Genomic DNA, 230686 nt, shown 5'->3' with positions numbered 1-230686 from the left:
AATGAAAGGTTTGGTTATTGCCTGGTAATAAGATGGTTGTTGATGCAGGATATGAAAAAGATTCATGCCAGGTAACCACAACTTTTCCTTCGGAATTTACATCAATGTTTGGGTTTTCTCCGGAAAGTCGTTTGGCACCTCGAACATCTCCTGGGTTATTGTTGCCCACTACCGAACCATCATGATAATTGAAGGAGCCACCATTCCACTTATAGGAATCATACTGAATCTGGCCTTCATGGCTTTCGTATACCACCATAGCATAGATCTCGCCGTTATATTGATGTACTACAACATCTGGATCCCTGTAAATATTTCTTATGGATATAAAATCTTCTGTTTTATTTCCGTCTAAATCAGTGACTACCCAAGAAAGGCCAGGCTGGTCTCCATCCCAAACCATTACCTTAAAGTTGTCAATAAAGAATTTTAATCGTTCATCTTCATTATAGGAAAAGATATCAGTTCCGGTATTCAGAATAGTTTTACCTATACCTGCAGAATTATATGCTTGCAAATCATTGGTAATTGCCGGAAGCTGGGCATAAGCTGGGCTTGCTACAGACAAAACAGCCACAGCAAAAAAGCCTTTAAGAACTTGTTTAAAGTTTACTCGTAAAAATTTCATAAATTTGTAATTGATTAGTTACGCAATAATTGATCAATTCTATTCTCGGAAGAGAATAGTAATGCCTGCCCGGTGTTCGCGCAACGGGTGGGTTTTTTTATGCCCAAGCTGGTATGTTAAAACCCGCACCGCCTTGCAGCGCTTACATTTTTGCCATATAAAGGATCGTAAAGAGTGAGTTTGTTTTTTTGTGTTAAAGCACGGTCTAAAAGTATAGGTTTTTTCTATATTTGCAAGAGTTATAACAAGTTTTTTTTGTTGTTGAACTGTTTTTTTTTTTTGAATGTAAATGGTTTGTTTTCAGGTCTTTTAATTGTTTATAACTTTAGGGTGTTGTCTATTTTTTGCTGAAACTTGTATCGTTTTCGCTTGAAAAGAAAAGGCCCCTGAAGCAATCTTCAGGGGCCTTTTCTTTTATGCTTTTCAGGAATGTTGCCTTAGCGGAGGCGTTGGGGTTTTGGGTTTCGGTTTGTTGTATTCCGGCTCAAAATCGTTAATGGGCAGGGAAATGCCCGGCGGCAGATCCAGGTCCGGCAGATCGTCTTCGAGCGGTTCGCCGCCGTCATCGTCGCTGTCGCCGGAAGGCGGCAATTGATAACGCTTACGGGGAATTACCGCAAAATATACCAGCATAGCCAACACCACTAATGAATAAAATAAACTGATCATATTCACGGCACGATTTAGAAGGTAAAACAAAGTGAATCAGCACGTAACTGCTATTGGGGAGCCGGTGCTGTTTAGGTAAAAACGTAGAAGGGCGGCCGGTGGTTTTGGCATTTTTTTATAAAGAATGTAAGGCCTTAAGAAAATTGGGCGAGCAAGGAAAAGGCGGGGGTTTAAAATAAAAAAGCAGGCAAAGGCCGATTGAAATACCGTTGACTTCAGTCAACGGCAATGGATAAAGGAAATCAGGAAGCGTGCTTTTTCCCTGACCGGTAGCGCATCATTACAGGCAATTGCGGTAAAAGATTAAGCGTGCCCTTCTTAAATCAGCTCTATCCATTGCCGTTGACTTTAGTCAACGGAATACGTTTTGAATTGAAAAAGGAAAGCGTACCTTTGCGGCAGTTTAGGGGTGCCTTAATATAACGGGCTGAGATTATACCCATTGAACCTGATCCGGGTAATGCTGGCGAAGGGAAAACATGGTAAAACTTCATAAGAAAAGCAGGCTGCAAGCCCCTCGTGGCCTGTATGTTTTATCAATCTCATTTTTCTATTTATGTCCAATTTCTTACGGGCGCTTTTAGCGCTCATGCTGCTGCCTGCTTTTGCGTTCGCACAGTTCACGCTTTCCGGTACCGTTTCCGATGCCACCGGCCAGCAACCCTTATCCGGCGCTTCGGTGCAGCTTTCCGCCACCAAAGGCCAGATTACCGACGAAGCCGGTCGCTTTCACTTCACCGGTCTGTCGGCCGGAAATTACACCTTGCGGGTATCTTACCTGGGCTTCGAACCCATTACCCAAACCCTTGAGCTGAACGCCGACAAAACGCTAACCATTTCGCTGCAAAAACTCACCATTCGCACAAACGAAGTAGTAGTTACCGCCACCCGCGCCACCGACAAAACCGGCACCACCTATGCCAACGTGAGCAAAGAAGAACTGGAGGAACGTAACTTCGGTCAGGACATTCCTTACCTGCTGGAGCAAACGCCTTCGGTGGTGGTAAATTCCGATGCCGGCGCGGGCGTGGGTTATACCGGCATTCGCATCCGCGGCTCCGATATTACCCGCATAAACGTTACTATAAATGGCGTGCCGGTAAATAACCCGGAAAGCCACGGCGCATTTTTCGTGAACATGCCCGATCTGGCTTCTTCCATTCAGGACATCCAGATCCAGCGCGGCGTAGGAACTTCCACCAACGGTGCGGCAGCCTTCGGAGCCAGTATGAATATTCGTACCCTCGGGCTGAACCGCGAGGCCTATGCCGAAGCGGTGAATGGTTACGGCAGTTTTAATACCTGGCGGCACAGTGTTTCCTTCGGTACCGGTTTAATTAACGACAAGTTTACCGTAGATGCCCGCTTGTCTAAAATTGCTTCGGACGGTTACATCGAGCAAAGTTTTTCCGACCTGAAATCGTATTACCTGGCCACCGGCTACCACGGCAAAACCGGCTCCCTGAAATTCGTGGCCTTCTCCGGAACCGAAAGAACCCACCAGGCCTGGGACGGCGTACCCGAAGAATTGCTGCAAACCAACCGTCGCTACAACGGCCTGACCTACGAAAATGAAACCGACAATTACCAGCAGGACCACTACCAGTTGCACTATTCCAAAAGCCTGGGTAGCCGTTTCGATTTCGGCGGCGCTTTCCACCTTACCCGCGGCCGGGGCTATTACGAGCAATTCAAAGAAGACCGCAAGCTGAAAAACTACGGTATCGCGCCACTGGTTTTAAAAGATACCACCCTGAGTCGCACCGACCTTATTCAGCAGAAGTGGCTCGACAACTGGTTTTACGGCGCTACCTATGCGGCCAATTATTACGCACCAGCCGGGAAGTTCACCGCAACCTTGGGCGGCGGCTGGAATAAATACGACGGCGACCATTTCGGGGAAGTGATCTGGGCAAAATACGCTTCCAACAGCAACATTCGTCACCGGTGGTACGAGAACAAGGCCCTGAAAACCGATTTCAACATCTTTGCCCGGGCCAACTACCAGGCTACCGAAAAGCTCGGTTTCTTCGGCGACCTGCAGCACCGCATCATCCATTACGAAATTGAAGGCGTAGACGATAAAGCTGTAGATGCCAATTTACCAAAAACCACCTTCAACTTCTGGAACCCGAAAGCCGGCGCTACTTACGCCATCAACCAGAACCAAACCTTCTACGCTTCCTTCGCGGTTGGCAACCGGGAACCGATCCGGAAAGACTTCGTGGACCAGCCGCAAGCCGACCGGGACGCTGGCAAAAAGCCCCTGCCCGAAACGCTTTATAACTGGGAAGCAGGGTACCGCTTACGCGGAAACAGCGCTGCCTTTTTAGGGGAAAATAGCCGCTATACCTTCGATGCCAACTATTACTACATGGATTACAAAAACCAGATGGTGCTTACCGGACAGCTGAACGATGTAGGCGAGCCTTTGCGTACCAACGTAAAGAGCAGCTACCGGATGGGGGTGGAGCTGGCCGGCCTGATCAACTTCAACGGTTTTCTGGAACTAAGCAGCAACCTGACCCTGAGCCGCAATAAAATTCAGGACTACACCGAAACGGTTTATGTGTACAACGAAGATTATGAAATGGAAAAGATCCTGGAGAGCAACTATTCCGAAACCGATATTTCCTTTTCTCCGGAAGTGATTTCCTTTCATAAAGTGGAAGTGCAGCCAATCTCCGGATTAAAGATTGCCGCCCTTTACAAAACCGTAAGCAAGCAGTTCCTGGACAACACCAGCTCCGAAGACCGCAAGCTGAACGGTTACGGCGTAATGGACCTGCGTTTGCGTTATACCCTAAAACCGAAGTTCGTAAAAGAGCTGGAATTTGCCCTGTTGGTAAACAACGTGCTGAACAAAAAATACGAAGCCAACGGATATACCTTTAGTGAAATGTATTCCGGCGACGACACCCGCTACGATTACAACTACTACTACCCGCAAGCTACGCGTAACTTCCTGGTAAGCGTAGGCGTGAAGTTTTGACCCCACCCAACCCTCCCCTAATTCAGGGGAGGGCTTTTTTTGTCTGAACTATGATTCTTTTGATTTTTATGATTTTATGAAGCTTTAAATAATAGATTGGGCTGATTTTCTCAGGGGAAATCATAGTTGTCATATAAATCAAAAAAATCATAGTTCAGACTTAAAGCCTGCTTCAGGAGATTGGAGCAGGCTTTTTTTACCACCCCCAACCCCTCCTTGAAAAAAGGAGGGGAGCTGCTACCTGCTTCTATTTTACTTTTAAATCTTAAGCGAAACTGTTATTCGCTGTTGGCTTCAAAACATTATAGCTGAAATTTAGTACTGCAGCAGCTCCTTCTCCTGTTTTTAGGAGAGGGCCGGGGTGAGGTAAAGCTCCCTTCCTTTTTTCAAGGAGGGGTTGGGGGTGGTTAAACCTTCATAAAAACGTAGCACAAATTTTTTCCTGTAAGCCAAACCTTTACCTTTGCGCAGCAATTACTCTGAACAATTATGGCTTATAACCCTACCGAATTTTTAGATTATTACAACATCGACGACCTGCTGACCGATGAGCACAAACTTATCCGCAAGTCGATCCGCGATTTCGTTAAGAAAGAAATTTCCCCGAACATCGAAAAATGGGCGCAGGACGCTTATTTCCCTTCCGATATCGTGAAGAAGTTCGGCGACGTAGGTGCGTTTGGCCCGACCATCCCGGAAGAATACGGCGGCGGCGGCCTCGACTACATTTCCTACGGCCTGATCATGCAGGAAATTGAGCGCGGCGACTCCGGTATGCGTTCAACGGCTTCGGTGCAGGGCTCACTGGTGATGTACCCGATCTATGCGTACGGTTCGGAAGAACAGCGTAAAAAATACCTGCCGAAACTGGCCAGTGGCGAGTGGTTAGGCTGTTTTGGTTTAACCGAGCCGGATTTCGGTTCTAACCCGGGCGGCATGCTGACCAACATCAAAGACATGGGCGACCATTATTTGCTGAACGGTTCTAAAATGTGGATCTCCAACTCCCCGGAATGCCAGATAGCGGTAGTTTGGGCGAAAAACGAGCAAGGCCGCATCAAAGGCCTGATCGTGGAGCGTGGTATGGAAGGTTTCACTACCCCTGAAATCCACAACAAATGGAGCTTGCGCGCCAGCTGCACCGGCGAATTGGTATTCAACAACGTAAAAGTTCCGAAAGAAAATTTGCTGCCAAACATCGATGGCTTAAAAGGTCCATTAGGCTGTTTAGATTCTGCTCGTTTCGGTATTGCCTGGGGTGCTATCGGTGCTGCCATCGACTGCTACGAATCAGCCCTGAAATATTCCCTGGAGCGTATCCAGTTCGATAAACCAATTGCCGCTTTCCAGCTTACCCAAAAGAAACTGGCCGAAATGCTGACCGAAATTACCAAAGCTCAGTTAATGGTTTGGCGTTTAGGCGTACTTAAAAACGAAGGCAAAGCCACTACCCAGCAGATCTCCATGGCGAAACGCAACAGCGTGGATATGGCTCTGCACATTGCCCGCGAAGCCCGTCAGATCCACGGCGGTATGGGCATTACCGGCGAATACCCGATCATGCGCCACATGATGAACCTGGAATCGGTAATTACCTACGAAGGAACCCATGACATTCACTTGTTAATTACTGGTGCGGACGTAACCGGTATTCAGGCGTTTAAGTAAGATTGTTCGATTTTTCGACATTCGATTTTTTGACTTTTTAGGCTGAAAAGCCTATCGATTTATGAAGAAAGCAGCTCAGAGATGGGCTGCTTTTTTTGTGAAGAAAGTCTCCGGAGCGCGTCATCTCGACGTCAGGAGAGATCTCATCCAGTTGGTAGTGAGGTCAGAATAAATGGCAGTACCAACCTGATGAGATTTGGCTGCGCAGAGATTCGTTTCTCTCTGCAATCGCAATGACGGGGCACCGTTCCTTAATTTCCTCATTCAAAAACTGCCAGTTCGGATTCATTGTTCTGATCAAATTCTCCTTCTTCACCCGGCTCCACTTTTTCAGTTCTTTTTCCCGCTCGATTGCAAATTTCGCGTTTGGAAACCGTTCAAAATAAATTAGAAAGTGGCAACCGTATTTTCCAGCGAAAGTATTGGGTTTGCCTTTGTTCTCAAAATGTTCGGTCATACGCCTTTCCAGATCGTTGGTAATGCCAATGTAAAGCACGGTTCTGATGGCGTTGGTGGTGATATAGGTGAAATAGTTACCCATTTTAAGTTCGTTTGACACCAAACTCCTCTAATTTATTAGAAGTTCATAGCAAGCGAAACTACCAACTTGATGAGATCTCTCCCTGCGGTCGAGATGACGACCTAATTTGTTACTTAGATAGCAGATGATTTCTATGCTTGCCGAAATACGGAGTGAAATTACATTCCTTTGCTAACCTCATTAGATATCTCCTTCTGAATAGCAATAATTTTAGTAAAAAAGCGTAAATTTGTCTAGCCTCCGGGACTTATTCCGGCGGCAAAACTGTTACTGAAAAGCTGTTTATTCCTGCTGAAAAAGCCTGGAAAAAATGCTATCAGAATTGGGTAAAAAAGTATGAGAGAAGAATATTTGACCGGCTCGGATGCGCACATGTCGCCGGCCGAAAAAGAGATTGACAAGGCGCTCCGACCGCTCGATTTCAGCGACTTCACCGGCCAGGAAAAGGTGGTGGAAAACCTGAAAATTTTTGTTGAAGCGGCGCGCCGGAGAGGGGAAGCATTAGACCACGTGCTGTTGCACGGACCTCCGGGTTTGGGTAAAACCACCTTGTCGCATATTATTGCCAACTCCCTGAATTCCAATATTAAAATTACGTCAGGACCGGTACTGGATAAGCCATCGGATTTAGCGGGTTTGCTTACGAACCTGGAACAGAACGACGTGTTGTTTATCGACGAAATTCACCGCCTCAACCCGATCGTGGAGGAGTACCTGTATTCGGCGATGGAAGATTACAAGATCGACATTATGCTCGATTCCGGCCCGAATGCGCGTACCGTGCAGATCGGCCTGAACCCGTTCACGCTGATCGGCGCCACCACGCGTTCCGGTTTGCTAACCGCACCTTTACGCGCCCGTTTCGGCATTAACTCCCGCCTGGAATACTACGATTCAGCGTTGCTAACTTCCATCGTAAAGCGTTCTTCCGAGATCCTGGGTTCGCCTATTCACGAAGATGCGGCTTTTGAAATTGCCCGCCGGAGCCGCGGTACGCCGCGTATTGCCAACAACCTGCTCCGCCGTACCCGCGATTTCGCCCAGGTAAAAGGCGACGGTACTATTACGGTAGAAATTGCCAAGTTTGCCCTGAATGCCCTCGACGTAGACCAGAACGGCCTCGACGAAATGGACATCCGCATCCTGACCACCATCATCGAGAAGTTCAAAGGCGGACCGGTTGGTTTGAGCACCATTGCCACCGCCTGCGGCGACGAAGCCGAAACCATCGAGGAAGTGTACGAGCCGTTCCTGATCCAGGAAGGCTACATCATGCGCACCTCCCGTGGCCGCGAAGCCACGGCAGCAGCCTACCGCCATTTGGGTAAAATACCGCCGCAACAGATCGGTACATTATTCGATTCGTAAAAGGTGGTTTGGAATTGTGCGTCTTTGCAATAGACAGTAGCGTTTTAAGTTGAAAAAGTAAAACCCTCTGGTAGAAATGCCGGAGGGTTTTTGATTAAGCCTTGGATTGCTTCAGGAATGGGTAACCACCCCCAGCCCCTCCTTGAAAAAAGGAGGGGAACTGCTGTCTGCCTTGATTATACTTTTATGCTTTGTATTGAACAAAGAAAATAGGATGCTTAAAGCTCTAAGAGTCACAAGAAGCAGGATCGAAAAGCTCCCCTCCTTTTTTCAAGGAGGGGCCGGGGGTGGTTAAACCTACGATACTGGTGCACTTCAGAAACTTCCTTCCGAATTAAACTTTAAAAAGCCGTAATTTTGTTCTCCCGAAAAGGAACAGAAAGTTGAACAAAAGCCATTACACCCATTTCATCAAGCAGAAAGCAGCCGAGCTCGGGTTTTTCTATTGCGGTATTTCCAAAGCAGAATTTCTGGAAGAGGAAGCGCCGCGCCTGGAAAATTGGCTCAAGCGAAGCATGCACGGGCAAATGGGCTATATGGAAAACCACTTCGATAAACGGCTCGATCCCCGGATTTTAGTGCCGGGAGCCAAGTCGGTTGTTTCGCTGTTGCTGAATTATTTTCCGGAGCAGCAGCAGCCCGAAGACACGCTGAAAATTTCGAAATATGCGTATGGCACCGATTATCATTTTGTAATTAAAGACAAGCTGAAAACCTTACTCGAAGCGATTAACGAAGAAATCGGCGAAGTAGGGGGAAGGTGCTTTGTAGATTCGGCGCCGGTTTTAGACAAAGCATGGGCGAAGAAAAGCGGATTAGGCTGGGTAGGAAAGAATAGCAACCTGATTAACCCGAAAAGCGGCAGCTTCTTTTTTATTGCCGAACTTATTATTGACCTGGAGCTGGAATACGACGGTCCGATTAAGGATTATTGCGGTACCTGCACGCGCTGCATAGATGCCTGTCCGACCGATGCCATTACCGAAGCCTACGTGGTAGACGGCAGCAAATGCATTTCCTATTTCACCATCGAACTGAAAGGGCAGATCCCGGAAGAAGTAAACGGCAAATTCGGCAATTGGGTATTCGGTTGTGATATTTGCCAGGATGTCTGCCCCTGGAACCGCTTCAGCAAGCCGCATAACGAGCCGGCCTTTACGCCCCACGAAAAGCTCCACGGGTTAAACGCCGCCGACTGGCAGGAAATAACCCGGGAAGTTTTTCAGGAGATCTTTAAAAAATCGGCAGTTAAAAGGACTGGTTTTGAAGGGTTAAAGCGTAATATTCAGTTTGTAACCGGAAGCGTAGAAAATGATCAGATCGCGAATTCGGGTTTGGCAAATACCTGATTGAGTACATTGGCATGCACGGTGGCAAATTGCACGTAGCACCATTTCTTTAATTCGGCTAATTCCTCCTTCAATAAAACTGCGAAAGATTTACGCAATTCTTTTTCAAATAAATTTTGATCGAAACTCACTTTAACCAGAATGGTTTTAATATACTCTAACATTGCTTACTTTTAAATGGTAATACCGGATGCTTGAATGTTTCCAGCTGTGAATATACGCTAAATATGCCTGATACCGTTACATGTTAGGCCGGAGAAGCTGCTTTTCTAAAGTTTTTTTTGGTAAATACGTTGTTTTCTGGGGTAAAAAAGAATCAACCCTATAAAGCTGGCTGTGTTTCGTTCACAAAAGCTGCTAGACAATAAACGGATCTACTATTGCTAGAACAACATTCATATCTAAAGGTTCGTCGAACGCTTCGGTGCCAATATTTACCGAGCTTCCCGGCAGGGTAGCAACATTCACGCCGGCCTGGTTCGTATTTTCTTCGCCATTATATACTGCCTGCGTGGCAGCAGGCATGTTGCCACCATCCTTGCCGGTTATCCAGCCTTTTTGGCCTCGCATCCGTCGGATATGGGCCGCATGCCGGGCTTCTACCGAATGGATCTGCAGCGCGGCGGTCAATACAGCATTATCGGTAATTTTATCGGCCTGTCCTTTATAAGCACGCACGCCGGTATCTTCGAATGCCTGGGCAACGGCCAGGAAGGTCTGGTAATTTGTAAACACATCCGCAAACGGACCGTTGTTGCTGCCATTGCCGGCCGAAAAATCGAAGGTTGGTTTAGCTGCCGGCGTTCCTCCAGCGGCAGTAATGGCCGATTTCAGGAAATTTACGTGCGCATTCTCGTGGTCGCGGATGGTAGTAATGGCTCCGATCGGCTCCCCGGAAGGAATAAAACCGGCTGAGCCGCCTGGGGCTTTGGCTACGGCCATGGTATAGAATTCGGCTTCCAGATATTCCAGGGTAAGCGCATAATTCAAAATTCCGATCAGGCCGCCTGATGTTTGGCCGTAAGCTTTCTTAAACATCGAGCCAAATGCTAAAGGCACCGCGGCTACCGCTAACTTCTTTCCAAAACCGGCAAAATGCTTGAAAACTTCCCGCCGGGAACCGAGCTTATCATAAACTTCCGGGTCGGTTTTTTCTATCTCGGTAAGTATCTTATATATGTTCATAATCAGGCCTCCCTTTATTTTGGTAAATTATTGGCGTTAATATTGGTGGTAATGTATTTGTCGGCAGCGCTTATTACGTCCAGCGGCATCATGGCTCTATCCAAGCCATTGGCATCTATCACGCTGTTGTCGGCAAAAGAACCGTTGTTTATCAGGTCGCGGATTACGGCGGCATGGCGGGCCTCTACCGAAACAATTTTGCCGGCAATTAAAAGATAAGCTTTATTCTGAAGGAGTTTTCCGGCGCCGTTATAGGCTGCTACGCCCAGGTCTTCAAACGCCTTGGCAGTGGCCAGCACGCTGCCCCGGTCCGAGAAATTAATAGAGGTGAAATTCACCTTCAGCTCGGGAATAGGCGTTGCGCCGGCGGCAGTTAGGGCATCTTTAAAGAAATTACGGTGCGCAACTTCATGGTCCCGGATGTCGGTCAGGATCTGCTGCTCGGCGGTAGAAGCGCCGGAATAAAAGCCGGCCACTACCCGCGTATAAAAGGCTGCTTCCAGTTGTTCGAGCGCATAGGCATAATTCAGGATTCCAACGTCGCCGGTTCCCAGGTTCACGGCATCGGTAGCATTCGGGTTGTTGGCCGGGTCTACTACTTCGTTGTTGGTTGGTGGCTTGGTGGTGTCATCGTCGTCGTTGCTGCACCCGCTTAGAATTAAACCGGTAAAGGCTGCCGTTGCGCCCGCATATTTTAAAAACAAGCGCCGCTCGAGGGGTCGTTGCAAGGCCGTTATCAAGCTGCTTCCGGTTTCCAGATCAGGATTTTTCTTATTGAACATACAGGAAAAGTTTTAAGTGAAAGGATGTGGCTGCGTACTTCCGAACCTTTACTTTTAGTTAAATCCCTGAATAAAAATTCGGAATAAGTCCTATACGGTCAGGCCTGAGCAGATGGACGTTCGTTTTTATTTATCTTTTAAAAATAAAGTTTAAACAAAGTGGCCCCATGATTATTGTCCTGTTAGGTGGTTTATGTCTTGTTTGGTAATTGCGTTTCAGCTTAGAATGGTTATATTTATTGAGTTTGTTGTTTTTTTTTGAATTTCCCGGCTGAAACCAGATTCGGGAGCCAGAGAAATAGCTGCATCTTATTTCTGAAAAGCGTAACTTTGAAACTGCGGCCGGTTTTAACCTCTGATGAAAAATTTCTGTGTACTTTTTTGCTTCCTTTTAATACCCTTTCTCCCCGTTGCGGCCCAGGAGGTTATTATTAAGCTGGGCAAAAGCCCGGTGCCGATCGACGAGTATTTTACCATTTCGGTAACGCTTAAAAATCAGCAGCTGAAAAACATCGGTAAGTTCCCTGACCTTGAGGGCTTCGAGAAAAGCAACCGTTTTTCTTCTACCACCACCAACATTGTAAACGGCCAGATCTCTACCGAACAAACCATTACCCAGAACTACGCGGCCCTGAAAGAAGGCGAAATCGAGATCGAACCTTTCAGCATAGAAGTAAACGGGAAAGCGGTAGAATCGAAAGGCGGAACCGTGAAGGTGGTACCAAGTACGGGGCAGGCGCCGCCGGGTACGGGCGTGCCGCCGGTGCAGGGCTTCGGGTTACTGGATGAATTGTTCGGCAAGCAAAAGCCCCAGGAATACATCGACAAGCAGGAAGACGCCTTTCTGGCTTTCAGTACGAGCAAGAACGAGGTTTTTGTGGGCGAAGGCCTTTCGGTGCACCTGGCTTTTTACATTGCCTCCGCCGACCAGAACCTGGTAGATTTCCACAACTTCAACCGCCAGATTACCCCGATCATAAAAAAGCTGAAACCCAGCAGCGTGTGGGAAGAAAGCTTTGAACTTACCGGCGAACCCGAAGCCGTAAGCATCGACGGCAAAGCCTACTTGCGGTTCAAACTTTACGAGTCCGTTTATTACCCGATCAACACCGATCCGCTGCTTTTTCCTTCGGTAGGCCTCGAAATGATCAAGTACAAAATAGCCAAAGATCCTTCGTTTCTGGGCGATAACCGCATGGCTACGAGTAAAATGTACTACACCTCGCCGAAGATCGTGCACGTAAAAGCCCTGCCGCCGCACCCTTTGCGGGAGGCCGTGCCCGTGGGCAATTACCGCCTGCATGAAGGCATAGACCGGGATAAATTCCTGGCCGGCAAAAGCTTTAATTACCTGTTTCAGATCGAGGGGGAAGGAAATTTAGCGGCCATTGCTACGCCTGAGCCTACAGCTACTCCCGGACTGGAGTTTACCGCACCCGACATCCGGCAGGACATTAACCGGCAGAACGGCCGGGTTTCGGGCCGGAAAGGCTTCCGGTATTTTGCTACGCCCAAAACCCCTGGAACGTACGACTTCAGCAACATTTTCAGCTTTATTTTCTTTAACCCCGATGCCGGAAAGTACGATACCCTCCGTTCGGAACTGAAGATCGTGGTAACCGGCGAGGCCGATAACGATGCCACCATTCAGTCGAAGGATATGGGCGAATTTTACCAGCGCATCGGCAATGAAAGCAACACCTTGCAAAGCATCCACCAGTTCAGCGAAGTAAAGCTTTACACGAACCTGGTAGTGCTGTTTTTGCTGCTCGTTTCCTTATACCTGTTTTACAAGCACCGTTTATGAGCAATTCCTACGGCACCCTTTTCCGCATTACCACCTTCGGCGAATCGCACGGAACCGGCGTAGGCGTGGTATTAGACGGTTGTCCCGCCGGCCTGGAAGTTTCAGTTGAGGAAATTCAGTCGGCCCTGAACCGACGTCGTCCCGGGCAGTCGGCTTTAACTACACCCCGCAACGAAGCCGACCAGGTAGAGATCTTGTCCGGCATTTTTGAAGGGAAAACACTCGGAACGCCCATTGCCTTGCTCGTCCGGAACCAGGATGCGGCCAGCAAAGATTACAGCCATTTGCAGCACGCTTTCCGCCCTTCGCACGCCGATTATACTTACGCGGCCAAATACGGACACCGCGACCACCGGGGCGGCGGCCGTAGTTCCGCCCGCGAAACCCTGGCGCGGGTGGCAGCCGGCGCGATTGCCGCCAAATTGCTGGCGCAAAAGAATATTAAGGTCACGGCTTATGTATCGCAAGTGGGGCCGATAAAACTCCGGAAAAATTACCGGCAGCTAAACCTTGCTAAAATTGAAAGCAACGCGGTACGCTGCCCCGACGGAAAAACGGCCGCCCGCATGATCAGCCTCATCGAAGAAACCCGCGACAAGCACGATTCCGTAGGCGGCGTGATCAGTTGCGTAGTTCAGGGCGTACCGGTTGGTTTGGGCGAACCCGTTTTCGATAAGCTGCACGCCGAACTGGGAAAAGCCATGCTGAGCATTAACGCAGTTAAAGGCTTCGATTACGGCAGCGGTTTTGAAGGCGTAAGCATGTTCGGTTCCCAGCACAACGATATTTTTTACCAGGACGAAGCCGGTAACGTGCAAACCAGAACGAACCACTCCGGCGGCATTCAGGGCGGCATTTCCAATGGCCAGGATATTTACCTACGCGTAGCGTTCAAGCCCGTAGCCACCATTCTGCAAACCCAAACCAGCATCGACGACCAGGGAAACACTATTGTTCTGGAAGGAAAAGGTCGCCACGACCCTTGCGTGCTCCCCCGCGCCGTTCCCATTGTAGAAGCCATGGCTGCCTTGGTATTAGCTGATTTTATGCTTCGGGCAGAGGTTTCTAAGTTGTAAGGGGTAGGGTTTGGGTGGAAAAAGTAGAATGCTTCAGAAAAATTTCTGAAGCCTTTTGTAGGTGGGACTTTATAACGGCCGCGTGTATGCAAAGCCAGCAGCGAAGCAAGGGCCTTGTATGTGTTGTGTTTGCTTACGAAATTATTTATTCAGTTTACTTTCTATAAGCGATATAACTTCAGGATTCTTGCTTTCCTTAGCGGCAGTAAGAACGGTGTTGCCTTCACCATCAGTAGCATTAACGTCTGCGCCACTTGCTAATAGCAACTCTACGATTTCTTTATTCCCTTTGGATGCCGCATACATTAAGGCTGTGGTATTAAATCCGTCTTTCCAGTCTATTTGTGCTTGATTAGCAATTAAAAGTTTCACAATCTCAACATTGGAATTGTTGACTGCAGTAATCAGCGGATTTACCTTCATCCAAGGTCCTGCTTGCTTAATATAGTTCGGGTCAGCCTTTTTCTGGAGAAGCGCTTCAACCTTGGCTTTGTCATTCTTTTGGACAGCCGCATATAGTTGCTCATCCTTACTTTGAGCAATTGTAAGGAATGAGGTACTTAAAGTCAGTACAAGTAGGAGTAATGATTTTTTCATTTTATAGTTTTTTGCCGGCCAACGGTTAGGCCAGGGCACGTTTTTAGGAGCTTTAGGTGTGGTTAGTGGTTTGTTTTTTTAATACATTTTTAAATCCTTCGGCAAACGACTATTAAGGAAGCTTACTAAACGAGTAACTTCGTCACCTGCATCCTCTACAGAAGTAAGATTACTAAATAAGTAGCTAACCTGATTTGAATTTCTTGATGGATTTGAAAAAATAGTAATTCTAACTTTTGTGCCGTCCATTACCATAACGCCTCTATCTTCCAGAGAAAAAGATTTTTGGATTAAGTTAAAAGAACTATATAATGTATCCTGTTCTTGCTTAGTTACATAGATTCTTTTGGTAATACAAGAATCCCCTTGACATTTGTCGAAATAAATAGAATCTCCAAACATCTCATCAGCATAAAAGGTAGCTGAAAAACTAGTTGCCCAAGGGGCTCCAAAAATTTCAATCGAAACCGTATTTTTCTGATTTACTTGCAGATTGTCTACTTTCTTTTCCTTCTGATTACAGGAACAAATGAATAAGATAATAGCTAAAATTATAAAATTCCTCATATTTGCAATTATCATTAACTAGCGGAGAAACAACACTACTACGCTTATCTACTTTATGTACTAAGTCATAAGTGTAGTTTCGCTGCTGAGTTCTATACAATTTTACCAAATCAGCATTTCCTAATTATTCAACCGTAATTCTTTTACTTCCACCAGCCAGTTTCCCCGCCAGATATGCCATCGGAATATAAGCCAAAGCCAGATCCACCACGGCAAACCAGATCGGCGAAGGAAGCATGAATACGCTGGCAACTCCTCCTACTAAGAAGAATAATCCAACGCCAATGGCCAGCCGCATTTTATTGGCTGCCGCAAACCAGGCTGCTACGAATGCGCCCACAAAAGTACCCAGAGCATGCGCCAGAAACGGAAAAAGAAAATGTTGCGGCCCGAAAAGGTGCATGCTTGCTTTCAGGCCCTCAGTGGTCGTAAGATCGGCTCCTGCCGGTGGGGGAATTATTGAACCGCTGATGGAAATGATTCCCATGTTTACAAAGCTGCCAAGCACCAGCCCGGCTACAAAAGCTAAAAAATTCCTGAGGGTCGGATTCATTAATAGGTTAAATGGTTAAGTACTGAAGTTTAAGTTTTTTATGTCCCCCTTTGGAGGGGCAGGGGCGATTCATTCTTCCGGATTCTCCTCGTTTGCTCTTTCGGATCTATCGATCCGAAAGCATCCTGTTGCGGGTTTATTAACCCGCGTGGACCATTTTCAGGCCACAATTCGGGGATCAATAGATCCCCGGCAGGAAGTTTTCGGATAAAAATATCCGAAAAAGCTGCTTTAGGGGAGGCTAAAACGGCTCTGCCCTTTGGAGAAGGACTTTTTCTTCGCAAGCGTGAAGTTAGTTAAGTGATTTCAGAAGCGAAGAAGCACTTTTTTATTTGTTTTTCCTACCGTTGCTACCGGGTTAAAATCACCAGCCACCAGATTAGGGCCAGCACCGGCAACAGGTAAGGAATAGAGTAAGCGTAGATGTATTTAAAGAACGACGGCATTTTAATTCCGGCTTCTTCGGCAATGGCTTTCACCATAAAATTAGGTCCGTTACCGATGTAGGAAAAAGCCCCGAACATTACCGAACCGATCGAGATCGCCTCCAGGAGCAGGTATGTGGTCGGGTCCGGAATGCCGTTAGCGAAATTGGTTACATTGGTAAAGTTGCTGTAGTTCAGGTTGTATTTGGCCATGCCCAGCGAAAGAAAATTAGCATAGGTAGGTGCATTGTCCAGGAAGCCGGAAAGCATGCCGGCGGCCCAGTAGGTGTTGCCCGGCGTTAATAAGTGGGCGAATTCCGGTTTAGAAGCCAGGTGGGCAGTGTATTGCAGGGCAGGCATCATGGTAAAGAAAATGCCGAAGAACAGGAACACTACTTCCAGGATCGGACCGAAGCTGAAGTGATTTCCCTCCAGGGCGGTTTTGCTGGCCATGCGGTAGCAAAAGAAGGCCGTCGTTACCTGGATAAGCTCCCGCACAAACGAAATTTTCAGGCCTTCGAACGGAATATAAGGAATGCCGTCGATGATCTTCGGGTCGATAAAAATGGCGCCCAGAATGACCGCGAGCCAGACTAGGTTGCGTCGGCCTTTAAAGTACATTTCGGTTTTGGCTTCGTTGCGGAGCACCACGTCGGCTTTCGGGTAAAACTCCCGTTCCTTATTGCGGCGGTCGATCAGGTAAAAGATGCCGCAAAGCGCACCTACCCCAAGCAGCCACGGAAAAATAAGGTGCTCCAGTGTCCAGAAAAACGGCACGCCTTTCAGGAAACCGATAAAGAGCGGCGGATCGCCCAAGGGGGTAAGCAAACCGCCGGCGTTGCTCACAATAAAAATAAAGAAAACGATCTGGTAAGGCTTAATGTGGTGAATGTTGATCCGGATAAACGGCCGGATCAGCAGCACCGAAGCCCCGGTAGTACCGATTATATTGGCCAGGCAGGCACCGGCAAAAAGCACCAATACGTTGGCAAAAGGCCGGGCATTCAGGTTCACGTTCAGGTAAATGCCACCGGCGGCAACGTACAAGGCCGAAAGCTGAATGGCAAAAGACGCGTAATCGGCCAGCGTTTCGACGGGCAGGTGGTGGTTTTGCAGCGCAAAAAGGTAAATGCCCAGCACCAGCAAGCCCAGCGCAACCGCAATAACTTTGTAATATTTATGCCAGAAATGGCTGAATAAAACCGGTCCGGTCGCGATCAGGGCAATGAGTAGCAGGAACGGAATAACCAGGAAAAAGGGGATTTCGGGCATTAACGCGGAAAGCAAAAACATTGGTAAACGGTATGATTTTCAGATAAAAAGGGCAGGGGCTCCTTAGCAGCTTGTTTCGGTAAACCCTGTTCATGGTGCTTCCCGGAACTGGAAAGAACCGGAAAAACACCCTTAAGCCGCCGTTAAATTACATAAAAAAGCAGAAGTGCCCGCCGAACCCGAATTTTGCGTAACTTTGAAACTATAATGAATATCAACCGGTTTTTACTTAAACGCCGAAAAGATCATGACAGAAAATAAAGAAAAAAATATTTCGGTTTACGCCGAAGCCAGCCCGAACCCGGAATCGATGAAGTTTGTGCTGAACCAGACCGTACTGCAGGACGGAATCAGTGTAGATTACCCGAACGTAGAAGCTGCTTCGAACTCCCCGTTTGCCCAGGAGCTCTTCAACTTCGATTACGTTTCGCGCATTTTCATCGCCAGCAACTTCGTAACCATTACCAAGAACTCCAGCGACACCTGGCCACAGCTGATCCCGGAGCTTCGTACGTTTATAAAGTCGTACATGGAAGCCGGCGGACCGGTATTCCTGCAAACGCCAACCGCCGAGAAAAAAGCGGAAAGCGGCGCCACCGAAAACCAGACGGCAGAAGATGCTGAAATTTCCCAGAAAGTGATCGACCTGCTGGAAAATTACGTGCGTCCGGCTGTTGAGCAGGACGGTGGTAATATCACCTTTAAGTCTTACAAAGAAGGCGTAGTTACAGTAGCCCTGCAAGGTTCCTGCTCCGGCTGCCCATCGGCTACCATCACCCTGAAATCCGGCATCGAAAACCTGCTGAAGCGCATGGTTCCGGAAGTGACCGAAGTAGTTGCCGAAGGCGTAACAGTTTAAGTTTGAATTTTCGAATGTTCGGGATTCGAATGTTCAATGAAAAATGCTATCGTATTAACGTAAAAAAGTCAGGCCCGTACAGCCTGACTTTTTTGTTGCTTCTCCTTCCTGATTGTAATTTGTGCTTTTTCGTTGTGCATAGAATTAAGCGAAGCGTTTCTACGCACTTCCGGAACGCCAATCTCCTGATTGGCGTTAACCGCTTTCATTTTTACTTTCTACGCCGAGTTAAATTTCCCGGCTTTGAATATGTCAATTGAGAGATTAGCTGCCCCGGATGCGTAGAACGCTTTACTAACGCTACGCATAACCGGGGAAAGAAACCTCCATATTCTGCCATTAAAAGCTCATCCTTTTTCCTGATGATTCATTTTAATGATTTTAATTGGGGCTAACGGTTTTCGGATTTGCGTAGTGGGAAATTAGAAGCCCTAACTTCCAACCTGATTCAAAAGTACAAAAGGGGCTAACGCTTAAGTAAGTACGTTAGCCCCATTATGCAAAACCGGTGTTGGCGGTTAGCTGTTTATTTTTTTCGCTTATAATGCAGTTGTGTTAATCCTGTTTCAAATGTTTTTGCTGTAATAAATTCAAGGGTTTGCTCAGGTCTCCCGTCTTTAAAAAGTCTTGTTCCGTTACCTAATAAGATCGGGATAATCGAAATTATAAACTCATCTATTAAATCGTGCTTCAGCAGTTCATTTATAACTTCTGCGCCACCATCACAATAAATATCTTTACCTTTTTCAGACTTTAAGCGTGCAACTAATTTGGTCAGGTCTCCTGTATAGAAGGTCGTTCTACCTACTGGCGGTCTTTCAGTTCTGGTAATGACATAAACATCTCGTTGGCCGTTGTCATAATGAGATGGACCGATTTCTTTAAGCACATAATCATAGGTTTTTCTACCAATAATTAACGTGTCGATTGTGTCTGTAAATTTTGCGTAACCATAGTCTTCGCCTTCCTTTTCAACAATTTTCAGGAAACTAAGGTCGTCGTTAGGTTTTGCAATGTAACCGTCTAAACTTGCAGCAATGAATAGGGAGATTTTTCGCATTTGTTTTAAGCTTTAATGTTTCTGTAAAACTACATCCGTACAACCGCTTGCACTTTGTAGAAATGCGACATCCTAAAGTTGTGACGGTGAAAGTCCCGTGTTTCGCTTGATTTCATTGGTAAGGTGCGAATGGTCATGATAGCCACATTCAAAAGCAATATCTAAGAAACTCCGGTTTCCGCATGCATTTTTGATGAGGCTCAAAGCATGTTGAAAGCGAATAATATTTGCATACTCTTTCGGCGATAATCCAAGGTGCTTTTTAAAATTTCGCTCCAGTTGTCTTACACTGGTGAAATTACGTTTAGATAGCTCTTGAATGCTAATTTGTCCGTTTGTTGCATGTATCGCATTGATGGCAGGTTGTAACGGGTTGTATTGACCTTTTCTCCTGTCGATAAAATATTGGTTAAGATAATGGAAGGGGTTGTTAAGGATTTTATCGACATTAAATGAATCGGGCTTCTCAAATTCAACCGTATTATTAATCAATTCATTTTGTGGCGCATAGTTATAGAAAGCAGCAAAAGCAGCAGGTTTGAGGCAAACTCCTAATAAATGTGTTTCGCTGTCAATAAAGCTGTCCTTGAATGAGGTCATGGCACCAACAACGTAAGTTTTCCCAAATCCCATAGAAACCGAGCCATTGTCTGTCAAACAAGCAGTACCCAGATTCATTACTAATCCTGCACAACCATCAGGAAAATTTCGCTCCCATAGGCTATCAGATTTATCTCCTTTCAATTCCCAATAAGCATGAATAAAGGGTGCTACTTCTTTGCAGGGTTTTATTTCTCTATACTCCATTTTTTCCGGGTATCGTTTTACAAGAACCGCCAACCGCTGGGCTATGAGCAGGCGGGCATTAAAAGCTACTTTCCCGTCAGCTTAGCCCAACGTTTGTAAAAGTATTAGTGTTTCGGTTAGCACTTGCTGCCCGCTTGTTTATAGCTGTTCTGTGCGCCCAGTATGGTTGCCTGTTACCGAAAGGTATCAAAATATTCCAGCGGGTGCAAGTCCCTTGCAGGCGAATTGGTGAAGCCTGTTAGCCCCGAAATAATCGGGATCTTCGACAAGCCGCAAGCTGGTTTACCGTGAGGTATGCTTGAAGAAAGCGGGACTGCAAAATCCGGTACAGACGAACAGAAAGTACATAAGACGCATATTCGCGCGGGTAAGCAGGCACCTCTTTTCAAAGCCCCCGACCAACAAGCGCTCGTATGTAGGTGTACTGGGAATCGGAGAAAGGAATGTGCTCTTACTTGGGGGCCTTGGCACGTCTGATACGTGTGGAGGAGTCAGCAGAGGCCATAGTAGTTGGAGAAACGAGCCGGTATAGCGAAGCCCTTTCCCCGGAGGTCTCACAACCCAATGAAGGGCTGCACGTTACGTTGTCCCAAATTCGATAAAGAGGTTTCCCGAAAGCTTCCGGGACCAGCTTTATCTTAAGCAAGGCTAAGGCTTTACCGGTGCAAAGAGCAGTCTGGCTATGCTTAACGAACTGCTGTATGCGAGGCCGTACGTACAGTGGTGGGAGAGGCGCTCCTCGTTTGCTAATCCTGACAGGGCCGTCTACCCGATCAGCTGTTCGTTGTTTTTATTTCTTAGTCAATTTGTATTTCAAATGAGTTGTCAATTCTGAAGGTATTACTTCTAGGATCTGTAAGTTATATTTGTCTTTGTTAATACCTTCGAATAGTCGGATACCACTTTCTAAAAAAACCGGGGCAATGTGAATAAAAAATTCATCTACAAGTCCTGCATTCAGAAATTGTTGGATTGTGTTTGCTCCACCTTGAATTCTTATGTCCTTTCCTTTTGCCGATTTCCTTGCTTTATCCAAAGCACTTTCTATTCCGTCATTTATGAAATAAAAAGTTGTTGTTCCTTCTTGCACCCAAGGTTCTCGCTTTTCGTGGGTTAATACATAAACATCAGCTTTATAAAGGTCATTGGGCCAACTGGCTTCGCCTTCCTCAAACATGCGTTTCCCCATTATGAATGCGCCTGTTCGTTCAATTGTCTCTCTGATAAACTTCCCGTCAGGTCCATCTTCTTTGCCTCCTTCAAATCCTAAGTATTCCCAAAAAGCTTTTTGATTAAACATCCACGAGTGAATTTGTCCTGATACGCCACCCATAGGATTTTTAGGGCTTCTGCCATTTCCCGCGAAAAAACCATCAAGTGATATTCCACTGTCAAAGATTATTTTACTCATATTTTGTCTGTTTCTTTATTGTAAAAGTTGTCGTTTTTCAATGCCTGCTAACGTCTAGTATTTGCAAAGCCTGCAGCTAAGCAAAGGTTTTGTAAATGCCTTGTTACCTGTTGTTCTTTTCTGTTGCCTTGAGTTTATTATTTAGGTCTTTTATTTGTTCATCATCCGAAAAATTGGCTAATGTTTGAATTATAGTTTCCTTTTTTGGCTCTGTCAAAAATTCATATTCTTTCGAGCCGAATGGAAAACTACAAGTGTCACATTTTGCCAAGTGGGAATTTGGATTTTTCTTTACAAAGTCTCTTTTAACGAATGACAGCGATTGCTTTAAATCTTGTTGGGCTGAATCCACCTTTCCTAAAGCAAAATAAGCATTGGCTCTATGATAAATTTCCAAATCAGTTGGATCAGTGGAATGAGCCATATTGTAATAATTAATTGCCTCCCGATAATTTTTCTCTTTAAATTCTAATTGTCCAAGATGGTAGTTAGCTGCCCAAAACTCATTTTTGGTTTCTTTTTTGTTTTTACTTAAATAGAGTAGTTTATGAAAATATTGCTTACTAAATCTTATGTTGCCTTGTCGTTTCGCAACCAGAGCAACTCTTAGAATAGCTTGTAAACTGTCTTCAATTCCAAGTTTCAAAGATTTTTCATAATCAGAAATTGCTTTATCGTATTGTCCGTCATTATTGTATGCGTCACCCCGATTGAAATAATAACCTGCTGCATTAGGACGCCAAGAAATTAATTTGTCATAATATTTAATGGCTGCCTTGTAGTCGCCCGATAGAAATAAAGCAACGTCCGCTTTTTGCCTATAATGGCCAAGCAAAAGCCCTTTACCAATAATTACCAAAAGGTAAGTTCCTGCAACAATTGTCAATATAATTATTAATCGTTTTGTCTTCATTTAGAATTGCAGGTAACTACTGTATATAAGTAATAACTACGTTTATCCAACCACCGTCTAACGGATAAGCGTATGTTTTAAATCTAAATGTAACAAAATACTGCCATTTTAAAGCAAAAAAGTCAGGCCTCTCAACCTGACTTTTTCCCTCCAAAACATACCCTTCCAAATTCGAAAATACGAATCTCGAAAATTCGAATCTTAGTGCAAAGCCCGCTTTTTCACCATTCCCCCAGACGTATCGTTAATGCTGTTTTGAATAATGAAGGCGCACGGGTCTATTTCTTCCACTTCCATGCGGAGTTCGGGCAGTTCGAGGCGGGTAACTACCGTGAAGATGATATCCATATCCAGGTTGCGGTCGCCGCGGCTGCCGTACCCGCGCTTGCCCCGGTAAATGGTTACGCCCCGGCCGATCTTCTCGGTAATGGTCTGGCGGATCAGTTCGCTGTGTTCCGAAATAATGGTAACGCCGGTGTATTCTTCAATGCCCTGTACCACAAAATCGATCATTTTAGAAGCCGCGAAATAAGTGAGGATGGAGTACAACGCGGTATCGGTTCCGAGGAAAAAAGCCGCCGAAGTAAAAATTGCAATGTTCAGGATCAGGATCACGTCGTTTACTTTGAGCAGGGGCGTTTTCTTGCTCAGCAGCAGGGCCGCAATTTCGGTACCGTCCAGCACTGCCCCGCCGCGCATGGCCAGGCCAATTCCCAAACCAATAAAAAAACCGCCGAAAACCGCCGTAAGCAGCTTGTCGTGGGTTATTTCCGGGAAATGTACCGTAGCCAGAGCAATAGAAAGACCCAGAATACCCAATGTACTTTTTATAGCGAAGCTCCTGCCAATATAACGGTAGCCCAGCGCAATGAACGGCAGGTTCAGTACGGCAATGAGCACCGGCAGGCTGAAGGGCGAAAGGGTAGCCGTAAGCATGGAAATACCGGTTACCCCGCCATCGATAAATTTGCTGGAAAGTAAAAAGCCTTCGAGGCCGAAAGTAGCCGAAATAATACCGGCCAGAATTAACAGGAAATCTTTAATGTAGTGTCTTGTTTTTACGATCATATAAGTTTGTGGCGTGTGTATCTGGTTAGGCGGTTCCCGGAGGAAAAAAAGAAGGGACCTGCAAATTGAACCAATTCGCAAGTCCCTTCCCGGAAGGCAAAACAAACAGGCTGTTCTGCCGGATTAATTAAAGCTTAGCGCACTTTCTGCTGGGCTGAAACTGGCGTTGGTACGATCGGGTTGGCATTGGCCAGCGCTTTGTCGCGACGCTTATCCGGATTGGTTTCCAGAATAATTGGCGCTGCAATGAACAACGACGAGTACACCCCGAAAATAACCCCGATGATCATGGCAAAAGAGAAGCCGCGTAAGGTTTCGCCGCCAAAGATGAACAGGGTAACCACTACCAGCAATACCGTGAAGGAGGTAATAATGGTACGGCTGAAGGTGCTGTTCAGGGCCGGGTTAACCAGGTCTGCAAACCTTGCCCGTGGGTTTTCGGCGGTGTATTCCCGGATACGGTCAAAAATTACTACCGTATCGTTTATCGAGAAACCGATAATGGTCAGGATCGCGGCAATAAATACCTGGTCGATCTCATACGACAGGCCGATCAGGTTGGCATAGCCGAAGAAAGCAATTACCATTAAAGAGTCGTGAATAAGGGCCACAATACCACCCATCGCATAAGCCCAGTCGCGGAAACGAATCGATACGTACAGGAAGATACCGATACAGGCAAGCAACACCGCAATGATCGCCGTTTTCTGAATATCGTCGGCCATGGTAGCGCCCACTTTCGCGGAGCTCATGATCTTCGGATTCAGGCTGCTGTATTTCTGCAGACCTGCTTCCAGAGCTGCCTGTACCTTGTCGTCCGCCTCGGTAGATTCTTCGTCGGCCAGGTAGCTGGTGGTAATTTTCAGACGGTTCGAAGCGCCATAGGTTTTAACCTCGGTGCCTTTTCCTTCAAAGTTAGGGGTTAAAACCTCTGCAACGTCCGAAGCCGGAACCGCGCTGGCAAAATCCACTACGTAAGAACGGCCGCCTTTAAAGTCAACGCCCAGGTTCGGTCCGCCTTTCATGAACATGGCCGCAAAACCGCCAAGAATCAACACGGTAGAGAAAATATAAGCTTTCTTGCGGTGTTTAACAATATCGAAGTTGATGTTCTTGAATAAGCCTTTGGAAATTCCGGTAGAGAAGCTCATGCCGGTTTCTTCCTTGCCAGCGATCAGCCATTCAACAATTACGCGCGATACATAAACGGCGGTAAAGAAGGAAGTGGCAATACCCAGCATCAGGGTAGTAGCAAAACCTTTTACGGTACCCGAACCGAAATAGAACAGGATGATACCGGCAATTAAGGTAGTCACGTTGGAGTCGAAGATAGACCAGAACGCCTTGTCGTAACCTTTCCGGATCGCATCTTTCATAGAAAGGCCATTGGCCATTTCCTCCCGGATACGCTCAAAGATCAGTACGTTCGCATCTACGGCCATACCCAGGGTAAGCACGATACCGGCAATACCCGGCAGCGAAAGCGCCGCGCTCAGCTGAGCCAGAATACCGATAATGAAGAACACGTTCACGATCAGGGCAAGGTCAGCAATGGCGCCGCCTTTGCTGTAGTAGAACACCATGAAGAACATTACGATCAATAAGGCAGCCAGCGTAGAGTACAAGCCCTGGTTAATAGCTTCCTGACCTAAAGACGGACCAACAATGGCTTCTTCCACAATACGGGTAGGCGCAGGCATTTTACCGGCTTTCAGAATGTTGGCTAAGTCTTTGGCTTCATCAATGGTGAAGTTACCGGAAATAGAAGAGTTACCGCCGGCAATTTCAGACTGAACAACCGGAGCAGAATAAACATAATTGTCGAGTACAATGGCAACCTGGTTACCGATGTTCTGACCGGTTAAGCGCTGCCATCTTTTAGCGCCGGCCGAGTTCATTTGCATGCTTATTTCCGGGCGGCCCTGCTGGTCATAATCCTGACGGGCATCGCTGATGAATTCGCCGCTTACCGGCGCTTTGCCGTCGCGGCCTTTTTTAACGGCGTACAGTTCCAGGAATTCCTGGCCATCCTGAGCTACAATTGGCTTCACGCCCCACAGGAACTGCATGTTAGAAGGGAAAATGGAACGGATCTCCGGCTTGCGGAACAGCGCATTTACCCGGGACGTATCGCGTACGTTCGTGCCGATACCGTTACCCAGCTGGGTGAACAGTTGCGACAACAGGGAGCTTTGCTGTGAATTCAGAGAATCGGCTTTGGCAGTAGCTTTGGCGGTGTCTTTGCTTTCTAACTGCTTGGCTAAGGCATTGGAATCCTGGGCAGCAGCCTGGGCTAAGGCATCGGAAGTATCGGTAGCGGCAGCTTGTGCCAGGGCATCGGTAGTATCGGCAGAAGAAACAGTAGCCTGTTCCTGCTGAGGAAGGGCAGCTTTCGCTAAAGCTTCAGAAGGTTTTTTTCTGGAAGTAAGGTCGCCAAGTTTACCGGCTTTTTCCTGGGCGGTAACGTACTCAGCCATTTGGGTGAAGAACGGGCTGATTTCTTCGTTTTTCCAAACTTCCCAGAATTCCAGTTTCGCCTGGCCTTGCAACAGGTTACGAACCCGGTTCGGGTTATCTACGCCCGGCAGCTCGATCTGAATACGGCCGGTGCCCGGTAAACGCTGGATCTTCGGCTCGTTCACGCCGAATTTATCGATACGGGTACGAAGAATGTTGAAGGAACGGTCGATAGCGCCTTCCACTTCGGTATTGATCACATTCAGTACCTGATCGTTGTTAGAAGCGAAGCTGATCTTGCCTTTGTTGGCTGTGTTGGCGAAAATGCGGCTCAGTTTGCCGGTTGGCTCAATGTTGCGGTACGCCTGGCCAAAGAGGGTAACGAAATCTTCCTGGCTGGTTTTCTGCATTTCCTGAGCCTGGGCCAGCGCTTTGTTAAAGTTGGCATCCTTGCTGTTACCCGACATTACGCGGATAATTTCTACCGGAGAAACCTCCAGTACCACGTTCATGCCGCCTTTCAGGTCAAGACCCAGACCAAGCTCGCTCTTGCGAACATCCTGGTAGGTGTACTCGGCGCCTAAGAAATTAAATACCGGGCGCTTCCATACTGAATCGAGGTACGCCTGTTTTTTGTCCATGTTCACGTTGCCGCGGGCATCGGTAGCATAGGCTTCAGCTTTCTCCTGAACCCCGCGCGACACAAACGTAAACATCAGGTAGTACGCGCATAGCACGGCTACTACCACCGTTAGTGTGATTATTAAAGCTTTATTACGCATTGAATTATGAATAGAAATTGGTTTTCAAAAAAATAAATAAGGTTCAGCCCGGGCATAGGTCGGCAGGGCCGGTCAGCGAGCTAAAACGGTAGGAAAAGCAGAAAAGAACTAGGGAGCGTTGGGCGAAATAGCCATAGCCAGCAAACGCTGGCACAAAGGAATGACTACCGGAACGGCATAGGAAACCGTAGAAACCGGCGCCTGAATAAAAGGGGCATTAAAATAAAGGGCTTCCGGCAGAATGGCCGCCGGCAATACCAGGTAAGAAGCTACCGCCTCGAAAGAAACCTTCTCCTTTACTACTAACTGTTTTTCCGAAGCCTTGAGGGTATGTTCAGTCAGCGGTTTTTTCAGGCGTATCGCTACCTCGCGCTTGTCCAGAGACAGCACCGAAAGCAAGGTTAACCCCAATAAGAGGAAACGAAGCTGCAGCGATATGGATTTCAGGCGTGGCATAATGCCGCCAAATTTAACGGGTTTTCCGGAATAATGGAAAATTTCAGGTGAATTTTATGTTAATAATGCCGGTAAATTTTAGTTTTTTAACGAACAACGGTACCGTTTATTTGGTTTTGGGATAATAGGCAGGAAGGAATGGGGAGGGATTTATGTTTAAAAACTGCCAATTCCATAAGACCGTGATTGCTGGTGCGAGCCTCCGGCTCGTTACCCTTACCATACCTGATCGAATAATTCCGATACGAGCCGGAGGCTCGCACCAGCATTAAACTTTTGGGGATTGGCTTTATGAGATTTGGTATTATTCACTACCGTTTGTTTTAGCTGACGGTTCCGTGGGCGAAAAAAAGAGACGCAAACATTGCGTCTCTACTGTATTTTCTGAAACCGTAATAAATACTACTTTTCGATCTTGGTGTTCAGGAAGGAAACCAATACTTCCAGGCCGCGCTCGAACTGGTTGTTGTTCGGGATAATAATGTCGGCGTCGTTCTTGAAGGGCTTGATGTATTTTTCGTAAGTGGGGGCTACGTGGTGGGTGTAGCGGTAAAGCACATCGTCCAGGTCGTAGCCGCGCTCAACTTTGTCGCGCAAAATGCGGCGGTGCAGTTTTACGTATTCCTTGGCGTCTATGTAAACTTTCAGGTCCAGCAATTTTGCCACTTCCTCGAAGTAGAAAACAAAAATACCTTCCACTACCACGATTGGTGCCGGCCTGAATTCCAGGTCTTTGGGCACTACATTTGGGTTGTTGAAGGTATATTCCTTGCGGGTGAAGGTTTCGCCCCGGCCGATCTTCATAATGTCTTCGGCATATTCGTGAGCGTTTATGCAGGAAGGCAGGTCGAAGTTTATTACGCCGTTCGCATCGGTGGTCTGCAGTTCGCGGGAATGGTAGTAATTATCCTGGGAAATCAGGCAGATATCCTCGGGTCTGAAAGAAGCTAATAGTTTTTTCAGAAAAGTGGTTTTCCCGGACGCGCTTCCTCCCGTAATACCGACGATAAAAGGTTTTTGCATGGCAAGCTTAAGCTAAAAGAACTCACAAAGTTAATTGAAATTGCAACACGTTGTTCGGTTACGAAACAGGAATTTCAACCAGATTTGTTCAATTTTTTCAGAAATGGTTTTCAGGCTGAATTTGCTTCGGAAAGCGGCTTGTTCTTTCATTGCTGTTCTTCTTTATTCCTTAGCGGTATTTTAAACCATATTGCAGTAATGCGCCCTTTGGCAGTACCATGAATAACGGGGCTTACGTGCCATTTAAAGTAAAACCGCCGCGGAATTTTAAACCCTGCCTGCAAAACTTCGTTTTAGAAAACCAATATCCGGCTAACTAAGGACAGGTATTCAGAAGTTTTGCAGAGAAAGCCTTGCTGCTTTTCTAAGAAGCGGAGCTTCCCGGTTTTTTGCCGGAATTTAGCCTGCTGTAAATTTTCTTGCTAAGTTTACCGCCGGAACCCCGATTACAACTATTTAATGGGAATCAAAAAAGAGGATACTGGAAAAAACACCGTGGACAGGTATGTGCTCTCTAAACGCATGGACCGCATGTTTCTGGAGCTTTCCAACGTTTATGCTTTCGTAATGCGTTTTTTTAAGGAAGCTTTCCTGCCGCCTTACGAGTTCCGCGAAATTATTAAGCAGTGCTACGAAGTAGGGGTGAAGTCGCTGCCGCTTATTTCCCTTACCGGTTTTATTATTGGTATTGTATTCACAAACCAGTCACGCCCTTCGCTCACCGAATTTGGCGCCGCTTCGTGGTTGCCTTCGCTTATTTCCATTGCCATTGTGCGGGCCCTGGCGCCGTTGGTTACGGCCATTATTGCGGCCGGGCGCGTAAGCTCCAACATCGGCGCTGAGCTGGGCTCCATGAAAGTAACCGAGCAGATCGATGCCATGGAAGTTTCGGCTACCAATCCGTTCAAGTTCCTGGTGGTAACGCGTGTGCTGGCAACCACGCTCATGATTCCCACGCTCATGATGTACACCATTTTTGTGGCTTTAATGGGCGCTTACGTGAATGTGAACCAGAACGAACAAACCAGTTTTATTACGTACTTTATCCAGGTTTTCGACGCGATCTCCTTTCTCGATATTTTTTCTTCCGTAATAAAATCGTTTGTGTTTGGTTTTACGGTGGGTATTGTGGGTTGCTACAAAGGCTACCATTCCAATAAAGGCACGGAAGGGGTAGGAAAAGCCGCAAATTCAGCGGTGGTAACGGCCATGTTTTTAATTTTTATTGAAGAATTGCTGGCCCTGCAAATTATTACGGCATTGCGGTAAGCTTTAAGATTTATGCAGAAAGAAAAGCGGCCGATCGATTTAAATAATAAGGTGATCACGATCCGGGGGTTGAAAAAATCCTTCGATGAGCTGGATATTCTCCGGGGCGTAGACCTGGACCTGCACCAAAGCGAAAACCTGGTGGTGCTCGGGCGTTCGGGAACCGGAAAATCGGTACTGATAAAAATTATTTCGGGTTTGCTGAAGCCCGACGAAGGCTACGTGAACGTACTGGGGCAGGAAGTGGCGAAAATTTCGGGGCGGGAACTGGACAGGTTGCGGATGAAGATCGGCTTTTCGTTCCAGAACAGCGCCCTTTACGACAGCATGACGGTGCGCGAAAACCTGGAATTCCCGCTGGTGCGCAACGTCCGGAACATGACCCGGGGCCAGACCGACAAATTAGTGGAAAACGTCCTGGATGCCGTGGGCCTGTTGCGGGCCATTAACCAAATGCCATCGGAGCTTTCCGGCGGGCAGCGAAAGCGGATCGGCATTGCCCGTACCTTAATTCTGAAGCCGGAAATTATGCTTTACGACGAGCCTACCGCCGGTCTGGATCCGATAACGAGCATGGACATAAACAACCTGATAAACGAAGTGCAGGAGCGGTTCAATACTTCGTCTATTATTATTACCCACGACCTGACCTGTGCCCGCGCCACCGGCGACCGCATTGTGATGCTGCTCGAAGGGCAGTTCCAGTACCAGGGCACGTTCGAAGAGATCTTCCGGAACGATGATCCACGGGTTAAGGCTTTTTATAATTACAATTTTACAGACTGAAATGAGTGTTGCAGAAAATAAACGGTCCGTTGTAGTCGGCATATTTGTACTTATCGGCATTATCATTTTTGTGGCCGGCATTCTTACGCTGGGCGGCCAGCAGAAGCGGTTTGTGCGTAGCGTGCAGGTAAGAACCATTGTTTCCGATGCCGAAGGGCTGAAGACGGGAAATAACGTGCGCTTTTCCGGCGTAAAGATCGGTACGGTAAAAGAGATAAACTTCGTAGGCGATGCCCAGGTAGAGATCCTGCTCAACATAGACGAGGAAGCCCAGAAATACATTCATAAAGATGCCCGGGTGAAGATCGGTTCGGAAAGCCTCATCGGTAACAAGAACATTACCATTCTGGGCGGTTCCCCACAGGTTCCGGCTGTAGAGAACGGCGATCTTTTAAAGGTAGAGAAAACGCTGAGCACCGAAGACATTATGGCCACCCTGCAGGAAAATAACCTGAACCTGGTACAAATTACCACCGACCTGAAGAAAGTAACTGCCGGCCTGGCCAGCGAAAAAGGCACCCTGGGCAAACTGGTAAACGATACGAGCATGGCGCATAATTTTCAGGAAGTAATGGCAAATTTGCAACGGGTTTCCGTTACCACCGCCAAAGCATCTTCCTCACTGGCCCAGTTTACTTCTAAGCTTAACCGCAAAGAAGGTCTGGCCAACCAGCTTTTAACCGATACCTCCACGTTCCGTCACCTGAAGGCTTCGCTGGTACAGCTGGAACAAACCACCGCATCGGCCAAGCAGCTTACTTCCAACCTGACCCAGGCCAGCTCCAAACTGAACGAAAACAACAATGCCCTGGGCGTAATGCTGAACGATCCGCAATTTGCCGAAAACCTGAAAAGCACCATGGGCAACCTGGAAACCAGCAGCGAGAAATTCGACCAGAACATGGAAGCTTTGCAGCACAGCGTTTTTCTGAAAGGCTTCTTTAAAGTGAAAGGCCGGAAAGGGAAGGATAAAGAGAAAGTGCAGAAATAATTAAGAGAGCTCTTATATTCTGGCCGGTCTTTTCGTTAAAGCAGATCTTTTCGATCGGGTAGGGCCCGTTGAGGCAGGTCTTGTACCTGCCCAGCCTGTTCTACGGTATTCCGTCCTCCTGGAGGTTTTCGATTATAAATCCTGATAATCAGGGAAATCTATTAGAATCCTATTAAGGAAAAAAAATCGAGAAATGGATTGGGAGATATCTTTTCCGCGATTAAGAAAGGGACGCCATAACGAGGGGGAGGAAGGGCAGGTACAAGACCTGCCCCAACTGATATACTACCCGAACACGGGCGGCAAATACTGATACGATAATTTATTTCCTATAGCGTAGGGCCTAGTTTTTCGCTTAAATAAGCTACCAGTTTGGCAATGGCGCGGCCGCGGTGGCTGATCTTGTTTTTTTCTTCGGCGCTCATTTCAGCAAAAGTTTTATCGGAGCCTTCCGGCACAAAAACCGGATCGTAGCCGAAGCCATTCGTGCCGCGCATTTCTTCAATGATCCTGCCTTCCACAATGCCGTCGAACTGGAAATATTCTTCGTCCAGGATCAGCGTAATGGAGGTGCGGAAGCGCGCGCGGCGGTCGGTTTTCCCATCAAGGTTTTTCAGGAGCAGCTCAATGTTGTTGAGGTTGTTGCGTTGCGGACCGGCGTAACGGGCAGAGTAGACGCCGGGCTCGTTGTTCAGGGCGTACACTTCCAGGCCGGTATCGTCGGCAAAGCAGTTGATCTGGAAATGCTCAAACACGTAGGCCGCCTTCTGCTTCGAATTTCCTTCCAGCGTATCCTGGGTTTCGGGCAGCTCTTCGGTGCAGCCGATCTGGGCCAGGGTTTTCAGCTGAATGGTATCGGGCAGCATTTGCTGTACTTCCTTTACTTTATTCTCATTATTCGTAGCAAAGCAGATCTCCATGGTTTAAATTGTTGGTTGCTGGTTGTTTGTTGTTGGTTTACGCAGGTGGGCTTAGGGCTTTTTGCGCGGTTAAAGATACCATTATTCCGGTTATGGGGTTGCGGCAAGGGGTTTAGAACTTTATGGTGGTAGCTTGTTATTTGGTAGCCTTTGGTTAATTTGCGGTTGTTAAGCTTTCTTCGGAAAAGTGATACAGTAGCAAACAAAAGAAAACTTAATACCAGCTTCTACTATATGAAACTTCTTTGGCTCCTTTTAACAGTGGTACTTTTTGCCTGTAATCGGGAGGGTAAAAAAGAGAGTACTCTCCCCTCTACAAATCCGGTAAAGGAGGACTCCTTAGCGGCTGCCAACAAACCTGATAGGCAGGAACAGGAAGTTAAGAATTATGAATCTGCACAGTCGGCGCCTGAAAAGATCGTTTACGCCGATCCGGTTTCGCTTGAATGCATGCCCAAAAGGTTTCAGGATCCGAACTGTGGGACGGGGTTCGAGCCGGGTACATTCGGGAAGAAAACCTATGTGTATGAATCTCCGAAACCAGGCGCCAGAAAAACAGATTCGCTCGCTTTTGCTACTTCGGTAAATATTCTGGCAGAATACCCGGAGCATTACTTGGTATGTACGCCTAAAGCAAAAAGCGGCTATGTTAAAAAGACCGATCTTTATCTTTATAACCAATATGCTGCAGGCGCTCCCGGTGTTTCCTATTATTACCTTATAGGATTAACGAAAATTGGGAATGTAGAAGTCCGGGAATGTGCGAGTAGTGCTTTGAAAATCGTGAAGATAGATGATAAAAAGAAGGTACTGGAGACTTATACCGATAGCATAAAAGGTGAAGACTTTCACCTGGGAGAAATTTATAACAGTACGCTGAAAAATGTAACTACCTTTTTTCATCTGAGTTACAGTTGCTTTGATGAAATAGGCGTTTTCTACGATCATTTTATTGTTGACAATGGAAAACTAATGAAGTTGCTTGTAGAAGGAGGGACAGGAGATGGCGGTTATTCAGACTTCAGTAATGTTTACATACCCATCCGGCTTACCAATGGGAAAAAGGTGGTTCTAGCAAGGAATGGCTCGTTAACCGTTGATTCAGAAACAGGTAAAGTAGAAACGTATCCTTACCCGGCAAATTCCGGCATTCCCATTGAAGATCTAATTGTGGTAGAGGATGTTTCGGTTGAAGCCTTATTCGATGAGGATACCGGCAAATCAAAATACAATAAAGATGGCACTGCGGCTAATGTTCGAACGGTTCTTAAAGTGGTTTATTACCGGTGGAACGGAAAGGCTTTACGAAAAGTGAAAACTATTGGTCCTGGTTAAGATTCCGGAAAGAGAAGGCAAGGTGTTTTGGGGGCTGTGAAAATAATGCTAGCCTTTTCGCCGGAAAATCTTCACAGTTGAAGGAAAATTGCTAAACGAATAGCAGAAACAAAATGCTATGCCAACTGCCCGAAAAAGCAATTAACAATCAGCAATCAACAATTAAACAATTAAACAATTAAGAAAGATAAGCCCCAAAATTTCCGTCTTCCGGGAAAGAAACTTCAATGTGTTCGTTGAGGGTGGTAGCCAGGGAATAACCGGTATAGGTAGCGGCTACGGGGAAAAGGGTATGGTGCCGGTTTATTAAGGTGGCAATTTCAATTTTGCTGGCCTGCGCATTCAGGAACAGCGGCAGGCTGTAAGCCAGCGTCCGGCCGGTATTCAGCACGTCGTCTACCAGAATTACTACTTTGTTTTGCAGGTTCTGCAGCTCCGGTGTTAAAGATAAGCTCTCTTTGGTCGGCACCGTTTTGTTTAGTTTCAGGCGGTGCAGGTGCAGCGTGATCGGGGAGATTTTCTGTAATTCCTGCTGCAGTAATTCGGCCAGTACGTAACCGTTCGGGGCCACGCCTACCAGTACCAGTTCGGCTTCTTCAAAGTTGTGCTCGTAAATTTCGAACGCAATGCGGGTAATTTTCTGGCGGATCTGGCTTGCATCCAGAATCCGGGACTGGGCGTTGAGGGTAGAAGCCATTAACGGAACATCGATTTGATACTGCCCCAGGAACGCTCCACCGAGGAAGGATTGTTTATAAAAGCCGTAGTAAAGCTGGAATTGCCGTCGGTGCTTTCTACGGTAAGCTTGTAGGTAATGGTGCCGGTGCGGTTGGGAACGCTGCGCAGATCGGTATCGATGAAAGCGTAGCGCCGGCTGCCGGAAACAGAAAGGGCGTTGATGTGGCGGAACGAGGTTTCGTTGCTGAGTTTGCGGTAAACCTCGAAGCCCGTAACCGTGTTTTCGTTTGCCAGTTCCCACTCCACTTTCACGTCCGTGCCTTCGAAAGCGGCGCGGAAATAATTAAGCGAAACCGCCAGCTCATCGGCAAAAGCCGCAGCCAGGGTAAGGAAAAACAGAAGTCCGACGGTAAAAATACGGTTCATAAGCTGCTCTTTTCAGCACAACAAATATATACAATTTATTAATGATTCAACAATACGACGTGTTAAAAATAAATTTCGTTGCCTGGGGTTTGTAATTTCAGAAAAAGGCTGTATTTTTGCAGTCCGAAAGTTGAAATTTTATAAACCCATTTATAGTAATGAAAAAGGACATTCACCCACAGTACAGAGAGGTGGTATTTCAGGATACATCCAGCGATTTTAAATTTATCACCCGTTCTACCATGACTTCGAACGAAACGATTACCATGGAAGACGGCAAAACGTATCCGGTAATTAAGGTAGAGGTTTCTTCTGCTTCCCACCCGTTCTACACCGGTAAAAACCTTTTCGTGGATACAGCAGGCCGTATCGACAAATTCAAGCAGCGTTACGCGAAAAAAGCGTAGTTTTAAGCCGCTAATTAATATTAAGAAGTCTTTCCGAGGTTTTCGGGAAGACTTTTTTATTTTTGTATCATGAACCTGATCCTCTTCGACGAACCCGCCATCCGGCAGAACCTGCTGCCCTTCACGTTCACCCGTCCGGTGGCCGATATCCGCGTTGGTATTTTAACCATTGCCGAAAAATGGGCGCATTTTGCCAAACAACCGGTCTCTTTCCTGACCCAGCGGTACCTGCAGGCTAAATTCTCCGATAAAACTGCTGCCGCTAATATTTACGTGAACGGCGCCGTTTTCCCGGACGAATTTCTGGCTGCCGATATCGCGGCCCTGACGCCCGGCGAAGCGCTGATGCACGAAGGCAGGCTCATTGCCTTAAATGCTGGAGCAGAATTTTTCGGTTTGCCGGAGCACCTTTACGACCATGAACCGGCCACCCGCCGCGAACTCGTGCAACCGCACATCGTGCTGCAGCAGCCCTGGGAAATATTCGTGTTCAACGCCGCCCAGATCCGGGCCGATTTTAAACTGGTTACCGCCGGAAGAGAAAGTCAGCCGGTAAACGACCGGCATACCATCGTTTACGGCGAAGAAAATATTTTCATCGAAGAAGGCGTAAAGATCCGCGCGGCCGTTTTAAATGCTGAAAGCGGCCCTATTTACCTGGGCAAAAATTCGGAAGTTCAGGAAGGTTCGCTCATAAAAGGCCCGTTTGCGCTTTGCGAGGGCAGCGTGGTAAACATGGGGGCAAAAATGCGCGGCGACACCACCGTTGGCCCGCATTCCAAAGTAGGCGGCGAGATCAGCAATTCCGTGCTTTTTGCGCACTCCAATAAAGGCCACGACGGTTTCCTGGGGAATTCCGTAATTGGTGAATGGTGCAACCTGGGCGCCGATACCAATACCAGCAACCTGAAAAACAACTACGCCGACGTAAAGCTCTGGAGCCACGCGCAGGGCGGTTTCAAAAATACCGGACTGCAGTTCTGCGGCCTCATGATGGGCGACCACTCGAAATGTGGCATCAACACCATGTTCAATACGGGCACAGTAACGGGCGTAAGCGCCAATATTTTCGGTTCCGGCTTCCCGCGCAACTTTATCCCAAGCTTTGCCTGGGGCGGCGTCTCCGGTTTCGAAACCTACCAGCTCCGGAAGGTATTTGAAGTAGCCGAAAAAGTAATGGCCCGCCGCGGCAAAGTTTTGGACCAGACAGAAAAAGACATCCTGACGCACGTTTTTGAAGAAACCGCGGCAAGCCGGAATTTTTGACCCGAACCTAGTAGCTAAATCAGGGGAGGGAATTTTAACCACCCCCAACCCCTCCTTGAAAAAAGGAGGGGAGCTGCAGTCTGCTGAATTTTAGCATCAGTAGTTTTGATTAGGATGGTTGAAGCATAGGAAAACGGTAGCCTTTCAGGCTAAAATGGTCAAGGGGAGTAGTAAGAAAAGCTCCCCTCCTTTTTTCAAGGAGGGGTTGGGGGTGGTTGTTTTTAATCAGGCTGGTTGTTTCAGCCAACCCGGAAACAGCCAATATCAAGGCAAAATACCGGCAAAAGAAAAACCTCACAGGTTTCCAAAACCTGTGAGGTTTGAAAGGTGAGGTCTGAAATAAAACGTTAGCCATTGAGGCTAAAAAAGTAACATATAAGTACAAGCCTCCAAACTCCAGCTGTTTTTAGCTGGCCGGGGGTGGGGTAAATTATGCAGTTCAATCAAATTATCGGCCATGCCGAAACCAAGCAAGTTCTCATAAATTCGGTGCGTAACCGGCACGTGGCGCATGCGCAGTTGTTTATGGGTTCGGAAGGAGGAGCCAACCTGGCGCTGGCCCTGGCGTACGCCACGTTCCTGAATTGCGAAAACAAGCAGGAGACCGATTCGTGCGGACAGTGCAGCAGCTGCTCTAAAATGAATAAGCTGGTTCACCCGGACATGCAGTTCATTATGCCGGTGGTGAATACGCCGAAAAAGGAAGCGCTGAGCGTAAATTTCCTGCCGGAGTGGCGCGAGTTTTTGCTCGAAAATCCCTACCAGTCGCTTAACGATTGGCTGCAGTTTATTGGCGCGGAAAATAAGCAGGGCAATATTTCCAAGGAAGAAGCCAAGGGCTTGTTGCGTTTGGTTTCTTTAAAGGCTTTTGAAGCGGAATTTAAAATTGTGCTCATCTGGCTTCCGGAACTGCTGAACCCGACTTCGGCCAATGCCTTGCTGAAATTGCTGGAAGAACCGCCGCCGCAAACTATTTTCCTGTTGGTATCGAATTCGCCGGAAAAACTGCTGGCTACTATTCTTTCGCGGACGCAGCTGGTTAAAGTGCGGGCTTTTTCGCCGGAAGAAACCATGCAGTACCTGAAAGAAAATTTCGGGACCGAGGAGCAGAAGGCCGCCCAGATCGCGCAGTTGGCTGAAAGGAATTTGCGGTTAGCCGGCCAGCTGAGCCAGGAAATGACTTCCGATTATTTTTCGTTCTTTGTAGACTGGATGCGCCTTTGTTTTTCCGAAAAGTTTGCGCCGGTAATTAAAATGAGCGAAGACTTTCAGAAGCTGGGCCGCGAAAACCAGAAGAACTTCCTGCAATACGCGCTTTCGGTTATCCGGCGGGTGATGCTTTACGGCGTGGATCCGGCCCTGGCTGGTTTCGTGCCACCGGCCGAAGCCGATTTCGTAAGCAAGTTCTCCAAAGTAATTCAGCCGCACAACGTAGACCTGCTGAGCAACGAACTGAACCAGGCGCACTACCACATCGAGCGCAACGCCAACCCGAAAATGGTGTTCGTAGATGTATCGCTGCAACTGGCAAAGTTTCTGAAAATGAAATAATTCTCGTATGTTCACTTTAAGACTGTTCGATTGTTCGAAGTTCGAATTTTCGGCAAATGAATAAAGTCGAACAATCGAATACCGAACAATCGAATAATCTAAACTATGGTAATTTCTGACAAACCGGTCCGGATCGGGACGCGCGGCAGCAAGCTTGCTTTATGGCAGGCGTACAACGCGGAAGAGAAACTTAAAGCGGCGGGTCTGCAGACCGAGATCGTGATCTTCACCACCAAGGGCGATAAGATCTTAGATGTTTCGCTGTCCAAGATCGGTTCCAAGGGCGTTTTTACCGAAGAACTGGAAGAAGCCTTGCGGGATGGCAGTATCGATATTGCCGTGCACAGCGCCAAAGATGTGCAGTCGAGCCTGGACGATGACCTGGAATTGCTGGCCTTTATGGAACGGGAAAATCCGGCCGACGTGCTGCTTTCCTTCAATCCGGAATTAACCCTCGACAGCGAAAACATTGTAGTTGGTACATCCTCTACGCGCCGCAAAGCCCTGCTGAAAAAGTTTTACCCGAACATCAGAACCGTAGAAGCGCGCGGCAACCTGCAGACCCGTCTGCAGAAAATGGAAGAACAGCAGTTCGACGGGCTGTTGCTGGCTTACGCCGGCGTGCACCGCATGGATTACGTGAAATGGATAACCCAGGTGCTGAGTTTTGACCAATTCATTCCAGCTGTAGGGCAGGGGAGTGTAGCCATTGAAAGTGCTAAAAGCCTGGACCCGGCCCGGAAGGAAATACTGAAGCAGGCGCTCAATCACGAAGAAACCGCCGTTTGCCTGAGAACCGAACGCGCCTTTTTACGCACCATGGAAGGCGGCTGCAGCATTCCGTCGTTTGCCCTGGCTTCCCTGCACGAAGGGCAGGTATCCATCACCGGCGGCATCATCAGCCTGGACGGACAACAAATGATCCGCGAGACGTTCAGCGGTGCAGCTTCGGATGCCGAAAAGCTGGGACGACAACTGGCTGAAACCGTGCTGGAAAAAGGAGGAAAAGGAATTCTGGCAGATATCAGGGCGCAGCAGAAACAGATGTGATTATTTGTGATCCTGATTTAGATTTCGTTGCGAAAATGGGATGCAATACGGTAGAAATGCCACCTGTAGAGACGCCCTAATAGGGCGTCTCTACGATTTAATGATAATCCATTCCCCCGACATTTTCGACAATATATTTTCTGCCACACCTATGCGTTAGAAATTCCGGAAATATTAAAATCATTTTCCCATCTTCACGTTTTCGAATTATTAGCACATTACCACATTAAAAAATTAGCACATTAAGAATTATGTCTGTTTTTAAGCGTTTTACCTTACCGTTTTTGCTCGTTCTGCTGGTGGTTTCTTCCGCCTTTGCTCAGAAGAAAAAGAAGCCTTCCAAGAAAGACGATGTCGTGACCATCACCACGCCGCAAGGCGAAATCAAGCTGATCCTCTTTGACCAGACGCCTTTGCATAAAGCGAATTTCCTGAAGCTGGCCAAAGAAGGTTATTTTAATGGCACTACCTTTCACCGGGTTATCGAAAATTTCATGATCCAGGGCGGCGATCCGAACTCCAAAAACGATTCGCCGAACGACGACGGAGCGGGCGGACCAGGATATACCATTCCGGCGGAATTTAACCCGGAGTTGAAGCACGTGAAAGGCGCGGTGGCGGCAGCCCGTACCGAAAACCCGAAAAAGGAATCGAGTGGCAGCCAGTTTTATATTGTACAGAACGAATTAGGCACGCACTTTCTGGACGGAAATTATACCGTTTTCGGGCAAACCATTTCGGGCCTTGAAGTAGTAGATGCCATTGCCAAACAGCCGAAAGATTACCGCGACCGTCCGCTGACCGACGTGAAAATGACCGTGAAAGTGGAAACGATGAAGAAGAAAGACATCACCAAAAAATACGGTTACCAGTATCCGGAAATGGCCAAAAAGGAGAAGAAGGTAAAGGAAGCTAAGGTAAAAGAAAAAGTAAAAAGCTAAGGCCGGAATGGTGAAAATGCGTTTGCTTATTACCGGTTCAAATGGCTTGCTCGGGCAGAAGCTGACCGGTTTGCTGGCCGAAAATCCGGAAGTAGAACTCCTGACTACCTCGCGCGGTAAAAACAAGGTGGCCGGTATTTTTCCGGAGGTTAATTTCCGAAGCATGGACATTACCCGGCCAGAAGAGGTACAAGCTGTTTTTGAAAATTTCAGGCCTACGCACGTAATTCATACCGCCGCCCAGACCAACGTAGATATTTGTGAAACCGAACGGGAAGCCTGCTACGCCCAGAATGTAACGGCCGTGCAATACCTGGTTGAGGCCTGCGAAAAATATAATACGCACTTTACGCACGTTTCCACCGATTTTATTTTCGATGGCGCAGCCGGTCCTTACGACGAAGAAGCTGCTCCTAAGCCGGTGAATTACTACGGCCAGACCAAACTTGAAGCAGAAGAGATCGTGAAAAAAGCGGCTTGTCCGTGGGCAATTTTGCGTACCGTTTTGGTTTATGGGATCGTGCATGATTACGGCCGTTCCAACATTGTGCTGTGGGTGAAAAACAGTCTGGAAGCCGGAAAAACCATTCAGGTGGTAGACGACCAGTTCCGCACGCCTACTTTGGCCGAAGACCTGGCGCAGGGCTGCTGGCTGGCAGCACAGAAAAGTGCTACGGGTATTTACAATATTTCCGGCGAAGAATTGCTCACGCCTTACCAGATGGCCTTGCAGGTTGCCGATTATTTTAAGCTCGATGCTTCCCTTATTCAGAAAACAGATGCCTCTAAGTTTACCCAACCGGCAAAGCGGCCACCCAGAACCGGGTTTGTTATTGAGAAAGCTAAAAAAGAACTGGGCTACAAACCGCACACGTTTCAGGAAGGCATTGGCATAGTGGCCGGTCAGATCTGAGTTAATTTATTGCACGTCTTATTTTTTACCGCAGCCGGAATTTTGATTCTGGTTGCGGTATTTTTTTCAGGAAGTTTTGGCCGGAGTTCGTGATCGATACGTATTGTTAAATATCTCTTTCCCCGATTATATTGTTTTCAGAATATTAGCCAGGCAGGAACAGCAGTATGCACAACGTCCTTATCTTAAACTACCATGCTATTGAAACCGGAAAGCCTTCCGTAAATACTCCGGAAGTCCAGGCCTTGACGGTAACCAGGGAGACATTTGAAGCCCAGCTGGCCCTGATCAATAAATTAAGAATGCCGGTAGTTTCGCTGGACCAAGTAGTGGAAGCCATCTATAAAGGCAAACGCTGGCACCGGCACGTACTGGCCATCACCTTCGACGGCGGTAACGAAACCGATTACGAAGTGGCCTATCCGTTACTGAAACACTACAGTTTTCCGGCGGCCTTTTTCATTACGGTTCAAAATCAAACTTCCCCCGAAAGCTGGGCGCAGTATCGGAAAATGGCCGCAGCCGGTTTTTTGCTCGGTTCGCATACCCTTTCCGGCAGCAATCTTTTAAAACTTCCGGGACCTGAACTGCATAAGGAACTGACCGAATCGAAGCGCATTATTGAGGCGGAAACCGGAACGGAGGTGAAATATTTATCGGTGCCGGAAGGCTGCTACAACCGTGAGGTAATGTTTGCCACCGAAGATGCGGGTTACGAAGCCATGTTTACTTCCACGGTAGGCGTGAACCGCTGGAATGCGCACCTCTACCAACTCAAACGCTGGACCATCCACCGCAAAACCACCCTGAAAGAATTCGAAAACATGCTACACCGCAACCCCCGCGAACTGCAGCTCCGGCAAATGCAATCGCAGGTACATGATTCCGGGGTGAAGCTTATGCATAGAAGCCCATTTCAGAAGATTAAGCACTTCTTTTTTGGGGAGAAGTAGTAGGTTGAGATTTTACAGTTGTTACCGGTTTTATTCTAGTTGATGCGCTATCTTTGTTTCATGAAAAACAATACATTCTTAAAGAGCCTGGTATTGGGCTGTTTAATAAGCGCATTTCTTCCTTTTTCTTCTAATGCACAAAATGGCCCTGCGAAGCAGTGGGATAAAACGTTTGGAGGAAGCAATGAAGATGCTATATCTTCTATCAAGCAAACTTCTGATGGAGGATACATAATGGGAGGTAATTCACAATCTGGCCAGAATGGAAGTAAGAGCGAGCCATCAAGGGGGATTAGTGACTTTTGGGTTGTGAAGACAGATGGAAATGGGAATAAGATTTGGGATAAAACCTTTGGAGGAAGTGAGCCGGATGGGCTTTCAGCCTTACACCAAACCTCAGATGGAGGTTATATTTTAGGTGGATGGTCCAGGTCAGGCCAAAGCGGAGATAAAACTCAGCCCCTGCAAATGAATCAGTCACCTTACGAAGATTTTTGGATAGTGAAAATAGATGCTTCCGGAAATAAAGTATGGGATAAAAGTTTTGGCGGAGTTGAGCCTGATTGGATAAATGATCTACAGGTAACTTCAGATGGCGGGTTTATTTTTGGAGGTAGTTCAGGTTCAGGTCAAACTGGCGATAAGAGCCAGATAAACGTAGGAAGTAATGATATATGGATAGTCAAAACGGATGCATTGGGGAACAAAGCTTGGGATAAAACCTTTGGCGGAACTGATTCAGAAGTTTTAACTTCTATAAAACAAACCCCTGACGGAGGATATGTTCTGGGCGGCCCTTCCAGATCTGGACAGACAGGCGATAAGAGCCAGCCCGGCAATGGAGGTACTGATTATTGGATTATTAAAATTGATGCCCAAGGGAATAAACAATGGGATAAAACCTTTGGAGGGGCTGATAATGATGAATTAGCCAAAATAGAACTGACTAATGATGGCGGCTATATTCTCGGAGGTAACTCACAGTCAGGCCAATCAGGAGACAAAAGTGAGCCTGGCAGAGGAATGAATGATTATTGGGTAATAAAACTAGATGGCTCTGGAAATAAAGTCTGGGATAAAACCTTTGGCGGAAACAGTGCCGATATCCTGACAGATTTAGACATCACCTTGGATGGTGGGTATTTTATTGGTGGAATTTCTTATTCGGGTATATCCGGGGATAAGAGCCAAAACTTACAAGGTACAACAGACGGATGGTTTCTGAAGTTAGATGCTAACGGTACAAAAGTTTGGGACAGGACCATTGGCGGAGCAGACGGAGATGTTTTTAATGCCTTACAACAGACTTCTGATGGAGGATATATTTTAGGAGCAGGATCTTATTCTGGTATGAGCAGAGACAAGAGCCAAATTTCTGAAGGACAATCCGACTTTTGGGTTGTAAAGTTAGGTCCTGATGTTCTGGGCGCAATTGATGAAATCTCAACCTCAAAAATCCAACTCTTCCAAAACCAGCCAAATCCTTTCTCAAAGCACACCAGCATTAATTTCAATTTAGCTAAACCGGAAGAAGTTGCACTAACGGTTTACAACAGCCTCGGCCAAACGGTAGCAAAACAGCGGAAAAAGTACGTCGCCGGTCAGCATCAGGTACAATGGCAGGAACTCGTACAAAACCGAAACCTGAAAGCCGGCACTTACTTTTACCAGTTAACAGCCGAGGGTTTTCAGGATACGAAACGAATGATCCTGCTGAACGCATAAGCTGATCTGGATACAAATCCTCCACATAAAAAAAAGGCTGCCCCGAAATCTTCCGGGGCAGCCTTTTTACTTTTTCAGTCTGAAACCTTAGCGTATTTCCACGGCTTGGGCCACGGCGGCTTCGTGTTCTTCGCTGTACACGCGCTTGATCCAGCGGGGCAGGAAAATAGAGCCCAGCATCAGGTATAAATAATGTGTTACAATGCGGTAAAGCAATACAGTAAAGGTGGTTAAAGCGCCTAAATAGGCTCCGAAGAACGTAGGGAACGCAATTTCGGCAATGCCCGCGCCGCCCGGCGTAACGGCCACCATCAGTACCACTTTATAGCTGAAGTTCCGGGCGAAAATAAGCAGGTGGTCCATTAGATGAAGGTCGGTGAAGGCGGCAATGAGGCAGTTGATGAGGAAGTAGCGGGCCGTCCAGACGAAGGCGGTGGAAAGACCGGCTTTGACCCAGTAACCGTAGGTATGGCCTTTAATTTCGTGGGAAGCCCACACCAGTTCGTTGCCGTGGCGGAAAGCCACCGGGCGCCAGCGCTTTAGGAAACTGAAACTGAAAATACGGATGAGCAGACGTTTTACGGCGTTCGGGTTTACAAAAAGCGCGTAGGTCATAATAGAGGCATAAACCGTTACCAGCACGTAGCTCGTAAGAAAAGCATATTCCAGACCCTTGCTTACGGAAAAGCCTGCCCCGTGTACTTCGGGGAAGATCTGATGCGCGCCGAACAGGAAAATAACCGGCGCAACCAGCACAAAATACCAGTTATCGAGCATGGCCGTTACCATTACGTAGGCCAGCGATTTTCCGAGTTTTATGCCTTCCTTGTGCAGCAGAAACGTAGCAATGCCGGTGCCGCCCACCACTGAAGGCATTACACAGGAAGCAAACTCCCAAAGCATGATCACGTCGATGGATTGTCGCCAGCTCAGAAATTTACCCGTAATGTGGCGGATGCGGTACATGTAGCCAAAATCGCGGATTATAAGCACGGCAAACGTGATCAGGATCCAGTGGAGTTTAGCCTGAAGCAGATTCGAGAACTTCGCCGATTCCGGGTCTTTGTAGATCATCCAGGCCACCACAATTAGGCCCAGCAATACCGGAATGGCAATTTTGGCAGGGGTAAAATGACGGAGAAAACTGCGTTTATTTAAATCCATTTATTCGGGATCGCTTTCAGTATGGGTAAGGGTTTCAGGCGTGGCATGAATTTCAAAGTTATTGAATCCTTCGCTTACCTGCACCCAGATTTCGTTTAGTTGAATTAACTCGAGAATAACCAGAAAGTTAAAGATCACGCCTATTTTGTCCGGGTACTCGGTTAACAGTTCGGTAAACTTCATAATGCCCTGGGTGCGGACCTTGGCCTGCACAAAAACGCGCTGTTGCTCGATGGTGTAGGGATAAGTGTAAACGGTGTGCTTCGGCCGGTTTTCTTCTTCCTCGAACCGCTTCATCACGTTCTCGAAAACCCGCATCAGCTTATACAAACTCAGGTCCTGCAGTTCCAGCTCCACCGAATTCTTGGCCGCCAGGATCTTCATTTCGTCTTCCACGTTGCCGCGCTTTTCCTGCTTCAGGCGGTTTTCTTCCATTGCGGAAAGTTCCTGCAGCACGCTTTTGTATTTCTTGTACTCCAATAGGTGCTGCACCAGTTCTTTCCGCGGGTCAATTTCGTTGCCTTCTTCGTCTTTTTCGGTGCGCGGCAGTAGCATTTTGGCTTTAATGCGCATGAGCGTAGCGGCCGTCAGGATAAAATCGCTGGCCACTTCCATGTTCAGGTTCTCGAGCTGCTTCAGGTAATCCATAAAATCGTTCGTGATCTTGAAGATCGGAATGTCATGGATGTCCAGCTCATCGCGCTCGATGAAGAACAGCAGCAGGTCGAAAGGACCTTCAAAAAGGGGTAATTTTATTTCGAAACTCACTTTTATCGGTATCAGGAGGCAAGTAGCAGGTAGCAGGACCTGGTTTGCCGGTACTTTTTTCCGGTAAAACGGTAGCATTTTGCCGGAATTGTAAAATTACGGAATAATTTGGCAGGAACCCCACCTAAATCCTCCCCTAAAAACAGGGGAGGACTTTTGATGCAGTAAACTTTAGGTAGCGGCAGGGTTTGGAGGGAAATGCTGGAATAAAGGTGATCCGGTAATTTGAATTATTTGGAAAATTTTTTCCAATAAGCGTGCGGACAGGTCGCGACCTGTCCCTACAAAAACTCCCTCCCCTGAATTAGGGGAGGGGTACTTTTCTGCCGAATTTGCGTTTATGCATTATGCTGAAACTGCTTTCAAATAAACTTAACTGCTTGCTCCTTATTTTCTTGTGTTGCGTTTGCAGGCACGAAGCTTTTGCAAAACAACCGCAACGCCAGAAACTGAAGATCGAGCTGGGGCAAACGTTCCGTAACGATAAAGTAAAAGTTTACCTCAACCAGAAACTGGTTTATCACCAAACGCTTACTACCCCGGATTCTGCCCAAATCACAGATGCTTTTAAAGTTCCTAAACCAAAGAAACCCTTTGCTTTAACGGTAGAAATAAACGACGTAAAATTCGAAAAAAGCAGCCCGAAAAACGCCAGGGAACTGGATAAAGAAGATTATTCCCTCCTAATAAATTACCATCCGGAAACCGAAGAAATTGAGATAAAAACGAAGATCGTGATCGTGCTTTACGATTGATTTTGAACAGGATTAAAGGATTATAAGATTTTTGATTTTCTCGAATGATTTTTTTCCCAGCCTGAAATTTCTGTACGGGCCGGGCTTGTCCCTGCCCCACATTATTGCGATAAATCCCTGCCTACATTATTGCGGTAGTAGCAGGCAGCTCCCCTCCTTTTTTTCAAGGAGGGGTTGGGGGTGGTTTCACAGTATTGCGTAAAAGTCCTCCCCTGTTTTTAGGGGAGGATTTAGGTGGGGTAATTTTTCCACCCATAAACATACCCTTTAACACAAAATTGCGTTTAACTTTCAGGCCTCAACCCCAGGCTCGTGGAAGCGTGGAAAATTCGGGCGGCGGCATATTCGAAAAATGTGTAATTTTACCTGCTTAAATGCGCAAATAAACGAAAGCCGGAGGCAAACTTTTTTGCACAGTTTTTGTTAAGATACTAATTAGAAACTCACCCAGCATGACCATAGAACCCGGACCGCTGTTAGCGAACATCAATTCGCCCGATGACCTTAAGAAACTGAGCCAGGACCAATTGGTACAGGTTTGCCAGGAGTTGCGCCAGTTTATTATCGACAATGTGTCGATCTACGGCGGGCATTTCGGGGCCAGCCTCGGGGTAGTAGAGCTAACGGTAGCGTTGCACTATATCTTCAATACGCCTTCCGATCAATTGGTTTGGGATGTAGGGCACCAGGCTTACGGACACAAGATCTTAACCGGCCGCCGCGACGTTTTTCATACCAACCGCAAATACAAAGGCCTTTCCGGTTTTCCGAAGCGCAAAGAATCGGAGTACGATACGTTTGGCGTGGGCCATTCATCAACTTCTATTTCGGCAGCGTTGGGTATGGCTGTGGCTTCGCAATACAAAGGCGAAACCGAAAAGCAGCACATTGCTGTGATCGGCGACGGTTCCATGACGGCCGGTATGGCGTTTGAGGCGCTGAACCACGCGGGCGTTACCAATTCCAACCTGCTCGTAATTCTGAACGACAACTGCATGTCCATCGATCCGAACGTGGGCGCGCTGAAAGAATATTTAACCGATATCACTACTTCCCGCACCTACAACAAAGTGCGCGACGAGATCTGGAACATTCTGGGCAAGATCAGCAAATTCGGCCCGAATGCGCAACAGATCGCCAGCAAAGTGGAGAGCGGCATTAAAGCAACTTTACTCAAGCAAAGCAATTTATTCGAGAGCCTGAAGTTCCGGTATTTCGGTCCGGTGGATGGCCACGATATCAATCACCTGGTTTCGGTTCTGAACGATCTGAAAAACATTCCGGGCCCGAAACTGCTGCATTGCGTAACGGTAAAAGGCAAAGGCTACGCCCTGGCCGAAAAAGACCAGACCAAGTGGCATTCGCCGGGCTTGTTCGATAAAATTACCGGCGAGATCTATAAAACGGTACCGGAAAAACCGGAGCCGCCAAAGTACCAGGATGTTTTCGGACATACCATGGTAGAACTGGCCGAACAGAACGATAAAATTATGGGCATCACCCCGGCCATGCCGAGCGGTTGTTCCCTGAACATCATGATGAAGGCTATGCCGGACCGCGCGTTCGACGTGGGCATTGCCGAGCAGCACGCGGTTACCTTCTCGGCTGGTCTGGCCACGCAAGGGTTGGTGCCGTTCTGTAATATTTATTCCAGCTTCATGCAGCGGGCTTACGACCAGGTAATGCACGACGTTTGCCTCCAGAACCTGAACGTGGTTTTCTGCCTCGACCGCGCTGGTTTAGCTGGTGCCGACGGCCCGACGCACCACGGTGCTTTCGATATTGCCTACATGCGCTGCCTGCCGAACATGATCGTTTCGGCGCCGATGAACGAATCGGAATTGCGCAACCTGATGTTCACGGCCAGTCAGCCGGATATGGGGCCGTTTACCATCCGTTACCCGCGCGGCGAAGGCGTGATGCCAGAATGGCGCACCCCGCTGAAACGCATTACGGTTGGTACCGGCCGGGTAATTCAGGAAGGCGAAGAAGTAGCAATTTTAACCATCGGTCACATTGGTAACTACGCCGTAGATGTTTGCACAAAACTGCAGAAAGAAGGCATCCGTCCGGGCCACTACGACATGCGTTTTGCCAAGCCGATCGACGAAAAAATGCTGCACGAAATTTTCCGGGAGTACGACAAGATCATTACCGTAGAAGATGGTTGCTTGCAGGGTGGTTTCGGTAGCGCGGTGCTCGAGTTTATGGCCGATCATAACTACCATGCGCAGGTAAAACGCCTCGGTATTCCGGATAAATACATCGAGCACGGCAGCCAACTGCAACTGCACAAAGAATGCGGTTTCGCGCCGGAAGACATTGAACGCACCGTGCGCGAAATGATCCTGCAGCCGGTAACGGTTCGATAAAAACACTAGGGTTTCGGCCTGAAAAACTAACTTAAACCTCACAGGTCTTCGAGACCTGTGAGGTTTTTTTTCGTACTTTCGTTTGCTTCTCCGTCAGCGAAAGCAGGCGGCCACGAATTACGAAATAACGCTACTGAATCCCCTGAAAAACTATGACTACCAAACCTGCCGAAAACACGCTTGTATTCCTCCACGGCTTCTGTGAAAGCAAAGAGATCTGGACGGACTTTATTTCAAAGCTGCCGGAAACATTTCATTGCGTGTCTTTAGACCTGCCGGGCTTCGGCGAAAACCCGGAAACCCTGGAGAACCATTCGATTGAAGGCATGGCCGAAGCGGTCCACGCGGAATTAAAGCGGCTTCATATTAAAAAGTGTGTTCTGGTAGGACATTCCTTGGGCGGATACGTAGGTCTGGCTTTTGCTGAAAAATACCCAAAAATGCTGCAGGGTTTGTGTTTGTTCCATTCCAGTGCCTTGCCCGATACCGAAGAGAAAAAAGAAGCCCGCAATAAGACCATCGAATTTGTGCAGAAGCACGGCGTAGACGTTTTCATGGATTCTTTCGTGGCCCCGCTGTTTGCCGCAGACAACCGCGACAAGTGTAAAAACGCTATCGAATTACTGAAAAAAATCGGCAAGGCTACTCCGGGAGAATCCATTGTGAAAACGCTCCGGGCTATGCGCGACCGCAAAGAACGCCTGCAGGTTTTAAAAAAAGCGGCTTATCCGGTGCTGATCATTGCCGGCAAAGAAGACGGCGCCGTGCCCCTGGAAGCTACCTTGCAGCAATGCCATTTGCCGAACAACAGCACCACGGTTTTCCTCGGCGGAACCGGCCACATGGGTATGTTCGAAAAACCTTACGAAACCCGGAAATCGGTAGAGAAATTTGCGGAGCTGGTATTTGGGTAGAGAATCCTTATTCTGATTTTTTCCGGGCGAGGGCGATCCGGGCTTTGCGGAGTTGCCTCGTAGCCAGAAATTGCAGCTTTTCATGGAATAAGATCCAACCACCAAACCCTCCGATAATGCTTCCGATCAGAATGTCGTAAAAGCGGGTTTCGATGAGGTTCGTTGGGTTTTGGGTTAAGGAAGCTCCGGTTTCGGCCAGGAAAATGGTGAGCACGGTAATGAAAACTACCGCAATGCCGTAATTGCGCACAACCAGGAATTCTACCATTATTTGCAGCGCTATAATGCCGAGGCAAATTTGCAGCAGGCTCGGGTGCAGTAATAAGATTCCCCAGGTTAAAATTAGGCCAACAAAGGTGCCTAAAATACGCTGAATGCTTCGTTGCCAGACGTGCCGGGTGCTGATGCCCTGCATGACGGCGGCACAGGAAGTGGGCACCCAATACGGGTTTTCGAGTTCCAGTAAATTCCCCACCAGCAAAGCCAGGCCCACAAAGAAACCGTAAGTTACCGACTCAATAAAGTTCACGTAGGGGTTTTTGTTTACGGTAATGGTTTCGTTGCCGGCGTTCAGCGGCCTTAAGATAAGCAGGCTGTAAACTAACCCAATTACACAGGAAATGATGGTTCCGATACCGATCAGGCCGAGCTTGTGCGGTACGGTGGCAAGATTGAAGGGCTGGCAAATGGCTACCGATGCGAGCATCAGGAAAAAGAAATTACCGGGCGGCCGCACCATTTTCAGGAAGTACAAGGCCAGGTGAACTGCAAAAGAGAAAATGCCCAGCACCAGCGCCGCTACATACGGATCAAAGCTGAACGTTACGCCCACCGCAAACGAAAGCAGGATGCCGAAGGAGCAGGCCATCAGGATGATCATGCGGTTCACTAAATGTTGCGACTGGATGTAAAGGATAACCAATGCCGCCATGGAAGCCAGTTTGCCATCCTGCAAGTGCCCGGTATAATAGCCCGCCAGCACCGGAATGCCCACGCAAAGCCCCGCCACCACGGGCAGGTGCCACTTGCGGTCGGTTTTGCGGATTTCAAGAAGCTGGTTCAGCATAGCAGGGAAATAGGATTGCTACTGCAAAAGTGCAGCTTTGGTTCAGGCAGGTAAGGGAAAGGGTATTTTGCAGGAGGTAAGGAACCTGCGTTTAGCTTGCTCAAATAAAAAATGCCAGTTAAGAAAGTCCCTGGCATTTAAATACATTATGGCAATAATCATTTACGGATGCTGCATGACTTCTTTCGGAAACTTATCGGCGATCAGGTTCAGGTTAATGCCATGCTCCATAAAAGCTTTTAAGCCGTCCAGTACGGTAGTAAAACCGCCGGTCGCATCTTTGATCACGTGCAGCAGCGCGTCGCCGGTTTCCTGAAAGCCGTGGTTTTTAATGGTTACGTAGGTAGCTTTTTCGCTGAGTGCTTTAAAGTTAAATTCTACCGTAGTAGCCGGTTCGTCCCATTCAACGGTGATTTTCTCATTCGGCAGAATTTCTTTTACCAATACGTTGGCAGCAACGCCGTACATTTCCCATTCCCAGGTTATGGTTTTGCCGGTTTCCAGTTTGCCGCTGCCTTTCGTAAACCAGAAATTCTTCGTGATCTCCGGATCGATGAACGCTTCAAAAACTTGTGAGGCCGGTTTTCTTATCAGCATTTGGGTTTCTACACTTTGGGAATGGTTTTGCATTTCAGAACTTGGTTTATAGAATAGGGAGTGTTAGATAGAAAAATTTAACGTCTGGAGTATTTTATTGTATCCGTTATTTATCAATTTCTAAGCAGGCAATTTCCTGGTATTGCTCCTCAGAAAGAAAGCTTTTAATACTTTCATAATGATGAGAAATTACGATTGCCAAATTTTTGCTTGAGGTATTTCCGACCCGAAGCCAGATTATTTTAGGCGGATGGCCATGCAGTGTGACCAGATCAAAGAAATCAGAATCAAAAGTAACAATGTGGTAGCCATTTTCTTTCGCGAAGGTCCAGATTTGCCGGTCGGTTGAAAACTGGAGACCGAAGTCTTTAACGTGTCTGGCCTGGGGGAAAAGTTCTTGTAAATGAAGGATTACCCGAAAGGAAATATTCTGGTCGAAGAGCAGCTTCACGAGGCAATTCTGAGTTTATGCTCCCGGTCGGCCGCATATGCCAAAGCACATTGGATATCTTCTTCGGTTAATTCCGGATAGTCTTCCAGAATCTCCTGCGTGCTCATACCCGAAGCCAGCCAGCTCAGAATATCGTAAACCGTAATGCGCATGCCTCTTATGCAAGGTTTGCCAAACCGAACTTGCGGATCGATGGTAATTATTTCTGAATAATGCTTCATGAGACTAAATTAAGGGTTTCTTCCTGTTAATCAAACTGGTTTACTTATACACGTTCCGGTAGATTGTTTGGTTTATAAAGAAAAATAGTTGAAAGGTAAAAGGATGAGCATTCTGAAATAAAAAAGCGCCGGATACTTACACCCGGCGCTTCAGTTAGAAAGTTGAAAAATTAATTCGCCTCCACGTATTTCTTAAAGTTGTCCAGAATGGCCTGCCAGCCCTGGCGCTGCATTTCTGCCGAGTTGGTATCTTCGGCATCGAAGGTTTCAGCTACCTTGGTTTCGGAACCGTTGGTGGTAAAATCTATTTTTACTTTACGGCCGTCGCCGAGGGAATAGGTGATCAGTTCGTTTGGTTTTACTTTGTCATAAGTGCCTTCAAAATCGAAACCGAAGCTGCCGTCTTTTGCTTCCATGCGGGACAGGAATTTTCCGCCGGCGCGGAGATCGTTTTCGGCGCGGGGCGTGTGCCAGTCGTTGGAGGCGTTGTTCCATTGGGTTATGTGCTCGGGTTCGGTCCAGAACTGCCAAACTTTTTCTACCGGCGCGTTAACGGTGGTTTCTATGGTAATGCTGATTTTTTCGGAGGTGTTCATAGGTTTAGAATTTAGGTTAAGGTGATTGATGGATTTTTTGGTTAACGTTTAGGGCATTATGGAAGCGGCGGATTTTTAGCACTAATGTTCATAAGAAGAACTACACTGTGGTAAATCACAAAAGTATCATAGAAGCACGTTCCCCGATATTGCGGCAAATCGATGTTCGCGGTTTTTTTTTTTAGTTCTTCAGTATTTTGTTTAGTCCATTTTTGAAATATAGATATCTACTTCGCCATCACTCCAATCCTTACTTCTTTCATCATACACTTCGAAATCAAATCCAAAACTTCGTTTTATGTCCGAATTTCGTATTTCTTTCCAGGTATCGGTTATGCAACCGGTCATAGCCCCTTTTGCAGTAAATTTTATGTATTCCTGAGCAGGTATCATTAATTCTGCAAGTTCTTTAGGCGTTTCTGAATGCTTACCTACTTTACAGCCGATAAAATATGAAAAAGGGGCTGTTTCACCTTTTTCGTAGTCAAAATAAATAGCATAGATCTCATCGGATAATTTTTCGGTGATAAGGTCGAAAATTTTATCCGTTTCAAATTTATGCCATAAGTCCCCACAATCTTTACTGGATTGTTTATTTTGGTTTGTGGTTTTACCGTTCAGTTTGAGCCCAACTAATTTAAATTCGTCTTTTCTTTCTGTCATAATAAGTGTTTTTAATTTAGTACTTATAACTGCATTCTGTTTTACAAATGCTGCTAACTTGTTTATAGCAGCCATAAAGCGGCCGGGTATTTTTTTGCTAATGTATGTTATTTTTACAGATTGGCAAATGGGCTTTTACTTGCTGAATACTAAGGGCTTATGTGCGTGTATATTTATGTTGCGTGTTTTCACCATAGCCGTCAGGTTAAAGACAAAAGCAGGTCATTCTGAGCTTGTCGAAGAAACTATTGGTTACTGCTATGGCATTTGAGCATTCCTGAGACGGGAGTCGAAAGGACCCAGCGTAGCTGTAAAAAATACCTTTCGTTCGTGTTCGGTATGCGATAGTTCCCTCAGAGCTCCGCTCGCAAGTTTCGCGCTTCCTCGCGCTTACTTGTGTTCGGGATGACCGGGTTTTTCCTTAGCCTGACGGCCATGGTGAAAACACGCAACAACCATACCTCAGTCTGCTTTTACCCGACAAATAAAATTTTTGGAGCACCAGACTTTAAATAAAAAACCGTGCAAACTTTGCAGCCTGCACGGTTTTTCGCTTCAAAAGCTACCATTTTTAAAACAGTGGATCAGAAACCGGTAGTAAAGGATCAGGATTATTCTTTCCCGGTAGCATTCATCGCATTCAAACCAGCTTGGGCAATGCCGCTTTCCGGAAATTCCTGTAAGGCCTGCTTGTAATAGGCTTTGGCCTCGCTGCCGTTTCCAAGTTGGGAATAGCAGTAAGCAATATTTACCAGGGCCATTTCGCGGTAAGAAATGCGGGAGGAACTCAGCAGGAAAACGGCCCGGAAACGGTCGAGCCAAGGTTTTTCCTGGAAGTATGCGTAGCTGCTTTCGAAGTAAGGAATGGCGGCTTCAAATTCACTTCTTTTCAGGAACAGCATGCCGTAACGGTGGTATTTGGCCAGAAAAAAACGGAGGAAATACACCAGTACCAGATAAGCCGCAATGGCCGATAAACTGGCCGCGCCAACCTGAAGCCACTGAAAGAAATAAACGAGCCCGACAAAAACGCACAGCTGAAACGCAAGCGCCAGCCAGTTGATCTGTCGGATAATAGGAGTGCCGGATGCCATTCAGGAATTTATGGGTTTAGGTGAAAACTGCTTCAGCCATTCGGTGGCTTGCTGCACATTGGTAAAGCTTTTCATCGGGATGGGCGAAGGCTTCAGTTTAAATAAAATTTTCATGATAAAACCGGCCAGACCGGGTTCCGAAACCATGGCCATGGCCGAATAGATCTGTGGCAATTGTTCCGTAGAAAACTGGCGGGTGGCTTTATCCGGAACCGGCGAATTCTTCAGGTAGATCAGCAAAGGAACCGGTTGGTTGTTGGTAATGCGTTTTACCAGGGCCACGTTGCCGGATATGTTTTCTACCGTGCGTTTAATGCTTTTCGAAAGCGAAACCAGAATGCCGTTATCCTCGAACCAGTAGGTAGCTATTTCGCCTTCGAAAACGGGCCGGTCGGTTGGGATCTCCACTTTCATTTCGTTTTAAACCAGTTTATTTGCCACCAGGTATTCGGCAATCTGCACGGCATTGGTAGCGGCGCCTTTCCGTAAATTATCCGCCACGATCCACATATTCAGCGTTCTGGGTTGGGTTTCGTCTAAACGCACGCGGCCAACCAGCACCTCGTCTTTCTGGTGGGCATCTTTTGGCATCGGGTATTCCAGTTTCGACACGTCGTCCACTACTTTTACGCCTTCGGTTTCGCGGAGCAATCGGTACACTTCATCTAAAGAAAAGTCTTTTTCAAACTCCACGTTCACGCTTTCGGAATGGCCGCCGATTACCGGAATCCGCACCGCCGTAGCCGTCACCTGAATAGAGTCGTCGCCCAGAATCTTCTTGGTTTCACGCACCATTTTCATTTCTTCCTTCGTGTAACCGTTCTCCTCGAACACGTCGATGTGTGGGATCACGTTCAGGTCGATGGGGTAGGCGTAGGCCATTTCACCCTGCTTGCCGGCGCGCTCGTTCATCATCTGGTCCACGGCTTTTTTGCCCGTTCCGGTTACCGATTGGTAGGTGCTTACCACAATGCGCTTCACCTTTAAGGCTTCGTGCAGTTTGTGCAAGGCCAGTACCATCTGGATGGTAGAGCAATTCGGGTTGGCAATTATTTTGTCTTCCCTGGTCAGTTCTCTGGCGTTGATTTCCGGTACCACCAGTTTTTTGTCCGGGTCCATGCGCCAGGCCGAAGAATTATCGACCACAAACGTTCCGGCTTCGGCAAATTTCGGGGCCATTTCTTTGGAAATGCTGCCGCCGGCCGAGAAGATGGCAATTTCCGGTCTGGCAGCAATGGCATCGGCCATGGAAACTACGGTATAAGGTTTGCCTTTAAAAGTAATGGTAGCGCCAACTGAACGTTCCGACGCAACCGGCAGCAGTTCCGTTACCGGGAAATTGCGTTCTTCCAGTACTTTTAACATTTCGGTGCCTACCAGACCGGTGGCCCCAACTACGGCTATTTTCATTTATGTACTTGCTGTTATTTCGTGTTTTATTTGTAACTTACTTCGCCTTAGGCAGAAGTTATACAAAGTTAAGCACAATACGCGAATGCAGAGACTTTTACTTTTTTTATTCCTGATCATATCAATCCGGGCTCAGGCACAGCTTCAGGATAACTTTTCGGACGGCAATTTTACGGCCAACCCCGTCTGGAACGGCGATGTTAGCCTGTTTACCGTGAATGCCACCCAGCAGCTGCAAAGCAATGGCCCGGCCGCCACGGCCACCGGTCAACTGGTCACGCCCTCCCAGGTGAACACCGGCGCCGAATGGGAATTTTACGCGAACCTGAAGTTTGCCACTTCCTCGGCCAATTACACCGATGTTTACCTGATGAGCGACCAGGCTACTTTAACGGGCACGAATACCGGTTATTTTGTGCGGATCGGCGATACCCCGGATGAAGTGAGTTTGTACCGGAAAGATGCGGCTGCTTCGGTAAAGATCATCGACGGGGTGGATGCCACGATGAACAGTTCTACAAACAACGTGGTAAGAATTAAGGTAACCCGTTCGGTGCAGAATCTCTGGAGTTTGAGCATCGATGTAACGGGAGCCGGCACTACCTACGTTTCGCAAGGAACCGCTACCGATGCTACCTACCAGCGCTCCGAATACTTTGGGGTTTACATCAAATACTCTTCCACCAACAGCACCAAATTCTATTTCGACGATTTCAAAATTACTGACATTACCGCCCCGGTTCTGAACACGATCTCGGTAATTTCGGCTACACAACTGGATGTACTTTTCAATGAACCGGTTAGCCAGGCCTCCGCGCAAAATACTGCCAATTTCATCGTTTCGGGTGGAGGAGGAAGTCCGGCCACTGCGGTGCAGGATGCCACAAATCCGGCCCTGGTTCATTTAACGTTCGCCGCGAACCTACCTTCCGGAACCAGTACCCTAACCGCCACCGGCATTACTGACCTGTATGGAAACATGGCCTCTACTCTGAACGGACAGTTTAACGTAACCACCACGCCGCCGCCAACCTCAACCGCTAATTTCCGCGATGTGCGCATCACCGAGATCATGGCCGATTTTAGCCCGGTTGTAGGATTACCGGCCGCCGAATACATCGAAATTTACAACAACAGCAACAAAACCCTGAACCTGGCCAACTGGAAATACAACGATGCCAGCACTTCCGTAGGTACGTTTCCGGCATACACATTCCTGCCCGGCACCTACGTAATTCTTTGCGCCAAAGCGGATACCACAGCCCTGAAAGTATTCGGCAGAACCTTAGGCTTAAGTACGTTTCCTTCCCTTAACGATGCCGGCGACGACGTGAAAATTCTGGACAATACCGGCAAGCTGATCGATAAAGTAAGCTATACTTCGGCCTGGTACAACGACCCGACAAAATCCGGCGGCGGCTGGAGCCTGGAGCTTAAAAATCCGAATAACCCTTGTCAGGTAAGTGCTAACTGGACCGCCTCTACCGACCCTTCCGGCGGCACGCCCGACCGGCAGAATTCCGTATTCAGCAATGCCCCCGACACCACGCCGCCAACCCTGCTTTCAGTAGAAACCGTATCTAATACTTCCATAAAACTCTCCTTTTCTGAAAGCATGGACAGTTTAAGCCTGCTTAATGCCACTTACGGCTTAAACAACGGTATCGGAATTACGGCAAAGAGTGTAGCCAAGGGAATCTTCCACGAAATAACGTTAACCCTGAGTCCGGCGCTGGTGCGGGGAGCTACTTATACCTTAACTGCCAGTAATGCTACCGATTGCGCCGGAAATATCATGGCCCCGGCTACCCTTACCTTTAGCACCGGCGCTAATTTTCACGATGTGCGCATTACTGAAATTATGGCCGACTTTAACCCGCCGGTAGGTTTGCCGGAGGCCGAATACCTGGAAATCTACAACAACAGTAATAAAATTATAAACCTGGCCAACTGGAAATATTTCGATGCCACCACTTCTTCGGGTACTTTGCCGGCTTACAACCTGGCGCCCGGCGCGTATGTAATCTTGTGCGCCAAAGCCGATACTGCTGCCTTCCGGCCCTTCGGAAAAGTGCTGGGCTTAAGCAGCTTTCCATCGCTAAATGATGCCGGCGACGAAGTCCGGCTCTACGATAATTCCGGCGTCCTGATCGATAAAGTAACCTATTCTTCCAGCTGGTACAACGATCCTGCTAAAGCCGGCGGTGGCTGGAGCCTGGAACTGGTAAACCCGAATCTACCTTGCCAGAGCGCCGTAAACTGGATCGCTTCGAATAATCCGCAAGGCGGAACGCCCGGCCGGCAGAACTCCGGTTTCAGTACCGCGCCCGACACCCAGGCTCCTCGTCTGGTTGGGGTAGAAACCATATCGAATACCCAGCTAAAACTGACCTTTTCCGAAACCATGGACAGCCTGAGTTTAACCACGGCAGGTTATACCATCAACAAGGGCATTTCAGTTTCTGCCGTAGCTGTAACCCCGGGGAATTTTCAGGAAGTAACGCTTACTTTAACGCCGGCCTTAACCGCCGGAGCTTCTTACGAGGTAACCGTAACGAACGCCACCGATTGCTCCGGAAACGTTATTCAGGCGGCGGCGGTAGCGTTCGGCTTAGGCAGCAAACCTGGCTTTAACCAACTTATCATTACCGAAATCATGGCCGACGAATCGCCGGTTGTAGAAGCAGCAGGTGGCATTCTGCCGGGCTACGAATACCTGGAGATCTACAATCCGACCAATCTGGTGCTCGACCTGAAAGGCGTAAAACTTTCGGATGGCGGTACCCCGGCCGTTTTTCCGGCCCTGATCCTGGGGCCTGGTGAGTACGCCATCCTGAACACCACTTCGCGGGTAAATGCTTTCTCCTTCTTTGGCCGTTCCATTGGCTTATCGAATTTTCCTTCGCTGAATAATGCCGGCGAAACGCTCACTTTGCGCGGCGCCGACGGCAAACTGATCCACTCGGTAACCTATTCCGATACCTGGTACAAAGACACTAAAAAGAAAGACGGCGGCTGGAGTCTGGAAATGATCGATATAAGCAATCCGTGTACCGGCTTCGATAACTGGACGGCCTCCAATTCGCCGAACGGCGGTACGCCCGGTAAAGTAAATTCGGTAAACGGCAGCCGTCCGGATAATATGGCCCCGCAATTACTCAAAGCTCAGGCAGGCAGCCCTACTACAATCGTACTGAATTTCAACGAAAAACTCGACAGCCTGGCGGCCATGCAGGCAACTTACCGCATCCCGAACGGTCCGGCTATTTCGCAAATTGTACCCCTTACGCCGACCTTTACCACCGTAGAACTTACCCTTGCCCAGGCTTTGGAAGCAAACCAGCAGTATAGCCTGGAAGTAAGCAACGTGCGCGATTGCGCCGGAAACCTGGCCGGTTTGCAGAAAGTGCCGTTCGCGTTGCCGGTGCCGGCCAAAGATGGCGATCTGGTTATAAACGAAGTGCTCTTTAACCCTAAAACCGGCGGCGTAGATTTTGTGGAAATTGCCAACCGCTCCAATAACTACATCGATCTAAAGAACTGGCAGCTGGCTAACTTTTCCAATGATAGCGTTTCAAACAAAAAACTGATTACGGCTGCAACCTACGTACTGGCGCCCCAGCAACTCGTCGTGCTCACTACCCGCCCCGACATCGTGATGCAGCATTACCCGAAACACAACCCCGATGCTTTTCTGGCCATGGCTTCTTTCCCTTCCTATTCGGATGACGCTGGCACGGTAATTCTGGTTAATGCCGCGGGTAAAATAGCTGACCGCTTCGATTATACCGACGACATGCACTTTGTCCTGCTCGATGATGATGATGGTGTTTCACTGGAACGCATCCGTTTAGACGGGCCGACCATTGCCGCCAATTTCCATTCGGCTGCTTCCACTTCCGGATTTGCCACGCCGGGCTTGCGCAACTCCCAGGTGCAGGGCAATGTGGAGGCGACTTCAGTACTGACCATCGAGCCAAAAGTGTTTTCCCCGGACGGCGACGGTTACAAGGATTTTACCACGCTGAACTTTAACGCTTCCCGCATCGGGCAGGTGGCTTCGGTGACGATCCTGGATTCCAGGGGAAGGGAAATAAAGAAACTGGTGAACAACCAGACCCTGAGCGGCGAAAACTTTTTCCATTGGGACGGCACCACCAACGAAGGCCGCAAAGCGCCGGTAGGCTATTACCTGGTGCTCGTAGACCTCTATGATTTAAGCGGTAAACAGCAAACCTTTAAAGAAACGGTAGTGGTAGGCGCAAAATTCTGATACTGCCTGACTGCAAAAAGAACAATCTGAATGCATTTTAAACGGTTGCCTGAAATTTTTTTTTAAGTCCGGGCAACCGTTTGTATTTAAGCCGTGTCTACGCGAATGTAAGGCTTACGGGAACTTATTTCAGAAATGAATTCAGATTTGACCATGAAAGATATATTAAAAATATTGCTGCTGCTGGCCCTTACCATAATCGGGATGTTTTCCTGCAGCCGCCAGAAAGAAGAGGCACCGTCGCCGGTTTCGGAAATAAATATCCTGAGCAACGATGCCTTTACTACCACCGAAAACGGGCCGGTAAGGATAGATGTACTGATCAACGATCAGATCGGCAATTTAGGCACGCTGGTATTTAAAGTGCCCGCCCACGGGAACCTGCAATCCGATTCTACCGGGTTTTATTACCAGCCGGACCGGGGTTTTAAAGGCACCGAGGAATTTTTTTACAAGTACGTTGGCGGCAACACCACCGACAGCGCAAAAGTGAGCATCACGGTACGGTAATTTTTTACCGGTTTAGTTGAAGGCCCGGCCTTTGAGAACTTAAAAACAAACATAAACGCTAAACCCAAAACGCTTTGGCTTATCTGGAAGAAGCAATTATAGAAGGCTGTAAACGCGAAGAACCCGCGTTCCAGGAGTTACTTTACCAAAAGTATTCTGCCCGGATGATGGCTATTTGCGTACGGTATTCGAAAACCCGTTTCGAGGCGGAAGATATTTTCCATGAGGCCTTCGTGAAAGTGTTCAAGAATATTCAGACTTATCAGCAGGGCACTTTCGAGGGCTGGATGAAACGAATCTTTGTGAACACGGCCATCAACAATTTCCGGAAAAACCAGAAGCATTACGGCCACGAGCAGCATTCCGAAGAACTAAGTTCGGGCACGGACGAGGATCCGGTTTTAAGCGATATTTCGGTCAAGGAACTTTTGGAAATAGTAGCGAAGTTACCCGAGGGCTACCGCGTAGTGTTTAACCTTTATGTAATTGAAGGGTATACGCACAAGGAAATTGGCGAAATGATCGGCATTGCCGAGGGTACTTCCAAATCGCAGTTGGCAAAAGCCAAGCAATACTTAAAGAAATTATTAGTAAATTATTCGGTTACCACATATGCCAACTGACAAAGAATTCGAAGATTTCTTCAGGGAACAGTTCCAGGGACTGGAAGAAACTCCCCCAGCTAATGGTTGGGTGAAGATACAGGAAGAGATCCGGCCGAAAACCAGTATTTATAAATGGCTCGGCACTACTTTTCTGGTAATAGTTGTTTCCATAACGGCGCTGTTTACCACCTTGCGGCACGAAGCCAGGTTGCAAAAGCAACCTAAAGCCGAAACCGTTGCGTTGGAGCAAGCAAACCCAGCAAAGGTGGCAACCCAGGAACAAGCAGCCCCGGTTACGCTACCGGTTAGCGAGCCATCGCAGAACCAGGCAGCAGCAGCAAAACCTGCTCAGGGAAGCCAGCCGTTTTCCATGCCGAAGGGTACCATTACGGCCGGTTACGTGAAAGCAGCAACCGAAAAAGGCCGGACCAGGCAGGCAGTTAAAGAAACAAATTACGCCCAGGCTGCTCTTCCGGTCTCTGAAAATGCATCTGCCCGTACAACCGGCCTGCATGCTGCCGATAAAGCTACTTCCCCGGAGCCGCACAGCTCTCAGATTAGCAGTTTCCAGGGTACGCCAACTAATAGACAGCCCGAAATAGAAGCGATTCCCGCAACCATGCAGGTAGAAGCCGAACCGGAAGCAGAAACCGACACCATGGGCCAAATGATACAAGCGGTATACTACAACCCGGATAAAAAACCTGCCGGGAAAAAAGGCTTAAAAAGACTCTTTGGTAAGAAATAAAAGCATGGCCTAAGATCAGAAATTTAAAACTGCCTGTCTGAGTTCTGAAAACCTTTCTTCCCGATTTGCTACTTTTGTATTACCGGGGAAACCGGTTTATGATTTGTAGCGGGTGGAACTCATTTATCTTTGTTTTTTTGCTTTTCTGGCCGGCCTCATCGACGCAGTAGTTGGTGGGGGCGGCCTTATTCAATTACCGGCTTTACTTGTTTTTCTGCCGCAGGTGCCTATTCCCACAGTTTTTGGTACGGGTAAACTTGCCAGCATTGCGGGTACCACCGTTTCCATGGCCCGGTATGCCCGCAGCGTGAAACTGAACTGGAAAAGCCTGTTGCCGGCAGCCGTGGCAGCCTTTGTATTTTCCTTTCTGGGTGCCCGTGCCGTAAGCCATTTCCCCGCCGATGCCCTTCGTCCGGTAGTGCTGGTGCTGCTGGTGGCGGTAGCCATTTATACGTTCAAAAAGAAAGACCTTGGCGCCTTGCATGCCCCCAAGCTTACCCACATCAAAGAGTTGGTCTACGCCATAATTGCCGGCGCTGCAATCGGTTTCTACGACGGATTTTTCGGTCCCGGTACCGGTAGTTTCCTCATCTTTATATTCATCGGGGTATTCGGGTTTAGTTTTGTAGCGGCTTCGGCTTCGGCCAAAGTCGTGAACGTAGCTACCAATTTATCTGCCCTGGGTTATTTCATTCTGAAAGGATTTGTGCTTTACCAGATCGCTATTCCGATGGCCGCCTGCAATATTGCCGGCTCTCTGGTGGGTACCCGACTGGCCATTAAATACGGCAGCGGGTTTGTGCGCCGCCTGTTCCTAGTGGTAGTTACGGCCATTATCCTGAAATTTGCTTACGACACGTTCTTTAAAGGTTCTTTCTAAACTGAAGAGCCGGCAGTTTTTTAATTCAGAACCGTAGCCTTTTCAGCCGAAAAACTTAGCCGGACTGATTTTATCGGATCACATTTAAAACTTTCTTATACGCTAAAGTCAAGGGTCACTTGTGCTTTTAAAGGGGCAGATCTGAGCGAGAATAGGTTTTTGCACCTTTGTAAGTTAAGTATAGCAACCTTACAACATAAGTCAAGCCCGGAAGAAGCCTTAAAATCTTTTCAAAAAAGCATGCGTAAATCCGCTAAGAAAACAAGGGCATTTGCATGAAAACCGTAGGTGAAATACTAAAAAAAGTAAAAGGCGCTTCGCTTCCGTTGCTGGTCTCGCTGCTTATAGCGGGCGGTTGCTCCACCGTAAAAGAACAAGGCGAACCCGAAGTAGTGGAAGCCCCGCCCGTAATTACCAACGATGCTCAGCGAAGAGCCATTTACGAACGCGGAACCGAAAACACCTCCCCGCAAAACGCCAATCCGATTCCAACTTCCGAGCAATTAGGTTTAGATGAAAAAGCCAGCGAGATAAACCGGAAGCGCAACATTGAAGCAGGCGATAATCAAAACGCCCCGGCCAACACGCCTTACGAGCAGCGGCCGCGCGAACTCCGCAACGTTGGCAACGATACCATTGTGCGTTAACAGCCGCCTGCATTTTTATCATTTTGAACGATAGTTAATTTGCTATAAAAGTAAACGCCCGGCAAATACATTTGCCGGGCGTTTACTTTGGAAACCAGTTCAGGCAATTATAGCTTACGTATTGCAACACTTCTATGCGCCCTATTCCTTGCCGGCTGCTTTAGCTGACGGATCGGCAAAGAAGGGTGAAAGTAAATGCCGGATTGAGCCGTTTTTTCAGCATCAAATCATAGCATTTTCGTTTCTGCAAAACGTTCGTTGCAAAAATTACTCTATTCCGGTTATTTCATTGCTGATGTTTTCGGAGGCTTCGTATGCTTCAGTAGTAGCCGCTGCAGCTGGCCGGCGTCCCCGGCGGCCGTTACCCGTAGAAGCGGTTTTTGCTGTGCGGGTTCCGCGGCTTCGGGTAGTAGCTCCATTTTCGGTTGCAGTAGCAGCTGCCGGACGGCGACCGCGGCCGGTTCCGGTGGTTTTGGTTTTACTGGCGGCAGTAGCTGTGCCTGCCGGTTTCCGGCCGCGTTTTGGTTTGGCCGTTTCCGTTATTTCTTCAAACTGATCGATTACCGGCGCTATAATTTCGTCCTGCACAAAATCAGCGCCCTCGTTAAACTTCAGTTTGGCATCCTTTATCAGCTCTTTCAGGGCTTTGCGGCTTTCTTTTTTAAGGTCTTTTACGGCGCGTTTCAGCTTTTTCTCCATGTCTTTTTCCAAGCCGCGCGTAATGGCTTTTAAGGATTTCTTGTCGGCCTTTTTCTTTTTGGCTTTGGTACTGGCAGTAGCGGTTTTGCTTTTCTTTTTATCAGCTTTTTTATCGGCTTTTTTCATAGTTCCAATGGTTAAATCTTAGCGGAAATTATCTTCAGGATTAAAGATTTTTATTTAGCTCCCGAATATAAGGCTTGCTGTTTATGTTTTAGATATTCAGATATTTAAATGAAACAATATACGGGCAATCACTTTAAAAGGTGGCCAGATTAAAAATAAGTTGAAAAATAATTTTGCGGCATTCCTGCTTCCAGTTAACCGGAAGACAATAACATTTGCGGGAGAAAAACCCAACCTGACATTTGTTTATTCCCGCTTGTTTTATGCCCGGTATCATTTCGTAAAGTAGGTTTAGGTATGTTTCCAGGCCTTTTACCATTATAAAACGGTAGCGAAATCAAATCCTTGAACGTCCTTCCCTAAAAACCAACTTCCGGCGCGGAGTTTTGTTTATCTTTGCACGTTTTTCAGAAATGTAATACCGTTTTTACCCGGAAATGCTACCGTTTCGAACGGTTTCTTCCCGCCGAAATCAGGGTGTTTCCGAAGAAAAACCAAGGTAAACCGGAGAAATGGAAGCACATTTCCAAATCTTCAAATTTCCAAATCTCCAAATTTTAAATTGAATAGATGCAACCGAAAAGATATACCGTTACCGCCGCTTTGCCTTATGCCAACGGCCCTGTGCACATCGGCCACGTAGCCGGCGTGTACTTGCCTGCCGATATTTACGTGCGTTTTTTACGCTCCAATAACCGCGACGTGAAATTCATTTGCGGCTCCGACGAACACGGCGTTCCGATCACGATCCGCGCCCAGAAAGAAGGCGTAACACCTCAACAGGTGGTAGATAAATACCATAAACTGATGGGCGATGCCTTCCGCGACTTCAACATTTCCTTCGATATTTATTCGCGCACTTCGAGCCGGACGCACAGCGAAACCGCTTCCGATTTCTTCCTGAATTTGTATGAAAAAGGCAAGTTCATCGAGCAGGTTTCTCAGCAGTATTTCGACGAAAAGAATCAGCAGTTCCTGGCTGACCGCTACATTGTGGGCACCTGCCCGAAATGCGGCAACGAAAACGCTTACGGTGACCAGTGCGAAAGTTGCGGCTCTTCCCTGAATCCTACTGACCTGATCAATCCGAAGAGCATGCTGAGCGGCGAAAAACCGGTAATGAAGGAAACGAAGCACTGGTATTTGCCGCTGGATCAGTACGAAGGCTGGTTGCGCGAATGGATCGTGGAAGGCCACAAAGACGACTGGAAAACGAACGTGTACGGCCAGTGCAAAAGCTGGATAGATGGCGGGCTTCACCCAAGAGCCGTAACCCGCGACCTGGACTGGGGCGTGCCGGTGCCGCTGCAAGAAGCCAAAGGCAAAGTGCTGTACGTGTGGTTCGATGCCCCGATCGGCTACATTTCCGCTACCAAAGACCTGACCCCGGACTGGGAGAAATACTGGAAAGACGAGGAAACCAAGCTGGTGCATTTTATCGGCAAAGACAACATCGTTTTCCACTGCATTATTTTCCCGGTAATGCTGAAGGCACACGGCGATTATATTCTGCCCGACAACGTACCGGCCAACGAATTCCTGAACCTGGAAGGCGATAAAATTTCTACTTCCCGGAACTGGGCGGTTTGGCTACACGAATATCTGGAAGAATTTAAAGGCAAAGGCGACGTGCTCCGTTACGTATTATGCGCCAATGCGCCGGAAACCAAAGACAACGATTTCACCTGGAAAGATTACCAGGCCCGCAACAACAACGAGCTTCTAGCCGTGCTCGGCAACTTCGTGAACCGCGCCCTGGTGCTTACGCATAAGTATTACGAAGGCAAAGTTCCGGCAAAAAACGAACTGACCGACATGGACCGGGAAGTGCTGGCCGAAATGGCCGGTTATCCGGAGAAAATTGCGGCTTCCATTGAACTGTACCGTTTTAAAGAAGCCTTGCAGGAAATGATGAACCTGGCCCGCTTAGGCAACAAATACTTAGCCGATACCGAGCCGTGGAAACTGATCAAGACTGACGAAGTTCGCGTACAAACCATCCTGAACATTGCGCTGCAGATCTGTGGTTCGCTTACCATTTTAATGGAGCCTTTCCTGCCCGCTTCGGCACAAAGTTTGGCGGATATGCTGAACATTAAAGTTGGAAAATGGAACGAAGCCGGCAACGCGGAATATCTTCTGGCGGGCCACCAGATCGGAGAAGCAAAGTTGCTGTTCGAGAAAGTGGAAGATGCCACGGTGGAGGCCCAGGTTCAGAAACTGCTTGATACCAAAACGGCCAATCAACTGGCCAACGCCCAGGCAGCACCGGCCAAGGAAAACATCAGCTTCGACGATTTTCAGAAAATGGACATCCGCATTGGTACCATTCTGGAAGCTGAAAAAGTAGCCAAAACCAAAAAACTGCTGAAGCTGAAAGTAGACACCGGCATCGATCAAAGAACTATTGTAAGCGGTATTGCCGAACATTTTGTGCCGGAAGCAATTATCGGGCAACAGGTAGCCGTTCTGGTAAACTTAGCGCCGCGCGAAATTAAAGGCATCGAAAGCCAGGGCATGATCCTGATGGCTGAAAATGCGGACGGCAGCCTGAAGTTTATGCAGCCTTCGGCAGCGGTGAATAATGGCAGCGGAGTGAGTTAGCAAAGACCCCACCTAAATAGCTAAAAACAGGTGAGGACTTTAAAAAGCCGTTAGCATAGGTTTAAACCCTACGCTAACGGCTTTTTTGTTTTCTGATCCGAGTAATTCCGTAGAAATGCCGGTAGCCAAATGAACTGGTTTACGTAGGTAGCATGATTACTTTGCTGAAAAATACTTGCAGCGATTCCGCCAGTTACCGGCTTTTTCGATTACTGGTAGGTATAGTGAATCCAAAGAAGCCGGGAGTTTTTCAGCCTTAAACCCTACTGTTTTATGAACCTGAACTGGAGCGCTGCCAAAGAAATTATTAAGAAAACCTTCTCGGAATTTATTGACGATAATCCGTTGGACCATGCGGCCATTATCGGCTTTTATACCATTTTTTCGCTGCCGGCGGTGCTCATTATCATGATCCGGATTGCCGGGGCTTTTTTTGGGCAGGAGGCGGTGCAGGGCGAAGTAGTGGCTCAGATCGGCGGGATTATTGGGCAGAAAAGCGCCGAGCAGATCCAGGACATCATAAAGAACGCAAGCCAGTCGCCGGCCGGGATAACGGGTACCCTTGTGGGCATTGCCACCCTGGCCTTTACCTCTACCACCGTTTTTGTGGCGCTTCAGGATGCCATAAATGCCATGTGGGGGGTAAAAGCCAAACCTGAAAAAGGCTGGCTGAAGCTCATCGTGAACCGGGTGCTTTCGCTCGCCATGGTGGTAAGCCTGGGTTTTCTGCTGCTGGTTTCCCTGATTATAGAAGTTATGCTGGGCGTGCTGAATAATTTTGTGGAGCAGGCCTTTTCGGACAGCGCCGTTTACTTGTTAACGGCCGGGAACCTGCTGATCTCAGTAGCGATAAGTACGCTTATTTTCGCCGCTATTTTTAAGACCCTGCCCGATGCCCGTGTGCCTTGGTCGAATGTGTGGATCGGGGCAATTGCAACTGCTATTTTGTTTGTGGCCGGCAAATCGGTGCTGAACATTTACCTGCAGTACGAACCTTTAGGCGATACCTACGGTGCGGCCGGTTCCCTGGTGCTTATTCTGGTATGGGTGTATTATGCGTCCATTATTTTCCTGCTGGGCGCGGAATTCACCCAGGTGTATTCCCAGGTAAAAGGAACAGGCATTCAGCCATCTGAGCATGCGGTTAAGGTAGAAGTTCGGGAGGTAGAGAAAGACAAATAAGGTTGCTTATTCCGGGATTTCAAATTTCTGTACTTTAGAATTTGTAGGTTCCCCTAATGCGTTTTGCTGATTTTCTTGTTGAAAGCCATGGCATGATCCGGATTGTGGTAATAATGATATCGACTATGTAGCCAGCGGTAGCCGTAAATATTGGCAGCAGCAACAGCCAGGTAGAATTTAATCCAATAAAGACAAGGAAAGGGAAGGGTACTGAAATAATTTACAGCTCGCGCTTTTTTTTTTGTTATTTCCTCTTTTTTGTCTTCAGAGAATACCTAATCAACGAGTTTGTACCGAATTGGCAAGGTGTATTCCGATTTAACCGGACGGCCCTGGAAGGTGGCGGGGTGCCAAGGCGGTAATTTAGCGAGTTGCTTTAGTGCTTTTGCTTCCATCCTGAAACCTTCGTTGGTAGTCGGTTTTATTTCAGAAAGCTTACCGTTTTTTTCAACAAAAAATGAAATATAAACCAATCCTTCTTTACCAACCAATTGCGCTAATATGGGGTAACTAATTGCTTCAGCCAATTTAGGAGTAAAAGCATTGAATCCTTCTTTAGGACTTGCAATTTTATCGGTTTTATGATAAATGGTGTCGTTCTCAGCCTTTCTGATACTGTAACAACTAACCAGAATCGAATCTTTATAAATCAGGGTTAAATTGCGTTTGCCATCGTTTACTGATTCGGTCTTGGTACCAGTGCCGCTTACGAGCAGTGGCCTTTCTTCAGCATCCCAAACCTGAATGTAGCGTCTCTTTTTACCCCGGAAGCAATAACTTTCATCAAGTTTTCCATTGTTGCGTACATCTGTTATAGTGCCATATAGCGCATCAAAAGTAGGATTATAGTTCATCTCTAAATCGTTTCGCAAATACTTCAAGTAGCTTTCGGTCTGGTCTATTGAATTGGTGCCGTACATAAAACCTTTTATATCTAGCTTATTATCCCGGTAATCTTCGAAGCGGATGCCATTATTTTCAAAATAATAAAGCCTTTTCTGAGGGGTTTCTTTCAGTTCCTGTTTTTGAAAGGCCTTGGTATAATACCGGGTAATTTGTGCCTTCACGGAGCCGGTAAGTAACAATAGGAAGGTTAAAGTAAGCAGCTTATTCATATTGAAAAAAGACCTTTTTAACAGATATGGCAGTGGTTTCAAAAGTACAATGTAATAAAAAAGGCAGAGCTTAGGTTTAAGATAATGGAAGTTCTAAGTTCTCATTAAAATAAACTGTCCTCCAAAACGGAGCACCAAGATAGTAAAAAATGAAAGGAAAAATGGATGGCAGCTGGAACTTGCCCTACCATTGTTGTAAGAAGCAGCTCCAGTCCGTTTATCAGCAAAGAAGGGGCGATTCAGGCATTAAGTAGCTTATTCTGTGGCTTTTTAAGTGGAATAAGGGGCAGGCTATAATGAAACTTCACCCGGACAGTGGATTTATTTTCTAATGACCGTGAACCAACTGATCTCGGTGGCTATAAATACGATTATTTTTGCGACCATTATAATAAGGTAACCTATTCCGGAATTTCGAATTTCTGCACTTCAAAATACGGCGGTTCCATGGTTTGCATCTTGCCGATGATCTTGTTGAAAGCCATGGCATCGGGCGGAATGATGAGCGTATCCTTTATGCCTTCCAGTACGGCGTTGGCGTGGAGGTTGAGCAGGTGCCGGTATTTTTGCTCTTGCAGATCTTCTTCGGCTACCACGTACAGCAAACCCAGGAGCGCCCGCGCCACGGCCTGGTCTTTTTTACCATAATGCCGGATCGGCGAGATAGTGAGGTTGAAGAGTTCTTCGAAGTTTATCTTTTTTACCAGCAGCCGCGGAGTTTGCGTTTCATCGGTATAAAGCGAGGTTTCTTCAATGTAATACAGGTTGGCAAACAGGTCGCTCAGGAACTGGATGCACATTACGGCAATGCCCGGATCGTTGATGGCGTGGCTCAGGGCTTTTATGGCTACTTCGCTTAATTGAGTAAAGCCGTAATTGTGGTTGGTGGCAATGTTTTCGGTATGGAAATAATGGATGCTGTCGTAGAGAAAATTGCGGTCTTTTTTAGGCAGTTTTTCCGGTGGAATGTTGGCCCAGCACAACACGCTGCCGCTCGGAATGAAATCCATGAAATACGGTTCCATTTTAAGCTGCAGATTGTGCTTGCGGGCCACCCGCATCAGGTTCTTCAGGTTGACCTGTTGCAGAAAGCCCGGCTTGTCGGTTACGTAAGGGTAAGGGGTTTCGCCCAGCGGCGCGCCGGTGCTCCGGGCTTTTTCGGCTTCACAATCTTTCTTTAACTGCACCAGCGAACGGAAAGTAACTTCATGAATATGCACGATGATGTTGGTTACCTGAATGGCCTGGGAAATATTGAGAATGAAGTACACGAACAAACCCAGCGACCAGAACCCCAGCAGTAAACCCAGAGCAATGCTAAAGGTCGGCACTTCGTGGGTGGCAGCCCCGCGCAAGAGCAGCAGCAGCACCATAAAGTAAACAATGGCCCCGAACTGATTTCCGAGTACGAACTGGTGTTCTTTGCGGGAGATCAGGCCTTGCATTACTTTGGGCGAAATAGTGGTAGTGGTCTGGTTCAGTACCACCATTACCATCGAAAAACTTAAGGCCATGAGCGAGATAATGCCCGCGATCAGGGTCGTCATGATGGACCTGACCGCTTCCATTTCGTTGAACTTCAGCCAGGGAAAATGGTACGATAAGCGCCGGCCCAGACTGCTGTCGTCGAACTGCAGCATGACAATAACCAGCGCCAGGTGAAAAACGGTAATGATGATGGGGTAAAAAGCAATGCTGGTGGTGATGTTGTTGTAAACGGCTGCCATGCGCCGGTTAAACAAACCCGTGCCAATTGTTTCCACGCGGTAAGCTACTTGGTGTCCTCTGCAACCGCGGAAATGCTGGGTTCAGCGGGTTCCGGTCGCAAATTATTTCCCCATACGTACAGCTTCGGCTAGGGTAGGCTTGTTTATGGGAATTTCAGGGTTTACCGCGTTTTATCGGTTCTTTCCGGGGAAATAAGGAGCCGGCATCCGTACTTTTCCCGGGCGTATTCCTACTGTTTTTCTGGACGTAAGTTTGCTTTGCTGCCGATAATCATGCCGTCGCTCATTTCTACTACGCGGTCGGAGTTGGCGGCAAATTCTTCGTCGTGGGTAACGGTGATGATGGTTTGGCCGAATTCGCTGGTAATTTGCCGGAACATATCGAAAACCACCTGGGAATTGTAGCTGTCGAGGTTGCCGGTGGGTTCATCGCCCATGATGATGGCCGGATCGTTGATAAGGGCACGGGCAATGGCGACGCGCTGCTGTTGTCCGCCGGAAAGTTTGCTGGCCCGTTTCGTGGCATGTTCTTCTACGCCCAGGAGCTTTAGTTTTTCCATGGCGCGGGCTTCAATTTCTTTTTCCGTGTATTTGCCCAGTTTCAGGGCCGGGATCATGACGTTCTGCAAAACCGAAAATTCGGGCAAGAGGAAGTGAAACTGGAACACAAACCCGATATGCTCGTTGCGGAACCGCGCCAGTTCGTTCTGGGTTTTTCCGGTCAGTTGCATACCATTTATTTCCAGCGTGCCTTCGTAATCGGTATCCATGGTCGAGATCACGTAAAGCAAGGTAGATTTTCCGCAACCCGATTTCCCGACCAGCGACAAAAATTCACCCTGCCGCACTTCCAGGTTAATGTCTTTCAGTACCTGGAATTTCTGGGGTTCATAAAAGTATTTGTTTACATGTTCGGTTTTCAGGATCGTTTGCATAGCGTTTTTCTTCGTTCATTTCTTTTTCGTCATTTTGACGATAGGAGAAATCTCATCAGGTTGGCAGTGTTGTTTGCTATTTTCTTGTAAAATGGATTTTGTCGCAATATGCGTGCGGACAGGTCGCGACCTGTCCCTACTGGTTCCTGATCAACAACGGCGTGACCTCATTAACTAACACATTTTTTATTAAACAGAAAATTCTGTAAATTCTGAAATTCTAATTCAGACTAATTCTTTCATTTCCAAATCTCCAAATCTCCAAATTTTCAAATCTCCAAATTTCCAAATCAACTTCACTGCCCGCGGATAATTTCAATGGGGTCGATTTTGCCGGCGCCGCGGCTGGGGAGGAAGCCGGCTATGGCGGTGGTGCTTAGGCCGAAAATGAGCCCGATCACGTAGAATTTCAGGTTGAAGTTTACCGGTAGGTGATCGATGCTGATGAAGTCGCCGCCGTTGAAGGGTGCCAGGGAAACCAGGTAGGAGAAAAACAGGCCGAGGATCAGGCCGAAAATGCTGCCGAAGAAACCGATCACCAGCGACTGGATCATGAAAATGTTGCGGACGTCAGCCGCGCCGAAACCGGTAGCTTTCAGAATGGCAATGTCTTTCATTTTGTTGTGAATGGTCATGTTCAGGATGTTGTAAATGCCGAAACCCGCTACTACCAGCAAGGTTATGGAAACGGAATACGTGAGAATGTTGCGGATAATGGAGCCGGTCAGGAAGGTGGCGTTGGCGGTTTCCCAGTCTTCGGCTTTGTACCCGAAAAGCCGCTGCAGCTCCACGGCTTTGGGCTTGGCCTGGTTTATATCGCGAAGCTTAATGTTGATGTCGGTTATGTAGCTCTGGTCTTTCTGCAGGATTTTCTGCACCGTGGCAATGTTGGCGTAGGCTTTGGTATTGTCTATTGTGCCGAGGCCGAACTGGAAGGTGCCGATAATTTTCAGCGTCATGGTGAAGCCTTCGGGCGTGGTAATGACTACCCGGTCGCCGGTGCGCATGTTCAGTTTACGGGCCAGGCCGCTGCCCATCAATATGCCGTCGGAAGAAGTGAGCAGGTCTTCGAGGCGGCCGGTAATGATTTTAGAGCGCAAATCGAAAAGCTTGTCTTCTTCCATAATGTCTACCCCGGCAATATTCCCGTTCAGCTGCACCGGACCGTAATTGTAAAATACCTGCGAGGTAAGCAGCGGGGCGGCGCCAAGTACCATGGGGTCTTTTCGCAACAGTTCAGCCATCTGGAAAGCATTCCGGAGTTTGGGCGTTTCATTTTTTGGTTTCGGATGGTGCACCACTTTCAGGCCGCTTTCTTTCGGAAAAGCTTCTTCCAGGATGCTGGGTCGCGGTTCGGTTACGTCATTGTAGATCCGGATATCGGGCGTAGAAGTCATGGTAAGCTCTTCGGTGAAATTGTTCAGGCCGGTCATTAAACTTACCATGGTAATGAACATCGCTATGCCGAACGTGACGCCGAGCATGGCCACAATGGTTTGCCGCGGCTTGGCGTAAAGGTGGGTTTTAGCGATCTGGAAGGCGAGGTTCATGTTCCGGTTCTATTTCGATCGTTTAGTCTTTGAGGCTTAAATCCTATTGTTTTTGTGTGTCATTCCGGTCTTGTCATTAAGCTGGATGTTTGAGTTTTTTGCCTGAAATGGTAGGTTTTTCATCGTTAGTATTTTACCGTTTCGCTGGCGACAACCACCCCCGCCCCTCCTTGAAAAAAGGAGGGGAGCTTTCGTAGCCGGATTTTATTTCAGAACTAGTCTTCATTACGTTCTTTTTATAGCTTCCCAAATTTTAGCTTCCCCAAAGGAAAAACAGTAGCTTCTAAAGCACAAAAACCCGAAAACAGCACCGCCATAAAAGCTCCCCTCCTTTTTTCAAGGAGGGGTTGGGGGTGGTTAGTTTTCCAGGGTCGGAACCTCTGCTTTCGGATCCAAAGATTTGATTGAAAAGCAAACTAAAAGAACAAATCCTGCCCATCCCGAAAATCCCGTAAATCCTGTCCAACCTTTTACGGCTTCACAATTTCTGTATCCTTATCCAGGCCGGCCAGCACTTCTACTTCCGATAAGGTTTCTACGCCTTTCCGGATCTTTACTTTTTGTTCGTCCCGGCCTTTTTTTATTTCCACCGAATCGCCGGGCAGCAGCACGGTGCGGGGAATTACGAGGGCCTGTTCTTTTTTGCGGATAATGATGTTGGCTTCCAGGGCGAGGCCGGAATAATAACCGGGAAGTTTATCTAGAAGCTGGGCATCTACGCGTAAACTCTGGTCGCGGGGATCGACAATGGGGTAGATTTTAGAGATCCGGGCCCGGAATATCTTATTCGGGAAGGCGTCTATTTTTACCAGGGTTTGCTGGCCGGTCTTTACCCGGTTTACGTCCAGTTCGTCTACGCTCAGTTTCAGGTAAAAGCTGCCCAATTGTCCCACGATGCCGAGCACTTCGCCCCGGTTTACCAACTCGCCTGGTTCTTTCAAAGTTTTCAGCAAAACGCCGTTTATGTCGCTTTTAATTTCCGAACGACTGGTTTCATCCCGGGCTACTTTCAGGTTGCTTTCGGCATTTTGCAGGTCGAGGAACAGCTGGTTTTTCAGGTTCGCAAGGCGGCTTTTCTGAGCCTGGTAATCGCTCCGGCTGTTCTCGTAAGTAAGCTTAAAGTTTTCGAATTCGGCTTTGGAAGTGGCCCGGTGCTGCAGCAGGTTCTGGTAGCGGATATAATTGGTAGAATCGAAGGCCAGTCTGGTGCGGGCTGCTTCCAGGCCGGCTTGCGCTTCCCGAAGGGCCGGTCCCTGGTTCCGGTAGTTTCTGGCGGCTACGGCATACGCTTCCTGAGCAAACTGCAAGCGGGCCGATTGCTGTGGGCTTTCGAGAACGAACAATACTTGGTCTTTTGCTACAGAAGCGCCTTCATCCACTTTCTTTTCGGCCAGAATGCCTTCGGTCTGGGCAAATACCTGGTACTCCTGCTCCGAAACTACGTGGCCCGAGGCATACACGGCTTCCGTAATGGGTTTCAGTTCGGGTTTAAGGGTGTTGCCGTTTTTGTTGCAGCCGGTAAAAAGCAACGCTGCCAGTACCGTAATGCCCCGAAAACGATACCTGAAACTGCCGGAAAAGTACTTATTTCGTGTCATAGGGCAGCGGGTTTTCGGGTTTGGCAAATTCGTTTTTAAGCTGGATCAAAGACCGGCTGATGTAGTAGTTTCCCACGGCGTAGATGTAGCGGTTCTGGGATCGGAGTTTTTCGGCAAAAACCTGCAGTAACTGGTCGGTGCTGTACACATCCTGCCGGTATTTGTAAAGCGCCAGCGCATAATTGTCCTGGTAAAGCGCGTAATGTTCACGGTAAGCCTGCAGGCTGTTTTGGGCGTTGCTGTAATCGAGCAAAAGTTCGGCGTATTCCTGTTTCGTTTTCAGGGCCTGCTGCACCAGGTTGTTCTCGGCTATTTGTTTATTCAGCTTCGCCTGCCTTATAGAAATGCTCCGGTTGAAGCCGGTAAAAAGAGGCCAGTCGAGCCGGAGCCCGATTAGCGCCGTTTTCAGCCAGGGCAAGTCCGAATTGAAAACGTTTACCTCGTTGCTCAGGCGCTGGCGGGAGTAATTGCCATAGCCCCAAACCTCGGGAGCCCAGCGCGCTTTCTGCTTCTGCCATTCCCGTTCTGCCACCCTTAGCCGCCATTGCATGGCCAGGTATTGGTTGCTTTCTTCGGGCGTAGTGGTAAGGCTTACAAAATTCTGCTGCATATCGGAGAGCATTTCTGTAAGTTCCAGGGGGGCATCGGCGGGCAATCCCAACAGGGTTTTCAATTGATACTGGTTGCGTTGGTAGGCGGTCTGGTTATCGTGCCAGGTTTGTTTGCTTTCCAGTTGCAGGGCTTTCAGGCGGTTATATTCCAGCGGTTCCAGAATGCCGTTCTCAAATTTCTGATTGGCTGTAAGCAGCAGCGTGTCGTTTACCTGCATGTTCTCAAGGGCGATGGCGGTAGCCTCGCGCGTGAGGAGAACCATGTAATACGCCTGGGCAATTTGTTCGGCAGCAGCCTGAAAATTGCTGTATTTGCGGTACCGGGCAACCTGGACCTCGGTTTCGGCCACTTTGCGGTTTTGCCAGTTCTGTAAACTGATCAAAGGCAGGTTCGCTTCGAAACCGTAAACAAGCCCGTATTGCGTACCGAACTGAATGGGCCGGAATTCGCCGGCAGGGCCGCCGAGGAACTCGGCCGGAATCAGTTGAATGGGAAGGCTCAGGTAATCGTCGAAGGTAGAAAACGCTTTGACCTGGGGCAGGAGGGGAGCCGTGGTCAGTTTTTTCTGTTGTTGCGCCAGCGTTTCGTTCAGGCGTTCGTTCTGCAAATCAGGGCGATGCTGAAAAGCGAACCGGATGCAACTTTCCAGCGAGGGAAACACGTGCTGGGCCATAACCTGCGCATTTACAAGCAAGAGCAACAACAAAGCAAGCCAATATCTTTTCATAAGCCGGAGGTTCTGGGCCGTGCGCCTTGCAAAGTACTATTTATTACCGTTTCTGAAAAAAGGTTTTAGTGAATGGCTGCAAGGTAGCAGGATGAAATAATTTATTTGCTTTTTTCCCATGTACGGACAGGGCTTGACCTGTCCCTCACGCATTCCCGATCCACGCTTTCCTGTCCCCATAGCCTTGCGACACTTTTTCTGCTAATTTCGATACCGGTTGAATTCCTGGAAATTAAAATTATCGGCTATCCCGGATCAGGAATGTTTGTGATCGGGAATGCGTAGGATCAGGAATGCGTGGGACAGGTCAAGCCCTGTCCGTACATGGGAAAATATGGGAGAAAGAATAAAGTGCGGCGCTTTTTAGAATTGAAGTCCAAAAATAGCCTTATGGATCTGGAGCCGCATTTTATTTTACAGGCTTAAATAGGGCAGTCTAGCGCATTTTGGGTACCAGGAAATAGAATCCGGCGGCGACAATCAGCGACATGGCTCCCAAGGTCCACCATAGGATTTCGAAGCCGAAATCAGCAATTAGATTCGTGCCCAGGAAGGGGCTGATGACGTGTGCGGCGGAATAGGAAAGGGTGTATAAACCCATGTAGGAACCGCGGTTAAAATTGTTGGAGCGCTGCACGGCTACCGTAGCCATAAAGGGCATGGCCAGGATTTCGGAAGCGCTCAGAATAGCCATTGCAATGTAAAGTACCGGGTGGCCATCGAAGAGGTTCAGAATTACAAAGGAAAAACCCATAACCAGCGTACCAAATGCCATTAAATGCGCCAGCTTGTATTTGTCGCCGATCAGGTACACTACCACCATTTCCAGGGAAAAAACCAGGAGGCCGTTCAGCGCCAGCAGCAAGCCGATACCCGATTCGGAAAGCTGATAAACCTGGCGGTAATAAATAGGCAAAGTGGTGAAGAACTGGAAAAAGATCGTGGCGAACATGCAGCTTAAGCCAGCAAAAAGCACAAACTTCAGGTCGAAGTAAGGCGATCTTACCTTGGCTGGGCGCACTTCCTCCGTGGCTGAATTTGCCGGAACGGTAGCACTTTGTTTCTTAAAACCCGTCCGGCTCCGAAAGTAAAAGTAGAAGAACAGACCCGCACTGAAACAAGTTATGGCATCGCCCACAAAAAGCCACCGGAACGAAATACTGGCCAGCAAACCGCCCAGCGCCGGACCAATAGAAAAACCTAAATTGCTGGCCATCCGGTTCAGGGAAAAAGCACGCGTAACGTTTTCGGGTTTGGCATAATAGGCTACCGATGAGGAGTTGGCCGGGCGTAAACATTCCGCTACCAGGCTTAATACGAAGATTCCGATGGCAATGCTTTCGAAGGTTTTTAGTTGCAGCATGACCAGGAACATACCGCTGCTTAATAGTAAGCTGCCCAGCTGCACCTTAAAATGCCCGATCTTATCCGTCAGCCAGCCGCCTAAAAATGCGCCGCAAGTTGCCCCCAGCCCGAAAATACTCATGATAATACCGGCATCCTTCAGCTTGAAGCCCATTGCCTCGGTCAGATACACGCTCAGGAACGGCACCACCATGGCACCCGCCCGGTTGATGAACATGATGAGCGCCAGCATCCAGGAAGCCTGGGAGAGGCCGCCGAATGCGTTGCGGTAAAGGTTGACAGCCTGGGACATTACGGGTGAAGATTTGAGAGGCGCAAAGGTAGGGAATTTACCAGAACCCCTCCCTAGCCCTCCCCTAAAAACAGGGGAGGGGATTTTGCTTCGTGCCTTGAATTTACTAATGCTTTAGATGGTGAATGTCTGTAGCCTGAAAGTCAACCACCCCCAACCCCTCCTTGAAAAGGAGGGGAGCTTGTTCGTCGCTGGGTTTATTTCTGTAGCGCCTTTTTGGGTCTTTCTATTTTATAGCGTATGAAAATTAAATGCTATGGTTAATGCTCTAAAACTAAAAGAAAGCAGTGGAGCCAAGCTCCCCGCCTGGACAGGAGGGGTTGGGGGTGGTTGACTCTAGAAAGCAGAAATTTATGCTCCCAGTATTCATTTTTTTTCATAACTAAGCACAAAAAAAACCGCTGAAGAAATCTCTCCAGCGGTTTCATACTATGCCAATCAACAATTAACAATCAGCAATTAAACAATTTAATTCGCTTTTGCTTTCGGTTTGTTACTCCACCAGCCTTGCTTTTTCTGTTTTGGTTTATTCGCATTGCTGGAGTTCCGGAATTGCGGTTTAGCCGGACGGCCCGGTAACGGAACCGAAGAAACCTGCAGTTGCGCGGCATTGTGCATTACGTACGGATGATCGGTTACTACCGGGATGGTACGCTTGATCAGTTTGTTGATGTCGTGCAGATAAGGGGCTTCTTCCGCTTCGCAAAACGACAGCGCTACGCCGGCATTTCCCGCGCGACCGGTACGGCCGATGCGGTGCACATACGTTTCCGATACGTTCGGCAGCTCGTAGTTAATTACGTGACCCAGTTCTTCCACATCAATGCCGCGGGCAGCAATATCGGTAGCTACTAAAATGCGGGTGGTTTGTTCTTTAAAGTTGCTTAAGGCACGCTGACGGGCATTCTGGCTTTTATTGCCGTGAATGGCTTCGGCGGTGATACCAGCTTTTACGAGGTCTTTTACTACCTTATCGGCACCGTGTTTGGTGCGGGTAAATACCAGCGCGGTTTTAATGGCTTTGTCCTGCAGCACGTGAATGAGCAGGTTTTTCTTGTCTTTTTTATCGACGAAGTAAACCGATTGGTTAATGGTTTCGGCGGTAGAAGAAATTGGAGTTACTTCCACTTTCTCCGGGTTCACCAGCATGGTATCGGCCAGCTTGATAATTTCCGGGGCCATGGTAGCCGAGAAGAACAAGCTCTGGCGTTTAGATGGCAACTTGGCAATTACCTTTTTCACGTCGTTCACAAAACCCATGTCCAGCATGCGGTCGGCTTCGTCTAAAACGAAGTGCGTGATGTGGTTCAGGTTGATAAAGCCCTGGTTCATCAGATCCAATAGACGGCCCGGCGTTGCTACCAGGATGTCGATGCCGTTGCGGAGCGCATCGGTTTGGGGTTTCTGACCCACGCCGCCAAAAATAACGAGGTGTTTCATGTTCAGGTTTTTGCCGTAGGCCTTAAAGCTTTCCTCGATCTGGATGGCCAGTTCGCGGGTCGGGGTTAAAATAAGCGCTTTGATGCGGTTCTGGCCGCGGGCCGGGGTTGGCAACGCGCTCAGGTGTTGCAGAATAGGAATGGCGAAAGCCGCCGTTTTTCCGGTACCCGTCTGGGCGCAACCCAGCAGGTCTTTTCCTTCCAGCAAAAGCGGAATGGCTTGCTGCTGAATAGGCGTAGGGTTAGTGTATCCTTCGGCTTGTAACGCTGTCAGGATAGGGGCAATCAGGTTTAAATTCTCAAATGTCATTAAAGATTTTTGGTTGTAATAGCAGCCTGAAGCAGGATAAGGGCTGAGACCGCGATCGGATGTTGTGAAGGAGGTTCACTTTACTTAAAGGCATCCTTCGGGTTTGTCTGAGGTATAACCCCAGTCCCGCCATAACAATTCAATTATCGGGTGAAATTGCTGGAGAAGTGGCGGGATGTTCTTTTGATTTGGTAAAGGTAGGGGATTTTGGGGTGGGATGCTAATTGACCTTTTCCAATCCTTACCTTAACTAGCATCAGCAAACTCTACTTTTAATTGTTGCTCGGAATGCTGTCTAAATAATTCCATTCCTGGAATATCATCATATCTCTCATTTAGCTTATCTCTAAGACCAAACAATCTTTTTTCAGCAGTGTCTACAAGTTGTGAGAATGTACATATTGTGACCTTTCCCATTTCAACGTTGCTTTCATTTTTTACGGTTGATATTGGTTGAACTTTCTCAGAGAAAGAATCACCAACCACAAATGCTTCTATATAAGGTGTATAAATTAATCTGCCGCAATTCATGAAATCCTCAACGTAGCCTACAGCTTGGTTCCTTTCTTCTCTAGATAATTTAAACCCGCCTTTTTTCAATTCAATAATCAATACTTTATTGATTGTCGAAAGATTATTCTCAAAAGCTTCTGTACCTGTAACAGATAAAGTTGATTGACCTAAAACGACAATATCTGGGCGCTTTTTAAAGTTATTAAAAACGTCTTTATTTATTTTTGTCTTAAAAGTTGCTTCTATAGCAGAATGAAGTTGACGATTCGATGAATATTCAACTGAATCGAATTCAGGTCCAAATATCCATCTTGCTGCAGTTACTAATGGATGTAATGTGTGTAATTCATCTACATCTTTGTCATTTGATAATTTGCGGATTGCTTCAATTACTGATAGTCTATTGTCAATTTCATCAAGCACACTCAAGGCATCTCTTACTGACCACTTTTCAAGTAGTTCGTTCAAACCAGAAACATCATTATCCGAAAGCTTTGAAAGCTTGAATAATAATTCTTTTCCTGTTCTGGTTTTTTCAAGATTTATTATTGCTTCAACCGCTAAAGAAATAGATTCTGGACTAGCCATTGGGTGTTGAATTGCAATAGATTCTATTGCTTCATTTACTTCATATTTAGCTAACGGTGATAGTGTATTGAATTCACCTGCGAATTCATTTTTAATTTTTCGGGTGGTTTCTGCAATGGAATCTATTGCAATTGTAGAAACCATTTCGCTAACATATTTGCTTACCTCTTTATAAATCTCATTAATTGATCCTCCCTTTATAAAGCCAGTCCAATCTTCATTAATGAATTCTGCTAAGTCATCAGATTCTACAACAACAGTATATCTTTTAGCAAATTTTGTTCTGCCATCTAGAACAATTTCATTGCCTAGTACCCAAGAGGGTTCTCCAACCAGTCGACGGCTTTGCCAAAAAGCTATTCCTTGATAAAGCGTAGATTTAGCAGATTTCTGAGTGTCTATAAAATGGGCTTGTAATTTAACTGGTCCAATTACTAACTCTTTTGAATTTATTAATCCTGAATGATCTTCAAGAGGAACAGTCCTTCTGTTTATTGATAAAATAAACTTTGGATCATGCAAAAATTTAGCAGAAATGATATTTAATATCCTTTCTGGATTTGGAAGGTTTTTAGCAACAACTACTTCTAAGCGGGTGCCTGATTTGTTTGATTTTTGAAATGTTTCGCTCTTAATTACAAATGGTTGAGTTTCGCTTAAGGTAGTTATAGTAAATGTGGATTTCTCTCCAAATGAGTTTGTAACAACTTTATATTCATTATTAAAACATAATAATCCATGCCGGCCAACTCCATTCCTGCCATAAGCTATACGTTTACCTTCAACATTTGGAGGAAACTTAACTTCTTTACCTTGGTGTTTTAGTCTGTTATATCCTAGGCGCATCCAACGGTAATGAAATTGATCTTTTGTCAAGCCTATTCCATTGTCCTCAATAATAAGTTTTTGCCCAAATTCTTCAGGAATAAAAATGTCTACAGTAGTTGCTCCAGCATCCCATGCATTTGCAACTAATTCAGTAAGTGCTATCTCCGCTGAATGGGCCAGGTTTCCAAGTGTCCTAACTAAATAGTCTTCTTCAAATAATGAACCCTGTATGAAATCTGAATTATTTAAAGAGGCCATAATTAATTCGCTTTTAAACTTTTAGTTATATGGCCGAAAAGATAATAATAAAAATGGAGTTCTTTGTTACTTCGTATTATAAAAATTCATCGTCCGCTCAATCCCGATCGTCCCAAACGAAACCGCCATTTCCGCCGCTTTTTCAATCAAGCCCGGCAGGTCAATTTGTTCATCAGCACTAAAAGGGCTGAGCACGTAATCTACCTGGCGGCCTTTCGGGAAGTTGGCTTCCACGCCAAAGCGCAGGCGCGGGTATTCGTTATTGCCGAGGGTTTCTTCAATATGTTTCAGGCCGTTGTGGCCGCCCGCCGAGCCTTTGCTGCGCATCCGCAGTTTGCCGAACGGAATGGCCAGGTCGTCGGTGATCACGAGCATCTGGCTGGCCGGAATTTTAAGCGTGCTGAGCCAGTGCTGTACCGCTTTGCCGCTCAGGTTCATGTACGTAGTAGGCTTTACGAGCGTAAAAGTGCGGCCCTTGGTTTTTATTTCGGTTACAAAGGAATGGCGGCCGGTTTCAAAGGTGGCATCGTGTTTTTTTGCCAGGTAATCGAGCACCATAAAACCAATGTTGTGGCGGGTGTTTGCGTATTCGGGGCCAATGTTGCCGAGGCCTACGATCAGGTATTTCATAGCGGTGGGTTCCGTTTCAGAAGTTGCTTCTTTGGTTTTAAATAAATTGAAAAGACTTTTGAGCACTTCCGTTCGGGTTGGTTTAGTAAACTACAAAATTAAGGTTTGTTTCCGAAATCGTAACCTAAAGCCTAAGGCAATGAATATTCCCCAGGCTCTTCATTGCCGTCTGCTTTAGCTGACGGTCTTCGGAGCAGAAATGGTAGCGTTTTGAGGTAGGAAAGTGTTTGAAGATAAAAATTAACCTCCCCCTTGACCCCTCCAAAGGAGGACTTATCAGATAACGTGCGGACAGGTCGCGACCTGTCCCTACATAATCACGAAAATCATAAAAATCACACAAATCATAGTTCAGACAAAAAGAAAGCTCCTGCCTTCGGAAGAAAGCAGGAGCTTTAAGTTTCCCGAACCTTCCCCTGTTTTTAGGGGAGGGCAGGGTGGGGTTATTTTCCTTCGTTGGCAGCTTGTTTCAGCGCACGTGGGATGGTTACAGTTGCAACCGGAGAAGAAGGGTTAGTTAAGATCGTGTAGTTTTTAGGCTCGATCTTGCTAACTTTTACTGAACGACCCAGTTCCAGGTCAGAAATGTTTACTTCTACGAAGTCTGGCAGGTTAGCCGGAAGGGCTTTCACTTTCAGTTTACGCAGTTTGGTAACCAGTTTACCACCGGCCAGAACGCCCGGAGATACACCAACAAAACGAACCGGAATGTCCATTTTCACTTCTTTGTTCTCGTTCAGTTCCAGGAAATCTACGTGCAGCAGCATTTCGTTTACCGGGTGGAACTGAGAAGCCTGAACTACAGCTTTATATTCATCACCTTCAATGTTCAGGGTTACCTGAGCCACTTCCGGCGAGTATAATAAGTCGCGGAACATGATCATTGGAGCATGGAAATGCACCTGTTCTTTACCACCGTAAAGTACGCAAGGTACCATGGCTTCAGCACGCAGGTCTTTCGACTCCTTTTTACCGAGATTTGCTCTTTTAAACCCTATAATCTCTAAATTTTTCATAAAATTGTTTTTAAAAATGTAAGTTATATCGCTAATATGTATAGCCTTGTTTTGAATGATTAATGGTTAATGAATAATGATTAATAAATCTGGAAATTGAGAATAATTAATCATTAAACATTATTCATTAATCATTAAATAAAGAGTGAACTGATTGAATCGTGGGTTACCACGTTGCTGATGGCGCGGGCAAACAGATCCGAGAAAGTTAATACTTTAATTTTAGAAGATTCCTGGCGTAGGGGAATGGTGTCGGAAACAACCAGTTCTTCCAGCACGGAATTTTCGATGCGCTCGTAAGCTGGGCCGGAAAGCACCGCGTGGGTAGCAATCGCGCGTACGCTTCTGGCGCCTTTTTCTTTCAGTAACTCAGCCGCTTTGGTAATGGTACCGGCAGTATCTACCATGTCATCTACCAATACCACGTCCATGCCTTCCACATCGCCGATTACCTGCATCGAGGCAACTTCATTGGCACGTTTCCGCTGCTTGTCGCACACAACCATTTCCGCCCCGAAAACTTTCGCGAAGGAACGGGTACGTACCACGCCTCCCACGTCCGGAGAAGCGAAGATCAGGTTCTCGCCCAGGTTCAGGCTACGCAGGTAAGGCACAAAAATAGCCGAACCGTCTAAGTGGTCTACCGGAATGTCGAAGAATCCCTGGATCTGGCCGGCGTGTAAGTCGCAGGTCATTAAGCGGTCAGCACCAACAGACTGAATAGCGTTGGCAATAACTTTAGAACCAATAGAAACCCGGGGTTTGTCTTTGCGGTCCTGGCGGGCGTACCCGTAATACGGCATTACCACCACTACTTTATGGGCAGAAGCGCGTTTGGCAGCATCCACCATCAGCATTAATTCTAGCAGGTTATCGGCCGGCGGGAAAGTAGACTGAATAATGAAAACTTCTGCACCCCGAACGGATTCGTTGAAGTGCGGCGCCATTTCGCCGTCGCTGAATTTCTGAAGTTCGGCATCGCCGAGGGTAGTGCCGTAAGCGGCAGCCACTTTTTCAGCAAAGTATTTGGAGGCAGTACCGGTAAAAATTTTAACCTGATTCATAACGGAAGCGGTAGCGTTAGGGGCTGGTTTGTAATCTCTTGGGTAAATGAAGCCGCAAAATTAGGGAATATCCCCCGGAATTAAAACCAATTGCTAATATTTATTCGAAGTTTATGTCGGTGAACTTCAGAAACTTAACTATGGCCTGAGAAGATATAGTTTTTCTAATGCTTTGGCTATCGTTCCGATCTTATAGGCTATTTAGGACTGGGAAATTGCGTTTTCGGAAAGGGGTGGAAATAAAAAAAAAAAGCCCCGCATTGCTGAGGGGCTTTTTTGTTGTCCGACCAGGTTTCGAACCTGGACTCTTCTGAACCAAAATCAGACGTGTTGCCAGTTACACCATCGGACAATCTTCGTTTCAGCGACCGTTGCCGTGATTCGATGTGCAAATGTAGTAAGGATTTTTAAACCTGCAAAAATATTTTCAAAAAAAGTTAAGAAAAGTTGCCTTTAAAGAGTTTTGGGGCTGATTTTGAGGAAATTAAAATTTATTTTTTTTGAAGTGAGTTTAGAAATGAAAGTGAATTTATTTTAAGTCTGCTTATTCCTGAGGACAAGTTCCGCCAAACTCGCGGAATGAATAAAAAAAGTAGCGCAGTAGCGTAGGGTTTATCCTGCGCTACTGCGCTAAAAATTATGAATTGTATATCTGGCTCATTTCTGGCCCTCTGGCTCTTTCGGATTTGTAATCCGGAAGTGGTGAGCCCCGGATTTGCAATCCGGCTTCTTTCACTTAAAAGAATACCCTTTTATAGCAGTTGAGGGTGAAATGCGGATCACAGATCCGCAGCTCCTTACTTTCGGATTACAAATTCGCAAGAGCAAAAAGGGCACATTAGGGCACATGAGTTGACTGTAAAAAAATAGCGCAGAGCTATAAACCCTGTGCTACTTAAAAAAACTCCCTCCCCTGTTTTTAGGGGAGGGTTGGGGAGGGGTTAATTCGCCATGATCTTCCCTAAGGTCGTATCATAAACGTGCTTCATGGCGCTGGTTTCGTGCCAGGTTTCGCCGTCAATTTCGCAAACGCCGGAAGTTACTTCGCCTAATTGCGTAAAGGCCGTGATGTTTTTCTTCAGCATTTCTTCAAAAGCAGCTTTACCTTCCGGTTTTACCGAAACCACTACGCGGCTCTGGCTTTCGCCGAACAGGTAGGCATCTTTGCGGAAATTGCTATCAGTTTTAATCGAGAAACCTAAGTGCTTCGGCATGGCTGCTTCCAGCAACGTAATGTACAGACCACCGTCGGAAACGTCGTGGGCGGAAGCAATAGCTTTGGATTTGATCAGTTCCTTTATCGTGTTCTGTACTTTGTATTCTTCTTCCAGGTCCATGTGCGGAGCCGGCGAAAGCGCTACGTTGTGGTAAGAATACAGGTATTCCGAGCTGTTGATGTCATTTTTCGCTTCGCCTACTAAGTAGATCAGGTCGCCGGACTTTTGGAAGGCCAGCGTCATCGCGTTCGATTTATCTTCCAGCAAACCCAGCATACCAATGGTTGGGGTCGGGAATACCGGACCCTCGTCGGAAGACTGGTTGTAGAAGCTCACGTTACCGCCGGTTACCGGGGTTTCGAATTTCTCGCAGGCCTTCTTCATGCCTTTAATGGCGCCCACAAAGTGCCAGTACACTTCCGGAACGTACGGGTTGCCAAAGTTCAGGCAGTTGGTAATAGCCACCGGTTCGCCGCCGGAACACACAATATTACGGGCAGCTTCGGCTACCGCAATAGCGCAACCTTCTTCCGGATCGGCGTTCACGTAGCGGCTGTTGCAGTCTACTTTAATGGCAATGGCTTTGTTGGTGCCTTTAATTTTTACGATCGCCGCATCGGCCGGCATGTTGGTGGTCATGGTAGCGGTACCGATCATCGAATCGTACTGCTCCGAAACCCAGCGACGGGAACAGATGTTCGGGTGCGACACCAGATGTTCCGCTATCTTTTTGAATTCATCCAGACTTTTTGGCTCCGAAATGCTATCGATTTTGAATTTCTTCGTTTCCTGGAAATAAGCCGGTTCGCGGTATTCTCTGTGGTAAACCGGCGCGCCGCCACCTAATACCAGATCTTCGGCAGGTACATCGGCTACCAGTTCGCCATTCTGGTAATATTTCAGGCGTTTGGTATCAGTTACTACGCCAATTTGTTCGCAGTATAGGTCCCATTTGCCGCAGATCTTTTTAATGGTTTCCTCTTCGCCTTTTTTTACCACGATCAGCATGCGTTCCTGGCTTTCAGAAAGTAGAATCTCGAACGGCTTCATGTTAGGCTGACGGGTAGGAACTTTATCTAACCAGATCTCCATACCGTGCTCGCCTTTGGCGCTCATTTCGGAAGTAGAGCAGGTAATACCGGCCGCGCCCATATCCTGCATGCCAATTACAATTCCGGATTCAATTACATCCAGCGTAGCTTCTAAAAGCAGTTTTTCCTGGAACGGGTCGCCTACCTGAACGGAAGGAAGGTCGTTTACAGAATCTTCGGTAATGTCTTTGGAAGCGAAAGCCGCGCCGTGAATACCGTCTTTACCGGTGGCAGAACCAACGATGAAAACCGGGTTGCCTACGCCGTAAGAAGTAGCGGAAACCGTGTTACCTACTTCCACGATACCAGCCGAAAACGCGTTTACCAGCGGGTTGATGTTGTAGGAAGGATCAAAAAACAGCTCACCGCCTACGGTTGGGATACCAAAAGCATTGCCGTAATCGCCGATGCCTTTTACCACGCCTTTCAGCAAGCCGCGGGTTTTTTCTTTGGTAATATCGCCGAAACGCAGGGAATTTAATTGTGCAATTGGCCGCGCACCCATGGTGAAAATATCGCGGTTAATGCCGCCTACGCCGGTGGCTGCACCCTGGTATGGCTCGATAGCCGAAGGATGGTTGTGGCTTTCAATTTTAAAGGAACAAGCCAGACCGTCGCCAATGTCCACTAAACCCGCGTTTTCTTCGCCGGCTTTGGCTAACATTCTTGGGGAATCTTTGGGCAGTTTTTTCAGCCAGACGATACTGTTTTTATAAGAGCAGTGCTCGCTCCACATTACCGAAAAAATGCTCAGCTCGGTAAAATTCGGCGTGCGGCCCAGAATGGATTTGATCTTTTCGAATTCTTCTTCTAACAGGCCAAGTTGCTTGGCGGTCTCTACGGTCGTGAGGGTTTGTTCCACAGGTAGTTGGTGAAATGATGATGCCGCAAAAGTACGACATTCTGAAGATTTGTGCCTAACCTTTAACGGCTTTTACTTAAATGCTTGCCAGAACTATACAATGCGTAAGAAAAATGCTATGGTTTGGGGCTGAAAAACAGCAAAGGAAATAGCCAACAGAAAAAGAACTGCCAAAAATCCACGCGAAACAAACAAAAAGCCCCGCCAGGTGGCAGGGCTTTTCAGCTTTTATGGTGAAAGCAGCTTATTCCAGAATAATTTTTTTCACTGCAATAGCGCCTTCGGAGGAAACTTTGAGCAGGTATACGCCTTTGGCAGCCTGGCTTAAGTTAAGCTGGGTAGCATTGGTCTTAGCGGCCTGTTTCAGAATTACTCTTCCGGTAAGGTCGGTTACTTCTGCCTCGAAGGCTTTGCCCTGCGCCAGCGATACGTTAAAGATTCCGGCCGAAGGGTTCGGGAACACGCTCAACTGGCTTTGCAATAAATTTTCTTTTACGCCAACCGGCCCGGTCGGAGTAACGCGCATAAGCTGAATATTATCGATCAGGTTTGCCGTGCCCGAGCCATTGGCGTACGGTTCCGCCACGCTCGATTCTAACCTGATCCGGATAGAGGATTGGTTTTTATAGGGCGTCAGGTCAACTCTTATTCTTTGCCAGACAATCGGGGTGCCCGTAAACGGCGGACGATGGGTAGGGCCAACCTGCTGGGTATCGATCATCACCCGGAAATTCGTGTTCGGATTCGCGATCTTAAAAAGCTGTTTCAGGTCGAAGCTTAACCAAAGCGAATCGTTTGGGTTGCCTCCGGAAGGATCTACGCAAATGCTGATGGCAGCCAGATGGTCCGGGTTGCTGGTCCAGGGATCGATCTGGCCGGTAGGCAGTACCCAGTTCGGATTAATGCCGCCTTCCATGATCAGCCCCTTGGTAGAGTTGCCGCCATTACTGGCTCCCACGTTTTCCGAAACCGCCGATCTGGAATTAACCGTGGTGGTAAAACGGTTCAGGCCGGTAGCCGGGGTTTCAAAGTCGAAGGTCATGGGCAAGCCGGAGATCAGCGAATTGGTTACCTTTAAGCTGAGCGTATCGTTGGAAGGGTCGCTGTCGTTGGGTAATGTGGTTTTTGCCTGAATGTTGTAAGAACCCGAAACGCTTAAGTTGGCTTTGGTTGCAAACGTAAGGGTGGCCGTGCTATTAGGCGCAACCGGACCGGGAATTATTTCCGGGGTGCCGGCCGCATTTACGCCATTCACCGAGTAAAGTACCGGAATATTGCTTTGCGGGCTCGATCCAAAGTTTTTAACGGTAACCGTAATGTTTTCCTGGCCGGAGAGGCCGCAACCGGTAGTGCTTGGGCCGGTGAGGGCAGTAACGCCTACATTAATCGCTGAGACCGTAAATTCGAAAGCGCCGGGGTCGGGCATGGTAGCGCTCCGGGGCGCGCCGTTAATATCGGTGGTTACAGCTGCAAGCGGTTGCCCAGCCGCATTTACCGAAACTGAAGTAGGCGTTAAATTACCGGTAGCCGGATTGGCATAAACCGGGTCGGAAGAAATGGAATTCTGGTCATAAGCATTGCCGTTTACGGCCTTCCAGTTGGCAAGGGTTGCCTGGCTTGCCGTGCCGAAAGAGCCGATAGCGTGATTTGCAGCTGCCGGATCCACGTAAAGAACGTTGTTGTTGCTGGTAATAGTAGAAGTTGTGGTGTTGAAGAATAAGGCATGTTTGCTTCCGGTTGCTCCCGAATTTATGGTAACGATGTTGTTGATGAACCGAATATTGGTAGCTGCAGTGGTCTGGTTAAATCCGCGCACTACGCCGGTATTATTGGCAGAACTTAAATCGATGGTATTGTGGTAGTAGTAATGGCCATCGCTACCGGCGTTATGAATGCCGTGCATGATGCCGGTACTGCCAAAATTGTACATCACATTATTCTTGACAATGTTTTCGGCGCCGGTTGGGGCATCGGAGCTGGAAGAATAAATGCCATAAGCTGAACCCGTTAAAGAACTGGCCGCCCCGTGCGTGGTATGGATCCGGTTCTTGCTGATAACCACGTTCTGGTTTACACCGGCGAGGTAAATACCATAAAAAGTAGATACCGTAGTCCGGGTTGGCCGGCTGATGTTGTTGTTTTCCACCAGGGTGCCATCCGTGTTGTTCAGGTAGATGTTATAGATGTAACTGTCGTTTATAATATTGCCGGTAATTTCATTGTTCAGGGCATTTATACCACCGGTATTTCCGTTTAGCCGGATCGGATAGTAACCACCGTTTATGGTGTTGTTAAGGAATTTGGAATTGTTCGTATGGTTTCCGGCTTCAGAGGTCGTGTTGCCGGTAACAATGCCGTTTACGTCGCTCGAAGTGGAAGATAAAGGCAGGTTAATGGTGCAGTTGGAGATGGTATTGAAGTTTGCCTCGTTTACCAGTTGCACGCCCCACCCGATCAAGGCAGCCGGATCCAGCGCCAGGGTAAAGTTGTTGATGCGGACATAATCCGTGCCTTTTAGGGTTACAATGCCCATGCTGCCGGTTGGGGCGGCTGAAAGGGTATTGCCATTGCCTTCAAAAGTAATGGTATTGGTGGCGCTGGTGCCGGAAATAGCCGGTAAGATCAGCTGTTCGTTATACGGGCCAGACCCTGGCGCTACGTTAAAAACCACCGGACCGCTTACGCCGCAGGATACTGCACTGGCAGCAGCCGAAACAGAGATGAAATTAGTAGCCGAGGCCGGCAGGTTTTTATTTATGGTATAAGTCCCGGAGAAACCGCCCGGTATTACCATTACCTGCACACTGCCCGATGGAACAGAAACCCCGCTGCAGGTTACCATGGCCCGGTAAAATGTGCTGGCAGTCTGGCTGGTGGTTAACAGGTTGTTGGTAGCGCCGGCAATATCGGTCCAGCCGGAGGTGCCATTGGCCGAAGATTGCCACTGGTAAGTTAAGCCCGTAGCCAAAGCCGCACCTGAAAGGGTAAGGGTAAAGCTGTTGCCGGCGCACACCCCGCTCAGGTTACTCACGGCATTTCCGGCCGTAGGTGGAGTGGTACAAGGCATTGCCGGTGCTACATCTATTCCAAAATCTGACCACACCGTGGAGGCGCTGCCGGTATTAGCACTCAGGGAAGTAGAAGTAAGGCGCTTGTGATTGGGTGCAGGGGTGGTGGAAGAGGTTCTCAATCCAAAACCGCCCGTAATTTTATTAGACATTTCCACTTCCACGATCAGGGTTTGCGCAGCATCGTAAAGAAACGGCGTTGGCAGGTCGATCGGCACCCAGCCATCTACGGCCGGTGCGGTAAGGGTGTACGAGGCATTGGTAAGCACCGGGGTAAGGTTCGTGAAAAAATCGAGTCCGCCTGCTCCCGGAAAGGTAGTGCCTGTGGTTTGCCCCAGGCGTAGCACAAAGTCGGAGTAAACGCCGGTAGCCGCCACCACCGACCGGAAATAAATGCGGGTAATTAAACCGGAAGAAGCACCAGGAAGATCTCCGGGCAGGTAAATATGCTGGGTTCGTTTAACGGTAGTGGTATTAAAAGGAAACGTATTGTTGCCGGTACCGCCGGTCTGGAAGTACATCGGGTTGGGCTGTGCCTGTGCTTGCACCTGATGCGTTGAAAGCAGGAATGCTAACATAAAACAGAATGAAAGTAACCGGTTGCTCAGGTTTTTTCTTTCTGTGAGAGAAGAACCGGAAGTTTTGCATAACTTCAATAGCAGGCCGTGCTGCCGGATTAAGTAAAGTTTTTTCATAAGCTGGGTGATGAGTTAGGTGTAAAGGATTGATTTGCAGCTTTAATGTAAGATTATTTTTCTGGTTTTAATAAATTGTTATAAACTTTTTTTGAAGGTTCATAAATTGGATTTTTTCATTTGTTTCAATTCATACCCAAGGAGTAATGGCCGCATCTGGTAGGGTTTACCCTTGTAATGGGTAGGCACCATTTTAAAAGCCCTTTAATAAAAAAATCCCGCTCCGGATAGAGGCGGGATTTTTTTATTAAAGGGATAGCGTTTTTTACTCCACCACAATCTTTCTTACCGAGAAAGTACCTTCAGCCATTACCTTTAGCAGGTAAATGCCTTTGGCTGCTTTGCTTAGATCTAACCGGCCGTTATTGGCTTTTGTACTTTGCTTCATTACCACCTTGCCGCTCAGGTCAGTTACTTCAAGTTCCAGTGCTTTGCCCTGCGCCAGCGATACGTTAAAAATTCCGGCCGAAGGATTCGGGAATACGCTCAATTTGGCTTGCAGAACGTCGTCTTTAAGTCCGGTTGTTCCACTCGGGTTTGCCCGGATTACTTCCAGATTATCGATCAGGTTGGCAGTGCCGGCGCCGTTGGCATATTCTTCTTTTACGCTGCTTTCCAGGCTGATTTCAATGCCCGGTAAATTTTTATACGAAGTAAGGTCCACCGAGATTCTGCGCCACACAATCGGGGTAGCCGGGTTGTTCGGATCGAAAGGCGGATTATACGTTGGCCCCACCTGTGTACCGTTTACCATCACCCGGAAATTGGTATTCACATTGGCGCCTTTGTAGAGTTGTTTCAGGTCGAAAACCAGAAATAGAGGGTCATTGGGATTTCCGCCGGCTGGCGAAAAGCAGATGGTCGCCGAAGAAAAATGATCCGGATTACTTGCCCAGGCGTTGATGCCGGTTGTAGGAAGCGTCCAGCCGGTATGGTTAACCCCATCCATGATCAGGCCTTTGGTAGAGCCGCTGCCGTTGCTGGCCCCGGCGCCTTCGGTAACGGCCGATCTTGCATTGGTAACTATCCGCATGGCTCCGATGCCGGTAGCCGGCGTTTCAAAATTCAGCTGAGGCAGGCCCGCCGACAAAGAGTTCGTTACCGTTACAGTGGTGGCATTGTTCGCTGCATTGGCATCACCGGGAAGGGCTGTGGAAGCCTGAATGGTGTAAGGGCCGGCAGCTGCCAGGTTTGCTTTGGCAGTAAAAGTATAGGTGGCCGAGGCGCCGGAGTTGAGGGAACCTGTGAAAGTTTCAGGTGCCGGGATCGGAGTGCCGTTCACCGAATAAGTAACTGGAATAGATGTCAGGGTGTTAGAACCTAAATTCCGGATGGTAACCGTTACCGATTCCTGGTTGCTGAGGCCGCAGGCGGATACCGGCGCCGTAATGGCTATAATGCCTGCATCGTTGGCTGCTGTCGGAGCAAAGGTTAGCTGCATATTCGGGCGGTTGGTAGCAAGGCGTACCGTTGGGATCGGATTACTATTTACCTGGGTAGCTGTTCCGCCTTTGGTTACAGCGGTATAGCCCCAGTTTATGGATCCGGTAGGGGTGCCGGGGCGGTAAAAATCTACAAATACTTCCAGATTATCGGTGCCGTTCCAAAGGAAAGGAGTAGTGAAAATGAAATCCTTCCAGCCGGTTCCGGTCGGAAAACTGGTCGTGCTGCTGTTATAAACTTGTGTAGTGCCAGTTGCTTCAGTGGCCCAGTCTACCGGGTCAACCGGGTGGATAGCATAAGTAACGTGTTTCATGTAAATTGCCAGCTGAATATCGGAGGCCGTATATTCCCCGGTCCCGGATTTGTTCCAGGCCAGTTTAGTTATCAGGCCCGGTAGGCCGCCGGCTGCCGCAATTTCAGCGGCCGTGTAAATAGCAATGGTGCGGGAGTATTTATTACTGGTAGTACTGGTGCTGAACAGCGCATTTGTGCTTGCCGCGCTTGTGCCGGTGCCAAGGGTAATGGTGCTTTGCGCCCATACCGACATACCTGCAAAGAGGAAGAGAACGGTTAACAGTAGTGATTTTTTCATGAGAGTTGGTTAGGTTGATGAATCAGTAAGTTTTGTAGCCTGCTTTAAGGGAACCTGCGCAATTGGCTGAAGCTGAGTTTGCCAGTTTGCCTTTGGCTGATGGCAAGACGTAATATGGTTGCTAAATCGTTGCTTTACAGATGAATATTTTTTTTTTGATTTTCTTTCTTGGGCAGAATAATTTCCTTAACCCAGAAGCAGGCATAAAGTAAATATTTGCTTTTGCGAACTTTTAAAAGGGAAATTTTATCTGAAAATCGGTACCGCCGGAAACAAAAAAAGTCCTGCCAGGCGGCAGGACTCTTGATCAAATATAAACTCAGGTCTTTGCTATTCCACGATCAGCTTTCTTACCGTGCTGCTGCCTTCGCTGCTTATTTTAAGCAGGTAAATGCCTTTGGCAACGCCGGCCAGGTTAAGCGGGGTAGTAGTGTTGTTGTTGTTCTGGTTTACGCTTACCTGCTTTACCCTGCGGCCTGCCAAGTCGGTAACTTCCATGGCAAACGGTTTTCCGGTAGGCAGGCTAACGTAAAAGAGGCCGGCCGAAGGGTTCGGGAAAACGTGCAGGTTGCCGGCCAGCAGGTCGGTTTTCATGCCGCTTGGGTTTTGAGTAAACACGCGAATGTTGTCAATCAGGTTGGCTGTTCCGGAACCGCTGTCATATTCCTCGCTTACACTCGATTCCAGGCTTACCCGAATAATACCGGCTGCTTTGTAGGATGAAAGGTCTACGTTTACCTGCTGCCAGCTTATCGGGGTGCCGGAAAATGGCGGCCGATACGTAGGTCCTACCTGGGTTCCATTTACGGTTACCCGGAAGTTGGTATTGTTGTTGGCCAGTTTAAAGAGTTGTTTCAGATCGAAGCTTAACCATAAAGGCGCGTTTGGCTGCAAACCTGCCGGATCGATGCAGAAATTGACAGCCGAAAAATAGGCCGGATTTATTTGCCACGGACTCGTAGTACTGGTCGGCACGGTCCAGATGCTATCCTGCCGGCCATCCATGATCAGGCCGGTGGTGCCGGTCCCGTTGCTGGCTCCCGCGCCGGTAGTAATAGTGGAGTGGCTGCCGGTGCTGGTTCGCAGGTTATTGATCCCGGTTGTGGCGGTTTCAAAATCGAAGGTTAACGGAAAAGTGTTGTATAAAGCATTCAGCACATTGTAGGTAATTCTGTTGTTGGCGGTCAACGGATCGTTGGCGGCCGTGGCGGTAACCACCAGCTGGTGCTGACCGGTATTGCTCAGGTTCGCGCCGGTGGTAAAGGTGTAAGTAGCTTTTGAGCCTCCGGCTATCGGGCCGGCAAGCGTTTCGGTTACTGGGTTGGCGCCGTTAACGGTGTGGCGCATGTTAATATTCGAAATGGGGGTGCTGCCCAGGTTTTCCAGTTCTACCGCTACCGTTTCGTTGTTGCCGAACCCGCAGCCTGCCGCCACCGGGGCAATGGAAACTACCGCCAGGTTATGGGTATTGTCCGTTACGGTTACGTCATCGAAAGCAAAGCCGTCTTCCTGCCCGAACATATCGGTAGCAAAAGCAATGCGCAACTGTACCGAAGGTTTTCCGGCCATGCCCGTAAGTTTGTGTTTTACGGTAACCCAGCCTTTGCTGCCTTTGTCGGCCAGGGTGCCGGTCCAGCCGCGGGCTTTAAAGAACTGCTGTCCGCCCGGCTGGGCATAGATCGTCGAGTCGTTGTACCAGTTCAGCAAGTCGCCAAATTCGCCCACATTCTGCCAGGTCTGGCCGCCGTCTATGGAGGTCTGTAAAATAGCGCCATCCCGTCCTGTTTCGGCGTTCCACCAGGCTTTCATTTCAATGTCCGGATCTCCGGTCAGCGCCGAGAAGTTAAAGCAAGGGCCAAGTACATAGGAATTCTCAAAATTGTTGTACTGTCCGGTAAGGCCCGTAACCCAGGCATTGCTTCCCGAAGCTGCCGAATTGATTACGTTCTTTGCCGGCGTACCTAAAGCCCAGCTGCTATTAAAGCCGCGCGCTACCCAACCGCCGTTACCGTTTTCAAAATCCTGGGAGTAAGGCAGCGAAGTAATGGTAGGCAAGGTGCTTACGGTGCCGGTCAGGGAATTATTCGTAGCATCGCCGTCGCCGGTAATGGAAGCAGTTGTCGTTACGGCATATGTATTCGGTAGGCTTAAGTTCGCTTTGGCGGTGAAACAGTATTGCGCCGTAGCGCCCGGAGCAATGGAGCCGCTAAACGTTTCGGTTACGGTGCTGCCGCCGTTTACCTGGTAGCTTACCGGGAAGTTGCTTTGCGCCGAAGTACCGTTGTTCAGAATGGTTACGCAAATGTTTTCCGCAACCGATAAGCCACAGCCGGTATTGGGTAAAGTCAGGGCAAACATTTCCAGATCAACCGGCGGAATATTAAAGAATTTCAGGTCGTCCAGGGCAATGTCGCCTTCCAGGCCGGAACCATGAAATGCCTTGAATTTTAGTTTAATGTTGCCGGTATAGCCTGCCAGTTTCACTACTTTTTTCTTCCAGGGGTCACTTTCTGCGGCCTGCTGCATACCGTTTAAAGCAAAAAGGGTAGTCCATGTCAGACCGTTATCGGTAGAAACCTGCACCTGTAGTTTGCCCATTGCCGTGCCGGCCATGTGGTACCAGAAACTAAAACCCGGCGTAGTTAAAGCAGAAATATTAATGCAGGGCGAGATTAGTTCGGTCGAATCGCCGGGGCTGCCGTTCATGGTCATGGCCACCACGTATTTGCCCGAAGCAGTGCCCAGCGTATGGTCCACTTCCGGACCGGTACCTGACATCGGCGTAGGACCTTCCTGCACCTGCCAGCTATATGGATAGAACATGCCGGGCCCGGTCGTGTAGGTCCAGCCTGCCGGGAACGTACCAGGCGCACCCGAAACGGCATTCTCCAGGTCTTCCAGGTGCGGGAAAGCAGCTATCGGATTGAAAATAGAAATGCTATCGCTAAGGCTGTTATTCTGCAGAAAGGTATCGGCCGCAAGCGCGGTAGATGCGGTAATTTTAAAGTTGCCGCCTGCGCTCAGATCGGCTTTGGTAGGGAAGGTAAAGGTAGTGGAAGCGCCGGAAGCAAGCGAGCCGGTAAAGGTGCCGCTAACCGGCGTATTGGTTCCGATCTGGTAAGTAACCGGAATGGAAGTTAAGGTAGCCGCGCCATGGTTTTTGATCGTTACGGTAACGTTTTCCTGGGTGCCGGCTCCGCAATTCCCGGAAACCGGGGCGTTCAATGCCGTAATGCCCACATCGTTGGCCGGCATTTCATAAATGGCAACATCATCGAAGGCAAAGCCATCGTCGGCCAGGAAAGTGTTGGAAGCAAACGCGATCCGGAGTTTTACGTTTGGCTGCCCGCCCAGGCCGGTGAGTACGTGCCGCACGGCCAGCCAGCCGTTGCTGCCGGTAGAAGGCAGGTTGTTGTTCGTGCCCGACCAACCCACAGCCGGCGAACTTTGCGCGCCCGGTGCGCTGCTGATGTCGTTTTTATTGTACCAGTTATACGGATCGCCGAAAGCACCCACGTTCTGCCAGGTCTGGCCGCCGTCGATGGAGGATTGCAGCACGGCTCCGTCTGTAGCATCTTCACTGTTCCACCAGACTTTCATTTCCAGCAGGGGCGTGGTAAGGGAGCTGAAATTCAGGCAAGGGCTCAATACATACGAATCTTCGTTGTTATTGTGGAAACCTGAAATGCCCGTAGCCCAGGCCTTCGTGCCGGATGCGGCGGCGTTAATCGTCATTTTTGCCGGGGTGCCCCAGGCCCAGGAAGCGTTCGTGCCGTGCGGCATCCAGCCGCCGCTCCAGGTTTCAAAATTCTGGAAATACGGAAACGTGGCTATGGTTGGGATGGAAGTTACCGAAGCAGTAGTTGTATCATTTGCCGGAATGCCGTCGGAAGGTAAAAGGGTGCGGGCTTTAAGGGTATAAGTGCCGGCCGTAGCCAGGTTTAGTTTCGTGTTGAAGGTGTAGGTAAGGGTGTCGTCCGGGGCCAGCGAAGTGGTAATGGTTTCCTGCACCGGTGGATTATTGTTTACCTGGTAACTTACCGGAATGGAAGTTTGTGTGAGCCTTCCGTAGTTTTTTACTTTAATGGTAACGCTTTCCTGCAAAGTTAAGCCACAGGCGGAAGTTGGCGATACCACGCTTATTACCCCGGCATCCGTGTTCGGAGTATCATAAATATGAATGTCGTCGAAAGCAAAACCATCGTCTTCGTAAGAACTGTTGGAAGCAAAAGCGATGCGCAGCCGCACCGAAGCCTGTCCGGCCAAACCGGTAAGTTTATGCCTGGCCGTTACCCAGCCGCCGCTTCCCGCTCCGGGAATGGAGCCTGCCCGCCCCGACCAGCCATGAACGCCGGTGGTCTGGCCGCCGGGCGCTGCCGAAATATCGTCCACGTTATACCAGTTATAGGGGTCGCCAAATTCACCCACTCTTTGCCAGGTAAGGCCGCCATCGATGGAAGACTGAACCACCGCGCCGTCCATTTTGTGCTCGCTGTTCCACCAGATCTTCAGTTCAATTGCCGGCGAAAGCAGGGCGCTGAAATTAAAGCACGGGCTCACGACCTGGGAATTTTCGTCGGGGTTGTGCTCTACCTGCAAATTTGTTACCCAGGCATTTTGCCCGGAGGCTGCGCCGTTGATCTCCAGTTTTCCGGGCGTTCCGAGCGCCCAGGAGGAGTTGGTGCCACCCGCAATCCAGTTACCGGCGCCGTTCTCGAAATCCTGCATATAAGGAAACGTGGCAATGGTGGCCGAACAGGGTAGCGGCTGGGTCTGGGCTTGGGCCAGGGTAGCGCTAAGCAGCAGGCCAAGTAAGCAAGAATAGTGTTTTTTCATAGGCTGGGTTCGTGTTTTTTAACGGGTTTTTATTGATGGAATTAGTTCTTCTGGTTGTGACGTAAAATGGTTTATAGCTACTTTTTACTTCGGAAACGATAGCATTTTCAGCTTGAAAAGTCTTGCTTTGCATTCTCAGATCACTTCCATTCATGCTCGATGCTGTACTCATCCATGCTAGGCAACAGGTGTTCTTTTTTAAACAGGAAGACAGGCCAATGGCAGCGCTATCTCTGTTCGAAAACTTAAAGCATTGCCTGAGCCTGGCAGACGGTTTCCTTCTTATTCAAATGAACACTTCCTGCCCCGTACATTAGTTGTAAAATCCTGTCTTTTTAAGGGGGAATTGAATATTGTATTAGCTGAATATTGGAGGGAAAAGCTTTTGGAACCGATATTTGCTGCGTAATAACAAACCGGTTGTGGATTTATTAACACCCGCAGGATCTGAAACCTGCAAGCCCCTATACAGCAGCCAGTGCGATCTGCTGCACATCGATGCCAGCTACACGGCCGGCTTTAAAGATCTGGCGGAAAACAGCATCATCAGCTCTTTATACCATACTTATGAAGCAGCATTGCAGCCTAAATCTTTCGGCCTCAAGTACGTGGCCGAGGGGCTGGAATCGTATTGGTTCAGGGGGAAAAAGTACCAGGTTTCCGGTGGAAAATATTTACTGGTGAATGAATCGGTGCCGGTAGTGGATGTCCGGATCGCCAGTGCCGCAACCCTGGGAATGTGCGTGAACATAGAGGCTGAACTCTTAACCGATGTTTTGTTCCAGCTCCTGCACCCCGACGATATTGATTCTTTTGAAAACCTGCCGCGCTACCTCTTAAGTCCGGAGATCCTGGTGCGCGAAGCAATGGCCGGCAAACAGCTGCAGGTACTTTTAAATAAACTTATTTCCTGTGCGGTTTCCGGAAGTTACGGCGCTCCGGCCAGTGAACTGATCTTTGAACTGGTTTGCATCTTGGTGCAGGAAAATCTTGAATTTATAAATGCTTATTACCGCCTGAAAACGGCCCGGTTAACCACGCGGCGGGAGCTTTTTCAGCGCTTGCTTATCGGGAAAGAAATGCTGGAGGAAAGCTTGTTTACCGGCACAAGCATGAAGCAGGTGGCCGATACGTGTTGCTTGTCTGAATTCCGGTTCTACCGTTTGTTCCGGCAGGCTTTCCAGGTTAGCCCGTACCATTACCTCCTTCAAAAACGCATCGAAAAAAGCCTGGAGCTGAACAAGCAAGGATTGCGCTGGAGCGAGATCGCCTACCTGCTCAACTTTACCGATCTGGCCGCCTTCAGCAAAGCTTTCAAAAAAGTGACGGGCGTCCCGCCTTCCGGGTATTCATTTTAATTTTAAAGACGATGATATCCGGATAGTAGTATCAGGACTAAAATATGTAAAGGGCTTATGTTTGGAGTGTTGTGTAATGAAAGATCCTTTAAGGTTAAACGATTGTTTAGTCTGCTACTTAAATCTTTAAAACCTTCTGCAGGCACTTTTTACCGCATTTCTCCTACGGTTTTCGGTCTATTAAGGCAGTTTACTTTATCAACCCTAAAGCCTACGGTTTTAAAAGCAAAAAGCCCCGGCAACTTGCCGGGGCTTTTCAGTTTTGGTAAAGCAGGAATCTTATTCTACAATGATCTTCTTCACGGTAGCTGAACCCGCAGTCGTTACTTTCAACAGGTAAATTCCTTTGGCTGCTTTGCTCAGGTCGAGGCTTGTTTTTCCCTTCGCATCCTGCTTCAGGATCACGCGCCCGGTCAGGTCGGTCACTTCCATCCCGAAAGCTTTTCCTTCCGGCAAGCTTACGTTAAACATACCGTTCGAAGGGTTCGGATACACGTTTAACTGACCGGCTAGAAGGTCTTTGGTCGTTCCGGATGGAGAAGCAACCACTTTCCGGATCCGGATATTGTCGATCAGGTTAGCGGTTCCGGTGCCGTTTGCATACGATTCTGATACGTTCGATTCAAACGCGATCCGGATGCTTGGCAGGTTGGCAAAATCGGTCAGGTCGATCCTGATCGGGGTCCAGTTGGTAGTGCCGCCGGTGCCGGAGAACGGCGGACGATACGTCTTGGCCGGCAAAGTCTGGTTGCCGCCTACCGGCGTGCCGTTTACTCTTATCCGCAAATTGGTATTGGCATTGGCAATTTTATAAAGCTGTTTCAGATCGAAGTGCAGGTACAACGAATCGTTCGGACCGTTGGTGCCCGGATCGAAACAGAGGTAAGCGGCGGCAAAATGGTTCGGGTTGGTGTTCCAGGGGCTGTAAGATCCTGTAGGCATGGTCCAGGCGGCATCGGTCACGCCATCCATGATCAGGCCTTTGGTACCGGTACCAAAGCTGGCGGCAGGATCTTCGGTTAAGCCTGAATGCGAATTAACCGTGGTAATGAACCGGGAAAGGCCGGAAGCAGCAGATTCAAAATCGAGCACCGTTTGCAGGTTGCTGATCAGGGAGTTCACTACCTTCAGGGTATCGCTGTTGTTGGTCAGGTCGCCGTCGCCGTTCAGGTTCGTCATGGCTACTATGGTATGGGTACCGGAAGCGCTCAGGTTGGCCAGGGCGGTAAAGGTAAAGGAAGCCGTAGCATTGGCCGCAATCGAACCCGTGTAAATTTCATTCACAAAATTGCCTGTACCCACTTTATAAGCAACCGGGATATTGGTTTGCGTAACGTGGCCGAAGTTCTTAATGATAACGGTAATAGGTTCGGTAGTCGTTAAGCCGCAGCCCGTAATGCTAGGGCCGGAAATAGCAATTATTCCTACGTCGTCGGGTTGTACGGTAAATTCAAATGCACCAAGGTCAGGCGTGGTCTGCGGGCGGGTAACGCCGGTAATATCATCGGTTACAGCCGGCAGCGGCTGGCCTTTATCGTCTAATGCTACTATTGAAGGGCGCAGGTCTCCGGTTACGCCGTTTTTAAATACCGGATCGGCTGAAAGGGAGGCCTGGTCGTAGGCGCTGCTGTTGGCGGCTTTCCAGTCGGCCAGGGTTGTTTTGTCGGAAGAATAATAACCCACGTTTCCATTAGGCGCATGCAGGTTGTTGTTGTTGCTCACCACAGAAATAGAGGGGTTGTTCAAGTAAATGGCGTGTTTGGCGGTTGCGGGGCTCTTTAAGCTAATAATGTTGTTGATGAACTTTACGTTGGTAGCCGACGAACCGAAATGCATGCCCCGCAAAATTGGATGGAGGGCTCTGGTTTGATCTACCGAAACGGTATTGTGGTAATAGTAAGTATTATTTCCGCCGGTATTGTAAAACCCGATAAATTCTCCGTTCACATTATTGATGTTGTAAATGATGTTGTTCTTGATAATGTTCTCAGAGCCGGCAGTGCCCGCTGCCGAAGTGTAAATACCATGAACAGTTCCGGTAAGCGAAGAGGAGGCGCCGTGCGTATTGTGGATCCGGTTTTTGCTGATGGTTACGCCGGTACTGCTGCTCAGGTAAATGCCGGTGAAATTAAATGTGTTGGGCCGGGTAGGGTTACTGATGTCGTTTCGTTCAATTAAAGTTCCGGTAGTGTTTAGGTTATAGAAGGCGGAACCATGGGCATCTATAATGGTATTCCCGGTAAATGTATTGCCATTATTTATGCTTGATGACGTACCGTTATTCAGGAATGCGTAATAGGCTCCTCTGGTAGTATTGTTCCGGAAGGTATTGTTGCTGCTTCCTGCGCCAAGAAAAACGGCCTGCGCATACGGCGACACCGTACTGTTATTGTGGGTAAAAGTACAGCCGGTAAAGGTATTGTTCTGGGCATTGTTTCTAAGGGCTACCACCGCACCATGCAGGGCTTTTACCGATGAATTTACCCTTAGGCTATCGAAGCGGTAATATTTTGCGCCATTTAGGGTAAGGGCATCGCCGGATAAGGCATAAATTACCGATACCAGCGGATTTACGATGGTATTTCCGTTGCCGTTTATGGTTATGGTGTTGGTTGCACTGGTGCCGGTGATGTCTTTAAACATTACGGCTTCGGTGTAAGGGCCGGTTCCGGCAGCCACGTTTATGGTAACCGGGCCGCTGATGCCGCAACTGTTCAGCGTATTGGCTGCCGAAGTAAACGATACGAAATTAGTGGCAGAGCCCGGAAGATTCTTATTGATGGTGTAAGTACCCGCCAAAGCATTGCAGGAAATAATGGTTGCCGCTTTGCAGTCATTGAAATTATTGCCGTCGGGCTGACCACTTGGGTTGGTAATACAAACATCCAGGGTAAAGGTACCGGCCGGGAAGGTATAATTTCCGATCGTAACCGGTCCTGAGGTCTGGTTGTTTGCAAGGTTACCACTCCAGTTGTAACTGGTTTGAGCTACGCCGTTCACCGTCCAGTTTATAACTGCTGAAGTAAGGTTATTGGAACCATAATTTTTAAACGTAATCGTAACCGGCTGGCTAACGCCCGGAAGAATGGTGGCCGCAGGGGAGGTAATAGCTGTAATACCGGCATCGTACTGGGCAGGAGTCACTTCGAAGGCCCCGGGATCCGGCGTAGTGGCACTACGGGGGCTGTTGGTAATATCGTCGGTCACGTCCGTAAGGGGCTGACCAATGTTGTGAGCGGTAGCATTGGTAGGCTTCATGTTGCCGGATGCCCGGTCCTGGAATTCGGGATCTGCCGCTACGGAAGCCTGGTCATAAGCATTGTTGTTAACGGCCTGCCAGTCTGCCAGCGTAACCTTATCGGCGGCAAAATAGCCCACTTTCCCGCCGGGCGCATACAAAACGTTGTTGTTGCTGACCAGCGAAATGCCTGTATTTACCACGTAAAGCGCATGCTTGTTGGTTGCCTGGGTGCTTAAACTAATAATGTTGTTGATAAACTTCACGTTCGTAGCTGCATTTGAGAAGTGCATTCCCCGCAGGTTATTGTGAACAATGGTCGGGTCATCGAAGGCAACGGTATTATTGTAGTAATAAGTGTTGTCGCCTGCCGAATGATAAAGCCCGTAAAGGGTTCCTCCATTATTGTTGATGTTGTAGATCAGGTTATTCTTAATAATGTTCACCCCGGTTGAAGTTCCTCCCGCGAGGCAATAGATCCCATAAACCGTACCGGTGGTTACCACCGCCACATCGTGGGTATTGTGGATCCGGTTTTTACTAATAGTTACCCCGGAATTGCCATTGGCCACGTACATGCCGTAAATGCCGCTGGTACTGGTGCGGTTCGGCCAGCTAATATCATTCCCTTCGTACAGCGTATTGGAATTATACTGGAGGTGAATACCGAAGTTATGCGGATCCTGAATTACATTTCCTATAAACGAATTGCCGCTGTTGCTGTTGGAAGAAGATGACCCGAAATTGTGGATTGCCACGTAACCTCCTATAATGGTATCGTTCTGGAACGTATTGTTGCTGCTGCCGGAAGCCAGGGCCACCACCCGGGCGGAATTAGTAGTGGTGGTAATGCTATGGGTAAAGGTACAGCCGGTAAACGTATTGTTCTGCGAAGAATTGGTTAAGGTTACCACCGTACCACCGGTAGCTGCCGGATTTGAATTTACCTTCAGGTTGCTGATCCGGTAATATTTAGCGCCGTCCAGTTTAAGGGCATCGCCGGAGGTGGCGGCATTAATGATAGTATTGCCGTTTCCGTTAATTGTAACCGTGTTGGTAGCACTTGCGCCGTTAATATTGCTCAGGACCACGGTTTCGGTGTAAGGGCCGCTGCCGGCAGCCACATCCAGCACTACCGGCCCTGCAATGCCGCAGATCGATAAGGACCGGACCGCTGCTCCGAATGATTGGAAATTGGTGCCGGAGCTGGGTGCGTTTTGATTTATAGTATAAGTCGATAAGGTACTGCAGGTATAAATGGTAGTGGTTATCGTGTCGTTGCTTGTATCGCCATCAGGTAATCCGTTTGGCTGGCTGCTCCAGGCTTTAAGCGTGTGAATGCCCGGCTGGAACGTGTAATTGCCTATGGTTAAAGCGGTGGCTGACTGGTTTTGTGTAAGATTCCCGCTAAAAGAGTAATTGTTCAACACGGTAGTGCCGTTTACGCTGAAACCTAATTTCGCATTAGTAAGGTTGGCAATTCCCAGGTTCTTCAGCGTTACTGTTACCGGGGTGCTTACGTTGGGCTGCACCGAACTTTGCGGGCTGGTAAGCGCCGTTAAGCTGGCATCATTGGTTGGGGTGTCGTAAATGGAAACATCGTCGAACGCAAAACCGTCTTCGTGGAAAAGGGTATCAGAGGCAAATGCAATGCGCAGGCGCAGATTCGTTTGCTGGCCTAAACCGGTTAAAGGATGTTTGGCAATAACCCAGCCTCTGGAACCATTGTTAGTCTGGGTGCTGCCAGACCAGCCATGTGCTGAGCCAGGTGTCTGTCCGCCTGGTCCGCTTTTAATGGTGTTGTTGTTGTACCAGTTATGAGGGTCATTTCGGGCGCCCACCCGCTGCCAGGTTAAGCCTCCGTCGGAAGAAGATTGCAAAACAGCACCATCCCAATTAGATTCAGAGCTCCACCAGATCTTCATTTCCAGTACCGGCTGCGTCATCGACATGGTACTAAAGCAGGGGCTCATTACGTAAGATTGTTCGTTGGCTCTGTAAGGTCCGGATAAATTGGTTACCCAGGAGTTTGTACCCGAAGCGGCAGTATTGATTACCTGCTTTATAGGCGTTCCGAGTGCCCAGGAAGAATTGGTGCCACCCGCCATCCAGCCGCCTGCACCGGTTTCAAAATTTTCAAAGTAAGGGAAAGAAGAAATTGGTGATGTACAGGGCTGTTGCGACCTAGCTCCGCCTACCAGCAGCAGGTAGAGTAAGGTAAAGGTTAAAATTTTTTTCATGGTAGTGGTTTTGGGTAAATGAAAGATTGTTTAAGCCCTTAATTTATAGTTTATTATAAATTCAATGCAAACCGTTATAACACCAGGAGGGAAAAGTGCAAAACAGATTTGAAGCTTTTATTGTTTATGTTATATGATATTTTCCAGTAGTTATGGGTACTATTTTTATCTGGAATGTTACTGAAACCACCTGGAAGAGAAAAAGGGATTGGCGAATTTGTACTATTTATTCTGGTTTATTTTTATTTCTGAAATGTTAATATTGAAAAGTTAATGAAAGTATTTAAGGATAACACCTTCGTTTACAATCTGTTGGCTTGTTTATGACACTGAAACCCGCTAAGGGTTATTATTTACATAAAAAACTCCTGCCGTTTAAAGCAGGAGTTTTTTATGCCAGGTAGGTAGCGTTTTTGGTTAGAGAGATTTCGTTAAAGCCTTTTTTACCCATTGCCATCAAAGAAAAAGCCCCGCTAATTTTAGCGGGGCTTTTCAGTTAAGGTACTATCAGGGAGCTTATTCTACAATGATCTTCTTCATGGTAGAAGCACCCTGGGTAGTTACTTTCAGCAGGTAAATACCTTTGGCAGCTTTGCTGAGATCAAGGCTTGTGTTATCCCTGGTTTCTTTGCTCAGGATTCTTCTGCCGGTCAGGTCGGTTACTTCCAGTTGGTAAACTTTGCCTTCCGGCAGGCTCACCTGGAAGATACCAGCCGATGGGTTCGGATAAACATTCACCTGTCCGGCCAGTAAACCTTTGCTTATTCCGGTTGTAGTAGTAGCTACTCTGCGGATGCGGATGTTGTCTATCAGGTTAGCAGTTCCGGTGCCATTAGCATACGGCTCAGACACGCTCGACTCAAAACCGATCTGGATGTTCGGCAGGTTGGCATACTGCAGCAGGCTGATCTTGATCGGGGTCCAGTTGGTTGTACCTCCGGTTCCTGTAAATGGTGGACGGTAGGTGTTGGCCGGAGTGGTCTGGTTGCCACCAACTGGGGTTCCGTTCACGGTTACGCGGAAGTTGGTGTTGGCACTGGCTCCTTTGTAGAGCTGCTTCAGATCAAAGTACAGCCACAGTGAGTCGTTCTGGCCGTTGCTGGTCGGATTAAAGCACAGGTAAGTGCCGGCAAAGTTATCCAGGTTATTGGTCCATGGGTTGGTTGGTCCGGCAGGAATGGTCCAGCCGGTAGCTGAAGTTGCATCCATGATCATACCTTCGGTAGAAGTTGTGCCAAAGCTGGCGCCAGTTCCTTCGGTAACGTTACCTTTGGTGCCTTTTACTACCCGCATGATCGACAGGTCGGTAGTAGCGGTTTCAAAGTCGATCACCGGCGGCATACCGGTTAGGGTAGCGTTGGTAATGGTGTAGGTAATGGTGTTGTTTGAAACGTCCGGGTCGCCTGCCATGGTTACAGTAACTACAATGGTGTAAGCACCAGGAGCAGACAGGTTCGCACCGGTCGGGAACGTAAAGTTAGTCGGAGTGCCAGGAGCCAGGGTAGGGCCAGGTACGCTAACCGGTGTGGTTGTGGTAGTGCCGTTATTTACTGTGTAGCTAACGGTATAGCCGGAAGCAGGAATGCTACCCTGGTTTTCCAGTACTACTTCTACTTTTTCGTTCGTTCCGAAGCCGCAGATCTGGGTAAGCGGTACAAAGGCGTTTATGGCTAAGTTGTTGGAGTTATCTCCAATGCGGATGTCGTCAAAAGCAAATCCGTCATAATTACCGCTGCCGTCAGCACCGAAAGCAACTCGCAGTAGCACGGAAGACTGTCCGCCAAGGCCGGTAAGCTTGTGCTTGGCAAGTACCCAACCGCCGCTTCCCAGAATAGAACCGCCAGTACGGCCTGTCCAGCCTTCAGCAGATGAAGCAGATGGCTGTTCGCCCGGGTTTCCGCTGATGGAATTGTCGTTATACCAGTTGTTGGGGTCGCCTACAGCACCTACATTCTGCCAGGTTGCTCCACCGTCAATAGAAGACTGCAGCACAGCGCCATCCCAGCTTGATTCAGATTCCCACCAGATTTTCATTTCAAAATCAGGATCAGCTACGCCACTGAAGTTAAAGCAAGGACCTTGTACAAAAGATTTTTCGTTTGTATTGTTGGTTCCGCTTAAGCTGGTAACCCATGAATTGGTGCCGGAAGCAGCCGTGTTAATTACTGACTTGGCCGGCGTACCGAGTACCCAGGAAGAGTTGGCACCGCCAGCTGTCCAGCCCGCCGGACCATTGTCGAAGTTCTGGAAGTAAGGCAGGGAGTTGGCTGTAATGGTTGGAATTGAGGTTACGATTCCGGTAGTTGTGTTGTTGCTGTTATCACCATCGCCGGCCAGGTTTACTGTTGCGCTAACGGTATAAGCATTAGGGGTGCTTAAATTCGCTTTGGTTGTAAAGCAATATTGTAAACTTGCGCCTACTGCAATCGGGCCAGGTATGGTTTCTGCCACGGCGGTGCCCCCATTTATAGTATAGCTAACCGGAACATTAGAAATTGAAGCATTACCATTATTTGTAACAGTAATGCATACGTTCTCAGAAGTGGTCAAGCTGCAGCTATTCGCCGGTAATGTTACTGTTGTTAGTTCGGCATCTATGGCAGGAATATCGAGGAATCTTAAATCATCGATCGCCATATCGCCGGTTGTGCCGCTTCCGCGGGTTGCCTTAAATCTAACTGAAACAGTACCGGTATTTCCGGCAAGACTTACGGTCTTTTTCAGCCAAGGAGCAGTATTGCTTGTTTGCTGGGTGCCGGAAATGGCAGAGTTTGGAACAGGGGTCCAGGTAGTACCTCCGTTATTGGATATCTCCAGCTCCAGAGAACCTATGGTAGCGCCGTGCATATGGTACCAGAATTCTACGCCTGGGTTAGCAAGGCCGGTCAGGTTAATGCAAGGGGAGGTAAGATAAGCAAAGCTGCCAGCGCTACCTGAGGTAGATTCTGTGAACGCATATTTGCCGGCGCCGGGAGTGCCGGTGGTATGGTCGGCGGCAGGGCCGGAGCCGGTACCGGAAGCAGGCTGATCTGTGTCAATTTCCCAGCGGAAGCCGGTTGTCGGGCTGGCTGTCCAACCCAAAGGCAACACGCCCGGAGCGCCGGCAGTTGCCGATGCAAAGGTCTCCTGGTGCGGGAGGGTGGATATCACCGGGTTTACGACCGTTTTGGTAATTGTATTATTGCTTGGATCAGCATCACCGGTTAAAGTAGTAGTGAACGTGAAGTTGTAAGTGCCGCCTGCGCTCAGGTTTGCACTAGTAGTAAAGCAGTAATTTAAGGTCGCGCCCGGAGCAATCGGGGTAGTTACTGTTTCTGTTACAGCAGGATTGGAACCGATCTGGTAACTTACCTGGAAAGAAGGAGTAGCCGCAGAACCATGGTTGGTAATAGGGATACAGATCTGCTCGGTAGCCGAATAGCTGCAGCCGCTTAAAACAGGGGCCGTGAAAGCCGTCAGACCAACATCATTGGCGGGAGTTTGCATGATCGTAATATCATCGAAAGCAAAGCCATCATCAACATTGGAGCCATCGGAGCCTAACGCAATGCGCAACATTACCGAAGACTGGCCACCCAGGCCGGTTAAGGCATGTTTGGCTGTTACCCAGCCACCGGAACCATTGCTAGTGGATGCTCTTCCGCTCCAGCCTAATTTTATTCCGCCGCCAACACCTGGGCCGGAAGTGCTGTTGTTGTTGTACCAGTTGTTCGGGTCGCCGAAAGCACCTACATGTTGCCAGGTGGCGCCGCCGTCAATGGAAGACTGCAGGGCAGCTTTATCCCAGTTGTTCTCCAGGTTCCACCAGATCTTCATCGTAATGATAGGCTGGGATATTGTGCTGAAGTTAAAACAAGGCCCTACCACATAAGAGTCCTCATTATCATTGTAGCCACCTGTCAGGCTTGTGATCCAGGAACTCGTGCCGGATCCTGCCGTGTTGATTATGGGTTTGGCAGGTGTGCCCAGCGCCCAGGAAGAATTGGTTCCACCGCTTATCCAACCGCCTGCGCCGCTTTCAAAGTTCTGGAAATAAGGGAAAGCAGATATGTTCGGAATAACATTTATGGTTCTGGTTTGAACATCGTTGCTTGGATCTCCGTCGGATGGCTGTAACACAGTTGTTGTTAACGTGTAAGTGCCAGGAGTGACCAGATTTACTTTAGCAGTAAAGGTGTAGGTACCAGTAGCGCCGGGAGCAATATTTACCGAAGCAGTTTCATTTACGGTAGTAGTACCGATCTGATAGCGCACCGGGACAGCAGTAAGGGCTGTCGTGCCGTTGTTCTTAATAGTAATTGTTACGTTCTCATTAGCAGTAAAGCCGCAGCCCGAAACAGCCGGTGACGTAATGGCAGCTAACTCGGCGTCAATTGCCGGAATGTTGAAGAACTTAACATCATCGATTGCCATATCGCCGGAAGTGCCGCTGCCGCGGGTACCTTTAAAACGTACCTGCACCGTTCCCGTAAAACCGGTAAAACTTACAACTTTTTTCTGCCATGGCGCTGTAGCTGAAGTTTGCTGCGGGCCTGTAATAGCCGAACCAGGAACAAGGGTCCAGGTAGTGCCGCCATCGGTAGAGATCTCCACTTCCATAGAACCTGTGGTGGCGCCATGCATATGGTACCAGAACTCCATGCCCGGGGTTGTGAGGCCGGTAAGGTTAATGCAAGGTGAAGTCAGGTATGCTATGGCGCCTGCAGCGCCGGAAGATGATTCCGTAAAGGCATACTTGCCGTTTCCAGGGGTGCCGGTAGTGTGGTCGGCAGCCGGGCCGGAAGTCGTACCCGAAGCAGGTTGGTCCGTGTCAACTTCCCAGCGGAAACCGGTTGCAGGGCTGGCAAGCCAGCCACTTGGCATTACACCCGGCGCGCCAGCTGTTGCGGTAGCAAAATCCTGGATGCTAGGAAAAGTAGCAACAAGTGGATTTACGATTGTTCTGGTTTTAGCGTCGTTGCTCTGGTCGCCGTCTGAGGGTAACAGAACAGTAGCAGTTAAGTTATAAGTACCGCCGGCAGCCAGGTTCGCTTTGGCGGTAAAAGTATAAGTACCGGTTGCGCCGGGAGCAATCGTAATATTAGCTGTTTCGTTTACCGGGGCATTGGTGCCGATCTGGTAGCGTACGGGAATGGAAGAAATAGCAGCATTGCCGTTATTCTGAATGGTAACCGTAACGTTTTCGGTGGCCGTAAAGCCGCATCCGGTAAAAGTAGAAGGTGAGGTTAAAGCTGTTATTTCCGCATCTACTGCCGGGATGCTGAAGAATTTAACATCATCGATGGCAATATCGCCGGTAAAGCTGGAGCCGCGGGTTATTTTGAAGCGCACCTGGGCAGTTCCTGTGTTCCCAGCCAGGCTAACGGTTTTGCGAAGCCACGGGTCTGTAGCTGCTGTCTGTTGGGCACCTGAAATTGTGGAGCCCGGCAGTAAGGTCCAGGTATTGCCGCCATTGGTTGTGATCTCCAGTTCCAGAGAACCAATAGTTGCTCCATTCATATGGTACCAGAACTGGATACCCGGAGCTGTCAGGCCAGTAAGGTCAATACAGGGAGATGTAAGGTAAGCAATGGCTCCGGTAGCGCCTGAAGAAGTTTCGCCGTACACATACTTGCCGCCTGCGGCGCCAGTCGTATGGTCTGCACTGGGCCCGGTACCGGTGGAACCTACGGGGCCGTCTTCAACTTCCCAACGGTAGCCGGTGGTCGGGCTGCCGGTCCAGCCGGTCGGGAGCACTCCAGGTGAACCAGCAGTCGCTGTCTCGAAGTTCTGGATGTGAGGGAAGACAGACACTGTAGTGCCACAGGTTGTTTGAGCCTGTGCCAAACCGCTGCTTGCCAACACGCCAAGTAGTAGGTAAAGTTTTTTCATAAAAAAAATTGTTGAATGATAACGCTCCAATTTTAATGAAATTAAATGAAGAATGCAACAGAGAGGCAGTTCCTTTATATTTGTGCCAAGCGGTAAGGGCTGAGTAAAACAGACAGTGTAGTTAATGTTGGCTGTGATATGCCGTGTGTGAAGAAAAGTATTGCTGTAGCCAGCCGCATTACAATCCATTAAAAATTCTAAAATTAAGAAGCGTAGCCTTGTGAGCCACAGGCCTGTTTACGGCCTTGCTCCACCTGCCAGTAGCAGGGGGAGTAAAGTAAAAGTTAAAGCTTTTTATGGTTATAGGTGGAGATAAGAGAAAAGAATGGTTAAGGTCCTGGTTTGACACCTCTTGTGTTGACTATCTTTTAAATAAAAAAAACTCCTGCCGTTTAAAGCAGGAGTTTTTTTTGTTTAAAAGATAGCGTTTCACTATCTGTATCAGGGAGTTTATTCCACAATGATCTTCTTCATGGTAGAAGCACCCTGGGTAGTTACTTTCAGCAGGTAAATACCTTTGGCAGCTTTGCTGAGATCAAGGCTTGTGTTATCCCTGGTTTCTTTGCTCAGGATTCTTCTGCCGGTCAGGTCGGTTACTTCCAGTTGGTAAACTTTGCCTTCCGGCAGGCTTACCTGGAAGATACCAGCCGATGGGTTCGGATAAACATTCACTTGGCCAGCCAGTAACCCTTTGCTTACTCCGCTTGGAGAGGCAGCCACTCTGCGGATGCGGATGTTGTCTATCAGGTTAGCAGTTCCGGTGCCGTTGGCATACGGCTCAGACACGCTCGATTCGAAACCGATCTGGATGTTTGGCAGGTTGGCATACTGCAGCAGGCTGATCTTGATCGGGGTCCAGTTGGTAGTTCCGCCGGTGCCGGAGAACGGCGGACGGTAGGTGTTGGCCGGAGTGGTCTGGTTGCCGCCAACCGGGGTACCGTTCACGGTTACGCGGAAGTTGGTGTTGGCACTGGCTCCTTTGTAGAGCTGCTTCAGATCAAAGTACAGCCACAGTGAGTCGTTCTGGCCGTTGCTGGTCGGATTAAAGCACAGGTAAGTGCCGGCAAAGTTATCCAGGTTATTGGTCCATGGGTTGGTTGGTCCGGCAGGAATGGTCCAGCCGGTAGCTGAAGTTGCATCCATGATCATACCTTCGGTAGAAGTTGTGCCAAAGCTGGCGCCAGTTCCTTCGGTAACGTTACCTTTGGTGCCTTTTACTACCCGCATGATCGACAGGTCGGTGGTAGCGGTTTCAAAGTCGATCACCGGTGGCATACCCGTTAAAGTAGCGTTGGTAATGGTGTAGGTAATGGTGTTGTTAGTAGCATTCGGATCGCCGTTGCCGGTAATGGTTACCACAATTGTGTGCGGGCCTGGGGCAGAAAGGTTCGCGCCCTGGGCAAAGGTGAAGGTAGTTGGAGAGTTCGGGGCCAGCGTACCGGTAAAGGTTTCTGTTACCGCAGTGCCGCCGTCTACCGTGTACGACATGGTAAAGCCGGTGGCATTCAGGCCGCCCAGGTTATCGATCATTACCTGAACCTGCTCGTTGTTGGTAAAGCCGCAGATCTTGGTTAATGGGGTAAAGGAAGTAATACCTAGATCTACTGCGCCAATGTTGTAGAAGCGTACGTCGTCAATGGCCATGTCACCTTCAAAGCTGTTGCCGCGGGTTCCTTTGAAGCGGATCTTTACCATGCCGGTATAACCTGCCAGGCTGATGGTGCGCTTCAACCAAGGGTCAGACTCGTTTGCCTGCTGTGCTCCAGTATATGTGTGCAGGGTAGTCCAAGTTGTGCCGTTGTTGGTAGATACATCTACGTCGAGCGAGCCCATGGCAATGCCGGCCATGTGGTACCAGAATTCAAAGCCAGGGGTTGATAAACCCGTCAGGTCGATGCATGGGGAAATCAGTTCGGCAATGTCTCCGGTTGAGCCGGAAGAAGCTTCGGTGTAAACAAATTTACCGCCTGCTGCGCCGGTTGTATGGTCTACGTTCGGGCCGGTATCGGTTGAGGAAGTCGGGCCGTCTTCTACTTCCCAGCGGAAACCGGTAGCAGGTGTAATGCTCCAGCCGGCCGGCAAGGTGCCCGGTGCGCCTGCAGTAGAAGTTTCAAAATCCTGGGTATGTGGGAACACGTTGATGAGCGGGTTGGCAACTACCTTGGTCAAGGTGTTATTGCTTGGGTCGCCATCGTTTGCCAGGTTGGTAGTGAAAGTGAAGTTATAGTTACCGCCGGCAGCCAAGTTGGCGCGGGTGGTAAAGCAGTAATTCAGGCTAGCGCCCGGAGCAATCGGGGTGCTTACCGTTTCGGTTACAACCGGGTTGTTGCCGATCTGGTAAGAAACCGGGAAGGAAGTAGTGGCTACCGAACCAAAGTTGGTGATGGTAATGCAAACCTGTTCGGTAGTGGTGAAACCGCAGCCGGAAAGCGCCGGAGCGGTCAGGGCTACCACCCCAACATCGTTGGCCGGAGATTCAAAAATACTCACATCGTCGAAAGCAAAGCCGTCGTCTACACCAGAACCATCGGAGCCGAAAGCCACGCGCAGCATTACGGAAGACTGCCCGCCCAGGCCGGTTAAGGCGTGCTTGGCAGTTACCCAGCCGCCGGAGCCATTGCTGGTGGATGCTCTTCCGCTCCAGCCTAATTGGATGCCGCCGCCAACGCCTGGGCCAGAAGTACTATTGTTGTTGTACCAGTTATTAGGGTCGCCGAAAGCGCCCACATGCTGCCAGGTAGCCCCACCGTCGATGGAAGACTGGAGGGCAGCTTTATCCCAGCTATTCTCCATGTTCCACCAGATCTTCAGGGTGATGAGAGGCTGAACCAGAGAGCTGAAGTTAAAGCAAGGGCCTACTACATGCGATTGCTCATTATCATTGTAATCTCCGGTCAGGCTCGTGATCCAGGAATTAGTGCCTGAACCCGCTGAGTTGATAATGGGTTTAGCCGGGGTGCCGAGCGCCCAGGATGAGCTATTGCCGCCAGTGGTCCAACCGCCTGGGCCTGCTTCAAAATCCTGGGTGTATGGGAATGTTGCGATACTCGGAATTGAATTAACCGTTTTGGATCTGGAATCGTTGGCAGTGTTGGCATCACCGCTCAGGGCCGTTTGGGCCGTAATGGTGTAAGTGCCCGTAGTGCTCATGTTGGCCTTTACCGGGAAACAGAAGTTTAGGGTGGCCCCGGAAGCAAGCGGACCGGGAACTACTGCAGTAACTGCGGGTAGGTTGTTCAGGGTGTAGCTAACGGGAATATTGCTCTGGGAAGCTGTCCCAAAATTAGCGATGGTAACGCAGATCTCTTCCTGGGCGCTGTGACCGCAACCCGAAACCGGCGTGGTAATAGCAGTAATTGCTACATCGTTTGGTTGGGAAGCGGTAAACCCTAACTGAACGTTCGGGCGGCTGGTAGAAATGGTGCCGGTGCCGGTAGGCGGTGTCAGGTCGGCGCTCCAATACTGAAGACGGTCACCGCCAGCCGGGGTATGCCGGAAGTACAGATCGGTGCTGGTGCCAACGCCGGTTCCGCCATAATTGGCTTCGGTAATAATCTCGAGATTATCAGTACCGTTGTAAACAAAAGGTGTGGTAAGGTTTAAGGTAATCCAAGAATTAACGGGCAGACCGCCTATCGTAACCGGGGCATCGAACAACAGGGTTGCTCCGGCCTGTTCAGTAGCTACCGTTGAGGAAGAAAGCGTACTGGCAGTTGTGGTTTTCATGTAAACCTTGATCGGGATAATGGTGCCGGCCGGTAGCAGGTTTTGTTCAATGTAAAAACCAACTGAAGTAATAGAGCCGCTCGCATTGATCTCTGAGCTTTGGTAGATCATGGCGCTGCGTTCGTGACCCCACCAGCTGGCAAGCGGGCGCCTGTCAGTTGAGCCCGTCGGGTTGGCCGAAGGAATAGTGACGAGGTTCTGGGCCTGGCTGAAAGAAGCGAATGCCACCAGCCACAGGAGTAAGTAAAGTTTTTTCATAGTAGTTCAGTGAATGTTAATGATTCAACATTACTGAAATTAAATGTAGAATGCAATAGTGGGGCAGATCATTTATATTTATATCTGTAAATACCTGCGGGTTAAAATGGGGATATAGTTACTTTAAACTATAATAAGGAGTGCGTTTAAGCTATAAAGTAGTAGGCGACAGCATTAAAATTCTTTCAATAATACACTTTACATACATTTTTTTTAATGTATTATAAAAGATGGCGCAAATTCCGGGGAAACAGGGGCTCCAATACGCTGCTTTAATTATTACAGTTTTAAAACTTTTCAGACAAGCCATTTGAAATTCGGGAATTATGCATTAGTTTTGCGGCCTGAAAGAATACTGTTCTTACGTATATTATATTAATATAAAATAACATGGCGAATATTGGCAGGATTGCCCAGGTTATCGGTCCGGTGGTGGACGTTAGCTTTTCCGGTGAATCATCAAAATTACCAAACATCCTCGATGCCCTTGAGGTAATTAAAGAAAATGGCCAGCGCATCGTTCTGGAAGTGCAGCAGCACTTAGGCGAAGACCGCGTACGGACCATCTCTATGGACTCAACCGAAGGTCTGACCCGCGGCGCTCAGGTTACCGATCTGGAAGGCCCGATCACTATGCCAACCGGCGACGCTATTAAAGGCCGTCTGTTCAACGTAATCGGTGAAGCCATTGATGGTATTTCTCAGCCTGTTTCAACCAAACGTCTGCCAATTCACCGTCACGCGCCGCGTTTCGAAGACCTGGCAACTTCTTCCGAGATCCTTTATACCGGTATTAAAGTAATTGACCTGTTAGCGCCTTACGTGAAAGGTGGTAAAATCGGTCTTTTCGGTGGTGCCGGGGTAGGTAAAACGGTACTTATCATGGAGCTGGTAAACAACATTGCGAAGGCTTATTCCGGTCTTTCGGTGTTTGCCGGTGTTGGTGAGCGTACTCGTGAGGGGAACGACTTACTCCGTGAATTCTTAGAATCTGATATTATTAAATACGGCGAAGAGTTTAAGCACTCGATGGAAGCCGGTGGTTGGGATCTGACCAAAGTTGACCACAAAGAACTTGAGAAGTCTCAGGCTACGCTGGTGTTCGGTCAGATGAACGAACCGCCAGGGGCCCGTGCCCGTGTTGCCCTTTCCGGTCTTACCATTGCTGAGAACTTCCGCGATGGCGATGGCGAAGGTGCTGGTCGTGATATCCTTTTCTTCATCGACAACATTTTCCGCTTTACCCAGGCAGGTGCTGAGGTATCGGCGCTATTAGGCCGTATGCCGTCGGCGGTAGGTTACCAGCCAACGCTGGCAACTGAAATGGGTGCTATGCAGGAGCGTATTACCTCTACCAAGCGTGGTTCCATTACTTCGGTACAGGCCGTTTACGTACCTGCCGATGACTTGACTGACCCGGCTCCGGCTACGACCTTTGCTCACTTAGATGCAACAACCGTACTTTCCCGTAAAATTGCCGAGTTAGGAATTTACCCTGCAGTAGACCCGCTGGATTCTACTTCCCGTATCTTGTCTGCTGACGTATTAGGTAATGAACATTACGATACTGCCCAGCGCGTAAAAGAAATTCTACAGCGTTACAAAGAACTTCAGGACATCATCGCCATCCTTGGTATGGACGAACTTTCTGAAGAAGATAAACTGGTTGTACACCGTGCCCGTCGCGTGCAGCGTTTCTTATCGCAGCCGTTCCACGTGGCCGAGCAGTTCACCGGTCTTGCCGGCGTTCTGGTAGATATCAAAGATACTATCCGTGGCTTCAACGAGATCATGGACGGTAAATACGATCACCTGCCGGAAGTTGCTTTCAACTTAGTAGGTTCTATCGAAGATGCCGTAGCCAAAGGCGAAAAACTGATGGCGGAAGCGAAGTAGTAAATTAGTTAAGAGTTAAAAGTTAAGAGTTATGAGTTGTTCCTTCTGAATAGCTTTAACTCTTAACTCATAACTTTAAACTCATAACTCATAAAAAATGCATTTAGAAATAATCACTCCGGATAAAAAGGTTTTTGAAGGCGAAGTAACAAGCGCGGTTTTCCCGGGAGTCAACGGTGCGTTTGAGGTTCTAAACAACCACGCCCCGCTTATCAGTACGCTGGATTTTGGTCCGGTACGGGTTACTTCCGCTTCTGGTACGCAGTTCTTCAACATCGATGGCGGCGTGGTAGAAGTTTTAGACAACAAAATTGTAGTGCTGGCCGAGGCCGTTCTGAGCTAAGCTGAAAACATATTGCAGGAAAGCCTTTCTCTTAACCGGGAAAGGCTTTTTTGTTTTAAAAGGGTAGCGTTTTGGAGGGGAAAAGTAAAGAAGCCACCTTCTATAAGAAGGCGTTTGATCAGAAATTGGCTCATAAATCAGAATCTCCCGGTAGCGTAGGGTTTAAACCCTACGCTACCGGGAGATAGCTTCTATAAACGATAGCGAAGAATTTCAATCCGGAGGCAAGGCGTTCAACTGTTTTTCGATCCACTCCACGGCATCTAACTTACTGGGGCAAAACCGGATGAATTCGGCGCCTTTATCCGAAAGGGGCGGCTTTTTCGTGCCTTCTTTCCATATATGAATGATGTAGCGTAAGCCTTCGGCGTGCACTTCGTTGTCCCAGCCTTTTTCCAGGAACTTCACAAACGCTTCGGACGCATTGCTGTAAAGCCCCTGAAAATCGTTTATAAGAAAAAGGGCTTTCTTACGCCGGATCATTATGGCTACTTCGTCCTTTGCTTTCTCCAGATCGCTCAGTTTCGCAGTGGCCTTCCAGGTAACCGTAATAGATCGCAAACGCTCATGGTAGCGGATGGAGCAGTAAATTTTCCCCAGGCTGTTTTCCAGGTGCTTGAAATTGTATTCCATAATCCTGCTTTATTCCGTTCATGCCCGCTTTCTGCAAATTACCTTCAGCGCTTTCGTATAACTCTCCAACCGGTTATTTAGTTTTCTGATCGAAAACGGTACCATTTTCTGCTAAAAACTATGCAAACACCTTCTTTACTTCCTTCACCACCCGAACCAGATCTTCTTCCGAAAGGTTGCTTCCCGAGGGCAGGCACAGGCCTTTTTCGAATAAACTTTCGCTTACTTTTTCGCCGTAATAAGGCAGCCCTTTAAAAACCGGTTGCAGGTGCATTGGTTTCCAGAGGGGCCGGCTTTCAATGTCACAGGTTTCCAGGTGCTGGCGGATCTGTTCCGGCGAAACGGTAGCGGAATCGATCAAAATAGTGGTAAGCCAGCGGTTGCTGAAGTGTCCGGCCGGTTCTTTCAGGAAGGATATGGCTTCGAGTTTCTGAAAGGCATCGCAATAAAGCTGAAAGTTCTCCCGCCGCTGCTTTACCCGTTTTTCCAGCACTTCTAGCTGTCCGCGCCCGATACCCGCCGAAATGTTGCTCAGGCGGTAATTATAACCTACTTCCGAATGCAGGTAATACGGTGCCGGATCTTTGGCCTGGGTTGCCAGAAAATGCGCGCGGTTAATATATTCCTGATTCTCGGAAATTAAAGCGCCGCCGCCGGAAGTAGTAATTATCTTGTTGCCGTTGAACGAATATATGCCGATGGTGCCGAAGCGTCCGGCCGGCTGTTTTTTATAAGTGGAACCTAAGGCTTCGGCGGCATCTTCAATAACCGGAATTTCATACTGCCGGGCTATCTCCAGCAATTCCAGCAATTTGGCCGGCATACCGTAAAGGTGTACCAGAATAATGGCTTTCGGTTTTTTGCCTTTCCGCATCCGGTCCTGAATGGCTTGTTCCAGGAAGTCCGGGCTCATGTTCCAAGTATCGGGTTCACTGTCTACGAAAACGGGAGTGGCGCCCTGGTAAAGAACCGGGTTTACGGAAGCAATAAAGGTAAAGGAAGAACAAATTACTTCGTCGCCGGACTGCACACCCAAAACCATTAAAGCCAGGTGAATGGCGGCGGTGCCCGAAGAAACGGCCAGGGCATAAGAGGCACCGGTTATTTCGCAAAGTTCGCGTTCAAAACCTTCCAGGTTAGGCCCGGCAGGCGCAATGTAATTGTCCTCGAAAGCTTTGTGAACGTAGTTCAGCTCGTGGCCGCCCATGTGGGGCGGGGAAAGAAAAATGCGGTTAGGCCGGAATTTCATGCGCTTTTATGATCTTTGCGGGTACGCCAACTGCAGTGCAATTAGCCGGTAAGGAACGGGTAACTACGGCACCCGCGCCAATTATGGTGCCGGAGCCTACTTCCAGTAATTGAATTACCGTGCTGTTGGTACCCAGGTAGACATGGTCGTGCAGTTTTACGTTGCCTGCCAGGTTCACGCTGTACATTAGCGAGCAGAAATCGTCTACCGCTACATCGTGCGCCAGCGTGCAGGCCGGGCTGACTTGTACGTGACTGCCGATCTTAACGTTGGTGGTAATTACCACCCTTTCGCCAATTACGGTTCCTTCGCCGATTTCATAATACTGGTAATTCCGGAGCTGAACGGATGGGTGAACCAGGACCGGGTATTTGATATTCGGATTGGTAATGCGGCTAAACACGTTACTTTTGGCCTGACAGTTCCCGATCCCGATAACCAGGTGCAGTTCCTCCGGATAGGCATTCAGTTCGGTTAAAGAGCCCAGGTAAGGCAGGCCGTTCAATTGTCCGGAAAAGGGTATTTCGTCAAAGAAGCCCAGAATGTTCCACGTGTGAGAAACCTCATTAAGCTGCCGGAGCAGGAGTAAGATTTCCCGCCCCAAACCGCCGGCCCCGAAAATGGCAATGTCTTTCATAGAACTTCGGTATGCTGGTTTAAATTTAGGGTTTTATTTCGGATTCCTGCCTTCCGGAAGACCCGGTAAAACGCTCCATGGTCACGTGGCCGGGCGCACTTACTTCGTGGTGGCGGAACAATTTCAGAAAAGTAAGCCCCAGAATTTTCAGATCAAGCCCGAACGAGAGATGATTTACGTACCAAAGGTCCAGTTCGAAGCGGCGTTCCCAGGTTACCGCATTGCGACCATTCACTTGCGCCCAACCCGTAATGCCGGGCTTTACCTCGTGCCGGCGGAATTGCTCCGGCGTATAAAGCTCCAGGTATTCCACGAGCAAAGGTCGGGGACCAACCAAACTCAGATCCCCTTTCAGCACGTTGAAAAGCTGGGGCAATTCATCGAGGGAAGTTTTCCGCACGAATTTCCCGAAGCCGGTTAACCGTTCCGCATCCGGCAGCAGGTTGCCTTTTTCATCGCGCGCCTCGTTCATAGTCCGGAACTTGTAAATGGTGAAAAGCCGGCCTTTATAACCGGGGCGGACCTGCCTGAAAAGCGGCTTCCCTTTGGTCTGGAAAAACAATACCGGAAACAGCACCAAAAGCAGGGGCAGAGCCGGGATCAGGAAGATACCGGCAAGGCAGTAATCCAGTAAAGGTTTGAAGAACTTCCGGTACAAAAGCTGCAAAATTTAATTCTTACGAAGGTAATTAAACCACCGGAAAATGGTAGGGAAAAAGCCTGAAAAAGTAAACTTCAGTAGCGTAGGGTTTAAACCCTACGCTACTGAAGTTTTGCGTTGATAACCTTTGAAGAAAAGATAAATTTTGCAACTTTGTTTCTTGATTAATTCTGCCGCATGATCGCATTTCCGAACGCCAAACTGAATATCGGACTGAATATTACCGAACGCCGCCCGGACGGGTTTCATAACCTGGAATCGGTTTTTTACCCGGTGAAGTGGTGCGATGCCCTGGAAATACTTCCGGCCGAAGAAACGGTTTTCACTTCTTCCGGAATACCAATTCCCGGTTCTTCGGAAAGCAACCTTTGCCTGAAAGCTTACGGGCAGTTGCAAGCTGATTTCGATCTGCCGCCCGTAAAGATGCACCTGCACAAAAATATCCCGATCGGGGCGGGTGTGGGCGGTGGCTCTTCCGATGCGGCTTTCGCGCTTAAAATGCTGGACGAGCTTTTTGCCCTGAACATTGGCCGGGAAAGACTAGAAGACTATGCCCGGCAGCTTGGTTCCGATTGCGCGTTTTTCATTCACAACAAGCCGGTTTTCGCGAAAGAAAAAGGCGATGTTTTTGAGCCGGTTGCGCTGGACTTAGGCCAGTACACCTGTCTGGTCGTTTACCCGGACCTGCACATTACTACCGCCGAAGCCTACGGGAAAATTAAGCCGAAACCTGCCGAAGTTTCTCTCCGGGAAGCCATTCAAAACGGTATTACAACTTGGCAAAAAACGATTACCAACGATTTTGAAACGGCTCTTTTTTCAACGTACCTTGTATTGCCCCAACTGAAAGCACAACTGTACCAAAGTGGTGCACTTTACGCTTCCATGACGGGTTCGGGCTCGGCGGTTTTCGGAATTTTTGAAAACGAAGTGCCGGCCGGCCTAACCTTCCCGACCACTTTCCGGACCTGGCAGGGGCGCCTTTAAGGCTTGCCGCCGGTTGTAGTAAGAATCCATAACCGGGTAAATGAAAACGGTGCCCAGAATAATGAGCGTGCCGTAATAAAACCCGATCGACATTTGCTCTTTCTGTCCGAAAATAAGCCAAGCCAGTACGATCCCGTAAACCGGTTCCAGGTTCACGGTTAAGTTCATGGCAAAGGCCGAGATCTTCTGCATCAGGCGAACCGCGCCGGTATAGGCATAAACGGTGCAAACCAGGGTAAGCGTGATCAGATATACCCAATCCATGCTGCTCAGGCTGAAATCAAGGGTATGGTTTTCGGCAAAAAAAGTGGTGTAGATCGGCAGGAAGGCCACCGTTCCCAGAAAGGCGCCGCCCATTTCGTAGCAGCTGATGGTAGCAGCCGGGTAAACTTTAGTGAGGCGGCTGTTGATGATGGTAAAAATAGAAGCCATTAAAGCCGAACCTACAGCCATGGTAATTCCTATGGCATGGTCGAATTCGAACTGGAAGATCACGTACAAACCGATCATGATGATAATGGCCAGCAGAATTTCGTGGGGTTTTATTTTCTTCTTCGTGAATAGCGGTTCCAGAATGGCCGTCCAGAGACTGGAAGTAGCCAGACCCGCCAGCGAAATGGAAACCGAAGCGACCCGCGCCGACGCAAAAAACAGGATCCAGTGCGCCGCCAATAGCAAACCTACCCCCAGGATCTGAATAGTAGGTTTAGTGCCGATCCGGAAAATCCCTTTCCGGAACTTAATGATCAGGGCCAGCGCCAGGCAGGCAATTAACGTACGAACTGCCACCAGCTCTACGGCCGGAATGGAAATAAGCTTGCCTAAAATGGCGGTAAATCCCCACAGGAAAATAATAAAATGTAATTCAAGAACGTCTCTAAAGCGGGGCATTGGTTAATGTGCTGATGTTTTAATGTGGTAATGAGGAAATGTGCTAATGTGCTAATGCGGTAATGTGCTAATGAGGAAATTTGGAAATGGTTTTAATCCATTCTGGCGCAAGTGTTAAGCGAAAGCGTCACTTGGGCCTGACGAACAGTAGGAAGTCTTCAGACTTCCGTAAAACCAGTATCTGATTTTTTATTCCGGTTTACGCCAGTCCGGAGACTGGCTTTTGTCTATTAAGCCCAAGTGACGCTTTCGCTTAACACTTGCGCCAGGAGCAGTTATTTCCGTACTTTTTCCGGACAACTAATAACGAATAACGAACAACGAACAACGAATAACGAAATCACCTCGGCACAGTTTTATAAAGCACTGCCCCGATCACGCTGAAGACCATTAATGGAATCCAGGAAGCAAGCATCGGTGGCACATCGCCGACTTGTGCCAGGCTTCGGCTCATGATCACGAAAATGATGAACACGAAGGCTAGGGCAAATCCCAACGCGATCTGGAAACCTACGCCGCCGCGAGCCTTGCGGGAACTCAGAATTACGCCGATAATGGTAAGTACGATAATGGCAAAAGGATAACTGAAACGCTCGTACTTGTCTATAAGGTAGGTTTCTACATCGGCCGCGCCGCGTTCCTGTTTTTCCGCAATAAATTTATTGAGCTCAGGCAAGGTGAAGGTTTCGGCCAGGCGGTAAGTACTGGCAAAATCTTTGGGCAGCAGGTTCAGCGTGGTATCGGTCATGCCGCCGTAGGAGATCGCTTCTTTTTCTCCGTCGAAGGTTCTGAGCACGTAGCTGTCGATGTGCCACTTTTTCTTTTCCGGGTTCCAGGCAATGGCATCGGCGGTAAGTTTGCTTTTGAGTTCGGTACCTACAATGCGTTCCAGGGTGAATTTATACCCGATATTGGCCGTGTTGTTGTAGTTTTCCATATACACGTAATGCTCCGGACCAACCCTGATGTGAATGTTGCGGGCATCGAAATTAAACGGATTCTTGATGTACTTGATCTCGAAGGCCACTCTGGTTTTATTTGCATTCGGAATTACCCAGCCAATGAGCGCAAAAATGATCGCCCCGATAATGGTTGCCCCGATAATGTAGGGCACCAGCAAGCGCCTGAAACTTACCCCGCTGCTCAGAATGGCAATGATCTCGGTATGCGATGCCAGCTTGGCCGTAACGAAAACGGTAGCAATAAACACCGTGATCGGGCTGAGCATGTTGGCGTAGAACGGGATCAGGTTCAGGTAATAATCCAGCATGATGGAGCTGAACGAGACTTTATGTTTTATGAAGTCGTCGTTCTTCTCCGTAAAATCGATCACACAGATAATGAGCACGCAAAGCAGCACCACGAAAAAGAACGTAGTGAGGAATTTCTTCAGAATGTATTTATCGAGCAGTTTCACTACTTCTTAATTAAAAATTAGAAATTATTTTTCTTCAGAAATCTCATTAACAGGAACTTGAAATATAAAGATGGTATTCTCTCAGGCTCTAAACTTCATAAACCTTTAATAACCATTTCTAATTTCTAATTCATAATTTCTAATTAAAGTCTCGTCATCAGTTTCTCCACCATTACGTTTTTCCAGGCGGCAAAGGTGCCGGCTTTTATTTGCTCCCGCGCTTGTTTTACGAGCCAGAGATAGAACGTTAAATTGTGTACGCTGGCGATCATGCCGGCCAGGTATTCCTGAGCGTGAATGAGGTGGCGTAAATATGCTTTGGAGTAAAACGTACTGGTGTAGCCGCCCAGTTCTGCATCTATCGGGCTGAAATCGTCTTTCCAACGTTGGTTCCGGATGTTTATGATACCCTGGGTGGTGAAAAGCATCCCGTTGCGGGCATTACGGGTAGGCAGCACGCAATCGAACATGTCCACGCCCAGGGCAATGTTCTCCAGGATGTTGGCTGGTGTACCTACGCCCATTAAATAGCGCGGCTTGTCTTTTGGCAGGATGCTGCACACCAGGTCGGTCATTTCGTACATCATTTCGGCCGGTTCGCCTACCGAAAGCCCGCCAATGGCGTTTCCTTCGCGGTTCATGCTGGCAATGTATTCCGCCGACTGGGTTCTTAAATCGCGGAACGTACTGCCCTGTACGATCGGGAATAAGGTCTGGTCGAAGCCGTATTTGCCTTCGGTGCTGTCAAAACGTTCACAGCAGCGTTTTAACCAGCGGTGCGTACGGTGCATGGAGTTTTTGGCGTAGTCGTACTCGCAAGGGTAGGGAGTGCATTCATCGAAGGCCATAATGATGTCGGCGCCGATGGTGCGCTGGGTGTCCATTACGTTTTCCGGGGTAAACAAATGCGTGCTGCCGTCTATGTGCGATTTGAATTTTACGCCTTCCTCAATAATTTTCCGGGTGCCTGAAAGCGAGAAAACCTGGTAGCCGCCGCTATCGGTCAGAATAGGTTTATCCCAGCCGTTGAATTTGTGCAGGCCGCCGGCTTTTTCCAGAATATCCAGCCCCGGACGAAGGTACAAATGGTAAGTATTTCCCAGGATGATTTGTGCCTGAATATCCTCCTTTAGTTCGCGCTGATGCACGGCTTTTACGGTGGCGGCGGTACCCACCGGCATAAAGATCGGGGTTTCTATTACGCCGTGCGCGGTGGTTACTTTGCCGGCGCGGGCATTGGAGCCAGGGTCCTGGGCTTGAAGTTCGAAAGTCATTACTTTAATTAAAAATTAAGAATTAATAATTAAGAATGCTCCGGGAAGCGGTTCAGAATTATTAATGCTTTTTTACAAGCCGGCAAAGATACGAACAATGCCCGGCTTTCTGTAATTAAATGATTTTTAGGTTGCCGCTTGGGTTAATTTAAGGTAGTTTTGATGGTTGATTAATCTGGTTAGGATGCCTGACTAATTATATGTGGAAAGAGATCAAAACAGAAGCTGAAATAGAACAACTTCTCCAAAGCTATGGGAGTTTTCACGACAGCTGTTTACGCGATCTTCATATATCGACAAGAGAATATGTAGACGAAAAATTAGCGATGGGTTTTGATAATAAAAATATAGCCACGCTGCTTTTTCAACGACAATTTGCAACGAATCCTGTACTGGAATTAAAGTTTGAGGATGTTGACAGACTGAATTTTAATCCTCTTGGTCCGGAATATTATGGAATAATTTATGAAGCAACCTTCAAAAAGGTGAAAGATTTATTTTATTGGGCGAATGAACCTGATTGGGAAATTGGAGACGAGGATGCAAACTGGATATCTGCTAAGAAGGTTTATTGGAGATATAGGCCTGAATTGATTGGAAATGTAACAAGGTTGAAAGAATAATCAGGCTGGATTAGCGCTGATTTACAAAGCAAATTTTAGTTAAGAATTGGAGTAAACGCTTTAACCCAGATTCTTAATTATTAATTCTTAATTATTAATTAATAAATGCTCCCGCTTACTTTTTCTTTAGAAAACATACTGTTTCTGCTCCTGATCATCACGGTACTGGTGCAGTTTTTTTACGGTTTTTATTATTTTCTGAGCTTAGCCCTTCATAAAAAGCATTTGCCTTTCGAAACGCCCGGTTTTCCGGTGTCGGTAATTGTTTGCGCGCACAACGAATATGAAAATTTAATGCAGTTGGTGCCGAAGCTGCTGAAGCAGGAGTACCCGAAATTCGAGCTGATCCTGATAGACGACCGTTCGAAAGATGAAACTAACGGGTATATGCAGCAGGTAACGCAGTATTTCCCCAATACCCGGCTTATCACGATCAAGAATACGCCGGCCGGCTTCAATCCGAAAAAATACGCCCTGAGCATGGGTATAAAATCGGCTTCCTATGACCACCTGCTGCTTACCGATGCCGATTGCGTACCGCTGAGCGAACGCTGGATCGCGGAAATGATGAAAGGCTACCGCGCCGGCGCCGATATGGTGCTGGGTTATGGGAGATATAGGAAAATTCAGGGATTCTTGGGTGCGCTTATACAGTATGAAACCTTACTGTCGGCTATGCAGTATCTATCGTTTGCCATAAAAGGGAAAGCATACATGGGCGTAGGCCGGAATCTCTCGTATACCAAAACGTGCTTCTATCGCAATAAAGGCTTTGCTTCCCACATCCGGGCTACCGGCGGCGACGACGACCTTTTTGTGCAGGAAGCAGCAGAAAACAGCAAAATAAACGTTATCATCGGAATAGACGGACAAACCGAAAGTCAACCGAAAGAAACCTGGCGGGAATGGTGGCGTCAAAAGCGCCGGCATCTGGGAGCAGGCAAGAAATATAAATGGACGGACCGGCTGCGGATTGGAACCTTTATTTTGTCAAATATCTTTTTTTATATAGTTTCAGTTGTACTTTTGGCTATGCAAGCAGACCTGGTATGGCTGGGATTGATATTCGGTGTGCGATGTCTGGTAATTTTTAGCATTTATTATCAGGCTGCAAGTAACCTAAAGGAGCGGCTTTCAGTAGTACTCATACCTATACTCGATATAGCCTTTTTCGTATATTATGTGCTATTAAGCGTATCGGTTTTAATGTTTAAAAAAGTAACATGGAAGTAAACAAACAATTTTCTGCGAAAGCAAAACACGATTTTAAACTCATTCAGTCGGCGGTAGAGGGTGGTGATGAAAAGGCGTATGCCGAGCTGATGCAGATCTATAAAAAACCGGTATACCATGTGGTGCTGAAAATGGTGCGTAACCCCGACGATGCCGAAGACTTAACCATTGAAGCCTTTGCCAAAGCTTTCCGCAACCTGCATAAATTCAATCCGGAATATGCCTTCTCTACCTGGCTTTTCCGCATCGCCACCAACAACTGTATCGATTTTATCCGCAAGAATAAGATCAAGACCATGAGCATCGACTCAGCCATCAAGATCGATAACGGCGACGAAATTACCATCGACTTTAAAGACAACAACTTAACCCCACAGGAAAGCGCGATCAAGAACCAGAAGATCGAGATCATGCAGTTTATTGTGGGCAAGCTGCCGGAAAAATACCAGCGTCTGGTTACGTTGCGCTACTTCGACGAGCTTTCGTACGAAGAAATTGCCACCGAACTGAACGCCCCGCTAGGCACCGTAAAAGCCCAGCTCCACCGCGCCCGCGAGTTGCTCTATGACATGGTAAAAAATAAAAAACACCTTATCTAGTGATTAGTGAATAGTGATTAATGATTAGTAAGGAAATGTAAAATGACCCTGGCTTCGGCCGGGGTTTTTTCGTTTAAAACGGTACTGTTTTTTATCCATCGGGTAAAAGCTGTAAACTTTTTCCCTATCAAATCCGAAAATCGCTTACTTTCGTTATCCGGTAGTGGTTATGGCGCATACTAATCACTAATCATTAATCACTAATCGCTAAAAAAGAGTGGATATCATCAAGCATTACTTTCCCGAAATAACCGAACAGCAGCAGGAGAAATTTTCCCGGCTCAACGAGCTTTACCGCGATTGGAACACCAAAATAAACGTGGTAAGCCGCAAGGATATCGATGAGCTTCCTACGCGCCACATTCTGCATTCGCTGGGTATTGCCAAGGTTATTCAGTTTCCGGCAGGCACGGCGGTGATGGATGTTGGTACCGGCGGCGGTTTACCCGGTTTGCCGCTGGCCATTATATTTCCGGAAGTGAAGTTTCACCTCGTAGATTCTATCGGCAAGAAGATCCACGTAGTACAAAGCATTGCCGAAGAACTGCACCTGCAAAACGTAACCGCCAGCCATACCCGCGCCGAACAGGTACACGAGCGTTACGATTACATTGTCAGCCGCGCTGTAGCCCGTTTAGCCGAATTCTACCAGTGGGTCCAGTTCAGCTTCAAGAAAACCGATGCGCCTAACCCCGGCCTCTATTATCTGAAAGGTGGCGACTTAACCGAAGAAATTGCCGAATCCGGCCTGGTAACGGAGCTTTTCGATCTGAAAAACTATTTTGAAGAGGATTTCTTCGAAACGAAGAAAGTGGTTTTTGTGCCTTCGGTGGGGAAAGAACGGTAGGGTTCAGGCGGAAAATAGTATTTGGTCTGCCTTTGTTGGTGTTTTTGCCATAACCAGCAGACTAAAGACAAAAAAGCAGGTCATTCTGAGCTTGTCGAAGAAACTTATAGAAATTACAATGACAAAGCGAGCGTAGCAAGATTTGTCTTACAGTTTAATTCTAAATAAGTAGCTTCATAAGCTTCCTCGGCTTCGCTCGGAATGACCTGAATTTTTCTTAACATGAAGTTGAAAAAACTAAATTCCCCAAAAGAGGTAGGGTAAAGCCCCGAAAAAGTGTCTTAGTTCTGAAAGACCTTTTACCGCTTAATTCAATGCGCTCCGTTTTCTTATTTTTCACTTTCTTCAGTTGCCTGCCTTTTACTCTAAAAGCAGCCACTTCTCCCGATCCTGCTTACCTGCCAAAGAAGAACTTTCTGGGCATCGGCGGCGCAATGGGCGCTAATTACCAGATCGATTCCTACGTTTCCATGTATGTGTTTACCGGCACGGAATGGGCTGTTTCCAGAAACGTGAAATCCGCTGTAAGCGCAGACCTGCTGAAGTTTGGCTGGGCCGAACAAACCGACGAATATACCACCAAACACCGCTACGATCGGGCGCGTTATTTTTCCTTTTCCAACCGTCTGAACGTTTCCGGGAAATACATTTTCAAAACCAAAGAAGGCGAGCCGGATGTTTACCGGAATTACCTGGAACTGGGTGCCGGGTATAATTTGCCGCTTTTCTATACATGGAAAGAGTTCTCGGGCGAGGAGCAGACCAAAAAGGTAATTTACCCGAACAACTTCCGCGATTTTTACGCCTTTGCCAAATACTTTACTAGCGGCTTGGTAATTCCCCTGGCTTTTACGGTAGAGTATCATCCGCTGGATATTGTCGAAAACAAACACCTGCCGAATCCGCCTAAAGTAAACCTGGGGCTGGAAATTCCGCTCTATTATAAAAACGAAAGGCTGCTCGTGAATTGATCCGGGCAGCCTTTCAAAGTTCTCAAAATAAGGATTTTTACTTGCGGTTTTTCCGTTTCTGAATCTGCCAGATAACCAGCCCCAATACGGCAACGGCTAATGCCAGGCCGGCAATTTTGCCCCAGCCAAACGGATGTTCAATCGTGCCTACATGGGTGATGTCCGAATCTACGGCGCGCATCTTAATTTCGTTGGTACCTTTAATTTCTGCCCGTACCTGCCCGATGCCGTCCCGGAAATCCACCGGCAGCATCACATCGTTAATTTCGAAAAGCAGTTTACCGTTCACCTTGGTATCTACTTCCCGGTTAGCATTTATGGCGCGGAGGTTAATGATGTACACGTCCGGCTGGTCGGTGGTAACGGCCGAAATAAACTCAAAATCCTGCACTACAATAAACGAAGGAACTTTAAAGCTGTAAGTGTTGCGGTCTTGCTGTTCCACCGGAATATCCTGGGCAAAGGAACTGCAAAGAGCAAAAAACGATAAGCAAAGCAGAGAAAAAAGTCTTTTCATAAGAATGGGTATGCTGAAAATTAACGCAAAACTACAAAATTCCGCCGGAACTCAGTCAAGCAGGAAGGCAAGGGCGCGTTGCTCTGAATAATAAACCCCTTTCCGGAAATCCATCGAAAACCCCACGTGGCCGCCGTATTCCGGTATTTCCAGGTAAAAGTTCGGGTTGGCTTCCGCTTCTTCCACCGGAAAACATTCCGGCGATAAAAACGGGTCGTTCTTCGCGTTTACCAGCAGGGTAGGCACTTTAATATTCTTCAGGAAAGGTTTGGAACTGCATTTGGCATAGTAATCGTCGGCGGAGGCAAAGCCGTGTAAAGGGGCCGTAAAACGCTCGTCAAACGCCTGAAAATCTTTTACCAGATGGTAATCCGAAAGGTCGAGTTTTCCATTGGCAATGGGTAATTTTTGCTGCAGTTTCCGGTGCAGGGAATTCAGGAAGCGGCGAAGGTAGATCTTATTTTCGGGGCGGGAGATCTGCACGGCGGCGCTTTTCAGATCGCAGGGTACCGAAAATACGGCTGCTTTTTTAACTTCGGCAGGTACCTTTTCCGGCGCTTCGCCTAAGTACTTCAGCGTAATATTGCCGCCAGCGCTAAACCCAAGCAAATAAATTTCCTTGTACTTTTTCTGCTGCAACGCATGGCGAATTACGAAATCCAAATCGTGGGTGGCGCCCAAATGATAGGAACTAAGCAGGTTATTCGGTTCGCCGCTGCAGCTCCGGTAATTCCAGGCCAACGCATCTATTCCGCCTGCCTGCATTGCCTTCACCATCCCCTTCACATAAGGCCGTCCGGCATCTCCCTCCAACCCATGCGACAAAATAGCCAGCTTATCCGAACCAATCCGAGCCCAGTCCAGATCCAGGAAATCGTGATCGGGGGTGGTAATGCGTTCGCGGGTGTAGTTTACATCTTTCACCTTCCGGAGAATGCTGGGCAGAATAGTTTGCAAATGCCCGTTGAACAGGTAAAAAGGTTTGCGGAAATCCGGCGAAGGAAGCAGTGGCATAGAGTAGAAATAAACCCGAAGGTACGAAAACAGGATCAGCGGGGTGCAGAAAAGTCGGGGTTACTGGTGAATTCCGGATCGGTTAAGGTTTGCAGGAATTGAATGATCCTGGTTTTTTCTTCCTCCGTCATTTCTATCCCGGTTTTGCCGTTTTGCTGCAGCCGCGCATCCAACGTAGCCGAAACTTTCACACCGGAACGGTAATGGTCCAGGACTTCTTCTAGCGTTTTAAAGCGGCCGTCGTGCATGTAAGGCGCCGTAAGGGCAATATTGCGGAGGGTAGGGGTTTTGTACTTACCGATGTCTTCGGGTTTCTCCGAGATCCGTCCGCGTCCCCAGGCCAGGGCTTCGTGCGCTTCGGAATACGTATTGTCCAGCCCGTTATTATGGTAATCGTGGTCGGTAAAAAAGTCGGTGGCGTGGCAGGAGGCGCATTTTTGCCGGAACAAACTCAGGCCTTCCAGTTCCTGGGAGCTTAATTTGCCGCCTTCGTTCCGCACGTACTTATCGTAACGGGAATTGGCTGAAATCAGGGTACGTTCGAATTGCGCCAGCGCCCGGGTTAAAAGGGCGGTAGAAATGGTATCGGTTCGGAAAGCCGCTTTGAACAGGCGGGGATATTCCGAGTGGTTTTGCAGTTCCTTTACCAGTTCGGTCAGGTTCTGGGCCATTTCATCCGCGTGCTTTATCGGCCCGAAGTTCAGCGATTCGATGTCCTTGGCACCGCCGTCCCAGAACCAGCCTTTGTGCCAGGCCAGGTTCTGCAGGGGAGGGGCGCTCCGGTGCAGCGCCTGTCCGGAAGCGCCATTGGTACTCAAAGCCAGGCCGTCGGAAAACGCTTTCTCGGGCAAGTGGCAGGTAGCACAGGAAATTTTGTTGTTGCCCGAAAGGATCGGATCGTAAAACAATTTGCGCCCCAATAGCACACCTTCGCGGGTAAACGGGTTCCGCTCCGGCGCCGGCACGCTTGTTCCCAGGTTTGCCGGCGCGGTAACGGTAAAAGGCTCTGGCTCGGGAGCAGGCATTTTGGAGTTGGTGCAGGCTGCAAAACCTGCCAGACTTACCAAACCAACCCAAACATATTTCCCGAACCGTATCATTTTAACCTGAAGAACTAGTGGGCATGAATATGATCGATCCGGAACATTTGGGCGTAATTATCGGCGATCTTCGGTGCTACGGTAGAGAATTGCGGTAAATTACTGTTGGAGTTCGCTTTCACATCGATCACGTTCGGTCCGCCGAAAATGTCGAAAATATTGGCGTGGAGGTGCATTTTCGGCTTATGCATTTCGTCGATCTGGGCGGTAGGGGTTTCGCTTGGGAAAGCCAGTTCCACGGTGCGGTATTGCGCATCTTTGCCGATCTGGTAGGTAAAATCCAGGAAAGTAGCGGAGGCAGGCGCGCTTTTGAATTTTCCAATGGCAAAAACGAAGGTATAACCCGTATTCCAGTCCCAGGTCATGTCGTGGTCTTTGTCCAGATCGCCGACCGGGGTAGCCGTACTGCTGTTGCGGGCCTGGTCTACGCCTACCCGGAACCGGATCTTGCTATAGTTGCCGTCCGGAATATTGGCGATGGTAAAGGTTTCGGAAGCCGGGGTATTAGCAGCAGCAATGAGATGATAGCTGTTCGGTTCTGCAAAAGTAGTTCCGTCCGGCCGCACCAGTTCTACATTCGAAATAAAGTATTTGAACGTGGAAAAGCTTACTGAATCGTTGTTGGCATTCAGGTAGTTTTTATTCACCACAAAATCTTCGGTCAGGCTCCGGCGGCTGTCGAAATGCACTTCCATGGAGCCCTGCTTTGCTTCAGCAGGTTTTACCTTGTCTTTTTTGCAGGAAAGCAAGCCTAACCCGCTAAGCAATATCAAATAGGAAAGCCGAAGCTTATTTTTCATAAGAATAAAGGTTATTGGCTTATGTCTTTGATTTTGAACATGTTTGTAGCGTAATTGTTAGCCACTTTTTCTGCGTTTGGTCCCATATGTACAATATATACTAAATCAAAATCAATAACATTCGGGCTCCGGAATAATTCATTCAGGTTAGCATCGATCTGTAAAGTATAAGGTTTGTTTTTCTGGAAAGTTAAAGTCTGGCTCAACGGAAAAGTCAGGGTTTTGTAGTTTTGATTAGTGCCCACATGGAAGGTAAGTCCATAATCTTTAGCGGCAACTCTGGAAATTTTTCTGCCTCCGAAGCTCATGAACTTATAACCGGTATTCCAATCCCAAGCCATTCCGTTGTCCGGGTACAGGTCGCCTGAGTGGTCGGTCCGGCTATTGGCATAAGCATCTACGCCTATTGAGAATTCGATCTGGTTGAAATCTTTAACCGGAATTCCGGCCAGATCAAATCCGGCTTTATTTTCTTTCGGGTTAATAAGGTGATAACTATTTTTTTCGATGTAGGTTTTACCGGTAGTAGTATTGGTAAGCTTTACATTGCTGATCAAATATTTCAGGTACTCTACACTAAAAGTATCATCGGCGGCATTTAAATAATGCTGGCTGTCGAAAACCAATGGCTGGCCATCTACATGGTGCAAAAAGTTAACCTGCATGGTTCCAGCCAGGGAATCTGGATATTGGGCAACCGGCGGAGTAGGAGCGGGTTTAGGAGTAGGGGTATCCTTCCCGCAGGAAAGGCTGCCTAAAAGCAGAAAAGTTGCCGGCAATGCCACGGCCAGGTAATGCGATAGTTTCAGGTTTATTTTCATAAGGATCGGAGAAATTTATCAGGTTCGGTTGGTTAAAAATGTGACGCAAGATTTTAATGTAACTTATTCATTGCCGTCTGCTTTAGCTGACCATTCCGTCAGCTAAAGCAGACGGCAATGAAGGCTGGTAAAAAAGCCTGTGCTACTTAGTTTTTTTATCTAAAGCCATAGCATTGCAATTTTTGGATAACATTAGTTTTTTGAGGTCCCCCTTTGGAGGGGGTAGGGGGAGGACAGGAGAAATATCTGATTACTTTTTTAAATCAAATAACGTAAAATCCTCCCCCTACCCCCTCCAAAGGGGGACTTTTCTCCTGCTTGCGAATATAAGTTCATAATATTTAAATAGCCTCATTCCCGCACCCAATAGGTGCTTGCCGGTGAGGCTTACTTCACCATACCGGTTTTCTCGAACGGATCGGAGAAGCGCGGGTCGTTTATGAACGTGTCATCGGTTAAGGTATGCAGAAAGGCAATAATATCTTTCTTTTCCTGCTCTGTCAGGCCCAGTTGCTGGTTTGTGCCGTATTCATTGCTGGCCGTCATGTCGGATGCCAGGTTCGGGCTGTTTTTCTTCACGTGATCGTTGTAATGGTTCAGCACTTCTTCCAGCGTTTTAAACCGGCCATCGTGCATGTAAGGAGCCGTCAGGGCAATATTCCGGAGCGAAGGCACTTTAAACTTTCCCTGGTCGAACGGACTACCGGTTATGTCGCCAAACCCGTTATCTTTAAATTCTACATCCAAGCCGTTATTGGCAAGCATCCGCTTGGGTGCCAGCAGGTCGCCGGCATGGCAGTCGCCGCAATTGCCCCCTCTTATCACCGGCCCGTCGAACGGATCGGCATTGGGGTGCTGGAAGAAAAGCCTTTTACCGTTAAGTTCTGATTGGGTTAGGGCGTTGGTTTTGTTCTGCTTTTCAAACTGATCGAAGCGGGAATTGCCGGAAATAAGCGTTCTTTGGAACTGGGCCAGCGCTTTCAATACATTTTCTTCGGTAATAATTTTCGAACCAAAGGCTTTCAGGAAGAGCGGGGGGTAGGTTTGGGTATTCTGCAGCTTATTTACCGCGCGGAGCAGGCTTTGGTGCATTTCCACCGGGTTCTCGATCGGGCCTTTCGCCTGTTTTTCCAGGGTAGTGTCGCGGCCATCCCACATCAGGGTTTCAAAATAGCCCACGTTCGCCAGCGACATGGAACTCCGGGTGCCGGCTTTGCCGTTCACGCCAAAACTAATGTCCCGGCCGTCGGTAAAGGCAAGTTTCTGCTGGTGGCAGGTGCCGCAGGAAATGGTATTATCCGCCGATAGGCGTTTTTCATAAAACAGCATCCGTCCTAATTCCACGCCTTCCACCGTCATGGGGTTATCGGCAGGAACCGGCATGGTCTTGAATCTGGGAGGCAACTCGATCTGGTAAGGCGTAGTGCCGGGAGCCGTTTCCGTTTCTTTTTCACAGGCGAAAACAAAGAAAGCAAGCGAGAAAAGGAGCGTAATTTTCTGTTTCATAGAACGTTAAACCGTTGAAATAGCGGTTGCTGCTGAAAAAACCTAAATTTAAGCATTTAAGTTTAAATTGTCCAGCCCCTTTAGCTATATTTAAGTGGTTTTTAACAAGTTGTTACTGAAAGGAGTGGCGGTTAAGCAAGTATAAAGACGAACCTTTACTATTATTTTAATGCTTGTTAGGAGGTCGGGGAAAAATCTGAAAAGGTTGCCTTGCTATTTTAAAATTAACCGCTTATATTTGCAAACTCATTTGAAAACCGAAATTTAATTTTTGAAAATAGTAAACCATGGCTAATCATAAGTCGGCATTAAAAAGAATCAGAAGTAACGATAAGAAACGCGTTTTAAACCGTTACCAGGCAAAATCTACCCGTACAGTAGTTAAAAGACTGCGTGCTACTAACGATAAGAACGAAGCTGTTGAGCTTTTCAAAACTGCTTCTTCTATGCTCGATCGTTTAGCTAAGAAAAACATTATTCACAAAAACAAAGCAGCTAACAACAAGTCGAAGCTGGCTAAATTTGTGAACGCACTGGCTGCTTAATTTTAAGCCAGCTGCTATTTAAAAATGCTATAATTTCTGGCGAGAAAGTAGGTTAAGGTAACAATCTCCTTTTAAGCTGAAGAAATATAGGCCTGTTCTTTCCGGAGAACAGGCCTTTTTGCGTTCGAGTCAATTGCGTTCATGTCTTGATTCATGTTTTGTCATTTTTAAGTTGATTTATCTCTCCTGGTAATCAGACTTGAAGTAGCCTGGTAGGATCAGAGTTGTTCTGGAAGGTATCGCATAAATCAAAATTTCTCTGTAGCGTAGGGTTTAAACCCAAAGCTGTCAACTAAAGAAAAGTTAACGTCATTTCGAGCAAAGCCGAGAAAACTTATGGGAATTACAATGAGCTGGCGAGCGTAGCAAGACAGGTCTTCCTATAAAATTTATCCGGAATGGCTCCATAAGTTCCCTCAACTTCGTTCGGGATGACTCAATATATCATCAGTTCATCTTTTCTTAAATAGACAGCTTTGGGTTTAAACCCTACGCTACTGAGAAATTCATTAGCCCAAAGCAATTTCAAAAGCTGCTCTGGATATTTATAAGATGGCTTCTCTTTCATTGCCGTCTGCTTTATCTGACGGATGGCAGACTGTTTCTACTATTCATGCAAGTTTGGCTAAAGCCGGAAACTGAATGCTTTAAAACCGTCAGCTAAAGCAGACGGCAATGAATTTTGGATATGTGAGAAATGGTAAGGCCATGGAAAGAACAATTTCTTTGCCTGGGTAAGGTCGATTAATTACAGAAAACGCTACTCCAACCCAATAAAAAAGTCTTCCCCGTTGCCGGAGAAGACTTTTTTGCGTTCAGAACCTACTGTTCTACACAATACTCAGCTTGATCATATTGGTCTTTTTCTGAGCATTTATTGGCATGCTGCCAGTGTTTATAAAAATGTCACCGGGTTTTAAATGGCCCGAAGCAATAAGCTGCTCTTTTACATCGATCACGGTCTGGTCGGTAGAAGAAGTGCTGAATTTGTCGTAATAAAAACCGCGTACGCCCCAGAGTAAATTTAGAACGTTTAGCAGGCGTCTGTTGTCGGTAAAAATAAAAATATCGGCTTTTGGCCGGTGCTTGGCGATCTGAAAAGCCGTGTAGCCCGATTTCGATAGGCCTACTAACGCGTTTGCTTCGGTGTCGCGGCACAGGTTTACGGCGTTGGCCACAATGCTGTCGTTGTAAAAGGTGTCGGATTGCGGATTGAAAACAAAGTTCTTGTGAAAGATATCGGCATGCGTTTCCACGCTCTGTATGGTGCGGTTCATGCTCCGGATGGTTTCTACCGGGTACATGCCGGAAGCTGTCTCCGCGCTCAGCATCAGGGCGTCGGCTCCGTCTATTACCGCGTTGGCAATGTCGTTGGTTTCGGCGCGGGTAGGGCGGGGCGAGTTGATCATGCTTTCCATCATCTGGGTAGCAATAATTACCGGACGACCGTTGCAGATCGCTTTTTCCACCAGGTTCTTCTGGATCATCGGCACATCTTCCATGCCCACTTCCACACCTAAGTCGCCGCGGGCCACCATAATGGCATCGCACACCTGAATAATGCCGTCGATGTTCTTAATGGCTTCCGGTTTTTCGATCTTGGCAATGATACGGGTATCGCGGCCGCTGGCATCTATCTTTTCCCGCAAGGCAATTATGTCTTCCACCTTCCGCACAAACGAAAGCGCCACCCACTCCACGTCGTGGGTTAAACCAAATTCCAGGTCGCGTAAATCTTTTTCGGTAAGCGAAGGCGCGGAAACTTTGCTGTGCGGCAGGTTTATGCCCTTGCGCGGTTTCACGGTGCCGCCGTAGATCACTTCGGCTTCCACCTCTTTATCATGGTCGGTGTTTACCACCCGCAATTCCAGTTTGCCGTCGTCTATTAAAATGGTATCGCCCACGCGAACATCTTTGGCCAGGTCGGTATAAATGGTAGAAAGCCGGCCGGGCACCCCGATCACATCTTCGCAAACAATTTTCAGGCGCTGTCCCGGCACAATTTCCAGGCTGCCGTTTTCAATATCGCCCAGGCGGATCTTGGGTCCCTGCAGGTCCTGCATCAGGCAGATGTTCATGCCGTGCTCTTCGTTTATCTGCCTTACGGTTTTAATTACCTTTAAATGGTCTTCGTGGGTGCCGTGCGAAAAATTAAGGCGGAAAACGTCTACGCCTTCTTTAATTAGCGCGAACAGGGTTTCGTACGTGTTGCTGGCAGGGCCAACGGTGGCAATAATTTTGGTCTTGTTGAATTTTATCTCCATCCGTTAAAAAATGAGGTTATCCTTAAACTGAAGGGCATTCGGGTCGAACTGTTTTACGTATTGCACCAGCGGTACCAGGTTCATCTTCCGCAGCAGCTCCCCCGAACGGAATTTTTCTACCGCGCCCGATACCTGGATCACGTAGTCGTAATCTTTAATGTCCGGCACCAGGAACGGTTTCTTCAGCGTACTCAGGTCTACGGATTTATTCCGGAAAAGGCGAATGGAGTAATGATCGGTGGCGTGCAGGTAGTTGGAAATAACCAGCCGGCCCTTGCTGATGAAGTCGAAGCAAAGGTCTTTCTGCTTAATGAGCCGCAGGTTGAAATATTTATTTAAAGCCCAGGCCAGCGTATGTTCCTTGCTCGAAGAAACTACTCCATACAGGTCGAAATCGAATTCGTAGTCCAGGTCCAGGCGTAAAGTTTTCATGGGGTAGGGGGTGAAATAAAAATGGTATCTTTCTGAAGGTTAAAAGTAATAACCTGAAATTGGATTCGGGAGTAAAGCCCGGAAAAGATTTATCCACAAACTATAAAATTAAATTTGTTTGCGAATATTTTATTTAATCCATTTATTTGCACTAGTTTTAACCCAATAGTAAGAAAATGTCAGAAATCGCAGAAAAAGTAAAAGCAATTATCATCGATAAATTAGGTGTTGAGGAATCTGAAGTTACGCCAGAGGCAAGCTTCACCAACGACCTGGGCGCTGATTCTTTGGACACCGTAGAGCTTATCATGGAGTTCGAAAAAGAATTCAACGTTTCTATTCCGGATGATCAGGCTGAGAACATCGGCACTGTTGGCCAGGCCATCAGCTACCTGGAAGAGCACGCGAAATAATTTTTCTTCCTTTTGAAATACTGCTACTAATCAAATTACCCAAATTATTCAACCCCTCTAACCAAAGCTTATGGAGCTTAGAAGAGTAGTTGTAACAGGTCTCGGCGCACTCACCCCACTTGGAAATACGGTTTCGGAATACTGGACCGGCCTTTCCAACGGAGTGAGTGGAGCTGCGCCTATTACGCGTTTTGATGCCTCTAAATTTAAAACCCAGTTTGCCTGTGAAGTAAAAGGGTATAACCCCGAAAATTACTTCGACCGGAAAGAGGCCCGCAAAATGGATTTATTTTCCCAATTTGCCTTAGTAGTAGCCGACGAAGCGGTTAAAGATGCCCGTCTCGAAGAAATCAGTGAAGCCGAAGCCGACCGCATCGGGGTGATCTGGGGTTCCGGGATCGGTGGTTTACGCACCTTCCAGGAAGAATGCGTTGCTTTCGCCAATGGCGGCGGTATTCCGCGTTTCAATCCTTTCTTTATCCCGAAAATGATCGCCGATATTGCGGCCGGTCATATTTCCATTAAGTATGGTTTCCGCGGCCCGAACTTCGTTACGGTTTCGGCCTGTGCCTCGGCAACCAACGCTATTATTGATTCTTTCAATTACATCCGCCTGGGTATGGCCGACGTCATTATGACCGGCGGTTCCGAGGCAGCCGTTACCGAAGCCGGTATTGGTGGTTTCAATGCCCTGAAAGCCCTTTCTGAGCGCAACGATTCCCCGGAAACAGCTTCCCGCCCGTTCGATAAAGACCGTGATGGTTTTGTTCTGGGAGAAGGTGCGGCAGCCATTGTACTGGAAGAATACGAGCACGCAAAAGCCCGCGGCGCTAAAATTTACGCCGAAATTATTGGCGGCGGCATGAGCGCTGATGCGTATCACATTACGGCTCCGCACCCGGATGGCTTAGGCGCCAAGAAAGTAATGCAGAATGTGCTCCGCGATGCCAATATCCGTCCCGAAGAAGTAGATTACATTAACGTACACGGCACTTCTACGCCGCTTGGCGATGTAAGCGAGGCCAAAGCAATAGAAGAAATTTTTGGGGAGCATGCCTATAAACTGAATATCAGTTCTACCAAATCGATGACCGGGCACCTGTTAGGCGCTGCCGGCGCGATTGAAGCGGTAGCTTCCATTATGGCCATGCAGCACAACATGGTACCGCCAACCATCAACCATTTTACCGACGACGAAGCTTTCAATCCACGGTTGAATTTTACCTTCAACAAGGCTCAGGCCCGTCCGGTAAATGTAGCGTTAAGCAATACGTTCGGTTTTGGCGGCCACAATACTTCCGTGCTGTTCCGTAAACTAATCGATTAATTCCTTAGTGCCTTTTCGCCCGGTTACCGGTTTTTTAAGCAGGCTCTTTTCCAGGGATCGAGCATTATCTACGGCCATCCGACAGGTTACGGGCCTGGAGCCCGGCAACATTCGTTTGTACCGGACGGCTTTAACGCACACTTCCGTTTTAAAGCAAAGCGCTGCCGGCCGCCACGAAACCAACGAGCGGCTGGAGTTTCTGGGCGATGCTATTCTGGGCGCAGTAGTAGCGGAGTTCCTGTACAAGAAATTCCCCTACAAGCAGGAAGGCTTCCTGACCGAGATCCGTTCGCGCATTGTGAACCGGGAAATGCTGAATTCGGTAGCGATCCGGATCGGTATCAATACGCTCATAAAAACCGATCAGGCAAGCCAGAGTTTCCGTTACAAGTCCATTAACGGCAACGCCCTCGAAGCCCTGGTAGGTGCTATTTATCTGGATAAAGGGTACAAAACCACCCGCCGATTTATTCTCGATACCCTCATTAAGCCGCACATCGATGTGCACACGCTGGTTACCACCACCGCCAACTTCAAAAGTAAACTCATTGAATGGGCGCAAGGGCAGAATAAGGCGATCCGTTTCGAGATCGTAAATGCCAAGCCGCAAGGCAACATTACCGAATTCACTTCCGAAGTTTTCATCAACGACGAACCCATCGCCTTAGGCCACGGCCATTCCAAAAAACGCGCCGAACAAGCCGCTTCCGAAAAAGCCCTGCAGGCGCTCAAGGTTGAGTAAAGTCTGAATCAGAATTTTCAGGATTAAAGAATTTTCAGAATTTTATTTCTTTAAGTTCTCTATCTTGTTCTGAATGGGGATTTTGCTGCTTTTGTTGCTCCTTGCAGTCTTCGCTCTTTGTAGTCTTCCGAAGGGAGACTGCAAAGCAGTAATGAAACAAGCCGTCTCCGACGGCGCTACTCCACGCGGAAAAGCATTCGTAGGAGTTCTTGGCAGCGTAAGGGAGTCAGAGACTCCCGGTTTCATTTAAAGTTTGCAGTCCTCCTGCGGAAGACTACAAACAGCCCAAATCTGACCAGATCTGGCGCAAGTGTTCAGCGAAAGCGTCACTTGGGCCTAAAGAACAAAAGGAAGTCTCCAGACTTCCGTAAACCAACTGCCCCATTCCCGCTCCAACCCGGAGTACTTTTATTAATACTAATCACTATTCACTATTCACTTATCCATAATCACTAAAAACCGGCCGGCAACTGCTATCTTGCGTACGCGTATTTTTGAATCTGTAAACCAACGCTCCGCATATGATCTTAGCCGCCGCTGCCCTGAACCAAACCCCAATAGACTGGGAAAACAACTTAGCTAACATTAAAAATGCTATCGAACTGGCTCGGAAAAGTAAAGCCGAATTGCTGCTTTTACCGGAGCTCTGCATTACCGGTTACGGTTGCGAAGACCTGTTCCTGAGTAACTGGCTGCCGGAAGAAGCATTCGAGAAATTACTCATCATTCAGGAATGGTGCGAAGATATTACCGTTGCCGTGGGCCTGCCCATCCGTTTCCGCGACCATGTAGTTTACAATACGGCATGCGTTATCCGGAATAAAGAAATCCTCGGCTTTACGGCCAAACAATTCCTGGCCAACGATGGCTTGCATTACGAGCCGCGCTGGTTTACTTCCTGGCCCGCCGGTCAGGAAACTACTTTGGAAAGATCCGGAAAAAGCTACCGTTTTGGTGATCTGGTGTATGAGCTGAACGGCGTAAAATTCGCTTTTGAAATTTGCGAAGATGCCTGGCGCGGCGATGACCGTCCGGCTGGTAGGCATCAGCAGCGCGGCGTGCAACTGATCCTGAACCCTAGCGCCAGTCACTTTGCCATGAGCAAGACCGACGTGCGGTACCACCTGGTAGTAGATGCTTCCAAAAAGTACAACTGTGCTTACATGTACGCCAACCTGTTAGGCAACGAAGCCGGCCGGGTAGTGTACGACGGCGAGATTCTGATCGCGCAAAACGGAAACCTGATCATGCGTAACCAGCTCCTCAGCTTTAAAAACGTAGATTTGGAATGCGCCGAAGTAGACTTCGAAAACCCTATGCCGGTAGCCGAAAAAGTAACCCCGCTGCCGCCAATCGATGAGAATAAAGAATTCATTTCTGCCATTACTTTAGCCCTTTTCGATTATTTGCGGAAAAGCCGGAGCCGCGGCTTTGTGCTTTCGCTGAGCGGCGGCGCTGATTCTTCGGTGTGTGCCGTAGTGGTGGCGGAAATGGTAAAACGCGCGTTGAACGAACTTGGCCTGGAAGAATTTGCCCGCAAGCTGAACGTTTTTTCGGTAGAAGATCTGGAGCAACTCGAATTCCGGAACGACTTTGAGAAACTGCAATTCCTGACCGGCAAACTGTTAACCACCGCTTACCAGGGAACGGTAAATTCCTCCGAAGATACCTTCCGGAGTGCCGAAGAACTGGCCAGATCCATCGGCGCGGTTTTCTACAACTGGACCATCGACGATGAAGTTAAGGGCTACATTTCTAAAATTGAAACCGCCCTTGGCCGCGAACTTACCTGGAAAACCGACGATGTAACGCTGCAGAACATTCAGGCGCGGGTGCGGGCTCCCGGCATCTGGATGCTGGCCAACATCAACCATGCCTTACTTTTAGCTACCTCCAACCGGAGTGAGGCCTCTGTAGGCTACGCCACCATGGACGGCGATACCTCGGGCAGTATTTCGCCGCTGGCGGGAGTAGATAAAGCTTTTTTACGGCAATGGCTGGTCTGGGCGCAGGAGCATCTGGGGTACGAAGCCTTGCAATATGTGAACGGCCTGCAACCAACGGCAGAGCTTCGCCCGGCCGAACAAACCCAGACCGACGAAAAAGACCTGATGCCGTACCCGATCCTGAACCAGATCGAGCGCCTGGCCTTTTACGAGCGGCTATCACCGGAGCAGGTTTTTGCTCAGATGAAAGGCGTAGAAGACGACGAACAGCTGAAAATGCACATCCGGCGCTTCTATTCGCTCTGGAGCCGCAACCAATGGAAACGCGAACGCTACGCCCCATCCTTCCACCTAGACGACTACAACCTCGACCCCCGAAGCTGGCTCCGCTTCCCGATCCTGAGCGGCGGTTTTCAGGAGGAGTTAATGCAGTTGGGATAGGGGGAATTGTTATCCTGCCTATCTTGGCGCAAGTGTTAAGCGAAAGCGTCACTTGGGCCTGACAGACAAAAGCCAGTCTCCAGACTGGCGTAAGCTGGAAAGTAAGATATAACATTCCTCAAAAGTCCTCCCCTGTTGTTAGGGGAGGATTTAGGTGGGGTAAAACACGAAAGTCTGGAGACTTCCTCCTGTTCTTTAAGCCCAGGTGACGCTAACGCTTAACACTTGCGCCAGCCAGCTGCCAGCAGGGAAATGCCATTATGAAGCTCAAAAAAAACGCTAACCTTTTACCTGAAAAAGCCGGTCACTTCCAGCCAAAATAATCAAACCTTTTCGCACCCACGGAATAAATTGTAATTTAGCCCCTCATTCAAAAACGGAAAATGGGAATTCTATCATACATTACCTGGAACGTAGATCCGGAGATCTTCAGCCTCGGGCCACTTTCTATTCGTTGGTACGGCCTGTTGTTTGCGCTGGGCTTTGTGCTCGGGCAACGCATCCTGTCAAAGATCTATGTAGCCGAAGGCCGCACCGAAAAAGATGTGGATATCATTACGCTTTACATGATCATCGGAACGGTTTTAGGAGCGCGTTTGGGGCACTGTTTGTTTTACGAACCTGAATATTACCTCAGCAACCCGATCGAGATCCTGAAGATCTGGGAAGGCGGCTTGGCGAGCCACGGCGCAACGGTAGGTATTCTGCTGGCGCTATACTTATTTGCCCGGAAATACCAGTTCAACTACCTCTGGGTGCTGGACCGGATCGTGATCGTGGTAGCCTTGGGAGGCGCCCTGATTCGCTTGGGCAATCTGATGAATTCCGAAATTATCGGTAAAGTAACCGATGTGCCCTGGGCCTTTAAATTCGTGCGCAACCACGAAATTATAAACGGCGTGGCCGCAAACCTACAACCCCGCCATCCGGCCCAGCTCTACGAATCCATTTCTACTTTTATCCTTTTCCTGCTCACGTATTGGCTCTGGAGTAAACGCAAAGCGCTTACGCCGAACGGTTCCATATTCGGTTTCTTTGTGGTCGTACTCTTTACGCTCCGTTTCCTTTACGAGTTCCTGAAAGAAAACCAGGTAAATAAAGAAGATTACCTGCTGCAAACCATTGGCATGAATATCGGTCAGTTACTAAGCGTGCCGCTCGTCATCATCGGGATCATCATCTGGGTGCGGGCTTATAAGAATCCGAAAACCGGTTACGCCGCTAAGTAATTTCGGTAAAATAGAAAAAGCGAATACTGCAAAAACAGAAAACCCGGCTTGCTGACAGGCCGGGTTTTCTGTTTTAGAGCATGTTTAAAATTCATCCTTTGCGCTGCAAATTTCCATTACCGGAACCTGAGTTCGTCTTTTTCTCGCACCATAGCCCTGCTATGCTGCTCCAAAAAGCCTTCCTCAGAACCCGGTACTGAAAACTTTCGCTTGCAAAAATGAAAATTAAACATGCTCTAAAATGGTACCGTTTCCTGCAAAGAAAAACAGGTGTTTTACGGGCGATTACTGATGTTTAACAAAGATAATTCAGAACGATAGAAACCCGGAGTAACCGGATATCCGGAACGGAAATCAAAAATGTACAAGCTGCAGAATTATTGTTTTCTACATGTTTGGTCTTGCTGCCAATATCCGAATACCAGTGGCTTTTTCCTTAATTTCCGTAGCGTTTTACTTCTACTTGTGGGTCTTTATTCTCTGCTAAGGTAAGTTTGAACAAATAATTATAATCCGATTCGGTAAGCGCCGCAATTGGCCGTTTGGCTTTAAAAGCCTCCATGGTTTCCAGTACCGTATTCGCATGACCCACAATTACCACCGTCTGACTTAGGTTGTCTTTCAGAATTTTAGTGGTTAAGGCCGTAAGGTTATTTGCGTCGTATTCCTGCTCCTGAATATTTTTAGCCGCTGCCAAAGGCGCTACGGTCTGACGTGTTCGTTTGTAAGGCGTGCTGTAAATGGCATTAACGGGCAGTTTGCTGAGGGAATCGCGGAGGGCAATTGCCCGTTCCTGACCGGCGGCGCTTAAGTCCGGATCAGCACTGCTGTTGGCTTTTTCGGCGTGTCGCAAAAGGTAAATCGTAGTCGATTTTTGCGGTGCCGGAGCCGGCGTTACCCTGAGCGGGACAGGATCGGCGATCTTCTGGCTACAAGCGGAAAGGAAAAGGACGTTCAGTAGCAGGATAAGGAATTGCAGCATAGGTCTCATATTTGAAAACGAAAAAACCGGTTTAACCATTAAACAAGTTAAACCGGTTTCCGGATGCAGCCAGGTATTATATTGCTGAAATTTAAAAGCTGTATTTAAAAAGCTGACCTTCTTCGTTCGTGAACACAATGGTATTATTATCGGTAAACACCATGCCTTCGGTCTGCCCCACGTTGCCTAAACTAATTTCCTTCGGATTTCCAGACAAAAAATTATTGCCCGAAACGTTAAACACGTGCAGTTTTCCCACGCTCATCAGAACCAACCGGCTGCCGTCCGGGCTCAGGTCCGCGGCGGTAACTTGTTCCTTCATCGGTTGTGTGCTCACTAAGCTGGCGGTATAGTTTCCGGGAGTATCGGGTAGTTCATAAAGGCGGGCTTCGCCGCTTTTGCTTCGGTCTTTGGTAACCAGGTAAAGCTTGCCGTTATGCCAGAAAATAGCCTCACAATCGAAGCTTTGGGCAGGCTTTTTTTTGCCTTTTTTCCCTTTCTTGCTTTCTCCGGGCTCAGGCTTATCGCTGTAAGTAAAACTGATCACCTGGGCCTGGCTCGGGTTGCTGGCCGGGGCTTTGTAAATTTTCAGATCGGTGCGTTTGCCGTTGTTGTTGCCGGTATCGGCAATGTAAATATTCCCGTTAGTATCATTGGTAAGGTCTTCCCAGTCCTGATTGGTAGCGCCCGAAACGGTATACTTTTTCAGTAATTTTCCAGAGCTGTTCACTTTAAAAAGCACAGGCGGCGTACCGCCCGCGCCATGGTCGTTATGCGTAAAAAATGTACCCGGTTCATCTGCTTCCGCCAAGCCGGAACTTTCGGTAACTTCAGAAGGCAAATTTCCCAGATGCGTTACCTGCTGAGCCAGTTTCCAGCTTCCCTTCGAATAAATATTATAGCCATAAATAAACGGTAGCGAAACGACTAAAAGAACTACCAGTGCTTTCCAGAATTTCATATAAATGCTTTTAAATAAGGTCCTACGGAAGGATATTATACGGCATCGGAAGTTCTTCAGGTTATTCCGGATCAGGATTTTCAGGATCAGAGGATTTTCAGGACTTTAGATATCTGGCATGCCTTGAAATTGGTTCTTGTTTTTCATAGCCGGCAAGGTAACCACCCCCAGCCCCTCCTTGAAAAAAGGAGGGGAGCCGCTTTTCTGCTAAGTTTTAACTTTTGTAGTTTTTACGCGGGCTTTTCTGAAAAGAAGAACGGTATACTTAAAGCGCAAAAAGCCAATTGAAAGAAGGAACGCAAAGCTCCCCTCCTTTTCAAGGAGGGGCTGGGGGTGGTTGTGTCTGCCTTTAGCAGCGAAGCCGACTTAAAAGGTATTTAGGACCATGCTAACCACCTTTACCCAATCCTCAGGCTAACTTTTCGAAATTCAGCAGAAGCCCTGTTCAGGAAGATAAATATAAAGCCACGAATTAAGGAACCGGATCATACCCGCTGCTGCCCCAGGGGTGGCATTTGCTTAAACGCTTCAGGGCAAGTTTGCCGCCTTTCAGCGGCCCGTATTTCGTAACGGCCTCCGCGGCATAAGCCGAACAGGTAGGCGTGAAACGGCAGCTTGGTGGCGTAAGCGGGGAGATCATGCGCTGGTAGATCCAGATAAAGGCAAGCAGCAGTTTTTTAAATAAATAGCCCATAATCGTACAGCAAAAAGCTCAGAATCGAACACCAAAAGACCTGTAAAAATGAGAAATTTGGCCTACATTTGTGTGTATTACCTAAAAAAGGATTTTGAAAGGGCTTTAGTTCTAAATAACTCAGGAATCAGGAGCATTTTCAAATTTCCACATTCCCAAATTTCACTTTAATAATTCTATGACCAAAAAATTCTTATCCCTTTTGCTGGTAGCGGCGCTCGGCCTCTCCACCCTGGCAAAAGCCGACGAAGGTATGTGGCTTCCGCTGCTGGTTAAGCGCCTGAACCAGGTAGACATGCAGAAGAAAGGGCTTCAGCTTACCGCCGAAGAAATTTACGACATCAACAACGCCAGCTTAAAAGATGCCATCGTGCAGTTTGGCGGCTTCTGTACCGGCGAATTCATTTCCAAGGAAGGTTTATTGTTAACCAACCACCATTGCGGTTACGATGCCATTGCGGCCCGTTCTACCCCGCAAGCCGATTACCTGACCAACGGTTTCTGGGCGGCCAGCCGCGACAAGGAGCTGAGCAATCCGGGTCTTTTCGTAGACATTCTGGTGCGCATGGAAGACGTAACCGGTAAAGTACTGGAAGGCATTAACGCCCAGACCCCGGAAGCGGAACGTGCGAAACTGGTTTCCGAGCGGATGAAAGCCCTGGCTGCCGAAGCAAAAGGACCAGAGAATTACGTGACTTACGTACGCGATTTCTTTGCCGGCAACGAGTTCTACTTATTCGTTTACGAGCGTTACAACGACGTGCGTCTGGTAGGTACGCCGCCTAACGCCATTGGTAAATTCGGCGGCGATACCGATAACTGGATGTGGCCACGCCAGACCGGCGACTTCTCAATGTTCCGCGTGTACGCCGATGCCAACAACAAGCCGGCTGCTTACTCGCCGAACAACAAACCGTATCAGCCTAAAAAGCACCTGCCGATCAACATTGGTGGCGTAGAAGAAGGCGATTTCTCGATGGTATTCGGTTTTCCGGGCCGTACCCAACGTTTCATGACTTCCGAAGGCCTGAAATTAGCCGTGGAAACTTCTAACCCGGCTCGTGTAAAACTGCGCGGCAAACGTCTGGAAATTCTGAAAGCCGATATGGATAAGAGCGATGCCGTTCGTTTGAAATATGCTTCTGAATATGCTTCCGTAAGCAACTACTGGAAATACTTCCAGGGCCAGAACGCCGGCGTAAAACGCATGAAAACGGTAGAAGGCAAAGTGGAAAACGAAGCCAAATACAACCAGTGGGCTTCTGCCGATGCGAACCGCAAAGCCATGTACGGCAACGTGTTAGCCGATATCAATAAAGGTTACGCCGACCAGAAAGAATACACCCTGAGCCAGGTTTATTTAGGCGAAGCCGCCTTAGCGCCGGCTGCCGCAAAATTTGCCCTGAACTTCGTGCCGTTGCAGAAAGCTTTGAAAGAAAACAAAGCTGACGACATCAAGAAAGCGACCGACGCCATTAAAGAAGCCAGCAAAGAATATTTCGAAGGCTTTAACGTACCAACCGACGAGAAACTTTTCGCGGCCATGTACCAGATGTACTACAACGACGTTCCGAAAAGCCAGCACCCGGATATCTTCAAAACCGTGGAAACCAAATACAAAGGAAACTGGAATAAATTTGCTGCCGAAGCCTACAAGAAAACCTTCTTAACTTCTCCGGAAAAACTGAACGCTTTCTTAGCCAAGCCAAGCCTGAAAACGTTAGAGAACGACCTGATCTTCAAAACGGTTAACTCGGTTTACAACAACTACTTAACCAACATCAACCCGAAATTGCAGGCCGCCAGAAGCAGCATGGACAAAGCAACCCGCCTGTACATTGCCGGGCTTCGCGAAATGCAATCGGATAAAGTGTTCTACCCGGATGCAAACTCAACCCTGCGTTTAAGCTATGGCAGTGTAAAGGATTACGAGCCACGCGACGGCGTTCATTACAGCTACTACACCACCGCGCAGGGTATTCTGGAAAAAGAAGATCCGAAAGACGAAGAATTCATTGTGCCGCAGAAACTGATCGACCTGATCAAAGCGAAAGATTTCGGTCGTTATGCCGACAAGAATGGCGAGCTGCCGGTTAACTTCATCACCGATAACGACATTACCGGTGGTAACTCCGGTTCGCCGGTGATCAACGGTCGCGGTGAGCTGATCGGTCTGGCCTTCGATGGTAACTGGGAAGCCATGAGCGGTGACCTGGTGTACGACAAAGACTACAAGCGTTGCATTAACGTAGATGCGCGTTACGTACTGTTCGTGATCGATAAATTTGCCGGTGCCGGTCACCTGGTAAACGAAATGACCCTGGTAACCACTCCAAGCCCGAACGCGTCTACGGCTTCCACTTCAGCCGAAGCAGCAAAAGCCGACGTATTGGAAAACGTAAAACCAGCTGTTGATTCCAAAACCAAAGTAAAAATCAAGAAAGAAGAGCGTAAGGCGAAAGCCAAAATGAAGAAGTAATTTTCACTCTTCTGAAATAAAAAAGCCCGGCAGCAATGCCGGGCTTTTTTATTTCAGGGCTTTCATTGCTACCACCTCCCTAACTTCGTTGAGGCTAACTCAAGAGAAGCCTGAAATAATATTGCGTTATCTCTATATTTCGTCATCCCGAACGAAGTTGAGGGAACTTATACATACTTCTATGACAAAGCAAGCGTAGCAAGATTTGTCTTACTCGCTAAATCGGAATATGTGGCCCTATAAGTTCCCTCGGCTTCGCTCGGGATGACGAAAACGGTAGGTTTAGAGCCAGAAAAGGCAGAAATACTAAACGCCGACGAGGTCCTTCAGAGCTACGCTCGCAATCTTCGCGCTCCCGCGCTCAATTGTGCTCAGGATGACGCAGCATTATTAATAAATGAAATTCGGTTTTAAAATTCATAACTTCAGAAAACCCAAAACAAGAAATACTTTTCTTTTAGCGTAATTCTTGTTAAATTCCCCATTCGAATTCTGCTTTGTAAAACAGTACCTTTTTATATGAAAAAACTGCTACTCCTGGGGCTTTCTGTTTTAAGTTTAAGTTCGGCACAAGCCGGTAACGACCACGTGCCCGTTGGCGCCCGTGCGGCAGCCTTAAGCAATGCTTCGGTTGGGATTGCCGATGTCTGGGCCATGAACAACAACATTGCCGGCATTGCGCGCCTGGAGAAACCGGAGTTGGGCGTTTTTGCCGAAAATCGTTTCGGGATGAAAGCCTTTACCACGGTAGCTTTGGTGGGCGCCATGAAGGTAGGAAAATCCGGCGGGGCAGGGGTGGAACTTTACCGTTTCGGCGATAAACTGTACAACGAGCAGCGCTTAGGGCTTGGCTATGCGCACCAGATCGGGATGGTAAGCCTGGGTTTGAAAGCCGACCTGATGCAGGTGCATGTGGAAGAATTCGGCAGCAAGCGCGTGGTGGCTTTTTCTTTTGGCGGACAATCGGAAGTAGTGCCGGGACTCGTGGTTGGTGCGCACGTGTTTAACCTGGGGCAAGCCAAACTGGCCGAATTTCAGGATGAACGGATTCCGGCGGTAATGACGGCGGGGCTTTCTTACAAACCCGGTAAAAAGATCATGCTGAACGTAGAAACCGAAAAGGACCTGGAGCGTGACGCCGATTTTAAAGCAGGTCTGGAATACCAGGTCATCGAAAAGCTGGCTTTGCGTACGGGTTTTTCTACTTTAAACCAGTCGGCTTCGTTTGGGGCAGGGTTTAAAGTGCGGGCTTTCCAAGTAGATTACGGCCTGAGCACAGCGAGTCGGTTTGGTTTCAGCAATCATGTTTCGGTAGGGTATAAGTTTGAATAGTATGAAGAGACGCGTACTTTTTTCCCTGTTCGGACTACTGTTTTTCGGCGCTACCGCCACGCAGGCGCAGGACTATCCGCGCAAGGATGTGAACCTGGATCTGCTGGTGCAGGAATTATTTTCGCAGCAGGAAGATTCGGATGTTCCGTACGAAGATATTTACGAAAACCTGCTCCAATTCTACCAGAACCCGATAAACCTGAACCGCACGAACCGTGAAGAACTTTCCTCGCTCTTTATTTTGTCGGAAACGCAGATCACGGCGTTGTTCGGGCACATAAACCGCACAGGCGGCCTGCTGAGTATCTACGAACTGCAAAGCATCGAGGGCTTCGATTTGGTTACCATTTACAAGCTGCTGCCGTTTGTAAGCGTGTATGATGCCGGTTTGCAGTCGGACCGGCGCTCGCTTTGGGAACGGATGCGGGCCGAGGAAAACAATTACCTGCTGGTGCGCTACGAACGAGGGCTGCAAACTAAAAAAGGATTTCTTCCGCCTAAAACCGATCCGGAAACCGGCAAAACCAATTCGCATTACTTAGGCTCTCCGGATAAGCTTTTGCTGCGCTACCGCATCAGCCATACCCGCGATTTCAGCTTTGGCTTTACCGCCGAAAAAGATGCCGGCGAGCAATTTATTTTCGATCAGAAAACGCGCCGCTACGGCTTCGATTTTTATTCCGCGCATTTCCAGTTGTATGACAAAGGCCGCTGGAAAGCTATTTCGGTTGGCGATTACCAGTTACAGTTCGGGCAGGGTTTGGTGGCTGCTTCGGGGTTTGGTGTAGGCAAAGGCGGCGAAACCATCAATACCGTGCGCCGCAGTGATCTGGGCGTGCGGCCCTATACCTCGGTACTGGAAACTACTTTTTACCGGGGGGCAGCGGCAACCTACAGCCTGAGCAAAACCCTGAATATTACCGGCTTCTACTCCAACAAGCGCGTAGATGCAAGCATCAACCTGGCAAACGATACCCTGGACCAGCTAAACGAACAGCTATCAATTTCGGACCTGGAGAGCAGTACTTTGCAGATAACTGGCTTTCACCGCACGCCAACAGAAATTGCCCGGAAGCACAATGTGCGCGAGCAGATCGCCGGCGGAAATCTGGTTTACAACAGCATCAGCAAGAATTTCCGGGCCGGGATTACTTCCATGCATTTTAATTACAGCACGCCGTTGCTTCGTTCCGATGCGCCTTACAATAAGTTCGAATTCAGCGGGAAACAGAATTTACTTTTGAGCGGCTATTACAGCTACAACTGGCGGAACGTGAATTTCTTCGGCGAAGCGGCGCGGTCGCAGAGCGGCGGCATGGCAACGGTGCAGGGCCTAATGGCCAGCTTGTCGACCCAGGTAGATATCGCCATGGTGTACCGCGATTATGCGAAAGATTTTCATACTGCCTCTGGCAGCGCCTTCGGGGAAAATACCCGGAACATAAACGAGAGAGGTTTTTACACCGGCATAAAAGTAAGGCCATTGGCGCGCTGGGAAATTACCGGCTACTACGACCGCTTCCGGTTTCCGTGGCTCAAATACGGCATAAATGCCCCATCGGGCGGCGACGAATACCTGGTGCGCCTGATCTACAAACCTTCCAAAACGGCCATGATCTACGGGCAATTCCGGACCGAAAACAAAGAGCGCGAAGAAGAAACTATTTCCCGAAACATCCCTGGCCTCACCACATCTACCCGCCGGAATTACCTGATCACGGCCGATTTCTCACCGGTGGAAAGACTGAATTTACGGTCGCGGGTGCAGTTCAGCAGTTATGAGCAGGAAGGCGTGAAAACCGAAGGCTACGCCATTGCTCAAGATATCAGCTACGATCTCGGCAAACTTCGTCTAAGTGCCCGCTACGCCATTTTCGATACCGACGATTCGGATAACCGGCAGTACATGCTGGAAAAAGATGTGCTTTACGCCTTTTCCGTGCCATCGTTCGGCGGCTTAGGAACGCGTATTTATGGCGTAATCCAGTACAGCTTCTCCCGCCAATTCGACCTTTGGCTGAAAGTGGGCCACACGCATTACCGTTATCAGGATGTTGTGGGTTCCGGGTTAGATGAAATTCAGGGAGCCCGCCGCACGGATGTTCGCGCGCAGGTGCGGTATCGGTTTTAGAAGGGAATGTTGGAATTGATCTTTAGATATGTTGCTTTTATAGATGGCTGATAAATTACTTGATAGAATACAGGATTGGTATAGAAATAACTGTAATGGAGATTGGGAGCATGGATTTGGAATTAAAATTGAAACTGTTGATAATCCAGGTTGGTCAGTTGAAATTGAACTGGAAGATACGGCTCTTGAAAATGCTCAGTTAAGGAAACAGTATGACAATGGTGCAGAAGACTGGCTGTTTATTGAAATAAAGCAAAAAAAGTTCCTTGGAGCAGGAGACCCCAATAAGCTTAACGAAATCTTCAGGATATTTTTAGATGAAGTTCTGTTGCTCCAGATTGATTCAAGTTTTACGTATCCGATCTTTGTTCCCATCCCCAACATGATTACTCCAGTTTGGAAAGAAGTTACGGCAAAGGTTATTAATGAGAGTACGTTTGAGATCGTCGAAATTCCTGAAACTACATTTCAGAAGTTGCAGATTTTAAAAATTGATGATTTCCAAAATGTTGAAATTGCTAGCTTAAGTGATTTAGATTATAAAATAGGAGATAAGGTTCGGTGTAAATTGAAAGAATTTTTTGAAGGGGTAAAGCCAGTAGTTGTGGAGAAAATTAAGGAATAATCAAGTGTCTAAAATTAAAAGGATAAATCTGGCAGAACTTTGTTTCCGATAGTATTTCAATTGAAACAAAAAAAAAGCTACCGCTTGCTTATTCGCAAAACGGTAGCTTTTTCCTTTAAAAACCAACAGAAAACTATTTCTTCTTCTTTTTCTTAGCCTTTTTCGTGGTTTTAGCTGGCTGTAATTTCTTGAAGGTGATATTGCTACCGGCATCGTTGTAGCCGCCGGCAATGTGCAGGGTATTCGCCGAAACGGTAAGCGGTCCTTCCTCCAGATATTCCCGCACCGACTGGCCTTCGTTTCCTTTGAAAGAGATCATCAGGTATTCGTTCATCGGTCTGGTAATGGAGTACTGGAAAGTGGTTACCAGTTTGCCGTTCTCAAAAACCGAAGCAATATTATCGGGCTTGAAGGTTACGGTTATTTTCCGGCCGGTAGATTCCGGGGTTTTCACGGTGGGTTGCACGCCGCGGCTGGCAAAGCGGGTTTGCTTCCATTCCCAGGTGCCGTTCAGCATTTTTATGGCTTCGGTCTCGGTTTGGGCAGTAGGCTCATTTGGTTGTTCCTGGGCTTGCGTCGGTAAAGAAATAATAGTTGCCATAAGGAACAGGAAGGGAAGGAGAAGATTTTTCATAGAATTCAATTTTGATGAGGAAGGTGCTTTAAAAGGTACAGGCATCATTCGTGCCAGTTTTCCGGGGTAAAAGATAGCATTTTAAAACCTGCTTTTAACATTTCGGCTTTTTAAAAGTTTATTAGCCGGAAGCACCGTTTTACTTCCTTCTTTTATTTTTTATGCTAAAATCTACCGTTTATGAGCGATACCACCATTATCAAGATCGACAGTAAATTCTCGCCCAAAGGCGAACACGGCGAAAAATACCTGGCCTCCGGCAAAACCGTTTCCATGCGCATGTGGGAAAACGAAAAGCCCAACGATGAAAAACCGGAAGTCAGCCGCCCCTACGAAACCGTTGGCTTTGTGATCAGCGGCAAAGCTGAACTCGTTATTGAAGGGCAGCAGGTGTTGCTTGAAGCTGGAAACTCGTACGTGGTCCCCAAAAATGCCCGTCACATGTACCGCATTCTGGAAGAATTTACCGCGGTGGAAGCTACTTCGCCGCCGTACCAGGTGCATGGGAGGGAGGATTGATTCTGATTAATTCTATTTTTAATGTAGCGTAGGGTTTAAACCCTACGCTACATTTTATTTGCCTACCTCTTCACCAGTTCCACCTTTTCTATTTTATCGCCGATCTGTAATTTATGCACTGCCTCGAAACCGGAAATTACCCGGGCGAAGATGCTGTAACGGCCATCTAAATGGGGGACGTAGCTGTGGGTGATAAACCATTGACAGCTTTCGGTATCCTTTCCGGCGGAGGCCATGCCTACGGTGCCTTCCAGGTAATGCAGGTCGGCAAAATCGGAACGGATGGTGTAATCGGTGCCGCCCCAGCCGTCGCCGCGCGGGTCGCCGCCCTGGGCTACAAAGTTGGGCACTACCCGGTGGAAGAATTTACCGTTGTAAAAATCTTTTTCCAGCAGCTGCACAAAGTTCGCTACGGAGCCGGGTGCCTCTTCCACGTACAATTGCAGCGTAATGTCGCCTTTGCTGGTTTTCAATAGCACTTTCTGATCCGGGCTTAAGCGCTGCACCAGTTTCCAGTCGATGGCTTGTTTCGCTTGCGTTTTGGGTGGTTCGGGCGCTGGTTTTTCGAGTAAAAATGCTATCGTTTTCTGTAGTTCAAGGTAGGGTTCCACATCGCGGGGCAGGGTAAGCCGGGCCAGCGCTAATTTCAGGAAGGTTACATCGGTAAAGGTCTGGCGGAAGTTCATTTCCGGCTCCCGCAAAAGAGTGGCAGCCGTGCCCATTAAGGCCACATCGGAACTGGCAATGGCATTTTTCAGGAGCTGGTTGAAATCGGTATTCAGGCTTTCGGGAAAATCGGGTTGCTTGCGCAATCCAGCCAGGGCTTCGATACCATACGTAGAAATTACCGGATCTTTCGCGCTGAAGGTTTCCGTTTTTAAGAATTCGTAGGAAGCTGGGTTGTTACTTAGAGCAGTGAGCAAAGCGCCTTTTTCGTACACGTTGTTGGTTTTCAGGTACAGGCTGGTGATATGCTGGCGCACGGGTTCCGGTTCTTTGCTGGCTTGCAGGCAGGCGCCCAATAAAACTGCACGCGTCCGCCAGTCGGGTTGCATCAGGGCTGCCTGCCAGAAGGTATCGTCAGTTTCCTGGTTTTTACCGGCCAGGATTTCGGCAGCGGTTAAACTTACGTGCGGGTGCACATCGGAGAGGGCTTTTAAAAGCGCCGGTTTGGTTAGTGCGTACTCCTGGTCTTTGAGGGCTCTTACCGCACTTAAACGCACCCGGTAATCCGGATCGGAAACCGCCAGAAAAGTAAGCACTTCGGCGCTTTCGGGCATTTTGGCTTTCCCCAATGCAGTAGTTGCCGCCGCCCGCACGTAGGCCGATTTATCGTTGCGGGCTGCTTCCTGTAGCAAGGAAAAATACCGGCGCAGGTCAGCTTTTCCGCTCCGGGCCAAGGTGTGCGCCGCCGCCAATCGTACCTGATAAGGATGTTCTCTGGTAATTAATCGGGCAACTTTGGTTAAGGCAGGTTCCGGCAAGGGCTTCCGCAGCATGGCCCGGTACAAGCCCCAGGCCTGGCCGCCCTGGGTAACGGTGTCGGGCGTGTCGAAATAGGCAAGAATGGCTATTCCGTTGCGAGTAGCGCATTTTCCTAAGGCCTCGAACATTTCAGCCCTTAAAAACGAGTCGGATTCCTGATCGATAGCGTTTACCAGATGGCTTTCGGCGGTAGAATCGGCAATCTGGCCAAGGGCATAAGCAGCAGCTTTGCGGACCGGCGGCTCCGGATCGGAGAGCAGGGTGCTTAAGGCCGGAACCGTTGCTTTATCCTGCACCGAAGCCAAAGCCAGGGCAGCCTCTTTGCGGTGATTTATAATAGTGCTGCCGAAATTAGTCAGCAGCCCGGAAGCGTTCCTTTCGTCCTGAAGCGTGTAAATGGTGCGCAGGTTCTGGTCGGAAAATTTATTTTTGGCTGCCGTGCTTTTGCCGGCAGGTTTCTGACAGGCAACGGCCAGCAAAAGCAAGCCAAAGCCCAGGTATTTTTTCATAGCTATGTTTTCAGTTCAGGTTGTTTTCCGTAGCATTCAGCCCGAAAAGTTCGGTCTGCCGGCTGGAGCCTTCAAATTGCAGGAGCCATTTTTTGCGCCACAGGCCGCCTGCATAACCCGTTAAAGTGCCGTCGGAGCCCACTACCCGGTGGCAGGGTACTACAATGGCCAGCGGGTTGCGGCCGTTGGCGCTGCCTACGGCGCGGGTGTAGGTTGCTTCGCCCAGTTTCAGGGAAACGTCCAGGTACGATCGGGTTTTACCAAAGGGAATTTCCTGCAGTTGATGCCAGACTTTCTGCTGAAATTCCGTACCAACTGGTTTTAAAACAAAATCAAAATGGCGGCGCTTGCCCTGGAAGTATTCCGTTAACTGGGCCACGCAGTTTTGCAGGCAGGCGGGAACTGCCCGGGTAGAAACTTCCTCCGGCGCTTCGTCAATAAAGCCGATCTCGGAAATGCCTGCTTCGCTGCCTTTTATCTGCAACCAGCCCAAGGGCGTTTGCATGAAATACGTTTGAATTGTTTCTGCCATAGCGGTATTGGTTTTCAGGCTCAAAAAGATACGGTTTTACGCTGTCATAAAAAAAGCAGCTCTGAAAAAATACAGAGCTGCTTTCAAAATGTTTTCAGAATTCCTTAGTGTTTTACCACCAGTTTCTTAGTAGCCACTGCGCGGTTGTCAACGAGTAAAGAATAGAAGTAAACGCCGTCCGGCAGGTTACTTGTATTTACGATGGCTGTGCCCTGGCGCTGGGTAATGTTCACTTCTTTAATAAGGCCGCCAATGGTGTTGAAAATACGGAGTTTGCCACGGGAACCGGCCGGAATGCTGTAAGGAATAGCAGTCAGTTCGTTGGCCGGGTTTGGCATCGGGCTGCTTAGGGTAACGGCAGCATTCAGGCCTTGCTTAACGCCGGATATGGCCGAAGTTGCATCGAAATGGATGGTTACGTGCACGGAATCGGGCGAACCGGAATCTTTAAAGAAAGAGTACCGGATGGTGGTAATGCCCGGGTTATTTAAAGGGGTATAATCTGCAATAAAAGATTGGTTGGTAGTGCCGGCGGCAATAGTTTCCGGGTTGGGCGATACACTCACGAACGGCGGGTAGCAATCTACGCCCCAGCAGAAATTATTTTCCGAACCGCTAACTTCCGCAATCATTTTCCGGGCTACTTTAATGGTTAAAGGCTGGGAACCGGTATTAACAACCGGAAAGGTAGCCTGTAAGGGATTCGATTGGGAATAGCTGCCATACACCGTGGTCGGGGCATTCTGCAGCTGCAGGCCGGACTGGGCGAAAGCTGCAGAGAAAGCAAAGGCGGAAAAAATGGTGAGTAAGGTTTTTTTCATATAGTGCAGTTTGGTATAAGTTGTAACAAAATAAATCTACTTGTTCGGTTTAGAGTGAGTTGTTAAACTAAAAAAAAAGTATAACGATTTGTTTTCAAAGATGTTAAAAAATCTTTACTTTTCCAAAGCTAATTCTAACCCAACCAAATCCTATATGAAGAAACTTTTACTCTTAGCAGGCGCTTTCCTGACCTTTTCGGCGGCACAAGCCCAATATTACTATATTAATTATAATGGTTCGAACCCCCGGGGCCTGAATACGGAAACCGTAGGTCAGAATCCTAACAGTTTAAATGGCTGGAGTACGATCTTTGCCGGCTCCACTGCTACGGTTAATACGCCTACCTGGTCTGCCGTGCAAACCCTGCCGTTCGCCTTTTCTTTAGGCGGTACACCGGTTACCAGCTACAAGGTTTCCAATACGGGCGTATTAACGTTTTCTACTGCTGCTACGGCAGTTCCGCCGGTTAGCAACCTGGCGTTACCAAGCACCGATATTCCGGACAATTCTATTATGGCCTGGGGTATTCAGGCAACTACCGGCGATTATATCATTACCAAAACCTTTGGAACTGCGCCCAACCGGCAGCACTGGATCCAGTTCAATTCTTTCAGCCAGACGGGAAATTCCAGCCAGGGCTTTACTTACTGGAGCATTGTGCTGGAAGAAACTACCAACGAGGTACATATTGTAGACGAATATTCGGACGGTGCTGCTGCTACCGGCATTAGCATTACGGCCGGTATTCAGTTAAACAGCACCACGGCAGTACAGGTGGCAGCTTCGCCAAACCTGCGCAGCCAGACATTCGCTACCAAAGACCCGTCGCCGGTAGATAATGTGTATTACACCTTTACTCCGGGCACGCAGCCGGCTTACGATCTTTCCGTTACCTCTATTACCAATGCCAAATATCCTTTCCTGATCAACGGTCCTTATAATATTTTGGGCATGATCCGGAATTTAGGCGCAACCCCGATCACTTCGTTTACGCTGAATTACAAGGTTAACGGCGGAGCAACCGTATCTGCTCCGGTTACTACCAATATTGGCCCGCTTTCCACTTTCCAGTTTTCGCACGCCATTCAATGGGCGCCTACTGCCGCCGGAACGTACACGATTGAAGCCTGGGCAACGGATCTGAACGGTACCAATGCCGATATGGTACCGGCAAACGATTCAGGAAGCAAAGCCGTGCATGTAATGGAATATAGTACCCCGCGCACGGTATTGCACGAAGTATTTACCAGCTCTACCTGTCCTCCGTGTAAACCAGGCAACCAGAACTTACGCAACATTACGCTGGCAAACCCCGGTAAATCCATCGATATAAAGTATCAACAGGATTTCCCTTCGCCGGGCAATGACCCTTACCAGAGCCAGGAGTCGATAAACCGGCGGGGCGTTTACAAAATCAATTCTATTCCGCGAATGGAAGTAGACGGCGGCTGGGATGGAAACGCTAACAGCTACACGGCAAACATGCTCAACACCGCCAGAAACAAACAGTCCTTTATTGCCATTTCCGGCACGCATACCATTGTTGGCCACACGGTAACCGCCCATGCTACCATCGATCCCATCGGCAACAACCTGCCTAATAACGACCTGGTTGCGCACATGGTAATTACCGAGAAAAGAACGATCCGGAACGTGCGCACAAACGGGGAAACCGAGTTCTTCGACGTAATGAAGAAAATGATGCCCGATGAGAATGGCACTACTGTAGCTCCGCTTACCGCCGGCAATCCGGTTACCTTAAATCAGGCCTATACCTTCCCGTTCCCGGTTCGGGTGCTGAATAAAGATTCGGTAGAAAATGTAAGCAATCTGGAGGTAGTGATCTTCCTGCAGGACCGGGTTACCAAAGAAGTTTTCCAGGCGGCTAAATCTGTGCTGGCCAGTCCGGCAGGGATTGCCGAGAATAACCTGGCTTCTACCTTAAGCGTGTATCCGAACCCTACTACCGGCTTGGTAAATATTACCTTTACTCCGGAAAAAGCGGAAAATGCCGTTCTGGAAATCTACAACGCAGTAGGTGCCCGGGTTTGGAATACCGCCATCAGTGCCCAGGAGATCAATGGTAAGCTTATCGACGCCGACCTTTCCGGCCAGCCAAACGGGTTTTACTTCCTGAACCTGAAATACGGGGAACAAACGGTAACCAAAAAGATCGTCCTGATCAAGTAATTTAAACAACCTGAAGCCGGCCGACTTTTCAGAAAGCCGGTTTCAGGTTTAAAAACAGTACCTCTTCTGATGAAAAAAATAATCTTAAGCCTGCTATTTGGCTCTTTGGTTTGTTTCGGCGCGCAGGCGCAGACTTCCGAACCCCAGGCTACCACTACCCAAACTACCGAAAAAAGCCGCAAACTGCCGGTGGTAGATGTTAAAACCCTGAACGGCAAAACGGTAAACACTTCGGTTTTTGCCAACGATGGTAAACCGGTTATAATCAGCTTCTGGGCAACCTGGTGCAAACCATGTATTACAGAACTGATCAATATTTCGGATGTGTACGAAGACTGGCAGAAAGAAACCGGCGTGAAGCTGGTGGCTGTTTCCATAGACGATGTGCGCAACGCGGCCAAGGTTGGCCCGCTTGTGAACGGCAAAGCCTGGACTTACGAAGTGTACCTGGACCAGAACCAGGATCTGAAGCGCGCGCTGAACGTGAACAACGTACCGCACACCTTTCTGCTGAACGGCGATGGCGAAATAGTTTGGCAGCACAATGCATATGCCGAAGGCGATGAAAAGCGCCTTTACGAATTAGTGAAAAAATTAGCCAACGGCGAAAGTGTCAGCCACTAACTGAAGTTTTCCGGATCATTTAAAACGATAGGTTTTCGCGCTGAAAACCTATCGTTTTTTTACCGGGACAGCTTTTGGCTTGTTATTATTTAAATTGAATTTATCGGATTTTAAAGTTTTACCCTCCCTTGAAACGTATTTCCATTATCGGGTTGCTGCTGGGCTTTTGGGTTGCCCCGAAGCTAAGCCAGGCGCAGTTCCTGAATGATGCCTCCGTGCACGGCGATTTTCAGCTCGATGCCCAGTATTATAAAGAAGATAAAACCATCGGCGCGCCGGAAGTAAAAGAACGGGTTCTTTCGAACGGGTTTGCCAATTTTATCTTTACGGCCGGCGATTTTTCGGCCGGAATCCGGTACGAAAGTTACCTGAACCCGCTGCAGGGCTTCGACCCACGCTACAAAGGTTCGGGTATTCCGTACCGCTTTGCTTCTTACCAGAAAGATAATTTTCAGATTACGGTGGGGAATTATTACGAACAGTTTGGCAGCGGCCTTATTTTCCGGACCTACGAGGAGCGGGGCCTGGGCTTCGACAATTCCATGGACGGCATCCGGGTGAAATACAAGCCGGCGAACGGCGTGCGCTTAACGGGGATTTTAGGCCGGCAACGTGCTTTCTTTGACCTGGGCGAAGGCATTGTGCGGGGCGCCGATGCCGAAATTAGCCTGAATGAGGTGCACGAAAAATTTGCCGACCTGAAAACCAACATTACTTTTGGGGGCTCTTTTATCAGCAAATTTCAGGAAGACCAGAACCCGGATTTCAATTTACCCGAGAACGTGGGTGCCGGGGCCGCGCGCCTGAGTCTGAGCCGGGGCGGGGTAACCCTTTTCGGAGAATATGCCTACAAAGCCAACGACCCTTCAACCATGAACCAGTTCAACTACCGGCCGGGTCAGGCTTTGCTTGTTACGGCCAGTTATTCGGAGCAGGGCTTAGGGGTTTCTTTAGGCGCGAAGCGGGTAGATAATATGGATTTCCGCTCCGACCGCAATGCCAACGGCAACGTGCTGATGCTGAATTTTCTGCCGCCCTTAACCAAACAACATACCTACAACCTGCCGGCTTCCATTTACCCATACGCTACCCAGCCGCTCGGCGAAATGTCGTACCAGGGCGAGGTTAGCTACAATTTCAAACGCGAATCGGTGCTGGGCGGCAAGTACGGGACCAACATTGCCTTTAACTATTCGGCCGTGCATGCTCCGCAACGCGATTCGGTAAGTAACGGGGAAAGCAACCGCCGGTACTTCACTTCCGATTTTTTTAAGTTCGGCAAACAGAAATATTTCCACGATTTTAATGTAGAGATCCAAAAGAAATTCTCTTCCAAACTGAAAGGAACCTTTACCTACCTGAACTTCTATTACGACATCGATGTGGTGCAGGGCCTGGTTGGCCGGGGAACGGTAAACGCGAATATGGGCGTGGTAGATCTTACGTATAAGTTCAATTCCAACCATTCGGTCCGGACAGAATTGCAGGCACTGCAAACCGAAGATGATCAGGGCGACTGGGGCATGGCCTTGGTGGAATACACCGTGGCACCGCATTGGTTTGTGGCTGTAATGGACCAGTACAACTACGGCAATCCGGAAAAAGATAAAAAGGTGCATTACCCGACCGGGACCGTAGGCTATAACCGGAATACCAGCCGCATTTCGCTTTCGTACGGCCGCCAGCGGGCAGGTATTGTGTGCGTGGGCGGCGTTTGCCGGAACGTACCGGCTTCCAATGGTTTACTCCTTTCTATTACCAGCAGTTTTTAAGTTTTAAGATGAAATCGATAGCATTTTATATCAGTACCGCATTTCTGGGAGCCAGCTTGCTTTTCGGTTGCGACACCATCGACAACCCGTACCCAGAACTGGCAGACAAGCCGGCACTGAGCGATACCCAGGCCATGGATTCGGCCGAAGCCGCGCATGATTCTATTTTAGGCCCGGTTACCCCGGTTCAGAAAGTTCTACTGGAAGATTATACCGGCCATACCTGCGGCAACTGCCCGGGCGCGGCCCTGATGGCGAAAGACCAGCAAAGGCAACACGGCGACCGGTTGGTGGTAGTAGCCGTGCACGCCGGTTATTTTGCCAAATACAACAAAGCACCTTATACCACTAATTTCACCACACCGGAAGGCGAAGAATGGGCAACCAGTTTTGGCGTGATCTCCAACCCGAACGGAATGGTGAACCGGGCCAAAGGCGGAACGTCGAATTCGGTAGTGCAGGGAGTAAGCAACTGGCCGGCTTCCATTGCTTCGCAAATGAGCGAAACGCCGCAGGTTGGCATGACGCTTACTACGCTTTACAAGCCGGAAAGCCGTAAGGTAAACATTAAAGTACGTTCGAAGTATTTATCCGATCTGTCGGGGAAATACAACCTGATGGTGGTGATTACGGAAGACAGCATCGTAAATTGGCAGAAGAACTACGGTCAGGCGGCCGGGGGAGATCCTGCCTACCCGGTTGGCGATGTGAACTATTACGTGCACCCGCACGCCATGCGATCGGTTTTAACCGGAACTTGGGGCAAACCAAATAAGGAAGCCCCTAAAGCCGGAGAAGTTACTGAAGCCTATTTTTCTGCCACCCTTGATCCTGCCTGGAATGCCAGGAATTGCTCGGTAGTGGCCTTTATAGTGGATGAAGCCAGCCGGGAAGTAATTCAGGTAGAAGAAGTGCATTTAAAGTAATAAAGCTAAGCAATAAACAAAAAGCCGCTCCGGGGATTCCGGAGCGGCTTTTTGTTTTACAATTTCCCGGATTTAACTTTTGTATTCTCAGTTACAGGGAAACAGTGTAGACGTAAAATTATGCGGCTTTGTGCCTCGGGTTCTTATTTTGTTTTAATGTACTGCGCCAACGATTCCTTCGTGATCTTTAAAGGCGTTTTGGATTTTGACATTGCACCGGGGACATCTAATGTCAGACCTTCGCCATCCGCGCTGCAAACATTGTGCATCAGAAATGGCATGCCCATAACCGGAACAATACTGACTACTGCAACATTTGGCTCACTGTTCATTACAGCTTTTTCAATGGCAGCATTGTCTACAATCTGGAAAGGATAAGGGTAAACGGTTTTTATTGTTTTCTCGGTGAGGCCAGGTGCCAGGTAAGCATTATCCAGCAATAAGGTTTTAGTAGCCAGCTTCTGGATTCCCTGCGCATGCTGTTCTTTTTTGGAGGCCTTATTGTCAAGATTTTTGTACATATACTGCAGGTGTTTCACCGCCAGTGCCAGTTCGGCATCTGTCTGATCGCTTCCTTTCATGGTGGCATAACCAGAAGGAGGTGCCGACGGTTTTTCAATGAACCGGATCTCGAGTGCTGCGGTAGTCCATTGCATACCCGGTCCATACTTAACTGCATCGCTGCCTTTATTTTCCGTGAGCTTTTCATTCCGGAATTCCAGATAAGCAAATTCCTTTGTTTTCGTCTTTTGAAGAGCCTTTACCTCAGCTTCGGGCTTAAATATTACGGATTTGGATAAGGTCCAGAACTGGGGAGCAATCCGCTGGATTTTCTCATTATAGGCAACAATGTCAGCTTTGTAAGATGCTAATTGCGGAGGTTGCTTTTTAAGTTTTTCTACCATTTTAGGATCTTCCTCCCGCAAAACCACGATCATGGTTCTTGCTTTTACTTTTTCGGCATCTTCCTTATCAGGCAAACCCAGAACGAGCTGGGCGGAGGCCGCCAGCTGAAATCCCAATAAAACGAATAGCGTCGTAAAAATTTTCTTCATATACAATTCTTTAGCTTGTTGAAATAACAAATAAAAGAATTGTAATTGAATTTCCAAGCCCTTAACCAATTAACCCGAATTGCCGGAAATGGTGGGTGAAATGTTTGCGCTGGAATTGCTGCCATTCTTCGTAGTTCAGGTGGCCGAAGAAGGGGTGCATAGGGGTAGCTTCCGGGTTCTCCTGGAAAAAGCGCTGGAAGCTTTCAATGGCGGCAAGGAGTTTGGTTTTGGCCGTTTCCAGATCTTCAAAACGCAGAGGCGCCAGCCCATCGCCGATAAACTGGTTCGGAATATTCTGAGCAAATGGCTTTTCGCTCATCAGGAACTGGCGATAGGCGGGCAAATGTTCTTCGGGCGTTACGCACGGCAAGGCTTTTTTACTGTTTACCATTACCAGCGTATTCCCTAAATGCTCGAGCATGTGCTGAGGCGTCATAATGCCCCAGGCCGGTTTGGTTTCGGCAGTCAGTTTTTCGAGGTAAAACGGTACCGATTTCAGGTCGAAAGCCGGGGTAGCGGTTTGGGTATTTTCCATGGTTATTTCTGTTCAGGATTATTCGGTTCAGGTTTCTGTTTCTGCAAGTTACGGATTTCAGGGAAAAAGAAAAGTCCTTCCGGAATGGCTTCCGGAAGGACTTTTTTAACTTTAAAGGCTACTGTTTTATTAAGCAGTTACCTGAGCATCTAATTTCTGAGCCAGTACGTTTTTCGGCACCGCGCCTACTTGTTTGTCTACTACCTGGCCGTTTTTGAAAACCAGCAGGGTAGGAATGCTCCGGATACCAAATTTGGCAGAAGTCTGCGGGTTGGCATCTACGTCAACTTTACCGATTACGGCTTTGCCTTCGTATTCGCCGGCCAGTTCTTCTACGATCGGGCCAACCATGCGGCATGGTCCGCACCATTCGGCCCAGAAGTCTACCAGTACCGGTTTATCAGAATTGATGATCTCATCGAAGTTTGCGTCGGTAATTTCAATTGCTTTATGTCCCATAAGAAGGATTTTAATGGATGAATGATTTACAATTATACGAATTATACGTATTCGCTGCAGAACGTTCGGCAAAAAAACGGCCAAAGCGTTAAATCTGCCATTGTGGCCGGACTCTTTCAGCTCCTTTAACCTTTACTATTCAGGATAACGACTTAGTGGTGCCGATATTTTAAATATTTCTTCAGCCTTCCTTGATCCTGATGCCCGACTGTAAGGAAGATGATTAAGAAGCTATCCTGGCAGGGAAAAAGCTGAATAACAATTCCCCTCCTCGGAGTAGGGGCAATGCTGTCTGCTTAAGAAATTACTGCGGTTTCCGTTGACTAAAGTCAACGGCAATAGAGACAACAAAAACAGAAATTTGAATTCTACTTTTAAGAATCTTGCTATCCATTGCCGTTGACTTTAGTCAACGGGATTTCTAGTACCGAACAAAACCGTTTTCAGCGGCACCTCAGCTCATTTTTTCGTTTTTGCAGGCAATACCAATTACCCACCCCTAACCCCTCCGAGGAGGGGAATTATCTAATAAGCCTTTTTCCTTCAAAGTTAGGCTTAAGAAGAAGCAAACTCTTACCGAATAACATTCAGTTTCCCGGCATTGCGTACCGCGCCGTTCTGGTCCAGCAACTGCCAGCTGTAAAGCCCGTTTTTCAGTTGCGCTGGCAAAGCTAATGTCTGTTTTATCGCGCCCGCATTTTTAATGGTCTGCACAAAAGTTTCCCGGCCGGTAATATCTGTCAGGCGAAGCTGCCAGTTGCCGGTTTCGGGTTTGGCGAAGGCAAGCGTAAGCGTGGAGCTATTGGTTGGGTTCGGATACAATTGCACCGGAAGTTTGGCGGCCTGCTCTTTGGTGGTTGCGCCAACAATCGAAACGCTGTTGTCGGAAACGATAAATTGTGGCGTGGTAAAATTGTTGTCGCCGAAGTCGAATACCATCAGGGGCTGCATGGCATTTTCGCGGTAGAATTTGTATTTGTTGTTTCTTCTGATCTGGCCTTGCGTTACGCCTAGCGGGCCTAGTAATAAAGGCGAAGCCGGCGCGCCGTTCAGGTAAAAACTGTCTACCGCTACTTCCACGCGTTTTATCATCAGGGCCTGGTAGGGTGCGCTCGGATAGGGGCCTGCCAACGAGGCTACCGGTACGCGCATGCTTCCCCAGCCAACCACTGAATCGGTTAGGGTTACATAAGAGCGTCTTTGCATCGGCGCCTTGTTCAGCATGGCCATGGCCACGGTAATCTGGGCGTTCAGGATATGCTTGTGGGTAGTTTGCCAGCCGGAGTTAATGGTAGCCGGAAATTGCAGGTAAGTATCGGTTGCCGGTAAGGTATAACTCTGAGCCTGGAAGATCAGCGAATCGTTTGCGCCGCCGGTAAACTGCGCCAGGGAATAACGCTGCAATTTCACTTCATGCCCCACCACTCCAAAGTTTGTAGACGTACCCTTTAAATAAGCCTGGTAATAATAAACCCAGCCGGGCACGAGCTCGCCGGCAGCCGGCTTTTCAATGGCTCCCGGAAATTGGGCGTTTACCGAATTGTTATAGGGGATGTTTCCGGAGCCGGTTAAGGCCATGTTGCCGTAGTTCCAGGTCTGGTTCGCTCCCCGGGTTGGTACTGGAGTACTTAGATCGCCCTGGTTTTCAATTCTGGTACCGGCGGTTACTGGAACGTTGGCGCTGGTCAGGGTTATCTGGGCTTGCACGCCGGCAGCTAAAGAGGTAGCTAAAAGGCTGAGTATAATTCTTTTCATAGTTTTTTGAAAGCAAATTATAGCGTTTTAACAAAATATGCAAACGGATGTTAACGCTTACGTGAATTGTTGACAAATTCAGCTTAATTTTGTTCAGGTAAAGGTGGTTGAAAGCAGGTAGCTTATGCATGTACGGGTACATTGTTCCGGGCTTTCCGTTGCTTACCTTTCCTTACTTATTTTAAATAGCTGATTTTTAGTTTTAGAGTGAGGCTTATATGAAAAAAGGAAAGAATACTTTCCGGTATGGCTTTAACGGGAACCGGAGTTTAAAAACTTTGCTGCTTGGTTTGCTTTTCCTGCTGCCGGCCCTGGCATTTTCAGAACCCGATTATACCCAGAAGCCGGACAGCAATTATGTGAAGCAGCTACTGGATTCAGCTTATGCCCTGGAAATCTCCAGGCCGGCCACTGCCCTGAAACTTTATGCCGAAGCCGGCCGGGTCAGTCAGGAAATTAACTATGGACTGGGGCAGGCCAAAGCTTTTCATTACAGCGGCATTGTGTATTCGGATCAGAGCCAGTACCAGGCAGCCCTGAGCCAGTATCGGAAAGCCTTAATCCACTATCAGGAAATCAATTATAAACGGGGTATTGGCGCCTGCTATACCAACATGGGTAACCTGTACCGCTACCAGAGTAAATTCGACAGCGCGTTGGCTTCTTATCAGGCGGGCATTAATTTCTTTAAACAATCGCACCAGCTCGACGGGCTTTCGATGGTTTACGGCAATATTGGCGGCATCTTCCAGAAAATGCAGCAATATAAAAAGGCTTATGGTTATTTTACCCGCGCAGTTGAAGCGGCAGTTCAGGCCGGCGATTCCCTTTCCTGGTGCCGCGGGTTAATAAATCAGGGGACGGTACTTTACGACCTGAAGCAGTACGAAAGATCGAAGCAGGTACATTACCAGGCTCTGCAAATTGCGGAACTGATTAAGGATGATTACTGCCGGGAATTGGGAAATATAAACCTGGCGCTATGTTTCAAGCAGGAAAAGCAATACGACAAAGCAATAGCCTTTGGGCTGAAAGGCCTGGAATATGCTTTAATACTGGCTACGCCTTTCGATGTGGCCGACGTTAAGCATAAACTGGGTGATATTTACTTTCTTAAAAAGGATTATTCCGCTGCAAAAAAGCTATATCTGGATGCTTTGGAAGTTACCCGGCAGATCAAGGCTACCGAGCTTTCGGCTGAAACTTATACTTCCCTGCATAAACTCTACGCGGCCACCGGTGAATTTGAACCCGCTTACACCTACCAGGCGCTTGCCCGGCAGTATCAGGACAGCGTTCTGGGCGAAAAGCAGCTGCAAACCATTAACGATCTGGAACTGAAATACCAGACTTCGCAAAAAGACAAAGAACTGGCCCAGCAGCAACTGCAACTCGAAAAAAGCCGGCAGTACGTGATTTATGGATTCGGTGCGGCTTTAATTGCCGGGCTTCTGGTTTGCATGCTGGTGCTGTATTACAATTACAAACGAAAGATCTACGACAAACAACTGAAAACGGTACAGCAGGAAAAGGAAATTCAGGTGCTGCAGGCCCTGATGCAGGGCGAAGAAAAAGAACGCACCCGCATTGCCCGCGACCTGCACGACGGCGTGGCCGGCATGCTGGCCGCCGCTAAAATGCACATGAACGCGTTGGTACTGCAAGCCCGCGAAATTGTACAGCACAAAGGTTACCACCAGGTAGTGGACCTGCTGGACGAAGCTTCGGTTTCGGTGCGCAAAACTGCCCACAACTTAATGCCGGAAGTGCTAATGCAGCATGGTCTGGATAAAGCCCTGAGCCGCTACTGCACCAACATCAGCAACGATAAACTCCTGGTAGTGCAATACGATTCCCTGAACGAGTTCGGCCGGTTTGCCCCCGATTCTGAATTGTCGGTTTACCGCATTGTGCAGGAGCTATTGAACAACACCATTAAGCACGCCAAAGCCACCGAAGCCCTGGTACAGGTAAGCTATTACAACGAACTGCTTTCCATCACCATCGAAGACAACGGTATTGGTTTCAGTAAAAAAAGTCTTTCCCTGGATGGTATGGGCCTGAACAGCTTGCATTCAAGAGTTAAAGCGCTGAAAGGGAAAATAGACGTTGCTTCCGAAGAAGGGCAAGGAGTAAGCGTTTACTTGGAGTTCGATGTTGCGGAAATTGAAGAGCCGGTGGTGCTGGAAGAAGCGGAGGTATGTACAACAGTTGAATAACGGATTGCACTTGCCGGAGAAGCTGATATTTAGGTTATTGCTGTTTGTTTAATTTATTGCTGTTTGTAGTCTTCCGGAGGAGGACTACAAACTATAAATGAATCAGGAAGTCTCTGACTTCCCTACGCTACCACAGATTTTCCCTGGAATGTTTGTTCGCCTGAAGCAGCGCCGTCGGAGACGGCTGGTTTCATTATTGCTTTGCAGTCCTCCTCCGGAAGAATACTAAGTGCAGGGGGTGTGCTCGTTTTCCAGTTCTTTCGTGCTCTTTTCCAGGTCAGGAAGTAATGCTTTGCAACCATAAAGGCCCGTAATCGCTACAACCTGCATGGAAGAAACCGACCAGGAAAAATTAAAGGAGGAACTGGCTAAAGAACGCAATGAACTGCTGTGGCGCATTCAGAATTTCCTGGAAGGCCCTTTGGTGGTATTAGGGTTTGTCTGGCTGGTTTTGCTGGTAATTGAATTGCTCTGGAGCCTGAACGAAACCCTTTTATGGCTGAGCTACGCGATCTGGGGCATTTTTATTTTCGATTTTCTGATGAAGCTGATCCTGGCCCCCGATAAAACCCAATTCCTGAAAAGCAACGTCATTACCATCATTTCCCTCATGGTGCCGGCTATCCGGGTGTTCCGGATCGGGTATATTTTCCAAAGCGTACGGGCGATAAGAGGATTGCGGCTGGTAAAAGTAGTCGGGTCGCTGAACCGGAGCATGCGGAACTTAAGCGCCACCATGGGCCGGCGGGGTTTTGGTTATGTACTGGTACTCACCATTGTGGTAATTTTCATTGGCGCGGCCGGCATGTACGCCTTCGAAAACGATACCGAAAACGGGCTGAAAACCTATCCCGATGCCTTGTGGTGGACGGCCATGCTCCTGATCACCATTGGTTCCGATTACTGGCCCGCAAGCCACGAAGGCCGGGTACTTTGTTTTCTGCTGTCGCTTTACGGTTTTGCAGTTTTCGGGTATTTTACGGCTACCATGGCCAGCTTTTTCGTGGGCCAGGATGCCGAGGCCGATGATTCGGATGTGGCCAGTGCTCACCAGATAGACCAGATGCATGCCGAAGTAAAAGCGTTGCGGGAGGAAATAAAAGAATTGCTGGAAAGCAGGCGGTTAAAAGGCGGGGAATAAGCTTAAACCAACCCGGCCCGTTCCTGTACGCGCTTTAATAGCGCGAAAATTTCGTTGGCCTTCGCTTCCAGATTCGGAAGTTCGTCCAGTGCTTTTTCGGTCTGGTTATGCTGTTTCAGTTCAACCAGGTAGGAGGCAAAATCGTGGATATCTTTATGTACCATTTCAAGCTCCCGCATTTCCGGCAATTGCCCGAAAAGCGGCATGCCCCGCTCGTAGATCCACTGGCCGAAGCTGCAAACGCGGTAATTTACAATGGGCTCCAGATCGGTAGCCGCACCGTACAGATACGATTTTACTTTCGATTTAAACAGGATGTGCTTTACCGTTGCCGATTCGAATTCGTGTTTTATTTTTGAACGTTCATCCGGCGTAAGCGACGATGCAGGCATATTTTCTGATATTCCGGGGAAAAGGAACTGGAGTAAAGGTAGGGAAAAATCACCGGTTTTTTGCCTGTTGTTTTCCGGGAAGCCAAAGATGCGAGGTAAAGTATTAAGTTTGTTCTTACCCCATTGCTGGTGCTCTATTAACAACTTCAGGTAAAGCATGAAAACAAAGTTATTAGTGAAAACACCATATCCGTCAGGCTAAGAAGAAAAGCTGGTCATTCCGAGTACAAGTAAGTGCGGGAGCACGAAACTTGCGAGCGTAGCTCTCGAGGAAACTTATACATACTTCTATGACAAAGCGAGCATAGCAAGATTTGTCTTACCGTTTAATTTTAAATATGCGGCTCCATAAGTTCCCTCAGAGCTCCGTTCGCAAGTTTCGCGCTTCCTCGCGCTCACTTGTGTTCGGGATGACCCAATAAATTAGCTTAGCCTGACGGCTATGGTGAAAGCACCAGCAACGGCGGGGCGGTAACAAGAGTCAAGAAAGATTAAAAACAATTAATCCGGAACGAAGTAAATAAAACAATAATTTAGCTGAACGATGAGTACCAGATCGAGAGACCAACAAAAAAAGCAGCGCCAGAAAGAATTCCTGGAAAGAAAAGCCCACCAGGAACAACTTAAGGCTGAAGCAAAAAAAGCGAAACGTGAGGGCGCTAAAGGTGAGGAGGAAAAAGACGAGATGGAAGAAAATGGCAAGTAGAATAATGCTCTATCGGAAGTTTTCATTATTGCTCTTATTGCTCTTATTGCTCTTCCGGATGTACACATCCGGAAGCAACCTGCCGGGATTTATCAATCTCCGTTACTCCGCAAATAGCACTTCCAGCAAACCTTTCTCACCCGCATAATTAGTGGCAGAACTGTAAAGATAATGCTCCGGCTCCGTTACTATTTCGGCCCTTACCGGGTTCTGGTGAATGTAAGCGAGCTTCTGCTGCAGGAAATTGTTGGAGGTTATTTCTTTCGCTTCGTTGCCGTCCTGCCAGAATTTGAAGTGCCGGACTTTGGGATCGTTTTTAGCAGAAAAGGAAAACCGGTGCAACAGCCACTGCTTCCTGCTTTCGTTTTCTTCCTGGATGGCATCAATAATTTGCCGGCTGGTAAAGCCCTTAAAATCACGTAGAATATCGGATAAGTTTTTACTGCCCGCCGCGGCTGCAATCAGATGGAGGTGATTGCTCATCAAGACCCAGGCATATAGCTCAAGTCCTTTCTTTTCCTGGCAGAACCGGAGGGAATCTACGATGATGTGCCTGTAAACCGGTCGGGTAAAAATATCCACCCAATCTACCGCCGTCATGGTAAGAAAGTATAGGCTGCCGGGTACAATTTTGTTTTTGATTCCCATGGCCTACATACTTATGTTAAGGTTCTGAAGTTGCAGGAAATATTACTAAAGTTTGCTGGTTTGCTGTTTCGGACATCTGTGTCCGAAACTTATCTGCTGCGGACATCCATGTCCGCGTGTCTGGAGGAGCGGCTTTTTTACGGCTTTTTCCTAGCGTTTTGCGGGATTAAAAGCAGGCTTGCCTTGGATGGGTAAATTCGCAAGTTGGGAAATTAGAGAAGGTTGGCTCTGGTTAGTCGCAATTCCATACTTTTGTACAATTCCCCTGTTTACAGACATGACAAAGCCGCGCCTTGCCCTTCTCATTGGCATAATCTGCATTTCCATTTTTCCGGTGCTGGTAAAGCTTAACCTTACACCGGGCCTGATCTCGGCTTTTTACCGGATGGCCATTGCAGCGGCGCTACTACTTCCTTTTGTAATATTAACCAAAGGGTTTCAGTTGCCGCCTGTGCGGGTTCTATTGCTGGCCATCCTGTCAGGCGTTTTTTTCGCCTCGGATGTAGCCGTCTGGAATATTGCCATTCAACAATCTACCGCTACGCAGGCTACGCTGCTCACCAACCTGGCGCCTGTGTGGGTAGGGGTAGGGTCTTATCTGTTCCTTCAGAACAAACCGGCGCGCAACTTCTGGATCGGGACGGTTATTGCTTTATTAGGGATGGTGGTGCTGGTAGGGTTTGAGTTTTTCCTGGAGCTGCGTTTCGATCTGGCTTTTTCGCTTGGAGTGCTATCGGGTATTTTCTATGCGGTATATATTCTGCTGAGTAAATATGTATTGGAACGCATGCCGGTGCTTTCGTTTATGACGGTGAACCTGCTGGCTTCCTCTGTTTTTCTGGGCGTAGTTTCTTTCCTTTTTAATGAGCCATTCAGCGGTTTTTCGGATATGGGTTGGCTGGTGCTGGTTATTCAGGGAATTGTGTGCCAGCTGGTGGCCTGGCTGCTGCTGAGTTATGCTACCCAGCACATGCGCGCCACGCGGGTTTCGCTGAGCTTGCTGAGTCAGGCCTTATTGGCTTCTTTTCTGGCCTGGCTGTTCCTGGATGAGCAAATCACGCTGCAGATGATTGCCGGTGGCCTGATCTTGTTGGTCGGCATTGGGGTTACTTTTAAGGAAAATTAACTGCAAGCAGAAGCAGGTTTTTGTGCAGTCTCTGCTCTTTCGGACATCAATTTCCGAAAGTACCCTGCTACGGACATCCTTGTCCGCGTATTTGGAAACGGGGACACAGATGTCCCCACCAGATTACTTCCGGACATTGATGTCCGGAAGAGCACTTTGAGTACCAATAATTATTTGGGGTATTGGTTTCGCTTACTCCGCAAACAACACTTGCAGAAAACCTTTCTCACCGGCATAATTGGCAGCAGAACTGTAAAGGTAATGTTCCGGCTCCGCTACAATTTCGGCCCGTACCGGGTTTTGGTGAATATAATCGAGTTTCTGCTGCAGGAAGTTATTCGAAGAAATTTCTTTGGCTTCGTTGCCATCCTGCCAGAATTTGAAGTGCCGGACTTTGGGATCGTTTTTAGCAGAAAAGGAAAACCGGTGCAACAGCCACTGCTTCCTGCTTTCGTTTTCTTCCTGAATAGCAGCAATGATTTGCCGGCTGGTAAAGCCCTTAAAATCGCGAAGGATATCAGATAGGTTTTTATCGCCGGCGGCAGCGGCAATCAGGTGCAGATGGTTGCTCATCAATACCCAGGTGTACAATTCCAATCCTTTCTTTTGCTGGCAGAATTTCAGGGAATCTACGAGGATGTGTTTGTAAACCGGCCGGGTAAATATATCAACCCAATCGGTTACGGTGAGGGTAAGAAAGTACAAGCCGCCGGGCACAATTCTGTTTTTAATTCCCATAGCCCGAATACTTGTTTTAGGATGTTACAGTTGCAGCGAAGCTTATTTTAAGCCGCTGTTTCGGACATCTGTGTCCGAAACCATCCTGCTGCGGACGTCTGCGTCCGCGTGTTCGGGAACGGGGACACGGATGTCCCCGGCAGGTGGCCTCCGGACAAAGATGTCCGGATGAGCGACTTTTTAGGTGCTTTTGCCTAGCGTTTTGCGGGATTGGAAGTAAGGTTTTGATGTAGGGATATGTCCAAAAAAGCGGTGGCAGGGCTAATGAAATTAGGTGTGACTTTTCGCTCTTCTAAAATGCAAGCTATCAATGTAGCCAATTGTTTGAAGAGTATACTTTGTGAATTGTTTTAATTCATCTTCAGAAATAAAATTAAATCCTTCTGCTCTTGAAATATTTCCATGTGATTCATGATCAGAAATCTTTCGTAAATAATTTAACCTCGCTATTAAACCTTCTTTATTAATATTATCGATGGTTTTGTCTTCTATTTCATTAAGTTCTTTTACCATAGTATTAATTAAATACGATAAGCCAGGCATTTTATTACCGTCGTCAACTAAAGCTAATTTGAAGGAGAGAAAGGTTTCTAAAACTATTCTTATAAAGTTTGGGAGATAGTTTTTTGCAGTATCATATTCAACTTTGTTTTCTTTAAAATCAATTATATTCTTTAGCTTCACCAGGTAGGTGTTAGTGAAATTTTTTAAGCTAGATGGAATTTTTCTGATTTTTGGATTTTCATAATATAAACAATATTCCTTAATTTCTTTTTTAAGTGAATCGTTTGTTTTAAGGGCAGTATAAATATATTTTAGGAAAGTAAGGTTGTGGCTAAAAAGAAACAATTGACAAATCTGATTATCCGTAGCGCTATTATAGAAAAAGAAGGATTCAATAAGATTAGCTGTTTGGAATAGTCTGTTATCGTCAAGACTTGAAATTGGATCATCGATTACAACTATACATTTATTATAATCTATATCATTACTCTCAATTCTTTCCACCCTTATTTTGCTTATAAAATAAGCAAAAGCTAAAGCCGTTTTCTCCCCTTCGCTAAGTGAGTGGGATAGCTTCGTTTTCTTTTTTCCGGTTTTTGAAAAGGTGATAATGACATTATCCAAATCTTTATCTTCTTTGTAAATACTAAAGTGATTTATCCCTAAATGACTTAAATAAATATTTACATATTTAGACTCTGCATTAAGTTTAGAAATTTCTTCAGCCCTTTTAATTTGAAGAGTAGAAATTTGGGAAATAATTATGGAACTTAAATTAGCAAGGATGGCTGCTATTTTAGCATTTGATTCCTTTTTTAATGAAAATATATTATTCTCAGGTAAATTGTATTCAATAATTACAGTCTTTTTTAGTTTAGCTTTTATATCATTCGTGATTTCCTGTAAAGTTTTTTTGCCTAATACTTTTAGCTCTTTTTCAATGCCTTTTCCTATTTCATTTTTAATTCTAGAAACTTCTAAATTATAATCTTCGATCAGTTGGTATTCAGATACGGTTAATATTATTAGTTTTTCTATATTTAACTTTTTCTCTTTTAGAGTTTTACTTAAATCTAGTAATTGCTTATTTAATTTTGTTGTATCACTTCTTTCATCATATTCAAAACTAACTCCTAAGCCATTGCAAGTGTCTTTTACAGTTGAAAGCTTTGAGTTATTCCTTTCTACTACTTTTCCGTTAATTAAGGAATCTAGTTTATTTAAGAGCGAATCAATTTGCTCGTGAGCTTTAACTACCTCATCACTGAAGTAATTAACAAAACTATCTACTGCATCATCAATAGTTTCTGACAAATCGGAAAAACATAATGGGCATGTTTTATCATCTCTCTGGGATAAAAATAAAAGTCTCCCACCAGTTCTATACCAACTATTTAGGTCAGAAATTACATTAGAATAGTTGTTGGTATTAACAAGTTTTTGGAAATCATTGATTCTGCCTTTTAATTTGTCCTTAGCTTCAGTTTTAATGGATTTTTGTAGAAGGACTTTAATGCCTTGAATATCAATATCTAAAATTCTGATTTCCTCAATTTCTAAGTTAAGGTTTTCGTACCTCTCAATAGTCAATTGCTCTTTGCTCTTCTTCTCGTAATTACGGTAGAGTTCAGTTAATTCCTGTTCTAATTTAGAATATGCCTCTGATGAATAGTCAGTATTTTGGGGTTTGAGATTAGTTAATCGGGCATTATTAATTTTCTTTTGAAAAACTTTACTTTGTTTATCCCAGCACTTGGATAGACTTTCATCTAATTTATTTTGCCAGCTTTGAATTTTTGATTGTCTATGTGTTAATACTTGTAATCTTTTATCAATAATATTTATTTCTTCGTTCGTTAGCTTTATATCAGATGAAAAGGATTCAATATTGGCAGTATTTCCATTAAAGACGTGATCAGAGATAAATTTTGAATTAAAAACATATAAATCAAGATTTTTTTCTAGGACATTTTTCTCAGTTATCTTTCCATCTTTTGCGGCTAATTCTATAGAGCTACCCTCTTCAATATATTCTTTGAAGACAGTTTGTTTTTCTTTACAATGTTTAGAAAGTAAGTAGAAGAGATTGCTAAGTGTTGTTTTTCCACTACCATTATTACCGTATATTATATTTACCTTACCAAAATCAGGAATATCAGTTGCATTATGGATGTATTTCTCATAGCAACCAAAATTTTCTAATTTGTTGATTGAAGTAATCATATACTTTAAATGTCTTTAAGTCCTTATTTATAAACTCCTTTCTTCCCTATAACCAACATATAATATCCGGTTTCAAGATTACTGAAATATTTGGCATTAACAAGGCGTGATGGATATAAAATAAAAAAGCCTGTCTTTTAAAGACAGGCTTTTTTATTTTAGTTTTTCCCTTTAAATCAACTTATAAGTCCCCAACTCGCTACCCTTCAAATGCTGAATAAATGCTTTCGGCTCGATCCGATACTTCCGTGAAAACAACTCCACCGCCAGCCTTTCCTCCGGCGACGTTAACTGCAACTCAAACTTCTTCTGCCCCGGACAAGCTTGCAAGGCCATTTCCAGCCGGTCAATTGCTTCGGAAGTTACCAGACGAATATCCATATCCAGGCGCACGCCGTTGGCCATTTTTTCGGTGATGTCGCCGAGCAGCTGGATGCTGGTTGGTTTTAGTTCCCACTGGTCTTCGGTTTTGTAGCGCAGCGTTACTTTGCCCCGGATAAACACGTACATGCCTTCCCGCAGATACGACGCATATTTCAGGTAATCTTCCCCGAACAAAGCCATTGGTAACGAAGAATCGTAATCTTCAAGGTTGAACAGCGCGAACGGGTTGCCCGATTTGGCCGCCGTACGGATCTGCACGTTCGAGATCATGCCGGCCACGGAAATATCGCGGTTCTTGAATTCTTCGATCCGGTCTACGCCGCAAGTGCAGTACGATTCTATCTCCAGCGCAAACTGGTCGAGCGGGTGGCCCGACATGTAGAAACCTACCACTTCTTTTTCACGGCGCAGTTTTTCGTTCTGGGTCCATTCCGGCATATCGGGTACGCGCGGCAGCGGCATTTCTACCGTGCCGCCACCAAACAGCGATTGCTGCGCAGCGCCTAATTCCGCCTGGTACTGGTTACCAAAACGAACGGCTTTTTCAATTAAGTTTATGCTTTCGCCTTCGGCAACATCGATGTATTGCGCGCGGTGGTATTTTTCAAACGAATCGAAACCGCCGGCCTGGGCCACGCTTTCGAAGGTTTTCTTGTTCACGGCCCGCAAATTTACGCGCTTCGCAAAGTCGAAAATATCTTTGTACGGCCCGTTCTTTTCGCGTTCGCTTAAGATGGCTTCTACGGCCGCTTCGCCGGTTCCTTTCACAGCGCCCAAACCAAAACGGATCTGGCCTTCGGAGTTCACGTTGAATTTGAAATCCGATTCGTTTACGTCCGGGCCAAGTACCTGAACGCCTTGCTTGCGCGCTTCCTCAATAAAGAACGTCACCTTTTTGATGTCGTTCATGTTGTTGGTAAGCACCGCCGCCATGTATTCGGCCGGGTAATGCGCCTTCAGGTAGCCGGTCTGGTAAGCCACCACCGAGTAAGCCGCCGAGTGCGACCGGTTAAAGCCGTACTGGGCGAATTTCTCCATCACGTCGAAAACTTCGGACGCTTTCTTGGCCGGAATTTTATGAATTTCGCCGGCGCCTTTGATGAACTTTTCGCGTTCCTCGGCCATCTTTTTCATATCCTTCTTACCCATCGCGCGACGGAGTAAGTCGGCACCGCCTAAGGAGTAACCGGCCAGGATCTGGGCCGTCTGCATGATCTGCTCCTGGTACACCATAATGCCCTGGCTGTAATTCAGGATCGGTTCAAGGAGGTCGTGCGGATATTCCACTTCTTCGCGGCCGTGCTTCCGGTTAATGAAGTTCGGGATGAACTGCATCGGGCCCGGCCGGTAAAGGGCGTTCATCGCGATCAGATCTTCAATGTTAGTCGGCTGAAGATCTTTGAGGTACATCCGCATCCCTTCGGACTCGAACTGGAACGTACCGATGGTTTCGCCGCGCTGGTAAAGTTCGTAGGTTTTCAGGTCGTCCATCGGGATGTTATCGATGTCGATGTCTACGTTGTGCAATTTCTTAATGAGCGCCATTGCATCTTTGATGATGGTCAGGGTTTTGAGCCCTAAAAAGTCCATCTTCAGCATGCCCGCACTTTCAATCACCTTGCCATCGAACTGCGTAACCAGCAGGTCGGAATCTTTGGACGTGGAAACCGGAATGTACTTGGTAATGTCGTCGGGCGCGATGATTACGCCGGCCGCGTGAATACCGGTGTTCCGTACCGAACCTTCCAGACGCTCGGCCAATTGCAACACCTTGGCTTTCAGGTCGGAGCCGCCGCGAATGGTTTGCAGTTCCGGCACTTCCGCGAAAGCTTTGGCTAAGGTCGTTCCCGGCGCATCCGGAACCAGTTTAGCCAGTTCGTTCGCTTCGTTCAGCGGCAGTTCAATGCTTCGGGCCACGTCTTTAATGGAAGATTTGGCCGCCATGGTACCGAAGGTGATGATCTGGGCTACCTGCGTTTTTCCGTATTTATCTACCACGTAATCGATCACGCGCTGGCGGTTCACGTCGTCGAAGTCAATATCAATATCGGGCATGGAAACCCGTTCCGGATTCAGGAAACGCTCAAAAAGGAGGGAATACTTGATCGGGTCAATGTTGGTGATTCCGATGCAATACGCTGCCGCCGAACCCGCTGCCGAGCCCCGGCCCGGACCAACCATTACACCCATATCACGGCCTTTATTAATGAAATCCTGGGTAATGAGGAAGTAACCGGCAAAGCCCATCGTCTCAATGATGCGGAGTTCGTAATCGAGGCGTTCTTCAATTTCGGGCGTGATTTCGCCGTAGCGTTTCTTGGCGCCCTCAAAGGTTAAGTGGCGCAAAAAAGCATCGGCAGTTGGGTGTTCCGGCGGAAGCGGGAAGTTCGGAAGTAAAATGTCGCGCTTCAGCTTTGGAGGGGTAATTTTATCGACAATTTCGTTCGTGTAATCGATGGCTTGGGGCACGTCTTTGAACAGTTCGTTCATTTCGGCCTGGGTCTTGAAAAAGAACTGGTCGTTGGGGAAACCGAAACGGCTTTGCGGACGCGGTTTCTGCATTTCTTCCTGAATGCGGAAAAGCTCGCGGCGCACGTTTTCGTCGCGCGAATAACGGTTCTCGATGTTGTCGAGGTGGTCGTAGATTACCTGGTTGTCGGAAGTAAGGCAGCGGAAATATTTGGTCTGGAAATCGCCAACGGGTACGCTCACGTTTTCGCCGGTGTTCACGCAAAGCAGAATGTCGTGGGCGTTCCAGTCCTGTTGATCCACGTAATGCGAATCGTTGGTGGCAATAACCGGCACGTTGTATTTCTTGCTCCACTTCAGCAGCACCTGGTTAATGTCTTCCTGGCTTTTGCCGGTGCCGTCAATATCCATCAGGCCGTGGCGCTGAATTTCGATGTAATAATCTTCGCCGAACAAATCGAGCCACCACTTGAAAATTGCCTCGGCTTCTTCTTCGCTTTTCCAGAGAATGGCCTGCGGCACTTCCGCGCCAATGCAGCAGCTGGTGGCAATTAAGCCTTTGGAATATTGCTGCAGCAGTTCCTTATCGATGCGCGGCCATTTGGAGTACAGACCTTCGATGTAGCTCATGGAGCATAGCTTGGCCAGGTTCTGGTAGCCTTCCTGGTCTTTGGCGAGCAGCAACTGGTGGTGGCGCACGTCTTTCTGCTCTTTGCTGAAGGATTTCTGATGCCGGTCGGCTACGAGGTAAAATTCGCAACCCACAATTGGCTTCACGTTATATTTATTCGCTTCGGCCACGAAGTTGAAGGCCCCGAACATGTTGCCGTGGTCGGTCATGGCAACGGCTTTCATGCCGTCGGCCTGCGCTTTTTTCATGAGCGCGCTGATGCTGGCCTGGCCGTCGAGGAGGGAATACTGGGTATGGCAATGAAGGTGGCTGAAATCTGGCACTTTCTTTTAATTAGAAATTCAAAATTAGAAATTAGAAATTAGAAATGCGGGAAAGCACTTTTTGGGCTAAAACCATAGCGTTTAAACGGTTAGGTTTTGGTGGACTTCCTGCATTTCTGAACCTTAAAATTACGCAAAATCGGCCGCTTTTGGAAATGGAAAAGGCGGCGGTTTGGCGTGATCTTAGAACACGGTTTTTGGGGGAAGGGTTCGGGAGAAAATAAGAAAGGCAAGCCTTTAATTGCCTGCCTTTCGTTATAAATTTCATAAACGCTTATTTGATAATAATTCGTTGGACTTTCGTTTCAGAACTTGAGGCCAAATGAAGAGAATAAATGCCAGGCGTTATACCTGTTAGGCTGATTTGATTTTGTTTGTTTTTCAGGCTTTCCATTTTAACTACTTTTCCAGTTAAATCCCGAAGGGTTAACTGAGTTGCTGTATTTTTTAGCATACTTAGGTCAACATTCAAGATTTCATGGGCCGGATTGGGAAATACATTTACGGCGTTATTGGAATTCATTTCTGATATTCCAGTTGGACCATTATACCCTAACCGCAGCACATGCCGATAGTTACCAATTTGGTTTAATGTCGTTGGTGCCGTTTGCGGATTATGAGAATTATTTGTTCCCTGATAGTAACCATTGATTAAGTCAGTATTGCATTCAAAAGGAGGACTTACTACGGCCAATATTTGGCTTTCCCATTCATACAGCAAGTAAAATCCTTCGCCGGAATTAAAATAGTATGGAGATGTCAACGGATAATCCATATAACCGGAAAGCTGATAATACATCAAGTGATGGTAATCGCCGATCTTTGTAAGATTTGGATGTAGCATAATTGTATCCCAATCTGTACCTAGGTTATATACCGTATCTGTAGTTGGAATTAAGTAAATTTTAAAATAGCCTGTGGTTCCTTGACCGTAAACTGAGCCATTTAATTTGAAGGCCAGGGAGGTTAAAGGGTAGGAAACAGGAAAGTGACTCATTTCTGAGGCTTTATAAAGCATGGCCGCGCGGATATTTAATTGCGCAAACGGTCCAAAAGAAGTGAAATTGGGGGGAGTAGTAACAGGCGCTGAAACACCTCCGGAAACAGGAACTTGAACATAACTTTGGGCCTGAAGATTTTGAATAGAACAACAAAACGAGCAAATAATAATTGCAATAAAATGAATACCAGGGAATTTTGGCTTCTTTGTTCCGGGGTTTATAGCCAATTTATGATTCATAGTTCTGATGTTAGGGTTCAGTAATGTAAAAGTTTTTGATAACAAATGCTATTGTTTTGTCTTTAAAAACTATGAACCCATAGACTGCTTCTTCATTTCTAACTACAACAAAATAAAAACGCCGCTCCCGAAAAGAAGCGGCGTTTCAAAAATGGTTGGGTCTCCAGCTTAAAAGTCAAAGAAATCATCTAAAAAAGATTTCTTCTTTTTGTGCGGATGCTGGCCGTGGTGGCCTTTTTTATAATCGTCGTAGCCGTAGCGTTTGTAATCGGAATCGTAGTTTTCGCGTTTGGAATAATGTTCGCCGGAGCGTTCCATGATCTTTTCCAGTTCGCCCCGGTCCAGCCAGATGCCGCGGCATTTCGGGCAGTAATCAATTTCAACTCCGTTCTTTTCGCTCATTAACAGCGTTTCATTGCAGGAAGGGCATTTCATAATTTGGTTTCCGTTTGGTGGTGGGTGAAGAATAAGTCAGGAAGCGGGCAGCTCCTGTATTAAAATCTGAATGAAGTTTCAGTCCGGGAATAACGCGTCTTAAAGCTAGTTTAGTATTAGCCGGTAATCTCTTTCCCGGATAAAAAGCTGAAAAACGGGTGGCGGTCCAGGATAAGCGCGCAGGCAACCGCAAAGGCTGGTGCCGATAAATAACTCATCCGGCCGATATCGGAAGAAAGCAGCGCGTGGATCAGGACTATTACCAATAGCCAGAAAAGCGGGGCGTCGAGGTTTCTGAGCCAGGTTTGGCGGGCAGCTTTTCCCCCCAGTAAACCCGCAAAAATGACCAGGGTGAAAATGCCGAAAACACTGAAAACTTCGCCTATGCCTTTGGGCGAAAATACCCGCCGGATGGAGATAAGAATGTTGTTGAAGTGGTTCAGGGCGTTGTTGATGCTTTGCGTTTGCTCTACCTGTATCTGCTGGTCGATCAGGTAACGGACACTATAGGCCAGAATTGCGGAAGCAACAAAAAGGAGGACCTGCCAGGGGCGGGACAAGGCGTTTTTGCCGAAGAAGAACAGTAGCGGCGCCAGGAAAATAAAGCTTTCCTTGGCATGTGGGCCAATAAGAATGCAGAACACCAATGCCCATTTGGAACGCGCTTTTATTCCGTAAATGGCCAGGGCAAATACGAGTAAATACAGGCTGTCAATCAAAGGGAGACCGGCAGTGTAAACGGCCCAGCGGCTGGTAAGCACGGCAGTGATGGCAATAACGGAAGACCAGAAAGTGGCGCCGTAAAGTTGGCAGGTCCGGCATAAAATTAAACCTACTAGGGCAAGCAAGGTGCTGTTCACCAGGAAAAAACCTAAGCGCAAGGGCCAGAGGGTTTCGGCGCGGGCGGGCCAGATACCGGTGTAAATCTGTTCCAGGGGCCAGGCTACTGCTGCCGCCAGAGCGGGAATAATAACCCGGTAACGGTGGGTAACGGTTACGTTAAAATCGCCTTGCGCCATTTTTAAATAGCTTTTGGTATCTACGGAATGCGAAAAATCGAAATGCACATACATGGTATACGCACTTCCGATAATGAGTCCGAGGGAAAAAAGGTAAACACAAACAAGGGTGCGTAAGTTAGGGGTACTGTTCAGCGGCATTTTCTAAAAAGCTTTTCGGCAGGTTAATATTAGGGCTTTTTCCGGAAATGTGCTCAACAGATTGCCCTTTATTCATTGCCTGTTCAGAACCGAAGTAGTGTTCCGCCAACTTAATTTTTAGCAAGTGGGATTACAAATCCCACGGCTCGGTTAAGACGGGATTGCAAATCCCGTCAAATAAATGCTATAAATTAAATTGATCGGGCAGTAGTTTGTTTCCTGGAAATTAGCAATTGCAGGTAGCATATCTTGCGGCGAGGTGTACCGGTACCCGGCAAAAGGCTATATTTTTTAATCAGAAAACTCAGGGTCACCAAACCGCTGGATTTTCGTAAGTTGAGAAGTCGTTTCAGAAATTCAGTTCATGCCAGACCTTGCAACCCCCGCTCCGGAATCGAAAATCAGCGCCATGTTCCGGGCCTTAAAGTATAGGAATTACCGTTTGTTTTTTATGGGCCAGGGCGTTTCGCTCATCGGTACCTGGATGCAGCAAGTAGCGCTGAGCTGGCTTGTTTACCGACTTACGGATTCGGTTTTCCTGCTGGGTATTTTAGGTTTTGCGAGCCAGATCCCGTCTTTTTTGCTGGGGCCTTTTGCCGGCGTGGTTTCCGACCGGAGGAACAAACACCGCATTCTCTTGGCCACCCAAACCTTGTCCTTAATTCAGGCTTCCACGCTGGCAGCTTTGGTTTTAACCGATCATATTACCGTTCCCATCATTATTGCCTTAAGCGTTTTCATGGGCATCATTAACGCCTTCGATATTTCGGCGCGGCAATCGTTTGTAATTGAGCTCATCGACGACCGCAAAGATATCAGCAACGCCATTGCGCTGAATTCTTCCATGTTCAATATGGCGCGGCTGGTTGGTCCGTCGGTGGCTGGTCTGGTAATTGCGGCGGTAGGCGAGGGGATGTGCTTCCTGGGGAATGCGGTGAGTTATATTGCAGTTTTGGGTTCGCTGCTGGCCATTAAAACCACACCTATTATTTCAGAGAAAAAGCAATTGCCGGTGTTCCATAGTTTGAAGGAAGGATTTACATATGCGTTCGGTTTTCCGCCGATCAGGAGTATCATTCTGCTTATTGCTTCCATCAGTTTATTTGCCATGCCGCTTACGGTTCTCATGCCGGTTTTTGCCCGCGACGTGTTGCACAGCAATGCCAATACCATGGGCTTTCTGATGGGCGCTTCCGGAATAGGAGCCCTAACGGGAGCCTTGTTTCTGGCGCAACGGAAATCGGTAATGGGCTTGGGGAATATCATAGTGCGGGCTACGGTTTTGCTGGGCGCGGGCCTGATCGCTTTTTCGTTTTCCCGCATCATGGCGTTGTCGCTGTTCTGCATGCTGTTTACCGGTTTCGGCATGATCGTGCAAATGGCCAGCAGCAACACCATTCTGCAAACCATTGTAGACGACGACAAACGCGGCCGCGTGATGAGTTTCTATTCCATGGCATTCCTGGGAATGGCACCCTTCGGTAGTTTGCTTTCCGGGGCATTGGCCGATCTGGTAGGCGTGAATTACACGCTGTTTATTTGCGGTATTTTGTGCCTGGCTGCCATTATCCCGTTTGCCCTTCAGTTACCCAAAATGCGCCTTATGGTAAAACCGATCTATGAACGATTGGGCATCATTCCCCAGGTAGCCACAGGCCTGCAAACCGCCGATGCGCTGACCACCCCGCCCAGGGAACAATGATTTGGTGCGGTGGCCGGGATTGCATGGGATCGTTTTGGAATAGAATGGGATCGAATGGATCGTTTGGAATCGTAGAGACGCCCTAAAGGGCGTCTCTACCAGGGCGTTTTTACCGGGCACCGGGTCTGAAATTTCCAAAATCAAAAACCTGCCTACCAATTCCACCTAAAAACGCAAAAAAAATGGCCGGTCATCAAACCAGCCATTTCTAATTCCTAATTTTTAATTTCTAATTGAATCAATTCCGGCTGTTGCCCGGACGGGAACGGATCGTTAATTCATCGCCGGCGCTCACGTTGAAATCGGATTTGTTGTTCCATTCCATGATTTCCTTGATGCTTACGCCGTATTTGCGGGAGATCTGGTACATGCTTTCGCCTTCGCCTACTTTGTGGGTAATGTTTACGACCGTACCTTCAGCTACGGGTTGGTCGGTTCCGGTTACGGTAAGCACTGGCATTACCGGTTGCGGCTCGCCGGAAACTTTCAGCTCCTGACCAATTGCCAGAGGTTTTTCGCCTAAGGAGTTCCAGTATTTGAGGTCGGAAGGGCTTACGTTGTATTTTTTGGAAATGCTGTAAAGCGTTTCGCCTTTGGCAACTTTATGCGATGCCGGTTTTGCCGATACGGTTTCTTTGGCCGGTTTATTTACCGGAACGGTTACGGTTTTTTTAGCCGGTTCGGTAACGGGCTCGCGTAATACAACTTTCGGCTTTTCAACCGTTTCTACAACTTCAACGCTTTCAACCGGCTCAGCTGGTTTCGGCGCTTGGGTTACTTTTTCCGGAGTTTTGGCTACGGTTTTCGGGTAAAGAGCTGCCGGTTTTTCAGTAGTTTTTGGTGCAGCGGCCCGGCTTTCCACCGGTTCAGCAACGGGCGTTACCGGGGTGGAAGCAGGTGAAGTAGTGGTAGTTGTAACGGTTTCGGTAGCAACAGGAGTAACTATGGAAGCCTCACTGGTTTGGGCTGCCGGAGCATTCAGTTTAGCCAGTTCGTATTCCGTTTTCAGAACCGTTTCAGAATCATCATCGTCGTCTTCTTCGGCAGGAACGGTTGCAGCTTTCGGATTCAGCTCGATGGTTTCTTCGAACACATCGCCGCCCACCTGGGCTACCTGCGGACGTCTTTCCGGGATCTGCAGGGCGGCGCCGGCTTTCTGCAGGGTGTTGGAAGCTACATCTTTAATATCGGCCAGGGTTTCGGAAGATTTTTTGGTGCCGTTCTGGGCTATGGTTTCAGTTTGAAGCGGTTGCGGCGTTTTCGGCGGAAGCGGCGTGGTATCGAGTCGGCGGTATTCTACCGCTACGCTGGCCGGACGGGTTTTCTGCAGCCAGAGCACGCGGCCGGCAACCAGGGCTTCGTTTTTCTTCATCCGGTTTTTGCTCAGAATGGCTTTCAGGCGCATGCCGTACATCTGGGCAATGTCGAGGAGTGTTTCGCCGTTTTGCGCGGTATGGTATTCTACATTCGCACGGGTCTTTTTCTTTTCCAGGTAATACACTTTGCCCGGAACGATCTGGTCGAAGCTGTACAGGTCGTTTAAACGCAGGAATTTCTTCGTAGACATCCGGGCCTGCAGGGCCAGTTTGTCTTTGGTATCGCCGGCCTGAGCAACGATTACTTTCAGGCCGTTCATGGTAGCAAACTCCGGATTCTTATCGTTGTTCAGCGTTTTATTTACAATAATGGTAGGAGCCAGCTCCTGGGAATTGCCCGCTACCATTACCGTAGAAGCCATAGCATTGGCAACCGGAATAATAACGGTATATTCTTTATCGGCTGGAATGGTGCCGCCCAGCAACCAGCGGTTATACCTTTCCACTTCCACCGGATCGGTCTGGTTGGCCAGCGCAATTTCGCCCAGGCTCTGCCCCGGATTGGCGCGGAGTTCGCGAAGGGTAATAGCAGGTTGCGGATTTTTACCTACGAAATTCTCGAACGCTATTTTATGGGCTAAAAAAGTCAGGAAATAAACGTGGGTCTTGTCCGTAACCAACATGTCTTTGCTATCGGCATCGCCGGGACGGGCATAGGCCTTGGCGCCGGTAAAGCCCATGTAGTACGAAACCATGGTATTCACCCAGTTTTTGTAATAGGCATTGCTCTGAAGAAAGTATTTGGCCGCGCCGCGCGAGGCTTCAATAATGTGGCGGCGTTCGTCTACGTTCGGGTTCACGGCCAGGCCGAAATCGGTAGCCGTTTCGCGTTTGAACTGCCAGAAGCCTTCCGCCTTAGAAGTAGAAATAGCATCCGAAACCAGGCCGCTTTCCTGAATGGCCAGGAATTTGAAATCGTCGGGCAGGCCAGCCTTGCGGAACTCGCGTTCAATAATGGGGAAATATGTATCGGCGCGGTCCACTTTCTGCTGGAAATAAACCGGGTGCTTGAGCAGGGCATCTACGTTCTGCTGGATCCTGGCACGCGCATTCTTGTCGATTGTCAGGTGAATGTCGGCAAAATAAACGTTGTCGGGCACCAGAATTTGTTGCGCCTGCACGGTAGAAACTACCAGACTAACCAGAATTACCAGATACTTTTTCATACTTAAAGTGGTAAGAGTTAACGCCCGAAAAGGGTAGTTTCCTGTACTGAAGAAGCAATGGTTCTGCCAGGTAAACTGCCGCCATTTTAAGGCATGTTGACAAAATACCGGATTTTAAATTTGAATTTAAATTTTGAAGCAGATTAATTCTCTACAATTTATCTACACGTTTTCCACAACCGGCCTTAAAGCCTTGCTGCAAGCCGGGAAAGGCAATATTCAGGAAAGTAAGGACTTAGGTTTTGGTTTTGTTTTAGAATGCTGTTGTGTTCGGAAAAGTGCTTAAAGGGATATTGCAATTTGAGGGGAAGGGGAGGGTTTGTGGTTTTTTAGGTTGGATGGGTAACGTTTTTTCCGTCCTTTCGACGAAAGGATAGTTCTTATCGGTTTGAAGGGAGTTTAATATTACGTTTTTGCCTTAATGTGTAGCGTTTTCAAATTGGCTTTAATTTTTAACACATAGCTTTCAACTCTTAACAAACTTTCTCCCTCAAGCCGGGTGGCTTCGTTTCTGCGTTCGCGGCTGCAACCTTACCTGCCCTACCGGGCTGCCTCGTTCCTCTGCACCGGTAAGCTTGGAGGCCGCTCTCACAGAAACTGGTGTCAGTTTGCCTCCGAGTTGGCTTTCTATTTAGTTTAGTTTTTTATCTGCTAACGTGGTTTTCGGGGGCGCTGCGCTGGCGATATGCGTGGGACAGGTCAAGCCCTGTCCGTACATGTGAGAAAAGGCAAATTCTGCAAATTCTATAATTCTGTAAATTCTGATCCTGATTCAGACAATTGTCCTGAAAATCCTTTAATCCTGAAAATCCTGATCCCAAAAACTCCCTCCCCTGAATTAGGGGAGGGTTGGGTTGGGGTCACTTTTTCCGAATCACCAGCAAACCGTCGCGGATCGGCAGCAACACATTTTCAACCCGCTCATCATCCTGCACTTTTTGGTTGAAATGCAGGAGCGCTTCGGTGTCTTTGTCGAGTTTTTTGCGGAATTTCTCCAGCACTTTTCCGCTCCAGAGCACATTGTCGGCAATGATGAAACCACCGGGGCGCACTTTGTCAATTACCAGGTCGAAGTAGTGGCTGTAGTTTATTTTATCGGCATCGATGAAAACCAAATCGAAGGTCTGGTTAAGGGTTGGAATAATTTCCAGTGCGTTTCCTAAGTAGTAGTTTACTTTATTTTCCAGACCAGCTTCCTGAAAATAGCGCCGCACCATGTCTTCGAGTTCATCATTAATATCGATGGTGTGGAGCGTCCCGTTCTCGGCTAACCCTTCGGCCAGGCAAATACCGGAATAGCCGGTGTACGTACCAATTTCCAGAATCTGCTGCGGCCGTAACATTTGCGAAAACATAGCCAGCGTTCGGCCCTGCAAATGCCCGGACAGCATGCGCGGCATCATCACCTTGGCGTGCGTTTCGCGGTTCAGTTTCTTCAGCAGTTCCGGTTCCGGACTGGTATGGTCGTCGCAATATTGCTGCAGTTCTTCGTCGAGGAATTCCATTTTTTACGATTTGGAAATTTGGAGATGTGAAAATTTGAAAATGGTTAATACTAACAGGTTCTTAGTGGTTAAGTTTGTTTATGAAATATATTACTCTTTCTCTAACAAATTGAGCCTTATCGTCTATTGCAATCATTTGAGCATCCCTGCCAGCTCTTTCTGATTTTAACTCATTTTCAACTTTCTTAAAATAATTATCCCGATATGAAAGCCATTTTAATTGTTCCGATTTCAGGTTTTGTTTTTGTTTGTCAGTTAAAGTAACTCTGTAGTTTCTATAAACTACATTCAATAAGCTGTCGATTCGTAAATAATATTGCTGAGAACATAAGAGCATTTTATTTTCGGCGTCCAGACACTTCTGGTATTTTTCATCCAGATTATTTAAAACTGATAAGTTTTGCCCCTTGGCAAAAGAGTTCCAAAGAAAGAAAAATACGGCAATCAAGTATTTTCTCATCTTCAAATCTCCAAATTTTCAAATCATTTAACCGGCACATAATTCAGAAAGCTCAGCTTGTCTTCGGCCAGGATTTCGTTGGCGATGTCCTGCAGGTCGGCGGCGGTGGTGTTTTTGATCTGGTCGAAAATTTCGTTCAGGGTATCGATGCGGTTCAGGTCGAGCATGCTTTTGCCCATCATCATCATGTAACCGATATTGCTTTCCTCGGCCATGGCCAGCTGTCCCATTAGTTGCGATTGGGTGTTGTGCAGTTGCGTGGCCGTAAGTGGTTTTTCACGGAGTTTTTTAAGCTCTTTTAATACCAGATCGGTGGTGCGGGCCAGCTGTTTTTTCTCGGTACCGAAGTAAATATTGAATAAGCCCGTATCGACATAAGCCGTGTAAGAAGCATCGATGGTGTACACCAGGCCATACTTCTCGCGTACCGCCAGGTTCAGGCGCGAGTTCATGCCCGGCCCACCGATCAGGTTCGAAAGCATGAAAAAGGGTATTCTTTTAGGGTCAGAAAGTCCGTAAGCCGGAGCCCCGATCATGCAATGCGCCTGGTTAATGGGCTTTTGCAGCGTAAGGATTTGCGGTTTGTATTGGTGGAAAGGCGTACGGTTCCGTTGCTGAATTTTAGCCGGAATAGGAGCGAGGTATTTTTCCGCCAGTCTTACCACTTTCTCAAAAGGCAGGTTGCTAACGGAAGCAAAGATCAGGCGGTCGGTACTAAGGTTCTGGCTTAGGAATTCAAAAAAATCGGCTTTGTGGAAACGGGAGACGCTTTCGGTGGTACCTAAAATATTATTGCCCAGCGAATGGTTCGGGAAAATTACCGAATCGAATTCATCTACAATGGCATCTTCGGGATTATCGAGGTACATGGACATTTCTTCCAGGATCACCCCGCGCTCTTTTTCGATCTCTTTTTCCGGGAAAACCGAATGAAACGTAATATCAGTCAGTAATTCGAAGGCCTTTTCGAAATGTGCATCCAGAATGGAAGCATAGAAGCAGATCTTTTCCTTGGTAGTATACGCGTTTAGTTCACCACCCACCGATTCCAGGCGGTTAATAATGTGAAAGGCCTTCCGCTTTTCGGTGCCTTTAAAGGCCATGTGCTCCCAGAAATGCGCGAGGCCCAGCTGACTTTCATTTTCGTCGCGGGAGCCAATGTCTAAGGTAAAACCGCTGTGCGCAATTTTGGTGTGAAGTACTTGTTTATGAAGAATACGGATGCCGTTGGGCAGCGTATGGATGTGATATTCCGGCATTAATATTATTTCAGAAAATGGAAAGCAAAGTTACAAAATTTTAATCCTTAACGGTTAAAAGGCCGATTTGTTGAATTTCCCTCCAGTACCCGCCGGTAAAGTTCATGCAACTGGATAATGGTATTTTCCGGCCTGAATTTATGTGCGTGTACCAATCCTTTTTTCTTCATTTCCGCTTGCAGGCTTTCGTCTGCGCCAATGCGGGCAATGGCCGCTTGCAAGCCGTTCAGATCGTTTGGCGCTACATAAAAGGCCGCGTTGCCGCCGGCTTCGGCAAAGCACGAGCCGGTAGAGGTAATTACGGGCACTTCGCAATTCAGCGCTTCTAAAATGGGTATGCCAAAGCCTTCAAAAACCGACGGATACGCAAATAAGGTAGCAGCACGGTAAATGGCCGGAAGTTCCTGGAAAGGCACATAAGGCAGGAAATGCACCTTTTCGCTAAGCTGATGTTGAGCAATATAAGCGTGAAGTTCCTGCGCGTAGGGGGTGGTTCGGCCCACAAATACCAGTTCCAGGGCCGTGCCCGACTGGTGCCAGGCTTTGAGTAGATGCAGTTGATTTTTGCGTTTTTCCAGGGTGCCCACGCAAAGCAGGTATTTTTCCGGCAGGGCAAATTTTCGTTTCACTTCGGCAAGAAATTCCGGGGCCAGAGGCTGCTGAAAAGCCGGGTCGCAATCCTGGTAAATTACCTCGATCTTATTGGATTCGGTTCCGAAATACTGAACGATATCGGATTTGGTTTGCTCGCTGATGGCTATAATGCAGTCGGCCTGTTTACAGGCGGTGGCAAATTTGCGCTTGTATATAAGCCGGTCAATGGGCTTATAGAGTTCCGGAAAACGCAGAAAGATCAGGTCGTGAATGGTGACTACGCTTTTAATTCCGGCTTTCTGCAGGCCAATCGGTAGTTCGTTGCTCAGGCCATGAAACAGTTCTACCTCCTGCCGCTTCAGATCCGATAATTGATTGAACACGCGCCAGAAACCGGGCAGGCGGGCATTCAGGCCGCGGGGCTCAATAACCGCAACGCCGGCATTCTTTGGGAAAAAGTTGCGGAAGTGGTGGTTCTGCCGGGGCGTAAACAAACGGTAGCTATTTTCCGGAAAAAGCCCGATCATGGAAGAAATTACAAAGCGGCTGTAATTTCCCAATCCGGAAGTATTATTAAATGCCCGTTTCGCGTCGTAGCCAATGCGCATTGCCTGAACTAAATTAAAAGTGGAAGGCAAAGGTACAGCTTCCGGCCGAAGGATTTAAATTAAAAACAATTACAGGGGCAAGGCCGATTTTTCAATAAATGTGCTGCTTTTTCGTTCAAAATTACGAACTTGCTACGCCGGGGCCGCACAGTTTTTGTTCAAAAGCAAGCCCCGCTGAACCCGTAAAAAAACCATGAAATACGCGCCTATAAACCCGGAACTCTACATTCAGAACCGCGCCAACTTTATAAAGCAGTTAAAACCCTGCTCCATCGCGGTCTTCAATTCCAACGATGTAATGCCTACCAATGCCGACGGCACCATGCCCTTCCGGCAGAATAACGACCTGTTTTATTTAAGCGGCATCGATCAGGAAGAAAGCATTCTGTTGTTGTTCCCGGAGTCGAAAGATCCTCGTTTTAAAGAAGTGCTTTTCGTGCGCGAAACTTCCGATTTAATTCTGACCTGGGAAGGCTACAAGCTTACCAAAGAACAGGCAACCCAGGTTTCCGGCATCAGAACCGTGCTCTGGACCCACGAATTCAAATCGATTTTCAACTCCTTAATGGCCGAAGCCGAGAACGTTTACCTGAACTCGAACGAGCACCTTCGGGCCGTAATTGAAGTGGAAACCCGTGATTCGCGCTTTGTAAAATGGTGCAAAGATATGTACCCGCTGCACAACTACATGCGCAGCACCCCGATCATGCATCACCTCCGGGCCATTAAATCGCCTTACGAGATCGAGCAGATCCAGAAAGCCTGTGACATTACCGAAAAAGCTTTCCGTCGCCTATTGAAGTTTATTAAATCGGGCGTGATGGAATACGAGATCGAAGCCGAACTTTACCACGAGTTCCTGCGCAACCGTTCCCGCGGACCGGCTTACGGCTCCATTATTGCTTCCGGCGCCAATGCCTGCATTCTGCACTACGTAGACAACGACCAGGAATGCAAAGACGGCGACGTGATCCTGATGGATTTCGGGGCGGAATATGCCAATTACGCTTCTGACCTGAGTCGTTCGGTACCGGTAAACGGAAAATTCACCCCACGCCAGCGCGATGTGTACAACGCCGTGCTGAACGTAATGAAACTAGCCAGCAACATGCTGGTAGTAGGCAATACCCTGGATGTATACCATAAATTCGTAGGCACGGTAATGGAGCACGAACTCATAAAACTGGGCTTGCTGAACGAAAACGACGTGAAAAACCAGGATCCGGACCGGCCGCTTTACAAGAAATACTTCATGCACGGCACTTCCCACTTCTTAGGGTTAGACGTGCACGACGTAGGCAACAAATTCCGGCCGTTCGAAGAAGGCATGGTGTTTACCTGTGAACCGGGCATCTACATCCGCGAGGAAGGCCTGGGCATCCGCCTGGAGAACGACTTCCTGGTAACCAAAAATGGCCCGGTAGATCTGATGAAAAACATTCCGCTGGAAGCCGACGACATTGAAAGACTAATGGCTGAAAAATAAGAAAAAAACGCTATGTTTTTGCTTTGAAAAGCAGCCTGCAAACCGGGCTGCTTTTTTTGTGCCATGTACCAATTTCAGACTTTTATACACTTTTACCAATTGAACCAAATCTTTACTACTATGCTTAAAAAACTACAAATCTTAATGCTGGCGGCCCTGTTTTCGGGTTCCATAACGGCGCAGGCGCAGCAGGTTACCATTACCAACGGAACCGATAACTCTGCCATGGCTCCGGTAGATATTAGCAAGCCCTATTCGGCTAATGAAATGATCTACCCGCAATCCCGGATCAACCAGGCCGGCACCATTACGCGCATCGCTTTCTTTAAAAATGCCGGCGCTTCGGTGGCACCCATCGAAAACGTGAAGATCTACCTGAAGCTTACGCCTAATACCGTTTTCTCGGCCGGAACTTTTGATACTACCGGTTACACCCGGGTGTTCAAGGGGAGTTTTACGAACAATGCTGCTGCCGGCTGGATGGAAGTGGCTTTGCAAACGCCTTTTCAGTACAATAATACGGGTAATTTGCAGCTGCTTTTCTTCCGCAACGGCGGCCACATTGATAATTCCCAGCGGTATGCCTATGGTTTTGTTTCCGGCAATGCCAGCCGGCGCCTCAGCTCCTTAACGCCCATCACTTCCACTACCAATCTTGCACCCAGCGACGCCCTGGCCAACATTCGCCTCGATTTTACCGCTGTTTCCGGAGTAGGAGCTGAAAAGCAAAAGCACCTGCTAAGCGTATATCCGAACCCTGCCACTACCTCGTTAACCCTCAACGGTCTGAGAAATGCTACGGAACTTACCATTACCGACTTGGCCGGACGCACCGTCCTTTCGCGAGCCCTGGATAAAGGATTGACAATGGCAGAGCTTCAGATCGACAATTTGCCGGCAGGTATTTACCTGATAAAAGTGCAGCAGGCAGCGGGTTTAAGCGTTAGCCGTTTTATCAAAGAGTAAAAACGATACCAATATTCAATAAAAAAACCGGCCGCTGAAAGGAATTCAGCGGCCGGTTTTTTTATTTTGTTAACTTCTGGTTAGAATTGAATCAGGACGCCATATTCAGGTTGTTTGAAGCTCTTTCCAGCTTTATTAACTCCATTGCCTCGCTAACCGGACCTGCTTGGCTGCGGTGCAGCAGGTGCATTAAAAGCAATACCAGGTTAAAAGCCGTTTCACCTTCCGAATGCCCGAAAACCGTCATCAGGGCGTATACCAGCAGTTTTGCATTTCGTTTTTCTTCCTCCGATTTTCCCGAAAATTCATTCCTGATCTTGTAGCAAACTTTGTCGCGGTACAGGGAAACATTCTTTGCCTCCGGATGCGCTTCTTTGTAGCTGTCAAAGATGAATTGCAGGGCTTCCTCAATTTTACCCTGATGCAGCAATTCCTGGGTTCTGATTTTTAGTTCATAGTCTGTCATACCTGTCCCCCTTCCGTCTTAACCTTCTTTTTATATACGAGGCTTCCGGAAAAATTATCCTGATAATTAGAAAATAAATTGTTAGAAGCCAGTTAGATAAAACGATAAACGCTTTTTGAGCGGGGGATTGGGCTAAGGTCCGCCCAAGGTGCCGCCTACTCAGGTTTTTAAAATTCCTTTAAACTACCAATCTTGTCATTCCGGAAGAAACTTGTACGCTAGAGCATTGAACCCACAAGTTCCTTCCGGAATGACAAAAAAGGGCAATGCATCTTATTCAAATCAATTTGTAGTGCTACCGGGTTGGAAGTGCTGGTTTGCTGGCAGACGTATTGGATTTAAGCCGGATCCGGTCCGCAAATGGAATTAACCAATTTAGGATTTGAGCGAGATGTACCAATAGGTCACCCGTAAAGCAGAAGAAAAAAATGGTAGTAAATAATACAAAAAAGCCAGGGTAAACTTCCTGGCCTGATTTGCAGCAAATTGCTTTCGTAAGATCTTCCTGTAAGAAGCAGCCGGAAATATTTCAGCTTTACCCTTTTGCGGAAGCAAGCAAATAAAGCACTGCCATGCGCACGGCTACGCCGTTTTCTACCTGATCCAGGATAATGGAATGACCAGAATCGGCAGCGTCGGAGCTTAGTTCCACGCCACGGTTTATCGGGCCGGGGTGCATGAGTACGATCTCTTTGTTCAGGCTGTCGAGCATTTTTTTATCGATGCCGTAGTAGAGCGTATATTCCCGCAACGAAGGAAAAAACTTGCCTTGCTGGCGTTCTAATTGAATCCGGAGCACGTTGGCCACATCGCACCATTCCAGGGCTTTGCGCACGTTGTGTTCTACTTTCACACCCAGTTCACCGATGTAGCGCGGAATCAGGGTACTTGGGCCGCAAACCATTACTTCGGCGCCCAGTTTCTGCAAGGCAAAAATATTACTCAAAGCCACCCGCGAATGCAGGATATCGCCGATAATGGCTACTTTTTTCCTGGCCAGGTCGCCTAATTTCTCTCTGATGGAAAAGCTGTCTAATAAAGCCTGGGTGGGGTGTTCGTGGGTGCCGTCGCCGGCGTTTACGATGTTGGCTTTAATGTGGCGGGAAAGGAAGTGCGGCGCGCCTACGCTGGAGTGGCGCATCACGATCATGTCCACCTTCATGGCCAGAATGTTGTTTACTGTATCGAGCAGGGTTTCGCCTTTTTTAACCGAACTGCCGCTGGCCGAAAAATTAATTACATCAGCGGAAAGGCGTTTTTCAGCCAGTTCAAAGGAAAGACGGGTACGGGTAGAATCTTCGAAAAAAACGTTGGCAATGGTAATGTCGCGGAGCGAAGGAACTTTCTTGATGGGCCGGTTCAGTACTTCCTTAAAATGGTCCGCGGTCTGGAAAATAAGCTCAATATCGGCTTCGGTAATATCTTTAATTCCTAAAAGGTGGCGGACGCTAAGCTGAGACATTTTATTTAATTATACTTCTTCGGTTTTAGAAATAAGCCAGATGGCATCTTCGGCGCTTTCCGGGCTCTGCCATTCCACCAGCACTTTCTGGGTAGCCAGGGAATTTACGCGCTGCCCCACGTAAGTGGCTTCAATGGGCAGGTCGCGCTGGTAACGGCGGTCTATAAGTACCAGCAATTCCACGTGCGCCGGCCGGCCAAAAGCAATCATGGCATCCAAAGCGGCCCGCACCGAACGGCCGGTAAACAGCACATCGTCTATTAAAACCACGTTTTTGTTTTCTACCAGGAAATCGATGGAAGTGGCATTGGCCGCCAGGGGGCTTTCGCGGCGGCGGAAATCGTCGCGGTAAAAAGTGGTATCGAGCAGACCCAGCGGAATATTTTTGCCGGTAATTTCCTGCAGCAGTTTATGAAGCCGGTGCGCCAGGAATTTGCCGCGGGGCTGCAGACCGATTAGCACAGTATTGGAAAAATCGCCGTGCGCCTCGATGAGCTGGTGGCACAGCCGCTGCAACATGATCCGGAGCAAAGCGTGGGGTACGATCAGGCGTTTCTGCATAGTGGTAGCGGTTGTGCAAAGATACGTTTTTGCCTATTGCCGCCAAATAATTTCTGCTTCGGAAAAGGGGAGGAGCCAAGGGCTTGTAAAATAAAAATCTGTGAGGTCTCAAAGACTTCACAGGTTTTAACGCAAGATGCTACCGTTTTAACCGGAAAAAGTAGCTGCTATTCCTTCACCAACCGACTGGTGTAAACTTTCCCATGCTGTGTCACCTGAACCACATACAAGCCTTTGGCTAAATGCGGCAAATTTAATTTCGTTTCCTGGTTTGGAATTGCATTCAGTCGCTGGCTAAAAACCTCCTGCCCCAGGGTGTTCTGGATGGAAATGGTAGTAGTTCCGGCTTTAAAAGCAGCATCGAATCTGAGCGAAAGCTCCTCTGTGAATGGGTTTGGGTAGGCTGAGAATGGAACTGGTTTTATTTCTTTGTCTGTACCCATTATCTGGGTGAAATCAACCCAGGTGCCGTAGGTTTCACTGCCTTTCACGTAAGCCTGTAAACTATCCCAGGTTAACATGGGCCATGAATCAATTGAGAAATCATATACTTTTCCCAAACCGGCACCATACGAAACATAGCGTTCCACATCCGGTGTATAACCAAAGTTGCTGCCGCAATTCTGCCAGGAGCCTGCGGTGTAGCTGTAATCAGTAAATTTGAAAACCTCCCGCTGGTGATAGCGGGTTTGTTTTTTTATTGCCACATTAACCTGTGCCCGGTTTGCTGACTGGAAAAAGGGACTACCTGGCGAAAATTCATTTGTAAGCTTGTAAAGCTCTGGATTCGTGTGTTCCGTAATAATTAAATCTTGGATTACCGGCGGCGCCAAAGTAAAAGGACCGGGATTAGGATTCTGACTGAAAGCTAAACCTCGTCTGGATAGCTTTCGATGCTCTATTGTGTAATAAATAGAATCGCCGCCTGGGCTGTTCCTGCGGGTAAGAATCTTGTTTTGATACCATTCTTCCTCGTAAAAAGTAGAATTGGCTTCTTTTTTATAGTAACTGAAGCGGTCATTTGGCTGAAAATCGTAAACCTTAAAAGGTGAATTGAACGTGTTTTGCCAGGTAAGCTCCGGCAGCTTATACATTTGCAGTACCCGTTTTTTTAAAATCGGAACCAGCAACGTAAGCAGTAAAATTCGGTGCCTGCACCAGACCATAATTTTTACTGAGAACGATTTGATTTCCGTCGCTCAAATTATAAGTCAGTACAGAATCGGAAACACCACAAAAGGTTGCTACAGTTTTACTGCTTAAAGTTGCCGATAAAGTTGCTGCGGCATTCATTTGCCAGGAAGTACCGACCGGAACGTTGGTTTTTAGAAGAAAACCCTGTTGCTGTTTCGGGAAAGTATTACCGGATGCCACCACAAAAGTAAATTCACCGCCGGGCTGCACCAATATTGCTTCTCCAAATTGATTATTGGGTTGTTCGTGATACGTTGTATTAGTGCCTATGCAAGCGGTAGAACCAACTCTGATTTTTCCTTTCTTAACAACATCATTCAAATCGATCACGCCGCTTCCATTACCGGCTATAGCGTAAATAGAATCGCGGGCGATAAACTGCGAGACGTACCCTGCCTTGATTGGCTCGTAGTTTTGTGCCATTGCGGATAGCTGAATAAATAAGAACAGGAATATTCCCGTGTAAAAAGCCAACTTACTGCGCATCGTTTCCGGTTTTATAAGTGTCCATGGTACAAGTTTAATTGTGCTTAGTCTTTCACCAACCGACTGCTATAAACCTTACTTTGTTGCACAACCCGTACTACGTACAAGCCTTTGGCTAAATGCGGCAGGTTCAGGTGTAATTCCTTCGTGCCGACTGCAGCTTCCGTTTTATGCATTACCTGTCCCAAAGCATTCAGAATTGTAATCTCTGCTTTGCCTTTGCCGGTAAGTTCCTGTAACTGGAGGGTTATTTCAGCATTGAAAGGATTAGGATAAGCTTTTACGGCGGCCTTCTCAAGTTCTTTGGATGTGCTCATGATCTGGGCCAAAGTCCGCCAGGTGCCGTACGTTTCGGAGCCTTTGTTGTAGGCCAGTAAGGTGGTGGTGGAGAAACCATAATTGGCCACTGAGCCATAACTGTACACTAAGCCTAAGCCAACGCCGTGCCGGAAGTAAGAGCCTCCGTGTACAAACAAATTAAAAGTTTGGGAGCAGGGATCGTAATCATACTCCTGACTAGCCATCTGCATGCGTTGGTTAAACTGGGAGTTCCGGTAAATTCCGGTTACTACCTGTCCCTGAAAACCCGGAACCGGATCAAAACCGTTACTTAGGGCAGCCGTTACAGGCTGCGTTTTTTTGGTTATGATCAGCGTATTGGTAGTAGGGTTATGCAGGGTAGTGCCGGAAGGTGTCTGGCACCACCCTACAGGGGCAGAAGGCATGCCATAGCTTTTAACTAAACGCTGCTCCCTTACTGAATAGTAAATAGAATCGCCGTTGGCGCTGTTGCGACGGCTTAAAATGGTCCGGTGCAGCCATTCTTCGGTGCAGGTAGAGCCAGACGAGCCTTCTTCAACCGAATGATACATGAACTCGTCTCCCGGCTGGAACCCAAAGATCACAAACGGACTGCTGACCGGCTGGCCGATCCCTTTTTCCGGCAAGGCATAAAAGGCAAGATCCTTAGGCTTGAAATACGGATCGGTATCGGAAATAAAGTTCGGCGTGGCCGTGAATCCGTAGTTTTTCGAAAGCTTTATGGTTTTGCCGTTGCTCAGGGTATAGGTATAAACCGAATCCATTACCGATTGTATAGTTTCCACGGTTTTGGCCGAAAGCGTAGCCGTAAGATTAGAAGTTGAATTGTTTGGGTTAAAAGCCCAGCTCTGGCCGGTAGCTACTTTGGTTTTAAGCAAATATTCCTGGCCCTGCACCGTGCGGAAAATGTACTCGCCATTCGGAGCTTTGCGCATCTGCCGGCCAAACTGGTTATTGGGGTGAACGGTATAGGCAGCAGGGCCGGTTGAACCTGGACTACAACCCTGAGCCGAAGATTGGGCTCCTTTCCGGGCAATAGGATTAAACACAAAAACCGAATCTCCGGCCACCACTTTCACCGAATCTATCCTTAAAGAATAAAGGGAATCACCAGCAATGAAATGGTAAGTAGGCCCCTTGCGGAAAGGCTGAAAGTTCTGGGCAAAGGCAGCAGTGCCGCCAAGACAAAACATGGCCAGCAAGGCCGAAAGGCGTAACGGTCTTTTCATAGCAACAGGGTTAAGGGTTAGATTGTTACGAAAGTATCGTTAATTTTGAATAAAGCAAATATTTTCTGTTATTTTTAATCAGGTAAGAAAAGTTTTCAGGTAATCCGGAGTCCCCGGGAATTCATTCTTCCGGCTATAACCTTCCTTTTCAGGGATATTTACTTGCCTTTTTTAAGGTTCAAAGTGCTTTTGCCAGGTCCTGTCCCCGACAGAACTCTGTAAAAGGTAGGGCCACTTACTTCTGGCGGATTCTTCCCTTGAGCGTTTAGCTACGATTAGGACATAAAATTAAAACAGGTGTTTGCAGGGTTAGAAAGGGTAATAAATTGCAAAACGTTAGCTTTTTTCGTCATCTCGACGCCAGGAGAGATCTCCTCAAGTTAGTAGTACCTTTATTCTAGTTTTTCTACCTTTTTCCGGAGATCTCTCCTGGCGTCGAGATGACGAAATAATAATTTTGAATCCTAGTCGTAGGAGCATTTAGAGGAGTAGCTATCTGTTGTTCCTGTAGAAATAGTCCTTTCTGAGGCTAATGCCTCACTGAAGTTAGAAACTTCAGATCATAAATGGGTTCAGGTTGAAAACCTGAACCAGCGGAAATTAGAATGAAGCAGCCCTGCTGTAACAAGGGCGCAAATGTCAGTTTAATTCGGTAAAGCTCAGAATGAAATTTTATTTACGAAGAATACCAGCCGCGAATCGCTGCCATTGCGCACATACTGGGTGCCGTAGGAAATGAAATTATTCTGGAACCAGTGTGAAACGCCATCCTGCACGGTGGTCACAATTTTCTCGCCGGGCTTGAGGGAAGTAATCTCGATAAATTTGTCGTTCGGGGTGGTTTCGCTGCCCAGCATTTCCTTGTAATACACTCTGTTCTCGTGCGGGTAACAGATAAACACCCGGTTTCCGGCAGCGCCTGCCGTTACCGTTTCCCTTATCTCATTTTGCAGCGGGCCGCGCAAGGGCAGGCTGTTTTCCCAGAGCAGGTTTCCTTCCTTATCCATGGCCATAATTACGGCCTGCTTAAATTCATAACCATCCAGCATGCGGTTGCCGGCGCCTTCGCCCTGGTAATGGGGCTGGTATAATTCGCCTAAAAGCAGGTAGCCTTTCTGGTAGGGCAAAAGGTTATGCAACAGCACCCGCTGACGGAAAGGGTAGATCTTTTTTGAAGAACGGTAGCGGTCTACTTTCCGGCGCAGTTTTTCCTGCCGGGAAGGGCGTAAATAATCGAAGAAATGCGAAAAGGTGGTAAAGTCGTGGTATTGAAGTTTCTTGTCTGATTGCGCCATAAACGGCCCGCTGAAAAATCCCTGAGCGTAGCGCAGGTCGCGCAGGCTGTAGGTGCCGGCAATTATTTTCTGGGTGCTGTCGCCGGGGCTCAGGCGGGCATTCAGGAAGCTCCGGTCGGGGCTTTGCAAAAAGCTAAGGGAGTACAGGTTGCCGTCCGGGGAAAGGCGCCGGGTTTGCAGGCGCGCCTTCGTGCCGTTCGATTCAGACAAGATAAATTCCATGCGCTGACTGTTGGCATCGGCGTAAAATTCCGACAGCGAAGAGAACTGATCTACAAAGGCGGGCAGGTTCTGCAATTCTTCGCGGCGGGTATCCAGGTGCAGCAGTACCACACGGTCGTTTTGCATGCCCGTTAAAAAAAGCTGGCCTTCCAGTACCTGGAAATCGGAAAACCGGAACCCCATGCCTTGCGGGAGTTTATGCCGGGTAATTGTTTGCCGGGAGTTATCCGGGCTTACCCGCAAGAGGAAAAGCTCGTTATACTTCTGGCTCTGAAAAAGAAAATAGCATTGCTGCTTATCGGTACGCGCTTTTATGAATTTGCTGCCCGGCGCCACCGCTACCGGTTTCTGCCAGATCAGTCCCAGGTCCGGGCCGTAGCGGAAAAGCGAAAAGGGTTCCAGCTTTTTGCGGAGCGAGCCTTCCTGTACCAGCACCAACAGGGTGCTGTCGGGTAAAGGCAAAACGCTGAAGGCGGTGTAATCGTTGCTGACCTTCAGTTCGAGGCGGGCGCTTTGCGTAGGCTGGGCAATGGCCAACCGGGCTAAGCAGGTTAAAATCAGGAGGGTAAGAGTTGTTTTCATAGCCGGGTCAGAGTTCAGATTTACGCGAACCATATACCGGAGTTTTTCTGGCTTAAATGCTATTTGGCCATGTTACCGTCAGGCAGGGTAGCCTGAATGGAAACCGTAGCCAAGACCAGAAAAAATATTACAGGAATTTAGTTACTGACATTACACAAGCAGGAAAAAAAGTCTCCCTTTGGAGGGGGTTGGGGGAGGACAGGAGAATTATTGGAATTTATTAAAATCAGATAATGTGAAAATCCTCCCCCAACCCCCTCCAAAGGGGGACTTCAAAAAAAATGCGCAACCTCAGTTAGTTTCCCAGGCCCAGGATAACCTCAAATTCTTCGGGCTTCAGCGGCATTACCGAAAGGCGCGACTGGCGAAGCAGGCCAATTTGCTGCAGGCGCTGGTCGGCTTTTATTTGTTCCAGGGTTACTTTGTCTTTAAAATCGCGGGAAGGAACCAGCTCTACTGCCAGCCAGCGCGGATCGTCTATGGTAGGATCGGGGAAGGCTTCGGTTTCCACTTTGGCTAACCCAACCACGGCTTTTTCGGAAACACTGTGGTAAAACAGCACCAGATCGCCTTTTTTCATTTGCTGCAAAAAGTTCCGGGCCTGGTAATTGCGTACCCCGTCCCAAGTGGTTTTGCCGTCTTTTACCAGGTTGCCCCAGCTGTATGTTTCCGGTTCCGATTTTACTAACCAGTAGTTCATGCGTAATTAGTGAAGTGAGAGTTTGTTGAATGAGAAGAAAGATAGGAATAATCTAAGCAGAAAGGATTGCATTCGGGAATTGAAATAATTTCTGAAGTGAAAAGACCAGGAGCAAGACCCTGAAGGCCGGATGTGATTTTTTTTCTTCTTTGAAAAATATAAATTCTTAAATACCTGAATATTTATACGGTTGGATATTCTAAAGCCATTTATTTACCTCTTCCCGCATGCGTCATTCCTTTTATTCGGTCTTTGCTACTGATTTTTATATTGTTTTTTTACTTTCAGCATTTCCGGTTCCGCCGAAAAAACTTCCACCTGAAAATCGGTAGATTTTTTATCCGGGAAAGTCACGTTCAGCACCTTATCGTTCACTATTTCCCAGCGGCCGGGGTGCTCTTCCAGACCATCGGTCGGGGCAATATCATACTGGCGGAACGTGCCGTCGGCTTCCATGGTGAAACCGGTACGTCCGCGGGCCGGCGGAAAATCATAGCTGTTCGGCCGGTAAACAAGCGTATCGCCGCGGTCGTCTTCGTGGGAGTGCAGCCAGGTTTTACCCAGCAGGGCATTGGCTAAAGCCGCCGTTTTTTTATCGTCCTTTTTTTTGCAGGTACCCGCCATCAGCAACAGGCAAAGCAGCAAACCGGCCGGAATAATTTTGGAATAAACCGAGTTCAAAGTCCCCATAAGAAACGTTTAAAGGGTGAAAAGAGCAGGCAATATACAAAAATCATTTATTAGTGATTAGTGAATAGTGATTAATGCTTAGTAGGTGAAAACGATATGCTTTTTGTCTGAAAACTAAAAAGACCATTCCGTTTTCAATTCCGGCGGCTTTGCCTAATTTTACTTTTGCCAGTCAGCTAAAGCAAACGGCAAAGAAGAAATAATGTACGTGGGTACTTACGGTTTATGGAGTACTAATCACTAATCATTATTCACTAATCACTAAAAACAGATGGAAAATAAACAGATACGCCGCACTTTTAAACTGATGGCCAGCTTAATGGAGCTGCACGAGGAGAATCCGTTCAAAATAAAATCGTACCAGAACGCGGTAATGGTGCTCGAGCGCATCGATTCGCCGCTGGAAGGCCTGAGTGAAAAGCAACTGGAACATTTCGATGGCATTGGCAAGAACATTGCGGCTAAAATTGTGGAACTAAACCAGACCGGTTCCTTTGCCGACCTGAACAAGCTGCTGGAAATTACGCCGCCCGGCGTGGTGGAGATGCTCAACATCAAAGGCATCGGCCCGAAAAAGATCCGCACCATCTGGAAAGAACTGGGCATTGAAACCACGCAGCAATTGCTGGAAGCCTGTGAAAACGACCAGATCGCCAAGCTGAAAGGTTTCGGCGCCAAAACGCAGGAAACCCTGAAAAATGCGCTGCTTTATTCCGAAGAAAGCAAAGGAAAACTGCTCTGGGCCGAAGCCGAAATTCCTGCCGAAGACCTGAAAAATTTGCTCCGCGAAAACCTGCAAACCGACCTGGTAGAACTAACCGGCGAATATCGTCGTAGGCTGGAAATCATCGAAACGCTGCAGCTGGTAATCGGTACGGAAAACCCGGTAAAAACCCAGGAACAGCTAAACGAAATTTCGGCTTTGGAACAGGATCCAAAACTCTCCGGACCATTTGCCTGGCGCGGAACGATATCCGAAATCGGCTTAAAACTCGAAGTAAAACTGGTGTCGCCTGCCGATTTTGTAAATGAGGTTTTCCGGAGTTCTGCCACCGATGCGCATCTGAGCCAAGCCTACAACGGTTCTGAAACGCTATACCAATTGCTGAAAAAACAAACGTTCGCTTCCGAAGCTTCGGTTTACGAAAAAGCCGGCCTGAAATTTATTGAGCCGGAAATGCGCGAAGGCTACGGCGAACTGGAACTGGCCCGCGAAAACAAGCTTCCAAAACTGCTTACAGACGCCGACCTGAAAGGGATTCTGCACAACCACAGCACCTATTCTGACGGCACGCATACGCTGGAGCAAATGGCAGTTTTCTGCAAAGAAGCCGGCTACCAGTACCTCGGCATTTGCGACCATTCCAAATCGGCTTTTTACGCCAACGGTTTGCAGGAAGGCCGCGTCATGGCGCAGCACCGCGAAATTGAAAAGTTAAATCAGGAATTAGCCCCATTCAAAATTTTCAAAGGCATTGAATCCGACATTCTGAACGACGGCTCGCTAGACTACGAAGAGGCTATTCTGAAGACCTTCGATTTTGTAGTGGCCTCCGTGCACAGCAACCTGAAAATGACGGAAGAAAAAGCTACCGAACGCCTCATTAACGCTATCCGCAACCCCTATACCACCATGCTCGGCCACCCAACCGGCCGTTTGCTTTTGCGCCGCGAAGGTTACCCGATCGACCACAAAGCTGTGATAGATGCTTGCGCCGAAAATGGGGTGATTATTGAAATAAACGCCAACCCGTGGCGCCTCGACTTGGACTGGCGCTGGGTGCATTATGCCCTGGAAAAAGGCGTGATGCTCAGCATTAACCCCGATGCCCACAGCACTTCTGGCTACGCCGATATGCGCTACGGCGTACTCATGGGCCGCAAAGGTGGCCTAACCGCCGAAATGACTTTTAATGCAAAGAGTAGGGAAGAAGTGGAGGCTTATTTTCTGCAGCGGAAGAAAGAGAAGGGGATTTTGTAAAAGTTACTTTGCAGGATGAAAAGTATAGGAATATAATTTAAATTGTCTACCGTATTTATTTAACTTAAAACAGGGTTCATAACATTCAATGGGTTGTTGGCCAATGCCATTTAAATTCTGGGACTTTGAATAACTGTAGTAAAGACCTTCTTCACTTACTAATAAGCCGGATACATTGTAATTATAATTTGTACTTCCAACTTTAATTAGAAAAATTCCATCCGGTAAATTATAAGTTACCAGTTCTTGGCCGGGGCAAAAGGGTTTTGGTGGAGCTGATTTATCAACAAGTTTATAAACGAGGAATTTAGTTTCTGTTTCTACTTTGCCTGTTTCCGTGTACCTGAATTCAGTAATATTTCCAAGGTCGTTAACTTTGGCGCAATTAAATTGCTTTTCATTGGATTCAATATAGTGTTTGGTTATAACTAATTTCCCGGCACTATCAACTATATTGGATTTAATGCCATTGTTGATTATTTGATTTGTACCCGTGTTGGTCGTCCTATGGACAATAGTTTCTCCTTCACAGAAAGAGGATTCCAATGGTTGAATCCAAATGCTTTTATTATTTAAATCCAGATTTTTGCAATTTATAAGGCTTTGTTCCTTTGCATATTTATTTTCATAATAATTCCAAAGCCCCAATTTGGAATAAATTTCTGAATTGTGTTTGTCAATTATTAATGAATCAAAGACTAATTTTCTTCCTTTGACCTCTATAATCGAAGGTGGAATTTCTTCCCGCGTACTATAATCTACATCGCTAGCAAGAAATTCCTTTATCTTACCGTATAGAATGAATTGAAAAATCTGTTTTGCCGGTTTACCTTTTGAATCATAAGTAAAAGAGATTGAATGAATTTTCATTGCAACATAATAATCAAACGGTTGAATTGCTTCTTCATAATAATCCGGTAGAAACCCACCGTTTTTCTTCAAATTGAGTTTATCAATAGGTGTATTTAATTTCGGATAATTTGAGATACTTTCTTCAAAAGTTATTTTAATTAATCTCATTTTATCGTCATATGTGAATAAATTTCGCATCCAGCTTTTTTCAACTTCAGGATTAATAATAGGATCAAATCTTCCCACCCCTGACTTTGTATAATAATTCGCTTTTTCATAGTAAGTAAGATACCCTTGTTTGTTATAAGATAATGTAATTACATCACTAAAATGTGATTGACCAACCGGATAACCGGAACAAATTTTTACAGTGTCTACATTTAACGCTGCATAGTCTGGCCGATACCAATCTTTTTTATCTACTAAATATCCTTGGGCAAATAAAGTTGCTTCTGCGAAAATGAGTAAAAAACAAAGAATACAATGCCTCGCAGTTTCATTTTAAGTTACAATTTCAAATGTTTTGTAATTTAACCAATGTTTACTGGAGTTCGAAAGTTTTATCCTTAAATTTGCAGTATAATTATTCTGCCCTCTAGTTTTGTACAAAGTCCTCGTTCTCCGTTTTTCTTCCATTGGCGATATCGTTTTAACCACGCCGGTTGTGCGGGCTTTGAAGCGGCAGCTGGGCAATGCCAAAGTACATTATTGCACCAAGCAGGGCTTCCGCAGCATCGTAGAAAATAACCCCTACATCGATAAAACCCACTACCTCGGCGAGAGCCTGAACGACCTGATCGCGGAGCTGAAAAAAGAACGCTTCGATTACGTAGTGGACCTGCACAATAACCTCCGCACGCGCATTATCAGAACCCGCCTCGGCAGGCCATCCGGCACCTTTGATAAACTCAATATTCAGAAGTGGCTGTTGGTGAACCTGAAGTACAATGCTATGCCCGACTTGCACATCGTAGACCGGTATTTCGGCGCCACCGATAAGCTCCGGCTCGGCATCAAGAACGACGGGCAGGGTTTGGATTATTTTATTCCGGAACAAGACGAAGTAGCCCTGAATAGCTTACCAGAAACCCACCGGAACGGCTATTACGGCATGGCCATCGGCGCCCAGCACTACACCAAGCGCCTGCCGGTAGAAAAGCTCATCGAACTTTGCGAAAAAATTAATGCACCCATCATTCTGCTCGGCGGCAAAGAAGACCACGAAACCGGCGAATTAATTGCGAAGCATTTCCAAAACCCGAACAACGAACAACGAACAACGAACAACGAAATCCCAACAACCAACAACCAACAACCAACAACCATCTACAACGCTTGCGGCAAGTACAACCTGAATCAGTCGGCTTCGCTGGTAAAACAGTGCAAGGCGCTTTTTACCCACGATACCGGTTTAATGCACATTGGGGCGGCTTTTAAGAAAAAGATTTACAGCATCTGGGGGAATACGGTTCCGGCTTTCGGCATGTATCCGTACAAAACCGATTTCGAGGTTTTCGAGGTGAAAGGGTTGAATTGCCGGCCTTGTTCGAAGATCGGGTACAGCAAATGTCCGCGAGGCCATTTCAAGTGTATGCGCGAACAGAAATTTGATTTTGAGCTTCCGGCTTAACCTTTTTTCGCTTTTCCAGTTTTAGAGGGCAGAACCATAGCCTTTCAGTTTTGGAAAAATTAGCTTCCTGTGATATTGAACCCTGTGACGTAACGGTACAGGTGGGCCCGCGCGCCTTAAAAGCAAAAGTGAGATCCGGTAACCATACGTTTGTAGTGGACGAGCCCGTAAACTTGGGCGGCGAAGATACCGGCCCGCACCCCTACGACCTGATCTTATCCGCTTTGGGAAGCTGTACGGCTATTACCTTGCGGATGTATGCGAACCGGAAACAGTGGCCCCTAGAAAAGATCGAAACCCGGCTGCAGTATTTCACCCGTGAGAAAACCTTTGCCACCGAAGCCGATTTTAAGGAGATCCAGGAAATAATAATGCTGGTAAAACTATCCGGAAATTTATCGGAAGAACAGGTGCAGCGCCTTACGGTTATTGCCGGAAAATGCCCGGTGCACCAAAGCCTTTTACCGGCCTTCCCGATTACCATGAAAGTAGAAATGGCAGCCCCGGATTTTCAATAGATTCACCTTCCGGAGAGCTGCCACCTTTCTATTACCTTTCAACTTGTTTTGTCGGCTTCTTTTAACCCGCACCAGTAATCGGCTAAATTCTGCCAGAGGAGTTTCTGAACCCCAGCCCAGCCGCCTTCGGCAATTAACGTATTTACGGCGCTCCGGTAACCGGCTTCCTCCTGATTGTTGATTGTTTCATTTTTTCCGATCTCCGCTGCCCAAATCTTATTTTCTTTTAATTCCACCCGGAACGTACTGCTGGTTTCCTTCACAAAAAAGTGCTGGGTTTTATCGTCGTCGTTGGTTGGGTTGGAACAGGGGTGCACCGTAAATTCCGTCAGGTTTTCTTCCTCTTTCAGGCTGGTTACTTCCACCCAGTTTTCAATGGCCACGCCCGGCAAAATGATCTTCATGAAATACCCTACTTTCGGGTTAGCAGGAACCGGCTTAAGCTGTTCGTTGTAGAGCTCGAAAGTTGCTTTTATCCCGGATTCTTCGGTCCATTTGTTTATGGCATAAAGTCGTTCTTTAGCGGCCGGGAAATGCTTTTTTGTTTCTTCGGCGGTTTCAAATTCCCGCTCTGCCTTAAATAGTTTATTCTTGCTTTCTTCTCCAACCAGCGCTTTGGCTTCGTGTTTCAGTTTATCGAAAAGTTCGTCTAATCCCATTGCTTCTTACTTTTGTACTGGCTTGGATACGGTTTTGCGGAAAGGGAGTTTGGGAAGGTGAATAAGCAATTAGTTCTGGCAGAGGTTTGCTGTACTTTTTAGCTTCTTAGGCATAGCAGTTTTGTAGTTAGCGTTGTTCGGTAAGAATGGTCAACCACCCCCAGCCCCTCCTTGAAAAAAGGAGGGGAGCTGTCCGTAGCCTGATTTTATCTTACTTCGAAGCATGACTCATGCGCGTTACAGACCTGGCGAAAATGATTGATATTATTAGCTTGCTTAATTAGGACTTCTTATCCTACCATTTCTACCGTTAACTACAAAACGCCAGAATTAAAATTCAGCACTGCAGCAGCTCCCTCCCCTGAATTAGGGGAGGGTTGGGGTGGGGTCACCCTTCCTGCCAAATAAAAAAAGGCGACCAATCCTGACCGCCCTTTTCAAATTACATTTTCAAATAAAATTACTTGATCACCTCAAACCCTAAATAGCTGTGCAGGATCTTCGGCATTTTAATGCCTTCCGGCGTCTGGTTGTTTTCCAGAATAGCAGCTACAATTCTTGGTAAGGCTAAGGCGCTTCCATTTAAAGTGTGCAGCAATTGCGTTTTGCCGTTTTCACCTTTGTAGCGGAGTTTTAAGCGGTTGGCTTGGTAGGTTTCGAAGTTGGAGCAGGAGCTTACTTCCAGCCAGCGGCCTTGCGCGGCGGAATAAACTTCCATGTCGTAAGTCAGGGCGGAGGTGAAACCCATGTCGCCGCCGCACAATCTTAATACGCGGTACGGTAACTCTAATTTCTGCAGTAAGCTTTGGATGTACTTGCTCATTTCTTCCAGGGCTTCGTAGCTTTTCTCCGGCTCCTGGATCTGCACGATCTCTACTTTGTCGAACTGGTGTAGACGGTTCAGGCCGCGCACGTCGGCACCCCACGATCCGGCTTCACGGCGGAAGCAGGGCGTGTGGCCGGCATTCTTGATCGGCAGTTTTTCGCGCGGAATAATTTCGTCGCGGTAAATGTTGGTGATCGGTACTTCGGCCGTTGGAATCAGGTAATAATTGTCTTCGGTGGCGTGATACATTTGGCCTTCTTTATCGGGCAACTGACCGGTACCGAAACCGGAAGCTTCGTTAACCAGAATTGGCGGCTGAATTTCGGTGTAACCGGCTTTCAGGGCTTCGTCTAAAAAGAAATTGATTAACGCGCGCTGCAAACGGGCACCCTGTTTTTTATAAACCGGGAAACCGGCGCCGGTAATTTTATTGCCGAGGTCGAAGTCGATGATGTCGTATTTTTTGATCAGCTCCCAGTGCGGCATCGCGCCTTCGTGCAACGTCGGGATTTCGCCGTGCTGAAAAATATTTTCGTTGTCTTCGGCAGAACGGCCTTCAGGTACGCTTTCGTGCGGAATGTTCGGCAGTTTTACCAGCATCTGCTGCAGCTCGTTTTCCAGCGTTGCCAGTTCTTCGCCCAGCGTTTTGGATTTTGCTTTCAGCTCGGCGGTTTCGGCTTTCAGTTCTTCGGCTTTTGCTTTTTCGCCGCTTTTCATCAGGTTACCGATCTCGCGGGCCAGCGAATTGGAGCGCGACAACACATCGTCGTTTTCGAGCTGTACCTTGCGGCGGCGCTGGTCGGTTTCCAGTATGGCGGCAATTTCGGCAGCTGCATTTTTATAATGCTTCTTCGTAAGTCCGGCAATGGCCAGATCGGTCTGTTCTTTTAAAACGGAGAGTTGCAGCATAGTTTCTGATAAAAAGTTTAAGGCGCAAAAATATACTTTTTTGCAGATTGAACGTTAAATCTGAAATCTTTTCCCGGAAATTGAAACATTTTTACCAAAAACCTCGCTAATGCTTTGGTAATTCGTCTGGTTTGGTTTAACATTGTGGCACGAATTCAAAACAGGCCAAATTTCCGGGCCAAAAATCAGTACAAAATCAAACTCTAATATTTTCCTGAACCTGCCTTTCCGGATACACCTATCCTGTGGCCTTCAAGAAAACAGTTCAACTACCGTTATCTTTTCTATGTACAACATTGAAGAATTGAAAGACAAGCTGCTTTCAGAGCTCAAAGAAATCGCTGAACGGCTTGGCGTGACCAATTTCAAGAAACTCAGCAAACAAGATCTCATCTACAAGATCCTCGACCAGCAGGCCTTGCTTCCGGCCGAAAAGCTGCCCCGGAGAGGTCGCGTAGCCGCCGCTGTTTCTGCCCCGGTTGCCGAAACCGCCATTGCCACCGATACGGCCGTGGCCGAGCCTGCTGAAAAGCCCGCCGCCGCTGTCCGCCACGATGCCCAAGTGCAGGATTTTAGTCCGGCCGTTGCCGTAGAACCAGCAGAACGGACATCCGAAGAAGGTCAGGATACTTCAGAAAGACAGGATAACGGAGAAAAATTAGATTCCAACGGTCGGCCGATCCGGCCATTCCAGCCACGTCAGCCCCGGGAAAATCGCCAGAACCAGCAACTCCGCGGTGAGCAACCGGGCCGCCAGATGCGGGAGCCAAGACCACAAGACCAACAGCAGCAGCAGCCCCGTGAAATGCGCGAGCAAGGTCAGCAGGAAGTTCGGGAGCCAAAAGAAAGACGCGAGCCACAGCAAACGCAGGAGCCCCGCGAACAACGGGAGACCAGAGAACAACAACCCCGCGAACAACGGGAAAACATTCAGCCGCAGCCCCGCGAAGTACAAGCCCCGCGCGACGAAAACCAGCCCCGCGAACAACGGCAGCCATTCCAGCAAAAGCAACAGCCACAGCAAAATCAGCAACGGCCGCAACAGCAGGGACAGCCGCAAAATCAGTCGGCATTCAACAACAATAACTGGCGCGAATTTGATGGCGTAATTGCTAACGAAGGCGTGTTGGAATTAATGCAGGACGGTTACGGTTTCCTCCGTTCTACCTACTACAATTACTTAGCTTCTCCGGACGATATTTACGTTTCTCCTTCCCAGATCAAGTTATTCGGTTTAAAAACCGGCGATACCGTGAAAGGTACCGTACGCGCTCCGAAAGAAGGCGAAAAATACTTTGCCCTCCTGAAAGTGGACTCCGTAAACGGCCGTACCACCGAAGAAATTCGCGACCGGATTCCGTTCCAGCACTTAACCCCGCTTTTCCCGGAAGAACGCTTAAAACTGACTACCAAATCCAGCCAGTATTCCACCCGCATCATGGACCTGTTTGCGCCGATTGGTAAAGGCCAGCGGGGTATGATCGTGGCGCAGCCGAAAACCGGTAAAACGGTATTGCTGAAAGAAATTGCCAACGCCATTGCCGAAAACCACCCGGAAGTTTACCTGATGATCCTCTTAATTGACGAGCGTCCGGAAGAGGTAACGGATATGGCGCGTAGCGTGAAAGCGGAAGTGATTGCTTCTACGTTTGATGAAACTGCCGAGCGTCACGTGAAAATTTCCAGCATTGTATTGGATAAAGCCAAACGGATGGTAGAGTGCGGCCACGACGTAGTAATTTTATTAGATTCCATTACCCGTCTGGCGCGTGCTTACAACACTGTTGTTCCTTCTTCCGGTAAGATCCTTTCCGGTGGGGTGGATGCCAATGCGCTGCACAAACCGAAGCGTTTCTTTGGTGCAGCCCGTAACGTGGAAAATGGTGGTTCTTTAACCATTATCGCTACCGCCCTGATCGAAACCGGTTCTAAAATGGACGAAGTGATCTTCGAAGAATTTAAAGGAACAGGTAACATGGAGCTTCAGCTGGATCGGAAACTGGCTAACCGCCGTATTTATCCGGCTATCGATGTTCCGGCTTCCGGTACCCGCCGTGAGGACTTGCTGATGGATAAAGATGAACTGAACCGCATCTGGATCCTTCGCAAATTCATGTCGGATATGAACGCAATCGAGGCCATGGAATTCCTGAAAGACCGCATGAAAGGTACCAAGGATAACGACGAGTTCCTGATCTCGATGAATTCGTAGGTTCGATTGTTAGAATTTTCGAATTTTCGTAGGTTCGAATGTTCGATTTTCGGTAAATAAGAAAAGGTCCTGCTACTGGTTTGTGGCAGGACCTTTTTTGTTGATTTTGGTAGCGTTTTTAAGCCAAGCCTTGTAATACAGGCACAAACCTACCTTATTGCGTATCCTGAGTGGGGAAAAGTTGGGGTTAAAATTTCGAAAAGTGGGAATGACATTAAAAATTGGTTTTCAGTAGTGGTGCCGTTTGCTAAGTGTCATCCTGAGCACAGCGAAGGACCTTGTCGGAATTTAGTAGTATGCCCTCTACTGGGAGCCGACGAGGTCCTTCGCTGTGCTCAGGATGACGCAATATTTTAATTATGTCATGAGTAATGACAGCGAAGGACCTCGTCGGCGTTGAGCACTAATGCCTTTTCTTGCTCAGAACTACCGTTTTTTCGGTCATTTCGACCAAAGGGAGAAATCCCATAGGTTGGCAGTAATTTCTATTCTGGCATTTTTACCTTATTCCGGAAATCTCTCCTTGCGTCGAGATGGCCGCGTTTTTTCATCCTGCTACGGCAGTCTTTCCGAAAAAACTAAAGTCCTGAAAATCCTTTAATCCTGTAAATCCTGATTCTTACAAAGCCGAAGGCCGCCACCCAATAAGGAGCAGGCGCGGGGTAGTTGATTGGTAAATAAAATGTAGTTTCCGGGGTTATTTTGCACTGAGTACTGCCTTTAAATTTCCTTCAGTTACAGTTTAAGCCTGATAATCATAGCGTTTGGGGAGAATATAATGAAAAAAGGCTAAAGGTTGAAATAGCGAAATCCGCTTTTAAACATTTATATTTGCAGGATTTTTCCTGTCGCCGGCCGGTAAGCGGTGTAGATGCAGAGGCAGGATATTTTACAATGTCTGAACAAGAACAACCGAATAGTACCCCCAAACCTACAAAGGCTTATGCGCGGCTGGTAAACTGGCTCTGGCGTTTTTTTGCCTTTGGCCTGATCGGGTTTCTGGTTTACCTTTTCCTCGTCGATATCAATTTCCTTTTCCTGTTCGGCGCATCGCCCAGCCTCGATAAACTGGAAAATCCCAAAACGGAACTGGCTTCGGAGCTTTATACCGCCGATGGCGTACTGATCGGGAAGTATTTCCGCGAGAACCGGAGCCCGGTGAAGTACGAGAAAATTTCGCCCATGCTCGTTAAGGCTTTAATTGCTACCGAAGATGCGCGTTTTTACAATCATTCGGGTATCGATCCGGAAGCCATGCTGGGCGTGGTAGCGGCAGTAGCGAAAGGCGAAAGCCGCGGCGGCTCAACACTTACGCAACAGCTGGCCAAAAACCTGTACAAGATCCGGACGGAAAAGTCGAAAGGGGCTTTGGGATATATTCCCGGCGTTAGTACGTTGATAAACAAAACCAAGGAATGGATAACGGCTATTAAGCTGGAGCAGAATTATACCAAACAGGAAATCCTGACGATGTACCTGAACACGGTAGATTTCGGCAGTAATTCTTTCGGGATAAAAGTGGCTGCCAAAACGTTTTTTGGAACCTCGCCGGATAGTTTAAAAACCGAAGAAGCTGCCGTGCTGGTGGGTTTGCTCAAAGCGCCAACCACGTATTCTCCCCGTTTTAACCCGGAAAATTCCATGCGCCGCCGGAATGTGGTGCTGGCCCAGATGGCAAAATACCGGGTAATACCGCAACACATGGCCGATTCGTTGAGCGCCCTGCCCATTGTGCTGAAATACAAAGTAGAAAACCACTACGATGGTCCGGCTACGTATTTCAGAGGGGCGGTAAGCGAATACGTGAAGAGATGGTGCAACGAAAACGGCTACGACCTGTACCGCGACGGCCTGAAAATTTACACCACCATCGATTCGCGCTTGCAGGCGCTGGCCGAACAGGCTATGGAAAAACGGATGCGCGACCTGCAAAAGAAATTCTACCGCCACTGGGGCAAAAACAACCCGTGGGTAGACGATAAAGACAAGGAAATTCCCGGCTTTCTGGAAGCCAGCATGAAGCGCACCGAATACTACAAAGCGCTGAAAAAGAAATACGGCAACGATCAGGCTGCCATCGAAGCCGAACTGAACCGTCCGCGGGTAATGAAGGTGTTTACGTGGGATAACGACAGTCTGGAGAAAACCGTGACCATGAGTGCGATGGATTCACTGGCATATTACAAACGCATTTTGCGCGCCGGCATGGTTACCATGGACCCGCATTCCGGCCAGATCAAAGCCTGGGTAGGGGGCATCAACTTCAAATATTTCAAATACGACCACGTAAAACAGGCCAAACGGCAGCCGGGCTCTACTTTCAAGCCATTCGTGTACGTAACCGCCATCGACAAAGGCTACTCGCCTTGCGACCGGATGCAGGACAAGCGCATTACCATTAACTACATGGAGAACGGCGAAGCCAAAAGCTGGAGCCCGCACAACGCCGATTATCATTTTTCGGGTGCTAACATTACCATCCGGCACGCCATGGGTAAATCCATTAATTCCATTACTGCACAGTTAACCGAAAAAGTGGGCTGGGAAACCGTAGCGGAATACGCTAAAAAACTCGGCATTAAAAGCAAGTTGGAGGCGGTACCTTCCATTGGTCTGGGATCTTCGGATGTGTCGTTGTTTGAATTGGTGGGCGCTTACGGTACGTTCGTGAACAACGGTTTCCGGACCGAGCCGATGTACGTTACCCGCATTGAAGACCGCAACGGCAACGTGATCCATACCTTTATGCCGAAGCAGAAAAAAGTGCTCAGCTCCGAAACGGCCTGGCTCATGACCTACATGCTGAAAGGCGGGATGGAAGAACAGGGCGGAACCTCACAGGCGCTCTGGGAATACGACTTGGGCTGGCGCAAAGGCAACGAAGTAGGCGGCAAAACCGGTACCACTTCCAACCATTCCGACGGTTGGTACGTGGGTGTAACCAAAGACCTGATTACCGGCGTGTGGGTAGGCGGCGATGACCGGAGCATCCACTTCCGGACTTCCAGCTTAGGCGAGGGCTCCAAAACAGCGTTGCCGGTGTATGGCATTTTTATGGAAAATGTGTACAAGAACCCGGACCTGGGTTATACCTTCGGCCGTTTCCCGAAACCTACCGTCAAGATCCGCAAAAAGTACATGTGCCAATCTTACATCCCGAAACCAAAAGTAGATTCGCTGCAGATCAAGGATGCGCAGGATGTGGAGCCGGGTGATGGGGGAGAAGGTGCTACGGCGATTGTGCCGTGATTGTAGAAGAATGGCAATTCTAATGGGTTCTAAGCATGATAAAGGCGTATAAATATTTCTTTTATAAGATTTATAAAGGTTCTTTAGGAAATGGGGAAGAAAGTCCTATTTATGCTTTCTCAATTGCATGGGGCTTGCTTGGAATGAATTTATTATCAATACTATTTACATTAGAATGGTTGTTTGATTATAAGCTCCCAGTAGCAGGCAAGCCTCTACAATTATTAATTTTAGGAGCTTTCATTTATTTTAATTATTGCTTATTACTGAAGAATGGATCAAATAAAAAGATTTTAGAACATTATAAATTAAATCCTCCAATTAAAGAAGGAACAGGAACCCTACTGATTTTAGGATATATAATACTTTCTATTCTTTTCGTAATTTTTATAGCAAATCTAAAATAAAGGATCTATTGCAACATTTTCATAAAAAAAGCCTGCTCCACGGAGCAGGCTTTTTCTGTAATAATCAGTAGCGTTTGAATCAAAAAACTACTTACCGGCAATCGGAATTTCGCTTTCCAAAGTAGGCCTGGTGTGGTAATATTTCTTCCGAAACCAGTAGGCAAAATTCACCAGGGCAATTAAGGCCGGAACTTCAATTAACGGACCCACCACCCCGGCAAAGGCCTGTCCGGAGTTGAGGCCGAAAACCCCGATGGCTACTGCAATGGCCAGTTCGAAATTATTGCCGGTGGCGGTAAAGGCAACGGAGGCGTTCTGGGCATAATTGGCGCCTAAATATTTTCCCATATAAATGCTTACCACAAACATGAGGGCAAAGTAAATTACCAACGGAATGGCAATGCGCACCACGTCCAGCGGAATCGTCACGATCAGGTTTCCTTTCAGGCTGAACATAACGATAATGGTGAACAGCAAGGCAATTAAGGTAATAGGGCTGATGGCCAGAATGAATTTTTGCTCGTACCAGGCATCGCCTTTCAGCTTTCTTAAAAAGGAGCGCGAAAGGAAGCCCAGTAAAAAGGGTATGCCCAGGTAAATAAAAACACTTTCGGCAATGTCGCTCATTTTTATGTCTACAATTTTGCCTTCCAGGCCGAACCAGGTTGGTAAAACGGTAATGAAAACATAGGCGAAAACGCTATAAAAAAGTACCTGGAAAATACTGTTGAACGCTACCAGTCCGGCCGCATATTCCCGGTCGCCTTCGGCCAGCTCGTTCCAGACCAGTACCATGGCAATGCAACGCGCCAGGCCAATTAAAATAATGCCTACCATATATTCCGGACGATCGTGCAGAAAAATAACGGCCAGCAGAAACATCAGGATAGGCCCAATGATCCAGTTCAAAACAAGCGAAAGCGTAATGACCTTCACATTGGAAAAGATCCGGCCCAGTTTTTCGTAACGCACTTTGGCCAGCGGCGGGTACATCATTAATATCAGGCCAATGGCGATCGGTACGTTTACCGTTCCCACCTGAAATTGATTGATGAACTGCTCACTCTGAGGGAAAATGTAGCCCAGCAGCACCCCGATTCCCATAGCTACAAAGATCCAGACGGTCAGGAAACGGTCCAGTACGGATAATCTTTTCTTTTTTTCAACGGTACACTGACTCATTTGGAGAAGGTTATATAAAAATCGTTTTTTATTGGCATCCTGAAAGGATCTTGTGATTTCAGAGGCAGCTCAAGCAACACCTGGTTAATTGAATCAAACTGGTTCCATCCAATCACAGGATTCTTGCAGCATGGCAGCAAAAATTAGCGGAAACGCCTGGAAGAATTTCAGAAGACTACAAATGCTCCGCTACAAACTTCCGGCAATATTCCTTGATCTGGTCGCGTGCTTCCCGGAATTGGGCCATAATTTCTGCTTCGGTGCCGGTTGCCTTGGCCGGATCGGGGAAGTTGTAATGGAATTTTTCGGCAAAGCCGGGAAAGAAAGGGCAGTTTTCCTGGGCGTTGTCGCAAACCGTGATCACAAAATCGAAATCGATGCCCATGTATTCGGAAACATTGTTGGACGTGTGGCCGGAAATATCAATTCCGTCTTCCTGCATAATGCCAATGGCGCGCGGGTTTACGCCGTGCGTTTCGATGCCGGCGCTGTAAACTTCGGCTTTCCCGTGGGCAAAATGGCGCAAATAACCCTCGGCTATCTGGCTCCGGCAGCTGTTGCCGGTACAAAGCACTAATATCTTTTTCATTAGCAGCAGTTATTTTTGTTTGAGGTGGCAATGAGGTTGCTCAGGTCGAATTTTGGTTTTTCGGAAGCGGCAGCTGGTTCGCAACAGGAAGAAGCTGGCATTTCGATGGTTGTCTGAACCGGGGCAATGCAGCAGGCTTCCGCGCTTTGAGCTTCGTAATGCGGGTCGTTGAACTCGGCATCTTCGTGGAAATAATATACTTCCCATTGCACGCCATCCGGATCGTTTACCCAGTATTTGTCTTGTTTGGCATAGCAGCAGTTAGTACCCATTTCTTCTTTGGCTACCAGGTTCTTTTCGCGGGCAAGGGTTAGTTTTTCTTCCAGTTCGGCTACTGTTTCTACCTGAAAGCCCAGATGGCCGAAATTGTTTTGAACGCGCGCCGGGTTCTCTACAAACGAAATAATAAGCGAAGGTTTATCCAGTACAAACTTGGCATAACCGGGCTTTACTTTGGTAGCTTCCTGACCGAAGAAAGTGGTGTAGAAATCTACGGTTCTGGCGATGTTGCTTACATACAAGCTCACATGCATTCTGGGAAATACGTTCTGGTTCATGGCTTTATTCAATTTGAAGATTTGAAAATTTGAAGATTTGAAAATGAGGAAATTAAATGGTTTGTAGCGTAGGGTTCAAGCCCTACGCTACAAGGCAGATGGGTTTCAGCAGCAATTTATTTTCAGGTTCAGTTGAGCGAAGAAGGCGGAAAGCAATTCTTTATACTTATTCCAGTTTTCGGCGTCGATGCAGTAGCAAATGGAATTTCCTTCGATGTTGCCTTTTATCAGGCCGGCGTTTTTAAGTTCTTTCAGGTGTTGCGAAACGGTAGGCTGGGCCAAAGGAAGTTCGTTTACTATGTCGCCGCAAATGCACGCTTCCATTTTTAATAGAACTTCCAGAATGGCAATGCGGGCCGGATGACCTAAGGCTTTGGCCAGGTTAGCCAGTTCATTTTGCTGTGCCGTGAAATGATCGGTTTTGGTAGCGCCCATAATCTTTACTATTTGTTCATTGCAATATTACGATGATGCTAATAAAAAGTAAAGCCTTTTAAAAAAATAATTTTCAAAAGGCTTTAAATGGCTGTTAAGCCGGGTTTTTCTTTTTTTTAACCTACCGTTTAGGACTTTCTTAATGCTTTTAACTTTAGAAAGTTCCGTTGACTGAAGTCAACGGCAATGGATAGGTTGTTTTGGTAGGTGTTCTTTACCCTTTACCGCTGTTTCTGATGATTACCAAGGAGCCCTCAAACATACAACCTCCTTCCTATTACTAATATCTTCTTATCTATTGCCGTTGACTTCAGTCAACGGAATTTCGATCAAGCTTCCTGGTGGTAAAAGGAAGCGAGGGCTTCTTCCAGGGAACTGTATTCGAAGGTGAAGCCGGTATTCTGAATTTTAGCAGAACTTACCTTGGAGCCGCCCAGCACTACTTCGCTTAGTTCGCCTAGTACCAGTTTCAGTCCGAAAGCCGGAATTTTTGGAACGAGCAGCGGCCGGTGCATGACTTCGGCCAAGGCTTTGGTGAAAGTTTCATTCGTTACCGGATTGGGGGAAACGGCGTTAAAAACTCCGTGAAATTGCGGTTCTTCGATGGCTTTAATGAATAACTGGCAAAGGTCGTCGATGTGGATCCAGCTCATGTACTGTTTGCCCGAACCCAACGGTGCGCCGGCCATAAGCTTAATGGGTTTGGCCATTTGCGGCAAGGCGCCGCCCTGGTCGGAAAGCACAATGCCGATCCGGAAAATAACTGTCCGGATTCCCATGCTGTGCATTTGCCACGAAGCAGCTTCCCATTTTTTTGCCACATCGGCCAGGAAATCGTCGGCATAAGGGCTTTCTTCGGTAACGAGCTGTTCGCCGGAATCGCCGTAAATGCCGATGGCGGAAGCGGCCAGAAAGCCTTTTACCCGATTGGGCGTACTTTTCAGGCAATTGAAGAGGAGGTTGGTGCTTTCTACGCGGCTGTTTAGGATCTCTTTTTTTCGTTCCTCGGTCCATTTTTCATCCGAAACGCCGGCGCCGGCCAAGTTTATAATGTAATCGGCCCAGGAAATGGCATGATCGTCGATGAAATGGTTTTTAATATCCCAGCGGAAGGTTTTATAGCGCGAAAACTGGCCGGTTTGCCGGCTCAGGTGCGCCACCTCGTAGCCCGAATCGATCAGCATTTCGGATAAACGGGTGCCGATCAGTCCGGTTCCACCGGTAATTAGAATTTTTCCTGCCATCTTTATTGCATGTTAGCGCGTTAAATTCTCTGAGTGAAAATTAGTAGTATACGCAAAGAATCTGTGGGGTTACTTTCCGGGTTATAAAACCTACTGTTTACCAATATAATGCAGAAACTCGTTCCGGTATTGTGCTTCGCGGAAAAGGCCGCTGTATTCGGACGTAATGGTGTTGCTGCTTACATCGTTCACGCCGCGGCTCATCACGCACAAATGGTCGGCTTCAATTAAAACCGCTACGTTCTCGGTGCGCAAGGCTTTTTTCAGTTCGTTGGCGATCTGAATGGTAAGGCGCTCCTGCACTTGTGGGCGCTTGGCGTAATACTGCACAATGCGGTTCAGTTTCGATAAACCCACTACGTGCTCTTCCGGGATATAAGCTACGTGTGCCTTGCCCACGATCGGAACAAAATGGTGTTCGCAATACGAAAACAGGGTAATGTTGCGCTCTACCAGCATTTGGTTGTACTGGTAATGGTTGCTGAAAGAGCGGGCATGCGGCCGGTTTTTCGGGTTCAGGCCCGAGAAAACCTCTTTCACGTACATTTTAGCCACCCGGTGCGGCGTGCCTTTCAGGCTGTCGTCGTTTAGGTCGAGGCCCAGGGTATGCATAATTTCGGCAAAGTGGCCTTCTATGATGCGGATCTTTTCGTCGTCGGGCAGCTCAAAAGCGTCGGGGCGAAGCGGGGTTTGCTGGGAAGCGCTCAGGTGATCGTGACCGGAATCGTGGTCGTGTTGTTCCCTATTCTCCATTGTATTGGACAAAATTTCGTTCGGTTTCATAAAGGGTTACGGAAAGTGCATACGCCGGCTCTATTTTGGCCCGCAACAGGTTCCATATAACGATGACAATGTTTTCAGCAGTGGGGTTCAGTTCCCGGAATTCTTCGGTATCGAGGTTCAGGTTCCTGTGGTCGAAACGGGAAATTACTTCCCGGCCGATCAGGTCGCTGAGTTTTTTGAGATCGTACACGTAGCCGGTTTCCGGGTTTACCTCGCCGGTCAGTTTCACGATGAGCTCGTAATTGTGGCCGTGAAAATTGGGGCTGTTGCAAAGTCCGAAAAAGGAAGCGTTCTGCTCCTCGGTCCAGGCCGGGTTGTGCAACCGGTGGGCGGCATTAAAATGTTCTTTGCGGCAAACGGTAATTTTCATGGTTTAACGCCCGTTTGCGGTACTGGTTTTTCCGGTGCGGGACTGAAAGACAAAGATACAAGGTTGTTTTGGAAGTTTGCGGTTTATGCGGGTTTGTTTCTGTTAGTAAGGTGGTTTGGAAGGGGTATAGGTTTTTTTGTGATTTTTAATACGTTTTTCCGTCATCCCGGCGTCAGGAGAGATCTCATCAGGTTGGTAGTGCTGGTTGCTTTTTAGCCTTAAAAGCTACTGTTTTTTCAAAGCTCCTGTTTTCCATTGCTGGCTTTCTGCCTTTTATCATTTGGTTGAAGTAGTTCTTCTCTTTCTTCTGTGTTTTTTTTCCCTGAAATATGCGGCATTTTTCACTTGAAACAAAACCACCCCCAGCCCCTCCTTGAAAAAAGGAGGGGAGCTCGCACGAGCCAAACCTTTGCTAAAAGTTAAAATTCTGTGAATTCTAAAATTCTGATTCAGACAAAATTTCCCTTTAAAAACGGTAACCTTTTGGGTTAAAAAGCTGTTTAAGGGCGGGTTTGAAAAAAATAAGGGGAAGGTTGTTCGGAAAGCGGTTTGTTTTCTATAATTTAGAAGTCCAAAATTCAAAATAAACTATATTCCTACTGCCATATGAAAAGCCTTTTACTTTCAGTTGCCTTTATGCTGATCGCAAGCTTCGGGTTTGCCCAGAAGACAAACGTGGAAGAAGCTGAACTCACTGTGAACAACGTGCCGCGCAAAGGCCAGCGCATCAGCATTCAGCTCGATCATAAACTGGTAGAGAAAGCCTGGCAGAATTACCTGAAAGAAAAAGTAGGCAAGCTTACCGGCAAGAACATCCTGCAAAGCAATAAAGGCATTTATACCATTGAGCAGGGAAAAATTGAAAGCATTGCCCCAACGCCTTTACGCATCGTTTCTTCGGTAATTGCTTCGGAAACCGGTACGTTGGTTTGGTGGAGCCTTGATATGGGAAGCGCCTACGTAAATAAAGATGCCACCCCAACCCAGTACCAGGCCGCTGAAACCATCCTGAAAGAATTTGCCCGCCAGCTGTACCGCGAAGATATTGCCCGTCAGGTTGCTGATGCCGAAAAAGTGCTGGCCAATACCCAGGCGGAGGAAACACGGGTTATTAAAGCTGCCGACGATATTAAACGCAACATCGAAAAGAACAAGCAGCGTAAAATTCAACTGGAAGCCGAACTGGCCCAGAATGCCCAGGAGCTAACCCAGCTGAACCTCGATACCGAAAACAATGTCAAGCAACAGGCTACCGCCAAGCAAAACGTAGAAAATATGCGCCAGGCGGTAGAAGTAGTAAAGAATAAAGTAAACCTGATCGAATAGAAAAACGCTAGGTTTCAGCATTAAAAATTAAAAGAGCCTTTCTGCTAAAGCGGAAAGGCTCTTTTGTTTAAACCAGTTCAGTAGCAAGACTAAAATTACCGGATAACCTGACCTGAAATACAGCTATATAATCTATTGAATTACAAGACCTCGTATATTTTCAGTCTTAATACCAATATCCAGATACCAATGTCTGTTAACTTACTTTAACTTTTGCTGCACGATATTTTCGGCGAAATTTTCATCTTTCCAGCCCATTATTTTGGTGCCGGAAGCAGGATCGGACTGTAAAAACCAGGTTTCCAGAATTTTCTTAACGGCAGCATTTTTAGTGGAGAATTCCTGGTAATTGGTGGCTTCAAGCAGGCGCTCTCCCGGCCGGGCAGGCGTGGCAATGAGCTGGTAATACAATTCGCCGCCTCTTTCCAGCAGCAGCATGCCCAAAGGCATTATTTCCGTAACGGTGCCTGTGGGCTGGCTTTCGGCAATTACCAACACTTCCAGCGGGTCGCCGTCGCTGTCTATGCGGGTGGAGGGAATAAAGCCGGCATTGCCCGGGTAAGGTAAAAAACGGATCATTTTGTCCTGACCGGCTTCCTGCAGGCGGGTAAACTCTCCGGTGCCGGCATTGTAGTAATATTTGTGGGCCGAACCAGCCGGGGTTTCAATTACCGCCTGGAGTTGCCGGGTTTGCGAAAAAGCAGGCAGATTGGGGTAATCGGTGGAGCAACCGGTTAGCCAAGGCAGGAGCAACAGGAAAATAACTTTCTTCATTTAGAGACCTTCGTTCAGTAATTTAAACGGATTAAACTTGTTAAGTTGCAGGCTGAAGCGGATATTCCGGCGGAAATCTTTAAAGTTTTCGGGAGTGTCGCCCGCAAAGTTGCTGCCCGCAACCGGTAAGTACAGGCTGAAGAAGCCTTTGCCGATGTTCAAAGCAAGGCCGGTGCCGTAAAATACTTCGTCTACATCGGCCATTTTTCCCAGATCTAGGTAAACGCTCAGCGGCACAAAAGGCAGTTCGGTTTCCAGGTTCAGGGTAGTCAGCCAATTATCGGTAAAGGCCGGAATGAAGTTTTTGAAAGCCCCGTCACGCAAATCGGTCTGATCAACCAGCGCCCGGATCGATTCGGATTTTTGCGCCCGGTCCAGGAAAATGGTTTCTTTTAAATAATCGGGGCTGCCGCTCAAACCCATGTAAAAGGGCTGCTCGCCTTGGGTGAAGAACTTACCGCCAAACAAACGGGCTTTCGCGCTTTTGTGCTTGCTCCAGTAACGTTCGTAAAAAGCAGTTCCGCGCAAGGCGTTGCTTTGGTTATCGGAGGCCTTTGGGTTAGAACCCAAGTGCTGGAACTGTAACTCAAGACCGGCTTTTTGTACGGCATTGGTCTGCCAGATGGTATAGGTCAGGGTTTGGCCCCCGATCTTTTCCGGCTGGTGTAAAAGCGGGAAAAAGCTGCCAATCTCAGCATGCTCCAGTATCGGGTTAATTTTACTCTTTTCGTGGTTAATGCTGGTAATGGCAATTTTCAATTGTTGCCGTGGCCTGGCCACAGTTGCCCGTTTAAAATTGAAAGTAAGCGAGGGCTCGTACTTCCGGAAATATTCGAAACGCTGGAAATTAAAGCCCAGGATTGCCTGCCGAAGGAACCTGCTGCCGTGCGGCACGAAATTATAATTGATATTGCCGATGCCGTTCACTTCGTTCTGGTGGAAGCTGTACATAGGCATGAGCAGGTAATTTACTTTTTTAGCCTGCACGCTACTGTTATACAAAGCAACGCCCAGCATAAGTTTATCGGCGGTATTGGCGCCGATCACGGGTAAAAAGTAAAGCTGTTTCTTGCGGTTCTGTTCCAGGCCGGCCAGCGGCTGCAGCGCCAGTCGTTCCGATTTCGGCAGCAAGCCGGTCGTTTTCATCTGGTTGTCGCGGCGGTCGGTTTCCGGTAGTAAATACGCCGGATCTACCTCGAAACGGTCGGCTACGCCAATAAAGGTTAAGGTTTCTTCGCCGGTAAACGGTTTGGTCCACTGCACTTTGGTTATTTCCCCGGCTTCATTAATGGCGGCTACGGGGGCCGGGGCAGCAAATTTGCCTTCGTTCTTTAAAGTTACCCGGTAACCGTCTATGGTTTTCTCTACTTTTTTAATACCGATATCTACCAGTTCGGTGGTTTGCAGCAAATCTTTGAAAAACCAGTCGAGTTTTTCGCCGGAAACTTCTTCAAAAACAGCCTGCAGGTTTTCCGGGTACGGATGCGTAAATTTCCACTTCTCGTAATACGCATGCATGGCTTTGTCGAAGCGGTCGCGGCCCAGGTAGGTTTCCAGGTAAGTGAAAGCAGCCGGCGTTTTCAGGTACACAATGCCGGCATAATTGGTCTTGGTATAATGCTCCGACGGAAATTCAATGGGCTGGTCGGCTCCCCTGGAATTGGTGAGCAGCCAGGCGGCGTAGTTAAGGGCGTTGGCATTTACTTCTTCAAGGCCCAGGATCCGGCGAAGAGGTGGCTCCAGGAGACCGGAAAGCATCCCGGCATCGGAGTCTTTTTCGGCGGCGGTCCGGTTCTCGATGTAGCAGTTCAGGCCTTCGTCCAGCCATGGGTGCTCGCGTTCGTTGGAGCCCAGAATGCCGTAAAACCAATTATGACCCACTTCGTGAATAATGGCCGAAGGCGTGGTAACGGTAACCATCGGGTATTCCATACCGCCTACGTTTTCGCCCAGCGCGGCGTCTACCGCCGTGGCGGCTGCATACGGGTATTCGCCCACCAGTTCGGAATATTTGCTGATGGCGGTGTTCAGGTCGTTTTTGCGGGCCAGCCAGCCGGGCGCATTGCGGTTCAGGAACAAAAGCCAGGTAGTAACTTTGCGTTTCGATTGGGGTAGTTCCACTTCGCTTTTCAATACGTTAAAGCGCTTGTCGGCAAACCAGGCAAAGTCATGAATGCGGTCCTGGACGTAGTGCAGCGTTTTGGTTTTAGCCGAAGAAGGCGGAAAGCTCATGTCCGTGCCAAAGGATTTTTTAGCAGCGCTCACTTCGGCCAGGCTGTCCATGCGGGCAATTTCGGAAGCAGTTTGCAGCATGCCGGTAGCGCCTACGTTGTAATTGGCCGGTAAGGTTATTTTTACGTCGAACTTCCCGAATTCAGAATAAAACTCGCCTTGGTCCAGGTACGGCATCGGGTGCCAACCTTTGCGGTCGTACACGGCCGGTTTGGGGTACCATTGCGAGATCTGGTATGATTGCTCCACGTGCCCCAAACGGGAGAAAGCGCCGGGAATTTTCACGCGGAAAGGCGTCCGGATCAGAATGCGCTGCCCCGGCGATAACGGTTCGTTCAGGATCAGTTTGGCCACATCGGGTTGTTCGTATTCCAGTTTCACCGGTTTGCCATTCACTTCAAAAGCCAGCCCATCGATGTAGCCGCGTTTCTGTTTTTCGGCGAAGTGGAAGTTGCGGGAATTGTTGCGAGCCATCTGCTGGGCAAAAGCCGTTTTATTGTTTTTATAAGCGTTCGGCCAGAGGTGAAAATAAATATAGGAAAGCCGGTCGGGCGAATTGTTTACGTATTCGATCTCTTCGGAACCGGTAAGTTCGTGCGTCTGGTCGTTGAGCGAAACTTCGATTTTATAGTTTACTTCCTGCTGAAAATAATGCTGAGCCGAAGCCAGACCGGGCAAGGCAGCAAGTAACAGCGCGGCGAAATAGTGCTTCATGGTTTTTAAGCGGAAATTGATAGTGTTTTGAAAGCGAAATTAAGGATTAAATCTGCATTTGAAGGTGTAAGGTTAAAAGGAGGAGTAAGTCTTTAGTTTCTTTTTTAGTTCTTGTTTTCTAATGGCTTCAACTCTAAACTCATAACTTTCAACTCTTAACTGACTTTCCCCCTCAAGCCGGGTAGCTTCGTTTGTGCGTTCGCGTCTTCTATTCAAACTGGCCTGGCGGCCTGCCTTCGGCACCGTATGAATAGGAGGCCGCGCACGCACAAACTGGGATCAGTTTCCCTCCGAGCTGGCCTTTATCTTCTTGTGTAAGATCAGATAAAGTAGGCTCAGGGGCGCTGCGCTGGCGATATGCGTGGGGACAGGTCAAGCCCTGTCCGTACAGGGGAAAAGGAAAATTCTGAAAACTCTTTAATTCTAAAAATTCTGATTCAGACAAAGAAGCTCCCTCCCCTGTTTTTAGCTGCTGGGGTGGGGTCAAACTCCCTGATTTAGCTGCCGGGGTGGGGTATATCAAATCTTCCCTTATATTAGTAGCATGAATGTACTGATTGTTGAAGACGAGAAGGGTTTATCGAAGGAGATTGAGACGTTCCTGAAAAAAGAACATTTTCTTACCGATACCGCTTTTACCGGGGCTGAGGCCTCCGAAAAAATTGCCGTAAACCTTTACGATTTTGTGCTGCTGGACTTGGGTTTGCCCGATTACGAGGGGTTCGATCTGTTAAAGGAAGCCAAAAAGAGCGGTTCCGATGCCAGTTTTATCATTTTAACCGCCCGCGAAGCCGTGCAGGACAAAGTGCAGGGCCTGAACATGGGCGCCGACGATTACCTGGCCAAACCGTTTTCGCTGCTGGAGCTTCTTTCGCGCATGAAGGCCATAAACCGTAGGAAATTCGGGGTAAAAAGTACCGACATTACGCTGGGCGATTTTGTGATCTCGCTCGAGAACCGCGCGGTTTCCTGCAACGGCAATCCGGTAAATCTTACTAAAAAAGAATTCGACTTGCTAACTTATTTACTGTTGCATAAAAACCGCGTGCTTACCCGCCTACAGCTTACCGAACACATTTGGGGCAACATGCTCGAAGACGATTACGATTCCAATTACATAGACGTGCACATAAAAAACCTTCGCAAAAAAATGGGGCAGCACGGCAGCACCGACTGGCTGGAAACCGTTCGCGGCATTGGCTACCGCATTAATGCCTGACCATGAAACTGCAAGGAAAGCTCGCGCTTTATAATACCTTTTCCAAGGTCCTGATGATCGTGGTGGCCTCGCTCATTGTGCCCTCGCTCATCGATAAAATTGCCATGGAACATACCGACCGGCGCCTGAAATTAAAGGAAGAACAGGCGCTCCGGATCATGAACCGGATCGGGATCGAAAAATTCATTGCCAACGACAAGGACAGTTCTTTTGCCAGTTACAACCTTTTAAAGGAGGAATTTATTACCCTGGAACCTACCGGCCCGGAAACCCCGCGGATCGTTTATTACAACGCCAAGCGGGATATTGAAAACCAGGTGGTAGAGTACCGCATTCTCGATTATTATTTTCAGCACGAGGGGCAGCATTACCTGCTCGAAATCGGGCGAAGCCTGGGCGCGATCCAGGAACGGCATGCCATGTTGAGGTCGCTGGCGTTTATTCTGCTGGTGAGCATTGCGGTGGTAACCGTTTTTACCGATATATTTTTCGCCCGGTTAATTTTAAAGCCCTTAAAGCGCATTATCGATACTAAACTGCGCGATGTGCACCACCCGGCTACGTTCAACTTCACACCTATAAGTACCAGTACCGACGATTTTGTTTACCTTGACCGGAGCATAAACGAAATGATGCGCCTGATCCAGGCGGCTTTCGAGAAAGAGCGGGAATTTATGTCGAACGTTGCGCACGAACTGCTTACGCCCATTTCCATTCTGCAGAACCGGTTCGAAAATATTCTGAGCGAGGAAAACCTGCCCGAACACCTGACTTTAAAACTGATCGAATCGCAAAAAACGCTGAGCCGGCTGAAAAACGTGATAAAGAGCCTGCTGCTTATTTCCCAGATCGAAAACGACCAGTTCCTGAAAACCGATAAAACCGACCTGGAAGCACTGGTAAAAGAGGTAGCCGAAGAAATAGAAGACCGTCTGGAAGCAAAAAATATCAGCCTTAAAATGGACATGGTTCGCCCGGTGCCCATTTTGGAAGGGAACCGGCCGCTGCTTTTTACCATGTTCTTCAACCTGATAAACAACGCCATTAAGTATAATTCTGAAAACGGGAGTATTTTTATCCAGGGGCTTGCTACGGAAGAAGGTTACCGGATCGATGTGCAGGATACCGGAACTGGCATTCCGGCCGAAGCCTTACCCGAACTATTCAACCGGTTCAGCCGGGCCAGCAACCGCGAAAACCACGACAGCTACGGTTTGGGGCTGCCGATCGTACAAACCATTGCCCGTTTCCACGACATTCAGATAAAAGTCAACTCCGAAAAAGGAAAGGGCACCACTTTTTCGCTGCTGGTCCCTAATCCGAAGGCGATTTCCTGATGCTTTAAACAAGGTTTACCGGCTTCATTTTAATTTCATTTTGCCTTCCGAAATTGGGGTGTGAATTGTAAATGCCTGAACCGGGAATGAAACGTTTTGCCAAAACAGTCTTCTGTTTGTTTTTATTAGGAACCATTCCTGCCCAGACCCAAACCACTACTAAAAAAGGGCAGGTAAGGAAAGTAACGCCAAAACCGGCTAAAAGCAAACAGCAGGTCGTGAAAAAAGGAATAAAGAAAATTGGTCCGTCTACGCCGATATCTGTTATTTCGGAAAAAACAAATAAAGAATAGGTGCTCCCTGAAAGCCCATAACTAACCAAAAGCCTGAATGTTTTCAGGCTTTTTTGCTTTCTACCAGCGCAAGCAGTTTTCGGGTTTCTGAAAAATTTATTTTTAACAACCGGGGCTTTTTCTTTAACACTTCACTTTTTCTTCATTTTCTGCTATGATATTTGAGCGTCTTCTATAGGTGAACCGGCTTTTGGGAATTTTTCCCGAGCGGCCAGATTATAAAAGATAAACCGGTTAGTGTCCTCGCGCAAGCGGGGCTATTAACCTAGTTTGGGTGAGTGAACAGCTAAAGCCTCCGGAGTATCCGGAGGCTTTTCTTTTTAGCCATTTTCGTTTAGCCGGACGGGTTTTAGAGATCAAGCTAAAAATTTGAGGGGGATTAAAAAAAGTGTTTGTTTTGGGTTGAA

Annotated in this window: 183 protein-coding genes, 1 tRNA gene and 1 riboswitch (1 of these 185 cut by a window edge); of the genes, 71 read left to right on the top strand and 113 right to left on the bottom strand. The window is 47.8% G+C overall.

Annotated elements, in window-relative coordinates:
• Both F0P94_RS10600 and F0P94_RS10595 read right to left on the bottom strand, forming a co-directional pair.
• Positions 1-628: the start of a T9SS type A sorting domain-containing protein gene (locus F0P94_RS10600; protein ID WP_150903856.1), read on the bottom strand. 1211 nt of this gene lie to the left of the window's left edge; 628 of the gene's 1839 nt are visible here — the first part of the coding sequence; its start codon is at positions 626-628; the stop codon falls past the left edge of the window.
• A gap of 423 nt (positions 629-1051) precedes the next feature.
• On the bottom strand, positions 1052-1297 hold the full coding sequence (locus F0P94_RS10595; RefSeq protein ID WP_150903855.1) for a hypothetical protein: 246 nt from the start codon (positions 1295-1297) through the stop codon (positions 1052-1054).
• A 395-nt stretch (positions 1298-1692) separates the two neighbouring features.
• Positions 1693-1789: riboswitch (TPP riboswitch) on the top strand.
• A 64-nt stretch (positions 1790-1853) separates the two neighbouring features.
• On the opposite strand from F0P94_RS10595, the gene F0P94_RS10590 reads away from it, so the two are divergent.
• Complete coding sequence (locus F0P94_RS10590) at positions 1854-4289, top strand: TonB-dependent receptor (protein ID WP_150903854.1); 2436 nt, start codon at positions 1854-1856, stop codon at positions 4287-4289.
• A gap of 489 nt (positions 4290-4778) precedes the next feature.
• Positions 4779-5957 carry an acyl-CoA dehydrogenase family protein gene (locus F0P94_RS10585; protein WP_150903853.1) on the top strand — a complete coding sequence of 393 codons (1179 nt, stop codon included), beginning with the start codon at positions 4779-4781 and terminating at the stop codon, positions 5955-5957.
• A gap of 163 nt (positions 5958-6120) precedes the next feature.
• Here the strand turns inward: F0P94_RS10585 and F0P94_RS10580 are convergent, their stop codons facing one another.
• Positions 6121-6498, bottom strand: a complete 378-nt coding sequence (locus F0P94_RS10580; protein WP_150903852.1) for a GIY-YIG nuclease family protein — start codon at positions 6496-6498, stop codon at positions 6121-6123.
• Between the two features lie 336 nt (positions 6499-6834).
• Here F0P94_RS10580 and ruvB point away from each other — a divergent pair, with 336 nt between their 5' ends.
• Both ruvB and queG read left to right on the top strand, forming a co-directional pair.
• Entirely contained in the window at positions 6835-7866 is a 1032-nt protein-coding gene (gene ruvB, locus F0P94_RS10575; protein ID WP_150903851.1) for a Holliday junction branch migration DNA helicase RuvB, read from the top strand.
• A gap of 383 nt (positions 7867-8249) precedes the next feature.
• A complete protein-coding gene (gene queG, locus F0P94_RS10570) occupies positions 8250-9215 on the top strand; it encodes a tRNA epoxyqueuosine(34) reductase QueG (protein ID WP_150903850.1) in 966 nt (321 codons plus the stop codon).
• Here the strand turns inward: queG and F0P94_RS10565 are convergent.
• The 3 genes from F0P94_RS10565 to F0P94_RS10555 form a co-directional block, all read right to left on the bottom strand.
• A complete protein-coding gene (locus tag F0P94_RS10565) occupies positions 9182-9379 on the bottom strand; it encodes a hypothetical protein (protein ID WP_150903849.1) in 198 nt (65 codons plus the stop codon). The genes queG and F0P94_RS10565 overlap by 34 nt on opposite strands.
• A gap of 193 nt (positions 9380-9572) precedes the next feature.
• Complete coding sequence (locus tag F0P94_RS10560) at positions 9573-10400, bottom strand: ferritin-like domain-containing protein (protein ID WP_150903848.1); 828 nt, start codon at positions 10398-10400, stop codon at positions 9573-9575.
• A 14-nt stretch (positions 10401-10414) separates the two neighbouring features.
• On the bottom strand, positions 10415-11182 hold the full coding sequence (locus F0P94_RS10555) for a ferritin-like domain-containing protein (protein ID WP_150903847.1): 768 nt from the start codon (positions 11180-11182) through the stop codon (positions 10415-10417).
• Between the two features lie 358 nt (positions 11183-11540).
• Here F0P94_RS10555 and F0P94_RS10550 point away from each other — a divergent pair, with 358 nt between their 5' ends.
• A complete protein-coding gene (locus tag F0P94_RS10550) occupies positions 11541-12989 on the top strand; it encodes a BatD family protein (RefSeq protein WP_150903846.1) in 1449 nt (482 codons plus the stop codon).
• Positions 12986-14065, top strand: coding sequence for a chorismate synthase (aroC, locus tag F0P94_RS10545; RefSeq protein ID WP_150903845.1), 1080 nt, complete (start codon positions 12986-12988; stop codon positions 14063-14065). The genes F0P94_RS10550 and aroC overlap by 4 nt, the downstream gene beginning before the upstream one ends.
• A gap of 141 nt (positions 14066-14206) precedes the next feature.
• Here the strand turns inward: aroC and F0P94_RS10540 are convergent, their stop codons facing one another.
• The 4 genes from F0P94_RS10540 to F0P94_RS10525 all read right to left on the bottom strand — a co-directional run bounded on the left by F0P94_RS10540 (position 14207) and on the right by F0P94_RS10525 (position 17500).
• Complete coding sequence (locus F0P94_RS10540) at positions 14207-14662, bottom strand: ankyrin repeat domain-containing protein (RefSeq protein WP_150903844.1); 456 nt, start codon at positions 14660-14662, stop codon at positions 14207-14209.
• A 78-nt stretch (positions 14663-14740) separates the two neighbouring features.
• On the bottom strand, positions 14741-15229 hold the full coding sequence (locus tag F0P94_RS10535) for a hypothetical protein (RefSeq protein WP_150903843.1): 489 nt from the start codon (positions 15227-15229) through the stop codon (positions 14741-14743).
• A gap of 124 nt (positions 15230-15353) precedes the next feature.
• The gene (locus F0P94_RS10530) at positions 15354-15782 is read right to left on the bottom strand and encodes a hypothetical protein (RefSeq protein ID WP_150903842.1); all 429 of its coding nucleotides are present in this window, start codon (positions 15780-15782) and stop codon (positions 15354-15356) included.
• A 350-nt stretch (positions 15783-16132) separates the two neighbouring features.
• Positions 16133-17500, bottom strand: a complete 1368-nt coding sequence (locus F0P94_RS10525) for a sodium:proton antiporter (protein ID WP_150903841.1) — start codon at positions 17498-17500, stop codon at positions 16133-16135.
• 226 nt (positions 17501-17726) lie between these two features.
• Here F0P94_RS10525 and F0P94_RS10520 point away from each other — a divergent pair, with 226 nt between their 5' ends.
• On the top strand, positions 17727-18338 hold the full coding sequence (locus F0P94_RS10520) for a NifU family protein (RefSeq protein ID WP_150903840.1): 612 nt from the start codon (positions 17727-17729) through the stop codon (positions 18336-18338).
• Positions 18339-18864: 526 nt separating this feature from the next.
• On the opposite strand, the gene F0P94_RS10515 is transcribed toward F0P94_RS10520, so the two are convergent.
• The 8 genes from F0P94_RS10515 to F0P94_RS10480 form a co-directional block, all read right to left on the bottom strand.
• Positions 18865-19398, bottom strand: a complete 534-nt coding sequence (locus tag F0P94_RS10515; RefSeq protein ID WP_150903839.1) for a dihydrofolate reductase family protein — start codon at positions 19396-19398, stop codon at positions 18865-18867.
• A 72-nt stretch (positions 19399-19470) separates the two neighbouring features.
• Positions 19471-20205 carry a helix-turn-helix transcriptional regulator gene (locus F0P94_RS10510; RefSeq protein ID WP_150903838.1) on the bottom strand — a complete coding sequence of 245 codons (735 nt, stop codon included), beginning with the start codon at positions 20203-20205 and terminating at the stop codon, positions 19471-19473.
• A gap of 790 nt (positions 20206-20995) precedes the next feature.
• Positions 20996-21616 (bottom strand): dihydrofolate reductase family protein, encoded by a 621-nt coding sequence (locus F0P94_RS10505; RefSeq protein ID WP_150903837.1) that lies wholly within the window; start codon positions 21614-21616, stop codon positions 20996-20998.
• 103 nt (positions 21617-21719) lie between these two features.
• Entirely contained in the window at positions 21720-22529 is an 810-nt protein-coding gene (locus F0P94_RS10500; RefSeq protein ID WP_150903836.1) for a tetratricopeptide repeat protein, read from the bottom strand.
• Between the two features lie 201 nt (positions 22530-22730).
• Entirely contained in the window at positions 22731-23597 is an 867-nt protein-coding gene (locus F0P94_RS10495; protein ID WP_150903835.1) for a YitT family protein, read from the bottom strand.
• 134 nt (positions 23598-23731) lie between these two features.
• Positions 23732-26836, bottom strand: coding sequence for a protein translocase subunit SecDF (secDF, locus tag F0P94_RS10490; protein WP_150903834.1), 3105 nt, complete (start codon positions 26834-26836; stop codon positions 23732-23734).
• Positions 26837-26944: 108 nt separating this feature from the next.
• Positions 26945-27292 (bottom strand): hypothetical protein, encoded by a 348-nt coding sequence (locus F0P94_RS10485; RefSeq protein WP_150903833.1) that lies wholly within the window; start codon positions 27290-27292, stop codon positions 26945-26947.
• Between the two features lie 402 nt (positions 27293-27694).
• Positions 27695-28315, bottom strand: coding sequence for a uridine kinase family protein (locus tag F0P94_RS10480; RefSeq protein ID WP_150903832.1), 621 nt, complete (start codon positions 28313-28315; stop codon positions 27695-27697).
• 522 nt (positions 28316-28837) lie between these two features.
• On the opposite strand from F0P94_RS10480, the gene F0P94_RS10475 reads away from it, so the two are divergent.
• The 3 genes from F0P94_RS10475 to F0P94_RS10465 are packed head-to-tail and all read left to right on the top strand — an operon-like array spanning position 28838 to position 31361.
• Positions 28838-29584 (top strand): MlaE family ABC transporter permease, encoded by a 747-nt coding sequence (locus F0P94_RS10475; protein ID WP_394349682.1) that lies wholly within the window; start codon positions 28838-28840, stop codon positions 29582-29584.
• A 12-nt stretch (positions 29585-29596) separates the two neighbouring features.
• Positions 29597-30370: an ABC transporter ATP-binding protein gene (locus tag F0P94_RS10470; RefSeq protein WP_150903830.1), complete on the top strand. Its 774-nt coding sequence runs from the start codon at positions 29597-29599 to the stop codon at positions 30368-30370.
• Between the two features lies 1 nt (position 30371).
• Entirely contained in the window at positions 30372-31361 is a 990-nt protein-coding gene (locus F0P94_RS10465; RefSeq protein ID WP_150903829.1) for an MlaD family protein, read from the top strand.
• Positions 31362-31690: 329 nt separating this feature from the next.
• On the opposite strand, the gene F0P94_RS10460 is transcribed toward F0P94_RS10465, so the two are convergent.
• Positions 31691-32281 (bottom strand): non-canonical purine NTP diphosphatase, encoded by a 591-nt coding sequence (locus tag F0P94_RS10460; RefSeq protein WP_150903828.1) that lies wholly within the window; start codon positions 32279-32281, stop codon positions 31691-31693.
• Between the two features lie 261 nt (positions 32282-32542).
• On the opposite strand from F0P94_RS10460, the gene F0P94_RS10455 reads away from it, so the two are divergent.
• Positions 32543-33616 carry a hypothetical protein gene (locus F0P94_RS10455; RefSeq protein ID WP_150903827.1) on the top strand — a complete coding sequence of 358 codons (1074 nt, stop codon included), beginning with the start codon at positions 32543-32545 and terminating at the stop codon, positions 33614-33616.
• A gap of 178 nt (positions 33617-33794) precedes the next feature.
• On the opposite strand, the gene F0P94_RS10450 is transcribed toward F0P94_RS10455, so the two are convergent.
• Together F0P94_RS10450 and F0P94_RS10445 are read right to left on the bottom strand one after the other, a co-directional pair.
• A complete protein-coding gene (locus tag F0P94_RS10450) occupies positions 33795-34313 on the bottom strand; it encodes a phosphoribosyltransferase family protein (RefSeq protein ID WP_150903826.1) in 519 nt (172 codons plus the stop codon).
• Positions 34313-34720 (bottom strand): hypothetical protein, encoded by a 408-nt coding sequence (locus F0P94_RS10445; RefSeq protein ID WP_150903825.1) that lies wholly within the window; start codon positions 34718-34720, stop codon positions 34313-34315. Before F0P94_RS10445 ends, F0P94_RS10450 begins: the two co-directional genes overlap by 1 nt.
• 158 nt (positions 34721-34878) lie before the next feature.
• Here F0P94_RS10445 and F0P94_RS10440 point away from each other — a divergent pair, with 158 nt between their 5' ends.
• The 8 genes from F0P94_RS10440 to F0P94_RS10405 all read left to right on the top strand — a co-directional run bounded on the left by F0P94_RS10440 (position 34879) and on the right by F0P94_RS10405 (position 43526).
• Positions 34879-35127: a type B 50S ribosomal protein L31 gene (locus F0P94_RS10440; RefSeq protein ID WP_150903824.1), complete on the top strand. Its 249-nt coding sequence runs from the start codon at positions 34879-34881 to the stop codon at positions 35125-35127.
• A gap of 69 nt (positions 35128-35196) precedes the next feature.
• Positions 35197-36393 carry a GlmU family protein gene (locus F0P94_RS10435; protein ID WP_191907009.1) on the top strand — a complete coding sequence of 399 codons (1197 nt, stop codon included), beginning with the start codon at positions 35197-35199 and terminating at the stop codon, positions 36391-36393.
• A gap of 432 nt (positions 36394-36825) precedes the next feature.
• Positions 36826-37944 carry a DNA polymerase III subunit gene (locus tag F0P94_RS10430; protein WP_150903822.1) on the top strand — a complete coding sequence of 373 codons (1119 nt, stop codon included), beginning with the start codon at positions 36826-36828 and terminating at the stop codon, positions 37942-37944.
• Between the two features lie 105 nt (positions 37945-38049).
• A complete protein-coding gene (gene hemC / locus F0P94_RS10425) occupies positions 38050-38994 on the top strand; it encodes a hydroxymethylbilane synthase (protein WP_150903821.1) in 945 nt (314 codons plus the stop codon).
• 251 nt (positions 38995-39245) lie between these two features.
• Complete coding sequence (locus F0P94_RS10420) at positions 39246-39935, top strand: peptidylprolyl isomerase (RefSeq protein WP_150903820.1); 690 nt, start codon at positions 39246-39248, stop codon at positions 39933-39935.
• Between the two features lie 16 nt (positions 39936-39951).
• On the top strand, positions 39952-40848 hold the full coding sequence (locus F0P94_RS10415) for an SDR family oxidoreductase (RefSeq protein ID WP_150904006.1): 897 nt from the start codon (positions 39952-39954) through the stop codon (positions 40846-40848).
• Positions 40849-41015: 167 nt separating this feature from the next.
• Positions 41016-41801, top strand: a complete 786-nt coding sequence (locus F0P94_RS10410; protein WP_150903819.1) for a polysaccharide deacetylase family protein — start codon at positions 41016-41018, stop codon at positions 41799-41801.
• A 60-nt stretch (positions 41802-41861) separates the two neighbouring features.
• Positions 41862-43526 (top strand): T9SS type A sorting domain-containing protein, encoded by a 1665-nt coding sequence (locus F0P94_RS10405; protein ID WP_191907008.1) that lies wholly within the window; start codon positions 41862-41864, stop codon positions 43524-43526.
• A gap of 87 nt (positions 43527-43613) precedes the next feature.
• On the opposite strand, the gene F0P94_RS10400 is transcribed toward F0P94_RS10405, so the two are convergent.
• Both F0P94_RS10400 and F0P94_RS10395 read right to left on the bottom strand, forming a co-directional pair.
• On the bottom strand, positions 43614-44690 hold the full coding sequence (locus F0P94_RS10400; RefSeq protein WP_150903817.1) for a lysylphosphatidylglycerol synthase transmembrane domain-containing protein: 1077 nt from the start codon (positions 44688-44690) through the stop codon (positions 43614-43616).
• On the bottom strand, positions 44691-45458 hold the full coding sequence (locus F0P94_RS10395) for a segregation and condensation protein A (RefSeq protein WP_191907021.1): 768 nt from the start codon (positions 45456-45458) through the stop codon (positions 44691-44693). It abuts the gene before it with no gap.
• A gap of 380 nt (positions 45459-45838) precedes the next feature.
• Between F0P94_RS10395 and F0P94_RS10390 the strand changes: the two genes are divergently transcribed.
• The 3 genes from F0P94_RS10390 (at position 45839) to F0P94_RS10380 (ending at position 49499) form a co-directional block, all read left to right on the top strand.
• On the top strand, positions 45839-46213 hold the full coding sequence (locus tag F0P94_RS10390) for a hypothetical protein (protein WP_150903815.1): 375 nt from the start codon (positions 45839-45841) through the stop codon (positions 46211-46213).
• Between the two features lie 452 nt (positions 46214-46665).
• Positions 46666-48585 carry a 1-deoxy-D-xylulose-5-phosphate synthase gene (dxs, locus tag F0P94_RS10385; RefSeq protein WP_150903814.1) on the top strand — a complete coding sequence of 640 codons (1920 nt, stop codon included), beginning with the start codon at positions 46666-46668 and terminating at the stop codon, positions 48583-48585.
• A gap of 152 nt (positions 48586-48737) precedes the next feature.
• Positions 48738-49499, top strand: coding sequence for an alpha/beta fold hydrolase (locus F0P94_RS10380; RefSeq protein ID WP_150903813.1), 762 nt, complete (start codon positions 48738-48740; stop codon positions 49497-49499).
• A gap of 7 nt (positions 49500-49506) precedes the next feature.
• Here the strand turns inward: F0P94_RS10380 and F0P94_RS10375 are convergent, their stop codons facing one another.
• From F0P94_RS10375 to F0P94_RS10335, 9 genes are all read right to left on the bottom strand, one after another.
• Complete coding sequence (locus tag F0P94_RS10375) at positions 49507-50565, bottom strand: FUSC family protein (protein ID WP_150903812.1); 1059 nt, start codon at positions 50563-50565, stop codon at positions 49507-49509.
• A gap of 162 nt (positions 50566-50727) precedes the next feature.
• The gene (locus tag F0P94_RS10370; RefSeq protein WP_225307189.1) at positions 50728-51195 is read right to left on the bottom strand and encodes an SRPBCC family protein; all 468 of its coding nucleotides are present in this window, start codon (positions 51193-51195) and stop codon (positions 50728-50730) included.
• 73 nt (positions 51196-51268) lie between these two features.
• The gene (locus F0P94_RS10365; RefSeq protein ID WP_150903811.1) at positions 51269-51613 is read right to left on the bottom strand and encodes a DUF5615 family PIN-like protein; all 345 of its coding nucleotides are present in this window, start codon (positions 51611-51613) and stop codon (positions 51269-51271) included.
• Positions 51610-51834, bottom strand: a complete 225-nt coding sequence (locus F0P94_RS10360) for a DUF433 domain-containing protein (RefSeq protein WP_150903810.1) — start codon at positions 51832-51834, stop codon at positions 51610-51612. The genes F0P94_RS10365 and F0P94_RS10360 overlap by 4 nt, the downstream gene beginning before the upstream one ends.
• A 170-nt stretch (positions 51835-52004) precedes the next feature.
• Positions 52005-52430, bottom strand: a complete 426-nt coding sequence (locus F0P94_RS10355) for an SRPBCC family protein (RefSeq protein WP_150903809.1) — start codon at positions 52428-52430, stop codon at positions 52005-52007.
• A 201-nt stretch (positions 52431-52631) separates the two neighbouring features.
• The gene (locus tag F0P94_RS10350) at positions 52632-53168 is read right to left on the bottom strand and encodes a GyrI-like domain-containing protein (RefSeq protein ID WP_225307188.1); all 537 of its coding nucleotides are present in this window, start codon (positions 53166-53168) and stop codon (positions 52632-52634) included.
• A 536-nt stretch (positions 53169-53704) separates the two neighbouring features.
• A complete protein-coding gene (locus tag F0P94_RS10345; RefSeq protein WP_150903808.1) occupies positions 53705-54187 on the bottom strand; it encodes a tetratricopeptide repeat protein in 483 nt (160 codons plus the stop codon).
• Positions 54188-54601: a DUF7793 family protein gene (locus F0P94_RS10340; protein WP_150903807.1), complete on the bottom strand. Its 414-nt coding sequence runs from the start codon at positions 54599-54601 to the stop codon at positions 54188-54190.
• Positions 54602-54607: 6 nt separating this feature from the next.
• Positions 54608-55597 (bottom strand): aspartate-semialdehyde dehydrogenase, encoded by a 990-nt coding sequence (locus F0P94_RS10335; protein WP_150903806.1) that lies wholly within the window; start codon positions 55595-55597, stop codon positions 54608-54610.
• An 85-nt stretch (positions 55598-55682) separates the two neighbouring features.
• Between F0P94_RS10335 and F0P94_RS10330 the strand changes: the two genes are divergently transcribed.
• From F0P94_RS10330 to F0P94_RS10305, 6 genes are all read left to right on the top strand, one after another.
• Complete coding sequence (locus F0P94_RS10330; protein ID WP_150903805.1) at positions 55683-59870, top strand: lamin tail domain-containing protein; 4188 nt, start codon at positions 55683-55685, stop codon at positions 59868-59870.
• A 153-nt stretch (positions 59871-60023) separates the two neighbouring features.
• Positions 60024-60380 carry an Ig-like domain-containing protein gene (locus F0P94_RS10325; protein ID WP_150903804.1) on the top strand — a complete coding sequence of 119 codons (357 nt, stop codon included), beginning with the start codon at positions 60024-60026 and terminating at the stop codon, positions 60378-60380.
• A 74-nt stretch (positions 60381-60454) separates the two neighbouring features.
• On the top strand, positions 60455-61003 hold the full coding sequence (locus F0P94_RS10320) for an RNA polymerase sigma factor (protein ID WP_225307187.1): 549 nt from the start codon (positions 60455-60457) through the stop codon (positions 61001-61003).
• Positions 60993-61733: a hypothetical protein gene (locus F0P94_RS10315; RefSeq protein WP_150903803.1), complete on the top strand. Its 741-nt coding sequence runs from the start codon at positions 60993-60995 to the stop codon at positions 61731-61733. The genes F0P94_RS10320 and F0P94_RS10315 overlap by 11 nt, the downstream gene beginning before the upstream one ends.
• 112 nt (positions 61734-61845) lie before the next feature.
• On the top strand, positions 61846-62613 hold the full coding sequence (locus F0P94_RS10310; protein ID WP_150903802.1) for a sulfite exporter TauE/SafE family protein: 768 nt from the start codon (positions 61846-61848) through the stop codon (positions 62611-62613).
• 275 nt (positions 62614-62888) lie between these two features.
• Entirely contained in the window at positions 62889-63260 is a 372-nt protein-coding gene (locus F0P94_RS10305; RefSeq protein WP_150903801.1) for a hypothetical protein, read from the top strand.
• A gap of 267 nt (positions 63261-63527) precedes the next feature.
• On the opposite strand, the gene F0P94_RS10300 is transcribed toward F0P94_RS10305, so the two are convergent.
• Positions 63528-64085 (bottom strand): hypothetical protein, encoded by a 558-nt coding sequence (locus F0P94_RS10300; protein WP_150903800.1) that lies wholly within the window; start codon positions 64083-64085, stop codon positions 63528-63530.
• A gap of 570 nt (positions 64086-64655) precedes the next feature.
• Here F0P94_RS10300 and metG point away from each other — a divergent pair.
• Both metG and F0P94_RS10290 read left to right on the top strand, forming a co-directional pair.
• The gene (gene metG, locus F0P94_RS10295) at positions 64656-66689 is read left to right on the top strand and encodes a methionine--tRNA ligase (protein WP_150903799.1); all 2034 of its coding nucleotides are present in this window, start codon (positions 64656-64658) and stop codon (positions 66687-66689) included.
• Between the two features lie 273 nt (positions 66690-66962).
• Positions 66963-67871 (top strand): YihY/virulence factor BrkB family protein, encoded by a 909-nt coding sequence (locus F0P94_RS10290; protein ID WP_150903798.1) that lies wholly within the window; start codon positions 66963-66965, stop codon positions 67869-67871.
• 275 nt (positions 67872-68146) lie between these two features.
• Here F0P94_RS10290 and F0P94_RS10285 read toward each other — a convergent pair whose 3' ends face one another.
• The 17 genes from F0P94_RS10285 to F0P94_RS10205 form a co-directional block, all read right to left on the bottom strand.
• Positions 68147-68725 (bottom strand): energy transducer TonB, encoded by a 579-nt coding sequence (locus F0P94_RS10285; protein ID WP_191907007.1) that lies wholly within the window; start codon positions 68723-68725, stop codon positions 68147-68149.
• A 662-nt stretch (positions 68726-69387) separates the two neighbouring features.
• Positions 69388-70749 carry a DUF2254 domain-containing protein gene (locus F0P94_RS10280; RefSeq protein ID WP_150903796.1) on the bottom strand — a complete coding sequence of 454 codons (1362 nt, stop codon included), beginning with the start codon at positions 70747-70749 and terminating at the stop codon, positions 69388-69390.
• A gap of 194 nt (positions 70750-70943) precedes the next feature.
• Complete coding sequence (locus tag F0P94_RS10275) at positions 70944-71648, bottom strand: ABC transporter ATP-binding protein (protein WP_150903795.1); 705 nt, start codon at positions 71646-71648, stop codon at positions 70944-70946.
• A gap of 296 nt (positions 71649-71944) precedes the next feature.
• On the bottom strand, positions 71945-73198 hold the full coding sequence (locus F0P94_RS10270) for an ABC transporter permease (RefSeq protein WP_150903794.1): 1254 nt from the start codon (positions 73196-73198) through the stop codon (positions 71945-71947).
• 470 nt (positions 73199-73668) lie between these two features.
• The gene (locus F0P94_RS10265; RefSeq protein WP_150903793.1) at positions 73669-74796 is read right to left on the bottom strand and encodes an efflux RND transporter periplasmic adaptor subunit; all 1128 of its coding nucleotides are present in this window, start codon (positions 74794-74796) and stop codon (positions 73669-73671) included.
• Positions 74783-76135, bottom strand: coding sequence for a TolC family protein (locus tag F0P94_RS10260; RefSeq protein WP_150903792.1), 1353 nt, complete (start codon positions 76133-76135; stop codon positions 74783-74785). The genes F0P94_RS10265 and F0P94_RS10260 overlap by 14 nt, the downstream gene beginning before the upstream one ends.
• A 436-nt stretch (positions 76136-76571) precedes the next feature.
• On the bottom strand, positions 76572-77792 hold the full coding sequence (locus F0P94_RS10255; RefSeq protein ID WP_150903791.1) for an MFS transporter: 1221 nt from the start codon (positions 77790-77792) through the stop codon (positions 76572-76574).
• Between the two features lie 468 nt (positions 77793-78260).
• Positions 78261-79541, bottom strand: a complete 1281-nt coding sequence (locus F0P94_RS10250; protein ID WP_150903790.1) for a DEAD/DEAH box helicase — start codon at positions 79539-79541, stop codon at positions 78261-78263.
• A gap of 246 nt (positions 79542-79787) precedes the next feature.
• Positions 79788-81728 carry an ATP-binding protein gene (locus F0P94_RS10245; RefSeq protein ID WP_150903789.1) on the bottom strand — a complete coding sequence of 647 codons (1941 nt, stop codon included), beginning with the start codon at positions 81726-81728 and terminating at the stop codon, positions 79788-79790.
• A gap of 66 nt (positions 81729-81794) precedes the next feature.
• Positions 81795-82358 (bottom strand): aminoacyl-tRNA hydrolase, encoded by a 564-nt coding sequence (gene pth, locus F0P94_RS10240; protein ID WP_150904002.1) that lies wholly within the window; start codon positions 82356-82358, stop codon positions 81795-81797.
• A gap of 443 nt (positions 82359-82801) precedes the next feature.
• Positions 82802-83374 carry a 50S ribosomal protein L25/general stress protein Ctc gene (locus F0P94_RS10235; protein ID WP_150903788.1) on the bottom strand — a complete coding sequence of 191 codons (573 nt, stop codon included), beginning with the start codon at positions 83372-83374 and terminating at the stop codon, positions 82802-82804.
• Between the two features lie 134 nt (positions 83375-83508).
• Positions 83509-84438, bottom strand: a complete 930-nt coding sequence (locus F0P94_RS10230; RefSeq protein ID WP_150903787.1) for a ribose-phosphate pyrophosphokinase — start codon at positions 84436-84438, stop codon at positions 83509-83511.
• Between the two features lie 279 nt (positions 84439-84717).
• Positions 84718-84790: transfer RNA gene (locus tag F0P94_RS10225), tRNA-Gln, on the bottom strand.
• Positions 84791-85379: 589 nt separating this feature from the next.
• Positions 85380-87608, bottom strand: a complete 2229-nt coding sequence (gene purL / locus F0P94_RS10220) for a phosphoribosylformylglycinamidine synthase subunit PurL (protein WP_150903786.1) — start codon at positions 87606-87608, stop codon at positions 85380-85382.
• Positions 87609-87852: 244 nt separating this feature from the next.
• Positions 87853-91254, bottom strand: a complete 3402-nt coding sequence (locus tag F0P94_RS10215; RefSeq protein ID WP_191907006.1) for a T9SS type A sorting domain-containing protein — start codon at positions 91252-91254, stop codon at positions 87853-87855.
• A 382-nt stretch (positions 91255-91636) separates the two neighbouring features.
• The gene (locus tag F0P94_RS10210) at positions 91637-93406 is read right to left on the bottom strand and encodes a T9SS type A sorting domain-containing protein (protein ID WP_150903784.1); all 1770 of its coding nucleotides are present in this window, start codon (positions 93404-93406) and stop codon (positions 91637-91639) included.
• 330 nt (positions 93407-93736) lie between these two features.
• Positions 93737-98242 (bottom strand): T9SS type A sorting domain-containing protein, encoded by a 4506-nt coding sequence (locus F0P94_RS10205; protein WP_150903783.1) that lies wholly within the window; start codon positions 98240-98242, stop codon positions 93737-93739.
• Positions 98243-98664: 422 nt separating this feature from the next.
• On the opposite strand from F0P94_RS10205, the gene F0P94_RS10200 reads away from it, so the two are divergent.
• Positions 98665-99600, top strand: a complete 936-nt coding sequence (locus F0P94_RS10200) for a helix-turn-helix domain-containing protein (protein WP_150903782.1) — start codon at positions 98665-98667, stop codon at positions 99598-99600.
• Between the two features lie 279 nt (positions 99601-99879).
• On the opposite strand, the gene F0P94_RS10195 is transcribed toward F0P94_RS10200, so the two are convergent.
• The 3 genes from F0P94_RS10195 to F0P94_RS10185 form a co-directional block, all read right to left on the bottom strand.
• Positions 99880-105078, bottom strand: coding sequence for a T9SS type A sorting domain-containing protein (locus tag F0P94_RS10195; protein ID WP_150903781.1), 5199 nt, complete (start codon positions 105076-105078; stop codon positions 99880-99882).
• Positions 105079-105594: 516 nt separating this feature from the next.
• A complete protein-coding gene (locus tag F0P94_RS10190; RefSeq protein WP_191907005.1) occupies positions 105595-110949 on the bottom strand; it encodes a CARDB domain-containing protein in 5355 nt (1784 codons plus the stop codon).
• 450 nt (positions 110950-111399) lie between these two features.
• Positions 111400-114933 (bottom strand): T9SS type A sorting domain-containing protein, encoded by a 3534-nt coding sequence (locus F0P94_RS10185; protein ID WP_150903779.1) that lies wholly within the window; start codon positions 114931-114933, stop codon positions 111400-111402.
• A 390-nt stretch (positions 114934-115323) separates the two neighbouring features.
• Here F0P94_RS10185 and atpD point away from each other — a divergent pair, with 390 nt between their 5' ends.
• Positions 115324-116829, top strand: a complete 1506-nt coding sequence (atpD, locus tag F0P94_RS10180; RefSeq protein ID WP_150903778.1) for a F0F1 ATP synthase subunit beta — start codon at positions 115324-115326, stop codon at positions 116827-116829.
• A 97-nt stretch (positions 116830-116926) separates the two neighbouring features.
• Positions 116927-117172: an ATP synthase F1 subunit epsilon gene (gene atpC, locus F0P94_RS10175; protein WP_150903777.1), complete on the top strand. Its 246-nt coding sequence runs from the start codon at positions 116927-116929 to the stop codon at positions 117170-117172.
• Between the two features lie 213 nt (positions 117173-117385).
• On the opposite strand, the gene F0P94_RS10170 is transcribed toward atpC, so the two are convergent.
• The 4 genes from F0P94_RS10170 to F0P94_RS10155 form a co-directional block, all read right to left on the bottom strand.
• Positions 117386-117805: a hypothetical protein gene (locus tag F0P94_RS10170; protein WP_150903776.1), complete on the bottom strand. Its 420-nt coding sequence runs from the start codon at positions 117803-117805 to the stop codon at positions 117386-117388.
• A gap of 118 nt (positions 117806-117923) precedes the next feature.
• Positions 117924-119054, bottom strand: a complete 1131-nt coding sequence (locus tag F0P94_RS10165; protein ID WP_150903775.1) for an aminotransferase class I/II-fold pyridoxal phosphate-dependent enzyme — start codon at positions 119052-119054, stop codon at positions 117924-117926.
• Entirely contained in the window at positions 119038-119691 is a 654-nt protein-coding gene (locus tag F0P94_RS10160; RefSeq protein WP_150903774.1) for an acetyltransferase, read from the bottom strand. Before F0P94_RS10160 ends, F0P94_RS10165 begins: the two co-directional genes overlap by 17 nt.
• A gap of 25 nt (positions 119692-119716) precedes the next feature.
• On the bottom strand, positions 119717-120349 hold the full coding sequence (locus F0P94_RS10155; RefSeq protein ID WP_150904001.1) for a sugar transferase: 633 nt from the start codon (positions 120347-120349) through the stop codon (positions 119717-119719).
• A 180-nt stretch (positions 120350-120529) separates the two neighbouring features.
• Between F0P94_RS10155 and ispE the strand changes: the two genes are divergently transcribed.
• Positions 120530-121339, top strand: a complete 810-nt coding sequence (ispE, locus tag F0P94_RS10150; protein WP_150903773.1) for a 4-(cytidine 5'-diphospho)-2-C-methyl-D-erythritol kinase — start codon at positions 120530-120532, stop codon at positions 121337-121339.
• Here the strand turns inward: ispE and F0P94_RS10145 are convergent.
• The 3 genes from F0P94_RS10145 to tgt form a co-directional block, all read right to left on the bottom strand.
• A complete protein-coding gene (locus tag F0P94_RS10145) occupies positions 121295-122230 on the bottom strand; it encodes a DMT family transporter (protein ID WP_150903772.1) in 936 nt (311 codons plus the stop codon). The two genes, ispE and F0P94_RS10145, sit on opposite strands and share 45 nt — an antisense overlap.
• Before the next feature lie 340 nt (positions 122231-122570).
• Entirely contained in the window at positions 122571-123647 is a 1077-nt protein-coding gene (locus F0P94_RS10140) for an LptF/LptG family permease (RefSeq protein ID WP_150903771.1), read from the bottom strand.
• Between the two features lie 143 nt (positions 123648-123790).
• Positions 123791-124921, bottom strand: a complete 1131-nt coding sequence (tgt, locus tag F0P94_RS10135) for a tRNA guanosine(34) transglycosylase Tgt (RefSeq protein WP_150903770.1) — start codon at positions 124919-124921, stop codon at positions 123791-123793.
• Between the two features lie 200 nt (positions 124922-125121).
• Here tgt and F0P94_RS10130 point away from each other — a divergent pair, with 200 nt between their 5' ends.
• The 5 genes from F0P94_RS10130 to F0P94_RS10110 all read left to right on the top strand — a co-directional run bounded on the left by F0P94_RS10130 (position 125122) and on the right by F0P94_RS10110 (position 129194).
• Positions 125122-125544: a hypothetical protein gene (locus tag F0P94_RS10130; RefSeq protein WP_150903769.1), complete on the top strand. Its 423-nt coding sequence runs from the start codon at positions 125122-125124 to the stop codon at positions 125542-125544.
• A gap of 105 nt (positions 125545-125649) precedes the next feature.
• A complete protein-coding gene (locus tag F0P94_RS10125; RefSeq protein ID WP_150903768.1) occupies positions 125650-126777 on the top strand; it encodes a glycosyltransferase in 1128 nt (375 codons plus the stop codon).
• The gene (locus F0P94_RS10120) at positions 126768-127376 is read left to right on the top strand and encodes an RNA polymerase sigma factor (RefSeq protein WP_150903767.1); all 609 of its coding nucleotides are present in this window, start codon (positions 126768-126770) and stop codon (positions 127374-127376) included. The genes F0P94_RS10125 and F0P94_RS10120 overlap by 10 nt, the downstream gene beginning before the upstream one ends.
• A 217-nt stretch (positions 127377-127593) precedes the next feature.
• Complete coding sequence (gene rsmG, locus F0P94_RS10115; RefSeq protein WP_225307186.1) at positions 127594-128223, top strand: 16S rRNA (guanine(527)-N(7))-methyltransferase RsmG; 630 nt, start codon at positions 127594-127596, stop codon at positions 128221-128223.
• A gap of 314 nt (positions 128224-128537) precedes the next feature.
• Complete coding sequence (locus tag F0P94_RS10110; protein ID WP_150903766.1) at positions 128538-129194, top strand: hypothetical protein; 657 nt, start codon at positions 128538-128540, stop codon at positions 129192-129194.
• A gap of 37 nt (positions 129195-129231) precedes the next feature.
• On the opposite strand, the gene F0P94_RS10105 is transcribed toward F0P94_RS10110, so the two are convergent.
• From F0P94_RS10105 to F0P94_RS10080, 6 genes are all read right to left on the bottom strand, one after another.
• Entirely contained in the window at positions 129232-129711 is a 480-nt protein-coding gene (locus tag F0P94_RS10105) for a hypothetical protein (RefSeq protein WP_150903765.1), read from the bottom strand.
• A 51-nt stretch (positions 129712-129762) separates the two neighbouring features.
• On the bottom strand, positions 129763-130725 hold the full coding sequence (locus F0P94_RS10100; protein ID WP_150903764.1) for a YheT family hydrolase: 963 nt from the start codon (positions 130723-130725) through the stop codon (positions 129763-129765).
• 35 nt (positions 130726-130760) lie between these two features.
• Positions 130761-131825, bottom strand: a complete 1065-nt coding sequence (locus F0P94_RS10095) for a cytochrome-c peroxidase (protein ID WP_150903763.1) — start codon at positions 131823-131825, stop codon at positions 130761-130763.
• A gap of 14 nt (positions 131826-131839) precedes the next feature.
• Complete coding sequence (locus F0P94_RS10090; protein ID WP_150903762.1) at positions 131840-132625, bottom strand: MbnP family protein; 786 nt, start codon at positions 132623-132625, stop codon at positions 131840-131842.
• An 11-nt stretch (positions 132626-132636) separates the two neighbouring features.
• On the bottom strand, positions 132637-133446 hold the full coding sequence (locus tag F0P94_RS10085) for an MbnP family protein (protein WP_150903761.1): 810 nt from the start codon (positions 133444-133446) through the stop codon (positions 132637-132639).
• A 387-nt stretch (positions 133447-133833) separates the two neighbouring features.
• Positions 133834-134952 carry a cytochrome-c peroxidase gene (locus F0P94_RS10080; protein WP_150903760.1) on the bottom strand — a complete coding sequence of 373 codons (1119 nt, stop codon included), beginning with the start codon at positions 134950-134952 and terminating at the stop codon, positions 133834-133836.
• Positions 134953-135239: 287 nt separating this feature from the next.
• On the opposite strand from F0P94_RS10080, the gene rpsT reads away from it, so the two are divergent.
• Positions 135240-135497 carry a 30S ribosomal protein S20 gene (gene rpsT / locus F0P94_RS10075; protein ID WP_150903759.1) on the top strand — a complete coding sequence of 86 codons (258 nt, stop codon included), beginning with the start codon at positions 135240-135242 and terminating at the stop codon, positions 135495-135497.
• 830 nt (positions 135498-136327) lie between these two features.
• On the opposite strand, the gene pyk is transcribed toward rpsT, so the two are convergent.
• Positions 136328-137761: a pyruvate kinase gene (gene pyk, locus F0P94_RS10070; RefSeq protein ID WP_150903758.1), complete on the bottom strand. Its 1434-nt coding sequence runs from the start codon at positions 137759-137761 to the stop codon at positions 136328-136330.
• 3 nt (positions 137762-137764) lie between these two features.
• Positions 137765-138193: an IPExxxVDY family protein gene (locus F0P94_RS10065; protein ID WP_150903757.1), complete on the bottom strand. Its 429-nt coding sequence runs from the start codon at positions 138191-138193 to the stop codon at positions 137765-137767.
• Positions 138194-138369: 176 nt separating this feature from the next.
• On the opposite strand from F0P94_RS10065, the gene F0P94_RS10060 reads away from it, so the two are divergent.
• From F0P94_RS10060 to lgt, 5 genes are all read left to right on the top strand, one after another.
• Positions 138370-138606, top strand: coding sequence for an acyl carrier protein (locus F0P94_RS10060; RefSeq protein WP_026462992.1), 237 nt, complete (start codon positions 138370-138372; stop codon positions 138604-138606).
• Positions 138607-138676: 70 nt separating this feature from the next.
• Positions 138677-139933 carry a beta-ketoacyl-ACP synthase II gene (fabF, locus tag F0P94_RS10055; protein ID WP_150903756.1) on the top strand — a complete coding sequence of 419 codons (1257 nt, stop codon included), beginning with the start codon at positions 138677-138679 and terminating at the stop codon, positions 139931-139933.
• A gap of 7 nt (positions 139934-139940) precedes the next feature.
• On the top strand, positions 139941-140675 hold the full coding sequence (gene rnc / locus F0P94_RS10050) for a ribonuclease III (protein ID WP_150903755.1): 735 nt from the start codon (positions 139941-139943) through the stop codon (positions 140673-140675).
• Between the two features lie 521 nt (positions 140676-141196).
• Positions 141197-143062 carry a nitrilase-related carbon-nitrogen hydrolase gene (locus F0P94_RS10045; RefSeq protein ID WP_150903754.1) on the top strand — a complete coding sequence of 622 codons (1866 nt, stop codon included), beginning with the start codon at positions 141197-141199 and terminating at the stop codon, positions 143060-143062.
• A gap of 383 nt (positions 143063-143445) precedes the next feature.
• On the top strand, positions 143446-144291 hold the full coding sequence (gene lgt, locus F0P94_RS10040) for a prolipoprotein diacylglyceryl transferase (protein WP_191907004.1): 846 nt from the start codon (positions 143446-143448) through the stop codon (positions 144289-144291).
• A gap of 436 nt (positions 144292-144727) precedes the next feature.
• Here the strand turns inward: lgt and F0P94_RS10035 are convergent, their stop codons facing one another.
• The 3 genes from F0P94_RS10035 to yidD form a co-directional block, all read right to left on the bottom strand.
• Entirely contained in the window at positions 144728-145273 is a 546-nt protein-coding gene (locus F0P94_RS10035; protein WP_191907003.1) for a phosphoglycerate mutase family protein, read from the bottom strand.
• A 91-nt stretch (positions 145274-145364) separates the two neighbouring features.
• Positions 145365-146234: an SdiA-regulated/phytase-like domain-containing protein gene (locus tag F0P94_RS10030; protein WP_150903752.1), complete on the bottom strand. Its 870-nt coding sequence runs from the start codon at positions 146232-146234 to the stop codon at positions 145365-145367.
• Between the two features lie 472 nt (positions 146235-146706).
• The gene (gene yidD, locus F0P94_RS10025) at positions 146707-146928 is read right to left on the bottom strand and encodes a membrane protein insertion efficiency factor YidD (RefSeq protein WP_150903751.1); all 222 of its coding nucleotides are present in this window, start codon (positions 146926-146928) and stop codon (positions 146707-146709) included.
• A 178-nt stretch (positions 146929-147106) separates the two neighbouring features.
• Here yidD and F0P94_RS10020 point away from each other — a divergent pair, with 178 nt between their 5' ends.
• The 4 genes from F0P94_RS10020 (at position 147107) to F0P94_RS10005 (ending at position 153495) form a co-directional block, all read left to right on the top strand.
• On the top strand, positions 147107-149407 hold the full coding sequence (locus F0P94_RS10020) for a S46 family peptidase (protein WP_191907002.1): 2301 nt from the start codon (positions 147107-147109) through the stop codon (positions 149405-149407).
• A gap of 519 nt (positions 149408-149926) precedes the next feature.
• A complete protein-coding gene (locus tag F0P94_RS10015; protein ID WP_150903750.1) occupies positions 149927-150739 on the top strand; it encodes a PorV/PorQ family protein in 813 nt (270 codons plus the stop codon).
• Position 150740: 1 nt separating this feature from the next.
• Positions 150741-152870, top strand: coding sequence for a helix-hairpin-helix domain-containing protein (locus F0P94_RS10010; protein ID WP_150903749.1), 2130 nt, complete (start codon positions 150741-150743; stop codon positions 152868-152870).
• A gap of 43 nt (positions 152871-152913) precedes the next feature.
• On the top strand, positions 152914-153495 hold the full coding sequence (locus F0P94_RS10005; protein ID WP_150903748.1) for an immunity 53 family protein: 582 nt from the start codon (positions 152914-152916) through the stop codon (positions 153493-153495).
• 133 nt (positions 153496-153628) lie between these two features.
• Here the strand turns inward: F0P94_RS10005 and F0P94_RS10000 are convergent, their stop codons facing one another.
• Positions 153629-154129 (bottom strand): hypothetical protein, encoded by a 501-nt coding sequence (locus F0P94_RS10000; RefSeq protein WP_150903747.1) that lies wholly within the window; start codon positions 154127-154129, stop codon positions 153629-153631.
• A gap of 180 nt (positions 154130-154309) precedes the next feature.
• Here F0P94_RS10000 and F0P94_RS09995 point away from each other — a divergent pair, with 180 nt between their 5' ends.
• Positions 154310-154648 (top strand): cupin domain-containing protein, encoded by a 339-nt coding sequence (locus tag F0P94_RS09995; protein WP_150903746.1) that lies wholly within the window; start codon positions 154310-154312, stop codon positions 154646-154648.
• A gap of 62 nt (positions 154649-154710) precedes the next feature.
• Here the strand turns inward: F0P94_RS09995 and F0P94_RS09990 are convergent, their stop codons facing one another.
• The 3 genes from F0P94_RS09990 to F0P94_RS09980 form a co-directional block, all read right to left on the bottom strand.
• Complete coding sequence (locus F0P94_RS09990) at positions 154711-156642, bottom strand: peptidylprolyl isomerase (RefSeq protein ID WP_150903745.1); 1932 nt, start codon at positions 156640-156642, stop codon at positions 154711-154713.
• A 10-nt stretch (positions 156643-156652) separates the two neighbouring features.
• On the bottom strand, positions 156653-157174 hold the full coding sequence (locus tag F0P94_RS09985) for a methylated-DNA--[protein]-cysteine S-methyltransferase (RefSeq protein ID WP_225307185.1): 522 nt from the start codon (positions 157172-157174) through the stop codon (positions 156653-156655).
• Between the two features lie 104 nt (positions 157175-157278).
• Positions 157279-157995: a T9SS type A sorting domain-containing protein gene (locus F0P94_RS09980; protein WP_150903744.1), complete on the bottom strand. Its 717-nt coding sequence runs from the start codon at positions 157993-157995 to the stop codon at positions 157279-157281.
• A 154-nt stretch (positions 157996-158149) separates the two neighbouring features.
• On the opposite strand from F0P94_RS09980, the gene F0P94_RS09975 reads away from it, so the two are divergent.
• The 4 genes from F0P94_RS09975 (at position 158150) to F0P94_RS09960 (ending at position 163508) form a co-directional block, all read left to right on the top strand.
• A complete protein-coding gene (locus tag F0P94_RS09975) occupies positions 158150-160186 on the top strand; it encodes a T9SS type A sorting domain-containing protein (protein WP_191907001.1) in 2037 nt (678 codons plus the stop codon).
• Between the two features lie 69 nt (positions 160187-160255).
• Complete coding sequence (locus F0P94_RS09970) at positions 160256-160810, top strand: TlpA family protein disulfide reductase (protein ID WP_150903742.1); 555 nt, start codon at positions 160256-160258, stop codon at positions 160808-160810.
• Positions 160811-160938: 128 nt separating this feature from the next.
• The gene (locus F0P94_RS09965) at positions 160939-162582 is read left to right on the top strand and encodes a DUF6029 family protein (protein ID WP_150903741.1); all 1644 of its coding nucleotides are present in this window, start codon (positions 160939-160941) and stop codon (positions 162580-162582) included.
• A gap of 8 nt (positions 162583-162590) precedes the next feature.
• Positions 162591-163508, top strand: coding sequence for an Omp28-related outer membrane protein (locus F0P94_RS09960; RefSeq protein WP_150903740.1), 918 nt, complete (start codon positions 162591-162593; stop codon positions 163506-163508).
• Positions 163509-163651: 143 nt separating this feature from the next.
• Here F0P94_RS09960 and F0P94_RS09955 read toward each other — a convergent pair whose 3' ends face one another.
• The 4 genes from F0P94_RS09955 to F0P94_RS09940 all read right to left on the bottom strand — a co-directional run bounded on the left by F0P94_RS09955 (position 163652) and on the right by F0P94_RS09940 (position 167312).
• A complete protein-coding gene (locus F0P94_RS09955) occupies positions 163652-164620 on the bottom strand; it encodes a hypothetical protein (protein ID WP_150903739.1) in 969 nt (322 codons plus the stop codon).
• A 4-nt stretch (positions 164621-164624) separates the two neighbouring features.
• Positions 164625-165098, bottom strand: coding sequence for a DUF1569 domain-containing protein (locus F0P94_RS09950; protein ID WP_150903738.1), 474 nt, complete (start codon positions 165096-165098; stop codon positions 164625-164627).
• A 129-nt stretch (positions 165099-165227) separates the two neighbouring features.
• A complete protein-coding gene (gene trxA, locus F0P94_RS09945; RefSeq protein ID WP_150903737.1) occupies positions 165228-165557 on the bottom strand; it encodes a thioredoxin in 330 nt (109 codons plus the stop codon).
• 573 nt (positions 165558-166130) lie between these two features.
• On the bottom strand, positions 166131-167312 hold the full coding sequence (locus tag F0P94_RS09940) for a T9SS type A sorting domain-containing protein (RefSeq protein ID WP_150903736.1): 1182 nt from the start codon (positions 167310-167312) through the stop codon (positions 166131-166133).
• A 218-nt stretch (positions 167313-167530) separates the two neighbouring features.
• Between F0P94_RS09940 and F0P94_RS09935 the strand changes: the two genes are divergently transcribed.
• Positions 167531-169531 carry a tetratricopeptide repeat-containing sensor histidine kinase gene (locus F0P94_RS09935; RefSeq protein ID WP_150903735.1) on the top strand — a complete coding sequence of 667 codons (2001 nt, stop codon included), beginning with the start codon at positions 167531-167533 and terminating at the stop codon, positions 169529-169531.
• A gap of 328 nt (positions 169532-169859) precedes the next feature.
• Complete coding sequence (locus F0P94_RS09930) at positions 169860-170672, top strand: ion transporter (protein ID WP_150903734.1); 813 nt, start codon at positions 169860-169862, stop codon at positions 170670-170672.
• A gap of 2 nt (positions 170673-170674) precedes the next feature.
• On the opposite strand, the gene F0P94_RS09925 is transcribed toward F0P94_RS09930, so the two are convergent.
• Entirely contained in the window at positions 170675-171223 is a 549-nt protein-coding gene (locus tag F0P94_RS09925; RefSeq protein ID WP_150903733.1) for a CZB domain-containing protein, read from the bottom strand.
• A gap of 385 nt (positions 171224-171608) precedes the next feature.
• Here F0P94_RS09925 and F0P94_RS19675 point away from each other — a divergent pair, with 385 nt between their 5' ends.
• Positions 171609-171770: a hypothetical protein gene (locus tag F0P94_RS19675; RefSeq protein WP_191907000.1), complete on the top strand. Its 162-nt coding sequence runs from the start codon at positions 171609-171611 to the stop codon at positions 171768-171770.
• 102 nt (positions 171771-171872) lie between these two features.
• Here the strand turns inward: F0P94_RS19675 and F0P94_RS09920 are convergent, their stop codons facing one another.
• Positions 171873-172418, bottom strand: a complete 546-nt coding sequence (locus tag F0P94_RS09920; RefSeq protein ID WP_150903732.1) for an REP-associated tyrosine transposase — start codon at positions 172416-172418, stop codon at positions 171873-171875.
• Positions 172419-172695: 277 nt separating this feature from the next.
• Here F0P94_RS09920 and F0P94_RS09915 point away from each other — a divergent pair, with 277 nt between their 5' ends.
• On the top strand, positions 172696-173544 hold the full coding sequence (locus tag F0P94_RS09915; RefSeq protein WP_150903731.1) for a DMT family transporter: 849 nt from the start codon (positions 172696-172698) through the stop codon (positions 173542-173544).
• Positions 173545-173736: 192 nt separating this feature from the next.
• Here the strand turns inward: F0P94_RS09915 and F0P94_RS09910 are convergent, their stop codons facing one another.
• The 6 genes from F0P94_RS09910 to F0P94_RS09885 form a co-directional block, all read right to left on the bottom strand.
• Positions 173737-174282 carry an REP-associated tyrosine transposase gene (locus F0P94_RS09910; RefSeq protein ID WP_150903730.1) on the bottom strand — a complete coding sequence of 182 codons (546 nt, stop codon included), beginning with the start codon at positions 174280-174282 and terminating at the stop codon, positions 173737-173739.
• 270 nt (positions 174283-174552) lie between these two features.
• Positions 174553-177009 carry an AAA family ATPase gene (locus F0P94_RS09905; protein ID WP_150903729.1) on the bottom strand — a complete coding sequence of 819 codons (2457 nt, stop codon included), beginning with the start codon at positions 177007-177009 and terminating at the stop codon, positions 174553-174555.
• Between the two features lie 171 nt (positions 177010-177180).
• Positions 177181-180816 carry a DNA polymerase III subunit alpha gene (gene dnaE, locus F0P94_RS09900; protein WP_150903728.1) on the bottom strand — a complete coding sequence of 1212 codons (3636 nt, stop codon included), beginning with the start codon at positions 180814-180816 and terminating at the stop codon, positions 177181-177183.
• 274 nt (positions 180817-181090) lie between these two features.
• Positions 181091-182056 (bottom strand): T9SS type A sorting domain-containing protein, encoded by a 966-nt coding sequence (locus F0P94_RS09895; protein ID WP_150903727.1) that lies wholly within the window; start codon positions 182054-182056, stop codon positions 181091-181093.
• Positions 182057-182224: 168 nt separating this feature from the next.
• A complete protein-coding gene (locus F0P94_RS09890) occupies positions 182225-182491 on the bottom strand; it encodes a TFIIB-type zinc ribbon-containing protein (RefSeq protein WP_150903726.1) in 267 nt (88 codons plus the stop codon).
• 116 nt (positions 182492-182607) lie between these two features.
• Complete coding sequence (locus F0P94_RS09885; protein WP_150903725.1) at positions 182608-183651, bottom strand: hypothetical protein; 1044 nt, start codon at positions 183649-183651, stop codon at positions 182608-182610.
• Positions 183652-184015: 364 nt separating this feature from the next.
• On the opposite strand from F0P94_RS09885, the gene F0P94_RS09880 reads away from it, so the two are divergent.
• On the top strand, positions 184016-185353 hold the full coding sequence (locus F0P94_RS09880; RefSeq protein WP_225307184.1) for an MFS transporter: 1338 nt from the start codon (positions 184016-184018) through the stop codon (positions 185351-185353).
• A 238-nt stretch (positions 185354-185591) separates the two neighbouring features.
• Here the strand turns inward: F0P94_RS09880 and F0P94_RS09875 are convergent, their stop codons facing one another.
• From F0P94_RS09875 to F0P94_RS09855, 5 genes are all read right to left on the bottom strand, one after another.
• Positions 185592-187895, bottom strand: coding sequence for a lytic transglycosylase domain-containing protein (locus tag F0P94_RS09875; RefSeq protein ID WP_150903724.1), 2304 nt, complete (start codon positions 187893-187895; stop codon positions 185592-185594).
• An 860-nt stretch (positions 187896-188755) separates the two neighbouring features.
• The gene (locus F0P94_RS09870; RefSeq protein WP_150903723.1) at positions 188756-189400 is read right to left on the bottom strand and encodes an O-methyltransferase; all 645 of its coding nucleotides are present in this window, start codon (positions 189398-189400) and stop codon (positions 188756-188758) included.
• A gap of 61 nt (positions 189401-189461) precedes the next feature.
• Positions 189462-189860, bottom strand: a complete 399-nt coding sequence (locus F0P94_RS09865; protein ID WP_150903722.1) for a lysozyme inhibitor LprI family protein — start codon at positions 189858-189860, stop codon at positions 189462-189464.
• A gap of 23 nt (positions 189861-189883) precedes the next feature.
• On the bottom strand, positions 189884-191119 hold the full coding sequence (locus F0P94_RS09860; RefSeq protein ID WP_150903721.1) for a M16 family metallopeptidase: 1236 nt from the start codon (positions 191117-191119) through the stop codon (positions 189884-189886).
• A gap of 47 nt (positions 191120-191166) precedes the next feature.
• The gene (locus tag F0P94_RS09855; protein ID WP_225307183.1) at positions 191167-192351 is read right to left on the bottom strand and encodes a glycosyltransferase family 4 protein; all 1185 of its coding nucleotides are present in this window, start codon (positions 192349-192351) and stop codon (positions 191167-191169) included.
• A 163-nt stretch (positions 192352-192514) separates the two neighbouring features.
• On the opposite strand from F0P94_RS09855, the gene F0P94_RS09850 reads away from it, so the two are divergent.
• Entirely contained in the window at positions 192515-193807 is a 1293-nt protein-coding gene (locus F0P94_RS09850) for an aminopeptidase P N-terminal domain-containing protein (protein ID WP_150903720.1), read from the top strand.
• Positions 193808-193927: 120 nt separating this feature from the next.
• The gene (locus tag F0P94_RS09845; RefSeq protein WP_191906998.1) at positions 193928-194773 is read left to right on the top strand and encodes a T9SS type A sorting domain-containing protein; all 846 of its coding nucleotides are present in this window, start codon (positions 193928-193930) and stop codon (positions 194771-194773) included.
• 91 nt (positions 194774-194864) lie between these two features.
• On the opposite strand, the gene F0P94_RS09840 is transcribed toward F0P94_RS09845, so the two are convergent.
• The 9 genes from F0P94_RS09840 to F0P94_RS09800 form a co-directional block, all read right to left on the bottom strand.
• Complete coding sequence (locus F0P94_RS09840) at positions 194865-195239, bottom strand: hypothetical protein (RefSeq protein WP_150903718.1); 375 nt, start codon at positions 195237-195239, stop codon at positions 194865-194867.
• A 535-nt stretch (positions 195240-195774) separates the two neighbouring features.
• The gene (locus F0P94_RS09835) at positions 195775-196701 is read right to left on the bottom strand and encodes an aspartate carbamoyltransferase catalytic subunit (RefSeq protein ID WP_150903717.1); all 927 of its coding nucleotides are present in this window, start codon (positions 196699-196701) and stop codon (positions 195775-195777) included.
• A gap of 9 nt (positions 196702-196710) precedes the next feature.
• Positions 196711-197262: a bifunctional pyr operon transcriptional regulator/uracil phosphoribosyltransferase PyrR gene (gene pyrR / locus F0P94_RS09830; protein ID WP_150903716.1), complete on the bottom strand. Its 552-nt coding sequence runs from the start codon at positions 197260-197262 to the stop codon at positions 196711-196713.
• A gap of 167 nt (positions 197263-197429) precedes the next feature.
• The gene (locus F0P94_RS09825; protein ID WP_191906997.1) at positions 197430-198356 is read right to left on the bottom strand and encodes a T9SS type A sorting domain-containing protein; all 927 of its coding nucleotides are present in this window, start codon (positions 198354-198356) and stop codon (positions 197430-197432) included.
• Positions 198349-198942 (bottom strand): hypothetical protein, encoded by a 594-nt coding sequence (locus F0P94_RS09820; RefSeq protein WP_150903714.1) that lies wholly within the window; start codon positions 198940-198942, stop codon positions 198349-198351. The genes F0P94_RS09825 and F0P94_RS09820 overlap by 8 nt, the downstream gene beginning before the upstream one ends.
• A 44-nt stretch (positions 198943-198986) precedes the next feature.
• Positions 198987-200492, bottom strand: a complete 1506-nt coding sequence (locus F0P94_RS09815; RefSeq protein WP_150903713.1) for a T9SS type A sorting domain-containing protein — start codon at positions 200490-200492, stop codon at positions 198987-198989.
• A gap of 659 nt (positions 200493-201151) precedes the next feature.
• Positions 201152-202591: a hypothetical protein gene (locus F0P94_RS09810; protein WP_150903712.1), complete on the bottom strand. Its 1440-nt coding sequence runs from the start codon at positions 202589-202591 to the stop codon at positions 201152-201154.
• Between the two features lie 295 nt (positions 202592-202886).
• Positions 202887-203291, bottom strand: a complete 405-nt coding sequence (locus F0P94_RS09805) for an EVE domain-containing protein (protein WP_150903711.1) — start codon at positions 203289-203291, stop codon at positions 202887-202889.
• Positions 203292-203546: 255 nt separating this feature from the next.
• Positions 203547-203981 carry a hypothetical protein gene (locus F0P94_RS09800; RefSeq protein ID WP_225307182.1) on the bottom strand — a complete coding sequence of 145 codons (435 nt, stop codon included), beginning with the start codon at positions 203979-203981 and terminating at the stop codon, positions 203547-203549.
• Between the two features lie 271 nt (positions 203982-204252).
• Here F0P94_RS09800 and polX point away from each other — a divergent pair, with 271 nt between their 5' ends.
• On the top strand, positions 204253-205962 hold the full coding sequence (polX, locus tag F0P94_RS09795; protein ID WP_150903710.1) for a DNA polymerase/3'-5' exonuclease PolX: 1710 nt from the start codon (positions 204253-204255) through the stop codon (positions 205960-205962).
• 3 nt (positions 205963-205965) lie between these two features.
• Here the strand turns inward: polX and F0P94_RS09790 are convergent, their stop codons facing one another.
• The gene (locus F0P94_RS09790; protein ID WP_150903709.1) at positions 205966-207060 is read right to left on the bottom strand and encodes a hypothetical protein; all 1095 of its coding nucleotides are present in this window, start codon (positions 207058-207060) and stop codon (positions 205966-205968) included.
• A 355-nt stretch (positions 207061-207415) separates the two neighbouring features.
• Between F0P94_RS09790 and F0P94_RS09785 the strand changes: the two genes are divergently transcribed.
• The gene (locus tag F0P94_RS09785) at positions 207416-208444 is read left to right on the top strand and encodes a glycosyltransferase family 9 protein (RefSeq protein ID WP_150903708.1); all 1029 of its coding nucleotides are present in this window, start codon (positions 207416-207418) and stop codon (positions 208442-208444) included.
• 50 nt (positions 208445-208494) lie between these two features.
• Positions 208495-208962, top strand: a complete 468-nt coding sequence (locus tag F0P94_RS09780; protein WP_225307181.1) for an OsmC family protein — start codon at positions 208495-208497, stop codon at positions 208960-208962.
• A gap of 38 nt (positions 208963-209000) precedes the next feature.
• Here F0P94_RS09780 and F0P94_RS09775 read toward each other — a convergent pair whose 3' ends face one another.
• The gene (locus F0P94_RS09775) at positions 209001-209621 is read right to left on the bottom strand and encodes a hypothetical protein (protein ID WP_150903707.1); all 621 of its coding nucleotides are present in this window, start codon (positions 209619-209621) and stop codon (positions 209001-209003) included.
• A 460-nt stretch (positions 209622-210081) separates the two neighbouring features.
• Complete coding sequence (gene serS / locus F0P94_RS09770; RefSeq protein WP_150903706.1) at positions 210082-211356, bottom strand: serine--tRNA ligase; 1275 nt, start codon at positions 211354-211356, stop codon at positions 210082-210084.
• A gap of 286 nt (positions 211357-211642) precedes the next feature.
• On the opposite strand from serS, the gene rho reads away from it, so the two are divergent.
• The 3 genes from rho to F0P94_RS09755 all read left to right on the top strand — a co-directional run bounded on the left by rho (position 211643) and on the right by F0P94_RS09755 (position 217224).
• A complete protein-coding gene (rho, locus tag F0P94_RS09765) occupies positions 211643-213568 on the top strand; it encodes a transcription termination factor Rho (RefSeq protein ID WP_150903705.1) in 1926 nt (641 codons plus the stop codon).
• A gap of 894 nt (positions 213569-214462) precedes the next feature.
• Positions 214463-216817, top strand: a complete 2355-nt coding sequence (locus tag F0P94_RS09760) for a penicillin-binding protein 1A (RefSeq protein ID WP_150903704.1) — start codon at positions 214463-214465, stop codon at positions 216815-216817.
• Positions 216818-216852: 35 nt separating this feature from the next.
• On the top strand, positions 216853-217224 hold the full coding sequence (locus F0P94_RS09755; RefSeq protein ID WP_150903703.1) for a hypothetical protein: 372 nt from the start codon (positions 216853-216855) through the stop codon (positions 217222-217224).
• 87 nt (positions 217225-217311) lie between these two features.
• On the opposite strand, the gene arsB is transcribed toward F0P94_RS09755, so the two are convergent.
• From arsB to F0P94_RS09720, 7 genes are all read right to left on the bottom strand, one after another.
• On the bottom strand, positions 217312-218406 hold the full coding sequence (gene arsB / locus F0P94_RS09750) for an ACR3 family arsenite efflux transporter (RefSeq protein WP_150903702.1): 1095 nt from the start codon (positions 218404-218406) through the stop codon (positions 217312-217314).
• Between the two features lie 175 nt (positions 218407-218581).
• Entirely contained in the window at positions 218582-218995 is a 414-nt protein-coding gene (locus F0P94_RS09745) for an arsenate reductase ArsC (protein WP_150903701.1), read from the bottom strand.
• Positions 218995-219552, bottom strand: coding sequence for an ArsI/CadI family heavy metal resistance metalloenzyme (locus tag F0P94_RS09740; RefSeq protein ID WP_150903700.1), 558 nt, complete (start codon positions 219550-219552; stop codon positions 218995-218997). The genes F0P94_RS09745 and F0P94_RS09740 overlap by 1 nt, the downstream gene beginning before the upstream one ends.
• Before the next feature lie 105 nt (positions 219553-219657).
• Complete coding sequence (locus tag F0P94_RS09735; protein WP_150903699.1) at positions 219658-219987, bottom strand: ArsR/SmtB family transcription factor; 330 nt, start codon at positions 219985-219987, stop codon at positions 219658-219660.
• Between the two features lie 329 nt (positions 219988-220316).
• Complete coding sequence (locus F0P94_RS09730) at positions 220317-221231, bottom strand: TIGR01777 family oxidoreductase (RefSeq protein WP_150903698.1); 915 nt, start codon at positions 221229-221231, stop codon at positions 220317-220319.
• A gap of 90 nt (positions 221232-221321) precedes the next feature.
• Complete coding sequence (folE, locus tag F0P94_RS09725) at positions 221322-222014, bottom strand: GTP cyclohydrolase I FolE (RefSeq protein WP_191906996.1); 693 nt, start codon at positions 222012-222014, stop codon at positions 221322-221324.
• A complete protein-coding gene (locus F0P94_RS09720; RefSeq protein ID WP_150903697.1) occupies positions 221974-222384 on the bottom strand; it encodes a 6-pyruvoyl trahydropterin synthase family protein in 411 nt (136 codons plus the stop codon). Before F0P94_RS09720 ends, folE begins: the two co-directional genes overlap by 41 nt.
• 606 nt (positions 222385-222990) lie before the next feature.
• Between F0P94_RS09720 and F0P94_RS09715 the strand changes: the two genes are divergently transcribed.
• Positions 222991-223710, top strand: a complete 720-nt coding sequence (locus F0P94_RS09715; protein ID WP_150903696.1) for a DNA repair ATPase — start codon at positions 222991-222993, stop codon at positions 223708-223710.
• A 201-nt stretch (positions 223711-223911) separates the two neighbouring features.
• Here F0P94_RS09715 and F0P94_RS09710 read toward each other — a convergent pair whose 3' ends face one another.
• Both F0P94_RS09710 and F0P94_RS09705 read right to left on the bottom strand, forming a co-directional pair.
• On the bottom strand, positions 223912-224484 hold the full coding sequence (locus tag F0P94_RS09710; protein WP_150903695.1) for an inorganic diphosphatase: 573 nt from the start codon (positions 224482-224484) through the stop codon (positions 223912-223914).
• Positions 224485-227430 carry a M1 family metallopeptidase gene (locus F0P94_RS09705; RefSeq protein ID WP_150903694.1) on the bottom strand — a complete coding sequence of 982 codons (2946 nt, stop codon included), beginning with the start codon at positions 227428-227430 and terminating at the stop codon, positions 224485-224487.
• Between the two features lie 544 nt (positions 227431-227974).
• Between F0P94_RS09705 and F0P94_RS09700 the strand changes: the two genes are divergently transcribed.
• From F0P94_RS09700 to F0P94_RS19670, 3 genes are all read left to right on the top strand, one after another.
• A complete protein-coding gene (locus F0P94_RS09700; protein ID WP_150903693.1) occupies positions 227975-228649 on the top strand; it encodes a response regulator transcription factor in 675 nt (224 codons plus the stop codon).
• A gap of 2 nt (positions 228650-228651) precedes the next feature.
• Positions 228652-229986, top strand: coding sequence for a sensor histidine kinase (locus tag F0P94_RS09695; protein WP_150903692.1), 1335 nt, complete (start codon positions 228652-228654; stop codon positions 229984-229986).
• Between the two features lie 86 nt (positions 229987-230072).
• Positions 230073-230279, top strand: a complete 207-nt coding sequence (locus F0P94_RS19670) for a hypothetical protein (RefSeq protein ID WP_191906995.1) — start codon at positions 230073-230075, stop codon at positions 230277-230279.
• The last annotated feature ends 407 nt before the right edge of the window (positions 230280-230686 follow it).

The organism is Adhaeribacter soli (assembly GCF_008727925.1).
Taxonomy (GTDB): domain Bacteria; phylum Bacteroidota; class Bacteroidia; order Cytophagales; family Hymenobacteraceae; genus Adhaeribacter_A; species Adhaeribacter_A soli.
Note: the sequence above shows the minus strand (reverse complement) of the source record. Positions and strands in the feature narration are given on the sequence as shown.

Bases quoted from the DNA above. Each gene is read 5' to 3' on its own strand.
- F0P94_RS09880 (WP_225307184.1), top strand. From the start codon at position 184,016: ATGCCAGACCTTGCAACCCCCGCTCCGGAATCGAAAATCAGCGCCATG.
- F0P94_RS09930 (WP_150903734.1), top strand. From the start codon at position 169,860: ATGGAAGAAACCGACCAGGAAAAATTAAAGGAGGAACTGGCTAAAGAA.
- F0P94_RS09970 (WP_150903742.1), top strand. From the start codon at position 160,256: ATGAAAAAAATAATCTTAAGCCTGCTATTTGGCTCTTTGGTTTGTTTC.
- F0P94_RS09775 (WP_150903707.1), bottom strand. From the start codon at position 209,621: ATGGGATTAGACGAACTTTTCGATAAACTGAAACACGAAGCCAAAGCG.
- rho (WP_150903705.1), top strand. From the start codon at position 211,643: ATGTACAACATTGAAGAATTGAAAGACAAGCTGCTTTCAGAGCTCAAA.
- F0P94_RS10345 (WP_150903808.1), bottom strand. From the start codon at position 54,187: ATGGCATCCGGCACTCCTATTATCCGACAGATCAACTGGCTGGCGCTT.
- F0P94_RS10465 (WP_150903829.1), top strand. From the start codon at position 30,372: ATGAGTGTTGCAGAAAATAAACGGTCCGTTGTAGTCGGCATATTTGTA.
- F0P94_RS10060 (WP_026462992.1), top strand. From the start codon at position 138,370: ATGTCAGAAATCGCAGAAAAAGTAAAAGCAATTATCATCGATAAATTA.
- F0P94_RS10420 (WP_150903820.1), top strand. From the start codon at position 39,246: ATGTCTGTTTTTAAGCGTTTTACCTTACCGTTTTTGCTCGTTCTGCTG.
- aroC (WP_150903845.1), top strand. From the start codon at position 12,986: ATGAGCAATTCCTACGGCACCCTTTTCCGCATTACCACCTTCGGCGAA.
- F0P94_RS09720 (WP_150903697.1), bottom strand. From the start codon at position 222,384: ATGAAAATTACCGTTTGCCGCAAAGAACATTTTAATGCCGCCCACCGG.
- F0P94_RS09850 (WP_150903720.1), top strand. From the start codon at position 192,515: ATGAAATACGCGCCTATAAACCCGGAACTCTACATTCAGAACCGCGCC.
- F0P94_RS10080 (WP_150903760.1), bottom strand. From the start codon at position 134,952: ATGAAACAGAAAATTACGCTCCTTTTCTCGCTTGCTTTCTTTGTTTTC.
- F0P94_RS10510 (WP_150903838.1), bottom strand. From the start codon at position 20,205: ATGGAGTATAGAGAAATAAAACCCTGCAAAGAAGTAGCACCCTTTATT.
- F0P94_RS10210 (WP_150903784.1), bottom strand. From the start codon at position 93,406: ATGAAAAAATCACTACTGTTAACCGTTCTCTTCCTCTTTGCAGGTATG.
- F0P94_RS10245 (WP_150903789.1), bottom strand. From the start codon at position 81,728: ATGGCCTCTTTAAATAATTCAGATTTCATACAGGGTTCATTATTTGAA.
- F0P94_RS10330 (WP_150903805.1), top strand. From the start codon at position 55,683: ATGCAGAGACTTTTACTTTTTTTATTCCTGATCATATCAATCCGGGCT.
- atpC (WP_150903777.1), top strand. From the start codon at position 116,927: ATGCATTTAGAAATAATCACTCCGGATAAAAAGGTTTTTGAAGGCGAA.
- trxA (WP_150903737.1), bottom strand. From the start codon at position 165,557: ATGGGACATAAAGCAATTGAAATTACCGACGCAAACTTCGATGAGATC.
- F0P94_RS10095 (WP_150903763.1), bottom strand. From the start codon at position 131,825: ATGATACGGTTCGGGAAATATGTTTGGGTTGGTTTGGTAAGTCTGGCA.
- F0P94_RS10585 (WP_150903853.1), top strand. From the start codon at position 4,779: ATGGCTTATAACCCTACCGAATTTTTAGATTATTACAACATCGACGAC.
- lgt (WP_191907004.1), top strand. From the start codon at position 143,446: ATGGGAATTCTATCATACATTACCTGGAACGTAGATCCGGAGATCTTC.
- F0P94_RS09935 (WP_150903735.1), top strand. From the start codon at position 167,531: ATGAAAAAAGGAAAGAATACTTTCCGGTATGGCTTTAACGGGAACCGG.
- F0P94_RS10185 (WP_150903779.1), bottom strand. From the start codon at position 114,933: ATGAAAAAACTTTACTTACTCCTGTGGCTGGTGGCATTCGCTTCTTTC.
- F0P94_RS09910 (WP_150903730.1), bottom strand. From the start codon at position 174,282: ATGGGAATTAAAAACAGAATTGTGCCCGGCGGCTTGTACTTTCTTACC.
- F0P94_RS10485 (WP_150903833.1), bottom strand. From the start codon at position 27,292: ATGCCACGCCTGAAATCCATATCGCTGCAGCTTCGTTTCCTCTTATTG.
- F0P94_RS09745 (WP_150903701.1), bottom strand. From the start codon at position 218,995: ATGAAAAAGATATTAGTGCTTTGTACCGGCAACAGCTGCCGGAGCCAG.
- F0P94_RS10470 (WP_150903830.1), top strand. From the start codon at position 29,597: ATGCAGAAAGAAAAGCGGCCGATCGATTTAAATAATAAGGTGATCACG.
- tgt (WP_150903770.1), bottom strand. From the start codon at position 124,921: ATGACTTTCGAACTTCAAGCCCAGGACCCTGGCTCCAATGCCCGCGCC.
- F0P94_RS09805 (WP_150903711.1), bottom strand. From the start codon at position 203,291: ATGAACTACTGGTTAGTAAAATCGGAACCGGAAACATACAGCTGGGGC.
- F0P94_RS10370 (WP_225307189.1), bottom strand. From the start codon at position 51,195: ATGCAAAACCATTCCCAAAGTGTAGAAACCCAAATGCTGATAAGAAAA.
- F0P94_RS10300 (WP_150903800.1), bottom strand. From the start codon at position 64,085: ATGAAAAAAGCCGATAAAAAAGCTGATAAAAAGAAAAGCAAAACCGCT.
- F0P94_RS10005 (WP_150903748.1), top strand. From the start codon at position 152,914: ATGGCTGATAAATTACTTGATAGAATACAGGATTGGTATAGAAATAAC.
- F0P94_RS10085 (WP_150903761.1), bottom strand. From the start codon at position 133,446: ATGAAAATAAACCTGAAACTATCGCATTACCTGGCCGTGGCATTGCCG.
- F0P94_RS09950 (WP_150903738.1), bottom strand. From the start codon at position 165,098: ATGGAAAATACCCAAACCGCTACCCCGGCTTTCGACCTGAAATCGGTA.
- F0P94_RS10335 (WP_150903806.1), bottom strand. From the start codon at position 55,597: ATGAAAATAGCCGTAGTTGGGGCCACCGGTCTGGTAGGCACCGAAATG.
- folE (WP_191906996.1), bottom strand. From the start codon at position 222,014: ATGAAACCGAACGAAATTTTGTCCAATACAATGGAGAATAGGGAACAA.
- F0P94_RS10415 (WP_150904006.1), top strand. From the start codon at position 39,952: ATGCGTTTGCTTATTACCGGTTCAAATGGCTTGCTCGGGCAGAAGCTG.
- pth (WP_150904002.1), bottom strand. From the start codon at position 82,358: ATGAAATACCTGATCGTAGGCCTCGGCAACATTGGCCCCGAATACGCA.
- F0P94_RS09810 (WP_150903712.1), bottom strand. From the start codon at position 202,591: ATGAAAACAACTCTTACCCTCCTGATTTTAACCTGCTTAGCCCGGTTG.
- F0P94_RS10495 (WP_150903835.1), bottom strand. From the start codon at position 23,597: ATGATCGTAAAAACAAGACACTACATTAAAGATTTCCTGTTAATTCTG.
- F0P94_RS10550 (WP_150903846.1), top strand. From the start codon at position 11,541: ATGAAAAATTTCTGTGTACTTTTTTGCTTCCTTTTAATACCCTTTCTC.
- F0P94_RS10400 (WP_150903817.1), bottom strand. From the start codon at position 44,690: ATGGATTTAAATAAACGCAGTTTTCTCCGTCATTTTACCCCTGCCAAA.
- F0P94_RS10065 (WP_150903757.1), bottom strand. From the start codon at position 138,193: ATGAAAACTTTACGCCTGGACCTGGACTACGAATTCGATTTCGACCTG.
- F0P94_RS10375 (WP_150903812.1), bottom strand. From the start codon at position 50,565: ATGCTGAACCAGCTTCTTGAAATCCGCAAAACCGACCGCAAGTGGCAC.
- F0P94_RS09975 (WP_191907001.1), top strand. From the start codon at position 158,150: ATGAAGAAACTTTTACTCTTAGCAGGCGCTTTCCTGACCTTTTCGGCG.
- F0P94_RS10235 (WP_150903788.1), bottom strand. From the start codon at position 83,374: ATGAAAAATTTAGAGATTATAGGGTTTAAAAGAGCAAATCTCGGTAAA.
- F0P94_RS10230 (WP_150903787.1), bottom strand. From the start codon at position 84,438: ATGAATCAGGTTAAAATTTTTACCGGTACTGCCTCCAAATACTTTGCT.
- F0P94_RS09835 (WP_150903717.1), bottom strand. From the start codon at position 196,701: ATGTCTCAGCTTAGCGTCCGCCACCTTTTAGGAATTAAAGATATTACC.
- F0P94_RS10260 (WP_150903792.1), bottom strand. From the start codon at position 76,135: ATGAAAAGATATTGGCTTGCTTTGTTGTTGCTCTTGCTTGTAAATGCG.
- F0P94_RS09875 (WP_150903724.1), bottom strand. From the start codon at position 187,895: ATGAAAAAGTATCTGGTAATTCTGGTTAGTCTGGTAGTTTCTACCGTG.
- hemC (WP_150903821.1), top strand. From the start codon at position 38,050: ATGGTAATTTCTGACAAACCGGTCCGGATCGGGACGCGCGGCAGCAAG.
- F0P94_RS10105 (WP_150903765.1), bottom strand. From the start codon at position 129,711: ATGAAAAGACTTTTTTCTCTGCTTTGCTTATCGTTTTTTGCTCTTTGC.
- F0P94_RS09730 (WP_150903698.1), bottom strand. From the start codon at position 221,231: ATGGCAGGAAAAATTCTAATTACCGGTGGAACCGGACTGATCGGCACC.
- F0P94_RS10315 (WP_150903803.1), top strand. From the start codon at position 60,993: ATGCCAACTGACAAAGAATTCGAAGATTTCTTCAGGGAACAGTTCCAG.
- F0P94_RS10215 (WP_191907006.1), bottom strand. From the start codon at position 91,254: ATGTTAGCATTCCTGCTTTCAACGCATCAGGTGCAAGCACAGGCACAG.
- F0P94_RS10165 (WP_150903775.1), bottom strand. From the start codon at position 119,054: ATGAAATTCCGGCCTAACCGCATTTTTCTTTCCCCGCCCCACATGGGC.
- F0P94_RS10035 (WP_191907003.1), bottom strand. From the start codon at position 145,273: ATGCTGCAATTCCTTATCCTGCTACTGAACGTCCTTTTCCTTTCCGCT.
- arsB (WP_150903702.1), bottom strand. From the start codon at position 218,406: ATGAGTCAGTGTACCGTTGAAAAAAAGAAAAGATTATCCGTACTGGAC.
- F0P94_RS09995 (WP_150903746.1), top strand. From the start codon at position 154,310: ATGAGCGATACCACCATTATCAAGATCGACAGTAAATTCTCGCCCAAA.
- secDF (WP_150903834.1), bottom strand. From the start codon at position 26,836: ATGCGTAATAAAGCTTTAATAATCACACTAACGGTGGTAGTAGCCGTG.
- F0P94_RS10205 (WP_150903783.1), bottom strand. From the start codon at position 98,242: ATGAAAAAACACTATTCTTGCTTACTTGGCCTGCTGCTTAGCGCTACC.
- F0P94_RS10460 (WP_150903828.1), bottom strand. From the start codon at position 32,281: ATGGAGATCTGCTTTGCTACGAATAATGAGAATAAAGTAAAGGAAGTA.
- F0P94_RS10015 (WP_150903750.1), top strand. From the start codon at position 149,927: ATGAAAAAACTGCTACTCCTGGGGCTTTCTGTTTTAAGTTTAAGTTCG.
- F0P94_RS10090 (WP_150903762.1), bottom strand. From the start codon at position 132,625: ATGAAAAATAAGCTTCGGCTTTCCTATTTGATATTGCTTAGCGGGTTA.
- F0P94_RS09710 (WP_150903695.1), bottom strand. From the start codon at position 224,484: ATGAAGAAAGTTATTTTCCTGTTGCTCCTGCCTTGGCTAACCGGTTGC.
- F0P94_RS09905 (WP_150903729.1), bottom strand. From the start codon at position 177,009: ATGATTACTTCAATCAACAAATTAGAAAATTTTGGTTGCTATGAGAAA.
- ispE (WP_150903773.1), top strand. From the start codon at position 120,530: ATGATCGCATTTCCGAACGCCAAACTGAATATCGGACTGAATATTACC.
- F0P94_RS10255 (WP_150903791.1), bottom strand. From the start codon at position 77,792: ATGTCCCAGGCTGTCAACCTTTACCGCAACGCATTCGGCGGCCTCTCC.
- fabF (WP_150903756.1), top strand. From the start codon at position 138,677: ATGGAGCTTAGAAGAGTAGTTGTAACAGGTCTCGGCGCACTCACCCCA.
- F0P94_RS09755 (WP_150903703.1), top strand. From the start codon at position 216,853: ATGATAAAGGCGTATAAATATTTCTTTTATAAGATTTATAAAGGTTCT.
- F0P94_RS10565 (WP_150903849.1), bottom strand. From the start codon at position 9,379: ATGTTAGAGTATATTAAAACCATTCTGGTTAAAGTGAGTTTCGATCAA.
- F0P94_RS09695 (WP_150903692.1), top strand. From the start codon at position 228,652: ATGAAACTGCAAGGAAAGCTCGCGCTTTATAATACCTTTTCCAAGGTC.
- F0P94_RS10130 (WP_150903769.1), top strand. From the start codon at position 125,122: ATGTGGAAAGAGATCAAAACAGAAGCTGAAATAGAACAACTTCTCCAA.
- F0P94_RS10595 (WP_150903855.1), bottom strand. From the start codon at position 1,297: ATGATCAGTTTATTTTATTCATTAGTGGTGTTGGCTATGCTGGTATAT.
- F0P94_RS09890 (WP_150903726.1), bottom strand. From the start codon at position 182,491: ATGAAATGCCCTTCCTGCAATGAAACGCTGTTAATGAGCGAAAAGAAC.
- F0P94_RS10525 (WP_150903841.1), bottom strand. From the start codon at position 17,500: ATGTTTTTGCTTTCCGCGTTAATGCCCGAAATCCCCTTTTTCCTGGTT.
- F0P94_RS10535 (WP_150903843.1), bottom strand. From the start codon at position 15,229: ATGAGGAATTTTATAATTTTAGCTATTATCTTATTCATTTGTTCCTGT.
- F0P94_RS09915 (WP_150903731.1), top strand. From the start codon at position 172,696: ATGACAAAGCCGCGCCTTGCCCTTCTCATTGGCATAATCTGCATTTCC.
- pyk (WP_150903758.1), bottom strand. From the start codon at position 137,761: ATGGAGATAAAATTCAACAAGACCAAAATTATTGCCACCGTTGGCCCT.
- F0P94_RS10325 (WP_150903804.1), top strand. From the start codon at position 60,024: ATGAAAGATATATTAAAAATATTGCTGCTGCTGGCCCTTACCATAATC.
- F0P94_RS10590 (WP_150903854.1), top strand. From the start codon at position 1,854: ATGTCCAATTTCTTACGGGCGCTTTTAGCGCTCATGCTGCTGCCTGCT.
- F0P94_RS09820 (WP_150903714.1), bottom strand. From the start codon at position 198,942: ATGCGCAGTAAGTTGGCTTTTTACACGGGAATATTCCTGTTCTTATTT.
- F0P94_RS10170 (WP_150903776.1), bottom strand. From the start codon at position 117,805: ATGGAATACAATTTCAAGCACCTGGAAAACAGCCTGGGGAAAATTTAC.
- F0P94_RS09740 (WP_150903700.1), bottom strand. From the start codon at position 219,552: ATGAACCAGAACGTATTTCCCAGAATGCATGTGAGCTTGTATGTAAGC.
- F0P94_RS10380 (WP_150903813.1), top strand. From the start codon at position 48,738: ATGACTACCAAACCTGCCGAAAACACGCTTGTATTCCTCCACGGCTTC.
- F0P94_RS10020 (WP_191907002.1), top strand. From the start codon at position 147,107: ATGACCAAAAAATTCTTATCCCTTTTGCTGGTAGCGGCGCTCGGCCTC.
- F0P94_RS09940 (WP_150903736.1), bottom strand. From the start codon at position 167,312: ATGAAAAGAATTATACTCAGCCTTTTAGCTACCTCTTTAGCTGCCGGC.
- F0P94_RS10160 (WP_150903774.1), bottom strand. From the start codon at position 119,691: ATGAAAGACATTGCCATTTTCGGGGCCGGCGGTTTGGGGCGGGAAATC.
- F0P94_RS09735 (WP_150903699.1), bottom strand. From the start codon at position 219,987: ATGGGCGCTACCAAAACCGATCATTTCACGGCACAGCAAAATGAACTG.
- F0P94_RS19675 (WP_191907000.1), top strand. From the start codon at position 171,609: ATGAGTACCAGATCGAGAGACCAACAAAAAAAGCAGCGCCAGAAAGAA.
- F0P94_RS10195 (WP_150903781.1), bottom strand. From the start codon at position 105,078: ATGAAAAAAATTTTAACCTTTACCTTACTCTACCTGCTGCTGGTAGGC.
- F0P94_RS09980 (WP_150903744.1), bottom strand. From the start codon at position 157,995: ATGAAAAAAACCTTACTCACCATTTTTTCCGCCTTTGCTTTCTCTGCA.
- F0P94_RS10515 (WP_150903839.1), bottom strand. From the start codon at position 19,398: ATGCGAAAAATCTCCCTATTCATTGCTGCAAGTTTAGACGGTTACATT.
- F0P94_RS09985 (WP_225307185.1), bottom strand. From the start codon at position 157,174: ATGGCAGAAACAATTCAAACGTATTTCATGCAAACGCCCTTGGGCTGG.
- F0P94_RS10350 (WP_225307188.1), bottom strand. From the start codon at position 53,168: ATGGCTGCTATAAACAAGTTAGCAGCATTTGTAAAACAGAATGCAGTT.
- F0P94_RS10285 (WP_191907007.1), bottom strand. From the start codon at position 68,725: ATGAACTATAATCCTACTTTTGATGCGCTATATGGCACTATAACAGAT.
- F0P94_RS10520 (WP_150903840.1), top strand. From the start codon at position 17,727: ATGACAGAAAATAAAGAAAAAAATATTTCGGTTTACGCCGAAGCCAGC.
- F0P94_RS10445 (WP_150903825.1), bottom strand. From the start codon at position 34,720: ATGAACCGTATTTTTACCGTCGGACTTCTGTTTTTCCTTACCCTGGCT.
- F0P94_RS09920 (WP_150903732.1), bottom strand. From the start codon at position 172,418: ATGGGAATCAAAAACAAAATTGTACCCGGCAGCCTATACTTTCTTACC.
- F0P94_RS10500 (WP_150903836.1), bottom strand. From the start codon at position 22,529: ATGAAGACAAAACGATTAATAATTATATTGACAATTGTTGCAGGAACT.
- F0P94_RS10250 (WP_150903790.1), bottom strand. From the start codon at position 79,541: ATGACATTTGAGAATTTAAACCTGATTGCCCCTATCCTGACAGCGTTA.
- F0P94_RS10360 (WP_150903810.1), bottom strand. From the start codon at position 51,834: ATGAAGCATTATTCAGAAATAATTACCATCGATCCGCAAGTTCGGTTT.
- F0P94_RS09815 (WP_150903713.1), bottom strand. From the start codon at position 200,492: ATGAAAAGACCGTTACGCCTTTCGGCCTTGCTGGCCATGTTTTGTCTT.
- F0P94_RS09895 (WP_150903727.1), bottom strand. From the start codon at position 182,056: ATGAATCATAAATTGGCTATAAACCCCGGAACAAAGAAGCCAAAATTC.
- yidD (WP_150903751.1), bottom strand. From the start codon at position 146,928: ATGGGCTATTTATTTAAAAAACTGCTGCTTGCCTTTATCTGGATCTAC.
- polX (WP_150903710.1), top strand. From the start codon at position 204,253: ATGGAAAATAAACAGATACGCCGCACTTTTAAACTGATGGCCAGCTTA.
- F0P94_RS10530 (WP_150903842.1), bottom strand. From the start codon at position 15,782: ATGAATCCGACCCTCAGGAATTTTTTAGCTTTTGTAGCCGGGCTGGTG.
- F0P94_RS10435 (WP_191907009.1), top strand. From the start codon at position 35,197: ATGAACCTGATCCTCTTCGACGAACCCGCCATCCGGCAGAACCTGCTG.
- F0P94_RS10560 (WP_150903848.1), bottom strand. From the start codon at position 10,400: ATGAACATATATAAGATACTTACCGAGATAGAAAAAACCGACCCGGAA.
- F0P94_RS09705 (WP_150903694.1), bottom strand. From the start codon at position 227,430: ATGAAGCACTATTTCGCCGCGCTGTTACTTGCTGCCTTGCCCGGTCTG.
- metG (WP_150903799.1), top strand. From the start codon at position 64,656: ATGCAACCGAAAAGATATACCGTTACCGCCGCTTTGCCTTATGCCAAC.
- F0P94_RS09860 (WP_150903721.1), bottom strand. From the start codon at position 191,119: ATGCCGGAATATCACATCCATACGCTGCCCAACGGCATCCGTATTCTT.
- F0P94_RS10580 (WP_150903852.1), bottom strand. From the start codon at position 6,498: ATGGGTAACTATTTCACCTATATCACCACCAACGCCATCAGAACCGTG.
- F0P94_RS09960 (WP_150903740.1), top strand. From the start codon at position 162,591: ATGAAATCGATAGCATTTTATATCAGTACCGCATTTCTGGGAGCCAGC.
- F0P94_RS10010 (WP_150903749.1), top strand. From the start codon at position 150,741: ATGAAGAGACGCGTACTTTTTTCCCTGTTCGGACTACTGTTTTTCGGC.
- F0P94_RS10290 (WP_150903798.1), top strand. From the start codon at position 66,963: ATGAACCTGAACTGGAGCGCTGCCAAAGAAATTATTAAGAAAACCTTC.
- dxs (WP_150903814.1), top strand. From the start codon at position 46,666: ATGACCATAGAACCCGGACCGCTGTTAGCGAACATCAATTCGCCCGAT.
- serS (WP_150903706.1), bottom strand. From the start codon at position 211,356: ATGCTGCAACTCTCCGTTTTAAAAGAACAGACCGATCTGGCCATTGCC.
- F0P94_RS10540 (WP_150903844.1), bottom strand. From the start codon at position 14,662: ATGAAAAAATCATTACTCCTACTTGTACTGACTTTAAGTACCTCATTC.
- F0P94_RS09840 (WP_150903718.1), bottom strand. From the start codon at position 195,239: ATGACAGACTATGAACTAAAAATCAGAACCCAGGAATTGCTGCATCAG.
- F0P94_RS10030 (WP_150903752.1), bottom strand. From the start codon at position 146,234: ATGAAATTCTGGAAAGCACTGGTAGTTCTTTTAGTCGTTTCGCTACCG.
- F0P94_RS10125 (WP_150903768.1), top strand. From the start codon at position 125,650: ATGCTCCCGCTTACTTTTTCTTTAGAAAACATACTGTTTCTGCTCCTG.
- F0P94_RS09885 (WP_150903725.1), bottom strand. From the start codon at position 183,651: ATGCCGCTGAACAGTACCCCTAACTTACGCACCCTTGTTTGTGTTTAC.
- F0P94_RS10480 (WP_150903832.1), bottom strand. From the start codon at position 28,315: ATGCAAAAACCTTTTATCGTCGGTATTACGGGAGGAAGCGCGTCCGGG.
- F0P94_RS10120 (WP_150903767.1), top strand. From the start codon at position 126,768: ATGGAAGTAAACAAACAATTTTCTGCGAAAGCAAAACACGATTTTAAA.
- F0P94_RS10410 (WP_150903819.1), top strand. From the start codon at position 41,016: ATGCACAACGTCCTTATCTTAAACTACCATGCTATTGAAACCGGAAAG.
- F0P94_RS09925 (WP_150903733.1), bottom strand. From the start codon at position 171,223: ATGCTTTACCTGAAGTTGTTAATAGAGCACCAGCAATGGGGTAAGAAC.
- F0P94_RS10555 (WP_150903847.1), bottom strand. From the start codon at position 11,182: ATGTTCAATAAGAAAAATCCTGATCTGGAAACCGGAAGCAGCTTGATA.
- F0P94_RS09990 (WP_150903745.1), bottom strand. From the start codon at position 156,642: ATGAAAAAATACCTGGGCTTTGGCTTGCTTTTGCTGGCCGTTGCCTGT.
- F0P94_RS10045 (WP_150903754.1), top strand. From the start codon at position 141,197: ATGATCTTAGCCGCCGCTGCCCTGAACCAAACCCCAATAGACTGGGAA.
- F0P94_RS09760 (WP_150903704.1), top strand. From the start codon at position 214,463: ATGTCTGAACAAGAACAACCGAATAGTACCCCCAAACCTACAAAGGCT.
- F0P94_RS10000 (WP_150903747.1), bottom strand. From the start codon at position 154,129: ATGAAAAATCTTCTCCTTCCCTTCCTGTTCCTTATGGCAACTATTATT.
- F0P94_RS09845 (WP_191906998.1), top strand. From the start codon at position 193,928: ATGCTTAAAAAACTACAAATCTTAATGCTGGCGGCCCTGTTTTCGGGT.
- atpD (WP_150903778.1), top strand. From the start codon at position 115,324: ATGGCGAATATTGGCAGGATTGCCCAGGTTATCGGTCCGGTGGTGGAC.
- F0P94_RS19670 (WP_191906995.1), top strand. From the start codon at position 230,073: ATGAAACGTTTTGCCAAAACAGTCTTCTGTTTGTTTTTATTAGGAACC.
- F0P94_RS10450 (WP_150903826.1), bottom strand. From the start codon at position 34,313: ATGGCTTCTACCCTCAACGCCCAGTCCCGGATTCTGGATGCAAGCCAG.
- F0P94_RS10475 (WP_394349682.1), top strand. From the start codon at position 28,838: ATGGACCGCATGTTTCTGGAGCTTTCCAACGTTTATGCTTTCGTAATG.
- F0P94_RS10430 (WP_150903822.1), top strand. From the start codon at position 36,826: ATGCAGTTCAATCAAATTATCGGCCATGCCGAAACCAAGCAAGTTCTC.
- F0P94_RS10190 (WP_191907005.1), bottom strand. From the start codon at position 110,949: ATGAAAAAACTTTACCTACTACTTGGCGTGTTGGCAAGCAGCGGTTTG.
- rpsT (WP_150903759.1), top strand. From the start codon at position 135,240: ATGGCTAATCATAAGTCGGCATTAAAAAGAATCAGAAGTAACGATAAG.
- F0P94_RS09700 (WP_150903693.1), top strand. From the start codon at position 227,975: ATGAATGTACTGATTGTTGAAGACGAGAAGGGTTTATCGAAGGAGATT.
- F0P94_RS10355 (WP_150903809.1), bottom strand. From the start codon at position 52,430: ATGAACACCTCCGAAAAAATCAGCATTACCATAGAAACCACCGTTAAC.
- F0P94_RS10265 (WP_150903793.1), bottom strand. From the start codon at position 74,796: ATGACACGAAATAAGTACTTTTCCGGCAGTTTCAGGTATCGTTTTCGG.
- F0P94_RS10275 (WP_150903795.1), bottom strand. From the start codon at position 71,648: ATGCAAACGATCCTGAAAACCGAACATGTAAACAAATACTTTTATGAA.
- F0P94_RS10305 (WP_150903801.1), top strand. From the start codon at position 62,889: ATGAAAACCGTAGGTGAAATACTAAAAAAAGTAAAAGGCGCTTCGCTT.
- F0P94_RS10405 (WP_191907008.1), top strand. From the start codon at position 41,862: ATGAAAAACAATACATTCTTAAAGAGCCTGGTATTGGGCTGTTTAATA.
- F0P94_RS09825 (WP_191906997.1), bottom strand. From the start codon at position 198,356: ATGTATAAGCTGCCGGAGCTTACCTGGCAAAACACGTTCAATTCACCT.
- F0P94_RS10440 (WP_150903824.1), top strand. From the start codon at position 34,879: ATGAAAAAGGACATTCACCCACAGTACAGAGAGGTGGTATTTCAGGAT.
- F0P94_RS09870 (WP_150903723.1), bottom strand. From the start codon at position 189,400: ATGGAATTCCTCGACGAAGAACTGCAGCAATATTGCGACGACCATACC.
- F0P94_RS10145 (WP_150903772.1), bottom strand. From the start codon at position 122,230: ATGCCCCGCTTTAGAGACGTTCTTGAATTACATTTTATTATTTTCCTG.
- F0P94_RS10270 (WP_150903794.1), bottom strand. From the start codon at position 73,198: ATGAACCTCGCCTTCCAGATCGCTAAAACCCACCTTTACGCCAAGCCG.
- pyrR (WP_150903716.1), bottom strand. From the start codon at position 197,262: ATGCAGAAACGCCTGATCGTACCCCACGCTTTGCTCCGGATCATGTTG.
- F0P94_RS09865 (WP_150903722.1), bottom strand. From the start codon at position 189,860: ATGAGAAAATACTTGATTGCCGTATTTTTCTTTCTTTGGAACTCTTTT.
- F0P94_RS10110 (WP_150903766.1), top strand. From the start codon at position 128,538: ATGCGCTCCGTTTTCTTATTTTTCACTTTCTTCAGTTGCCTGCCTTTT.
- F0P94_RS09800 (WP_225307182.1), bottom strand. From the start codon at position 203,981: ATGGGGACTTTGAACTCGGTTTATTCCAAAATTATTCCGGCCGGTTTG.
- F0P94_RS10100 (WP_150903764.1), bottom strand. From the start codon at position 130,725: ATGCCACTGCTTCCTTCGCCGGATTTCCGCAAACCTTTTTACCTGTTC.
- ruvB (WP_150903851.1), top strand. From the start codon at position 6,835: ATGAGAGAAGAATATTTGACCGGCTCGGATGCGCACATGTCGCCGGCC.
- F0P94_RS09715 (WP_150903696.1), top strand. From the start codon at position 222,991: ATGAAAAGCCTTTTACTTTCAGTTGCCTTTATGCTGATCGCAAGCTTC.
- F0P94_RS10505 (WP_150903837.1), bottom strand. From the start codon at position 21,616: ATGAGTAAAATAATCTTTGACAGTGGAATATCACTTGATGGTTTTTTC.
- F0P94_RS10340 (WP_150903807.1), bottom strand. From the start codon at position 54,601: ATGAAAGTGGAGATCCCAACCGACCGGCCCGTTTTCGAAGGCGAAATA.